We start from the raw sequence: 230,686 nt of genomic DNA, 5'->3' as shown, positions 1-230,686 counted from the left end.
TTCCTGAGAAGCATCTGGCGCGCGAAATTGAACGCATTGCCAACGCAGGCATCCGCTCAATCATGACCTTCGGCATCTCCCACCATACCGACGCCACCGGCAGCGATGCCTGGAAAGAGGATGGTCTGGTGGCGCGTATGTCGCGCATCGCCAAACAGACGGTGCCAGAGATGGTCGTCATGTCCGACACCTGCTTCTGCGAATATACCTCCCACGGCCACTGCGGCGTGCTGTGCGATCACGGTGTGGATAACGATGCCACTCTGGAGAACCTGGGCAAACAGGCGGTGGTGGCTGCCGCCGCAGGCGCGGACTTTATCGCTCCGTCTGCTGCTATGGATGGCCAGGTGCAGGCCATTCGCCAGGCGCTGGATGCCGCTGGCTTCACTGATACTGCGATCATGTCCTACTCCACCAAGTTCGCCTCCTCCTTCTACGGTCCGTTCCGTGAAGCGGCCGGTACCGCCCTGAAGGGCGATCGCAAAACCTACCAGATGAACCCGCTCAACCGCCGCGAAGCGATCCGTGAGTCGCTGCTCGACGAAGCGCAGGGCGCTGACTGCCTGATGGTGAAACCGGCGGGCGCCTATCTGGATATCCTGCGCGACATCCGCGAGCGCACCGAACTGCCGCTGGGCGCCTATCAGGTGAGCGGCGAGTACGCGATGATCAAATTCGCCGCCCAGGCGGGGGCGATCGACGAAGAGAAAGTGATCCTCGAAAGCCTGGGGGCGATCAAGCGCGCCGGCGCGGATCTGATCTTCAGCTACTTCGCGCTGGATCTGGCCGAGAAGAAAATTCTGCGTTAATCCCTATTGCCGGGTGGCGGCTTCGCCTTACCCGGCCTACGGACCTGGAACACAAGCTTCACCCCCCTGCAATACAATCGACATCTGGCGCTTCTACTGTCTCAGCAGAACAGGAGAAGGAGCCACCATGTTTAGTCTCGACAGCGTTCTCGATGACCTTTGGCCGCAGGCAAAACCTGCACCCTGGCAAAAAAGCGTGTTAAAGAAGCTCTTATACGAAGCGGAATTTCAGCAATTTGCCGCCGACCACCGTCACCTGAAAGGGCTCGATATGGTGGAACAGATTCTGGAGCATCTTGATATCCTCTGTACCCTTCCGGCTCACGACCTCGAACAGATCCCCGCCCACGGCCCGCTGATTGTTATCGCGAATCACCCCACCGGTACGCTGGACGGACTGGCGCTGCTGTATGCCCTCTCCCGCGTGCGCCGGGACGTGAAAGTGGTGACCAACCGCATGCTGACGCATCTGGCGCCGTTGAGTGCGCTGTTTATTCCGGTGGATAACATGGGCGGACGGACAGGGAAATCGTCGTTCGCCCTGATGGAGCAGCAGCTGCAAAATGGTGGGGTGCTGATCTTCTTCCCGGCGGGGGAGGTCTCCCGCCCCACGCGCACCGGGATCCGCGATAAAAAGTGGCACCCCGGCTTTATCAAACTGGCGGGCAAATTCCGCGCCCCGCTGCTGCCGATTAATATCCCCGCCCGCAACAGCCTGCTGTTTTATGCCACCACCCTGCTCTCGCCGCAGCTGTCGATGCTGCTGCTGATGCAGCAGATGTTTCGCCGTCGCCACAGCCGCCTGCCGGTGAAAATCGGCCAGCAGATCGGCTGGCACCACTGGTACAGCCCCACGCTCTCCGCCCGGGAGCTGGCCGAGCAGTGCCGCCAGCACGTGCTGCGCCTCGGCAAGGGACTGCCGGGTGTGTTCAAAACCGAGTCCGCCATTGCCCGCCCGGAAGACCGTGCCACCCTGAAGCGCGCCCTGGCGCAGGCGGAGCGTCTGGGCATTACCGCCGATGGCAAAAGCATCTATCTGTGGCAGCGCAACGGCCAGGAAGAGGTGCCGATCCTGCGCGAGCTGGGCCGCCTGCGGGAGATTGCTTTTCGCGCCGTGGGCGAAGGCAGCGGTAAACGGCGCGATACCGATCGCTATGATGATGACTATCTGCACCTGATTTTATGGGATGACGACGATCTGGAGATTGTCGGCGCCTACCGCTTTATGCCGACCGCCTTCCAGGGACGGGATGCCCTCTACAGCCACAGCCTGTTTCACTACGGCGACGACATGGATGAGATCCTGGAGCACGGGATTGAACTGGGGCGCAGCTTTATTCAGCCGCGCTACTGGGGACGCCGCGGGCTCGACTACCTGTGGTCCGGCATTGGCGCTTATCTGGCGCGTTACCCGCACTATCGTTACCTGTTCGGACCGGTCTCCATCTCCGGGGGATTACCGCCCGCGGCGCGGGATCTGCTGGTGGCCTTTTACCGGCTCTGGTTCCCGGCCACTCATCCGCTGGCGACCTCGCGCCGCCCGTACCCCGCCTCATTGCCCGACGTGCTGTCGCAGTTTGGGGGCGAAGATTATGTGGAGGATCTGACCCGGCTGAAATCACTGCTTGGCAATCTGGGATGCGGCATCCCGCCGCTGTACAAGCAGTATTCCGAGCTGTGCGAGCCCGGCGGCGTGCAGTTTATCGATTTTGGCAGCGACCCGGCGTTCAACAACTGCGTGGACGGGCTGGTGCTGGTGGATTTGTGTTATCTGAAAGCCAGCCGTTATCAGCGGTATATCGAAGCCCATTTGTAGCGCCCGGTGGCGGCTTCGCCTTACCGGGCCTACGGGTGCCTCTGTCATGGGGCACGATAAAATGGCTTATCCCCTAAAATCGTTGCCCGCTGCATTATCCGCCGCTGCGGCAGGTAATCGGCATTGGCGTAATGCTGCGTCACCCGGTTATCCCAGATCGCCAGATCGTTCTCCTGCCAGCGCCAGCGCACCTGAAACTCCGGTTTGGTGATATGGGCGAAGAGGAAACCTAACAGCGCCTCGCTCTCTTTCACGCTCAGGTCAACAATTCGCGTGGTAAAGCCTTCGTTGACGAACAGCGCCTGCTTGCCGCTCACCGGATGGGTGCGCACCACCGGGTGCAGCAGCGGCGGATGCTTTGCCACCGCCTCCCGCCAGCGCTGGTGCTCCTCTTCCGTTTTACGGTACTTATACTCCGGGAACGATTTTTTGAAATCGTGCTCCGCCCGCAGGCCGCTCAGCAGCTGCTGGAACGGGGTGGATAACGCCTCAAAGGCGGCAATTCCACTGGCCCACAGCGTATCTCCCCCGCTCTGCGGCAGCTGTTTCGCCGCGAGGATCGCCCCGGCGGGCGGGGTCTCGATAAAGGTGACATCGGTATGCCAGTTGTCGTTATCCGGTGGATTATCGTTATGGGTATCCAGCACGATGATCTCCTCCACCCCCTCGGCATGGGGATAGACCGGGTGGATATGCAGATCGCCGAACCGCAGCGCCAGGGCGCGCTGCTGCTGGGGCGTCACCGCCTGCTCGCGCAGGAATACCACCTGATGGCGCAACACCGCGTGATAGAGCTGCTCAAACTGGTTATCGCTTAATGGGCGGGTCACATCCAGCCCGGAAATTTGCGCGCCGATATACGGCCCCAGCGGGGTAATGGTCAGACGTTCACTCATTGTATCTCTCCATGCCAGGGCGTCAGGCGGCGCTGTAGCGCGCGCAGCCCCAGTTCTAATCCGAAGGCGATCACGGCGATCGCCGCGATCCCTGCCAGTACCACGTCCGTCGCCAGGAACTCCCCCGCCGACTGGACCATAAAGCCTAATCCGCGCGTGGCGGCGATGAGCTCAGCCGCCACCAGCGTTGACCAGCCGACGCCGAGGCCGATGCGCAGCCCGGTCAGGATCTCCGGCAGCGCGCCGGGCAAAATCACAAACCACAGCACCTGCGCACGGCTGGCGCCCAGCGACTGCGCCGCGCGGATCCGCACCTGCTGGGCGCTTTTGACCCCCGCCAGCGCAGACATTGCCACCGGGGCGAAAATCGCCAGGTAGATCAGCAGGATCTTCGAGGTCTCGCCGATGCCAAACCAGATCACCATCAGGGGCAGATACGCCAGCGGCGGCACCGGACGATAAAGTTCGATCAGCGGATCGAGAATGCCCCGCACCGTCGGGCTCAAGCCCATCGCAATGCCCACCGGGATCCCGACGATCGTCGCCGCCAGCAGCGCCACCAGAATGCGCTCCAGACTGGCCGCCAGATGCTGCCACAGAGTGGCATCCATAAACCCTTGCGGACCGGCGATGGTAAAGAGTTTCCCCAGCACCTGGCCCGGCGGCGGCAGGAAGAGCGGGCTTATCCACTGCGCCGCCGCCACTGCCCACCACACCGCAAGCAGCACCAACAGGGTGGTGACGCTGAGCGTCAACGAACGGGAAAAGGGCCAGCGCAGGGTCAGCCGTTTGCGCGCCGTTTTGTCATTGACCACAATGCTCATGAGAAGGCCTCCCGCTGTTCAAACACGCGGCTCAGCACATATTCGCGCCGGGCAATAAAATCGGGGTCGGACTTGATGCTGCGCACCGGCTCGCCCGCCACGAAGCGGCGGGCAAAGTTGAGCGGCAGACGCTCCAGCACCCGCCCAGGCCCCGGCGAGAGCAGCACCAGCCCGGTGGCCATAAACACCGCTTCTTCGATGTCGTGAGTGATGAGTAGCACCTGCTTGCCGGTCTCATGCCACAGGCGTAGCAGCAGAGTTTGCATCTGCTCGCGGGTAAAGGCGTCCAGCGCACCGAAAGGTTCATCCAGCAGCAACAGCTGCGGATTGGCCGCCAGCGCCCGGGCGATGCCGACGCGCTGACGCTGGCCGCCGGAGAGCTGCCAGATAAAGCGTTTTTCCGCCCCTTCCAGCCCGACTTTTTTCAGCATCTCCCGTGCGGTTGCCAGCCGCTCATCACGCGACGTGCCCGCCAGTTGTAGCCCGAAGGCGACGTTCTCCTGCACGTTACGCCAGGGCAGCAACCCTTCGTTCTGAAAGACCACACCGCGCTCGGCACCGGGTCCGACCACCTTTTTCCCTGCCAGCTGGATAGCGCCATGCTGATAAGGTACAAACCCGGCGATCAGATTCAGCAGCGTGGTCTTCCCGCAGCCGGACGGACCGAGCACCACCAGCAGCTCGCCGCTGTCCAGCGTCAGGTTGATATCCTCCAGCGCAGGCTTGCCAGCGTAATCGGCGTAGAGATTTGTAATATTCAGCATCCGGCCCTCCTTACTTCACAAAGCGATCGGTGACGTACTGGCTGTAGTCCGCCGCCACCGCGGGCACTTTGCCCTGCTCTTTCAGGAACCCTGCGGTATCAACAATCGCTTTATTCACCGGGCCTGACAGCTGCTGCAACTGCTGGGCAGGCGTCAGGTAGGTATTGCCTTTTACCAGACCCGGCACGTCGGCTTCCGGCACCCCGCTCAGGCGGGCCAGTTTTTCGATATTGGCGGGCTGTTTCAGCCATTCATCCGGGTTGGCAATGTAGGGCTGCTGAGCGTCGATGGCGCTTCTGGCGAAGGCTTTCACCACCTCCGGGTGTTTCCCGGCAAAGTCTTTACGCACCACCCACACGTCGAGGGTTGGCGATCCCCACTGGCCCACCTGGGCGGAGTCGGTCAGCACGCTGCCGTCCTTTTGCAGTTCGTTTACCGCCGGGGACCAGACATAAGCCCCGTCGATATCGCCACGCTGCCAGGCGGCGATGATCGCCGGAGGTTGCAGGTTGATGATCTCCACCTGGCCCGGTTTGATCCCCCAGTGTTTCAGGGCGGCGAGCAGGCTGTAATGGGTGGTGGAGATAAAGGGCACCGCGATGCGTTTGCCGATCAGATCGTCTGGCTTCGTGATGTTTTTCTTCCCCACCAGCGCTTCGGAATTACCGAGCTGCGAGGCCAGCAGGAAAACTTCAATCGGCACCTGCTGACTGGCGGCCACCGCCAGCGGGCTGGAGCCGAGATTGCCAATCTGCACGTCGCCGGAAGCCAGCGCCCGCACGATGGCCGCGCCGCTGTCGAACTTACGCCAGTCCACGTTGGCGCCGCTCGTTTTCTCAAAGGTTTTATCCGCCTGGGCCACTTTCGCGGGCTCAGCGGAAGTTTGATACGCAACGGTGACATCTACCGCCTGCGCCTGGAATACCCACAGCGCCAGGGCGCCGAGTAAGGTGATACGCGATGAAATTGCCATGGTGTCTGCTCCCCTCTGTTGTTATGGAGGCAGTATTTCCGCGGCGAGAATTTTGATAAAGGAATTAAAAAGCATCGTTAATGCCGAATCGTTTTTAGAAAAAAAGCGGCAATAGATAGTTGGATTTTAGGGATTGGGGTGAGGGCTATTTGACTCGTGTGGGCAAAGAAATATGTAACGGTAGAGGTAGTTCCGTTCACTTCACGGTCCGTGCTGCTCTGGTATACCAGAACCGGTGAACGTGCCAGGGGGGTGGCGGCTACGCCTTACCCGGTCTACTTTACTACCCAAACCTTTATTGCAATTTTGTTACATCCGTTACATAACCGCAGCTGCACAATTGCCAGCCAACCATTGACAGGCATCATAGGCGAATGACTTCGTAAAGGTATCTGAGATGATCAAAGTGGTGCTGGTGGACGACCATGTGGTGGTGCGTTCCGGGTTCGCCCAGCTGTTAAATCTGGAAGACGATCTGGTGGTGGAAGGCCAGTACAGCAGCGCCGCAGAGGCCTGGGCCGCCCTTAGCCGCGAGGCCATCGATGTGGCGGTGCTCGACGTCGCCATGCCCGATGAGAACGGCCTGAGCCTGCTCAAACGCCTGCGCCAGCAGCGCCCGGGATTTCGCGCCATTATCCTCAGCATCTACGACACCCCCGCCTTTGTGCAGAGCGCGCTGGACGCCGGGGCCAGCGGCTATCTCACCAAGCGCTGCGGCCCGGAGGAGCTGGTCCAGGCGGTCCGATCCGTCGGCATGGGCGGACACTATCTGTGTGCCGATGCGGTTAAAGCCCTGCGCGGCGGTGAGCCGGTATCACAGGCGCTGGCGGTACTGACCCCGCGCGAGAAAGAGGTGTTCGAGCTGCTGGTCCAGGGCAAAAGCGTGAAGGAGATTGCCTTCCAGCTTGAGCTCAGCCACAAAACTGTCCATGTTCATCGCGCCAACGTGCTGGGCAAACTGCAGTGCAGCAGCACCATTGAGCTGGTGCACTTTGCCCTCGATCACCAGCTGCTGACGGGCCACTAATGCGGCGCGCCCTGCGGCACATCATCCTCTCGCTGTTTATTATGCTGGCCTGGGGCACCGGCTGGCTGATGCTGTGGACGCTGAGCTTTTACCTCACCCGCAACGGGCAGCAGGCGGCCCTGTTTTTGCCTCAGGGCGTCTATCTGGCGCTGCTGATTGTGCTTTCGCGCCGCTTCTGGCCGGCGCTGATCCTCCCTCCGCTGTCGGCGATGTTCTGGCTGCACGGCGAACAGCTGCTGACTCATCACCTGATTCTGGTGGTGCCCCTGGCAGGCACCGTCTGCGCGTGGCTGGCGCAGCGCTACTGGCACCGCTATCCCCTCTACTGGCAGCGTCTGTCGCTGCTGATCGCGGCAGTGACCCTCAATGCCCTGCTCCAGACCCTGATCCTGGCGCCGTTCCTTGAAAGCCCGGCCACCCTGCTGGTGCTGGCCTCCTTTACCGGCGGGGTGCTGCTGACGCCGTTCGTCTACCTCGTGTTTGAGTTTTTGCGCCAGCAGCATCGCTACCATCTGCTGGGGCTCGATACCAGCAACCCGCCGCTGCGCACCTCGCTTATCATCTGGTGTAGCCTCTTTTTTATCATCGGTATCGGCACCCAGATGGTGCTCTCCCCCTCCCTGGAGCGGCTGCTGCTGATTGTGGTGTTTCTGCCCAACGTGGTGATGGCGTGGAAGTTTGGCTGGCAGGGGGGCGTGCTCTCCGGGCTGCTGGGCAGCATGATGATCACTATTGCCCGTCAGGTCGGCGTAGGGTTCAGCGATCTGCTGGAGCTGGAAATTTTTCTCGCCACCCAGTCGCTGCTGGGGATTGGGCTGGGGATCGCTATCAGCCGCCAGCAACATCTGGCGATGAACCTCGATCACTATCGTCGTCGGCTGGAGGCAGAATTGCAGGCCCGACGCGAGCTGACCGAAAAGCTGATCCATACCGAAGAAGATACCCGCAAGCACCTGGCCCGGGAGCTGCACGACGAGATTGGGCAGAACATCACCGCCATTCAGATCCAGTCCCAGTTGGTAAAACGGGCGGGGGATAATCCGCAGGCGTTAGAGGCCGCCGGGCAGATCAACGAGCTGGCCCGCCGCATTCACCACTCCACCCGCCAGCTGCTGCGCCAGCTTCGCCCCCCGGTGCTGGACGAGCTCTCCCTGAACGAGGCGCTGCACCACCTGGTGAACGAGTTCGCCTTTGCCGAGCGCGGCATTCAGTGTCGGTTTGACTACCGGCTCACCGCTCCGCCGCAGAGTGAAACCCTGGTCTTCACCCTCTATCGCTTACTCCAGGAGCTGCTGAATAACGTCAGCAAACATGCCGATGCCAGCGAGGTCAGCGTCCTGCTCTGTGAGCAGGATAACCAGCTGCGGCTGGAGGTTAAGGATAACGGCAACGGTATCAGCATGCAGCAGATCCCCGGCTTCGGCATCCAGGGGATGCGCGAGCGGGTGCATGCCCTGGGCGGCGAGTTCACCCTGGAGTCCCAGGGCGGCACACGCGTAATTGTTAACCTGCCCACAGTTTTGCAACAAACACACCGCTAACCAGGAAAAAGTCTTAGTCACGCCAGACTTTCTCTCATCCCTTTTTCGTCGCGCTTTCATACAGTCATTGCAAATGGAGAACGCCATGCCCGCACTGTCAGCTGAACAGGTTACACAACGCTACCGCCGGCTGCGCCCGCGACTGCTGCTCTGCATGGTCACTGGCTACGCCGCGTTTTACCTGACGCGTAAAAGCCTCAACTACGTGCTGCCCGCATTGCAGTTGGATCTGGGGTTAAGCAAGAGCGATATCGGCCTGATCGGATCGCTGTTCTACCTCAGCTACGGCCTGTCGAAATTTGCCGCCGGACTGTGGCACGACAGCAAGGGCCAGCGGGCGTTTATGGGCATCGGCCTGATGGCGACCGGGGTACTGAACGTGCTGTTCGCCTTCGGCGACTCCCTGCCCCTGCTGCTGTTTATCTGGACGCTGAACGGCTTCTTTCAGGGATGGGGATGGCCGCCCTGCGCCAGGTTGCTCACCCACTGGTATTCGCGCAACGAGCGCGGCTTCTGGTGGGGGTGCTGGAACACCTCCATCAACATCGGCGGGGCGATTATTCCGCTGATCTGCGCCTTCGCCGCCCATCGCTGGGGCTGGCAGGCGGCGATGCTGACACCGGGGATCATCAGTATCGTGCTCGGCCTGTGGCTGACCACACAACTGCGGGGCACACCGCAGGAAGAGGGTCTGCCGACGGTCGGGGAGTGGCGCAACGATCCGCTGGAGTTGCGCCAGGAGCAGCAGAGCCCGCCGATGGGGCTGTGGCAGATGTTACGCACCACCATGCTGCAAAACCCGATGATCTGGCTGCTCGGGGCCTCCTATGTGCTGGTCTATCTGATCCGCATCGCCCTCAACGACTGGGGCAACATCTGGCTGGCGGAGAGCCACGGGGTGAACCTGCTGAGCGCCAACGCCACGGTGATGCTGTTCGAGGTGGGCGGCCTGCTGGGGGCACTCTTCGCCGGATGGGGGTCGGATCTGCTGTTCAGCGGCCAGCGGGCGCCGATGATTTTGCTGTTTACGCTGGGGCTGATGGTGTCGGTCGCCGCCCTGTGGCTGGCCCCGGTTCACCACTACGCCCTGCTGGCGATGTGCTTTTTTACGGTGGGATTTTTTGTCTTTGGTCCGCAGATGCTCATCGGCCTTGCCGCCGTGGAGTGCGGGCACAAGCAGGCAGCAGGCTCGATTACCGGTTTTCTTGGCGTGTTTGCCTATCTGGGGGCGGCGCTGGCCGGGTGGCCGCTGTCGCAGGTTATCGAACGCTACGGCTGGTCGGGAATGTTCAGTTTGCTCTCCATCGCCGCCGTACTGATGGGTTTACTCCTGATGCCGCTGCTGATGGCGGGCATCACCGCTTCTCGCAGTCACATAACGTCATAAAAAGGGCTGAATAATGAAAACAACGCTTCTCTCTACCCTCATTGCTTCCGGGATCGCGCTGGCAACCTTAACCGGTGCCGCACAGGCCAAAGGCCGCCTGGTGGTCTACTGCAGCGCCACCAACGAAATGTGCGAGGCCGAAACCAAAGCGTTTGGCGACAAGTACGACGTCAAAACCTCGTTTATCCGCAACGGCTCCGGCAGTACGCTGGCGAAAGTGGATGCCGAGAAGAAAAACCCGCAGGCTGACGTCTGGTACGGCGGCACCCTGGACCCGCAGTCTCAGGCCGGTGAGATGGGGCTGCTGCAGCCGTACAAATCGAAAAACCTGGAGCAGATCATGGAGAAATTCCGCGATCCGGCCAAGGTGAAAGGCAACCTCTCCTCTGCGGTGTACGTGGGCATTCTGGGCTTTGGCGTCAACACCCAGCGCCTGAAAGAGAAAAACCTGCCGGTACCGCAGTGCTGGAAAGATCTGACCAAACCGGAGTACAAGGGCGAGATCCAGATTGCCGATCCGCAAAGCTCCGGCACCGCCTACACCGCGCTGGCGACCTTCGTCCAGCTGTGGGGGGAAGACCAGGCTTTCGACTACCTCAAACAGCTGAACGGCAACGTCTCCCAGTACACCAAATCGGGCATCGCCCCGGCGCGTAACGCCGCCCGCGGTGAAACGGCCATCGGCATCGGCTTCCTGCACGACTACTCGCTGGAAAAAGAGCAGGGCGCACCGCTGGAGCTGATCTCCCCGTGCGAAGGCACCGGGTATGAGATTGGCGGCGTCAGCATCCTGAAAGGGGCGCGCAACGAAGAGAACGCGAAGCTCTTCGTGGATTGGGTGCTGTCGAAAGAGGCCCAGGAGCTGGCGTGGAAGCAGGGCAAGTCCTATCAGATCCTGACCAACACCACCGCAGAGACCTCGCCGAACTCGCTGAAGCTCGATGACCTGAAGCTCATCAGCTACGACATGGATAAGTACGGATCGACGGACGTGCGTAAAGCGTTGATCAACAAGTGGGTCAGCGACGTGAAGATGGGTAAATAAGCCCGCTATTGCTCCTTTGCCGGGTGGCGCTACGCTTACCCGGCCTACAACACCGGAATACCTATGTCACAGACACTCGCTCTCCATCCCGTAAAAAAACGGGATGCGGTCTTCCTTTGGGTTTTTGTTAGCTGGCTGGCGTTTGCCCTTCTGCCGAGCTGGAGCCTGGATTACGGCCTGCTGGAGTCCACCGGCGACGAGATCCTCGACGCCTACAGTTGGTCTCACTTCAACATCAGCTGGCTGTGGTATCTGCTCCCCACCCTGCTGCTGGTGCGCCCGTTCACCGAGGCGAAGCGCGAGCAGCGTAGCCGCCACTACCTGGACGCCGGCTGGGCGCTGCTGTGCATGGCCTTTGTGGTCATCAGCGCCACCCTCGAAGGACGCGGCCTGGGCTACGCCACCATCGTGCTGTTTGTAGCGCTGGGGGCGATCATGACCCTGGCCCTGACCCGCCTCGAGTGGCTGGGCGGCGACCGCTTTGTCATCGGCTCGCTGATTACCATCGTCGCCCTGATCGGCATCTTTATCGTCTGGCCGAGCATCGCCATCTTTATTCCGATGTTCACCAACGACGCCGGGGAGTTCGCGCCGCTGGCGTTTATGAATGTGCTCTCCCAGGCGCATATCATCCAGGTGATCATCAACTCGATCCTGCTCTCGATCGCCGTCGGCATCGGCTGCACCTTCTTCGGCCTGGTGCTGGCGATCTACACCACCCGCATCGCCAGACGCAGCGCCATTATTGGCCGTATTTTCTCCATCCTGCCGATTGTTACCCCGCCGTTCGTGGTAGGTCTCGGCGTGACGCTGATGATGGGTCGCTCCGGCTATATTACGGAGCTGATGGTGGACTGGTTTGGGCTGACCAATACCAACTGGCTGTATGGCTTCACCGGTATCTGGCTGGCGCAAGTGCTGGCCTTTACGCCGATGGCCTTTATGATCCTCGACGGGGCGATCAAGACCATTCATCCGTCGCTGGAGGAGGCGTCGTACACCCTGCGCGCCAGCCGCTGGCAGACCTTTAACGGCGTCTTTGTCCCGCTGCTCAAGCCCGCGCTGGCCAACGCCTTTTTGATTGTCATCGTCCAGTCGCTGGCCGACTTCAGTAACCCGCTGGTGCTGGGGGGTAACTTCGACGTGCTGGCGACGCAGATCTACTTCTACATCACCGGCTCTCAGCTCGACTATCAGGCCGCCAGCACCCTCGGCGCCTTTCTGCTGCTCTTCTCCCTGCTGGTGTTCTGCATTCAGTATATGTGGATCGGCAAGCGCTCCTACGTCACCGTCTCCGGCAAGTCCTACCGCGGCGACGTCCAGCCCCTGCCGGTCACCCTGGTGTGGAGCGTGGTCGCCCTGCTGGCGGTGTGGATCGCCTTTAACGCCCTGCTTTACGGCAGCATTTTCTACGGCAGCTTTACCGTCAACTGGGGGGTGGATTACACCCTGACGCTGGATAACTTTATCAAGCTCTTCGGCCAGGGGATGAGCGACGGGGCATGGCCTTCACTGCTCGATACCCTGCTCTACGCCGGGATTGCGGCACCGATCACCGCCGCCTTCGGTCTGCTGATCGCCTGGGTGGTGGTGCGCCAGCAGTTCAGGGGTAAAAAGACCATCGAGTTCACTACCATGCTCTGCTTTGCGGTACCGGGTACCGTGGCGGGGGTGTCATACATCCTCGCCTTTAACAGCGCCCCGGTCTACCTGACCGGCACCGCCGCCATCGTCATTATCTCCATGGTGATGCGTAACGTGCCGGTGGGCATTCGCGCCGGGATCGCGGGTTTGGGCCAGATCGATAAATCGCTGGACGAAGCCTCGCTGAGCCTGCGCGCCGGGAGCCTGCGCACCATTACGCACATTCTGCTGCCGCTGCTGCGCCCGGCCATTCTGTCGGCGCTGATCTACAGCTTTGTGCGCGCCATTACCACCGTCAGCGCCATTGTGTTCCTCGTCACGCCGGATACCCGGGTGGCAACGGCCTACATTCTGAACCGCGTGGAAGACGGCGAATACGGCGTGGCGATTGCCTACGGCTCGATCCTGATTGTGGTCATGCTGGCGATCATTTTCCTCTTTGACTGGCTCATCGGTGAGGCGCGTATCTCCCGTTCAAAAGCCAAAAACCAGGCGTAACACTATGACTCAGAAACATTTCGTTGAACTGCGTAACGTGACCAAGCGCTTTGGCGCCAACACGGTGATTGAAAACATCAACCTGGCGATCCCCCAGGGGCAGATGGTGACCCTGCTCGGCCCCTCCGGCTGCGGCAAAACCACGGTGCTGCGTCTGGTGGCGGGGCTGGAAAAACCCACCGACGGGCAGATCCTCATCGACGGCGAAGACGTGACCCACCGCTCCATTCAGCAGCGTGATATCTGCATGGTATTCCAGTCTTACGCCCTCTTCCCGCACATGTCGCTGGGGGAGAACGTCGGCTACGGCCTGAAGATGCTCGGCGTGTCGCGCGCGGAGATCAAATCCCGCGTCAAAGAGGCGCTGGCGATGGTGGATCTGGAGGGCTTCGAAGACCGCTATGTGGATCAGATCTCCGGCGGCCAGCAGCAGCGCGTGGCGCTCGCCCGCGCCCTGATCCTCAAACCGAAAGTGCTGCTGTTTGATGAGCCGCTGAGTAACCTCGACGCCAACCTGCGGCGCAGCATGCGGGATAAGATCCGCGAGCTGCAAAAGCAGTTCAACATCACCTCGCTGTATGTGACCCACGACCAGAGCGAGGCCTTTGCGGTCTCGGACACCGTGCTGGTGATGAACAAGGGCAACATCATGCAGATTGGCTCCCCGCAGGATCTCTATCGCCAGCCCGCGTCGCGCTTTATGGCGAGCTTTATGGGCGATGCCAACCTGTTCCCGGCCACCTTCACCCAGGATTACGTGGCGATCCACGGCTATCGCCTGCCGCGCCCGCTCCACTTTGCCGCCCAGGGGGCTGGCACCGTTGGGGTACGCCCGGAGGCGATCACCCTGAGCCAGCACGGCGAGACGAGTCAGCGCTGCGTGATCCGCCACGTCGCCTATATGGGGCCGCAGTATGAGGTGATTGTGGAGTGGCACGGCCAGGAGATTTTGTTGCAGGTGAACGCGACAAGGCTGCAGCCGGACGTGGGGGAAGCGTATTTCCTGGAGATCCATCCGTATGGGATGTTTGTGCTGGCAGATGCGGCGTAAACGGCACCGTTTTGTTCCCTCTTCCTGTGGGAGAGGGCTGGGGTGAGGGGGAGCGTGCGGCTCCGGTGGTGGTTCCGGAGGCGTTAAAAGAAAGCCTGACGGTAAAGGATTTCCCGACCCGTCTCCCTGTGTTTGAGCCCGAGGCCGATCACCTCGGGCGCTACTGCCAGGTACTGACCCAGCAGTTGATCAGTGGCTCGCTCACCACGGACGTGGAAAGAGTCATCCAGAATCTGCCCGGAGAACGGGTCAGTTTCTACGCCGATACGCTCAAGATGCCGCGCTGGCTCAGAACCGATGAGGGGGTAATTGAACTCCTGGCGTAATGATTAATGCCCGGCGGCGCTGCGCTTGCCGGGCCTACGGTTGCCATTACCTGTTTCACTTAAAGCCTTTTAATTTTAAGCACTTTTCTGTAAACCACGCTTCCTCTCGCCTGCCGCATGCTGTACGATTAACATACAAAACCAACAGCAATTAGAGGGATACTAAATGCCAGTTGATGAAAGTATAAAACCCACATCAGGAACACCGATTGTACCTGGTGGCGTCAGACAACTAACGATAGGTGAAATTGCATTAGCCAGGACTTTATTTGGTGGAAGTCTGATCTATAGCCGCATTTGGGCACATCGTGAAGGGTATTTACCATTCAACCTGCAACCTGTAGATGTTGCAATGGCTCCTGACGGCGAATTATGGTTTAGAGAGGGAACCTATTCACCGGATTTTTCTTTAGAAAGAGACCTGCAGAAGAAACACAGATTTATGCATGAAATGGTTCATGCATGGCAAGCACAAAAGGGAATGTTTGTGAGAACCAGAGGGTTATTCTCTCGCCTGGCTGATTATAGTTACAGTTTAGACAAAGCTGATTTCCTCCATTATGGGCTAGAACAACAAGCATCAATTGCCAGCGATTATTGGCTACTTCTTACCTATGGATTTAATAGTGATACGTTATATTTAACAGAATATAGAGATTATCATCCGAATGTATCCACTTATGAACTCATTAGAAAATACAAATCAGTCCTGAAAGGATTTCCGGGATGAAGAGATTACTCACATTACCTTTTATTGTTATCCTTACGGGTTGCCCTGGTGGAGGAAAACCAGCATCAATACATCGTAGCGTGTATATGCAAGTTAACACCATCTGCTTTACTATAAACAAGAGTGATATTCTAAAACGTTATAGCATTTACTATTGGCCAAATAAAAAATACACAGTTATAGAAGCAAAAGATAATATATCTTTATCCTATCCTGACACATGTGTAAACGTTAAATTGCCAAAGGGATATAACTACAATATTGCATATAATTTAAATGGAGTCAGTTATTCTGATTCATTCTTTATCGACAACGATGGGAACAGATAATTATGTCACTACCAGCTTATTTATTTCTGTATGATGAAAATGGAATGCAAATTCCAGGAGATTGCATGGCTTTAGGCCGTGAGGGTGCAATAGAAGTTATGAATAGTAGTTACGGCGTAAGGCAGCCAGTAGACAGCAATACAGGAAACATGACAGGATGTAGACAACATAGTCCTGTAGTAATTCATAAACAACTTGATAAAACCAGCCCTTTCTTTGCTATCGCTGTGTGTGAGCAAAAGAGATTTCAAAAAGCGGTGCTTAAATATTATGAAATCGTAGAAGCAGGAATAGAGACGGAGATTTATAATATTAAGCTAGAGGGTGTTGTCGTTTCTTCTGTAGATTTCACTCATGTTTATTATCCTGGTAGTACTACCCCGAACATGCATGAAGTAGTGGGACTTAGATTCCGAGGTATTGAATGGAATTATGTAAGAGGAAATATTAAATATGATGATGCATGGATGAAGCCAGCAAAACCGAATGAGACGCAAAAATAAAGTAAATGGGGCAATCGTAGAGCCAGTCAGTGGCTTAAATGACTGGCATTACAAATTTGGTTGCCGTTTTCGTATTTGCTGCCTCTCCCATAGGGACAAAGGCTCCACAATATTTCTTAGGTCCTTAAAGCAAGCAACGTATGGTGAAAGGCCCCCTCTTCAGTCGAACGTTCCCTCATCACTCCAGCCCTCTCCATCAATGAAGAGAGAGCCGCCCGAGCAATGAATTTTTAACGAAAGTTCTTCAACCGAAACCGATAGTGCAGCGCTATTCTCAGCGCCGGGCAGTAATCTCAGCAATATCCTTCGGCGTCGTCCTGCAACACCCCCCAATCAGCTTCGTCCCCGCCGCCAGCCACTGCGGCAAATACCCCGCCAGCGTCTCGCACGCTTCCCCGTGATGATGCCAGGTTTTGCTCACCGCATCGTAATGCTCGCCCGAGTTCGGATAGACCACCAGCGGTAACGCGGTCAGGCTTTGCAGGTGTTGCAGCGCGCTAGTGGTCTTCTCCAGCGCGATACAGTTAATCCCCAGCGCAATCACCTGCGGATAAGTCGCCAGCACCGACACCACCTCGCGCAGCGGCGTGCCGTCGCTCAGGTGCTCGCTGTCGCGCAGCGTAAACGAGAACCACGCCCGGGCGCGCGGGTAGGCCGTCAGCAGATCCGCCAGAGCCTTAATTTCAGCAAACGATGGCAGGGTTTCGCAGGCCAGCAGATCCGCCCCGGCATCCAGCAACGCCTCTACCCGCGGACGATGAAAGGCGGTAAAGACCTCTGCGCTGCGTACATAATCGCCGCGGTATTCCGACCCGTCCGCCAGGAATGCGCCATAGGGCCCGACCGAACCGGCCACCAGCCGCGTGCCGGCCTGCGGGTTTTCCGCCAGATACGCTTCCCGCGCCTTGCGCGCCAGCTCAACGCTTTTGCTAATCAGCGCCCGGGAGTGCGCCTCGTCCAGCCCGCGGGCGGCAAACCCCTCCGGCGTGGCCTGATAGCTGGCGGTGATCGCCACCTGCGCCCCGGCACGGAAGTAGTCGAGGTGTACGTCGCGGATCAGCTCCGGGTCCTCCATTAATACCTTCGCCGACCACAGGCTGTCGGCCAGGTTACAGCCGCGCGCTTCCAGCTCCGTTGCCATCGCACCGTCCAGGACCACAAAGGGCTGGCTTTCAAGGAGGGCGGTAAGCGGATTATTCTGCGACATGTTCAGGCTCCTGGGTTTTCAGATTTTGAGTAAGGTAGTACGCGCCATAGCAGAGCGCCACAAACGGCAAACCACAGTAAAGGGCAATGCGCTGGCTCGGGTCAAAGGCCAGGCCGACGCAGGCCACCAGGCAGAGGATAAAGCCCAGTACCGGCACCAGCGGATACCACGGGGCGCGGTAGTGCAGATCGCCGAGCGGTTTGCCCGCCTGCAGATGGCGACGGCGGAAGACAAAGTGCGAGGCGCAGATGCTGATCCACACTGCCACCACCGCAAAACCGGAAATCGCCGACAGCGCGACAAACACCGTATCCGGGGCCACTACGCTTGAGAAGAGCGCCAGCACGCCGCCGAGCATCGACACCGACAGCGCCGTTAGCGGCACGCCGTTTTTATTCAGCCGGGCAAAGCAGCGCGGCAGGGTGTTTTCATTCGACAGGGACCACAGCATCCGCCCGGAAGCGTAGAGTCCGGAGTTGGCCGCCGAGAGGATCGCCGTCAGGATCACAAAGTTAACGATATCCGCGGCATACGGAATGCCCACCTTCTCAAACACCAGCACGAACGGGCTTTTTTCCACCCCGGCCTGCTGCATCGGGATCAGCGCCGCCAGCACAAATACGGTGCCAATAAAGAAGATGATCAGCCGCGCAATGGTGGTGCGAATGGCGACAGGAATCACCTTGTGCGGGTTTTCGGTTTCACCCGCCGCAATGCCGATTAGCTCGGTGCCGGAGAAGGCAAAGTTAACCGCCACCATGGTCATCAGGATCGGCAGGCCGCCGTGCGGGAACCAGCCTTCGGCGGTAAGGTTGCTGAGCCCCGGCGCGGGAGAACCGTCCTGCATCGGGATAAAGCCAAAGATGGCCGCGCCGCCCAGAACAATAAAGGCGATGATGGTGATCACTTTGACCAGCGAGAACCAGAACTCCCCTTCGGCAAAGAAGCGGGTCGAGATGACGTTGAGGGCAAAAATGACCGCGCAGAAGAGTACGCACCACACCCAGACCGGCACCTGCGGGAACCAGTACTGCATGCAGAATCCGGCGGCGGTAAAGCTCGATCCCAGCGCTACCGTCCAGGTGAGCCAGTAGAGCCACGCCACGGTGTAGCCGGTTGCCGGGCCGAGATAGCGTGCGGCATAGACGTGAAAGGCGCCGGTCTCCGGCATCGCCACGGAGAGTTCGCCGAGGCACTGCATCACCAGCCAGACCACCAGCGCGCCAATCAGATAGGCCAGCAGCGTGCCCGCCGCTCCGGTGGTGGAAATAATGTAACCCGTATTAAAAAAGAGCCCGGTGCCAATCACGCCGCCAAGCGACAGCATGATCAGGTGGCGAGTCTTCATGGTGCGCTGTAGCTGTCCGTTTTGTTCTGTTTGCATATCACCTTCTATACGTATGGACATCTAAACATCCAAAAGAAGGTGTGTTTATACCGCGATTCTTAACAAATTGCTAGCCATGCACCAGACGAAGACGCGCGCGACGGGCGCTTAAACGGGGCCGCACCGTATAAATCACGTAGAGATAGGGTCGCCATGCCATAGGACACCTCCTGCAAATCGCTACTTACAGCATGTACCGCACCGGGCCCCACGTCGGTCAGGCGAAAGTGGTATCTGTTTATTAGCCGCTAAACTGGCGAGTGGTGCGGCCTGTCGCCCGGCGGCGCTGCGCTTGCACGGGCCTACGGACTGGCGGGTGTGCGGGCCTTGCCCGGCGGCGCTGCGCTTGCGCGGGCCTACTCATTCACGTAGGCCGGGTAAGGCGCAGCCGCCACCCGGCAGAAGATCGCAATATGTTAAATTACGTAAAACACTCTATAGTCGTAGTGTTTCATTAAAAAAGGATGAGCTGATGCGATTTAACGGACTGACCAAAGGTTTCTTCATACTGATACTGCTGATGGTCTCATGGGCGTTTTTTGATGTGCTGTCGCCCTACTTCTCGGCCATTCTGTGGGCTGCTATCCTGGCGGTGATTTTCTACCCGGTCAAAAACACCCTGCGTATCAAACTGGGGGATCGCAACGGGCTGGCGGCGCTGCTGAGCGTGCTGCTTATCTGCCTCATCGTCTTTATTCCGCTGATGGTGATCTTTTCCTCATTAGCCTTTGAACTCAATATTGTTTACACGCGCCTGCAGCAGAACGACACCCAATTTTCCGGGGTGTTCGCTGGTCTCTTCTCTCACCTGCCAGACTGGCTGCGCGCGCTGATGATCGAGCATGATCTCGACACTGCCGCGCAGATCCAGCAAAAGCTCTCTGAAGCGGCGCTACGCGGCGGGCAATACCTTGCCGGCAGCGCCTTCCTGATTGGTAAAGGCACCTTTGGCTTCGCCATCAGCTTTGGCGTAATGGTCTATCTGCTCTTTTTCCTGTTGAAAGATGGCCCGTGGCTGGTGCGCCAGATCCTCGACAGCCTGCCGCTGTCGAATTTCGCCAAACACCATCTGTTTGCCAAATTTGCCGGGGTTGCCCGAGCGACGGTAAAAGGCACGGCCGTGGTGGCCCTGGTCCAGGGTGTGCTGGGCGGTATCGCCTTCTGGATAGTCGGTATTAATGGCAGCATCTTGTGGGGCGCGCTGATTGCGTTCCTGTCGCTGATCCCGGCGGTCGGCTCGGCCATCGTCTGGGTACCGGCAGCTATTTTCCTCTTCGCCACCCATCAGCTATGGCAGGGCCTGTTTATCGTCGGCTTCTTTGTGCTGGTGGTGGGGCTGGTGGATAACCTGCTGCGCCCGCTGCTGGTGGGAAAAGACACCAAAATGCCCGATTATCTTATCCTCATCACTACCCTCGGCGGGATGGAGATTTATGGCATCAACGGTTTTGTGATTGGTCCGTTAATCGCCGCCCTGTTTATCGCCTGCTGGAACCTGCTTTCGGGTCGCGATCATGCCGGTAATGCCGAAGAGATTGACGATGCGATTATCGAGGAAGGGAAAAATTCGCCTGATTTATGAAGAAGGAATAAGACGTGCGTATCGCCACTATCACTAACTGGGCATACGGTGCCACGGTTTGTCTGACTATCGCTTCCGGCGTGGCTATGTTGATGGCCTCCAGCGCCGAAAGCGTTGAGCGGCAGGCCGTTGAACAGCGCTACGTCTTCGATCAGCTCACCGAAGAGGTGGAAGTTGACGCCTGGGCGCTCTCCGACCTGGCGCGGTTGTACGTCATTAAACAGGATCCCGCGGTGGCAGAGGAGTACCGCCAGAAAGCGGAAACGATGGTCAGAATTGAGCATCGCCTGCAAAAGCTGAAAGATGCGGGTGCCAGTGATGAAGAGCTGGCGCTGCTGCACGAAGGTTTGCAGATGGCCGATGCGCTGCAGGATGAGCAACAGAGTGCTATCGCCAGCGTCGGGCGCGGGCAGCAGCCTCAGGCCATTGAACTGCTTTATAACGAGCGTTACGAGAGCGAGCTGGAGCAGGTCCAGAATCAGCTCGATCATTTTCGTCAGATGCTGGACCGCCGCACCAATGTGGCAATTGAGGATGCCACGGCAAAATCCCGCGCGCTGCGTACCCTCTCCGAGGTGATGGTCGGCCTGACCGCACTAATGTTTTTGTTTGTGCTCGGTTTTATCCTCAAACGCCGGGTGCTGCGCCCGGTGGTGCGCCTGAGTGATGTGGTCAACCGACTGGCGTCTCAGGATTATGGGGTCGAAGCCCCGGATTACCGGCAGATCGACGAGATTGGCGATATGGCCCAGGCGATCCGTATCTTTCGTGAAAACGGTCTGGTACGGCAGCGGCTGGAAAAAGAGCGTGATGCCGACTGGGCGATCCGCGAGCTGCTGGCGCGAATGACGCAGCGGCTGCAAGGGTGCGAGTCCGTCGAGGATGTCCTGAACGTGGCGCAACTGTTCGCGCCCGGCATAGCGCCGGGCATTCCCGGACAGCTCTGGCTTCTCGAAAGGGAGCCGTGGCAGATGCACTGTGCCGCCGAATGGCTCGACCCGCAGGGTGAGTCCGATCCCTTCCATCCGGACCAGTGCTGGGCCGTGCGCCGCGGGCAGAGTCATCCGCCAGTAACCGGCGAGCCGGATATTACCTGTTACCACCTCCCCGACGCCTGTGCCAGCCATGCGCTCTGCGTTCCCCTGATTGCCCAGGGCGAGACCATCGGCCTGCTCTCGTTCCAGAACGTGACCCCGGCGATGGCTCCATCCCGCGCCTATCTGGAGCTGATGGCCGAGGCGCTCGGTCTGGCGCTGGCCAACCAGCGCCTGCGTGATGCCCTGCTGGAGAAAGCGTTGTTCGACCCGCTGACTGGCTTGCGTAACCGCCACCATCTGGAAGATGCTCTGCGCACCCAGATAAACCAGGCGATGCACAGCGGTACGCCATTAAGCTGCCTGATGATCGATATCGATTACTTTAAAGCCATCAACGACAGACTGGGCCACGACGCGGGAGACCTGGTGATTAAAAGCGTGGCGACCATTGTCCAGCGTGCAGTAAGCGACAAAGGCATGGCGTTCCGCTATGGCGGCGAGGAGTTTCTGGCCCTGCTGCCGGGCGCGGATGAAGAGACGGCGTTTACCTGCGCCAGTGAAATTCATACCGCTGTGCATAACCTGACGCTGCGTTATGAGCTCTCGGAGATCGGCCCGGTTGATGTATCGATCGGTATTGCCAGCTATCCGCAGCACGCTCAGGGCGATAACCTGCTGCGTGCCGCCGACGTGGCGCTCTACCGGGCGAAAGAGCTGGGGCGTTCAAGGATCGTCAGCTTTGGGATGCTGGAGGGGGGTTAACGGTTTGCTCAAAGTAAAAGATGCAGATAAATTATTGCTTGCCCTCTGACACTGAGAACGTTTTTCTGCCTTCACGCTAAATATTATCTTCCCGTTGCCGATAATGCCCCTTGATACCCTTAAGCCAAATTCAATGCCGCATTCGTGTGCGCAACGACAAGGAAGAGTGCAATGCCCAGTAAATCAATCAAGGCGATGATTCAGGAAATTAATAATAACGAAGCCGATGGTGGCGGGCTTTGGTTGCCAAATATTCAGCGACAGTTTGTCTGGAATACCGATCAAATAGCCCGCCTGTTCGACTCTGTCATGCGGCAATATCCCCTCTCCTCCCTGCTGTTCTGGAAAACCCGCGAAGAAATTAAGCACCGTAAATTTATAGAGAATTTCAACGACGGCAAGGTCGATTTAAAAGATCACTATCATCACGGCAAAACGAAGTCGAAATGGCTGGTTCTGGACGGCCAGCAGCGCTTACAAAGTTTTTATCTGGCGTTGAAAGGTAGCATTGACGGTAAAGTACTCCATTTCAATGTGCTGAGTGGTACATCGACAAGCAATGAAGAAATTCGCTATCAGTTTGAGTTTCAGGATGCCGCCACAAGCTCCTGGCCATGGATGGTCATGTCAGACATTGTCTACACCAAAAAATTACCCGAACAGATTCTCAGCCAGCGCATTGAAGAAGAAAAGCTGGAACTAAGCGCGAAAGAGCGAGAACAGGCGACAATCAATATTAGTCGTGCAGGTAAAGAGTTTAGTAATGAAGGTAAGTTGCTTTATCACGTGATTGACAGCAGCGAAGACGACAGCGAACTTGATTTTGACGATGTGGTTGAGGTCTTTATTCGGGCGAACTCAGGCGGTACAAGGTTAAGCAAATCAGATCTAATGTTTACGCTGCTCTCCACCGAGTGGTCTGACGCTGACGTTATCTTTGAAGACTTTCTGGAGAAGATTAATGATAACGGCCGCTTCAACTTCTCCCGCGATTTTCTGATTAAACTTAGCACCACGCTGCTGGGCTTTGGTGCCAAATATGATGTGGATAAACTGCGTGATGATAATGTGCGTAACCAGATCAGTGAAAACTGGCCAGCTATCGCCAAAGCGCTTATGTTTGTGAAAGATGAGATTGTCAGTAAAACCTATATTCGATCCGGCAAAGCACTCACCTCTTATAATGCACTGATTCCCTTAGTATATCTGCAATATCACTTCCCGGGGAAATTAGCGAGATCGCAAGCATTAAAGCAGTATCTGGTGCCTGCTCTGCTGAATGGCGTTTTTTCTGGTCAGCCAGATGGCATTATAGATAAGCTGGTAAAAGTGATCGACGACCAGGAGAGCTTCGATCTGAAAAAGATCCGTGCGGCGATCGTTTCGGCCAATCGTAGCCTGCATTTAACCGAAGAGCGCCTCTTCGGTTGGTGCGGCTACGGTAGCGGGCACATCCACCTGCTGTTTAACTTGTGGTATGGCGGAGAATACAAATCTTCAGGCTTTCAGCATGAACCGCAGATTGACCACATTTTTGCCCGTAGCCTGCTAAAAGAAGAGAAGATTTTAAATGAAGAAACTGGCCGTATGGTACGTGTCTACGAAAACTGGGAAATCGACCAGTTGGCGAACTGTATGCTGTTACCTGCCCATCAGAATGGCGCAGGCGACAAAGGAGCCCAGTCCCTCGATACATGGCTAAAAGATCAATCCCCGGAATTTTTGGATCTGCACTGTATCCCCCGCAGCCCCAGGACCTTATGGAAGCTGGAAAATTACCGGCGCTTTATTGAGAAACGCAAACAGTTGATCCAGGAACGTATCGCCGAAATGGGATTACTGGAGGACGAAGAGTAAGCAGTGTGGAAGGCGGTGGCATAATGCCGCCGCCATTTCAGTTTAAGGGGAAACAGGCATTCGAATGTCTAAGCGTATCAAGAACAGTGATTTAAATTCAGGAAGCAACGTTAGATCTGATTTTGTTCACGCCAACGCTTAACCATATCGGCAGTGACTTCTTTTTCGTAGCAAATCGGTGAATACCCTCCTGCTTTGCTCCACGCACTGCGTCTGCCGCATGCACTTCCATTTCTCGCCTGATTAAAAGGACAGGCACATACCCCAGGATACGAAGCGATTGATTCAGCAATAATCTTTTTTTTAACCGAAGTATCAGAGATCGCATTACCTTTTGCTACTGCATTACCCGCCATAAAAAAAGCACATGCAGTAAACATCATTATTAGTAATTTTTTATTTTTCATATTATTCAAGTTGCGATTATGTATTTAGCTAAAATAATTCACGCATATTTCAAAGAGTTTGATATAAAACAAGGTTATGTATAAATAAAATGAATTTATTGCAAATAAGATATTCTCATCACAAATTAAATTTACCTGCGCTCAAACATAGTTTGACGGTTATTCGCCGAGCCTGTTGCCGCTACTGCAAAATGATAACAAAAGAAAAATCCTGTACGCCTCTACCGACTCTCAGACGCTTATTGAACAGCTCTCCGCGGAGCTTGCAGCGATACCGGCAGCAGTGGAAAAGCCACTTTGGCCCCTATATCGGGCGCGACGAGGCCATCTGTTTTGCCAAACGGTTAACCGGCTAGCCCGGTTACACTCCCGGCAGGATCGCGTATCATCGCCCTTCGGATTGATGACTGATACTGCCTCCCATGAACCTCAATGTCCTCTGTTATCTCCTTTTGGCCCTGGTCGCTGCGGGCAGCGCCTTGTCCCCTCACCCTTTTGCGATGTGGTTTCTGCTCGCCAGCGCGCTGACGTTTATGATCTACGGCGCCGACAAAATCGCGGCCCGCAAAGCCTGGCGCCGGGTTCCGGAGTCGACCTTGCTGATCTGCGGGGTAGTCGGAGGGTGGCCGGGAGCGATCTTTGGCCAGCAGCTGTTTCGCCATAAAACCCAAAAGCAGCCTTTCAAAACCTGGTTTATGTTAAGCGTGATCCTCAACCTCGTGGTGCTGGTCCTGGCGGCATGGCGACTCCACTATTATTGAGAGGACGATGAATGCTAACGGCCTGAGATCATGGCGGAGTGCCTTGGTGAAAGAGGTGTACGCGAAGAGGGACATACTGCATCGGTGAAAGCGCGATTTTCATCGCATTATGCCAGGCTTTATGTTCATCAAAGAAAAGGGATCGCTCATTTGAAAAATGCGAAATACGACATGCCCCAACGTGATAACGGGTTCGTTGGCCTCGGGGACTATGCTGCTATCGGCGAAGGACGCTCGGTAGCGCTCATCGCCCCGGATGGCTCGATCGACTGGTGGGGCGCGCCCAATCTCGATTCCCCGCCTCTCTTCGACCGGTTACTGGATCCCAACATCGGTGGTTTTTTCAGCCTGACACCTGCGGATGAATACACCGTCTCGCGCGCCTATCGCGATGACAGCAACATTCTGGAAACCCGCTATGAGACGAAAGGTGGCACGGTTCTGTTAACCGAATCCATTAACAGTACTCTGGCAGGCCGCCTGCCCTGGAGTGAGCTGGCGCGCCGTCTGGAAGGCCTGCGCGGCACCGTGACGTTCAGGCTTCATCTGCGGTTCGGAACGATGATCGAAACCCGCTCGCCCTGGCGCTCCGATACCTTCAAGGGCAGCGTTTATCATATTGGCGACCTGATGGCGATGCTGCACACCAGCGAAAACGTAGTCATTACCCATGCCGATGATGAAGAGGTCGAGGCGGAGATCGTTCTGAAAAAGGGGAGCCGGGAGGTGGTTGCTCTGCTGGTGACGCAGAGTGAGCCGCTGGCGGTGCCCGATATCGAGGCGATTGATAACCGCATTGAGACCAGCCACACCGCGTGGCAGGACTGGGTGAAGGGGCTGAAATATGATGGCCTGTACAAAGATCACGTTATCCGCTCCGCGCTGGCGCTGAAGTTCCTCTGGTACTCTCCTACCGGCGCGCTGGCGGCGGCGGCCACCACCTCTCTGCCGGAGGGGCCCGGTGGCAGTAAAAACTATGATTACCGTTTTGCCTGGGTGCGCGATGCCTGCCTGATCATCAAAGCCTTTACCTATCTTGGCACCCTTGAAGAGTGTAAGGCGGCCTTCTCCTGGCTGTCGAAAACCATCATCAAACACGGCCCGGAGATGCGGGCCTGCTACACCCTCGACGGCGAGCTGGTGCCGGAAGAGAAGTACGCGGAGCTCCAGGGCTACCGGGATTCGCAGCCGGTACGCCTGGGCAATAACGCCCGCACCCAGCGTCAGCTGAGCATGTATGGCGATATGCTGGGGGTGGCAAAACTGTTCGTCGAGGCGGGCCATATTCTGGATACGGGCACGTCGCGCTTTTTAGGGCATCTTGCCAATCAGTGCGCCGATCGCTGGCGCATGAAGGATTCGGGGATCTGGGAACTGCCGGAAGAGCGGCACTATACCCACTCAAAAATGTCCTGCTGGCTGGCGCTGGACTGCGCCGTGGTACTGGCGGAGGGCAGCCATATCGAACCCACATGGAAAGCGCGCTGGGCGCGGGAGCGGGACAGGATCCGCGACTGGATTGAAGAGCACTGCTGGTCCGAAACCCATCAGTCTTACTGCTTTTACAGCGGCGATGGTGGACTGCTTGATGCGTCACTCACCCTGGTGTCACGCTACGGTGTGAAGGTCAACCCGAAGCGCATGAAGCTCACCTATGAGGCGATCTATCGCGAACTGGGCCATAACAGCGCAATGATCTACCGCTACAGTGGCGTTGAACAGGAGGAGAGCACCTTTATCGCCTGCGCCTTCTGGCTGGCTGAAGCCTGGGCCTCCATGGGTGAACCGGCGCTGGCGGAAGCGAACATGGATGAAATTCTCAATACCCTGTGCCATCGCGGCAATGTCGAAACCTTTAATGAGATGTTCGATACCCGCACCGGCGAATGGGTTGGCAACATGCCCCAGGGGTTAAGCCATCTGGCGCTGATCTGCGCGGCGCAGGCCATCAGCGATCGCCGGAAGGATAAATAGCGAGAGCGGAAGTGGTACGCCAGCGCGCTGGATAACAGTCTGTCATCATGCTTGTCTGTTCAAAAACAGACAAGCATGAAATGCCGTCACCAGGTGAGCACGCTTTTCAGTTAATTTTTGTTTTTCTTTTCCAGCGCTTCCCACAGCCCCATCAGGTAAGTGACACCCAATGCACGATCGTACAGACCGTAGCCCGGGCGGCCCTCTTCACCCCAGATAAAGCGGCCATGATCCGGACGGATATAGCCATCGAAACCGTTATCATGCAGAGCCTGCATAACGCGATACATATCCAGTGAACCATACCGGGAAGGATGAGCAGACTCGTAGAAGTCTTTATCCTTAATTAACTTAATATTACGCACATGGGCAAAATGGAGACGCTTACGGCGGGTGAATTCGGCCAGAATTTCGTACACGTCATTGTCCGGATCTTCAGCAATAGAGCCGGTACACAGCGTTATCCCATTAGAGGGGGAGTCAACCGCATCGCAAATCATTGCCAGATCGGTGTAATTTTTCACCACTCGCGGCAGTCCGAAAATAGAGTACGGAGGATCATCGGGATGGATCGCCATTTTCACGCCAACTTCTTCACAAACAGGAATAATTTCACGCAGAAAGTAAAACAGGTTTTCACGCAGCTTGTCGTCATCCACGCCGTTATAGCGAGCAAATAATTCCTGCACTTTGGCCAGACGCTCCGGTTCCCATCCTGGCAACGCGAAACCATTCGAATTATCCAGAACCTCCTTCACCACCTCCTCCAGGGTCTTATCTATCCCCTGTTTTTCGAATGCCATGGTCAGGGAGCCATCCGGAAGGCGGTAGTTCATGTCTGTTTTCATCCAGTCAAAGACCGGCATGAAGTTATAACAGATAACCTTTACGCCAAAACCCGCCAGATTACGGATGGTTTGTTTGTAGTTCTCAATGTAACGGTCGCGCTCGGGGGTGCCGATTTTGATGTCATCGTGGATGTTGACGCTTTCGATCACCTCCATCGTTAACCCTGCGGTATGAGCCTGCTCTACCAGAGCCTTAATTTTTTCCACCGGCCAGATCTCTCCGGGCGCAACGTCATACAATGCCCCCGCGACACCCTCAACCCCGGGCACCTGTCGAATATACTCAAGGGGAATTTTATCCTCCTGAGGCCCAAACCAGCGCATTGTCATCTGCATTTTGCTTCCACCTTTGTCGTTACGTTTTCGCGTTCTGAATAAGTGCCATACTAGTATTAAAAAGCATATTCAGTAATTTTTATGAGATCAAGCCTCGCCGGAAAAATAACGTCTCTTTTACCCTGCAACGCGGTGGAAGCCTGCCTCCCCCGTTAGAAGAAATAACCCTTTCAGGAAAGGTTGTTATTTTGTGAAAGATTTTAATAAGAAAAGCATTATGTAATATATATTCTGCTATTTACATTCAGAAATGCACAAATAAACACAACCCTCTCCAAAAAGAACAAATAAATAACATTTGATGACTATGATATGAGTCACACTTTTTTATTTATACTTGTATGGTAGTAGACTTGTAATCCGTGAGAGGTTTAATGTTTATGGCATAAAACATGCGCCGTTGGCCTGCTTCGGCCAAAAAGGGCGGTGTATAGGTTATAAAAAACTGCGCTCACGGAGACTTTATGTCACTGATTAATAATAGCTTTATGATCAACAACATCACAGGGCAGAAGCTATATTCTGAACTGGCAAAATCGCTACCCATTATTGATTATCATTGTCATCTTGATGCAAAAGCGATATGGGAAAATAAACCCTTTACCGATATGAATCAGCTATGGCTGGAGGGCGATCATTACAAATGGCGTGCCATGCGCGCGAATGGGATCCCTGAACGGAAAATTACCGGTAATGCCAGTGCGGAAGAAAAATTCGAAGCCTGGGCGCAAACCGTTGAAGCCAGTTTTGGCAATCCGCTTTACCACTGGACCCATCTCGAACTGAAGCACTATTTTAATATCGACGACACCCTCAACAGCAAAAACTGGCGTGAAATTATGCGCCGCTGTAATGAACAGTTACGTGGCAGTGATTTTTTACCCCAGGCATTAATTCGCCGCTCTAACGTTGAAGCGCTGTGCACTACCGATGGCCCGCTTGACGATCTGCACTACCATCAGCAACTGGCAGCGCAGAGCGATTTTGCCACTCTCGTCCTGCCCACCTTCCGCCCGGATGAACTGTTCGATACGGACCCGGATCGCTTCCTGACCTTTGTCGAACGGCTGGCGCAGAAAACAGACATATCGATCGCGTCACTCGAACACTTCCTGGCTGCACTGGCGTCACGCATTGATTTCTTCCACTCCGTGGGCTGCCGAATTTCCGATCACGGGCCGCTGGCAGTGCACTATTGCTGTCTCGATGAAACCGCGCAAGCAGCGCTGTTCCAACGCCGACTGGCGGGTGAAACGCTGACGGAAAATGAACGCCAGGCGTGGGATAGCCTCATTTTTGTCGCGCTTGCCAGAATGTACAAACAGCGCGGCTGGGCGATGCAGATTCACTTCGGTGCGATCCGTAACAACAACATGCCGATGTTCCGCAAAGTCGGCATTAACAGCGGTTTTGATTCAATTGGCGATCAGCCCCATCTCGCCGGGAGCCTGAACGCCCTGCTCAATGCCATGGCTGAAAACGACGGTCTGCCAAAAACGATCCTCTATAACCTTAACGCCAGCTACAACGACGTGGTCGCCTCCACCCTCGCCAATTTCCAGAGCGGTGAAGAGGGCGTGAAGTCCCCGCTGCAATTTGGTTCCGGCTGGTGGTTTAACGATACGCGCCGCGGCATGGTTAGCCAGCTTAACACCCTGGCCGATCAGGGTTTACTGGCCAATTTTATCGGCATGCTCACCGACTCCCGCAGCTTCGTCTCCTATACCCGTCACGATTACTTCCGCCGGATCCTCTGCGATCTGATTGGCGGCTGGGTAGAGAGAGGGGAAGTCCCGAAAGATGAAGCGATCCTTGCTTCCATGATTCGCGGCATCTGTGTTGAAAACGCACGCCGCTATTTTTGTTTTGCTCAAGCCTGAGGCAGGAATAACCTATGTCGCTTAAGAAGAGAAAAGTCACTATTCCTGTCAGTATCGGCTATGGTCTGACAGATATCATGGGTGGCGGGGCTTTTACCGTTATTGGTGCCTGGCTGCTTTTCTTCTATACCACCTTTGTCGGTCTGTCGCCGATTGAAGCAGCCTCTATCGTCGCTATCGCCCGTATTGTCGACGCGATCGTCAGCCTGTTTATGGGCAGTTTTACGGATCATTTTTATAAAAATTACCTGGGCAAAAAATTTGGTCGCCGGCGGTTCTTTCTGCTGATCGGTGCGCCGCTGATGCTGGTTTATATTCTGCTCTGGCTGAACGGGATGAATTTCTGGTTCTATCTCGCCGTCTATCTGGCCTTTGAAATCATTGCTGCAATGGTGCTGATCCCATGGGAAACGCTGCCGTCGGAAATGACCAAAGACTTTAACGACCGTACCAAACTTTCCACCTGCCGTATGTTCCTGTCAGCCTCCGGAACGTTCCTCGCGACCTTTATTCCAGGCATGCTGATTGGCTGGCTGGGCGATCACAATGCCGATGCTTATCTGATCAACGGCGTGGTGTTTGCCGTGCTGTTCACCGTCTGCGTGTTTATCTCCTGGAAAGTTACATGGGAACGAGAGTTAACCCCAGAAATGCTGGCAGAAATGAAAAAAGCGCCACAGGCAAAAACAGCCGCTGAGCAACTCGCCGCCGTAGGCAATCTGTTTAAGGAGTACGCTTCAACGCTGAAGGTTCGCGCGTTCCGTAAACACCTCGCCATCTATCTTTTCTCCTTTACCGCCAAGGATGTTTACAACACGGTTTTCGTCTTCTTCTGCGTCTACTGTCTGAGCGTTTCCTCCTCGCTGGCGGGCTCCCTGCTCTCTATGAGCATCGTCGGGTTGCCGGTTACGCTGGCGGCAGGCGTGGCAATCATCAAATATGGCCCGTCACGTCTTTATGTCTTTGCTTACTCTGTCATGCTGCTCTGTCTCGGCGGGTTCTTCCTGGTCTATCAGTTCCCGACAGACCACAAAGTGATGCTGCTGGTGATCCTCGCCGGGGTTTATCAGGTGGGCCGCTGCGTGCTGGAATTTACCCCGTGGAACGTCTTCCCGTTTATTCCGGATATCGACGAAATGATCACGCGTCAGCGTCGTGAAGGGCTGTTTGCGGCGGTAATGACCTTCTCCCGTAAGACTACGGTCGCCATTGCGACCTTTGCGGTGGGTCTGTTCCTGCAGAGCGGCGGCTTCGTGAAAGGGAGCCAGGTTCAGCCACAGGAAGCCATCAACACCATCGCCCTGCTGCTGTTTGTGGGTACCGCCGGTCTGCTGATTATTGCCCTGTGGCAGGCGCTCACCTTCCATCTGAACAAGCGCACGCACAAGATCTTTGTAGATGAAATTGAACGCCTGAAGGCACATGGCCGCAAACAGGATGTCACGCCCGAGGCTCGCCATGTCGTGGAAGACCTTACGGGCTATTCCTATGACGAGCTGTGGAATCCCGTGTCCGCAGAGTATGTGACCTCTGCGACGCCCGGTTCCGCGCTGAACGGCTAACCCCCGTCGGCAGCAGGCTTTGCCCCGCCCGCTGCCGACCCTTTCCTGCCCTGTTTAACCCCCTGCTGGATTTAAGAATAATCCCACCAACATCGCCGTCTATGCTTAACGTTTAAAAAAAGACGACAACGTCGCGCCCTCTTTGACCGTTATTTCCCCTTTGCATACCGGAGGCCTGGCATGAGCAACCAAGGCGAATACCCCGAAGATGGTGAGTTCGGGAAGCACGAACAACACGATTTTAGCCTGTCCCGACGGGACCTTTTAAAAGCCAGCGCCGCCGCGGCGGCGACCGCGGCGGTCTATCCCTGTTCCGCCCTGGCCGAGGGCGAATCCGCCGTCACACCCGCACCGGAGAAAATGCCGGTAACGTTTCGCGTCAATGGCGAGGCGCAGCAGCTGGAGGTGGATACCCGCACCACCCTGCTGGATGCCCTGCGCGAGAACCTGCACCTGACCGGCACCAAAAAAGGCTGCGATCACGGACAGTGCGGCGCCTGCACCGTCATCGTTGACGGGCGCAGGATTAACTCCTGCCTCACCCTGGCCGTGATGCACCAGAACGCCGATATCACTACCATCGAGGGGCTGGGCACTCCTGACAATCTGCACCCTATGCAGGCGGCGTTTGTTAAACACGATAGCTATCAGTGCGGCTACTGTACGCCGGGGCAAATTTGCTCTTCGGTGGCGGTGCTGAAAGAGATTGAAGAGGGCATTCCCAGCCATGTGACCCTCGATCTGGTCTCTCCTCCCGAAATGAATGCCCAGGAGATCCGCGAGCGCATGAGCGGCAACATCTGCCGCTGCGGCGCATACGCCAACATACTCGCTGCCATTGAGGATGTCGCCGGAGGGGAAAAATCATGAAAGCCTTCACCTATGAGCGGGTAAAAACCCCGGCTGAAGCCGCCGCCAGCGCCCAGCGCACACCTGGCGCCAAATTTATCGCGGGCGGCACCAATCTGCTGGATCTGATGAAGCTGGAAATCGAGACCCCTGGGCATCTGATCGACGTAAACGGCCTGGGGCTGGATAAGATTGATGCCACTGACGAGGGGGGGCTGCGCATCGGCGCCCTGGTGCGTAACACCGATCTGGCTGCAGATGAGCGCGTGCGCCGCGACTATGCCGTGCTCTCCAGAGCGCTGCTGGCCGGGGCATCTGGTCAGTTGCGCAACCAGGCCACCACGGCGGGCAATCTTCTGCAGCGCACGCGATGCCCCTACTTTTACGATACGAACCAACCCTGCAATAAACGCCTTCCCGGCAGCGGTTGCGCGGCGCTGGAAGGTTTTAGTCGTCAGCATGCGGTCGTCGGGGGGAGCGAAGCCTGCATTGCCACCCATCCCGGCGATATGCCCGTCGCGATGCGCCTGCTGGACGCGGTGGTAGAAACCATCAATGCAGACGGAAAAACGCGCAACATCCCCCTCGCCGATTTCTATCGTGCCCCGGGGAAGACGCCCCATATTGAGACCGTGCTGACGCCCGGCGAGCTGATTACCGCCGTCACCCTGCCGCCGCCCGTGGGCGGGCAACACATCTACCGTAAGGTTCGCGATCGCGCCTCCTACGCCTTTGCGCTGGTCTCGGTGGCTGCGATTGTCCAGCCCGATGGCACCGGCCGCGTCGCGCTGGGCGGCGTCGCCCATAAACCCTGGCGGATGGCGCAGGCCGATGCGCAACTCCCCCAGGGGGCACAGGCGGTGTATGACGCGCTGTTTGCCGACGCGCATCCGACGGCTGAAAACAGGTTCAAACTTACCCTGGCGAAGCGAACGCTTGCCTCCGTGCTGACAGAAGCGAGGGCTCAGGTATGAAATTTGAGAAACCGGCAGGGGAAAACCCAATCGATCGGTTAAAGGTGGTTGGACAGCCCCATGACCGTATCGACGGCCCGCTAAAAACCACCGGCAAGGCGCACTATGCCTACGAATGGCACGACACCGCGCCCAATGCGGCCTATGGCTATGTGGTCGGATCGGCGATTGCCAAAGGCGAGATTGCCGCCATCGACACCCTGGCCGCGAAAAACGCGCCAGGCGTGCTGACGGTCGTCACGGCCAGCAGTGCTGGCGAGCTCGGCAAAGGCGAGAGAAATACGGCCACTCTGCTGGGCGACCCGAAAATAGAGCACTACCATCAGGCCGTTGCGCTGGTGGTGGCAGAGACGTTCGAGCAGGCCCGGGCCGCGGCGTCGCTGGTGCAGGTCCAGTACCGCCGTGAAAAGGGCGCCTGGTCGCTGGCAGAGGAAAAACCCGCCGTCAACCAGCCCCCGGAGAAGACACCTGACAAAAACGTCGGCGATGTTGACGCCGCCTTTGCCGCCGCCGAGGTGAAGATAGATGTGACCTATACCACCCCCGATCAGAGCCATATGGCGATGGAGCCGCATGCCTCTATGGCGGTCTGGGACGGCGACAAGGTGACCGTCTGGACCTCCAATCAGATGGTCGCCTGGTGCCGCACCGATCTGGCGGCGACGCTGAAGATCCCCGAGGAGAACGTGCGCATCATCTCCCCCTATATCGGCGGAGGCTTTGGCGGCAAGCTGTTCCTTAGGAGCGATGCGCTGCTGGCCGCGCTGGCGGCCCGCACCCTGAAGCGCCCTGTAAAGGTCATGCTGTCGCGCCCGACAATTCCCAACAACACCACTCACCGCCCGGCGACCATCCAGCATATTCGCATCGGGACCGACAAGGCGGGCAAGATTACCGCCATCGCCCATGACAGCTGGTCCGGCAATCTGCCCGGCGGCACGCCGGAGACGGCGGTGCAGCAGACCGAACTGCTTTATGCGGGCGCCAATCGTCATACCGGCCTGCGGCTGGCAAAACTGGATCTGCCCGAGGGCAACGCCATGCGCGCCCCCGGCGAAGCGCCGGGCATGATGGCGCTTGAGATCGCCATTGATGAGATGGCGGAGAAAGCGGGCATCGATCCTGTCGAATTTCGCATTCTCAATGATACTCAGGTCGATCCGGCCGATCCCAACCGCCCTTTCTCCCGCCGTCAGCTTATCGAGTGCCTGCGTACCGGCGCCGAAGAGTTCGGCTGGAAGCAGCGCAACGCAAAGCCCGGCCAGGTCCGCGACGGACGCTGGCTGGTGGGCTACGGCATGGCGGCCGGTTTTCGCAATAACCTGTTAGAAAAATCGGGTGCCCGGGTACATCTGGACGCGGACGGAAACGTGACGGTGGAAACCGACATGACGGACATCGGCACCGGGAGCTATACCATCATTGCCCAGACGGCGGCAGAGATGCTGGGCGTGCCGCTGGACAAGGTGACGGTGCATCTCGGTGATTCGAACTTCCCGGTATCGGCCGGTTCAGGCGGCCAGTGGGGGGCGAACACCTCCACTTCGGGGGTTTACGCCGCCTGCGTGAAGTTACGCCATACCATTGCCACGAACCTCGGTTTTGATCCGGACCAGGCGCAGTTCAGCGACGGGAAGATCGTTCTTGATACCCGCAGCGCGGACATTCGCGAGGCCGCAGCCAACGGCACGCTGACCGCCGAAGACAATATCGAGTTTGGCGATCTGGATAAACAGTATCAGCAGTCGACCTTTGCCGGTCACTTTATCGAAGTGGCGGTCGATATGGCGACAGGTGAAGTCCGGGTCCGCCGCATGCTGGCGGTCTGTGCCGCAGGCCGGATCCTCAACCCGAAAACCGCCCGCAGCCAGGTAATTGGCGCGATGACCATGGGGCTCGGCGCGGCGCTGATGGAAGAGCTGGCGGTGGATACCCGTCTTGGCTACTTCGTTAATCACGATATGGCGGCGTATGAAGTCCCGGTCCATGCCGATATCCCGGAACAGAAGGTGATTTTCCTCGACGATACCGACCCCATCTCCTCGCCGATGAAGGCCAAAGGGGTGGGTGAACTGGGGCTGTGTGGCGTCGGGGCGGCCATCGCCAATGCGATCTATAACGCCACGGGGGTGCGGGTGCGGGAGTATCCCATCACCCTGGATAAACTGATCGATGCGCTACCCGATGTGGTGTAAGGAGAGAGCATGCTGCAAGGCGCTGCGCTGAGTGAACAGATTATCCCCGAGCAGGCTTTTGCTACCGACGACAGCGTGGCGCTGCTGCGCTTCGCGGCGGAGGCGTTTACGGCAGGCATGGCGGTGGCGCTGGTGACCCTGGTGGAGATCCGCGGCGGCGCAGCAAGGCCGCTGGGGGCGCAGATGGCCGTTCGCGAGGACGGGCTCTATTGCGGCTATGTCTCCGGCGGCTGCGTGGAGGCCGCTGCCGCGTACGAGGCACTGGAGACCCTCGCCTGCGGCACGGACCGTCAGGTGAAGTATGGCGAGGGATCGCCGTGGTTCGATATTGTGCTCCCCTGCGGCGGCGGGATCACGCTGAACATCCATAAAGTGCGCACGGTACAGCCGCTGCTGGCGGTGCTGAACAGCCTCGCCCAGCGTAAACCGGTGGGACTGCATTACCTCCCCTCTTCCCAATCCTTGCAGTCGGCGCCCTGGACACCCAGGACAGGCTGGAAGGACGATCGCTTCGAGCAGGGCTATCGCCCCTGCCCGCGGCTACTGATCTATGGCGGGTCGGTGGAGGCGCAGGCGACAGCCAATGTGGCGCAGGCGGCGGGATACGAGGTGTATTGCAATCCCCCCACGGTTGAGCTGATGGATGCGGACACGGCGGTGATTTTGCTCTGGCACGATCAGCACAAGGAGCTGCCGGTGTTACAGGCCGCGCTGGGAGCGGCGCCGTTTTATATCGGTGCCCTTGGCAGCCAGCGCACCCACCAGCGGCGGGTGGGCAAACTGCGTGAGCTGGGCTGGAAAGATGCGGATATCGCGCGGATTAAGGCCCCGATTGGCATCTTCCCCCAGGCGCGGGATGCTAACACGCTGGCGCTGTCGGTGGTGGCGGACGTGGCGGCGGTAAGGGCCCACACGCGGTGATCCACCAGGATCTGGCGTCAAATGCTGCTGGTCGTGAGCGGCGAATAAGCATGGCGGGAATGCCAGTGACCACCCGTCATCCTGTCGTATGCGGCGGCATAACCAGGGTACCGGCCTTACTGCTTTCTGGTGCTGGCGCGAACTTGTAACGTTGAGGGTAATTCGATGGCTTTATCTGTCGATTTGCCAGCCAGTAGATCAAGCAACGTTTTCCCTGCGACCGTTCCCGTCTCACTCCATGGGAATTCAACCGCCGTCAGCGCCGGGGAACAGACTGCGGCAAGGGTCCCCCCGCTCAGGCTTGCCAGAGCCAGGGCGTCAGGCACTTTTTGCCCTGCACCGTGGCAGGCCATAATGCAGCCGCAGGCAATTTCATCAGAGGTGCAAATCAGCGCATCCAGCTCTGGCCAGGTAATACGAATATCGCCCAGCAGGTTTAAACCGGTCGTAATACCTGCGGGCAGATGAGAAGTCACCACACGGTGGGGCGAGTGGTTAACGGAGAGCATGGCGCTGTTCCAGCCGCTCAGTACCTGGCGAAACATAATGTTATTGGACGCCGTGCAAAGCAGGCCGATATTCTTATATCCGGCCTGCACAAGCGATGTGACCAGCTTTTTGATGGCAGCAGCATAGTCAACGCCAATACTGACCCAGCTCGCATCGCGATTGATGGCACCAATTTCAACCACCGGCACGCCGGTGTTACTGATCATTTGCGAACAACTGCTGATGTTATCAATGTTGAACTGAACAATCGCCGCCGGGTTATAGGCGAGCATTTGCGCAAAAGCGCGCTCTTCGCTCTGCCCTCCCTGACTGGACTCAATAAACATCATGCTATAGCCCTGAGTCGCGAGCACGGTCTGCAGGGTTTCGGAGACGGCAAGAAAGCCCGGAGAAGAAAATGAGGGCACCACGCCCATCACCAGGCTGGAGTCAGCGGAGGCGAGGCTACGGGCCTGGAGATTGGGCACATAGCCCAGCTCACTCACTGCCGCTTCGATGCGGTTACGGAGTTCAGGATTCACTTTTTCAGGCATACGTAACGCGCGCGACACGGTCATCGTGCTAACGCCGACCAGTTTTGCAACTTCAGCGAGCGTAATTTTACCGGTGTTTTTCCTGCGTTTTTCTCTCGCGCTATCGTCCGCTTCTAACGTCTGCACTGATCTCCTCCTTTCGCCTGACTGGGCAACCATTGTAAATGATGTTTAGCGTTTTTCGCATTGCCCAACTGCAAAGTAATTACAAGTATTGATAATAAAGTTAGCGGTAACAAGGATTTTAACATTATTGCCGTGTTAGCGCTAACTTTGCGATACAGATCACGGTAAGCCGCGAAGTCATTCCACTATAGTAAGTTCACTTTCAACGCTATCGGGGTATTTATGATTACAACCTGGCTACCTGTAGAAAATATCCAGATCGTGGATTCAGTCAGCGACTGGAAACAGGCCATTAGGTTATCGGCTCAGCCCTTATTAGCGAAAGAGACGATTACCGAAGAATATGTTGAAGCCATTTTTAAGAGCCATCAGGAGCTGGGTCCTTATTATGTATTAGCTCCCGGCCTGGCGATGCCACATGCTCGCCCGGAGCAAGGGGCGATTAAAAACGGACTGTCGCTTTTACATATTAAACAAGGGGTTTCTTTTAACGCCGACGAGAATGACCCTATTTACGTTGTGATTATGTTGTGTGCACTTTCAGGAGATGAGCATATCAATATGATTACCGCCCTGGCGGAGATTTTTAGCAATGATGAACGACTCTCAGCACTGCTGAAAGCATCAACATTGGAAACAATTCAAACTGTTATCAACGGATAAAGAGGTGAAGATGAAAAAGGTTCTGATTGTTTGCGGTAACGGTTTAGGCAGCAGTTTTATCGTCGAAATGAACGTAAAAAAAATAATTAAAGAGCTGAATAAAGAAGCAGAGGTTTCTCATACCGATCTGACTTCGGCAAAAAGTGAAAATGCCGATATTATTCTTAGCGCTAAGGATATTGCCGAACATCTTTCCAGCCATTCTGCCCAGGTCTTTGGCTTATCTAACCTGCTGGATAACAATAAAATCAAAGAAATTCTTTCCGAAAATCTCTGATTAATTATTTGCGGCCTTACGGAGTTATTCTATGCTGCAGTTTATTATTCATGATGTGTTGGGCACACCAGCAATCCTGGTCGGTCTCTTTTCCCTGATCGGCTTATTATTGCAGAAAAAAGCTTTTTCCGATGTTATTTCCGGAACCCTCAAAACCATTATGGGTTTTGTGATATTAACATCCGGAGCGGCGATTATCGCCACGACATTAACGACCTTTAGCCAGCTGTTTGAGCACTCATTCCATATTCAGGGAGTAGTGCCCAATACGGATGCTATGGCGGCGCTGGCCCAGAAAAACTACGGTACCGCAACGGCAATGATCATGGTCCTGGGGATGTTGTTTAACATTGTCCTGGCCCGTATTACACCGCTGAAGTACATCTTCCTGACGGGACACCACACGCTCTATATGTCGGCGATGCTGGCCGTTATCCTCTCAGTCGGCGGTCTGTCACCCCTGTGGGTGGTGCTGGTGGGAGCGGTGATCCTCGGCATCATGATGGTGGTCTCGCCGGCCATTCTGCAGCCGTTCACACGCAAAATAACTGGTACTGATGACCTGGCACTGGGCCACTTTGGTTCAACTGGCTATCTGCTGTCGGCGCTGGTGGGAAAAGCGATCGGTAAGGGCAGCCCGTCGATTGAAGAGCTGAAGGTACCGAAATCACTGAACTTCCTGCGTGACTCCTCGGTCGCCATCTCGCTGACGATGATGATCCTGTTCGTGATTCTGGTGCTGGTAGCAGGCAAAGAGTTTGTCGAAACCAGTATCAGCGGTGGTCAGAACTTTATCATCTTCGCCATTATCCAGTCGCTGACCTTCGCGGCAGGCGTGTGGATCATCCTGGCGGGCGTGCGCATGATTATTGCCGAAATTGTTCCGGCCTTTAAAGGCATCGCCGACAAACTGGTGAAAGACGCCAAACCGGCTCTCGACTGCCCTACCGTCTTTCCATTCGCTCCAAACGCGGTGATCGTCGGATTCCTGTCAAGCTTTGCCGCCGGTCTGGTGAGTATGTTCCTGTGCCCACTCTTTGGTTTAAGCGTCATCGTTCCTGGCCTGGTGCCGCACTTCTTCTGCGGCGCGACGGCGGGCGTTTACGGCAACATCTGCGGAGGTCGCCGCGGCGCGGTGGTGGGTGCATTTGCTCACGGTCTGCTGATTTCATTTTTGCCGGCAATTTTGCTGCCTCTGATGGGCGACCTTGGCTTTGCATCCACCACCTTTGGCGATGCGGACTTCGGGGTGGTTGGCATCATTCTTGGGCATGTCGTATCACTGTTTAACTAATTGATTCTTTTGGAGGTAAGTATGGCGGCTAAATTTTCGCCCTCGTTAATGTGTATGGATTTAACGCAATTCAGAGAACAAATTACGGCAATGAACGGGCGGGCGGATTTTTATCACGTTGATATTATGGATGGCAGCTATGTGAAAAATATTACGCTATCACCGTTCTTTATCGAAAACCTGAAGAAAATCACCGATGTGCCAATCGATGTGCACCTTATGGTGAACCACCCGGAAGATATTATTCCGATGTGTATTGATGCAGGGGCCGATATTATCAGCTTCCATCCGGAGACGGCGAATAACAAAATATTCCGTCTGCTGAACCAGATTAAAGATGCGGGCCGTCGCTGTGGCGTGGTGTTGAACCCGGCTACCCCGGCTGATGCCATTAAAGAGTACGCGCATCTGCTGGACAAAGTGACCGTCATGTCGGTTGACCCAGGCTACGCCGGGCAGAAATTTATTCCGGAATCACTCAACAAAATCAGACAATTGATTGCGATGCGTGAAGCGCATGGTTACCACTATCTGACCGAGATTGACGGCTCCTGCAACGAGAAAACCTTTAATGTAATTGCTCAGTCCGGTGTTGACGTCTTTATTGTCGGGACCTCTGGCCTGTTCTCCCTGGCGGATAATGTGAGTGATGCCTGGGATAAAATGGTCGATATTTACCAGCGCGAAGTCGCTGCCTGAAAATTGCAGTGCGCTCAGCCGTATTAAGCCATCGCGCAGGGTAAAGGTCTATTTAACCGGTCTGTCTCTTTATCCGCGCTCCTGATTAGTACGGTTGAGGGCGCTGTACCTTTTAGCGCGTAGTTGCCAAAGCAAGAAGCATTTTGTATCCCCACTTATATCAATGCTTTTTTATTATCGAAGGTGAATTATGGATATTTCGGAAGTTCTTAACGTCAAAAATATCAAGTTAAGCATGAGTGCGAGAAGTAAGGAAGATGCCATTGAAGAATTAACGGATTTACTGGTGCAGGATGGCGCGGTCATTAATAAAGATGAATTTATTCGGGATGTCTGGCTGCGAGAGGAGCAGGGATCAACGGGATTCGAAAATCATATTGCGATCCCGCACGGTAAATCCTCGGCTGTCGCCCATACGGCATTGGCTATTGGGCGTACCCAACACGACATTCCCTGGGAAACGATGGATGGGAGCGATGTCCACTGTATTATTTTATTTGCTGTTCGTCTGGCAGATCAGAATACAACTCACATCCGTTTATTATCACATGTCTCAGGCTCATTAGCCGACGAGGATATTATCGCTAAGTTGCTGGTAGAAACTAATCCTCAGAAGCTCATTGAGCTATTAAATTCAGAAGCTGAAGACCAGACCGTTTAATTCCGGAAATTATTACCTCTGCCATTATCTGATAAGTTTGAACATCTCAAAGCAAATTATGGAGAATACCCATGAATATCGTTGGAATTACAGCCTGTACTGTAGGTATTGCACATACATACATTGCGCAGAAGAAAATTGAAACAGCAGCAAAAAAAGCAGGTCACAATGTCAAAATTGAAACGCAAGGCACTATTGGTATCGAGAACGCCTTAACCGCTGAAGAAATTGCACAGGCCGATATTGTTCTGCTGGCCGCTGATGTAAAGGTATCTGGAGAAGAACGGTTCGCCGGAAAGCGAGTAGTTAAAGTTCCAACAGAAATGGCGGTTAAATCTCCTAATAAGCTTATTGAAAAGCTCAGTGAATTAGTGAATTCATAACTTTTACCTGTGCGTATCCTATAAATTAAAGGGCGTAATTTATGAATATAAAAGAAATATGGAAAGCAGCCAACCCTAAAGGTCATCTGCTTACTGCTATCTCGTTCTTAATTCCCATTGTCTGTGGTGCTGGATTTATTATTGCCATCGGCATGGGCCTGGGGGGTACGGTTCAGGACGCGTTAGTGCCGGGCCAGTTTGATCTGTGGCAGGCCTTAGCAACGATGGGCGCAAAGGCCCTTGGACTTTTGCCCGTCGTTATCGCTATCGGGATTTCCGGCTCGATCGCTGGCAAACCCGGTATTGCGCCGGGTTTTATTGTGGGCCTGGCGGCTAATGCTATTGGTGCAGGTTTCATCGGCGGCATGATCGGCGGCTACATTTCCGGCTATATTGCGCTTGCCATCATTAAAAATGTGAAGGTACCTGGCTGGGCTCGTGGCTTAATGCCTACACTGATTGTGCCATTTTTTGCCTCTATCATCAGCGCCCTGATCATGGTCTACATCATCGGTACGCCTATCGGTATTTTTACCGATGCGCTTACCTCTTTCCTGAGAAGTATGGGTACCTCTTCCAATTTAGTCTTAGGGGCTGTGATTGGCGCGTTGTGTATTGTTGATTTCGGCGGGCCGATCAATAAAACCTGCTTCGCATTCGTCTTAACGCTTCAGGCGCAGGGCATAAATGAACCCATTACTGCACTTCAGCTAGTGAATACGGCAACCCCTATCGGCCTGGGGCTGGCATTTTTTATCGCCAAACTTCTGCGCAAAAACATCTATAACAACGAAGAGATCGAGATGTTGAAATCGGCGGTGCCGATGGGAGTGGTGAATATCGTCGAAGGCTCTATACCTATCGTGATGAACGATATCATTCGTGGTATCACCGCTGCGGCAATCGGTGGCGCCTGTGGTGGTGCCGTTACCATGGTATATGGTGCTGACGCAACCGTACCTTTCGGCGGCGTGTTGATGATTCCAACCATGTCACACCCCATGGCGGGTATTATGGCGTTACTGGTGAATATCGTTGTCACGGCTACTGTCTATGCCGTCATCAAAAAGGATGTTCCTCGCGACGTGGTTATAAACCACGATGATGAAGAGGAAGATATTAATCTGGATGACATCAAAATAAGCTAAGCCTGGACGTAACAACACACAGGGTAGATTGGCAACATTCTATGTCTCGCTGGGCGGTATCCAGGCTACTGGTGCTGCCCGAACACCTTCTCAGGCTTATGTAAACGGTGCAGGCTAAAAATTATGCAAAGAATATGTTCTGTTGATAATACTTGGGACTTACATTCCTGACTGGTGAATATCAGAGGTAACGCGTTGACTTAGATGGTGCCGATAATAGGAGTCGAACCTACGACCTTCGCATTACGAATGCGCTGCTCTACCAACTGAGCTATATCGGCTTTCAGGAGAGGTACTGCGGTGTAAAAGGGTAAGAAAAAGAGCCCACCTCGTCAACCCCTCCTCTTTTAGTCGTTGATTTTTACACCAACTCGCGCAAAAACCATGCAGAAAAAAGGGCTATTTTCGCCTTTCTTCACATTTTGTGGTTATTTGCCTGCATCGGCGATGCCATCTTACCCCATTTCCCAACAGGATCGGCTATCTTCAGTTTTCATTTTGGCATCAAGCCCCGCCAGAACAGGTCGATAACAATTCTAATCGGAACACAGAAATGCCTGAGAGAGTGGGTACATAATGAATAAATTTTTTGTCACCGATGACATAGCTGGCACGGACCTTGAGCCAAAAAGAACCGCCAGCTTTATCAAACGCGCCCTGCTGCTGATGGTCTCTCTGCTAATGGTGCTGTTTATTATCGCCATCATCGCGCTGCTGACGATTGTGCGAAATATCAATGAAGACAGCGATAAGCACAGCGCCATGCTGCTGCAAAAGGCCATTCATAACCGTGTCGATACCCTCGCGACCCACATTAAAGACTATGCCTGGTGGGGAGAAGCCTACCAGCACCTGCATCCGAAGGTGGATATCGACTGGGCCTATACCCGCCAGAATATGGGCGCGACCCTCTGGCGCGATTTTGAGTACGAAGGGGTCTTCGTGCTGGATGTCAACGGGCAGACCCGTTATAGCGTCATCAACGGCAAGCTGGTGACACGCTCTCTGCAAGCCTGGCTGGGCGACGATCCCATGCCCGACCTGATTCAGAAAATAAGCAAACCGGACGCCGTCCCCGTATCTAACACGGTGGTACTGAAGGGAGGTCATCCGGCACTGGTAGCAGCAGCCAACATCACTACGGGCGATGACTCAAGCATTACAGCTGCCCCCGGCCCAGCCTCGGTGCTGGTGTTTGTGGACGTGCTGGATGAGCGTAAACTCGCCGCGCTGGGTGAAGAGTATGGTATCGCCCAGACTCGCGTGCAGCATACGGGCACCTCAACGCTGGCAGGACGACGCGGGGTAGCCACCCTTCCCGTTGATGGTCAGCAGGTTACGTTCGAATGGAAAAGCGAAAATCCGGGTCGGGAGCTGCTGCGCTATATCCTGCCGCTGCTGATCCTGCTGGCGCTGTGCACCGCTATTCCCGGCGTGATGCTGGGGCGTAACGCGCTGAAAAAGGCGCGCATGTATGATGAAAATACCTGGCTGCTGGCGCAGAACCGTCTGGCGCTCACCGCCAGCGAACGGCGTTTTCGTGACGTTGCCGAGGCGACCACGGACTGGATCTGGGAGACGGACACCGAGCTGCGTTTTACCTGGCTTTCGGAGCGTTTTCCCGGGATCACCGGGCACAGCATATCGGCCTGGATTGGCCGTCCGCTCAGCGAGCTGATGGAGGCCGAAAACCAGTCGCTGGCGGAGTGGGTCACCCTTCCCGGCCAGACGGGTCATCGCCGCTTGCTGCACTGCCGTTATCTTTCGGCGATGGGCCACCAGCGCTACTGCCATATTGCGATTAAACCGGTTATCGCGCCGGAGGGGATCACCGGCTACCGTGGCACCGCCACGGATGTCACTCTTGAAGTGGAGGCCCAGGCGCGCGTGGAGTATCTCTCCCGGCACGACGATCTCACCGGGCTGCCCAACCGGGTGCGGATGCGCGAGTTCCTTGAGGGCAAGCTGCGGGCGCAGCCTACGCAGATGCATCCGCTGGCGATGCTCAGCCTCGATCTCGATAAGTTCAAACCGGTCAACGATCTGTTTGGTCACAGTGCCGGCGATAGCGTACTGCATGAAGTTTCGACCAGGCTACGAGACTGTATCCGCGATTACGATCTGGTGGCGCGCCAGGGCGGGGACGAATTTATCCTGATTATCTCCGACATTCATGACAGGAAGTACGTTGATACCCTGTGCGAACGTATCATTGCCGAACTTACGCGCCCCTTCCTGATCAACGGGAATGAGATCGTAATCGGTGCCAGTATCGGCGTGGCTATCGCACCGCATGATGGGGTCGACGCGAGCGAGCTCCTGCGCTTCTCAGACATCGCCTTGTACAAAGCCAAAAGCACCGGCCGTAACAAGTGGGTATTTTATACGCCTGAAATGGCTGAACAGATGGTGCAGCGTCGCGAGATGGAAGAGAGCCTGCGCGACGGGATTAAAAAAGAGCAGTTCCATCTGGTCTATCAGCCGCGCTATGGTCATGACTCCTCGCGCATTATCGCCGTGGAGGCGCTGGTTCGCTGGGATCACCCTGAGCTCGGCCTGATCATGCCGGATCAGTTTATCTCCCTGGCCGAAGAGACCGGGCTGATCGTTCCGCTGAGCGACTGGGTGCTGAAAACCGCCTGTCGGGACGCGCAGCAGTCGCTGCACGGCCTCTCCGTGTCGGTGAATATCTCTGCCGTCGAGTTCCAGTCCTGGCAGGTCGTGGAGCGCATCAAAGAGGCGCTAGAGATATCGCAGTTAGATCCATCCCGGCTGGAGATTGAAATCACCGAAAACGCCACCCTGTGGAATCCTGAAAACAGTCTCGAAATCATGCTGGCGCTCAAGAAACTGGGCGTGAAGCTGCTGATGGACGACTTCGGCACCGGCTACTCCTCCCTGAGCTACCTGCGCAATTTCCCGTTCGATGGCATCAAGCTGGATAAATCGTTTATCGACGGTATGCCAGAGAGCGACAGCGCCAATACCATCGTCGAAAATATTATCGGCCTGGGTAAAGCATTCTCGCTGAGTATTACGGCTGAAGGCGTAGAGAACGAAGGACAACTGCAAAAACTGATGATGATGGAGTGCGATGAAACCCAGGGCTATTACATCAGCAGGCCACTCAGCCTGACAGCGCTAAAACAGCAAATCGCCGTGCTGGACCTGGCGGCGCAGAATCGGGCAGGTCTCAACACCAGAGCGAGCGCGGGCAACCGCTGAGGCTGCCCACGCAGGCAATCAGGCGCGAATGGTATCGTCGCCGAAGCCAATCCATTTGTAGGTGGTGAGCGCTTCAAGACCCATCGGGCCGCGGGCATGCAGCTTCTGGGTGCTGACCGCCACTTCTGCGCCCAGACCAAACTGGCCGCCGTCGGTGAAGCGGGTGGAGGCGTTGACGTAAACCGCAGATGAGTCCACCTCGTTGATAAAGCGACCGGCATTGCTCAGGGTGCGGGTGAGGATCGCATCTGAATGCTGGGTGCCGTGTTCACGAATGTGCGCGATAGCATCGTCGAGATCGGCCACCACCTTCACGTTCAGATCCAGCGACAGAAACTCGTCGTCGTACTGCTCCGCTTTCACCGGCTCAACCTTCGCCGGGCCGTTCTGCAGCTGCGTCAGCGCGTTGGCATCGGCATGCAGAGTCACGCCGCTTTCCGCCATCTGCTTGCTCAGTGCCGGCAGGAAGGTCTCGGCGATGCCCTGGTGTACCAGCAGCGTCTCCACCGTGTTACAGGTGCTTGGGCGCTGGGTTTTGGCGTTGACGATGATCTTCAGGGCCGGTTCGAGCTCGGCAGTGTCATCTACAAAAATATGGCACACGCCGATACCACCGGTGATCACCGGGATCGTCGACTGCTCGCGGCACAGCTTATGTAAGCCTGCGCCACCGCGTGGGATCAGCATGTCGATATATTTGTCCATGCGCAGCATCTCGTTGACCAGGGCACGATCCGGGCTTTCAATCGCCTGTACCGCACCAGCTGGCAGGCCGCACTCTTCCAGCGCCTGCTGGATCACCTTTACCGTGGCGGCGTTGGTGCGCCAGGTCTCTTTTCCACCGCGCAGGATGGCGGCATTGCCGGTTTTCAGGCACAGCGAGGCGACATCAACGGTGACGTTCGGGCGGGCTTCGTAGATCACGCCAATCACCCCCAGCGGCACGCGGCGACGTTCGATGCGCAGGCCGCTGTCCAGCAGTCCGCCGTCAATCACCTGCCCTACCGGATCGGCCAGACTGCATACCTGACGCACATCGTCAGCAATGCTTTTCAGACGCGCGGGGTTTAATGCCAGGCGATCGAGCATCGCCTCGCTCAGACCGTTGCGGCGGGCTTCCAGCAGATCCTGCTCGTTAGCGAGCAAAATCTCGTGGGACTGGGCTTCCAGATAGTCAGCGATTTTTTCCAGCACGCGGTTTTTCTCGCGGCTGGAAAGGAGCGCCAATTTGTACGAGGCGGCTTTGGCAGCGGCGCCCATTTGTTCCAGCATGTCCTGCTCCTTAACGGGTGATCATATCGTCGCGATGGACAGCAACCGGGCCGTACTCATAGCCGAGAATGGCATCGATCTGCTGTGAATGGTGGCCTGCAATGCGGCGCAGCGCATCGCTGTTGTAGCGGGAGACGCCGTGGGCAATGTCGCGCCCTTCCAGATTACAGATACGAATCACTTCACCACGGGAGAAGTTACCTGTCACGTTTTTAATTCCTTTTGGAAGCAATGAACTGCCTCTTTCCAGAATAGCGGCGGTGGCGCCCTCATCCACGGTGAGCTGTCCAGCGGGTGGCGCGCCGAAGATCCAGCGTTTGCGATTTTCCAGCGGGGTCGCTTCGGCATGGAAACGAGTGCCCACCGAGATGCCTTCCATGACATCGCCGATAACCCCCGGACGGCTGCCCGCGGCGATGATGGTGTCGATCCCGGCGCGGCAGGCCACATCGGCGGCCTGCAGTTTGGTCCCCATGCCGCCGGTGCCGAGGCCAGAGACGCTATCGCCCGCGATGGCGCGCAACGCATCGTCGATACCTTTTACATCGGTGATAAGTTCAGCCTGCGGGTTGGTACGCGGATCGGCGGTGAAGAGACCTTGCTGGTCGGTCAGCAGCAGCAGCTTGTCTGCGCCCGCCAGAATGGCAGCCAGCGCCGAAAGGTTATCGTTATCGCCGACTTTGATTTCTGCGGTGGCGACCGCGTCGTTTTCGTTAATGACCGGAACGATGTTGTTATCCAGCAGCGCGCGCAGGGTGTCGCGGGCGTTCAGGAAACGCTCCCGGTCTTCCATATCGGCGCGGGTCAACAGCATCTGCCCGACATGGATGCCATAGATGGAGAACAGCTGTTCCCAGAGCTGAATCAGACGGCTTTGCCCCACCGCCGCCAGCAGCTGCTTGGAGGCAATAGTGGCCGGAAGTTCGGGGTAGCCCAGGTGTTCACGCCCGGCAGCAATCGCCCCGGAGGTGACAATCACAATACGGTGCCCTGCGGCGTGCAACTGCGCGCACTGGCGCACCAGCTCAACAATATGGGCGCGATTAAGGCGGCGCGATCCGCCTGTTAACACACTGGTACCGAGTTTTACCACCAGCGTCTGGCTGTCACTCATAGTTCTCTGCCGTTCAACAATAAGGGAAATGATATTAATCAGACTTTTTATCAGGACTGGGGTCCGTTGCCAACCGCCATAACGCAGAGGCAACCACTTTGTTGCGCGGGATCAGGAAGCGTAGCGGCAGAATTTGACGGTTTTATTACTGAAACAGAAAAATACAATTATTTAAAATTATTCTGAGATTGTCATAAAACGTTCATTACAGAACGTTAAAACCCTTCCTGTTTTTTCACGGAACAAAAGCATGAGCTTACTGTTCAGCGAATATTAGCGCGTATATAAAACCAGGATTGAAAATGAAAAAGAGTACTCTGGCATTAGTGGTAATGGGCGTTGTTGCTTCCGCATCTGTACAGGCAGCCGAAGTGTTTAATAAAAACGGCAATAAACTGGACGTTTACGGAAAAGTGAAAGCGATGCGTTATATCAGCGATGATGATGCCAAAGATGGTGACCAGACTTATGTGCGTTTCGGCTTTAAGGGCGAAACCCAGATTAACGATCAGCTCACCGGTTATGGCCGCTGGGAAGCTGAGTTCTCCGGCAATAAAGCTGAAAGCGACTCTTCACAGAAAACCCGTCTGGCCTTTGCCGGTATTAAGCTGAAGGATTTCGGCTCATTCGATTACGGTCGTAACCTCGGTGCGCTGTATGACGTTGAAGCCTGGACCGATATGTTCCCGGAATTCGGCGGTGACTCTTCTGCGCAGACCGACAACTTCATGACCAAGCGCTCCAGCGGCCTGGCAACTTACCGTAATAGTGACTTCTTCGGCGCCATCGATGGCCTGGATCTGACGCTGCAATATCAGGGTAAAAACGAAGGCCGCGAAGCTAAAAAACAGAACGGCGACGGCTTTGGTACCGCTCTGACCTATGATTTCGGCGGCAGCGACTTCGCCATCAGCGGCGCCTACACCAACTCTGACCGAACCAATGCCCAGAACCTGCTGGCGCGCGGCGAAGGTAAAAAAGCCGAAGCCTGGGGTACCGGTCTGAAATATGACGCCAACAACATTTATCTGGCAACCATGTACACCGAAACGCGTAATATGACGCCAATCTCCGGTGGCTTTGCCAATAAAGCGCAAAACTTCGAAGCCGTTGCGCAATATCAGTTTGACTTTGGTCTGCGTCCATCCCTGGGTTATGTCCAGTCAAAAGGCAAGGATATTGAAGGCATCGGTGATGAAGATATCGTGAAATATATCGACGTCGGCGCGACCTACTATTTCAACAAAAATATGTCCGCGTTTGTTGATTATAAAATCAACCAGATTGATGACAACAATAAACTGGGTGTGAGCAGCGATGACATCGTTGCGCTGGGTATGACCTACCAGTTCTGATTTATGCCGATAAAAAACCCGGCTAAGCGCCGGGTTTTTTTATTGTCTTTTTGATACCGGGCTTATGCTGTCAGCTTCACCGGCTCATTGGTGAAATCATCAGCAGGCTCGAGTTTCAGATCGAACGTTGCCAGCAGCGTACGGGCTTTTTCGTGGAATTCACGCAAGGTATGCTCAAGGCGCTGGATCACTTCTGGATCCTTAATGGCCATCTCCTGCCAGTGACCCTCTTTATTGAACAGGCCAAACTGATAGTTGTAGGTGAAGCGTGACGCTTCTGCTTCCATTTCCATCCACCATCCCCAGAATTCGCGCTTCTCCGGCGCTGGCTTTACGTTAACGCAAACTGCCAGGCAATCGAAAAAGAAGCGATTCTCTTCGCACTGCTCTTCGCGGATGTAGGGGCCAAGAGCCATAAACTTCTTGATCATCCTACTTTTCGGATGTCCACTCGGTAACGTCATTGCGATCTCCTTTTGTGAAGCCACTGTTTTACCAAACCCAAAAAAATTAGCAATCTCTTAACTCAATCTCTGATGGATCCAGCGCGTGATCTGCTGCAGTGCTTTGTCAAAATTCTCATACACCGGGCTGAACGGCACCTCCAGCAGCTTGCCATCCACAGATGACGAGGTGATTAAGCGGGACTCCTCTTCCGGGCTGAAGGGATCGTTTTTCCAGAAACCAGAGAGCATTGGCGTAGGGCAACGACGCCCCAGCAGCCCCTGCATTTTCAAAGAGTAGCGGTTGAGCTCTACGCGCAGCGCCTCGTCCGAGGCATCGTGCATACCCAGCCGGCTGGCCAGCACATCAAGGTACATTTCCGGCACGCTGCTCTGGCGGGCAGGTTCGCTTAACAGGGCGTGAACCACCGGCCCCAGACAGGCCACCGCCTTCAGACGTGAAGATTCGAGATAAGCCAGACGGACAGCGACATTGGCGCCAAAGCGGAAACCAAACGCCGCTACGCGGGTGTGATCCACCCACGGGTTTTGCTCCAGCGCTCTCAGCGCATGCTGGTGGAGCAAGCTGGAATCCTGGGTCAGTTTCCATTTTGACGAAAAGCCAATAGAGGGCATGTCGAGGGTCAGCATCGCCAGCCCTTTCGGCGCCAGGTAGCGCTCATACAGGCTGTAGTAATCGGTCTGCAGGGAGTCGAGGCCGCCGCACATCATCACCGTCGGGAAGGGGCCGTCGCCCGCGGGCATATGGAGGAAGCCGGTGACCGCCGGGCCGCCGGGGATGGTAAAGCTGATTTCCCGCATCCGGCCAGGCAGGTGCTGGGCCGCCTCCTGGTAGGCGCGGTTTGCCAGCGCCTGGGCCTGCTCTGCCAGCTCGTCGCCTTTCAGGTGCGGGTAAGCCGCAATGCTGTAGAGGTTAGAGGCGTGCAGCCAGTGCTGGCCGCTTAACAGAGGATCCTCCTCCTGACTGGCCTTCTGCTGCCAGATCATCGCCTGTTTTGCCCATTCATAGATCCAGTTGCCGCCGCGATAGCCCACCACCGTGTCGTACAGTTCACCGTCGGTGCGCTCGGCCTGGCTCATGACAATACGCGCCTGCACGTCGAGAATTTCGCGGGGATCGACACCACGCCAGATCCACATCAGGCGGTTAACCATGCGATACCAGTGCGGGATATTTTTGCCATCGAGCGCGGACTGCACTGACGGCTGTGTACTGCCGTTAAAACGACGAACCAGCGTCGACGTTTCCGGGTGCTTGAACTTGGGCTTGAAGAGAATTTCGCTGAGATTCGCCTGGGACATTGCGCGCTGCCTCTATAGATACGTCAGAGAGGGTCATTGTAACGCGCCAGTGGCGAAAAAATAACGCCCGGCATCACCGGGCGTTAAAAAATATGGATTAGCGACCAGAAATAGGTGGAACGAATACAACACCCATATCCCATGGCTGCTCGATCCAGGTATCCTGTGGGATATCAATGACATAATCGTCAACCAGCGGCTTGCCGGCCGGTTTCGCGAAGATAGTGACGAAATGCGCTTTTGGATACATTTCGCGGATAGCCACTGCCGTACCGCCGGTATCAACCAGATCGTCAATCACGATGAAACCTTCACCATCACCTTCAGCGCGTTTCAGCACTTTCAACTCACGCTGGTTGTCATGGTCGTAGCTGGAGATGCACACGGTATCGACATGACGAATACCCAGCTCACGTGCCAGCAGTGCCCCTGGTACCAGGCCGCCGCGGCTGACAGCGATGATGCCTTTCCACTGTTCGGATGGCATCAGGCGCGCAGCCAGTTTACGTGCATGAATCTGCAACATGTCCCAGGTGACGATGTATTTTTCGCTCATGTGAATTGTCCCAGCCTGTGTTTATACGGCTTAAAAAGTGTTCGAGGGGGAAAATGGTTGCGCGAGATTATAGAGATCTGAAGCACTAAAAACCAGTGCTAAGCGGTTACAGCGGGAGTTTTTACTTGCTTACCCCTACCAGCCGACAGAGAAAGTGGTATTCTCAAACCCACCTCGCAAGTCTGACTTGTGGTAACTCTAAACCTGCTAACCCCGTGACCTGCAAGATTGTCTGCAGGAGATCGACAAGGAGACTTACTGTGTCTGAACTGTCTCAACTATCGCCACAGCCGCTGTGGGATATTTTTGCCAAAATTTGCTCCATTCCTCACCCGTCCTATCACGAAGAACAGCTTGCCGAACACATCATGGGCTGGGCGAAGGAAAAAGGGCTGCACGCCGAACGCGACCAGGTTGGCAACATTCTGATCCGTAAACCCGCCACCGCAGGCATGGAAAACCGTAAACCGGTTGTGCTGCAGGCGCACCTGGACATGGTGCCACAGAAGAACAACGACACCGTTCACGACTTCACCAAAGATCCGATTCAGCCGTACATCGACGGCGAGTGGGTTAAAGCCCGCGGCACCACCCTGGGTGCGGATAACGGCATCGGTATGGCCTCTGCGCTGGCGGTGCTGGCCGACGATAGCGTTGAGCATGGTCCGCTGGAAGTGCTGCTGACCATGACCGAAGAAGCCGGTATGGATGGCGCGTTTGGTCTGCAACCGAACTGGCTGCAGGCGGATATTCTGATCAATACCGACTCCGAAGAGGAAGGCGAAATCTATATGGGTTGCGCAGGCGGTATCGATTTTATCTCCACGCTGCCACTGACCCGTGAAGCGATCCCGGCAGGGTTCCAGACCTTTAAGCTGACGCTGAAAGGTCTGAAAGGCGGCCACTCCGGCGGTGACATCCACTTAGGGTTAGGCAACGCCAACAAACTGCTGGCCCGTTTCCTGGCCGGTCATGCTGCCGAGCTGGATCTGCGTCTGGTGGATTTCAATGGCGGTACGCTGCGTAACGCTATCCCGCGTGAAGCGTTCGCGACCGTGGCGGTTGCCGCAGACAAAGCCGATGCGCTGAAAAAGCTCTCCTCCGTTTATCTGGATATCCTGAAAAACGAACTGGACGCCAAAGAGAAGAACCTGACCGTGGTTCTGGAAGCGAGCACCAGCGATAAAGCGGCGCTGACTGAACAGTCCCGCGACCGCTTTGTTCAGCTGCTGAACGCCACGCCAAACGGCGTGATCCGCAACTCTGACGTGGCGAAAGGCGTGGTGGAAACCTCTCTGAACGTCGGCGTGGTGACCATGGCTGACGACAGCGCAGAGATCATCTGCCTGATCCGCTCCCTGATCGACAGCGGGAAAGATTACGTGGTGAGCATGCTGGAATCTCTGGGCAAACTCTCTGGCGCGCAGACCGTCGCCAAGGGCAGCTACCCGGGCTGGCAGCCAGATGCGAGCTCGCCGGTGATGGCGCTGGTGCGTGAAACCTATCAGCGTCTGTTCAACAGCACGCCGAACATTCAGGTGATCCACGCTGGTCTGGAGTGCGGTCTGTTCAAAAAACCGTACCCGGATATGGATATGGTGTCTATCGGGCCAACCATTACCGGTCCGCACTCGCCGGATGAGCAGGTTCATATTGAAAGCGTGGGCCATTACTGGACCCTGCTGACGGAACTGCTGAAAGCGATCCCGGCGAAGTAATCAGCCGACTGTTGCCCCGCGGCACTGCGTTTGCCGGGCCTACAAGGTCAACATCGTTTGTCATTTGTAGGCCCGGTAAGCAAAGCGCCACCGGGCAGTAGTTTGTAGGCCCGGTAAGCGTGAGCGCCACCGGGCTTTTTTACAGCCCCAGCACCAGCTGCCGCTCAAGCTGCGGATCCAGCAGCGTGACATGTAATCCCACCAGCCGCACCCCGCGCCCTGCCCGACGCTCTTCCCAGGTTTTCTTTGCGGTGGCGATCAGATCTTCCTTGTTGAGCCGAGGCCAGACGTGCTCCTGCGTAGTTTGCTGAAAGTCGTTGAACTTCAGTTTTACCCCCTGCCGGGCAATCAGCAGATCCGGTTTGACCTTCGCCAGCCGCCGTTCCAGTTCCGGATAAAGCTGTTCGACAATAATGGTTTCACAGGCTGCCCACTCGTGGATATCCTCAGCCAGGGTCCGTTCCACACCGACCGATTTACGCAGCCGCTCGCTGTTAACGTTGCGCTCGTCAATGCCCTGGCTTCGCTCCCAGAGCACCCGGCCAAACTTACCAAAGCGCTTAAGTAACATGCCCAGATCGCTGTTCTGCACATCCTCGCAGGTGCGCAGTCCCATCTTCTCCAGCTTTGCCGCAGAGACTTTACCCACGCCGGGGATCTTGCTGAGCGGCAACGTTTTGATAAATGCCGGGACCTCGTCGGGGGTGATCACATACTGACCGTTAGGCTTATTGAGATCCGAGGCAATTTTGGCGAGAAATTTTACCGGGGCGACGCCCGCCGAGGCGGTGAGCTGCAGCTCATTGAAAATCGTCTGGCGGATCTCCTGCGCCATCAGCGTGGCGGAGCCGTGACAGTGCAGGCTGTCGGTGACATCCAGATAGGCTTCATCCAGCGACAGCGGTTCAATCAGGGAGGTGTAGCGGGAAAAGATGTCGCGGATATGGCTGGAGGCTTCTTTGTAGGCATCGAAACGCCCCGGCAGTAAGGTGAGATGCGGGCAGAGTTTTAACGCCATGGCGGTTGGCATGGCGCTGCGCACCCCGAACTTACGCGCCGGATAGTTAGCGGTACTGATCACGCCACGCCGCTCGCGACTGCCGCCAATGGCAATGGGGATATCCCGCAGCGCCGGGTTATCCCGCATCTCCACCGCAGCAAAAAAACAGTCCATATCGACATGGATGATTTTGCGCATCGTCTTCACCACACCTGTAATTACATCCAGTATAACAAAGTACAAAAAATGCGTCAGCAGTTTTACTGTCTCACTTCTGTCATTAAATCGTGGTACAAGATGGAGCCAATAAACGCTTTAAATTCATCAAGTTAATGCATTTAAAATGGAAATTTATTCATGAAAAAGATGATTATCGCTTCACTGCTGATCGCCTCAAACGCCTGGGCTGACCTGCAAATTATTGCTCACCGGGGCGGAACCGCCGATGCGCCGGAGAATACGCTGCCTGCCATTGCCCTGGCGCTGGAAAATCATGCTCAGGCTATCTGGATAACCGTGCAGCTCAGCCGTGACGGCGTTCCCGTTCTGTATCGTCCCAGCGATTTGAGTGCGTTAACCCCCGCTCAGGGAAAAGTGTCCCAGTACACCCAGGCAGAGCTGGCGACATTTAACGCAGGTGCGAAATGGAAAGAGAGCGTTACCGGCGCCACTATTCCAATGCTGAAAGCCGTGCTTGAACGCTGGCCTGAGACCCGCTTCTATATTGATATCAAATCCCCGGATGCTGATGCAGTCGGGATGGGCAAGCAGCTGCTGACCGTGCTGAAAGAGACCAACAGCCTGAACCGCGTGCGCGTGTACTCTACCGAAGATCGCTATCTGGATGCGCTGCCCGCAGAAATACCGCGTTTTGTCACCCGCAGTGAAACGCGTACCCGGCTGGCAAATATCTCGCTGAACCACGTGTGCCAGGCACCAGCAAAGACAATGGACGCATACTGGTACGGGCTGGAGTTGAACCGCAAGGTCGAGGTGGTGGAGAAGTTTACCCTGGGCGAGGGGATCTCTCCGGCAACCCTGACATGGGACAAAGAGGCGATGGACTGTTTCCGCTCGCAGGGTAATGGTCACATTATCCTGCTGGGGGTAAATTCCGCGGAGGATTACCAGAAAGCAAAAGCGCTGGGGGCCGATGGGGTGATGGTCGATTCCCCAGCCCAGGCGCGGGAGTGGCTTAAGTAAAAAAACAGGCCGCTTGATGCGGCCTGTTTATTTCAGAGGATCCGGTTTTGCTGGCGCTGCGCCTCACGCGCCATACGCTTTTTACGCGCATCGCACGGCTCAGGGCAATCGCAAACTTTCTCCATCCCCAGGGAAGAGATGCCACCACAGCTGCCCTGAATGCTTTTGCGCTTAATCAGCCAGCCGAGGGACATGCCGAAGATCACCAGCACAAAAACGGCAAAGGTCAGCACGAAGGTCATCATCATCAGCCTCCAAAATCATCCAGCATGATGTTCTCATCTTCCACGCCCAGATCCTGCAGCATTTTAATGACTGCGGCGTTCATCATCGGCGGACCACACATATAGAACTCACAGTCTTCCGGCGCGGCATGGTGCTTCAGATAGTTTTCATACAGGACGTTATGAATAAAGCCGGTATAGCCGGTCCAGTTGTCTTCCGGCTGCGGATCGGAAAGCGCAATGTGGAAGGTAAAGTTCGGGTTGTCCCGCGCAAGCTGTTCAAACTCATCCTGATAGAACATTTCGCGCAGCGAACGGGCACCATACCAGAAGCTGATTTTACGCTTACTGCCGAGGCGCTTAAGCTGGTCAAAAATGTGCGAGCGCATCGGCGCCATGCCGGCGCCCCCGCCGATAAAGACCATTTCGGCGTCGGTATCTTTAGCAAAGAACTCACCAAATGGACCGGAGATAGTAACTTTATCTCCCGCTTTCAGCGACCAGATATAAGAAGACATGATCCCCGGCGGTGCGTCCGGCACGTTTGGTGGCGGCGTGGCAATACGCACGTTGAGCATGATAATGCCCTTCTCTTCCGGGTAGTTAGCCATTGAATAGGCGCGCAGCGTCGGCTCTTTTACCTCAGAGACAAAACGGAACAGGTTGAATTTATCCCAGTCACCGCGGTACTTCTCAGGCACATCAAAATCTTTATATGCGACAGTATGTTCCGGGCATTCAATCTGAATGTAGCCGCCCGCACGGAACGGCACGTCTTCCCCGTCGGGAACCCGCAGCTTAAGCTCTTTAATGAAGGTGGCTTTGTTATCATTGGAGATAACTTCACACTGCCACTTCTTAATGCCGAAGATCTCCTCCGGCAGTTCGATCTTCATGTTCTGGCGAACCGCCACTTGGCAAGCCAGACGACAGCCCTCTTTCGCCTCGCGCTTGCTGATGTGCGACAGCTCCGTTGGCAGAATATCGCCGCCACCCTCTTTGACGGTCACGCGGCATTGTCCGCACGAGCCACCGCCACCGCAGGCAGAGGAGATAAAAATGCCATTGCCAGAGAGGGTGTTCAGCAGCTTGTCGCCCGCAGGCGTCAGGATCTGCTTATCTGCCTCATCGTTTATCTCAATGATCACATCGCCGGAATTGACCAGCTTTGAGCGCGCCACCAGAATCAGCCCCGAGAGCACCAGCACGATCAGCGTGAACATCACTACGCCAAGAATAATTTCCATAGATTTTGCCCTTACAGCTGCACACCGGAGAAGGACATAAAGCCCAGCGCCATCAGACCAGTGGTGATAAAGGTGATCCCTAAGCCGCGCAGACCGGCCGGCACGTTGGCATACTTCATTTTTTCACGCAGACCCGCCAACGCCACAATAGCCAGCATCCAGCCAATACCAGAGCCGAAACCGTACACTATCGACTCGGTAAAGTTGTAATCACGCTGAACCATAAACGATACGCCACCGAAGATGGCGCAGTTCACCGCAATCAGCGGCAGGAAGATGCCCAGCGCCGTATACAGTGACGGGAAGTATTTATCGAGGATCATCTCGAGGATCTGAACCAGTGCCGCAATCACCCCAATGAAGGTGATAAAGTTGAGGAAGCTCAGGTCAATCCCCTCAACCAGCGCGCTGTCGCGTAGCACCAAGTTAAATACCAGGTTGTTGATCGGGACTGACAGCCCCAGCACCACCGTGACGGCAATGCCCAGCCCGAAGGCGGTCGATACCTTTTTGGAGACCGCGAGGAAAGTACACATCCCGAGGAAAAACGCGAGCGCCATGTTTTCGACAAACACCGCGCGCACAAACAAGCTAATGTAATGAGCCATTGTCGGTTACTCCTTTTCCTGCTGTTCAGGGCGCCAGGTTCTCACCGCCCAGATCAACAAACCGATAATGAAGAACGCGCTGGGCGCCAGCAGGAACAAGCCGTTTGGCAGATACCAGCCACCGTTTTGTACGGTTTCAAGGACAGGAATACCAAACAGTTTGCCGCTGCCAAGAAGCTCGCGCAGGAAACCGACCGTCAGCAGGATCACGCCATAGCCAAGACCGTTGCCGATACCGTCCATAAAGCTGGCCAGCGGCGGCATTTTCATCGCATAGGCTTCTGCACGTCCCATCACGATGCAGTTGGTGATGATCAGGCCAACAAAGACCGACAGCTGTTTTGAGATTTCGTAGGCAAATGCCCGCAGCAGCTGATCCACCACAATGACCAGCGAGGCGATGATCGCCATCTGCACGATAATGCGCACGCTGTTCGGGATGTGGTGGCGGATCATTGAGATAAACAAGCTGGAAAACGCCGTCACCAGCGTTACCGCCAGGGTCATCACCACGGCGGTCTCCAGTTTTGTGGTGACCGCCAGCGCCGAACAGACGCCCAGTACCTGCAGGGTAATCGGGTTGTTGGCGATGAGCGGCCCAATAAGCACCCGTTTAACTTCTTTCAGTTCGCCCACATCAGCCATTGTTCAGCTCTCCTTCACGTACCTTTTTGAGAAAAGGACCAAAACCCATCTCGCCCATCCAGAAATCAAAGCTATGCTGCACACCGTTTGAGGTCAGCGTGGCGCCCGACAGGCCATCGACGGCGTACTCATCACCCGGACGCGCCCCGCCTTTCACCACTTTAAGCGCCGGCTGGCCGTTATCATCCAGCACTTTTTTGCCGACAAACTGCGCCCGCCAGGCTGGGTTTTCGACTTCGCCGCCCAGCCCCGGGGTTTCGCCCTGATCGTAGTAAGTGATGCCCTTGACGGTGCGTCCATCGGTGTTGAGCGCCACGAAGGCATACATCATCGACCACAGACCATTGCCATAGACCGGCAGAACCAGCTCCTGGACACGGTTTTGTTCATCGCGTACCAGATAAATCTCCGCCGTATTGCTGCGGCGTTTGATGCCTGCCGGATCCTGACTGGCCTCCAGTACCGTGCTGCGCTGCGGATCTTTCAGCGCCTGGGCCTGATTGTAAGTGGATGGATCGGTCTCCAGCAGCTCGCCAGTATTGAGATCCACCAGACGTGGCGTGATGCGTGAAGCAAAGGTCTGCGCCACATCCTCAGCCCTCATTTCGCCGTTCATCAGCCCGGCGACGGCCAGGATGTTACGTTGTTTATCCAGGGCGCGTTGCTCCTGCTGACGGGATTTAAGACCCACCGCAGATCCTGCTACCACAATGGAGCAGACCAGGCAAAGCACCACCACCACCATCAGCGTCTTGCCGATAGTGTCATTATTTCTAATCTCAGCCACGCGCCTTCCTCCGTTTGATGTTGGCACGCACCACCAGGTAATCGAACAGCGGCGCAAACAGGTTGGCGAACAGGATCGCCAGCATCATCCCTTCCGGATAGGCCGGGTTCACCACGCGGATAAGGACGCACATCGCACCAATAAGCGCCCCGTAATACCATTTTCCTTTATTGGTAAAGGATGCTGAAACCGGATCTGTCGCCATAAACATCATGCCGAAGGCGAACCCGCCCAGCACCAGATGCCAGTACCACGGCATGGCGAACATCGGATTCGTCGCCGAACCGATCAGGTTAAACAGCGTCGCGGTGAGGATCATGCCAAGCATGACGCCTGCCACAATGCGCCAGGAGGCGACACGGCCAAAGAGAATGATGGCTCCGCCAATCAGGATCATCAGCGTGGAAACTTCGCCGACTGACCCAGGAATGGTACCGATAAAGGCATCGAACCAGCTAACCGGCTGTCCGGTGGCGTTGTTGACCAGCGCCTCACCGCCGCGAGCGGCCCACTGGGAGAGTGGCGTTGCGCCGGAAAACCCGTCGGCGGCGGTCCAGACCAGATCGCCGGAGATTTGCGCCGGATAAGCAAAGAACAGGAACGCGCGCCCGGCGAGGGCCGGGTTAAGGAAGTTACGTCCGGTACCGCCGAAGATCTCCTTCGCCATCACCACACCAAAGGTGATCCCCAGCGCCGCCTGCCACAGTGGCAACGTCGGTGGCACAATCAGGGCAAACAGAATGGAGGTGACAAAGAAGCCTTCGTTGATTTCATGCTTACGCACGATGGCAAACAGCACTTCCCAGAAGCCGCCGACCAGAAAGACCGTCATGTAAATGGGCAGGAAGTAGACCGCCCCCAGCGTCATCATGCTGATCCAGCCGGCATCAGGCGCAAAGCTCACGCCCAGCGTCTGCGCCAGCCGGTAGTGCCAGTCGCCAGCGATAACCTGCTGAAGTTGCTGCGCATCGTACAGATGGTTAAGCGCGGGGATGGTTTGCAGACCGACGTTGTACATGCCCCAGAACATCGCCGGGAACACAGCGAACCAGACGAGGATCATCATACGTTTGAGATCGATGGCGTCGCGCACGTGCGCGGCCCCTTTCGTCACCTGCCCTTGCGTATACAGGAGCGTCGCGGTCGCTTCAAAAAGCGGGTAGTACTTTTCCAGCTTGCCGCCGTGAGTAAAATGCGGCTCCAGTTTTTCAATGAGATGTTTCAGGCCCATCAGTTATCCTTCCTGCTCAATGCGGGTTAACACCTCGCGCAACACCGGTCCGTATTCATATTTGCCGGGGCAAACGTAGGTGCAGAGCGCCAGATCTTCTTCATCCAGCTCCAGACAGCCCAGCGCCTGAGCACCGTCAGTATCACCCGCCAGCAGATCGCGCAGCAGCACGGTCGGCAGGATGTCGAGCGGCATCACCCGTTCGTAGTTGCCGATAGGCACCATCGCCCGCTCGCCGCCGTTGGTATCGGTGGAGAAGTTGAACAGCTTGTTGCGCAGGAAATGGCCCAGCGTCGTACGGGTGATGGAGAACTTCTCTTTGCCCGGCATCACCCAGCCAAAGAGCTCTTTCTCACGCCCTTCCTTCACCACGCTGACCTGCAAATGGAAGCGCCCGAGGTACGCCTGCACCCCGACGGCATGTCTGCCGCTCAGTACAGAACCCGAAATATGACGGTTTTCACCTTCCAGGGTTTCGTCCACCAGCAGCTCGTTGATGTCTGCGCCAAGGCAGGTGCGTACCAGGCGCGGATGGCGCATCTGCGGGCCGCCCAGGGCGATAACCCGCTCGGTGCAAAGCTGGCCGGTAGTGAACAGCTTGCCGATAGCGATAACGTCCTGATAGTTCAGATGCCAGACCTGTTTGGTCAGGCTCACCGCCTCCAGGAAATGGATGTGCGTACCCACAAGCCCTGCCGGATGCGGCCCGGCGAAGGTATTAAAGGTGACTTGCCCCTGCGGGTGTCCGCCCAGTTTGCCGCCGCTTGCCTGGCAGACATGCACTTTGCCCTCCGTCAGACGCGTGAGCAGGGTTAGCCCGGCATCAAATGCCTGACGCTGCGCCAGAATGAGCGGCTGCGGGTCGGCGCAGAGCGGGTTGGTGTCCATGGCGGTGACAAAAATGGCTGCCGGGACGGTGCCGGGCACCGGGGTTTTGCTGAAGGGGCGGGTACGAAATGCCGTCCACAGTCCCGACTCCAGCAGTTGGGATTGCACAGCCTCACGGGTAAGGGTGGCGAGCGCCGTCGCATCGTGACGGGTAAACTCGCGCTCACCCTCACCTTCGATGCGGATCACCACCGACTGTAGTACCCGGCGTTCGCCACGATTGATGGCGACTACCGTCCCGCTGGCGGGTGCGGTAAAGAAGACCCCAGGATTTTTTTTATCCTCGAATAGCGGCTGCCCCTTGATGACGCTGTCGCCTTCCTGTACCAGCATCGTGGGGCGCATGCCCACGTAATCGTCCCCCAGAAGCGCAACATGGCGAGGCATCGGACAGGGCGAAATCTGCTGATCGGGAATGCCAGAAATCGGCAAATCAAGTCCTTTTCTGATTCTAATCATAGTGTTAGTTGTTATCCATGAAAAATCGTTCCGGCCAGATAGCCGGACGAGTCAGAAGTCGTTTCACAGGAGAAGAAAGGCGGTGAACGCTCACTCATGTTACATGCAGGATCGTGGCTGACCCTGAGAAAAGCATCCTTTCTTCACCTTCGGTCGTAAGACGCGGGGAGTGTACCATTTCTGCCAATCAGGCGGCAGCGATAACGCAGCGGCGGGTGCTAAAATGCGACCGATTACGCAAAGTTCTCAATGCCAGCACGGCCAATCCAGGTTATAAGGAGAACTATTTTGTAAACCGACGCGCTGACGCTTGCGAAAAAATGCAGTGGTGCTAATGTGAGCGCTCCTAATGCAGATTAATCTGATTTCGGGTCTCTTTTGCCGTCCTGGCAAGTTGGTTAGGTTTTATCAAGGAACATGTAGTATGCGTAAAATCGCATTGTTCATTGCGATGCTTCTTATTCCGTGCGTTTCGTTTGCCGGGCTGCTCAGCAGCAACAGCTCAATAACGCCGATTAGCAAAGAATACAAACAGCAGTTGATGGGCTCTCCGGTCTATATCCAGATCTATAAGGAAGAGCGCACGTTAGACCTGTTCGTGAAGATGGGTGAGACGTATCAGCTGCTCGACAGCTATAAAATCTGCAACTACTCCGGTGGCCTTGGCCCGAAACAGCGTCAGGGCGATTTCAAAAGCCCGGAGGGGTTCTACAGCGTTCAGCGTAACCAGCTAAAACCTGACAGTCGCTTCTATAAAGCGATCAACATTGGTTTCCCCAATGCCTTTGACCGTGCGCACGGCTATGACGGTAAATATCTGATGATTCATGGTGCCTGTGTGTCAGTGGGTTGCTACGCCATGACCGACAGCGGTATTGATGAGATCTTCCAGTTCGTCACCGGCGCGTTGGTCTTTGGCCAGTCTGCGGTGCAGGTCAGCATCTATCCGTTCCGCATGACCGATGCCAATATGCAGCGTCACAAGAGCTCATACTACGCCGATTTCTGGAAACAGCTGAAGCCGGGTTATGACTACTTCCAGCAGACGCACAAGCCGCCGACCGTTTCGGTGGTGGATGGACGTTATGTGGTCAGCAAGCCGCTGAGCCACGAAGTCGTCCAGCCACAGCTGGCGTCAAACTACGCGCTCCCCCAGACAAAATAAGATCCACTCGCCTGGCATGATTCTTTGCCAGGCTTCATTGCCCGTCAGCGGCTGAGTGGCGATCACCGTGACCACATCGTTGGGTGTGGTTTCGGTCTGAAAATCGATTTCCACATCCTGATCCAGCAGTTTTGCCACGCCGAACGGCGCCCGCCGGGTGATCCAGAACAGGTTCGTCGAGCAGAACGCCATCACATACCGCCCGTCCGACAGCAGCATATTAAAGACCCCTTTCTCCCGCAGCTCCGTCGCCAGCGAGGCCACGTATTTAAAGACCGCGGTCATGTTGCCCGGCGTGCGCGGATAGCGCTCGGTCAGCTTATGCAGCAGCCAGCAAAAAGCCTTTTCGCTGTCGGTTTCACCAACCGGGCGAAAATTACCGGTCTCCAGCGACTTATAGCCGCTCAGCTGGCCGTTATGGGCGTAAGTCCAGTTGCGTCCCCATAGCTCGCGGGTAAACGGATGGGTATTTTCCAGCGCCACTTCACCGCGGTTGGCCTGGCGAATATGCGCCACTACCGAGCAGGATTTAATCGGATAGTCCTGCACCAGTTTGGCAATAGGGGAGTTGAAGCTGGGTTGTGGGTCCTTGAACGTGCGACAGCCTTTTCCTTCATAGAAGGTGATACCCCAGCCGTCTTTATGCGGCCCGGTTCCTCCACCGCGCTGCACCAGCCCGGTGAAACTAAAGCAGATATCGGTTGGCACATTGGCGCTCATCCCGAGCAGTTCGCACATATCTCACCTCCACAACAGCGGGGGGCGCTCACCCCCCAGCGAAGTCTTACTTAACCATCTCTTTTTCAATCAGCTGGATCAGGATGTGGATCACTTTGATATGAATTTCCTGAATACGGTCAGCGTAACCGAAGTGAGGCACACGAATTTCGATATCTGCGGTGCCTGCCATTTTGCCGCCATCTTTGCCAGTAAGGGTGATAACTTTCATTCCCTTCTCACGAGCCGCTTCAATGGCTTTGATGACGTTGCCGGAGTTGCCGGAGGTGGAGATCCCCAGCAGGACATCCCCTTCACGCCCTACCGCTTCAACATAGCGGGAGAAGACATAATCGTAACCAAAGTCGTTGCTCACGCAGGAGATGTGGCTGACGTCAGAGATCGCGATCGCCGGGTAGCCCGGACGGTTTTCACGATAACGCCCCGTCAGCTCTTCGGCAAAGTGCATGGCATCACAATGTGAACCACCATTGCCGCAGGAGAGCACTTTACCGCCCGCTTTAAAGCTGTCGGCCAGCAGGACCGCCGCGCGCTGAATAGCGTGGATATTGGCTTCATCTTTCAGAAAGTTGGCCAGCGTTTCCGCCGCTTCGTTCAGTTCGTTACGAATAAGATCCTGGTACATGAGGATAATCCTTCAGTATTGATGAAATAACAGAGCAAGTTTACCGGATAGCGGTAAAAGCGAGAAGCTAAAGCCATGGGAATCGTCGGGCGTTTTGCGTTTTTGTGCCGGGTAAAACCTGAACAATGTGAACCAGGTTGTAATTATTTTGTGAATGCATTGCTAAAAGAAATAACATCCACTACAACCATATCATCACAAGTGGTCAGACCTCCTACAAGACAGGGAGCAATTCTTTATGATGATTTTAAGTATTCTGTTAACCGTTGTTCTGCTCGGGGTGTTGTTCTATCACCGGGTCAGCTTAATGCTGAGCAGTCTTATCTTACTGGCCTGGACCGCTGCCCTTGGCGTGACCGGCATCTGGAACATCTGGGTGCTGGTTCCGCTGGCAATTATCCTGGTGCCGTTCAACGTGCGCTCGATGCGTAAATCCCTGATTTCTGCCCCGGTCTTCCGTGGTTTCCGTAAGGTGATGCCGCCGATGTCGCGTACCGAAAAAGAGGCGATCGACGCGGGCACCACCTGGTGGGAAGGCGAGCTGTTCCAGGGCAACCCTGACTGGAAAAAGCTGCATAACTATCCGCAGCCGCGCCTGACTGCTGAAGAGCAGGCGTTTATTGACGGTCCGGTTGAAGAAGCCTGCCGGATGGCGAACGACTTCCAGATCACCCATGAGATGGCCGATCTGCCGCCGGAGCTGTGGGCATTTTTAAAAGAGCATCGCTTCTTCGCGATGATCATCAAGAAAGAGTACGGCGGGCTGGAGTTCTCTGCGTATGCCCAGGCTCGGGTGCTGCAAAAACTGTCCGGCGTCTCCGGGATCCTGGCGATCACCGTCGGTGTACCTAACTCATTAGGCCCAGGCGAACTGCTGCAACATTACGGTACTGAAGAGCAAAAAAATCACTACCTGCCGCGCCTGGCCCGTGGTCTGGAAATCCCTTGCTTCGCACTCACCAGCCCGGAAGCGGGTTCCGATGCGGGCGCTATCCCCGATACGGGTGTGGTCTGCATGGGCGATTGGCAGGGTGAGCAAGTTCTGGGTATGCGTCTGACCTGGAACAAACGCTACATTACGCTGGCACCTATCGCCACCGTGCTCGGTCTGGCCTTTAAACTCTCCGACCCGGACAAGCTGTTAGGCGGCGAAGAGGATCTGGGTATCACCTGCGCGCTGATCCCGACCACCACACCTGGCGTGGAGATTGGTCGTCGCCACTTCCCGCTGAACGTACCGTTCCAGAACGGTCCGACCCGCGGTCAGGATATCTTTGTGCCGATCGATTACATCATCGGCGGCCCGAAAATGGCCGGTCAGGGCTGGCGCATGCTGGTTGAGTGTCTGTCTGTTGGCCGTGGTATTACCCTGCCGTCGAACTCAACCGGCGGTCTGAAATCGGTGGCAATGGGGATTGGCGCTTACGCCCACATCCGCCGTCAGTTCAAAATCTCTATCGGTAAGATGGAAGGGATTGAGGAGCCGCTGGCCCGTATCGCAGGTAACGCCTACGTGATGGATGCCGCCGCTTCCTTAATTACCTATGGCATCATGCTGGGTGAAAAACCGGCCGTGCTGTCCGCCATCGTGAAGTACCACTGTACCCACCGTGCCCAACAGTCGATCATCGATGCGATGGATATTGCCGGCGGTAAAGGCATTATGCTGGGTGAAGGTAACTTCCTGGCGCGTGGCTATCAGGGCGCACCGATTGCCATCACCGTTGAAGGGGCGAACATTCTGACCCGCAGCATGATGATCTTCGGTCAGGGGGCAATTCGCTGCCATCCATACGTGCTGGAAGAGATGGCCGCCGCGCAGAACAACGACGTGGATGCCTTCGATAAACTGCTGTTTAAACACATCGGCCATGTCGGTAGCAATAAAATGCGCAGCCTGTGGCTGGGCCTGACCCGCGGCCTGACCAGCGCCACGCCAACCGGCGACGCGACCCGTCGTTACTACCAGCATCTGAACCGTCTGAGTGCCAACCTTGCGCTGCTCTCTGACGTGTCAATGGCGGTGCTGGGCGGTAGCCTGAAACGCCGGGAACGCATCTCCGCCCGACTGGGTGATGTGCTGAGCCAGATCTTCCTCGCCTCGGCGGTACTGAAACGCTATGACGATGAAGGCCGTCATGAAGCGGACCTGCCGCTGGTCCACTGGGGCGTGCAGGATGCGCTGTATCAGGCGGAACAGGCCATCGACGATCTGCTGGCCAACTTCCCGAACCGCTTTGTGGCTGGCGCCCTGCGCGTGGTGATCTTCCCGACCGGCCGCCACTATCTGGCCCCGTCCGATAAGCTGGATCATAAAGTGGCGAAGATCCTGCAGGTACCGAGCGCAACCCGCTCCCGTATCGGCCGCGGTCAGTATCTGACCCCAAGCGAGCATAACCCGGTCGGTCTGCTGGAAGAGGCGCTGCTGGATGTGATGGCTGCCGACCCGATTCACCAGAAAATCTGCAAGCAGCTGGGTAAAAACCTGCCCTTCACCCGCCTGAACGAGCTGGCTAAAGAGGCGCTGGCGGGCGGCATCATCACCAAAGATGAAGCGGACCTGCTGATTAAAGCCGAAGAGAGCCGTCTGCGCAGTATTAACGTTGATGATTTTGACGCTGAAGAGCTGGCGACACAGCCGGTAAAGCTGAAAGAGATCGTGCGTAAACCTGAAGCTGCGTAAGCCATTTCAGCCCGCCAAAACCCCGCCTCGTGCGGGGTTTTTTATTGCCACCCGTTTCTCTGTTTGTCGTGCTACAGTGTCAAAATGGGGTTACTCGAGGAGTCTTAACTGTGCCTGGTCTGAAGATTACGCTTTTGCAACAACCGCTGGTGTGGATGGATGGTCCGGCCAACCTGCGCCATTTTGATCGTCAGCTGGAAGGGATCGCCGGACGGGATATTATTATCCTGCCCGAGATGTTCACCACTGGCTTCGCCATGGAGGCGGCTAAGCAGTCCCTGCCGCAGGACGAGCTGGTTGCCTGGATGCAGGCCAGAGCGCAACAAACCCAGGCGTTAATCGCTGGCAGCGCAGCGTTGCAGACCGAACGCGGACCGGTGAACCGTTTTCTGCTGGTGGAGCCCGAGGGCAAGGTGCACTTCTACGATAAGCGCCATCTGTTCCGCATGGCGGACGAGCACCAGCACTATGAAGCGGGTAACGAGCGGGTTGTCTTTGAGTGGCGCGGCTGGCGCATTCTGCCGTTGGTCTGTTACGACCTGCGTTTCCCGGTGTGGTCCCGTAACCGCGATGATTACGACCTGGCGATCTACGTCGCCAATTGGCCGGCGCCCCGCTCTCTCCACTGGCAGGCGCTGCTGACGGCACGTGCGATTGAGAACCAGGCCTATATCGCTGGCTGCAACCGGGTCGGTACTGACGGCAACGGGCATCACTACCGGGGCGACAGCCGGGTGATCAACCCGCAGGGTGAGATTATTGCCACCGCTGAGCCGCATCATGCAACCCGGATTGATGCCGAGCTGTCGCTGACCGCGCTGAGGGAGTACCGGGAGAAGTTTCCTGCCTGGCAGGATGCGGATCCGTTTAGTATTGACTGAAGGGTAAAGCCGCACTGTCCCTGTCCCCTCACCTCATCGGCATAAAGGGACAGGAGCGGTGCGGCTCTGCTGTTTGTTACTTCATCTAATGAAAGGCGTCAGTCTTTTTCTTACAGCATGCGTTGCAGGATTTCGCGCTGTCCCTTGAAGGTATATTTGATTACCGCCGCGACATGCCCAAGCAGAATCAGGCCCAGTAAAATGCAGCTAACGCGATGCACTTTAAAGAAGAATTCATTAACTTCAATCGTGTTAATCGGATGAGTAATCGGCAGCAGCCCAAACAGGCTGTAATCTTTGTGCAGCATCAGGAAGCCGCTGGCCAGCACCAACATAATGGTCAGATAAAACAGCTCATGGATAAAAACCACCATCTGCTTTTTCCGCCCCGCCACCGTTGCCGGATAAGGCACTGAAGGACGAAAGAAGCGCCAGACAAAACGCACCAGCATGATTGGCGTTGCAATGGTGCCAAGCGACATATTCAACACAGAAAAAAAGGTAAACCAACGGGTCCCTTCCAGCGCGTGAAGAATGTAGCCCATGCACATGGCGTAGATAATGACGGCTGCAACCACCCAGTGTAAAAGGCGAGAAAAGCGATCGTAACGTGTGGGAATAACGGAAGAAGTTTGCATATCCTTGTCCTCTAAAACGTAATAACCTGGCGTCCTTTGAAGCCATGCGTCCAGAAATCATTCGCCCTGCCCTGCTTGGATCCTGCGCCGGGTTTAACAATGAAATTCTTCTCCGCAAAATAGGATATTGCCCTGCCCCTTAATAGAAGAACGCAGACCATTTTTAACCTCTTCTTTTTTCCCGTTAACCGGTTGGGCGACTGGAGCGTTGTTGAATTTATTATTTATGCAGGCCGGAAAAAGATAAGGAGGAGTCTATCGTTGCGAATACGCTGAATGAGGATAACGGAACCTGGGCATTTTCAGGCTCAACGGCATAAGCCAGACGGAAGATGTTGCTGGGGGAAGTTGCACAAAAACAGAGATCGAAAAAAGGCCCATGTTATTGCTAACATGGGCCTGAATGTGGCGGAACGGACGGGACTCGAACCCGCGACCCCCTGCGTGACAGGCAGGTATTCTAACCGACTGAACTACCGCTCCGCTGTGTTCCCTTGGGAACGAGGCAGATATTACGGTTTACCCTCGATCCCGTCAATGCTTTTTCTCTGCTTTTGAATCGTTTGCTGCAAAAACGATCCAAACGGTTATTTTACCAGCATTTCAGCGGCTTTTAGCCTCGCCAGAGGCAGCTTCCGCCCTTCTTCTGCACCAGATCCAGACGGGATTCATGCGCCATTAACTCTTCATCACTCGCAAGTATAACGCGCAGCGCGCTGGACTTACGAATAATGCGCTGGATTTCGCTCTCGCCGGACTCTTGCTGCGCCTCGTTATCGGCATTAAACGCCAGGGCGGTCTGGCCGCCCGTCATGATCAGATAAACATCCGCCAGGATCTGGGCATCGAGCAGTGCCCCGTGTAGCGTTCGTTTGCTGTTATCTATTTCATAGCGCGAGCACAACGCGTCAAGGCTGTTCCGCTTGCCGGGGAACATCTTCCTTGCCATCGCCAGGCTATCAGTGACCTTGCAGAAGGCGTCTGTTTTCGGCAGGCCGCGGTTGAGCTTGCTGAATTCGTAATCCATAAAGCCGATATCGAACGAGGCGTTATGAATGACAAGCTCGGCGCCTTTAATGTAGTCGATGAATTCATCGGCAACGTCGGCAAAGGTAGGTTTATCGAGCAGAAACTCATCTGCAATACCGTGAACGCCAAAGGCTTCCGGGTCCACCAGCCGGTCTGGCTTCAGGTAAACGTGAAAGTTATTGCCGGTAAGACGGCGGTTAACCACCTCTACCGCACCGATCTCGATGATCTTATGCCCTTCATAGTGAGCACCGATCTGGTTCATACCCGTCGTTTCGGTATCGAGAACGATGATCCTGTCGGCGTTATGTGTGTCTGCAATACTCATTCTGTCAGCCTGTTCTTATTAACGATGACATTGTAATCAACCTGACCTGGCGTTCAAAGGCTAATTCACGCGGACTTTATTTTGCCGTGCCGATGAAGACCATTTATGTCAGACTTACCGTTTTTATTACAGGATGTCTGCCAGGATGCGTAAACAGGTAGAGATTTACACCGATGGCTCGTGCCTCGGCAATCCGGGCCCAGGGGGTTACGGCGCCATTTTGCGGTATCGACAGCACGAAAAAACTTTCAATGAAGGCTTTCGCCTGACCACCAACAACCGCATGGAGTTGATGGCCGCGATTGTGGCTCTTGAGGCACTGAAAGAGCATTGCGATATTGTGCTAAGTACCGACAGCCAGTATGTACGCCAGGGGATCACCCAGTGGATCCACAACTGGAAAAAACGCGGCTGGAAAACCGCGGACAAAAAACCGGTGAAGAATGTCGATCTCTGGCAACGCCTGGATGCGGCGCTCAGCCAGCATAAAATCCAGTGGGAATGGGTGAAAGGCCACGCCGGACATCCCGAAAACGAACGCTGCGACGAACTGGCGCGCGCTGCTGCGCTCAATCCGCAGCATGACGATGTGGGGTATAAACCGGAAGCCTGATCAGGGCTTTCGGTACTGCCGCGTGGCACCTACAGCGGGGCGCAATTGGGTCTTGGCTTTACCTGGTTTCATGGGATTGAGCGTCAGGGGGATGGTTCTCTTACGCGCCACAATCAGCTGCATACAGCCCAGCGCCGGAAAATGGGTGCTGAGTAACTTCCCGCCCTGCCGCGTCCAGGGTATCACCTGAAAACCGCTATGGTGCATCACCTCAAAATTGAGCAGCGAGAGCCAGTCCAGCTGGCGCATCAGCGTGAACATGCGGCTGTTATAGGGTGGCGTGCGACGCAGCACCGGCACCAGCTTTCTCAGCCCCATCAGACTCATCGGGTTAAAGCCGCTAATCACCAGCCAGCCATCATCAATCAAAACCCGATCGGCTTCCCGCAGCAGACGGTGCGGGTCATCGCACCAGGGCAGCGAATGTGCCACCAGGCACGCATCAACGGACTTCTCGGCAAAAGGGAGCTGCAGCGGATTGGCCTTCACCTGAACGGGTTCACCGCCCAGCGAAACATTGACCTGATGCGAGATGGCGCAGCTTTCAGAGTTGATTTCCGCGCTCAGATTTCCAATCTTAAGCAGGTGAAAACCATACATTTTCGCAAACCAGGGCTTAAGCTGTAACTCAAGCGCTTCACGATAGTATTCACCCCAGGGCAACTCCGCCCAGTGTTTCGGTGCGGTAACAATCTGAGGTATCCTTGCCGGTTTCATCAAAACACCCGCCACGCTATGAGAGGTAATGTATGAATCTTAACAGTATTTCTGCTTTTCAGGACAATTACATCTGGGTTTTAAGCAATGATGAGGGTCGTTGCGTGATTGTCGATCCTGGCGAGGCGGAGCCGGTGTTAAACGCCATCGAGCAAAACCAGTGGCAGCCGGAAGCCATTCTGCTCACGCATCATCACCATGACCATGTGGGCGGCGTGGCGGCACTCTGCGCAAAATTTCCGCATCTTGTGGTATACGGTCCTGCTGAGACACAAGATAAGGGGGCTACGCGCGTAGTAAAAGATGGCGAAAAGATCCTCATTCTTACGTTGGAATTTTCTGTAATTGCCACACCGGGTCACACTTCTGGACATATTTCGTACTTTAGCTTCCCTTATCTTTTCTGTGGGGACACAATGTTCTCTGGTGGCTGCGGACGACTCTTCGAAGGCACTCCAGCCCAGATGTACCAGTCCTTCCAGAAAATTAACGCTCTCCCCGACGATACCCTTATTTGTTGCGCACATGAATACACTTTAGCGAATATGAAGTTTTCGATGCACGTTCTGCCTGAGGATAGTGCGATTCAGGATTATTACCGCAAAGTGAATGAGTTACGTGCAAAAAACCAAAAAACACTGCCCGTAATTCTGAAAAATGAACGTAAAATTAATTTATTTCTTAGAACAAATGACATTGATTTAGTTAATAAAATTAAAGAAGAAACAAATATGTTACAACCTGAGGATTGTTTCGCGTGGTTAAGGGCAAAGAAAGATGACTTCTGACAATTGCATGTTGCCTTTTTAACTATTCGTCGTTATCATCGCTCGTCTTTTAAGCAACTATTGACACACACATGAAGGCAAAAGCGATATTACTCGCCTCTGTCCTGCTTGTGGGTTGCCAGTCGTCACAGAACACTGGCAACGTACAACAGCACGCACAGAGCCTTTCTGCAGCTGGTCAAGGGGAAGCAGGGAAGTTCACAAGTCAATCGCGATGGGCAGACGATGGGACGTCCTTCGCACAGGATCAAGACTTGTGGGTCTCTATTGGTGACGAGCTAAAGATGGGAATTCCGGAAAACAGCCGGATTCGCGAACAGAAACAGAAGTATTTAAGCAATAAGAGCTATCTCCACGATGTAACTTTACGGGCAGAGCCGTATATGTACTGGATAGCAGGGCAAGTTAAGAAACGTAACATGCCCATGGAACTGGTACTACTACCCATAGTGGAGAGCGCTTTTGACCCACACGCAACGTCTGGCGCCAAGGCCGCAGGTCTTTGGCAGATCATACCGAGCACAGGGCGCAATTATGGTTTAAAACAGACCCGCAACTACGATGCGCGTCGTGATGTGGTCGCCTCGACGACTGCCGCTCTCGATATGATGCAACGTCTGAACAAGATGTTCGACGGTGACTGGCTGCTGACTGTCGCTGCGTACAACAGCGGTGAGGGTCGTGTACTGAAGGCAATGAAAGCGAATAAAGCACGGGGTAAACCTACCGACTTTTGGTCGCTTCCACTGCCACGGGAAACCAAATTATACGTACCTAAAATGCTGGCTTTGAGTGAAATCTTCAAAAACAGCAAACAGTACGGCGTGCAGCTGCCAACCTCCGACGAAAGTCGTGCGCTGGCGAAAGTGCGTATCAACAACCCTGTTGAACTGAAACAGGTTGCGGATATGGCAGGTATCTCGGTGACCAAACTGAAAGCCTTCAACGCAGGTGTGAAGGGCTCTACGTTAGGTACCAGCGGACCAAAATACGTTCTGGTGCCGCAGAAACACGCTGAACAGTTACGGGTATCGTTAGCGTCGGGTGAGATTGCAGCGGTTCAGTCTACGCTGATTGCGGATAACACACCGTTAAATAGCCGTAGCTATCGGGTACGTACAGGCGATACGCTTTCAGGCATTGCTTCACGTCTTGGCGTGAGCACGAAAGATCTACAGCAGTGGAACAAGCTGCGTGGCTCTACCCTGAAAGTGGGTCAGAACCTGACGATTGGCGCGGGTAACAGCGCGCAGCGTCTCGCCAATAATAGCGATAGCATTACCTATCGCGTACAAAAAGGCGATTCGCTTTCCAGTATTGCCAAGCGTCACGGCGTAAACATCAAAGATGTGATGCGCTGGAACAGCGATACGGATAATCTGCAGCCTGGCGACCGGATAACGTTGTTTGTAAAAAACAACGCCACACCGGATTCCTGATTTCAGAGACCTGATGTAAAAAGGCACCGATTCCCCTCGGTGCCTTTTTTGTTTATCCCGCCTTTTGGGCTTCAGCCAGGAGGGTATCGCTGGTAAAGGAGCCCTCTTCCTGCAGCTCAAAGTAGGCTTTGACCTCGGCCGAGGCACTATCCTGATACAGCCGGATCGCCTGGCTCAACGTCTCTGGTGTGCGCATACGCGCAATCCACGAAGAAAACTCCAGCCTTAATCTGTCAGTCTGCAGCGATTGTGCAATCAGCCCGGCATCAGTGAACATGGACAACCACTCGCCGCTGGAGTAGTTCCGGACATGCGAGGTATCCCGCAACGCTTCCACCGTCTGTAACCAGATATCACGTACCGGATGACCCGGCGACATGATATCCATGATGATAACCAGCCCACCCGGCTTCAGCACCCGCTTAACTTCGCGCAACGCCTGGCCGACGTCATGCCAGTGGTGCGCCGAGTAGCGGCTGATCACAATATCAAACATTTCATCGTCAAAGGGTAATGATTCTGCATAGCCCTGACGGGTGGCAATATTATTCAGCCCCTTCTCGCTGGCTGCGGCGGCAACCACCTCCAGCATCTGGCTGGATAAGTCATATGCCGTCACCTGAGCCACCTGCTGCGCTGCCACAAAGCTGGCATGACCTGCCCCGCAGCCTAAATCAAGGACGCTGGCTTTCGGAAAATCAGCCAGACGTTCAGCCAGACGCTGCAAATCGCGCCCGGATGCGTGAACCGCGCTGGTGAGGTAGGCCTTAGCCTGAGAGCCAAACTGTTTTTCTACGTTGTCATGATGGGACTGTGTTGTCATTTTGCTGTCCTTCGGTTGATGAAAAATAAAGGGCAGCACCCGTACAGGCCTGCCCCACGGCAGACCTGACGCACCTCTATCTCTCAGGTTTGCCGGGACTGAATTCAACGAGTAGCGGATTGTGATCGGATGCGCGAGTGACCAGCACAGAGGCTTCACTCACGTTCAGACCACGATAGAAGACAAAATCGAGCGGACGACCAAAGGCCTTGCGCCGCTGGTCATCGGTAAAACGTACTTCGCGCAGCGACATCTCACGCGCAAAGCGATAAAGCGCATTCATTCGCGGACGGCTCCAGGCATTGAAATCGCCAGCCATAACCACCGGGCCGCTGTGATGGGCAATCTGATCGCCGATAGGCAGCAGCTGCTTGCTGTAGACATCCACGCCAAGGCTGAAGTTAACCGCGTGGATATTGACCACCATCAGCAGCCGGGTATCCGGCAGCGGATACACGGTGACCAGGGCGGATTTCGCCAGGCGCAGAAGCGGTTCGCGCTCGCGCAGTGGGCAGCAATAGACGGGATGAGCGGCAGAGAGCGTCATCACCCCTGACGGATGCTGGGGTAAGACAAATGCCGGCACCTGGTCAGCAGCGAGATAGTTAGTGGTCGCAAACCTGACCAGTTCAGGTGTGGTTTGCGCCTCCTGCAGCAGCACCAGATGAGCATCTTTACCAAAATTCTGCAGGACGGATAACCATTCGGCGCGTTGCTGTTTAAAGATATTCCATACCAGCACCCGAATTTTTTCGTCGCTGCTTAAAGGCGCACCCGCAGGCAATGCCTGGCCAATGCTCGCAAACGACCCCGGAGGTAAAATTCGCTCCGCTGGCTGTCCGGCAACATAACGCATGGCATAGGTATTTTTTCGCACGGTGTGAAACGACCCCTATCAACTTGAACCCGTCCAGAAACAGGAGCGGGTTCTAATGTTATAGGGTTTTCAGCTCACACTTTCAACGCTATTACTAAGAAACTACTGAGTTACTCAGATTCCGCTGAGCTGTTTTGTCGGTAAGTACTTACATAAAGTTATCCGAGAGTAACGCGCGCGGGCTTATCCAGACGACCACTCAGGCCAATCAACAGAAACGCCACGAGAACAATGACCGCCCCAATCCACGGCGTTTGCGACAGACCAAAATGCTCGACCGTCTGCCCACCAATAATGGAACCCAGGGCGATACCGACATTAAACGCGGCGATATTAAGACCGGAAGCAACATCCACGGCGTTGGGTGTATAGTGTTCGGCTTTCTGCACGACATAGACCTGTAAACCCGGTACGTTACCGAAGGCGAAGATCCCCATTACCAGTACCGTACCCAGCGCGGCATACTGTATGGAAGCGGTGAACTGGAAGACCAGTAAAAGCACTACCAGGGCAGCAAAGATAATTTTCAGCGCCGGGACTGCGCCATGCTTATCGGCCAGCTTTCCGCCCCAGATATTGCCGATCGCCACCGAAACGCCATAGCCCAGCAGGATCCAGCTTACTGCGCTCGGTGAGAAGCCTGCCAGATCCTGCATCATTGGCGCCAGGAAGGTAAATGCGGTAAACACACCGCCATAGCCCAGCGCCGTAATGGCATAGATCATCAGCAGACGAGGATGAGTCAGCACTTTCAGCTGATCGCGCAGCGTCGCTGCCGCGCGTCCCGGAATAGTGGACGGGATCAGCACCAGACTGCTAATCAGCGCAATCACGCCCAGCAGAGAGACCGCGAGGAAGGTTTCACGCCAGCCAAAATGTTGCCCAATAAAGGTGCCCAGCGGTACACCTGTCACCAGGGCTACGGTTAAACCGCCAAACATAATGGCAATAGCAGAGGCCGCTTTCTCTTTCGGCACCAGGCTCGTCGCAATTGTCGAGCCGATGGAGAAGAAGACACCATGAGCCAGCCCCGTCAGCAGGCGGGCAATGACCAGAGTTGTATAATCAGGTGCCTGCCAGGCAAGGATGTTGCCTGCGGTAAACAGTACCATTAACGCCATCAGCAGCTGTTTACGCGGCAGACGGCCTGTGAGTGCGGTCAGTACCGGTGCGCCGATAGCCACACCGAGGGCATAGATAGAGACCAGTAAACCCGCCGAAGGCAGCGAGATGGCAAGTTGGTCAGCAATGGTAGGAACCAGACCTACAATAACAAATTCAGTCGTGCCGATTGCAAAGGCACTGATCGTCAGGGCAAGTAGCGCCAGAGGCATAAATAACTCCGTCTCATCAGGATTAAGATGACACGGAGTATGCGCCAGTGTTTAAATAACAAAAATGCTCAAAGTATCAATACAATTTTGCGGATTAAGCAACAATGAAAGCAACGTCTGAGGAGCTGGCGATATTTGTCGCCGTCGTTGAGAGCGGCAGTTTTAGCCGTGCCGCAGAACAGCTGGGACAGGCTAATTCAGCCGTCAGCCGCTCGGTGAAAAAGCTGGAGATGAAGCTGGGCGTCAGCCTGCTTAACCGGACGACCCGGCAACTGAGCCTGACCGAAGAAGGCGAACGCTATTTTCGCCGCGTGCAGTCTATTCTGCAGGAGATGGCCGCCGCAGAAACAGAGATCATGGAGACGCGCAGCACGCCACGCGGGCTTCTGCGTATCGATGCGGCGACGCCCGTGGTGCTGCATTTCCTGATGCCTTTAATTAAACCTTTCCGCGAACGTTATCCGGAAATGACGCTCTCTCTGGTTTCTTCAGAAACGTTTATCAACCTGATTGAGCGCAAGGTGGATGTGGCGATCCGCGCGGGGACGCTGACCGATTCCAGCCTGCGGGCACGCCCTCTGTTCACCAGTTATCGCAAAATCATCGCCTCCCCGGCCTATATTGCCCGCTTCGGCAAGCCTGAGACGATAGAGGAACTGAAGCAGCATCTCTGCCTGGGCTTTACGGAGCCGGTATCCCTTAATACATGGCCTCTCGCCTGCCATGATGGCCAGCTGCATGAAGTGGTTTGCGGTTTATCATCCAACAGCGGCGAGACGCTCAAACAGTTATGCCTTGAAGGAAATGGGATTGCCTGCCTGTCGGATTATATGATTGATAAAGAGATTGCGCGGGGGGAGTTAGTCGAGCTGATGGCAGACAAGCGCCTGCCGGTAGAGATGCCCTTCAGTGCGGTTTATTACAGTGACAGAGCGGTAAGCACCCGCATCCGGGCCTTTATTGATTTTCTGAGCGAGCATGTAAAACAGCTCCCGAAGGAGCTGTGAGAGGGTTCGGGGTACAGAGGGCGGGCTAGATTAGTCCCACTTCGGCGCCAGACCTTCCGGGCTAACCAGACGATCGTTGCAATCGAGTGCCGCGATCGCTTTTTTATCATCCAGATCCAGCTTCAGATCCTGTGCCAGCAGATTGCTCGCCAGGTTTTCACGCTTGGTTGAAGACGGGATCACTGCATAACCTTCGCCCATCGCCCATGCCAGGATAACCTGTGCTGCGGTGGCATTATGCCTGGTAGCAATGCGCAGAATGGTTTCGTCTTTCAGCGCCTTACCGTAAGCCAGCGTCATGTAAGAAGTGATATGGATGCCATGCTGCTTCGCCCACTCCACCACCTGCCGGTTTTGCAGATAAGGGGATAGTTCGATCTGATTGGTGGCGATATTTTCTGCGCCAACTGCGGCAACTGCCCTTTCCATCAACGGGATAGTGAAGTTGGAGATACCAATTTCGCGCGTCAGTCCCTGCGTTTTAGCTTCCAGCAAAGCCTGCATGAATTCTTCAACGGACACCGCATCGTTCGGCGATGGCCAGTGAATCAGGGTCAGATCCACATAATCGGTGCGCAGCTTTTTCAGGCTCTCTTTCAGGCTTGGGATTAATTTCTCTTTGCTGAGGTTCTCAATCCAGATCTTGGTGGTAATAAAAAGTTCGTTACGCGGTACGCCGCTCTCTGCGATCGCCTGACCCACAGCGGCTTCGTTGTCGTAGATTTGGGCGGTATCAATCGTGCGATAACCCAGTTCGAGGGCAGTTTTAACGGATGCGATAACAACGTCGTCTTTCAGGCGGAAAGTGCCAAGACCGAATGCAGGGATAGACATGAAATTCCTCTTTTATTCATCATGTTTGTTAATAAAGAGGATTATCTCTGGCGGGGATATGTGAAAAAAGATCGTATTAAGCAGAGGATTTTTGCGTTTACAGCAATAATCAAACAGCAGGCAAGAAAAAAGCCCTGAGCGTGAGCTCAGGGCTTCTTAATAAGTGGCGGAACGGACGGGACTCGAACCCGCGACCCCCTGCGTGACAGGCAGGTATTCTAACCGACTGAACTACCGCTCCACCGTATTTTTTGTAATTACCAGATATGGTTCTGGTTTATTACGTAATTTGATGCCTGGCAGTTCCCTACTCTCGCATGGGGAGACCCCACACTACCATCGGCGCTACGGCGTTTCACTTCTGAGTTCGGCATGGGGTCAGGTGGGACCACCGCGCTACAGCCGCCAGGCAAATTCTTGGTGCTCTGTACGCAATACTTTATCGCATCAGCCGCGTTGGCCGCGCTCGTAAAGTCAGTCACATACTTCAGTATGCTCCTTCCTTTCCTTCGCTTGCCGCCTTGCTGCTGCGCAAACTATTGTGTACTTAACTCTGAATCAATGCTGAAAATCTTCTCAAATCCACCGAAACAGCTTCGGCGTTGTAAGGTTAAGCCTCACGGTTCATTAGTACCGGTTAGCTCAACGCATCGCTGCGCTTACACACCCGGCCTATCAACGTCGTCGTCTTCAACGTTCCTTCAGGACCCTTGAAGGGTCAGGGAGAACTCATCTCGGGGCAAGTTTCGTGCTTAGATGCTTTCAGCACTTATCTCTTCCGCATTTAGCTACCGGGCAGTGCCATTGGCATGACAACCCGAACACCAGTGATGCGTCCACTCCGGTCCTCTCGTACTAGGAGCAGCCCCCCTCAATTCTCCAGCGCCCACGGCAGATAGGGACCGAACTGTCTCACGACGTTCTAAACCCAGCTCGCGTACCACTTTAAATGGCGAACAGCCATACCCTTGGGACCTACTTCAGCCCCAGGATGTGATGAGCCGACATCGAGGTGCCAAACACCGCCGTCGATATGAACTCTTGGGCGGTATCAGCCTGTTATCCCCGGAGTACCTTTTATCCGTTGAGCGATGGCCCTTCCATACAGAACCACCGGATCACTATGACCTGCTTTCGCACCTGCTCGAGCCGTCACTCTCGCAGTCAAGCCAGCTTATGCCATTGCACTAACCTCCTGATGTCCGACCAGGATTAGCTGACCTTCGTGCTCCTCCGTTACTCTTTAGGAGGAGACCGCCCCAGTCAAACTACCCACCAGACACTGTCCGCAACCCGGATTACGGGTCTACGTTAGAACACCAGCCATTAAAGGGTGGTATTTCAAGGACGGCTCCACGCAGACTGGCGTCCACGCTTCAAAGCCTCCCACCTATCCTACACATCAAGGACCAGTGTTCAGTGTCAAGCTATAGTAAAGGTTCACGGGGTCTTTCCGTCTTGCCGCGGGTACACTGCATCTTCACAGCGATTTCAATTTCACTGAGTCTCGGGTGGAGACAGCCTGGCCATCATTACGCCATTCGTGCAGGTCGGAACTTACCCGACAAGGAATTTCGCTACCTTAGGACCGTTATAGTTACGGCCGCCGTTTACCGGGGCTTCGATCAAGAGCTTCGCGTTGCCGCTGACCCCATCAATTAACCTTCCGGCACCGGGCAGGCGTCACACCGTATACGTCCACTTTCGTGTTTGCACAGTGCTGTGTTTTTAATAAACAGTTGCAGCCAGCTGGTATCTTCGACTGATTTCAGCTCCACCCGCAGGGGCTTCACCTACATATCAGCGTGCCTTCTCCCGAAGTTACGGCACCATTTTGCCTAGTTCCTTCACCCGAGTTCTCTCAAGCGCCTTGGTATTCTCTACCTGACCACCTGTGTCGGTTTGGGGTACGATTTGGTGTTACCTGATGCTTAGAGGCTTTTCCTGGAAGCAGGGCATTTGTTGCTTCAGCACCGTAGTGCCTCGTCATCACACCTCAGCGTTAACAAGGTACCGGATTTACCTGGAACCTCCGCCTACATGCTTAAACCGGGACAACCGTCGCCCGGCCAACATAGCCTTCTCCGTCCCCCCTTCGCAGTAACACCGAGTACAGGAATATTAACCTGTTTCCCATCGACTACGCCTTTCGGCCTCGCCTTAGGGGTCGACTCACCCTGCCCCGATTAACGTTGGACAGGAACCCTTGGTCTTCCGGCGAGCGGGCTTTTCACCCGCTTTATCGTTACTTATGTCAGCATTCGCACTTCTGATACCTCCAGCATGCCTCACAGCACACCTTCGCAGGCTTACAGAACGCTCCCCTACCCAACAACACATAGTGTCGCTGCCGCAGCTTCGGTGCATGGTTTAGCCCCGTTACATCTTCCGCGCAGGCCGACTCGACCAGTGAGCTATTACGCTTTCTTTAAATGATGGCTGCTTCTAAGCCAACATCCTGGCTGTCTGTGCCTTCCCACATCGTTTCCCACTTAACCATGACTTTGGGACCTTAGCTGGCGGTCTGGGTTGTTTCCCTCTTCACGACGGACGTTAGCACCCGCCGTGTGTCTCCCGTGATAACATTCCCCGGTATTCGCAGTTTGCATCGGGTTGGTAAGCCGGGATGGCCCCCTAGCCGAAACAGTGCTCTACCCCCGAGGATGAGTTCACGAGGCGCTACCTAAATAGCTTTCGGGGAGAACCAGCTATCTCCCGGTTTGATTGGTCTTTCACCCCCAGCCACAGGTCATCCGCTAATTTTTCAACATTAGTCGGTTCGGTCCTCCAGTTAGTGTTACCCAACCTTCAACCTGCCCATGGCTAGATCACCGGGTTTCGGGTCTATACCCTGCAACTTAACGCCCAGTTAAGACTCGGTTTCCCTTCGGCTCCCCTATACGGTTAACCTTGCTACAGAATATAAGTCGCTGACCCATTATACAAAAGGTACGCAGTCACACCCGAAGGTGCTCCCACTGCTTGTACGTACACGGTTTCAGGTTCTTTTTCACTCCCCTCGCCGGGGTTCTTTTCGCCTTTCCCTCACGGTACTGGTTCACTATCGGTCAGTCAGGAGTATTTAGCCTTGGAGGATGGTCCCCCCATATTCAGACAGGATACCACGTGTCCCGCCCTACTCTTCGAGTTCACAGCAAGTGTGCTTTCGTGTACGGGAGTATCACCCTGTACCCTGCGACTTTCCAGACGCTTCCACTAACACACAAGCTGATTCAGACTCCGGGCTGCTCCCCGTTCGCTCGCCGCTACTGGGGGAATCTCGGTTGATTTCTTTTCCTCGGGGTACTTAGATGTTTCAGTTCCCCCGGTTCGCCTCGTTAGCCTATGTATTCAGCTAACGATAGTGCAACGAATTGCACTGGGTTTCCCCATTCGGACATCGCCGGGTCAAGGGTTCATATCACCTCGCCGGCGCTTTTCGCAGATTAGCACGTCCTTCATCGCCTCTGACTGCCAGGGCATCCACCGTGTACGCTTAGTCGCTTAACCTCACAACCCGAAGCTGTTTCACTTCGTGTTGTGAAAATTTGAGAGACTCGAACACACCTTTATCTGTTCTTATTACGGAGAACAGACACAGTGTGTCGTTTCAATTTTCAGCTTGATCCAGATTTTTAAAGAGCAAAACTTCGCAGCGCACCTTCGCAGGTACACTCTGAAGTTTTCAGGTTTTCGCAGTAAAGATGGTGGAGCTATGCGGGATCGAACCGCAGACCTCCTGCGTGCAAGGCAGGCGCTCTCCCAGCTGAGCTATAGCCCCATCGTGGTCAATCTCTTCAAATTTGCGTTGCAAATTTGGTAGGCCTGAGTGGACTTGAACCACCGACCTCACCCTTATCAGGGGTGCGCTCTAACCACCTGAGCTACAAGCCTGCAGAGATTTTTTACTGCTAATTTTCATCAGACAATCTGTGTGAGCACTACAAAGGCAGGTTCTTTAAGGTAAGGAGGTGATCCAACCGCAGGTTCCCCTACGGTTACCTTGTTACGACTTCACCCCAGTCATGAATCACAAAGTGGTAAGCGCCCTCCCGAAGGTTAAGCTACCTACTTCTTTTGCAACCCACTCCCATGGTGTGACGGGCGGTGTGTACAAGGCCCGGGAACGTATTCACCGTAGCATTCTGATCTACGATTACTAGCGATTCCGACTTCATGGAGTCGAGTTGCAGACTCCAATCCGGACTACGACGCACTTTATGAGGTCCGCTTGCTCTCGCGAGGTCGCTTCTCTTTGTATGCGCCATTGTAGCACGTGTGTAGCCCTACTCGTAAGGGCCATGATGACTTGACGTCATCCCCACCTTCCTCCAGTTTATCACTGGCAGTCTCCTTTGAGTTCCCGGCCTAACCGCTGGCAACAAAGGATAAGGGTTGCGCTCGTTGCGGGACTTAACCCAACATTTCACAACACGAGCTGACGACAGCCATGCAGCACCTGTCTCAGAGTTCCCGAAGGCACCAAGCCATCTCTGGCAAGTTCTCTGGATGTCAAGAGTAGGTAAGGTTCTTCGCGTTGCATCGAATTAAACCACATGCTCCACCGCTTGTGCGGGCCCCCGTCAATTCATTTGAGTTTTAACCTTGCGGCCGTACTCCCCAGGCGGTCGACTTAACGCGTTAGCTCCGGAAGCCACGCCTCAAGGGCACAACCTCCAAGTCGACATCGTTTACGGCGTGGACTACCAGGGTATCTAATCCTGTTTGCTCCCCACGCTTTCGCACCTGAGCGTCAGTCTTTGTCCAGGGGGCCGCCTTCGCCACCGGTATTCCTCCAGATCTCTACGCATTTCACCGCTACACCTGGAATTCTACCCCCCTCTACAAGACTCAAGCCTGCCAGTTTCAAATGCAGTTCCCAGGTTGAGCCCGGGGATTTCACATCTGACTTAACAGACCGCCTGCGTGCGCTTTACGCCCAGTAATTCCGATTAACGCTTGCACCCTCCGTATTACCGCGGCTGCTGGCACGGAGTTAGCCGGTGCTTCTTCTGCGAGTAACGTCAATCACTGCGGTTATTAACCACAATGCCTTCCTCCTCGCTGAAAGTACTTTACAACCCGAAGGCCTTCTTCATACACGCGGCATGGCTGCATCAGGCTTGCGCCCATTGTGCAATATTCCCCACTGCTGCCTCCCGTAGGAGTCTGGACCGTGTCTCAGTTCCAGTGTGGCTGGTCATCCTCTCAGACCAGCTAGGGATCGTCGCCTAGGTGAGCCATTACCCCACCTACTAGCTAATCCCATCTGGGCACATCCGATGGCAAGAGGCCCGAAGGTCCCCCTCTTTGGTCTTGCGACGTTATGCGGTATTAGCTACCGTTTCCAGTAGTTATCCCCCTCCATCAGGCAGTTTCCCAGACATTACTCACCCGTCCGCCACTCGTCACCCGAGAGCAAGCTCTCTGTGCTACCGTTCGACTTGCATGTGTTAGGCCTGCCGCCAGCGTTCAATCTGAGCCATGATCAAACTCTTCAATTTAAGTTTGATGCTCGTGAATTAAACTTCGTAATGAATTACGTGTTCACTCAGAGACTTGGTATTCATTTTTCGTCCGAGGACGTTAAGAATCCATGTCACTTTGAGTGCCCACACAGATTGTCTGATAAATTGTTAAAGAGCAGTGCAACGCGGCTTTCGCTCACCGTTGCGAGGTGGCGTATATTACGCTTTCCTCTTTCAGAGTCAAGCGATTATTTTCGCTTTTCTCCTCAACCGGCCCGGCTGTTTGTGTGAAGTGATTCACATCTGCCGTGTCGATGGAGGCGCATTATAGGGAGTTCTTCGGCGCTGACAAGCGGAAAAAGACAATTTTATTTCAACCGCTCACCTTTTCGCCACAACGCCTATTTTTGCTGCTTTTTGATGGTTTCCGGCAGCACTGCCAGGCTGTTAATCACGCAATCCGCTGCATTTTCCGCTTCAGGCGTGACAGGCTTGCCAGTACGCACCAGAATTTTATGACCCACGCCTGCCGCGGCAGCTGCCTGCATATCTTCCAGTTTATCGCCCACCATATATGAAGCGCTCATATCTATATGAAGGAACTCTTGTGCGGAAGTGAGCATACCCGGGTGTGGTTTTCGGCAATCACAGGTCTGGCGATACTCGTCTACGGTCCCCTGTGGGTGATGCGGACAATAATAGATACCGTCCAGATCAACGCCGCGATCCGCCAGTGACCAGTCCATCCATTCCGTTAAGGTCTCAAACTGTGCTTCGGTGAATTTACCGCGCGCGATACCTGACTGGTTGGTGACGACCACCAGCGCAAATCCCATCTCTTTTAATTCACGCATGGCTTCAATAACGCCATCGATGAATTCAAATTCGTCTATCTCATGCACATAACCATGATCGACATTAATTGTGCCGTCACGATCGAGAAAAATTGCGGGTACTGATTTTGCCACCGGTTTGCTCCTGAATAGGGATGTCTGCGTAGTATCTCATGTTTCACTGCGCAAGAAAGTGCTCATCGCGCAGAGTTGGATTGATTTAGACGTCTGGATGCCTTAACATCCGTTTTGTTGACGGTCATCGCCCGTATCAGGCAGCAGAAAATGCCACGGCTAACTTACATACGATAAAAATAATCTAATGATTAAACTTTCGAATATCACCAAAGTGTTCCAGCAAGGGAACCGTACCATTCAGGCGTTGAACAACGTTAGCCTGCATGTTCCGGCTGGACAGATTTATGGCGTCATTGGCGCCTCAGGTGCAGGTAAAAGTACGCTCATTCGTTGCGTTAACCTGCTTGAACGCCCGACCGAAGGCCACGTTCAGGTTGATGGTACGGAACTGACTACGCTTTCAGAAGCAGAACTGACTAAAGCCCGCCGCCAGATTGGCATGATCTTCCAGCACTTTAACCTGCTCTCTTCGCGCACCGTGTTTGGCAACGTTGCCCTGCCGCTGGAGCTGGATAACACGCCCAAAGACGAAATCAAACGTCGCGTTAGCGAACTGCTGGATCTGGTCGGTCTGAGCGAGAAGCACGACACCTTCCCGGCCAACTTGTCCGGCGGACAAAAACAGCGCGTGGCGATTGCGCGTGCGCTGGCCAGTAATCCTAAAGTATTGCTCTGTGACGAAGCCACCAGCGCCCTGGATCCGGCAACGACCCGCTCGATTCTGGAGCTCTTAAAGGACATTAACCGTCGCCTGGGGCTGACCATCCTCCTTATTACGCACGAGATGGATGTGGTTAAGCGCATCTGCGACTGTGTGGCGGTGATAAGCCAGGGTGAACTGATTGAACAAGACACCGTCAGCGAAGTGTTCTCGCATCCGAAAACCCCACTGGCGCAGCAGTTTATTCAGGCCACGCTGCATCTGGATATTCCGGAAGACTATCTGGCACGTTTAAAGGCACAACCAGAAGCAAACAGCGTTCCAATGCTGCGGATGGAGTTTACCGGCAAGTCAGTGGATGCCCCGCTGCTGTCAGAAACTGCCCGCCGCTTCAATGTGAACAACAACATTATTAGCGCGCAGATGGATTACGCCGGTGGCGTGAAGTTCGGCATCATGCTGACTGAAATGCACGGTACGCAAGAAGATACGCAGGCGGCGATCGCCTGGCTGCAAGAGCATCATGTAAAAGTTGAGGTACTGGGTTATGTCTGAGGCAATGATGTGGTTGCTGGCACGCGGCGTATGGGAAACGCTGGCGATGACCTTCGTATCGGGCTTCTTCGGTTTTGTCATTGGTCTGCCGGTGGGCGTGCTGCTGTACGTTACCCGTCCGGGCCAGATAATTGAGAACGCAAAACTTTACCGCACGCTCTCCGCGCTGGTGAACATCTTCCGTTCCATTCCCTTCATCATTCTGTTGGTATGGATGATCCCCTTCACTCGCGTTATTGTGGGCACGTCCATTGGCCTGCAGGCTGCCATCGTCCCCCTGACCGTGGGCGCGGCACCGTTTATCGCCCGTATGGTTGAGAACGCGCTGTTAGAGATCCCATCGGGCCTGATTGAAGCGTCCCGCGCCATGGGTGCGACGCCGATGCAGATCGTTCGCAAGGTCTTACTGCCAGAAGCATTACCAGGTCTGGTCAACGCGGCCACCATCACGCTCATTACTCTGGTGGGTTACTCAGCGATGGGTGGTGCGGTAGGCGCCGGCGGTCTGGGACAGATCGGCTATCAGTATGGTTACATTGGCTACAATGCTACCGTTATGAATACCGTGCTGGTTCTGCTGGTTGTACTGGTTTATCTCATTCAATTCTCTGGCGATCGCATCGTCCGGGCTGTTACGCACAAATAACGTTACACAACACAAACTCGACGAGTTAAGGATAAAAACATGGCGTTTAAATTTAAGACCTTTGCTGCGGTAGGCGCGCTGATCGGCTCTCTGGCACTGGTAGGTTGTGGCCAGGACGAAAAAGATCCAAACCACATCAAAGTGGGTGTTATCGTCGGTGCGGAGCAGCAGGTTGCAGAGACGGCAGCGAAAGTGGCGAAAGAGAAGTATGGCCTGGACGTGGAGCTGGTGACGTTTAACGATTATGTACTGCCTAACGAAGCGCTGAGCAAAGGCGATATCGATGCTAACGCCTTCCAGCACAAACCGTACCTGGATCAGCAGATCAAAGATCGTGGCTACAAGCTGGTTGCGGTGGGCAATACTTTCGTTTACCCAATCGCGGGCTACTCCAAAAAAATCAAATCATTAGAAGAACTGCAGGACGGTTCTCAGGTAGCAGTACCTAACGATCCAACCAACCTTGGCCGTTCCCTGCTGCTGCTGCAGAAAGTGGGTCTGATTAAACTGAAAGATGGTGTTGGCCTGCTGCCGACCGTTCTGGACGTGACCGAGAATCCAAAAAACCTGAAAATTGTTGAGCTGGAAGCGCCACAGCTGCCACGTTCTCTGGATGATGCGCAGATCGCCCTGGCGGTTATCAACACCACTTACGCCAGCCAGATTAACCTGACGCCAGCGAAAGACGGTATCTTCGTGGAAGATAAAGACTCTCCGTACGTTAATCTGATCGTTACCCGCGAAGATAACAAAGATGCGGAAAACGTGAAGAAGTTCGTACAGGCTTACCAGTCTGATGAAGTTTACCAGGAAGCAAACAAAGTCTTTAACGGTGGTGCAGTTAAAGGCTGGTAATCTTACCTTTGTGTAATATCATTCAGGACGGGCGTAAGCCCGTCTTGTCATTTATGCAGGCAACTGATTCAATATCTGACGATTTGATTATTCATTGAGGAAACAATATGCGTGCTTTACCGATCTGTCTTTTAGCACTGATGCTGAGCGGTTGTTCTATGCTAAGCAGATCTCCTGTTGAACCTGTTAAAAGCACAGCAACCCCGCCGAAAGTGGAGCCTGAAAAGCCAAAAGCACCACGTCCTGCGCCGGTCAGAATCTATACCAAGGCTGAAGATTTAGTGGGTAAACCGTTCCGCGATCTGGGTGAAGTCTCGGGCGAATCTTGCCAGGCCACCAACCAGGATTCTCCTCCAAATATCCCTACTGCGCGTAAACGCATGCAGATCAATGCCTCTAAAATGAAGGCCAATGCGGTTCTGCTGCACAGCTGCGAAGTTACCAGCGGCACACCTGGCTGCTATCGTCAGGCCGTTTGCGTAGGTTCTGCCCTTAACGTCTCGGCGAAATGAGTGCATTCCAGTTCGAGCAGATAGGCGTTATTCGCTCACCCTATAAAGAGAAGTTTGCCGTGCCACGCCAGCCTGGTCTGGTGAAAAGCTGTAGCGGCGAACTTCACTTGCTCGCGCCCTATAATCAGGCCGATGCCGTGCGCGGACTGGAAGCGTTCAGCCACCTGTGGGTGCTGTTTATCTTTCATCAGACCATGGCTGGCGGCTGGCGCCCTACCGTGCGCCCACCTCGTCTCGGCGGTAACGCCCGAATGGGAGTGTTTGCCACGCGCTCGACCTTTCGTCCAAACCCTGTCGGTATGTCGCTCATCGAACTGAAAGGCATTCGCTGCCAGAAGGATCAGGTGATTCTGGAGCTTGGCAGCCTGGATCTGGTGGACGGTACGCCCGTAGTGGATATCAAACCTTACCTGCCCTTTGCAGAAGCCTTGCCGGATGCGCGTGCCAGCTACGCCCAGCAGGCCCCCCAGGCAGATACGCCGGTCTGGTTTACCGATGCGCTCACCCCCCAGTTGATCCAGCTGGAGAAGCGCTATCCTCGACTGCGGGAATTTATCATCGACGTGCTGGCCCAGGATCCCCGTCCGGCCTACCGTAAAGAGGAAGAGGCCGGGAAAACCTACGCCGTCCTGTTGCTGGATTTTAACGTTCGCTGGCGCGTTACCGCGGCGGGCTTTGAAGTGTTTGCCCTCGAGCCGCAGTAATTTTATCCTCTTCTCTTTTGGCATCTTTGCCACACTGGTAAACTAAACCACTTTTTTTGTGTCAGGCTGCCGGTCAGCCTGTTCCACTCTTCGAAATGGAACCGTAACAACATGCGTACTAGCCAATATCTGCTCTCCACTCTGAAGGAGACACCTGCCGACGCCGAGGTGATCAGCCACCAGCTGATGCTGCGCGCCGGGATGATCCGCAAGCTGGCCTCCGGGTTATACACCTGGTTGCCGACCGGCGTGCGCGTCCTGAAAAAAGTCGAAAACATCGTGCGTGAAGAGATGAATAACGCCGGTGCTATCGAGGTGTTAATGCCGGTAGTTCAGCCCTCTGAACTGTGGCAGGAGAGTGGTCGCTGGGAGCAGTATGGTCCGGAACTGCTGCGTATTGCCGATCGTGGCGATCGTCCATTCGTTCTCGGCCCAACGCATGAAGAGGTCATTACCGATCTGATCCGCAACGAGCTGAGCTCATACAAGCAGTTGCCGCTGAACTTCTTCCAGATCCAGACCAAATTCCGTGATGAAGTGCGTCCACGTTTTGGCGTCATGCGCTCTCGCGAATTCCTGATGAAAGATGCTTACTCTTTCCACACTTCTCAGGAATCGCTGCAGGAGACCTATGACAAGATGTACGAAGCGTACAGCAAAATCTTCTCCCGCATGGGGCTGGATTTCCGCGCCGTTCAGGCTGATACCGGTTCTATCGGCGGTAGCGCATCCCATGAGTTCCAGGTACTGGCACAGAGCGGTGAAGACGATGTGATCTTCTCTGACTCCTCTGATTACGCCGCGAACATTGAGTTTGCAGAAGCTCTGGCGCCAAAAGCGCCACGTGCTGCGGCAACCGAAGAGATGAAGCTGGTTGATACACCAAACGCGAAAACCATCGCCGAGCTGGTTGAGCAGTTCAATCTGCCGATCGAAAAAACGGTCAAAACCCTGCTGGTGAAATCCACCGAAGGCAGCGCCTACCCGCTGGTTGCTCTGCTGGTCCGTGGCGATCACGAGTTGAACGAAGTGAAAGCCGAGAAGCTGCCACAGGTTGCAAGCCCGTTAACCTTCGCAACGGAAGCGGAAATTCGCGCCGTCGTCAACGCGGGTCCAGGTTCTCTGGGTCCGGTGAATATGCCTGTTCCTGTTGTGGTTGACCGCACGGTCGCCGCGATGAGCGATTTCTCCGCTGGCGCGAACATCGACGGCAAACACTATTTCGGTATTAACTGGGATCGCGACGTCGCGACGCCAGAAGTGGCGGATATTCGTAACGTGGTGGCAGGCGATCCAAGCCCGGACGGCAACGGCACCCTGATGATCAAACGCGGTATCGAAGTCGGGCATATCTTCCAGCTGGGTGATAAATACTCCCGCGCGCTGAACGCCGCCGTTCAGGGTGAAGATGGCCGTAACCAGATCCTGACCATGGGCTGCTACGGTATTGGGGTGACCCGTGTGGTTGCTGCCGCTATTGAGCAGAACTACGACGAGCGTGGCATCGTCTGGCCGGACAACATCGCTCCGTTCCAGGTGGCGATCCTGCCGATGAACATGCATAAGTCCTACCGTGTGCAGGAGCTGGCGGAAAAACTCTACAGCGAGCTGCGTGCGCAGGGTATCGAAGTGCTGATGGACGATCGTAAAGAGCGCCCAGGCGTGATGTTTGCGGATATGGAACTGATCGGTATTCCGCACACCATCGTGATCGGCGATCGTAACCTCGATAATGACGAGATCGAGTATAAGTATCGTCGTAACGGTGAGAAGCAGATGATCAAAACCGGTGACGTGCTTGAGTATTTAATCAAAAACATCAAAGGTTGATGTCGTAAGAGGCCCTGATTTTCAGGGCCTCTTTTTTTACAAGGATTGTAAAAGATATGAAAATGCACAGGGCGTTGCATCGCCTGCTCGTTCCCTCTCTCTTTTTATTTTCCGGCTGTACGCTTGATGTCAGCAGACAGGAAAGCGCAGCAAATGCGGTAGAGGCTCAGTCGAAAAAATGGGCAATCAAACTGCAGCGCCAGAGTTCTCTTTCAGAAAAAAAGCTGCTCGAAATCACCGAAAAAGAGCTTAAAGCTGGCGATCTTCTCTTCTCATCCAGCATCGGGATTACGTCCCTTGGCATTCGCCTGCTCAGTACCTCGTCCGTCAGTCACGTTGCAGTTTATCTCGGCAATCATGATGTGGCAGAAGCGACAGGCAACGGGGTGCAAATTATAAGCCTGGAAGATGCCATGCAGCACAGCGACAAATTATTCGCTTTAAGGGTGCCCAACCTGACACCCGAGCAAGCGGCAACCATCAGAGTATTTGCTGAGCAGGCGCAACATAGCCGCTATAACTATCGGGGAATAATTGAGTTTGTTCCCTTCATGGTGACAAAACAGTTATGTTCGCTGAATCCCTTCTCAGAAACTTTTCGCCAGCAGTGCGTTAGCGGCTTTGCCACTGCGCAATTAAGCAGAACAAGCGAAGATGAAAAAAAGGCGTGGTTTTGTTCGGAATTTGTTAGCGATGCCTTCCTGAAGGCGGGTCACCCGCTGACGATGGCAGAATCGGGCTGGATAAGCCCTGCCGATTTGATGCATATGCGTGAAGGCGATATCTCCACCTATAAACCTGAAACAGAGCTACGGTACATTGGCCATCTCAAACCCGGAATTTACATCAAAACGCGTCGCTTTGTAGGACTCAGGCCCTGATAATTGGGCCGGCAACCCCCTCCGGCCCAGCTTCTCAACGAGACTGACAATCTTTGCCAGCCTGGAAGGCTGCATCTTTATCGACTATCAGCGTTTTAACGCTTTGACCACTGTCCGGGTTGGCCTCAAGAGTAAAATGCCCGTTCACGGTGAGCAGCACCGGTTTAGTATCATTTCCGCGCGCCGCCGCGTAATCCCGCTCCAGCTGCGCGTTATTCGCTACGCTCACCTTTTTGCCGGTGGCACAGTCGGTGAAGCTCGCCGCATCAGCCATATAGAAATACATGCCGCGCATCGCCATTGGTGTTGATGGCAGGGCAGCGTTAACGGGCGCCAGGGTGTAGTTAAACTGCGACTCGATCGGATTTCCTTCCCGATCGAGCATCTCCAGCCCTTCGCCTTTCGCCCGGAAATAGTGCTTTTCGCCCTGCGTGTCCGTCAGCACCAGCTTATCCGCTGTTCGCGCCCAGCTGCCATAGCTGGCGAAAGAGGAAGGCGCCTTTGCCCCCTGATAATGTTGGTTCATTACCCAGGTGCCATCTTTTTCCAGAAACAGTGAGGTTTCGATACCTTCGCAGTCGGCGCAGGGTAAAACGCCCCGCCAGCTCTGCTGCATCGGTTTTAGCGCCTCTTCATGGGCTGGCTCCAGCGCCTGCACCTCTGCCCGGTTATGACATCCCATCAGGATGGCCAGCGCGCCTGCAGCCACCACTGAAAATATTGCTGTTTTCACATCAGATTCCTTTTCTCAACCCGCCTGCTCCCCGTTAATCCTGGGGGCCTCGAACTTTGCCACGCAGTGCTTTGACGGTCGATTTTTGTGATTTAGAAGCCAGACGGCGCTCTTTCGATGCGCGTGTCGGGCGGGTTGCCCGCCGGCTTTTTTGCACTGCCGTTAACTCTTGTATTACCGCCACCAGCCGGGCAAGCGCGGCTTCCCGGTTCATCTCCTGGCTGCGGTACTCCTGCGCCTTGATAATAATGATGCCGTCAGAGGTGATCAGATGATGGCTGGCGGCGAGCAGGCGCTCTTTATAATACTCTGGCAGGCTGGATGCCCGAATGTCAAAGCGCAGATGAATAGCCGTTGAGGTTTTGTTCACATGCTGGCCCCCTGCTCCCTGGGCGCGGATCGCGGTGATCTCCACTTCATGATCGGGCAGGGCGACGGTTCGGGAGACTACGATCATGAACGGGACTGCCAGGCTTCCGGATGAATTTCCAGATTATTCTCAGCATCCGACAGCCAGATGGCGCCATCCTGAATGGTTGCCTGCAGAATCATGGTTCGACCGGCAAATGCGCTCAGCTTAGCCAGTTGATCATCATCCAGATACCAGACAGACAGGTTGGCAAACTGGGCGCACTTATTCTTGTTCTGCTGCCACCAGATCTCCGCTGCGCGGCTGTTGTAGGTAAAGAGCGCCACTTCAGCAGATTGCGTGCAGGCTTTCTTGATGCGACGCTCATCCGGCAGGCCCAGCTCAATCCAGAGATCGATACCCAGATGATCGTTGAGCAGCCAGGCTTCCGGCTCGTCTTCCGCGCTTAACCCGCGGGTAAATTGCAGGCGCTCATTGGCGTACTTAATCCACGCCAGCAGGCGCAGCATCATGCGCTCTTGCGTTTCGGAGGGATGACGCGCCAGCGTCAAGGTCGCATCCAGAAACTGATTGCGGTCTAAATCCGCCACATTGACCGCGGCTTTGTAAATTGTCGCTTTAAGCGCCATGAGAGAACTCCTTTCGAATCAGGTGCGCATTGTAGCGAAATCTCCGCCAAAAGGCTGTTACAGGCTTGAGAATGTCTGCGACATCAACCTGCTGATATTGCTTAAATGAGTATGGTATAGTCACCTTGCTAAACCGAGTTTATCTTCGTAGGCTTAATGGTATCTCACAGTAAAGTCAGTGCGCTGGCAGGAGGGGATGTGGATAATTATTGTGAGCTAATTCGCAAACGGTATGCGGAGATTGCCAGCGGCGATCTGGGGTATATCCCCGATGCGTTGGGCTGTGTATTGAAAGTTCTGAATGAAATGGCGTCGGATGGCACGCTTTCAGAATCGGTCAGAGAAAAAGCAGCATATGCTGCTGCGAATTTACTGGTGAGCGATTATGTCAATGAATGATACCTATCAACCTATTAACTGCGATGATTACGACAATCTCGAACTCGCCTGCCAGCATCACCTGCTTCTTACGCTGGCGTTAAAAGATGGCGAAGTGCTGAAGGCCAGGGCGAACGATCTGGTTTCCCGTAAGAACGTGGAGTATCTGGTTGTGGAAGAAGGCGGCGCAACGCGCGAACTGCGTCTCGATAAAATAGCCAGCTTCAGTCATCCCGAAATCGGCACCGTTGTGGTGAGCGAGTCCTGATCCCGTGTAACGGGCAGCCTGCTGCCCGTTACGTTTTCCACTCCAGCTCTACGCCCCGCTCCGCTTCAGCCGCCCCTTCATGCGTTATAAACACCCCCGCCGCTGCCACCAACGTTTCTCCGTAAAATAGAAGCGGCGTGCTGTCCCGATGCCAGGGGGCAACGTTAAGTTCCTGCCAGATTTTTTTGATCTTGCGTCCGCCGTTTCGCCCGACAATGTGCAGCGTACCGCTGGCGCGAAAGCGCACCGTCACGGGCTCATCTGCCCGCGGCAGTCGAAGAGCGCCCCCCGTCTTGAGATGAAGCGTACCCAGCCCTTCCGGCAGAGAGAGGGGCCGCTCCAGCAACGGCCAGTCGATAACCCGATCGGCCAGCGAGGCGTGGACTTTCACCCACCACAGCTGACCGCGAAAGCGACGAATTTCACCTTCGCCGGAACGCAGCCGCGGTGCCGCGTCTTCCCGGGCCAGCACCACCTCATCCCAGATGCGATTAAGCATGTCGCGTGACGGCATTAACGCCCCGTGCAGCGCCAGCCATCGGCGCAGCAACGCGGCCCGGCGTACCGCACTCATCGCCTGCAGCGGCGCGATAGCCAGCGCCCCGTCTGGGGAGACTAATGTTGAAAGCTCGTCTGCCAGCAGTTCATCCAGCAGGTGCTCCTGCTCCGCGCACAGCGTGGCGCTGCGGGAGGTGGCCTGAGCAAAATGCGGCCAACGCTCTGCCAGCAGCGGCAGGACGCGCAGACGCAAAAAATTGCGGTCATAGCTGTCGTCCTGGTTGCTTTCATCCTCAATCCAGCGCAGATCCCAACGCTGCGCCCAGGCCAGCAGCGAGTCTCGCGTTTCACCAATGAGGGGGCGAATTTGTTCGGTACCGGCAAAACGCGCCCGCGCGGGCATGGCCGACAGCCCCGCCGGGCCACTGCCGCGCTTTAGCGCCAGCAGAAAAGTTTCACACTGATCGTCCAGATGTTGCGCCGTGACCAGCGCTTCATCCGGCAACAGGGCCTCACGAAAGGCGGCATAACGCGCTTTACGCGCCTGCGCCTCCAGCCCCAGCCCCTCCTCCGCCAGCGTTACCCGCGCCACGATCAGCGGGATATTCCACTGCTGGCACAGGTGCTGGCAATGGGCGACCCAGCTGTCGGCGTGGGGGCTCAGGCCATGGTGAATATGGATAGCGCGCAGCTCAAGGTCCGGCTCCTGTTCCCGCCACAGCATTAGCTGATGCAGCAATACCGTGGAATCCAGGCCACCGCTAAAGCCCACCAGCAGTCGGCGGTACGGGTGAAGAGCTTGCTGAAGGTCGGCTGTGGTCATCGTCGTCATTTATCCAGGAAGGTGCCCGGCACGTTACCGGGCATTCCCTGGCGAGGCAAGCGTTACTGCTGGTAGAGCTCCAGCGGCAGGCCATCAGGATCGTTGAAAAAGGTGAAGCGCTTTCCGGTGAAGGGATCGATACGGATGGCTTCGCACTTAACACCGTGGGATTCAAGATGCTCTACCGCCTGGTCAATGTCATCCACACTGAACGCCAGATGACGTAAACCGCAGGCTTCGGGCCGGGACGGACGCGCCGGCGGGAAGGGGAACGAAAAGAGCTCAATGACATACTGACCATTCAGCGCCAGGTCGCCTTTCCAGGAATCACGCTCTTCGCGGTAAAACTCACTTTGCAGGGTAAATCCCAGCGTATCGCAGTAAAACGCCTTACTGGCGGCATAGTCGGTGGCAATGATTGCAATGTGATGAACCTGCTTTAAACCCAGCATAGCCTCTCCTTATTGGTGTGCCTGAACGTTATATCCGAACCCCCTTGCCGTGCAAGGGGTCATGACGCTTTTAAGACCCGTACCCGGTAGATGCCGTTTTCATCCCGTTTGGCACCGTGGATGTCGGTTTCAAAGCCGGGATAGTGGCGGCCAATCGAGCAGAGCATTAACAGGAAATCGAGAACCGCCCTGCTCTTCTCGGTGATCATCTCACCGGGCATAAGCAGCGGCACACCAGGAGGATAAGGGAGGATCATATTGGCCGACACCCGGCCAACCAGATCCTCCAGATCGACCGTCTCTACCTCCCCCTTCACCTGACGCTGCCAGGCGTGATGCGGGGTGAGCTTCATTTCTGGCAGGACATCAAACGCCTGCAGCATCAGTCGCGGCAAGTCGTGCTGACGAATGAGCTTGTGAATGCCTTTAGCCAGATCCTGAATACGCATGTTGCGGTAGAAGTCGGGATCTTCGGCATAGAGATCCGGCAGCATGTTCTTGACCCGCAAATTCAGATCGTAGGCGCGCTTAAACTCCATCAATCCGCGCAGCAAACCCATCGCCCGGGTTTTGTCGATACCGATACTGAACAGGAAAAGCAGATTGTACGGCCCGGTTTTTTCGACCACCACGCCGCGCTCGTCGAGGAATTTCGCTACCAGCGCCGCCGGGATCCCCTCTTCACTCATCACTCCCTGCTCGTCCATACCTGGCGTCAGAATGGTGACTTTGACCGGATCGAGGAACATATGATCCTCATCGGCATCGCGGAAACCATGCCAGCTCTCGCCCGGCGCCACCGGCCAGCATTCAGCTTCGTCAATGTCGTCCGGCTGCCAGATATCGAAGAACCAGCCGTCGGCTTCATCTTTAAGGCGCTGAACCTCTTTGCGGAAGTGCAGGGCGCGCTCAACGGAGCGGTTGATCAGGCGCTTACCGGGATTACCACGCAGCATCGCCGCTGCCGTTTCAATGGAGGCCACCAGCGGATAGCTGGGCGAGGTGGTGGTGTGCATCATAAAGGCTTCGTTGAAGGTATCTTCATCGTACTCGCCCTTAATGTGAATCAGCGAGGCCTGAGAAAACGCAGCCAGCATTTTGTGCGTGGACTGGGTTTCGAAGAACACTTTACCCGGCAGGCGTTCACCGCTCATCCCGCTTTTTCCGGCATAGATGGGATGGAAATTGGTATAGGGGACCCAGGCAGAATCAAAATGGATGGAGGGCACATCGAGGGTCTGTTTCACCCAGTTGGTGTTGTACAGCAGGCCGTCGTAGGTGGAGTTGGTGATCACCGCGTGAACCGGCCAGCTTGCGCCCGGCACGGCTGCCACTTTGCGCTCTATTGCCGCATGAGAAAATTCCCGGCGCGGGATCCCGCCCAGAATGCCCAGCGCGTTGCGGGTCGGCGACAGCCAGAGCGGCACCACGTCACTCATCATCAGCAGGTGCGCCAGAGATTTATGGCAGTTGCGGTCGATCAGTAAAGTGCTGCCGCCCGGCGCAGCGTACATGCCAACGATCTTGTTCGACGTCGAGGTACCGTTGGTCACCATATAGCTCTGCTCGGCACCAAATGTACGGGCGATATACTCTTCAGCTTCGAGATGCGGGCCGGTATGATCCAGCAGCGATCCCAGCTCCGTCACCGAGATCGACACATCCGCCTTCAGGGTGTTCCCGCCAAAGAAGTCATAGAACAGACAGCCCACCGGGCTTTTCTGATACGCGGTTCCCGCCATATGACCGGGGGTACAGAAGGTGTACTTCCCCTCTTTTACGTAGGTGAAAAGGGCGCGGGTAAACGGCGGGGTTATGGTATCGAGGTACTCGCCGGTATATTGCTGAATGCGGGTAGCGATATCCTCGGCCACCCCCAGCGAGTACTCGAAGAACCACAGCGCCATGCGCATATCCTGGGCGCTGATATCCATCGTGGAGTGGGTATTGATAAAGGCGTAGAGCGGCAGGTATTCATTGAGTTGGTTGATGTCGCTGCACAACTCCATATCGTACTCGTCCCAGTCGAAGATGACGCCGCAGATACGGGGGTTATGTTCAATAAACTTCAGTAGATCGGCGCTGTTCTGCGGCCAGATTAGTTGAAACCCGCGCGATGCCAGCGCCTGCTCCAGCTCCTTGATGGGTTCGTCTTTATAAAAGACGCCGTGCGGCCCCATAATGGCAATGATGTTCACGGTTTACCTCCTTAAAAAACATTAGCTAAGCATAGTTGAGGTAAACCATGGACATAAAAAAAGCCGCAACAGGGTGCGGCTTTTAAGATTATTGCGTAGCTTATGCGTAGCCGTAGCTCATCAGACGCTGGTAACGGCGGTTCAGCAGATCTTCTTTGCTCAGCACGTCGAGGTCTGCGAGATCAGCCAGCAGCTGCGCCTTCAGGGAGGCGGCCATCACTTCTGGCTTACGATGCGCGCCACCCAGCGGTTCCGGGATAACGGTATCGATCAGCTTCAGCTCTTTCAGGCGAGGAGCGATAATGCCCATCGCTTCCGCAGCCATCGGGGCTTTATCGGCGCTTTTCCACAGAATGGAGGCACACCCTTCCGGGGAGATAACGGAATAGGTGCTGTACTGCAGCATATTCACTTTATCGCCCACACCAATGGCCAGCGCGCCACCGGAACCACCTTCACCGATAACGGTGCAGATAACCGGCACGCTTAAACGTGACATTTCACGCAGGTTACGGGCAATCGCTTCAGACTGACCGCGCTCTTCCGCGCCGACACCAGGATAGGCTCCCGGGGTGTCGATGAAGGTGATGATCGGCATGTTAAAACGCTCGGCCATCTCCATCAGACGCAGGGCTTTACGATAACCTTCTGGTGCTGGCATCCCGAAATTGCGGCGAATTTTTTCTTTGGTTTCGCGCCCCTTCTGGTGGCCAATAATCATCACCGGACGGCCGTCGAGACGCGCAATCCCACCAACGATAGCTTTATCGTCAGCGTATGCGCGGTCACCAGCCAGTTCGTCGAATTCATCAAACGCCAGGCGGACATAATCCAGGGTGTACGGACGCTGAGGATGGCGAGCCAGTTGAGCAACCTGCCATGCGCCGAGATCGGCAAAGATTTTACGCGTCAGTTCTACGCTTTTTTCACGCAGACGATGCACTTCTTCGTCGATGTTAATATCCAGTTTTTCATCCTGACGGCCCACGGCAGTCAGAGAATCGATTTTCGCTTCCAGCTCTGCAATCGGCTGTTCGAAATCAAGGAAATTCAGACTCATAGTATTCCTGTATTAGTCAAACTCCAGTTCCACCTGCTCCGAACCAATGAGGCCACGTAGATCGTTCAGTAAACGATCGCTCGGAGAGACACGCCACGACGCACCAAAGCGCAACCGTGCACGCGCATCCGCCCTCTGATAGTAGAGATGTACTGGAATGGTCCCCGAGCGGTGGGGTTCCAGAGACTGACGGAGTCGGTTTAAAAGCTGGTCATCAATTTGCCTGTCCGTCAGCGAGATAGCAAGCCCGCGAGCATATTTTTCCCGGGCTTCGTCAATGTCCATCACTTCGCGGGCGGTCATTTTAAGTCCCCCGCTGAAGTCATCAAAGCTGACCTGTCCGCTGACGATAAGTATGCGGTCTTTTTCCAGCAGCTGCTGGTATTTATCCAGCGCGTCGGTGAATAACATCACCTCCAGCCGCCCGGAACGGTCATCCAGCGTACAGATGCCGATACGATTGCCGCGTTTGGTGACCATAACCCTCGCAGCAATGACGAGCCCCGCAGCCGTAGTAATCTTACCACGTTCTGTCGGATGCATGTCTTTCAGCCGGTAGCCTCCGACATAGCGCTCAATTTCTTTAATATACTGATTGATCGGATGCCCGGTTAGATACAGGCCTAACGTCTCGCGCTCACCATCCAGCACGGTCTGTTCCGGCCACGGCTGACAGCTGGCATAGGATTGTTCAATCTGCTCCGGCTCTTCTGCCAGCACGCCGAACATATCCGCCTGCCCAATGGCCTCGGCTTTTGAGTGCTGGTCGGCGGCCTTCAGGGCGTCCCCCAGCGAGTTCATCAGCGCCGCGCGATGCGGCCCGAGACGATCGAACGCCCCGGACATAATCAGCTTTTCCAGCACCCGGCGGTTGAGCTTTTTAATATCGGTACGCGCACAGAGGTCAAACAGCTCGCGGAAGTAGCCGCCCTGGTTACGGGCTTCGATGATCGCTTCGATCGGCCCTTCACCCACCCCTTTAATCGCGCCGATGCCGTAGACAATCTCCCCGTCGTCATTGACGTGGAAGTGGTACTGACCGGAGTTGATGTCAGGCGGCAGGATTTTCAGCCCCATGCGCCAGCACTCATCCACCAGACCGACCACCTTCTCGGTGTTGTCCATATCGGCGGTCATTACCGCGGCCATAAACTCGGCCGGGTAGTGCGCCTTCAGCCACAGCGTCTGATAGGAGACCAGCGCGTAGGCAGCAGAGTGCGATTTGTTAAATCCGTATCCGGCAAATTTCTCCACCAGATCGAAGATTTTCATCGCCAGTTCGCCGTCGATGCCGTTTTTCTTCGCCCCATCTTCAAATATAGAGCGCTGCTTGGCCATCTCTTCCGGCTTTTTCTTACCCATTGCTCGACGCAGCATATCCGCGCCGCCGAGGGTGTAGCCGGAGAGCACCTGGGCGATCTGCATGACCTGTTCCTGATACAGGATGATGCCGTAGGTTGGCTCCAGCACCGGCTTCAGGCTTTCATGCTGCCACTGAACATCCGGATAGGAGAGTTCCTCGCGGCCATGCTTACGGTCGATAAAGTTATCTACCATCCCGGACTGCAGCGGCCCCGGACGGAACAGCGCCACCAGCGCGATCATATCTTCGAAGCAGTCAGGCTGCAGACGCTTGATCAAATCTTTCATGCCGCGGGATTCAAGCTGGAAGACCGCCGTGGTCTCCGAGCGTTGCAGCATGTCGAAACTTTTCTTGTCATCGAGCGGGATCGCGGCGATATCAATCGGCTCCAGGCCCTGCTTGGCCCGGCGCGGGTTGATCATCTTCAACGCCCAGTCGATGATGGTGAGCGTACGCAAGCCGAGGAAGTCAAACTTCACCAGCCCGGCGTATTCCACGTCGTTCTTGTCAAACTGGGTGACCGGATGCAGGCCCGATTCATCGCAGTAGAGCGGCGCAAAGTCGGTAATTTTGGTCGGTGCAATGACCACCCCACCGGCGTGTTTACCGGCGTTTCGGGTGACACCTTCCAGCTTGCGCGCCATGTCGATCAGCGCTTTGACCTCTTCATCCGCCTCGTAGATTTCCGGCAGCTGCGGCTCCGCTTCGAACGCTTTCGCCAGGGTCATGCCCGGGTCAGGCGGCACCAGCTTCGAGATGCGGTCAACAAAGCCGTACGGATGCCCCAGTACGCGGCCCACGTCGCGGATAACTGCTTTTGCCGCCATGGTACCGAAGGTAATGATCTGCGATACCGCGTCACGACCGTACATGTCTGCCACGTGTTCAATGACCTGGTCGCGTTTCTCCATACAGAAGTCAACGTCGAAGTCGGGCATGGAGACACGTTCCGGGTTGAGGAAGCGTTCGAACAGCAGGTCAAATTCCAGCGGATCGAGATCGGTAATTTTCAGCGCATAGGCCACCAGCGATCCGGCACCCGAACCACGGCCCGGCCCTACCGGTACGCCGTTGTCTTTCGACCACTGGATAAACTCCATAACGATCAGGAAGTAGCCGGGGAACCCCATCTGGTTAATAACCTGGAGCTCAACGTCCAGACGCTCGTCATACTCCGGGCGCTTCTCGGCGCGAACGGCCGGATCCGGGAACAGAAACTCAAGGCGCTCTTCCAGACCTTCTTTTGATTTCATGACCAGGAAGTCTTCGGTGGTCATGTCGCCGGTCGGGAACTGCGGCAGGAAGTATTCACCCAGACGGACGGTGACGTTACAGCGCTTGGCGATCTCTACGCTGTTCTCCAGCGCTTCCGGGATATCGGAAAACAGCTCGCACATCTCCTCTTCGCTGCGCATATATTGCTGCGGCGAATAGTTGCGGGGGCGTTTCGGATCGTCGAGGGTAAAACCATCGTGGATAGCGACGCGAATTTCATGGGCGTCAAAATCGTCGGCGTTGATGAAGCGCACATCGTTGGTGGCAACTACCGGCAGGCCCTGCTCTTCCGCCAGCGCCACCGCGGCATGCAGATAGCTCTCTTCATCAGGGCGACCGGTACGGATCAGCTCCAGGTAGAAGCGATCCGGGAAATACTCTTTATAAAAATCGACGCACTGCTCCACCAGGGCAGTGTTGCCGCGCAGCAGGCATCGGCCTACGTCGCCCATGCGCCCGCCGGAGATGAGCAGCAGCCCCTCATTCAGCTCCGCCAGCCACGCGCGATCGATCCACGGGCCCTGCGGGCCGTAGCCGCGCTGATAGGCACGGGAGATGAGCAGCGTCAGGTTCTGATAGCCGGTATTGTTCAGCGCCAGGACGGTAATTTGCGTCATTTCATCGGCGAGAAGCTCGCTCTGTACATGAAAATCAGCCCCAATTACCGGCTTCATTCCGGCACCGTGCGCCGTTCCGTAGAACTTCACCAGACCGCACAGGTTAGTGAAGTCGGTGATCGCCAGCGCAGGCATGCCAAGCGAGGCCGCCTTTTTCACCAGCGGCCCGGTCTTCGCCAGCCCATCAATCATGGAATAGTCGCTGTGCACCCGCAGGTGTACGAAACGTGGTTCAGCCATCTTCAGATTCCGCGTTACTTATTGGCGTCTTGATTCAGGACATCAGTCCCAGTGCGCGTTTTACCGGTCCAAAACTGCGGCGGTGGTGCTCAGTTGCGCCGTGTTCAGCCAGTCTTTCCAGATGGAAAGCGGTAGGATACCCCTTATGCTGGGCAAAACCATACTGGGGAAATGTGAGATCCAGCGCGGCCATTTCAGCATCGCGCGTGACTTTAGCCACGATCGAGGCGGCACTAATTTCCGCCACCCGGCTGTCGCCCTTTACCACCGCCAGCGACGGCATGGGCAGCGCCGGGCAACGATTACCGTCGATCAGCACATACTCCGGCACCACGCTCAGCCCGGCGACGGCACGCTGCATCGCCAGCATGGTGGCATGCAGAATATTCAGTTCGTCGATCTCATGCGGTTCCGCCCGCCCGACACTCCAGGCCAGCGCTTTCTCTTTAATTTCATCGTATAAGGCCAGGCGGCGCTTCTCGGATAATTTCTTCGAGTCATTCAGACCGATAATCGGACGAGCAGGATCGAGGATCACTGCGGCAGTCACCACTGCGCCCACCAGCGGCCCACGCCCTACTTCATCCACTCCCGCCACCAGATGGGCGTGAGGGTAAACAAATTCCATCATTTCGCTAACTCCAGCACCGCGTCAGCTGCCTGCTCGTCGGCATTACAGCGGATTTGCTGATGCAGTTCCCGGAATGTGTCATGCATTTCATGGCTGGTTTTGCCGTTAGCCAGCAGCGGCAGCAACGCAGCGGCTAATGCCTGCGGCTGGCACTCATCCTGCAGCAACTCTTTCACCAGCTCACGTCGGGCAAGCAGGTTCGGCAGGGAGACGTAATCCGTCTTCACCAGCCGTTTTGCCAGCCAGAAGGTAAACGGCTTCATACGATAACCCACGACCATCGGGCATTTTGCCAGCATGCACTCCAGCGCAGCGGTACCCGATGCCAGCAACGCGGCATCGCTGGCCACCATCGCCTCACGCCCTTTGCCATCTAACAGATGGACATGCAGATCGGGGGCGACTTCCGCTTTAATACGCTCGAACTGCTCCCGGCGTTTGGCATTCACCAGCGGCACGACCACTTCCAGGTCAGGGTAAGTCTGACGCAGGATTTGCGCGGTTTTCAGAAAATCAGCGCTGAGCATTTCGACTTCTGCGCCGCGGCTCCCTGGCAACAGCGCCAGGCAGTGGGCATCATGTGAAATACCCAGCAGGTCACGTGCACCATTTTTATCGGGATCCAGCGGCATGGCGTCGGCCATGGTATGGCCGATAAAGCGGCACGGCACGTTGAATTTATCGTAAAACGCTTTTTCGAAAGGCAGGAAGGCCAATACCAGATTCGTCGATCTGCCTATTTTGAAAACGCGTTTCTGTCGCCACGCCCAGACGGACGGACTGACATAATGGATGGTTTTGATCCCCTGTTTTTTCAGATTACCTTCAAGGGTAATGTTGAAGTCAGGCGCATCAATGCCCACGAACACATCGGGCTTAAGTTCGGTAAAACGACGCGTCAGATCGGCGCGGATGTGCAGCAACCGGCGCAGGCGACCCAGTACCTCGACGATGCCCATCACCGCCAGCTCTTCCATTTCGTACCAGGCTTCGCAGCCTTCAGCCTGCATCAATGGGCCAGCAACGCCGACAAAGCGCGCGTTGGGAACGCGCGCTTTGAGCGCTCGAATCAGACCAGCACCAAGAATATCGCCGGAGGTTTCTCCGGCGACGAGGGCGATCGTAAGCGGACGACTATCGACCATTAACGAATCAGACCACGGGTTGAGCGTGCGAAGAACTCCACAAACGCGTTCACCTCAGGATGCTGCTTCGCCAGTTCGGCAATTTCCGGCTTAGCCTCTTCCAGCGTTTTACCGTTACGGTACAACTGCTTGTAAGCGTTGCGGATAGCCATAATCGCTTCACGGCTAAAACCGCGACGCTTAAGGCCTTCGATGTTGACGCCAAACGGCGTCGCATGGTTACCCTGTGCAATCACATATGGCGGAACGTCCTGCGCCACGCCGGAGCAGCCGCCAACCATCACATGCGCACCAATGATGCAGAACTGATGGACAGCGGTCATGCCGCCAATGATTGCATAATCATCAACTGATACGTGTCCCGCCAGCGTTGCGTTGTTGGCGAGAATGCAGCGGTCACCCACGGTACAGTCATGCGCGATATGCGCGTTGACCATAAACAGGTTATCGCTGCCCACCTTCGTCAACTCACCGCCCTGTACTGTGCCACGATGAATGGTGACGCTTTCGCGAATGCGGTTACGATCGCCAATTTCCACACGGGTTGGTTCGCCAGCATATTTCAGATCCTGGTTAACTTCACCGATGGAGGCGAACTGATAGATCACGTTGTCGCGGCCAATAGTCGTATGACCATTCACCACGACATGAGATTTCAGTACGGTACCCTCACCAATTTCGACATGGGGTCCAACAATACAGAATGGACCAATGTGGACGTTAGCACCGATAACGGCACCCTCTTCCACAATGGCGGTTGGATGAATAAAGGCGGTTTTATCAATCACGTATCAGGCCTCCCGGCTACGCGCACACATCATGGTAGCTTCGCAAACAACCTTGCCGTCAACCAGAGCTACGCCTTTGAAGCGAGTCAGGCCGCGACGCGTTTTTTCAAAAGTCACTTCCATGATCATCTGATCACCAGGCACGACCGGGCGCTTGAAGCGCGCTTCGTCGATACCTGCGAAGTAATAGAGCTCACCTGGCTCCAGCTTCCCAACGCTTTTAAACGCCAGAATACCGGTAGCCTGAGCCATCGCTTCCAGGATCAATACGCCCGGGAAGATAGGCTTCCCAGGGAAATGCCCCTGGAAGAATGGCTCGTTTACAGAAACATTTTTCACTGCGCGCAGAAAACGACCTTCTTCAAAATCCAGCACACGGTCTACCAGCAAAAACGGATAGCGGTGCGGCAGAAGTTCTAAAATCTCTTCAATATGCAGAGTATGAGTGTCAGTAGTCAAAATACTCTTCCTGTCAAAATATCTGAATGGCAATAATAACACGGCCTGCCGGTTTATAAGAAAGCCGACAGGCCGGGAAGTGTGCGTTAAACGGGTGAACGCTTAGTCTTATTGATCGATTTTGCGCTCAATGGCCTTGAGGCGCTTGCTCATATCATCAATATTCATCACCAGGGCTGCAGTCTTACGCCACACTTTGTTAGGCTGCAACGGAATGCCTGAAGAGTAGACGCCCGGTTCGGTGATTGGACGCATAACCATGCCCATACCGGTAACCGTAACCTTATCGCATATTTCCATATGCCCGTTAATGACGCTGGCGCCGCCAATCATACAGTAACGGCCAATCTTCAGGCTGCCCGCCATAATAACGCCACCGGCAACGGCAGTATTGTCGCCAATCACAACGTTATGTGCAATCTGGCACTGGTTATCGATGATAACACCATTACCGATGATCGTGTCATCAAGCGCACCACGGTCAATAGTCGTGCATGCACCGATTTCGACGCGATCGCCGATGATCACCCGGCCAAGCTGCGGGATCTTAACCCAGTTACCACGATCGTTGGCGTAACCGAAACCATCCGAACCGATAACAGTACTGGACTGGATCAGGCAGTTTTCGCCAATTTCGATCTCATGATAAACAGAGACATTGGCCCACAGGCGAGAGCCTGCACCAATTTTTGTTTTTTTACCGACGAAGCAACCGGCACCGATGACCACGTTATCGCCCAGCACGACGTCTGATTCGATAACCGCATTTGCACCAATTGATACGTTGTTACCCAGCTGCGCCGTTGGGTCAATCACCGCACTGGGTGCGATGTTTTGCGCCGGCTGCGGCGTGGTATCCAGAATTTGTGCCATACGGGCATACGTCAGGTAGGGGTTCTTCACTACCAGCGCAGCACCTGCGGCAAACGGCAAATCGTCCTGCGTCATGACGACAGCAGACGCCTGGCAAAGCGCCAGATGTTCACGGTACTTAGGGCTTACCATGAAGGTGATATTGCCTGCTTTAGCAGATTGCATGGACGCAACAGCGGTGATGACGATATCGCCATCACCGTGTAATTCTGCATCCAACTGCTGAGCTAAATCAGCGAGTCGAATTGAAGGCATTACTTATTTAACCTGTTTCAGGACATCAGCGGTGATGTCTTTAACATCGCTGCTGTTGAATGCAACGGCGTTGGCATCAACAACCAGATCGATGCTCTGATCGGCAGCTACAGCTTTCACAGCGGACTGGATACGGGTAACCAGCTTGCCGCGCTCTTCGTTAGAACGACGTTGACGATCCTGCTCAAAAGCTTGCGCTTTCTGAGAGAAAGTCTGACGCTGAGCCATTACGTCTTTTTCCAGTTTGCTACGTTCGCTCGCTTTCATGGTAGAACCATCGCGCTGCAGACGCTGCATTTTGGATTGCAGATCGTTTTCCATACCCTGCAGTTCGCTTGCACGGCCTTTGAACTCGCTCTCCAGCTTGGCAGAAACACCTGTTTTCTGCGCAACCTGCTGGAACAAGTTACCCATATTGACGATTGCAATTTTGTCCGCTGCCTGAGCAGAAGTTGCCATCGCTAAACCGAGACCTGCAGCTAATAACCACTTTTTCACAATTAACTCCTTACCATCCCATTGGCACCCGAAGGTACCGTTCTTTGCGTGGCAAGGCGATCCTGCGATCGCCAGTTGTCAGCGCTACACTGCCAACGCATTCCTTTGCGACGGACAATTACCAGGTTTTACCAATGTTAAACTGGAACTGCTCCGCCTTGTCTCCATCATATTTCTTAAACGGCTGGGCGTAAGAGAAGACCAACGGCCCCAGCGGTGACATCCATTGTAGTGCGAGACCCGCAGACATACGAATATTGCTCGGATCGCTGTAGTCCGGAATACCTGCAGCCCTGGTCGCACTGGTATTTTCCCAGTTAGTATCCCATACGGTACCCGCATCCACGAAGAAGGAGGTACGAACGGAGTTGGCATACTTATCGCTGATAAACGGCGTAGGGGTAATAAACTCCAGGCTGGCAACACCCATGGCGTTACCGCCTACTGCATCGTCGGAGCTACATACTTCGCTTGATGAAGACTTATCGCAGTTATCTTCGTCGTTACCGCCGTAGTAGGCTGCTTTCGGACCAATGTTATTGGACTGGAAGCCACGTACGGTGCTTGAGCCACCCGCATAGAAGTTTTCATAGAATGGCAGCTCTTTGCCACCTAAACCATCGCCGTAGCCCCAGCGTGTACGACCCAGAACCACCCATTTATGGTCTTCATCGATCGGGAAGTAGGAGGCGGTATCCAGCGTAACCTTGTAGAACTCGTTATCCGAGCCCGGAATGGTCACTTTACCGTTCAGGTTGACGCGCGAACCTTCGGTCGGGAAGAAACCACGGTCGAGGCGGTTGTACGTCCAGCCATAGTTGAAGGTGAAGTCATCTGCGGCAAAACCGTTATCATCATTCGAGGTGCTGGCAGACTGTCCGATAGAGTCCAGATAACGCCACATTGCTACCTGCGGTTGCATGTTCGACAGGTCGTTATGGACGTAACCTAAGCCCGCACGCAGGGTGTTATATTCGTTAACCGGGAAACCGAGCGTACCATCAACGCCGTAGCTTTTGTTGGTATACGAAGACAGGTCCGCATCATCCGCTTTAAAGTCGTTATAGAAGATACGGCCGCCCAGACTCACACCATCCACGGTGAAGTAAGGGTTAGTCACGGAGAGCTCAGAGTAAGTCTGGTAGTCGTTCTTGGTACCGTTGATACCCACGGAGTAGCCCGTACCTAACCAGTTATCCTGCTGTACACCCACCTGGAAGCTAACGCCACTTTCTGTGCCGTAACCGACACCAAAGTTAAAGCTACCGGTGTTACGCTCTTTAACCTTGTAAACGACATCAACCTGATCCGGTTTACCTGGCACACGCTGGGTGTCGGTATCCACCGTTTCGAAGTAACCCAGACGGTTCAGACGCTCTTTACCCTGATCAACCAGGTCGCTGCCCAGCCACGCCCCTTCCATCTGGCGCATTTCGCGGCGCAGGACAGAATCTTTGGAGGTATCGTTACCCTCAAAGCGGATCTTACGCACGTAGAAACGGTTACCCGCATCGACGTTGACGTGCAGCTTAACGGTTTTATCCGCATCGTTGATTTCAGGCTGGGTCTGAACGCGCGGGTAAGCGTAACCATAACGGCCGAGCAGCTTTTTAATGCCATCTTCCATTTTGGTGACTTTGGAACCGCTATAGAGTTCACCCGGCTGCAGTTTGGTCAGGCTCTCAATCTCTGCAGAATGGCCCGCGAGGTTACCGCTTACTTCAACGCCCGAAAGCGTATACTTATCGCCTTCAGTGATGTTAACGGTAATGTAGATGCCTTTCTTGTCCGGAGTCAGACTGACCTGGGTCGAGTCAATGTTGAAACGGGCGTAACCGCGATCCAGGTAGTAACTGCGCAGGGTTTCGAGATCGCCCGCCAGTTTCTGTTTCTGATACTTACGGTCGCCAACAACGTTCCACCACGGCACTTCATCACGCAGCTGGAACGTTGAGATCAGTTCATCGGTGCTGAATGCATGGTTACCAACGATGTTGATCTGCTGAATCTTCGCGGAAACACCTTCCTGGAAGACCAGTTTCAGATCGACACGGTTACGCGGCAGCGGCGTGACAACCGCTTTCACGCTGGCGCTGTATTTACCGACGCTGTAGTAGAAATCTTCCAGCCCTTTCTCAATATCAGAGAGGGTGGTGCGATCCAGGGATTCGCCAACGCGAACGCCAGAGGCCTCAAGGTTCTGCTTGAGCATATCGTCTTTCACCGACTTGTTGCCGGAGAAGGTGATGCTCGCAATTGTCGGGCGCTCTTTCACCTGAACCAGTAGCGTATCACCATCGCGCAAAACGCGAACGTCCTCAAAGTTGCCAGTGGCAAACAGGGCGCGAATGGTATTACTAATGTCTTCATCATTAACCGTGTCGCCTGGGCGCACTGGCATACTGAGGAGGGCCGCACCAACGGCGACTCGCTGAAGGCCTTCGAAATGAATATCTCTCACTACGAACCCGTCAGCACCGTATACGGTCGCGCTGCTAAACAGCAGCGACGCTATGAGCAACTTTTTCATCGCCATCGTTATTATGCGTTCTTCCTAACACTCTCTTACAACCGAGAGAAATCATTGAAAAGTGCAAGCCCCATTAACAGCACCAGTAAAATCGAACCAATGCGATAACTAAAGTCTTGAACTCGCTCGGATACCGGCCCGCCTTTTAGCTTCTCTATCGCTAAAAACAGCAGATGGCCCCCGTCTAAAACGGGAAGTGGGAACAGGTTGATTATCCCGAGGTTCACGCTAATGAGCGCAAGAAACATCAGATAGTAAATCACCCCGAACTCTGCTGACATCCCAGCCCCCTGAGCGATCGAGATCGGCCCACTGAGGTTGTTCAGTTTTACATCACCGGTAATCAATTTCCCCAGCATCTGCACGGTCAGCTTCATCAATTGCCATGTTTTATCCGTGGCTTCAAGGATGGCGCTGAACGGCCCATACTGGCGTATTGTCTTGTACTCATCAGGCAGCGGGATCACTTTAGGCACCACGCCTGCGAACCCTTCAGCCTTTCCGCCGCCCGGCTTGGTATCCGGAATCAACGTTAAGGAGAGCGGACTCCCCTGCCTTTCTATCTCCAGCGCCAGCGGCGTTCCTGGATTATCACGCACCAGAGTAACAAAGGTCATCCATTGCGTTAAAGGCTGACCATCGACTTTAACGATCCTGTCGCCAGCTTGCAAACCTGCTTTACGCGCTGCTGAATCAGCCTGGACTTCAGCCAGTACCGGTTCAATCTGCGCGCTGCGCGGCCGGATACCTAATGCCGCAACAGGATCTTCTTTGTCCGGCTCAAAGGTCCAGTGGCGCAAATCCAGAATTTTATTCTGACGCTGCTCTGAACCGAAAGATGACACGCTGACGGTGGTTCTCTCATCGCCAATTTTGGCGACCAGTTGTAACCGAACGGCATCCCAGTCAGGGGTTTCGATGCCATCAATTGCTTTAAGTTCCATCCCCGGATTAATTTGCGCGCTTGCCGCGATGGAGTTGGGTGTAATTTCACCAACAACCGGACGAACGCCAGGAACACCGATAATAAACACCAGCCAGTAAGCAAAGACGGCAAAGATGAAATTTGCAACCGGACCGGCAGCAATGATAGCGGCGCGCTGACCAACAGTTTTGTTGTTGAACGCGTAGTGGCGCATTTCAGGAGCAACCGACTCTACGCGTTCATCCAGCATCTTGACGTAGCCGCCTAAGGGGATGAGGGCAATAACAAATTCTGTGCCGTGGCGATCGGTACGACGCCAGAGCGCTTTACCAAAGCCAATGGAAAAGCGCTCAACACGCACGCCACAGCGCCGAGCAACCCAGAAATGGCCAAATTCATGCACCGTGATAAGTACACCCAGTGCAACAATGAATGCCGCCAGATTCCAGAGAATGCTAAGCATAAAACCTTCCGTTAAATCGTCCCAAACACCAGCAAAAACAGGCAGGCAAACACGGGTACTGCCGCCGTCAGGCTGTCTATGCGATCCAGGATACCACCGTGCCCTGGAATGAGATTGCCACTGTCTTTGATCCCTGCTTCACGCTTAAACATACTCTCGGTCAAATCACCCAGCACGGAAGCCAGCGCTGCGACAATTGAACAGACCAATAATGTTACCGGTGCGACCTCGAGGTTGGCCCATATGCCGTAACCCCAGGAGATAATCGCCGCCGTAAACAGACCACCGATAAAGCCCTGCCAGGTTTTACCCGGAGAGACTTTCGGGGCCAGCTTATGTTTGCCAAACAGTTTACCAAACATATAGGCGCCAGAGTCAGCCCCCCAGACGAGAATCATGACATAAAGCAGCCATAACGCGCCGCTGTATGGGTTATCGTCATAGTGCCAGGTGCGCAGGGCAAGCATTCCCCAGAAGAAAGGAACGATGGTAAATAGCCCAAAGCAGAGACGCAGCACTTTCGAGTTACGCCACAGCGAGGCCGAGCCCGGATAGAAGAGCACCAGCAGCAACGCTGCCAGCCACCATCCCAGCGAAAGCCAGAGCGAACCTGCAATGATCGGTTGATGGATATTGTGATGGTACTCTGGCAGCATGAAGAGCATCAGCGCCAGCATCAGGCCGCACAGCACCGCCAGCCATACCCGCTGGGAACGCGAGGTAAAGCCGCTAAGCTGTCCCCATTCCCACGCCGCCAGCATGCAAACGACCAGTGTGACAATCGCAAATCCCACCGGAGGCAGTAAAAACAGCGCCGCGATGACAACAGGTATTAAAACAAACGCAGAAATCAGGCGATACTTCAGCAAAAGCTACCCCCATCAGGCGTTTTCGCCACCAGGCTCGGTACCACCGAAACGACGCTCTCGATTGGCAAAGGCATGCAGCGCACCTTCAAAGTCTTGTTCATCAAAATCGGGCCAAAGAACATCTGTAAAGTAAAGTTCGGCATAGGCAATTTGCCACAGCAAAAAGTTACTGATGCGATGTTCTCCCCCTGTCCTAATTACTAAATCCACGGGTGTCAGTTCACTCATGCAGATTTGCTTGCTCAGCGCCTCTTCATCAATCTGGTCCGGCCTTAAGAGCCCTTCCTGAACCTGTTCAGCCAAATGCCGCACACCCTGGACAATATCCCAACGTCCGCCATAATTCGCAGCGATATTGAGCGTTAAGCCGGTATTTTGCCCGGTCAACGCCTCCGCTTTACGAATGCGTTCCTGCAGACGTGAGTTAAAACGACTGGTATCGCCGATAATACGCAGGCGAACGTTGTGGCGGTGCAGGCTTTTTACTTCGCTGTCTAGCGCCCACACGAACAATTCCATCAACGCGCTAACTTCCTGCGCAGGTCGATTCCAGTTTTCACTGCTGAAAGCATAGAGCGTTAACGCGTCAATGCCGTTATTGGCGGCAAAAGAAACCGCGCGGCGCACAGATTTCGCCCCAGCTTTATGCCCAAAGGCTCGGATCTTCCCTTGTCTTTTCGCCCAGCGGCCATTGCCATCCATGATGATTGCTACATGACGACAGCCATGAGCCGGCAAGTTTTCGCTTATTGGTTGGTTCGCAGACAACATAACGCGTTTTTGGTCCCTGAAAGGATTTAACGGTACTCAGGAATACTGAAGCCTTTACGTAAAAAAGCCGTGTTATACCACGGCTTACCTGACCACAGAACGTCAACTACCCGCAATCAGGTGGCGCAGACTATATCACTGAAGCCCAACGCTAACAAATAGCAAGACCACCTGCGGGTGGATTATCACCAGCTTGCGAGGTGCGTCACCGCTTTTTGCGCCGTGAGCCTCGCTTTCGCGTCGACGGTCAATACGTCATCCACACTTTGCGGTTCGCGTAGATCCATCGCCTCAAGCACAGACAGGTTCAGCGCAGCGATATCCGTAAAGCGGATCTGCTTTTCGAGGAAGGCGGCGACAGCGATTTCGTTCGCCGCGTTAAGTGCGGTCGTCGCCGCTTGCCCCTGCTCGAAGGCCTCCATTGCCAGCTTCAGACATGGATAACGCTGATAATCAGGCGCGCTAAACGTCAGCGCACTCAGCTTGCAAAAATCGAGTGGCTTAACGCCTGAGCTTACGCGGTTTGGCCAGGCCATCGTATGGGCGATAGGCGTGCGCATATCAGGTTCACCTAACTGCGCCATCACGCTGCCATCACGATAACGCACCATGGAGTGGATCACCGACTGGGGATGAATCAACACTTCCATCTGCGCTGCCGAGGCGTTAAATAACCAGCGGGCTTCAATATATTCCAGACCTTTATTCATCATGGTGGCCGAATCAACGGAGATTTTACGCCCCATCGACCAGTTCGGATGACGGCATGCCTGATCCGGAGTCATTGAGACCAGTTCAGACAGCGGCGTGTCACGGAACGGGCCACCAGACCCGGTAAGCAGGATAGAAGAGACGCCATTCTGCTCGAGATCAGCGTACCCCAGGTTCTCCTGAAAGGGTTGCGGTAAACTCTGAAAAATCGCGTTATGTTCGCTATCTACCGGCAAAAGGCGCGCGCCATTGCGCTTCACGGCGTCCATAAACAGGCGGCCACAGGTTACCAACGACTCTTTATTGGCCAGCAAAACGGATTTTCCGGCATCGATCGCTGCAAGCGTAGGCAGTAACCCCGCCGCGCCGACGATAGCGGCCATGACCTGGTCGACGTCGTCCAGCGCGGCCATTTCACAGGCGGCCTCTGGCCCGCTCAGCACCTCGGTACGGCTGCCCTTCTCCGCCAGCAACGCCTTAACCTGCCGGGCGCTCGCTTCATCATCCATCACCGCGTAGCGCGGGGTGAACTCCAGACACTGTTCCACCATACGATGAACGTTTTTGCCTGCGACAAGGGCGGCCACCGCATAGTGGTCTGGATTATGGCGAACAACATCGAGAGTGCTGCAACCAATTGAACCGGTTGAGCCAAGGAGTGTTAATTGCTTCATGAGATGCCCGGAAAAGTGAACCAGAAAAGCAAAACGCCGCCAGCAAAGCCCAAAGGCCTTCTGTACGGCGTTTTATCAGATTACGACAGAAATCAGAACTGCATCAGTTCTGCTTCTTTTTCTGCCAGCGCCGCGTCAATTTTCTTGATAGCGGCGTCGGTCAGTTTCTGAACGTCGTCCTGGGAACGGCGATCGTCGTCTTCGCTGATCTCTTTCTCTTTCAGCAGCGCCTTCACTTTATCGTTCGCGTCACGGCGAACGTTACGTACGGAAACACGGCCCTGCTCGGCTTCGCCACGTACCACTTTGATCAGGTCTTTACGACGCTCTTCGGTCAGCGGTGGCAGTGGAACGCGAATGTCTGTACCGGCTGAGCTTGGGTTCAGACCCAGATCGGAGGCCATGATCGCTTTCTCAACGGCCGGGCCCATAGAGCGGTCAAAGACGTTGATTTTCAGCGTACGGGTATCTTCGACCGTCACGTTAGCCAGCTGACGCAGTGGAGTCGGCGTGCCGTAGTATTCCACCACGATGCCGTCCAGCAGGCTTGGGGAAGCACGGCCTGTACGAATTTTGCTGATTTGGTTTTTGAACGCTTCGACGCATTTATCCATGCGTACTTCAGCATCTTTTCTGATGTCGTTAATCACGTTACGAATCCTTGAAAACTTGTCTCAGGCAGACTATCCGCCAGCACCACCGTTAATGATGTGCTAAGTATAGTCCCGTTTAATTCATGACAACGCCCGGGGCGTGTCCAGGTAAGAAACCCATAGAAAGTAGAGCGGAATCTTACCTGTATTTATCGTCGACGGAAATTATTCCGTGATCAAAGTGCCTTCTTTTTCGCCCATTACAACGCGACGCAGCGCGCCAGGCTTATTCATGTTGAAGACACGAATCGGCAATTTGTGGTCGCGAGCCAGCGTGAAGGCGGCAAGATCCATCACTTTCAGCTCTTTATCCAGTACTTCGCTATAGGTCAGCTGATCGTACATGGTCGCCGCAGGATCTTTTGCCGGATCGGCCGTAAACACGCCATCCACTTTAGTGGCTTTCAGCACCACATCGGCTTCGATTTCGATACCGCGCAGGCAGGCTGCGGAATCGGTCGTAAAGAACGGGTTACCCGTACCGGCGGAGAGGATCACCACGCGGTTATTGCGCAGCAGGCTGATCGCTTCGGCCCAGCTGTAGTTATCACAGACGCCATTCAAAGGAATAGCGGACATCAGGCGCGCATTCACATAGGCACGATGCAGGGCATCACGCATTGCCAGGCCATTCATGACCGTTGCCAGCATACCCATGTGATCGCCCACAACGCGGTTCATGCCAGCTTTTGCCAGCCCTGCACCACGGAAAAGGTTACCACCGCCAATGACTACGCCAACCTGGATGCCCAGTTCAACCAGTTCTTTGATCTCCTGCGCCATGCGGTCAAGGATGCTTGCGTCAATACCGAAGCCTTCCGACCCCTGAAGCGCTTCGCCACTCAGCTTAAGCAGAATACGTTTGTAAACAGGTTTTGCATTGGTAGCCATATTTCTTTCCTGGGACTGTCAACGATTAAGATGAGGTTAATTCTGGCGACATGATATATCGCATCTCAACACAGACTCTATAGGCGTCTGGCTGAATTACACTGCCGTACACAAAAAGAAGCCGCCCTCAGGCGGCTTCTTTTCGCTGATTAAGACTGCTTGGACATTGCAGCAACTTCTGCTGCGAAGTCAGTCTCAACTTTCTCGATGCCTTCGCCCACTTCGAAGCGGATGAAGCCAGTTACGTCAGCGTTGTGCTCTTTCAGCAGCTGCGCAACAGATTTGCTTGGATCCATAACGAATGGCTGACCAGTCAGAGAAACTTCGCCGGTGAATTTCTTCATGCGGCCTTCAACCATTTTCTCTGCGATCTCTTTTGGCTTGCCAGACTGCATGGCGATGTCCAGCTGAACCTGGTACTCTTTTTCTACCACTTCAGCAGAGACGTCTTCTGGCTTAACGAATTCTGGCTTGCTTGCAGCAACGTGCATTGCCAGCTGTTTAACCAGCTCTTCGTCAGCGCCTTTAGCCGCAACCAGAACACCGATACGTGCACCGTGCTGGTAGCTGTTCAGAACGTCACCTTCGAGGATAGCAACACGGCGGATGTTGATGTTCTCACCGATTTTCGCTACCAGCGCAACGCGCTCTTCTTCGAACTGTGCTTTCAGGACTTCAACATCAGTCACTTTACCTGCAACAGCTGCGTCCAGTACTTTGTCAGCGAATGCCTGGAAACCACCATCTTTAGCAACGAAGTCAGTCTGGCAGTTAACTTCCAGAATCACGCCGAAGTTGCCTTCGATTTTGGTTTTGATCACGCCGTCAGCAGCAACGTTGCCTGCTTTCTTAGCTGCTTTGATCGCACCGGATTTACGCATGTTTTCGATAGCCAGCTCGATGTCGCCGTTAGCTTCAACCAGCGCTTTCTTACACTCCATCATGCCTGCGCTAGTACGTTCACGCAGCTCTTTTACCAGGGATGCGGTAATTTCAGCCATTCTAAAATCCTCGGGAGATGTGAACTGCCCGGCCTGCGGCCAAACAGTATAAATTGAAAAAAGGGGCCGGTAATGGGCCCCTATTCATACACGGTACTAATAAGGGGTAGAACCTTATTATTCAGCTTCTACGAAGCTTTCTTCCGCCTGAGAAGCCAGATCCTGGGAACGGCCTTCACGAACGGTAGTAGCTACAGCGCTCAGGTACAGGCTAACAGCACGGATTGCATCGTCGTTACCCGGGATAACGAAGTCAACACCGTCCGGATCGGAGTTGGTATCAACGATTGCGAATACTGGGATACCCAGGTTGTTAGCTTCTTTGATTGCGATGTGCTCGTGGTCAGCATCGATAACGAACAGTGCGTCCGGCAGGCCGCCCATGTCTTTGATACCGCCCAGGCTGTTTTCCAGCTTGTCCAGCTCACGAGTGCGCATCAGCGCTTCTTTTTTGGTCAGCTTTTCGAAAGTACCGTCCTGAGACTGGGTTTCCAGATCTTTCAGGCGCTTGATGGACTGACGAACGGTTTTCCAGTTAGTCAGCATACCGCCCAGCCAGCGATGGTTCACGAAGAACTGGTCGCAGCTGTTAGCAGCTTCTTTCACAGCTTCGCTTGCAGCGCGCTTAGTACCAACGAACAGAATCTTACCTTTACGGGAAGAGATCTTGTTCAGCTCAGCCAGGGCTTCGTTGAACATTGGTACAGTTTTCTCAAGGTTGATGATGTGAACTTTGTTACGTGCGCCGAAGATGAAAGGCTTCATTTTCGGGTTCCAGTAACGGGTCTGGTGACCGAAGTGAACACCAGCCTTGAGCATGTCGCGCATGGAAACAGTTGCCATGTTTTAAAACCTCTATTTAAAAGTTGGGGTTATGCCTCCACGTATCCCATATTACCGACCCCAAAGGGCACCCCGGAATATGTGCCGATACGTGTGTGTTGTTACACAAAGTGAGATTTGTCGCTCCCGTCCATCCTGTGTATCTGAAATGGATCGGAAGTCCGGCGCGCTTTATATCACAAATCGCTACCCGAAACCAACAATTGTTGGCGGTGTGTGCGGTAAAGGAATCTCAGTTTGGCAGCATGTGCGCCTGACTGTTACCATTGACAACACTTAGACTAGTATTGTCGAAAAAAACGACACCGATGGACAGATTACATGGCTATCTCTATTAAGACACCTGAAGAAATTGAAAAGATGCGCGTCGCCGGTCGTCTGGCCGCTGAAGTGCTGGAAATGATCGAGCCGTTCGTTAAGCCGGGCGTTAGCACAGGCGAACTGGATCGCATCTGTAACGACTATATCGTGAACGAGCAGCATGCGGTCTCCGCCTGCCTCGGCTATCACGGCTTCCCGAAATCCGTCTGCATCTCTATTAATGAAGTGGTGTGCCACGGCATTCCGGATGACGAAAAACTGCTGAAAGATGGCGACATCGTTAACATCGACGTGACCGTCATTAAAGATGACTACCACGGTGACACCTCTAAGATGTTCATCGTCGGCAAACCAACCATTCTGGGTGAGCGCCTGTGCAAGGTGACCCAGGAGAGCCTTTATCTGGCGCTGAAGATGGTTAAGCCGGGCATTCGCCTGCGTACTCTCGGTGCGGCGATTCAGAAATTCGTTGAAGCCCAGGGTTTCTCTGTGGTGCGCGAATACTGCGGTCACGGTATTGGCCGGGTCTTCCACGAAGAGCCGCAGGTTCTGCACTATGATGCTGATGACGGCGGCGTGGTGCTGCAGGCGGGCATGACCTTCACCATCGAGCCGATGGTCAACTCCGGCGATTACCGCATCCGTACCATGAAGGATGGCTGGACGGTTAAAACCAAAGACCGGAGCTTGTCTGCCCAGTACGAGCATACTATTGTGGTGACAGACAACGGCTGCGAAATTCTGACGTTACGCAAGGATGACACCATCCCGGCGATACTCTCGCAAGACGCATGATAAGAAGCCGGCAAATGCCGGCTTTTTTAATGGCTATCGTTTTTTCTTATGGGTGGCGCGCAATGAGTAACCTTTTACCCGAACAGTATGCCAATACGGCACTCCCCACCCTTCCTGGTCAGCCGGATAACCCCGGCGTCTGGCCCACGGCCGAGCTGACGTGCGCGGGTATTAAAGCGCATATCGACACTTTCCAGCGCTGGCTGGGCGAGGCCTTTGACAGCGGGATCTCCGCCGAAGCGCTGATTGAGGCGCGCACGGAATTTATCGATCAGCTTCTGCAGCGTTTGTGGATTGCTTACGGTTTTGGCCAGTTGGCCGACGTCGCGCTGGTGGCCGTTGGCGGCTATGGTCGTGGCGAGCTGCACCCGCTGTCGGATATCGATCTGCTGATCCTGAGCCGCAAAAAGCTGCCTGACGAGCAGGCGCAAAAAGTGGGCGAACTGTTGACCCTGCTGTGGGACGTCAAGCTGGAAGTCGGCCACAGCGTACGTACCCTGGAAGAGTGTCTGCTGGAGGGGTTATCCGATCTCACCGTCGCCACCAACCTGATTGAATCGCGTCTGCTGATTGGCGACGTGGCGCTGTTTCTTGAGCTGCAAAAACATATTTTCAGCGAGGGGTTCTGGCCATCGGAGAAGTTCTTCGCCGCCAAAGTCGATGAACAGCAGGTGCGCCACCAGCGCTACCACGGTACCAGCTACAACCTGGAGCCGGACATCAAAAGCAGCCCCGGCGGCCTGCGCGATATTCATACCCTGCAGTGGGTGGCCCGTCGCCATTTCGGCGCCACTTCGCTCGATGAGATGGTCGGTTTTGGTTTTCTCACCGAAGCGGAGCGTAACGAGCTAAATGAGTGCCTGCACCTGCTGTGGCGCATCCGTTTTGCCCTGCATCTCGAAGTGACCCGCTACGACAACCGCCTGCTGTTCGATCGTCAGTTAAGCGTCGCCCAGCGCCTGCACTACAGCGGCGAAGGCAACGAGCCGGTCGAGCAGATGATGAAAGATTTCTTCCGCGTTACCCGTCGCGTGGGGGAGCTTAATCAGATGCTATTGCAGCTGTTTGATGAGGCGATCCTCGCCCTGACCGCCGATGAAAAACCGCGTCCGATCGACGATGAGTTTCAGCTGCGGGGCACGCTGATCGACCTGCGTGACGAGACGCTGTTCATCCGCAAGCCGGAAGCGATCCTGCGGATGTTTTACGCCATGGTGCGTAACAGCACCATCACCGGGATCTACTCCACCACCCTGCGCCATCTGCGCCATGCCCGCCGCCATCTCACTCAGCCGCTGTGCTACATTCCGGAAGCGCGGTCGCTTTTTCTGAGCATGTTGCGTCATCCGGGTGCGGTAAGCCGCGGGCTGTTGCCAATGCACCGTCACAGCGTGCTCTGGGCCTATATGCCGCAGTGGTCGCATATCGTCGGCCAGATGCAGTTTGACCTGTTCCATGCCTATACCGTTGATGAACACACCATCCGCGTGATGCTGAAGCTGGAGAGCTTCGCCCAGGAGGAGGTGCGCAGCCGTCACCCACTCTGCGTTGAACTCTGGCCTCGTCTCACCAACCCGGAGCTGATCCTGATTGCCGCCCTGTTCCACGATATCGCCAAAGGGCGCGGCGGCGACCACTCGATCCTGGGTGCGGAGGACGTGCTGAAATTCGCCGAACTACACGGGCTCAATTCGCGCGAAACCCAGCTGGTCGCCTGGCTGGTCCGTCATCATCTGCTGATGTCGGTCACCGCCCAGCGGCGCGATATTCAGGATCCTGAGGTGATCAAACAGTTTGCCGAAGAGGTGCAGACGGAAAACCGCCTGCGCTTCCTGGTCTGCCTGACGGTAGCCGATATTTGCGCCACCAACGAGACGCTGTGGAACAGCTGGAAGCAGAGCCTGCTGCGCGAGCTCTATTTCGCCACCGAGAAACAGCTGCGTCGCGGCATGCAGAGCACCCCGGACATGCGCGAACGCGTGCGACATCATCAGATGCAGGCTCTGGCGCTGCTGCGGATGGAGAATATTAATGAAGAGGCGCTGCATCAGATTTGGGCCCGCTGTCGCGCCAACTATTTTGTGCGCCACAGCCCAAACCAGCTGGCCTGGCATGCGCGCCATCTGTTGCAGCACGATCTGACGAAACCGTTGATCCTGCTGAGCCCGCAGGCGACCCGTGGGGGAACAGAGATCTTCATCTGGAGCCCCGACCGCCCTTACCTGTTCGCCGCCGTCTGTGCGGAACTCGACAGACGTAACCTCAGCGTGCATGACGCGCAGATTTTCACCACCCGCGACGGCATGGCGATGGATACCTTTATTGTGCTGGAGCCGGACGGCAGCCCGCTGTCTGCCGATCGTCACGAGCCGATCCGCTTCGGGCTGGAGCAGGCGATCACCCAGCGCAGCTGGCAGCCGCCGCAGCCCCGTCGGCAACCGGCAAAACTGCGCCACTTTACCGTCGATACCGAGGTCAATTTCCTGCCCACCCATACCGACCGGAAATCGTTTCTCGAGCTGATCGCCCTCGACCAGCCGGGGCTGCTGGCCCGGGTCGGGCAGGTTTTTGCGGATCTGGGAATTTCGCTGCATGGCGCCAGAATTACAACCATTGGCGAGCGAGTAGAAGATTTATTTATAATCGCCACCGCCGACCGTCGTGGGCTTAATAATGCCCTGCAACAGGAAGTGCAACAACGGTTGACAGCAGCCCTCAATCCAAACGATAAAGGGTGATGTTTTTTTTTACCTGGAAAGAGTTGAACTATGCAGCAGTTACAGAACGTTATTGAGTCCGCTTTTGAGCGTCGCGCCGAAATTACTCCGGCAAATGTGGATACCGTGACCCGCGAGGCGGTTAATCAGGTTATTTCTCTGCTTGATTCCGGCGCGCTGCGTGTAGCCGAAAAGATCGACGGTCAGTGGGTCACTCACCAGTGGCTGAAGAAAGCGGTACTGCTCTCTTTCCGTATTAACGATAACCAGGTTATCGACGGTGCGGAAAGCCGCTACTTCGATAAAGTCCCGATGAAATTCGCCGATTACGACGAAGCGCGTTTCCAGAAAGAAGGCTTCCGCGTGGTGCCACCAGCAGCCGTTCGTCAGGGTGCATTCATTGCCCGCAACACCGTGTTGATGCCTTCTTACGTTAACATCGGTGCTTACGTTGACGAAGGTACCATGGTAGATACCTGGGCGACCGTTGGCTCCTGTGCGCAGATCGGTAAAAACGTCCACCTCTCTGGCGGCGTGGGTATCGGTGGGGTTCTTGAGCCGCTGCAGGCTAATCCGACCATTATCGAAGACAACTGCTTCATCGGCGCACGCTCCGAAGTGGTTGAAGGCGTGATCGTAGAAGAAGGTTCCGTGATCTCCATGGGCGTCTACATCGGCCAGAGCACCCGTATTTACGATCGTGAAACCGGTGAAGTGCATTACGGTCGCGTTCCGGCGGGCTCCGTGGTGGTATCCGGCAACCTGCCTTCTAAAGATGGCAAATACAGCCTGTACTGTGCGGTGATCGTTAAAAAAGTCGATGCGAAAACTCGCGGCAAAGTTGGTATCAACGAACTACTGCGCACCATCGATTAATCGGGTATAACAAAAAGCGGGGGCGACCCCGCTTTTTTTATATCTGAGGGTGGCGAAAATAGATTTTTTCGTGAATTATTCATGGGTTATGTTGAGATCAAGGGTACCGCTATGTACGATAATCTGAAAAGTCTGGGCATTACTAATCCTGATGAAATTGACCGTTACAGCCTCCGTCAGGAAGCCAATAACGATATCCTGAAAATCTATTTTCACAAGGATAAGGGCGAGTTCTTCGCCAAAAGTGTAAAGTTCAAGTACCCGCGCCAGCGTAAAACTGTCGTTGCCGATGGCATCGGCCAGGGTTACAAAGAGGTGCAGGAGATCAGCCCAAATCTGCGCTATGTGATCGATGAACTGGATCAGATTTGCCAGCGCGATCGCACTGAAGTGGATCTGAAGCGTAAGATCCTGGATGACCTGCGTCATCTGGAAAGCGTGGTTGCCCACAAGATCACGGAAATCGAAGCGGATCTTGAGAAGCTGACCCGTAACAAATAAGCCGTTCCTGTGTGCCGGGTGGCGGCTTCGCCTTACCCGGCCTACTCCCGGGTTTTGTAGGCCCGGTAAGCGCAACGCCACCGGGCAAAAATTACCGCTGCTCGTCCAACTGCAAGGCCACATACAGCAACAGACGGTCGTCAAAATTCCCCAGATCCAGCCCCGTTAACTCCGATATCCGGTTCAGGCGGTACTCCAGCGTATTACGATGAATAAAGAGCGCTTTTGAGGTCGCCAGTGGCTGTACGTTATGACGGAACCATGCCTGTAAGGTGCGCCGCAGCAGGCCGTTGTTATCCATCGCTTTCAGACGCACCAGCGGACGCGCCAGTTCGTTGGCCTGCCAGCCGCCGCGCAGGCTGTCGAGGAGCACCGGCAACATCAAATCCTGGTAAAAATAGCTGCGGCTTTCCGGCATACGCTGCTTGCCGACCATCATCGTGGTTCGGGCCGTGCGCCAGGAGCGGGCGATGCTTCCCGGACCGGTAAAATAGTTACCTAATGCCACACGAAAACGCAGCTGCCCGTTCTCTTTCATCCGCGCAATCAGCTGCTCCACGCGGCGACGATGATCTTCTGCATCCCAGCGGCCAAACTGGTTTAACGCCGGTTTCAGCACCACCATTTCCGTTAACGAGACGATCGCCACCAGGTTATTGCGCTCCGGCGTGGCCAGCGCGTTCTGCAGCTGTTGCAGCTCGACCATGGCGCTATCGACGCCCAGCTGCCCGCTATCGACCTCAATGACCGCTACAACGCGGGGCTGGTTAAGGTCGATACCCAGGCGTTGAGCCCACTCCGTTAATGCCGGGGTATGCTCTTCCGCCTGGATCAGGTTCATGACCAGCTCTTCACGCAGGCGGCTGTCCTGCGCCAGCAGGTGCATCAGGCGGGATTGCTCCAGCATCATCTCCGCCGTCATACAGACCAGCTCGCCATATTTGCGCAAAGATTCCGGCTCACCGGTCAGCCCGATAACCCCGACAATTTCGCCCTCAAGGCGCAGCGGCAGGTTGATCCCCTGCCGCACACCGTGCAGATGTCGCGCCACCGCGTCATCAATATCCACCACGCGCCCCTGGGAGAGCACCAGCAGTGCACCTTCGTGCAATTCCCCAATACGCTCGCGATCGCCACTGCCGATGATCCGGCCACGTGCGTCCATCACGTTGATATTGGTGTCGATGATGCGCATTGTTCGCGCCACAATATCCTGCGCCATTTTGGTATCAAGATGCCAGCCAGCCATGTCGCCCTCCTCTGAGCAGAGCTCAAGCATAAGGAAGATTAATCAGTGCCGCATTGTGCAAATGCACAAACTCACAGGGAGAAGTATGGACTTGTGGAAGGGTTCACAGAAAGGCAGAAAAAAGCCCCTGTTTCCGTAGGGAAGCAGGGGCTGAACGGATTACTGCATCAGCAGATAGAGAGAGGTGTCGCCACGCTGGATATTCAGCGCCAGTACCGACGGTTTGCTGTCGAGGATTTTGCGCAGTTCAGCGATGTTCTTAACCGGCTGCTGGTTGGCGCCGATAATCACATCCCCTTTCTTCAGGCCGATACGGGCAGCCGGGCTGTTGGCTTTAACGTTGTCCACCGACACGCCTTTATCCTGGCCTTTGTTGCTCATATCCGCACCTTCGATGCCGCTGAAGATGGTGCCGGCATCCACCTGATTCTGGCTGCTCTGCTGCAGTTCCAGGTTCACATTAACCGGTTTACCTTCACGCAGCAGACCCAGGGTCACTTTGCTGCCTACCGGCATGGAGCCCACTTCCGCACGCAGTGCCGCAAAGCTGCTTACCGGTTTGCCGTTCAGGGTGGTGATCACGTCACCGGCCTTTATCCCCGCTTTCGCTGCGGAGGAGTTTGGCATGACCTGGCTGACAAAGGCGCCGCGCTGGGCATCAACCTTCATCGCTTTCGCCAGCTCGGAATTCAGCTCGGTGCCCAGAATACCCAGCTCACCGCGCTTAACCTGACCAAACTCAACCATTTGCGCCGTCAGGTTTTTCACCATATTACTTGGGATAGCGAAGCCAATGCCGATGTTGCCGCCGTCCGGGGCGAGGATCGCGGTGTTAATCCCGATCAGCTCACCGTTCAGGTTGACCAGCGCACCACCGGAGTTACCGCGGTTAATCGCCGCATCCGTCTGGATAAAGTTTTCGTAGTTTTCTGCGTTCAGACCGCTACGGCCAAGGGCAGAAACGATACCAGAGGTGACCGTCTCACCCAGACCGAACGGGTTACCGATAGCCACGGTGTAATCCCCCACGCGCAGCGCGTCAGAGTCGGCGAGCTTAATCGCGGTCAGGTTTTTCGGATCCTGAATCTGAATCAGGGCGATATCAGAGCGAGGATCTTTCCCGACGATTTTGGCGTCGAGCTTACGCCCGTCGCTCAGTTGTACCTTAATGCTGGTGGCGTTATCCACCACGTGGTTGTTGGTGACGACGTAGCCTTTGGCGGCATCGATGATGACACCAGAGCCCAGCGCCATAAACTTCTGCTGCTGGCCGCCGCCGTTACCGCCGCCATCGCCCTGGCAGAATGGAGAGCTCTGGAACGGTGAACCGTCCTGGCAGAACGGCGAGTTATCGCCGAAGAACTGCTGGAAGTTACGTGGCATGCGTGGCGTGTTGACGGTGGTGCTGCCCTCGACATTGATACTGACCACCGATGGCATCACTTTTTCCAGCATCGGCGCCAGGCTTGGCATCTGCTGTGCAGTGGCGGCCGACGATACGGTCTCCGCTGCGCTAGCAGACAGTGGAGACAACGCTAATCCTAAACTCAGAGCCAGTGCACTCATTGCTAAAGTGGTTTTTTTCATGTTTCTTAATCTCGATTTACAGGTCACGCACAATTGCTGTGTATATCAGATTCGTTTTGCTGCGCTTAGTTCCGGTATTAAGTTTCTGGAAAAAGTAAAAATTTATTGTCCGTCTTTACAAAACTCTCCTTTATTCCACCGCCATCAACTTGCGGTATTCATCCCATGCATACAAGTCCGTCATTCCGCTGATATAGTCCTGAATCAGCCGGCAGCGATAATAAAACTCCAGCACCGGCCAGTCTGCCTGCTGGCGATTTAATTTACCGATAGATTCCACATATGCCAGCCGATGGCGCGTCGAAAGTTTATGAAATAGCCGCGTTTCAATCGGAAAACGGCGTACCCGTTCCTTTTCAACCAGCTCACTAAAGTCGTCCACCGATAATTGCAGCAGCGGGCGATAGATCTCCAGCAGGCCGGTTATCACGCGATAGCCCTGTAATTCCAGCTGCTCGACATCCGGATGGCTGAACACGTGCCGCATCGCCACATTCTTATAGAGCTCAAGGAGTTGACTGAATCCACTATCATCCTCGAGCAGCGCATGGTTAAATTCCCCGCGGTAGATCTGTTCAATATTGTCTATAAAACGCTCAGCCGCATAGGGCACCAGTTTATTAAGGGTATTGACGCGTAAATACATAAAGAACTGATCTTCGGTGCTGCGGCTGAGGGTGTTCGAACGTGATTTCTCCCACGCGTTTTCGACAACCTGCGAAAACAATGAACCTTTTTCATGGTTACCCCAGGCATCATAAAGATGCTGATAAAGCCCCTCGACGCTGAATATTCTTTTTTCGACGGCATCTTCCAGATCGGCAACGCAATAGGAGATATCGTCTGCCGCTTCCATAATCCAGGTTAATGGAAAGCGACCATACTGCGGAAGAGAGAGCTCCTGACGCAGCCGCTCTATATACGCCTCTTCAGAGAAATAATAGCCCGGCTTTTTCATCAAATAATTGTGCGTCGCGGGGGGATCGCCCTGCCACCAGGCGGGACGGGTATATTTCAGAATGCATCCCACCTGTGCCCAGGTGAGGTTCATGCGCATCAGGGAGTGCACCATCCGGATGCCCTGTGCATTCCCCTCAAAGTGACACAAATCCTGGCGCACCTTGCGACGAAGCGCGTTCAGCGCCTCTTCGCCTTCACGCAGCCGCAAATCCTGCACCACGCAGCGATCGTCGCTCAGCGGCTGGCTTGCCGCATCGGCAGGGTACAGACGCTGGCGGAACCAGTCATTGATCGCCGCTTCGCCAAAATGACCAAAGGGGGGATTACCGATATCGTGCATCAGGCACGCCATCTCAACGATGCTTTCGAACGGCCCCGTCAGCTCGTCCAGGCCGTAGGTTGCCAGCAGGCGCTGCTCTTTGAGGCGGCTGAGGATCTCTTTGGCGATGTAGCGTCCAACCTGCTGAACCTCCAGCGAGTGGGTGAGCCGGGTACGCACGGCGGCGTTGCGTTCGAGCGGAAAGACCTGCGTTTTTTGCTGTAACCGACGGATCGCCGGAGAGTTAATGATGCGCCCGCGGTCGCTTTCGAAGATCCGCAGGATCTCGTGTTCGCTCTTGTTCCCCTGCGGAGAGCGGTAGCGACGCTGCCAGTTAATTTTGGTGCGAAAATCGATTGGTGCCATGTGCTCCCCCGCGTGAGAATGCGTTTCCCCTTAACCGCATGATAGACTATGCATCTTAACAAGGCACATCGCGAGTAAATCTATGAAAATCGGTATTATTGGAGCAATGGAAGAAGAAGTTACGCTGCTGCGTGACAGAATTGAGAACCGTCAGACCCTCTCTCTGGGCGGTTGCGAAATTTACACTGGCACGCTGAACGGAACTGAAGTAGCTCTGCTGAAATCGGGTATCGGTAAAGTTTCCGCCGCGCTGGGCGCCACCCTGCTGCTGGAGCGCTGCAAGCCAGACGTGATTATTAACACCGGCTCTGCGGGCGGTCTTGCATCAACCCTGAAAGTGGGCGATATCGTGGTCTCTGACGAAGCGCGCTACCACGACGCCGATGTGACCGCCTTTGGTTACGAGTATGGCCAGCTTCCGGGCTGCCCGGCAGGCTTTAAGGCCGATGAAAAACTGGTTGCCGCTGCGGAAAGTTGCATCGCAGAGCTGAACCTTAACGCCGTGCGCGGCCTGATTGTCAGCGGCGACGCCTTTATCAACGGCTCCGTGAACCTGGCGAAAATCCGTCACAACTTCCCGCAGGCGATCGCCGTGGAAATGGAAGCGACCGCCATCGCGCACGTTTGCCATAACTTCAGCGTGCCGTTTGTCGTGGTTCGCGCCATCTCCGACGTTGCCGATCAGCAGTCCCACCTGAGCTTCGACGAGTTCCTCGTGGTTGCTGCCAAACAGTCCAGCCTGATGGTTGAGACGCTGGTGCAGAAACTGGCGCGTGGCTAAGCCGCTCAAAAGGGCGCTGCTTGCGCTGCTTCTGCTGACACCGGCGTGGCTTCTGGCCGCGCCGCGTGTAATTACCCTCTCCCCTGCCAATACCGAACTGGCGTTTGCCGCCGGGATCACCCCCGTCGGGGTCAGCAGTTATTCCGACTATCCTCCCGAAGCCGCTAACATTGAACAGGTCGCCACCTGGCAAGGCATAAATGTTGAACGCATCGTCGCGCTGAAGCCCGATCTGGTGCTGGCCTGGCGCGGCGGCAATGCCGAGCGTCAGGTAAACCAGCTCACCTCGCTCGGCATAAAAGTGCAGTGGATCGATGCCACCCGCATAGAGCAGATTGCCCGGGCCCTGCGCGATCTTGCCCGCTGGAGCCCGACACCGGGGCAGGCGCAACAGGCCGCACAGCAGATGATGGCTGATTTTGCCGCCCTAAAGGCCACCTACGGCGCACTGCCGAAAAAGCGGGTATTCATTCAGTTCGGTCAACAGCCGCTGTTCACCACCAGCAAGGGCTCCCTGCAACATCAGGTTGTTGAGCTGTGTGGCGGAGAAAATATCTTCGCGGCCAGCCGGGTTCCCTGGCCCCAGGTGAGCCGTGAGCAGGTACTGGCGCGCCAGCCTCAGGCGATTGTGGTGGGCGGTTCGGCGGGCGATATTCCTAAAATAGAACAGTACTGGCAAGGTCAGCTAAAAATACCCGTGATTCCGCTGAACAGTGACTGGTTTGAGCGCGCGAGCCCGCGTATTATCCTCGCCGCAAAACAACTCTGCTCTGCGCTGTCGCAGAGCCACTAATTTCTCGAGGATTACGATGCTCGTTTACTGGCTGGATATTCTTGGCACAGCCGTTTTTGCGATTTCCGGCGTTCTGCTGGCCGGTAAGTTACGCATGGATCCGTTTGGCGTGCTGGTGTTGGGCGTGGTCACGGCCGTCGGCGGGGGAACGATCCGCGACATGGCGCTGGATCATGGCCCGGTATTCTGGGTCAAGGATCCCACCGACCTGGTGGTGGCCATGGTCACCTGTATGTTAACCATTATTCTCGTCCGCCAGCCGCGTCGCCTGCCGAAATGGCTGCTGCCGGTGCTGGATGCGGTGGGCCTCGCGGTGTTCGTCGGCATTGGCGTAAACAAAGCCTTTATGGCTGGCACCGGCCCGATGGTGGCGATCTGTATGGGGGTGGTGACCGGCGTGGGCGGCGGGATTATCCGCGATATTCTGGCGCGCGAAGTGCCGATGATCCTGCGAACGGAAATCTACGCTACGGCCTGTATTCTGGGCGGGATCGTTCACGCCACGGCCTGGTATACCTTTCATGTTCCGCTGGAACAGGCGGCGATGCTGGGGATGGTGGTAACGCTGGCAATCAGACTGGCGGCAATCCGCTGGCATCTGAAGCTGCCAACCTTTGCGCTGGATGATAATGGAAGATAGCGAGTAGGCCCGGTAAGCGAAGCGCCACCGGGCATTACCGTCAGATGCTGAACGAAGAACCACACCCGCAGGTGCTGGTTGCGTTCGGGTTGGTTACCACAAAGCGTGAACCTTCCAGACCTTCGGTGTAGTCAACAGAACCACCGACCAGATACTGCAGGCTCATCGGGTCTACGACCAGCGCGACGCCCTGCTTCTCAATGGTCATGTCGCCATCGTTAACCTGATCGTCAAAGGTGAAGCCATACTGGAAGCCGCTGCAGCCGCCGCCAGTAATGTATACCCGCAATTTCAGCTCCGGGTTGTCTTCATCGGAAATCAGGTCTTTTACTTTTTTGGCTGCTGCTTCGGTAAACTGCAACGGCAGCGCTACGTCATCACTCATCTTATGCTCCCATGAATACTGCTAGTGGGTAAAAATCACCCAATTCTTGTTGTCATTATCTAATACCCTGGTAATTCATTCAAGTATTCTGCTTCGCCAGGGTACGGGCAAGAATGGTGGAGTATAGCGGTTGTCCGCCGAGGAACTGGGCTAATAGTGTGGCCCCCAGGCAGGTAATGATCATTGGCAAAATGAGCTGGTAATTGTCGGTCATCTCCAGCACCAGCACAATGCCGGTCAGCGGCGCGCGCAACGATGCCGCCAGCAGCGCCCCCATTCCGGCGATGGCAAAGGTACCGGCCTCAAGATGATACGCCGGGAAGCCTGCGGCTGCGGCCATGCCAAAGGCCGTACCCAGCAACGTACCCAACGCCAGCATCGGGGCAAAAATGCCGCCAGGGGCGCCGGAAGAGAAGCAGAGTACGGTAGTGATGACCCGCGAGATAAACATAAACAGCAGCAGGCCAATGCTGAAGTTACCCGCAGCCGCAATGGGGATCAGCCCAAAGCCACCCCCAGCCGCGTTGGGTTCGATAAAGCCCAGCACTCCGCACGCGCCCCCCAGCAGGCCACCCACCAGCACCCATCGGGTTGTATTGCCGCCGTGGATCCGCTGGAACATATCCTGAGCGCGAATAATAAGGGCATTAAACAGCGGGCCAACAATGCCAAAAATCATGCCGAGGATCAGATAGAGCCAGAGCGTATTGACCGGGGCGTTGGTCAACTTACCGACCTCAATGACCGCCCCTTCGCCATTGAAAAGCCGAAAGACAATGCTCGACATAATCACGCCGGTAAAGACCGCTTTAATCGAGATCAGGTTATAGCGAAACTGGGCGCGCATCTCTTCAATGATAAAGAGGATCCCCGCCAGCGGGGCATTAAACGCAGCGGAAAGCCCCGCGGCGGCACCGGTTGCCAGCAACGTATGGCGTGCTTCAGCGCTGCGCATTCTGAACAGATCGCTGACCATACGGCCAACATTACCGCCCAGCTGTACGGTCGGCCCTTCCCGTCCGAGCACCATCCCCGCTCCAAGCGTCCCCATTCCGCCGATAAACTTAACGGGCAGTACACGCCACCAGCGGACCGGACGCAGCTCTTCGAGCGCCCCTTCTATCTCAGGGATCCCCGAGCCGCCCGCTTCCGGGGCGAATTTACGCACCAGAAAATAACCGACCATCGCAAGCAGGGCAGATAAGCCGAACGCCAGGATCCAGACTACCCCTTCACGATCGGCATAACCCGCAACGGTGCCAATACGCCAGTTCAGCACGCCATTAACGGCCCTTTCAAACGCGACGCCCACCAGCCCTGCCAGCGTGCCGACAACGGCTGCGCCCAGCAAAATTGCCAGTGGCGTCTTGTCGCGGTTGAGCAGCCGACGGATGCTGATACGGTATTGCGCGCGCGCAAATTGTTGTTCTTCAAATGAGGGGGAATCTGATTTCATTGCCTGTTAAGTTTCGTCATACAAATCGCCGCGGGGATTTTACCAGAGACCGTCCAGCCGTCTCCTGAAAATTGCTTAACAATTGTTAATGCATTACCAGGGTAAAAATTTCATAACCTTCCACGAATCACTTAGAATAGTGCGCTTAACCATTTTATACGAGCCAGGAATCACGCCATGAGTAAGTCTGAAACGCTTTACAGCGCTGCCCGCGAGCTAATCCCTGGCGGTGTTAACTCCCCGGTCCGTGCCTTTACCGGCGTGGGCGGTACACCGCTGTTTATTGAACGTGCCGATGGCGCCTATCTGTATGATGTGGATGGCAAAGCCTATATCGACTATGTCGGCTCATGGGGCCCGATGGTACTGGGACATAACCACCCGGCTATCCGTAACGCGGTCATCGAAGCGGCGGAGCGCGGTTTGAGTTTCGGCGCGCCAACCGAGATGGAAGTCAAAATGGCGGCGCTGGTGACTGAACTGGTCCCGACTATGGATATGGTGCGCATGGTGAACTCCGGTACCGAAGCGACCATGAGCGCCATCCGTCTGGCCCGTGGCTTTACCGGCCGTGACAAAATCATCAAATTTGAAGGTTGCTACCACGGTCATGCCGACTGTCTGCTGGTGAAAGCCGGTTCCGGCGCCCTGACCCTCGGCCAGCCGAACTCTCCGGGCGTGCCGGCGGATTTCGCGAAGCACACCCTGACCTGTACCTATAACGATCTCGATTCGGTGCGTGCCGCCTTTGAGCAGTATCCGCAGGAGATCGCCTGCATCATCGTTGAGCCGGTGGCGGGCAACATGAACTGCATTCCACCGCAGCCGGGCTTCCTGCAGGGCCTGCGTGCGCTGTGTGACGAGTTCGGCGCGCTGCTGATTATCGACGAAGTGATGACCGGCTTCCGCGTGGCGCTAGCGGGCGCCCAGTCTTATTACGACGTGGTGCCGGATCTCACCTGTCTGGGCAAAATCATCGGCGGCGGCATGCCGGTGGGCGCCTTCGGCGGTCGCAAAGAGGTGATGGATGCGCTGGCCCCAACCGGTCCGGTCTACCAGGCGGGCACCCTCTCCGGGAACCCAATTGCCATGGCCGCCGGTTTCGCCTGTCTGACCGAAGTGGCCCAGCCGGGGATCCACACCACCCTGACCGATCGCACTACCCAACTGGCAAACGGTCTGCTGGACGCGGCGGAAGATGCGGGTATTCCGCTGGTGGTAAACCACGTGGGCGGCATGTTCGGCCTCTTCTTCACCACGGCTAAAACCGTCACCTGCTATCAGGATGTGGTGCAGTGCGACGTTGAGCGCTTCAAGCGCTTCTTCCATCTGATGCTGGACGAGGGCGTTTACCTGGCGCCGTCGGCGTTTGAGGCGGGCTTTATGTCGGTTGCGCACAGCGAAGAGGACATCAACAAAACCATCGAGGCGGCGCGCAGGGTGTTTGCGAAGCTCTGATGATGTTGTTTGCCGGGTGGCGCTAACGCTTACCCGGCCTACAAAACCCTCGAACCGTAGGCCGGGTAAGGCGAAGCCGCCACCCGGCATTTTTTACCTGCTCTGCTTGCGCAGCAGATAGATAAAGTACGGCGCACCGATAAAGGTGGAGAGCAGCCCCGCCGGGATCTGATACGGGAACAGCACCATCCGGCCGCACCAGTCGGCGAACACCAGCAGTATCCCTCCGATTAACGCCGACATCACAATGTGCGGCATCGTCCGACGGAAGCCCATCATCCGCGCGATGTGCGGCGCCATCAGCCCGATAAAACTCAGCGGGCCAATCGTCAGGGTCGCCGTCGCCGTCAGCGCTGCCGCCAGCAGCAGCAGGCCGATTCGCGAGCGGTTCAACGCCATGCCCACCGAACGGGCCGTGTCGCCACCCAGCGGCAGCACCGTCAGCCAGCGACGGCAGAGCGGCACCAGCGCCAGCAGGAGGAGCATTGCTATCCCGGTGCTCATAACCTGTTCGGTTGTCGCATTATAGGTTGAGCCGGAAATCCAGGTCAGGATCTGCGCCATACGCGGATCGCCGCTGGCCTGCAGCATCATCAGCAGCATGGTGAAGGCGGTACTCAGCGCCATCCCCGCCAGCAGCATCCGGTGCGGCGAGAAGCCGCCGCGCCCGGCAGAGACCAGGATAATCAGCAGCGTCGCTGCGGCACCAAGGCTACCCGCAGGCATCAGCCAGCCGAAGGCATTACCCGGTACAAAGAAGAGCATCAGCACCACGCCGAACGCCGCACCGGAGCTGATCCCCAGCACTTCCGGGCTCGCCATCGGGTTACCGGTAAGGCGCTGAATAATGCAACCCGCTACCGCCAGCATCACCCCGGCCATCAGGGCGGCAAAAATACGCGGCGCGCGCCACGGCAACAGTTCGTCAAGCATCGCTCCGCTCGCCCAGTGCCATCCCTGCGCATCCCGGCCAAACGCCATCGCCGCTATCACCGCCAGCAGCAGTACCGCGCCGCCTGCCAGGGCAAACCACACCACGTGGTGGCGCTCGGCCTGCACTTTATCGCCCGCGTTCATCGCCGGGGCGCTCATGCTGCGCAGACGCGGCAGCAGCCACAGCAGCAGCGGCGCGCCGATCAGGGCGGTTACAGAACCGGTGGAGACCTCCATCCACACCCGCGTCAGCCAGAGGATCACCTGGTCAGAGAGCCAGAGGATCAGCGCCCCAATCAGCGGGGCCAGTATCAGTCGGGAGAGCAAGCGCCGCGCCCCCAGCATTTTCGCCAGCAGCGGCGCGAACAGTCCGATAAAGCCGATGATGCCCACAGCATTCACCAGCAGAGCACTGATAACAATCGCCAGCGTCAGCGCTGCCAGACGCGCCAGGGTGAGCGCCAGCCCGAGGTTACGCGCCACGCCATCATCCAGCCCCATCAGGGTAAGCGGGCGCAGCAGCAGCAGAGTCAGCAGCACGCCGCCGAGCAGCTGCGGCCAGAGGCGCTGGACGATGCTCCAGTCGGTTTGCGTCAGCGTCCCGGTGCTCCAGAGGAACATGCTTTGCAGCTGGTCGTGATGGAAAATCACCAGCAGTTGGTTAACCGCGCCGCAGTAAAGGCTCACCACCAGGCCTGCCAGGATCAGGGTGACCGGCGAGAGGCGTTTACCCCAGGCCACGCCAAAGACAATCGCCCCGACGACGCAAGCGCCCACCAGCGCGGCGAACTGCGCCGCCAGTACGCCCGGTAGCGCCCACAGGGTGATGATGGTCATCCCCAGCTGGGCACCGGTTGCCACCCCCAGAGTGGTTGGCTCGGCGAGCGGGTTACGCAGTACCTGCTGGAACAGTACGCCCACCAGCCCGAGCCCTGCCCCCACCAGCAGCGAGATCGCCAGCCGCGGCAGCAGGCTGTAGTGGAACAGCATCTGTTGAATATTGTCGATATCCGGGGCGGCCAGCGCGCTGCCCCACTCGCTCCGCGGCAGCGCAATGCTCAGGTTCCACCAGGTTAAGCCCAGCGCAACGGCCAGCAGCAGCGCCATAAACAGCGACGGGAAAAGGGCAATCCGTGACCTCATGCCTGGCCTCCCAGGGCGCTATCCAGCACGCGGGCAAAGTGCATTGCCGACAGCGTCGCGCCGTAGAACCACACCGCGGGAACGCGCTTCACGCGCTGCTGGCGGACAAACGGCATCGCCTGCCACAGCGGCGTCGCCATTAGGGTCTGCATTTCCCGTTCATTGCCGTGATCGAAGCAGAGCACATCCACATCCTTAAACGCCGCCAGACGGTCGATGCCGACGGCGGTACTCCCCCAGAAGGTCATCTCCCCTTCCCAGGCGTTTTTAATCCCATAGCGATCCAGCACTTCCTGGAACAGGCAGTTATTGCCAAACACCAGCATATGACGGGCATCGAGCAGCGTCACCATCAGTAGCGGGCGATCTCCACGACCGGCGAAGCGCGGTTTGAAACTGTCAATCACGCTGTCGAAATGGTCGAGATGCTGGCGGGCCGCACTCTCCAGATTCAGAAGCTGCGCCATCTCGGTTAACGATTTGCGGGCGTTAGCCAGCGGCTTTTTCCCGTCGCTAAAGGCAAAACCCCGCCCCGGCGCAATGCGCGCCAGCTTCTCTTCTGACGGGCCATACCCGGCCGACCAGACCAGGTACGAGGGTTTCATCTGGGTGAGCAGTTCGAGGTTGGGCTCGGTACGCAGGCCGATGTCGATAACCGACTCTGGCAGCCGGGGCTCGTTCACCCATAAGGTGTAGTTGGGAATATCGGCCACGCCGTAAGGGGTCACGCCGAGCGCCAGCAGGAGCTCAACGGGGAGCCACTCCAGGGCCACAATGCGCTGCGGATCGATTGCGGCAGCCTGCGCCGTGTTCATTTTCCACAGCAGCGGCGAGAGGGCCATGGCCGTCAGCAGGCGGCGACGGCTAATCATAAAATCAGGCATCAGTAGACAAAGCTCACCGGTGCCGCTCCCGCAGGATGCGGCAGAATACCCATAGGAATGCCGTAAATGTTTTCCAGCGTCTCGCTGCGCATCAGCTCGGCAGGCGTGCCCTGGGCGATCATCTCCCCGCCGCGCAGCGCCACCAGGTAATCGCAGTAACGCGCCGCCATGTTGATGTCGTGCAGCACCGCAATCACCGTCAGCCCGCGCTGCTGGCTTAAGCGATGCACCAGCGCCAGCACATCCACCTGATGGGCGATATCGAGGGCCGATGTCGGCTCATCCAGCAGTAAACAACGGCTATCCTGCGCCACCAGCATGGCGATCCATGCCCGCTGGCGCTCGCCGCCGGAGAGGCTATCCACCAGACGATGGGCCAGCGGTTTTAACCCCACCAGCGCAATCGCCTCTTCCACTTTCTCGCGGTCGGCCACACCAAAGCGACCCAATGCGCCATGCCAGGGATAACGGCCAATCGCCACCAGTTCGCGAACGGTCATCCCTTCCGCCTGCGGCAGTTGCTGCGGCAGATAGGCCACCTTGCGGGCAAAGGCCTTGCTGTTCCAGCTCTCCAGCGGCTGTCCATCCAGCAGGATATCGCCCTCAGACGGCGGCTGATGGCGGCCGAGCATTTTCAGTAAGGTGGATTTGCCGGAGCCGTTATGGCCGATAAGGCCGGTCACCTGGCCTGCGGGGAAGGTCAGCGAAAGGGGATGCAGCAGCGTGCGTCCGGGAACGCGAAAGGAGACGCCATCGAGCGCAAAAGTGGTATCGGATTGCGGGTTGTTTTCCTGCATGTCAGCCAACTTAAGTAAAGAAAAGGGCACGAAAAACGTGCCCAAATTTAAAGGTTAGAAGCGGAAGGTCGCAGTCGCAACAACCTGGCGTTCTGCTCCCCAGAAGCAGCCATAGGTGTTGAAGCAGCTGGCGACGTATTCACGATCCAGCAGGTTGTTCACGTGCAGCGCCACGTTCGAGCCCGCCATGCCAAAGCGCGCCAGATCGTAGCGCACCAGCGCATCCATCACCGCGTAGCTGCCCACCTTGAAGGAGTTCGCCGGATCGCCATAGCTGGAGCTGGAGAAGCGACCGCCGGTGCCCAGGGTCAGGCCAGAGAGTGCGCCATCATAGAAGGTGTAATCCCCCCACAGGGAAGCCATATGCTCAGGCACCTGCGCCGGGGTGTTGCCTTTGTAGTTGGTGTCGGTGGTGTACTCCACGTCGGTGTAGGTGTAAGACCCCACCACGTTCACGCTGGCAGACAGCGCTGCTTTGGCTTCGATCTCCACGCCGCGGGCGCGGATCTCGCCGCCTTCAACCGAGAAGAACGAGCCCGCAGGATCGGCCATCAGGTTGTTGGTTTTGGTCAGTTGATACAGGGCCCCGGTCAGAACGATCGGACGATCGCTCGGCACGTACTTCACGCCCACTTCGTACTGCTTGCCTTTTGACGGCGCAAACGGCTTACCCTGCGCGTCGGTCTGGGAAGAGGGCTCGAAAGATTCGCTGTAGCTGAAGTATGGCGTCACGCCGTTATCGAACAGGTAGTTCACCCCGCCGCGCCAGGTGAACTGGTTGTCATCACGTGATGCGGTGGTGCCCGCGACGCGGTTAAACGAATCCTGCTCTGCCCAGTCGTAACGGCCACCCAGGGTGACCAGCACCTTGTTCCACTGCGCCTGATCCTGCACGTAGAGACCGGTCTGCTGCTGCTTGTTCAGGATCTGATACGGACCGGAGTTCGCCGGGTTTTTTGAGTCGAAATCGAAATCGCTGTACACCGGGTTGTAGAGATCCAGCAGCGGAACGGAAGCGTCATAGCCAAACCAGGCGTTGATATCGTTACGCATACGCATATAGTCAACGCCGGTCAGGAGGATATGGTCAACGTCGCCGGTGGCGAATTTGCTCTGCAGCTGGGTATCAACGGTGAAGTTTTGCAGCTTCTCGTCGTCAACCACATATTTACGCGCCAGGTAATGGCCTTTGTCCGCAGGTGATAACGCGTTACAGAGGGCGTTGCCACTGTTCGCCGCATCGGAGCAGACGCCGTAACCATAGACGCTGTTCTGCGAGGTTTTATTCTCGGCAAAACGCAGGTTCTGACGCACGGTGAAGGTGTCGTTGAATTCGTGATCGAAGCTATACCCGACCATCTTCTGGTTACGGGAGTAGATATTGTTTTTCGCCCCTTCGTTGAAGTCGGTCGGCAGGCGATCGCCGTTTGGCAATGGATCAACCGTGCCCTCTTTCGGCAACCAACCGTAGTAACCGGTCTCCGGTTCGTTCTGGAAATAGGAGAGGAAGGTGAAGTTGGTTTTATCAGACGGACGCCAGGAGAAGGATGGCGCAATGGTGTAACGCTGCTCTTCCGCACGCTCCTGCTGGGCGTTGTTAGAACGCGCCAGACCGGTCAGGCGATAAGAGTAAACCCCGTCGTCGTCCAGCGCATCGCTGAAGTCAAACCCGGTCTGGAACAGACTATCCGTCCCGACCTTAAACTGCACCTCTTTCAGCGGCTCGGTCAGTGGACGCTTGCTGACCATATTCAGCAAACCACCCGGGCTGCTTTTGCCGTAGAGAACGGAGGTCGGGCCGCGCATCACTTCCGCGCGCTCGATCATATAAGGGTCAATTACCGCGTCGTTATAGAAGTTGCCCTGCATCTTCATGCCGTCGAGGTAGTTGTTCTGGCTTTGGCCATCGGCAGCAAAGCCACGAATAATCAGGTAATCGTAAGTATTGGACGCGCCACGCGTACCGACTGCCACCCCTGGCGTATAGCTCAGTGCTTCTTTCACCGAGCGCGGCTGGTGCAGCGCCATCTCTTCCGCGGTCACCACGGAAATCGACTGCGGCACCTTCTCAATGGAGGTATCCGTCTTGGTGCCGGTAGCGGACTGGCGTGCCGCAATGGTCGCCGCCGGTCCCCAGGCGCTCTCCTGCGGAGCAGGCGCTGCGGTGACGGTGATGGTTTCTTCTTTTTTAGGGGTTTCGGCAGCGTGAGCGTAAGCAGACATGCCGCTAACCGCTGTGGCTACAACAACTGCGATTTTACGCAGTGAAGATTGCATTGGCTGAGCAGTTTTTGAAAGCGCCATTGGTATATCTCTGATGAAAGCGTGAATGATAACGTAAACGAGAATTATTATTATGACCGCAGCATATTATGCGAAACATTCACGGCATAGCAAGTGATATGCGCCCCTACAGGAAATGAGGGTATAAGAATTAAACAATGGAAAATAGAGGGTTAATAAATGAAGGTTTGAGTGTTGGAGGGATGTTTAATTGAGGTGAAAATTCCCTCTCCCGCAGGAGAGGGAATAGTGGTGAGTTAACCGCCGAACATATCCTTGATCCAGCCCGCGACACCGTCGCTCTCCTTCTTCTCGGGCTGCTGCGGCTGCTGTTGTTGCGGCTGCGACTGCGGCTGAGAAGACTGGTCAAACGGATTACCCGATGGTTCCGGGGCAGCCTGCTGACACAGGGAGTCCGGGTTGCTGGTCCAGACCGGCACACGGCGCATACCGCCGCCACACACAAAGTTGCCCGACTCATCCACGCCCATATCGACGATATCTTCCGGTGGCGTCAGGGTTAACGGCACCGGCGACTGGTTAGCCAGATAGCGCTGGTAGATAGACATCGCCCCGCTGGCACCATACAGCTTGGTTGGCTGGTTGTTATCGCGCCCTACCCAGGTGATCACCACTTCACGTCCGTCGATACCCGCAAACCAGGTGTCGACGTTGTTATTGGTGGTCCCGGTTTTACCCGCCAGATGCAGGCCAGGGTACTTCGCCCCCAGCTGACGCCCGGTACCGCGCTGCACAACCTGCTGCATGGTCCAGAGGGTCATATAGGCAGCCTGCGCCGGTACGGCACGCTCCGCCTGCGGAAAGCTCTGGTACAGCGGGGTGCCGTCTTCGGCAATCACTGAACGCAGCGCAGAGAGCGGAGCACGGTTCCCGCCGCTGGCGATGGTCTGGAACGCCTGCGCCACTTCAATTGGCGTCAGGTTCAGGGCCCCCAGCAGCATGGCCGGAACCGGATGCAGCTGATCTTTCGGCACGCCCAGTTTTAGCCAGGTATCGGTGACTGCTGGCAGGCCAAGCGCCATCCCAAGGTTAACCGTCGGCACGTTCATGGAACGCGTCAGGGCGTCCACCAGCATCACCTGGCCGCTGTACTGCTTATCGTCGTTCTGCGGCGACCAGACCTGGCCATTCGGCTGGCGCAGGGCAATCGGGGCATCGGCGATCCAGGTGTTGAGACGATACTGGTTCGGCTGGCTCAAAGCGGTGAGATAGGTCGCCGGTTTAGCCAGAGAGCCGATCGAACGGCGTGCCTGCATGGCGCGGTTATAGCCCGCAAACTGCGGCTCTGCCCCGCCGACCATCGCCCGCACTTCGCCGGTGGTGCGATCGACCACCACCATCGCGGTCTCCAGATCGCTCAGCTTGCGCTGTTTTTTCAGCGCCGGAATACCTTCTACCGCCGCCTTCTCTGCGGCATCCTGCGCCACGGAGTCAAAGGTGGTGAAGATCTTCACGCCGGAGAGATCTTTAACTTTATCGCCCAGTTTGGCCTGCAGCTCCTGACGCACCATCTGCATAAATGCAGGCTGCGGGGAGATGACGCCGCCGCGCGGCTGTACGCCTAACGGACGTGCGCTGAGCATGTCATACAGTTCCTGGTCGATCACCTGCTGCTGTTGCAGCAGACGCAGCACCAGATTACGCCGCTCCAGAGCCAGTTTCGGGTTACGCCACGGGTTGTAGATGGAGGCACCCTTAACCATGCCCACCAGCAACGCCTGCTGGTCGAGGCTCAGCTCTTCCACCGGACGGCCAAAGTAGTAGAGGCTCGCCAGCGGGAAGCCGCGAATTTCATTGTCGCCGCTCTGACCGAGATAGACCTCGTTCATATAGAGCTCAAGAATGCGGTCTTTGCTGTAGCGCGCATCCATCAGCACGGCCATGTAGGCTTCGTTGGCCTTACGCCAGTAGGAGCGTTCGCTGGAGAGGAACAGGTTCTTCACCAGCTGCTGGGTCAGGGTACTTGCCCCCTGCACCGTGCGTCCTGCGGTCAGGTTCGCCAGCACCGCACGACCAATGGAGTAGAGGCTGACGCCATCGTGCTCATAGAAGTGACGGTCCTCGGTCGCCAGCAGGGTATCCACCAGCAGATCCGGGAAGCCATTACGCGCCACAAACAGGCGCTGCTCGCCGTTTGGCGAGGAGAGCATGGTGATCAGCCGCGGATCGAGACGGAAGAAACCGAACTGACGGTTGTTCTCCATGTTCTCAATAGTTTCCAGATGATCGCCATCGAAGGTCAGACGCGCGCGCACCTGCCCCTCTTTACTGTCCGGGAAGTCAAACGGACGGCGGATCATCTCAATGCTCTTCGCCTGCACCGTAAACTCGCCGGGACGGGTCATCTTCGTCACCTGGCGGTACTGGGTCGCCTCCAGCAGCTTGACCATCTCGTTCTTGCTGATGGACATATCCGGCTCAAGGTTAACCATCCGGCCATAGACCGCCGCCGGCAGCTGCCAGACTTTGCCGTCAATGCGGCTGCGGATCTTTTGATCCAGATAGACGCCATAGATCGCCAGCAGGATGAGGAAAACAATAAACAGCTTCAGCAGCAGCCAGAACCAGCCGCGCTTGCCACGAGGTTTACCTTTTTTGCCTTTTCCTTTACGTGGCGCAGGTGCGACATCGTCATACTCATTATCAACATCGTCGTACTCTTCATCTCTGAGGCGTCGACGGCCTGCCTTTTCTTTTGCCGGACGGGCAGGTCTTCCTTTACGTCCAATTGGCTCGCGGTCATTCCCCGCCATGCTTTCTCTCCGCAACTATCAGGCGCAAAGGCCCGATTCTCTGGTCTTCCCCCTGATGGAGGAAGAAGAAATCTCTCAAATTTACCCTCTCAGAGGGTATTGCCGGGTGGCGCTACGAATACTTCTTCGTGCGCCGGGTCGGCGCGGTATTTGCCGGGTCGTCCGGCCAGACATGTTTGGGATAACGCCCTTTCATCTCTTTTTGCACCTCGCGGTAGCTGCCAGCCCAGAATGCACCCAAATCCCGGGTGATCTGCAGCGGACGCTGGGCCGGTGACAACAGCTCCAGCACCAGCGGCACCCGCCCCTGCGCAATGGCAGGCGTGGTCGCCTCGCCAAACATCTCCTGCATGCGTACCGCCAGCGCCGGAGGATTATCTTCATGATAACGAATGGCTATCCGGCTGCCGGTGGGCACAGTGTAATGCCCTGGAAGCTCGGTATCCAGACGTTGGCGTAACGACCAGTCGGTTAAGTTCTGTAATGCCGCCTTAACATCCAGCGCTTTTAGCGCGCGCAGGGAGTGTACGCCACTCATTTGCGGCAGTAACCAGTTTTCCAGATTTGCCAGCAGCGAGGCTTCGTCTACCGCGGGCCACGCGTACTCCGGCAGCCACTGCGCCGCGCAGTGCAGGCGAAGCCGGTACTGCTCCGCCTCCGGGGTCCAGTTCAGCACGCTGAGCCCTTTATCGCGGATGCCGTTAAGCATCGCCTGATGCAGCTCCTCTTCCGAGGGCTTCGCCAGCGGCTTGACGCTCACCGTCAGGCGGCCAATCTGCGAACGCCGCAGCGCCTTCAGCGTGCCCTGCGCTTCATCCCACTCCACGGTGTCAGACTGTTCCACCAGGCCCGGAGAAGCGGCGATCAGAGTATCAATATCCACTGCTATGGCCTGCAGAATACGGGCATCCGGCGACTGGCTGCCCTGCAACAGTAGCGGCGCAATCAGCCACTCGTGGCGGGTCATGGCGTCGTCGCTCTGTAGCATCGCGCCCATGCCATTTGCCAGTTGATAGCGTCCATCAAGCCCACGGCGGCGGGCGATCCGGTCGGGAAACGCCTTCGCCAGCAGCACGGGCACCCGGTCGCTCTCCGGCGCCCCGCCCCGGCTGTTCAGGCGCGCACTCAACTGCCGGGCACGCTGCTGCCACTCCGGCTGATTGCGGGAGAAGGCCTGAGCCAGATCGCTACTGGCGCCACGCGGCGGCTGTTCAAGGATAGCGGCCAGCTTTGCCGCCGTCGCAATATCATCGTCATCCGTCGCGCTGGCCAGCATGGCCGCCAGCCGCGGATCGTTGCCAGGCGTCGCCATCTTCTGACCAAAGGCGGTGAGCTGCTCTCCCGCCAGCGCCCCAAGCTGCGTTAATAAGCGCCGGGCCGCCGCAAGGTTAGTCGCAGGCGGCAGATCCAGCCAGTTTAATTGCGAGGGCTCCCGGCAGCCCCACTGCAACAGTTCCATCAGCAGGCCGCTGAGATCGCTTTGCATAATTTCGGGCGTGCCCTGCGCCGCGGCGCGTTCTGCCTGCTCAAACGGCGTAAGATGCAGACAGATACCCGGCTCCAGTCGCCCGGCGCGCCCGGCGCGCTGGGTCATGGAAGCCTGGCTCACGCGCTGGGTCAGCAGGCGGGTCAGGCCGGTGCGCGGGTCGAAATTCGCCACCCGCTCCTGGGCGGAGTCCACCACCAGCCGGATGCCCTCGATGGTCAGGCTGGTTTCGGCAATATTGGTCGCCAGCACCACTTTGCGCTGCCCTGGCGGGGCTGGCAGGATCGCTTTACGCTGCTCGGCCAGCGGCAGGGCGCCATACAGCGGGCAGAGCACCACGTCATCACTTAGGCGACGTGACAGCTGCTCCTGTACCCGCTGGATCTCAATCACGCCCGGCAAAAACAGCAGCAGCGAGCCCGGCTCCTGGCGCAGCAGCTCGGTGGTGGCGACCGCCACCGCTTCGTCGAAACGCAGCTGGGTGGAGAGCGACTGATAGCGCCGCTCCACCGGAAACGTCCGGCCCTCAGACACAATGGTGGGTGCCTCCGGCAGCAGGCGCTGGAGCCGCGCGTTATCCAGGGTCGCGGACATGATCAGCAGTTTGAGATCGTCCCGCAGTCCCTGCTGGACATCCAGCAGCAGCGCCAGCGCCAGATCCGCCTGCAGGCTGCGCTCGTGGAACTCATCGAGGATCACCAGTCCTGTGCCGGTCAGCTCGGGATCCTGCTGCAGCATCCGGGTGAGGATCCCCTCGGTGACCACCTCCAGCCGGGTGTTGGCCCCCACGCAGGTTTCGGCGCGCATCCGGTAGCCGACCGTCTCGCCGGGCTTTTCCCCCAGCAGCTCCGCCAGGCGCTGCGCCACGTTGCGGGCCGCGAGCCTGCGCGGTTCGAGCAGGATGATTTTGCCGTTGATCGCCCCCTGCGCCAGGATCTGCAGCGGCAGCCAGGTCGATTTGCCCGCACCGGTTGGCGCGTTCAGCAGCACCTGGGGGGCATGTTGTAAGGCGTGAAGGAGATCGGGAAGGACAGCGGCGACCGGCAACAAGGACACGAATGGCTCCAGAGGGTTAACTTTAGACGGCGTACATTGTAGCATCGCCACAATTCATTACCGAGTGCGCCGTATGTCCGAGTCAAAAAGGTTGTTTTTTGCCATTGAAATGCCTGCCCCGCTCCAGCGGCAGATCGTCCGCTGGCGCGCCGACCACTTTGCGCCGGAAGCGGGCCGTCCGGTGGCAGGCGGCAACCTGCACCTGACGCTGGCGTTTTTAGGGGATGTCAGCCCTGAGAAACAGCAGGCGCTGGCAGCAATGGCCGGACGCATCCGTCAGCCGGAGTTTACCCTGACGCTGGACGATGCCGGACAGTGGCTGCGCTCCCGCGTCGTCTGGCTGGGTACCCGCCAGCCGCCGCGGGGGTTATTACAGCTTGCCAACATGTTGCGGGCCCAGGCGGCGCGCAGCGGCTGCTATCAAAGTCCCCAGCCGTTTCATCCGCATATCACCCTGCTGCGCGATGCCAGCCACGCCGTCGCCATTCCGCCACCGGGTTTTCAGTGGTCGTTTGCGGTGAAAGATTTTGTCCTCTACGAGAGCCGTTTCGCAGGCGGGCGCACGCGCTACACGCCGCTCCAGCGCTGGACGCTTACCGAATAACAAGGAATTCGCATGCAGTTTACCCCTGCCCTACAACCCGCCACGCTGGTACAACGCTATAAACGTTTTCTTGCCGACGTGGTAACGCCTAACGGTGAAACCCTGACGCTGCACTGCCCCAATACCGGGGCGATGACCGGCTGCGCCACGCCGGGGGATACCGTCTGGTACTCCACCTCCAGTAATATCAAACGTAAATATCCTCACACCTGGGAAATAACCCAGACCGCGGACGGAGAATATATTTGCGTCAATACGCTGCGAGCGAACCAGCTGGTCAAAGAGGCGATTAGTCTGGATTTTATTCCGGAACTGCGCGGCTATAACACGCTAAAAAGCGAGGTAAAATATGGCAGCGAAAGCAGCAGAATCGACTTTATGTTGCAGGCAGACGATCGCCCCGAGTGCTATATTGAAGTGAAATCAGTGACGTTAGCTGAGAAAGATAACGGTTATTTCCCGGATGCGGTGACGCTGCGAGGGCAGAAGCACCTCCGGGAGCTTATGAGTGTAGCGGCGGCGGGCAAACGCGCCGTGCTGTTATTTGCAGTATTGCACAGCGCAATTGGGCGATTTTCACCCGCCCGCCATATTGACCTTAAGTACGCGCAACTGTTGAATGAGGCACAAAAGCAGGGGGTAGAGGTTTTGGTGTATAAAGCTGAACTTTCTGCCGATAATATCACTCTGAGATCCGCTCTCCCCGCCACGTTATGAAAGGGGTTGAGCGTTGGCTAATAAGTATTCTGGTCGTGTGCGCAAATACGCTTTTCCTCACAGGCTTGTCAAGTGTTACGTTTAGATAATTGCCTTACGGAAAAGCATCTGCTATTTATAGCGGCCTGATTTTTCCCCCAACACGGGGATCGATAGTGCGTGTTAAGGAGAAGCAACATGCAAGAAGGGCAAAACCGTAAAACATCGTCCCTGAGTATTCTCGCCATCGCTGGGGTGGAGCCGTATCAAGAGAAGCCGGGCGAAGAGTATATGAACGAAGCCCAGCTATCACACTTCAAGCGAATCCTTGAAGCATGGCGTAATCAACTCCGGGATGAAGTCGATCGCACCGTTACACATATGCAGGACGAAGCGGCTAACTTCCCGGATCCGGTAGACCGTGCCGCCCAGGAAGAAGAGTTCAGCCTCGAACTGCGTAACCGTGACCGCGAGCGCAAGCTGATCAAAAAGATTGAGAAAACGCTGAAAAAAGTCGAAGACGAAGATTTCGGCTTCTGCGAGTCCTGCGGTGTCGAAATCGGCATTCGTCGTCTGGAAGCCCGTCCGACAGCCGACCTGTGCATCGACTGTAAAACGCTGGCAGAAATCCGCGAAAAACAGATGGCCGGTTAATGCCAGCCCTGTCATGACGCTACCACAGGCGGGAGTTCTCTCCCGCCTGATTACTTTCTGCGCTGTGTAATTATGCCTGCTGACTATATTGGGCGCTTCGCGCCATCCCCCTCTGGCGAACTGCATTTCGGCTCGCTCATTGCTGCCCTTGGCAGCTATCTGCAAGTCCGTGCCCAACAGGGTATCTGGCGCGTGCGGATTGAAGATATCGACCCTCCGCGTGAAGTTCCCGGTGCGGCAGACACCATTCTGCGACAGCTGGAACATTACGGCCTGCACTGGGATGGCGACATTCTCTGGCAATCCCATCGTCACGAAGCCTACCGCGAACGCCTGGCCTGGCTGCATGCCGAGGGCCTTTCGTACTACTGCACCTGCACCCGCGCCCGCATTCAGCGCGTCGGCGGCGTCTATGACGGCCACTGCCGCACCCTGCATCACGGCCCGGAAAATGCGGCGGTGCGGGTGGTGCAACAGCATCCCGTCACCTGCTTTACCGACCGGTTACAGGGTGAACTCCACGCCGATGCGCGTCTGGCGGGCGAGGATTTCATTATCCATCGGCGGGACGGGCTGTTTGCTTATAACCTGGCGGTGGTGGTGGATGACCATTTCCAGGGCGTAAACGAAATTGTGCGCGGGGCCGACCTGATTGAACCTACCGTCCGGCAGATTTCGCTCTACCGGCTGTTTGGCTGGCCGGTTCCTGACTACATTCACCTGCCGCTGGTGGTGAATGAAAAAGGGATGAAACTCTCGAAACAGAATCATGCCCCCGCATTACCGACCGGCGATCCTCGCCCTGTTCTTATCAATGCTTTACAATTTCTAAACCAGGATGTAACAAATGAGTGGCAGGATCTGCGCACCGAAGAATTGCTGGAAAAAGCGGTGGCCAACTGGTCGCTCATTCGCGTGCCGAAAATCCAGCATTCTCAAATGCGTCTCGCTGAGCTATGATTAGCCGCTATTTTTTGTCCTGAATTCTGAAACACACACTACCGAGGTGTACTATTTTTACCCGAGTCGCTAATTTTTGCCGTAAGGTGCTGAGCCGCGATGAGAGCATGGCGGATGACGTCATTGTTCAAAATACGATGTCGGTTATTCCGCGCGAACAGCATGCTATTTCCCGCAAAGATATCAGTGAAAACGCCCTTAAGGTGCTTTATCGCCTGAATAAAGCTGGCTATGAGGCGTATCTCGTTGGTGGCGGGGTGCGTGACCTGTTGCTGGGCAAAAAGCCGAAAGATTTTGACGTGACCACCAGCGCCACGCCTGAGCAGGTGCGGAAATTATTCCGCAACTGCCGTCTGGTTGGCCGCCGCTTCCGTCTTGCTCACGTCATGTTTGGGCCGGAGATCATCGAAGTGGCCACCTTCCGTGGTCATCACGAAGGCACGCCAACCGATCGCACCACTTCCCAGCGCGGCCAGAACGGTATGCTGCTGCGTGACAATATCTTCGGTTCTATCGAAGAAGATGCCCAGCGTCGCGATTTCACTATCAACAGCCTGTATTACAGCGTGGCTGACTTTACCGTCCGCGATTTCGTGGGTGGGGTGCCGGATCTTAAAGCGGGTCTGATTCGCCTGATCGGCAACCCGGAAACCCGCTACCGCGAAGATCCGGTGCGGATGCTGCGTGCCGTGCGTTTTGCCGCCAAGCTGGGTATGCACATCAGCCCGGAAACCGCCGAGCCGATCCCGCGCCTGGCGACGCTGATCAACGATGTGCCCCCGGCGCGTCTGTTTGAAGAGGCGCTGAAGCTGCTGCAGGCTGGTCACGGTTTTGCCACCTATCAGCTGCTGCGCGAATACAGCCTGTTCCAGCCCCTGTTCCCGACCATTACGCGCAACTTCACCGAAAAAGGTGACAGCGCGATGGAACGTATCATCGACCAGGTGTTGAAGAATACCGATAACCGCATTCAGAACGATATGCGCGTTAACCCGGCATTCCTCTTTGCGGCGATGTTCTGGTATCCGCTGCTGGAGACGGCACAGAAGATTGCTCAGGAGAGCGGTCTGGCCTACTACGATGCCTTCGCCCTGGCCGCTAACGATGTGCTGGATGAAGCCTGCCGTTCGCTGGCGATCCCGAAACGCATCACCACGCTGGTGCGTGATATCTGGCAGCTTCAGCTGCGGATGTCCCGTCGTCAGGGTAAACGCGCATGGAAGTTAATGGAGCATCCAAAATTCCGTGCGGCTTACGATCTGATGGCCCTGCGTGCCGAAGCGGAGAACAACCGCGAGCTGCAGGCGCTGGTGCAGTGGTGGGGTGAGTTCCAGGTTTCTGCGCCACCGGCGCAGAAGGACATGCTGACCGGTCTCGATGAAGAGCCGGCGCCGCGTCGCCGCCATCGTCGTCCACGTAAGCGTGCTCCACGCCGCGAAGGGGCCGCATGACGCTGGCCTATATCGCCATCGGCAGTAATCTGGCCTCTCCGCTGGAGCAGGTCAATGCTGCCGTCCAGGCGCTGGGCGACATTCCGCAGAGCCGCGTTGTCGCCCTCTCCTCTTTCTATCGCACGCCCCCGCTGGGCCCGCAGGATCAGCCCGACTACCTCAACGCCGCCATTGCGCTGGAAACCGCCCTTAGCGCCGACGCGCTGCTGGACAACACCCAGCGCATTGAGCTGCAGCAGGGGCGCGTGCGTAAAGAAGAGCGCTGGGGACCGCGCACCCTCGATTTGGATATCATGCTGTTTGGTGATGCGGTGATTAACACCGAACGCCTGACCGTGCCGCATTACGACATGAAACGCCGCGGCTTTATGCTCTGGCCGCTGTTTGAAATTGCCCCCGACCTGATCTTCCCCGACGGCGAAAGTCTGAGCGCCCTGCTGACGCAGCTTAACGCCGAAAAACCAGCTCACTGGTAACAGTAAATTTCCGTTGATTAACCATGAAATATTTATGGTTAATCGGTTACGTAAAATCATTGTTCCCCCGAATGTTACTGTTAGAATGCGCAAAGATTCGCTTTGGGCTATCAGGAAACAGTATGAAACCAACCACCATCGCCACCCTGCAGAAATGCAAACAGGACAAGCAGCGCTTCGCCACCATTACCGCCTATGACTACAGCTTCGCCAAACTCTTTGCCGAAGAGGGGATTAACGTCATGCTGGTCGGCGACTCGTTAGGGATGACGGTCCAGGGACATGACTCCACTCTGCCGGTAACGGTAGAAGATATTGCTTATCATACCCGGGCGGTTCGCCGCGGAGCCCCAGCTTCTATGCTGCTCGCCGATCTCCCGTTTATGGCCTACGCCACACCGGAGCAGGCGTTTGAAAATGCCGCCACGGTGATGCGCGCCGGTGCCAACATGGTCAAAGTGGAAGGCGGCGCCTGGCTGGTTGAGACCGTAGGCATGCTCACCGAGCGCGCGGTGCCGGTATGCGGCCATCTGGGGTTAACCCCGCAGTCGGTCAATATCTTCGGTGGCTATAAGGTGCAGGGCCGCGGTGACGCTGCCCAGACCCTGTTTGATGATGCGCAGGCGTTAGAAGCCGCAGGGGCACAGCTGCTGGTGCTGGAGTGCGTGCCGGTGTCGCTGGCGAAACGCATTACCGAGGCGCTTTCTATTCCGGTGATCGGCATTGGCGCCGGTAACGTCACCGACGGACAAATTCTGGTGATGCACGATGCGTTTGGCATTACCGGCGGGCATATCCCAAAATTTGCGAAGAATTTCCTTATCGACGCAGGCGACATGCGCGGCGCAGTCAGGCAGTATATTGCCGACGTTGAATCGGGTGTTTACCCGGGTGAAGAACACAGTTTCCAGTAAGGAGTCTTGTTGTGCTAATCATTGAAACCCTGCCGCTGCTGCGCCAGCATATTCGTCGCCTGCGCCAGGAAGGTAAACGTATCGCGCTGGTTCCCACCATGGGCAACCTGCATGACGGCCACATGAAGCTGGTGGACGAAGCCAAAGCCCGTGCCGATGTGGTAGTGGTGAGCATTTTCGTTAACCCGATGCAATTTGACCGTGCCGACGACCTGGCCCGCTACCCGCGCACGCTGCAGGAAGATTGCGAGAAGCTGAAAAAGCATCAGGTCGATTTCGTCTTCGCCCCGGCACCGAATGATGTCTATCCTAAGGGTACGGAAGAGACGACCTATGTGGACGTACCGGGTATCTCCACCATGCTGGAAGGCGCCAGCCGTCCGGGTCATTTCCGCGGTGTTTCTACCATCGTCAGCAAGCTGTTTAACCTTGTGCAGCCGGATATCGCCTGTTTCGGCGAGAAAGATTTCCAGCAACTGGCGCTGATCCGCAAGATGGTAGCCGACATGGGCTACGACATCGACATCGTTGGCGTACCGATCGTGCGTGCCAAAGATGGCCTGGCGCTGAGCTCCCGCAACGGCTACCTCACCGCTGACCAGCGTAAAATCGCGCCGGGTCTGTATAAGGTGATGAGCGCGATGGTTGAAAAGCTGCAACAGAAGGCGCTGAGCAGTGAAGAGATTATCGCCATTGCCGAACAGGAGCTGAATGACAAAGGCTTCCGGGCTGATGATATTCAGATCCGCGATGCCGATACGCTGCTGGAGCTCTCTGCCACCAGCAAACGCGCGGTGATCCTGGTTGCTGCGTGGCTCGGTCAGGCGCGCCTGATCGACAACAGTGTCGTTGAACTGGCTCAGTAATGACTGAGCTGATAGATAGCTAATGGATTAGTTTCCCTTCCCACTTGCGGGCAAGTGGGTTACGAAGAAGAGTAAAGGTAACATCATGATTCGCAAAATGTTGCAAGGTAAGCTTCACCGTGTGAAGGTCACTCAGGCCGATCTGCACTATGAAGGCTCCTGCGCGATCGATCAGGATTTTCTCGACGCGGCGGGTATTCTTGAAAACGAAGCCATTGATATCTGGAACGTGAGTAACGGCAATCGTTTCTCAACCTATGCTATCGCGGCTGAACGGGGTTCTAAAATCATCTCCGTGAACGGTGCAGCCGCGCACTGTGCCAACGTGGGCGATATCGTCATCATCGCCAGCTTCGTTATGATGTCCGACGAGGAAGCCCGCCGCTGGCAGCCGAAAGTGGCCTATTTCGAAGGCGACAACGACATGAAACGCACCGCGAAAGCGATCCCCGTTCAGGTTGCCTGATGCTACCCCTGCGGCTGATTGCTGATCAGCCGCGACATGGTCTCTAAAGAATCCGTTCTGAGAACGTACAAACGCTTTAACAAGAACGGATTATCTCCCGGCTTTACCTTGCCTTTTACCGTCGTCACCGCCAGATGAAAACCGGCGTCATTCGCCGCTTTTACCGCATTATCGTTGTAACCGCCAAACGGGTACGAAAGATAGAGCACGTGCGGGTTAAACTGCGCCAGCGCGCGGCGGGAGTGTTTGAAATCCATCACGATGTTGTGGTAACTGCGGCTGAGCAGGATCGGATGGCGGTTATTGTCCACCCGGTGCAGGAAATGGGTGTGCGACTGCACGTCAAAAACATCCTGGATCTCCCGCAGCTCGGAAATGCTCATAAACTGCAACGTCTTTGGATCCCACTTCTGCGGATGCGCTTTGATCCGCGAGGAGATAATAAAGGCCGTGGCGTGAAAGCCGTACTGCCTGAGGATTGGCCAGGCGTAGCGGCTGACCGATTTCAGGCCGTCGTCAAAGGTGATCACCACTGCCCTGGCGGGCAGGTTCATTTTGTTACGCACATAACCTTCGAGCTGATACAGGGTCAGCGTGGTATAGCCCTGGTCGCGCAGCCAGGTCATCTGGTTATTGAAGGCACGTACGCTGGTGGTGGTTGAGGTATGGCGGAAACGGGTGTTCTCTTCATCGCGCAGGATATGGTGATAAGTGAGCACCGGCAGGCCATTATCTTCCTGCGCATCCAGGCTGCTGACCCAGGCCAGACGGTTAGCGATGCGGATCTGATACCAGGTCTGATTCAGGCGATCCTTGAGTTTATTGAGGATCGGATAGCGCAGATTATCTGCCAGCGTACCGAACGGGGCGCTACCGGCGCTGGGCGCGTTGTAGATCGGCGTATCCTTCCACGTAATTAAATTCTGGTTGCTGAGAGGCTTATTCAGATCGCCCAGGCTATCCTCCACCCGCTGTTTGCCCTGCACTTCGCCCAGATGCCCTTTGTCGATAAAACCGGTGCCAAAGCCAAACCGGAACTCATAGTAATCTGCCGGGGTGGGAGAAACGGCGATGATCTGCCCGGCGCGCACATTGCCGACGGTCACGACGCGGTTACCTACCTGCGCCCAGATGGTGGCATCTTCGGTGGTTTGCATATAACGGGCCGGAGCCCCTTGCGGGCTTAGCAGACTGGCAGAAGCGCCGCCGGAAACCAGCAGAAGAAGCAGAAGAAAAATACGCGAGAACATAGAGAGTTATTCAGTACGAAAATCGGACGACATTGTAGCAAAAGCACCGGTAATACCAATGTTTAATATTTCTCCGGTCCATGCAGCAGAACGAAGGGCGGGTTTTTCTGCTGCTGGTGCCACAGGCTGCTGACGTCCGGCGCGCCGTGGGCCACGATGGTGTTACGAAAGCTGACGCTGTCGGTCGTTTCACGCAGGGGGTACATCATCTCCAGCAGCGGATAGCTTATCCCGGAGATCACTTCGCAATTCTCATGCTTATGGCTGAGCAGGGCGGCTGCGCGATACGGCGCAGCGCCGGAGATGTCGGTCAGAAAGATCACCCCGTCACCGCTGTCGGCATGATGCTGGGCATCACACAACATACGGCTGAGCATATTGCAGCTTAAGCCGCGCCAGAAATTGACCACCTGGCATTGCTCCAGCGGCCCAAAGCGAGCGGCAAGCCGATCCGCCATCAGCTGCGCGTGTTCTTCATGGCACGTTATTACCCAACCCAGCATCGTCACCTCTCATCAGAAAGGAGTAGTGTAGCGGGAGAGATAAGGTATGGGGGTGACGGTGGTCAATAAAGCGGCCCGGCAACAGAACGCCGCCGGGCCTGATGGTTAGCTACGCAGCCCGCGTCCGCGCTGGATCAGATTCCAGCACAGCAGATAGAAGGCAACGATAAAGATCACCAGCACGCCAACGGTCGTCACCAGCGGCACATCGGAAATGCCGAGGAAACCAAAGCGGAAGCCGCTGATCATATAGACGATAGGGTTCAGGTGTGACAGCCCCTGCCAGAACGGCGGCAGCAGCGTCAGGGAGTAGAAGACCCCACCGAGGTAGGTGAGCGGCGTCAGGACGAAGGTCGGGATCAGGCTGATATCGTCAAAGGTTTTGGCGAATACCGCGTTCAGCAGCCCCGCCAGAGAGAACAGTATCGCCGTCAGCAGCAGCGTCAGGCCGACAAACAGCCAGGAGTGCACCTGGAATGGCACAAAGAACAGCGAAACGGCGGTGACCAGAATGCCGACGCACAGGCCGCGCGCGACCCCGCCCCCGACGTAACCGGCGATGATGACGTGGGTAGGCACCGGCGCCACCAGCAGCTCTTCAATGTTGCGCTGGAACTTGGCGCTGAAGAACGACGACGCCACGTTGGCGTAGGCGTTGGTGATGACCGCCATCATGATCAGGCCCGGCACAATAAACTGCATATAGGTAAAGCCGTGCATCTCGCCGATGCGCGAGCCAATCAGGTTGCCGAAGATAATAAAGTAGAGGGTCATGGTGATCACCGGCGGAACCAGGGTCTGGATCCAGATACGCATGAAACGGTTGATCTCTTTGGCCCAGATACTTTTCAGCGCCACCCAGTAAAGCTGCATCATGCGCGATCTCCTTGTTTCTCATGGACCAGCGAGACGAACAGCTCTTCCAGTCGGTTTGCTTTGTTACGCATACTTAATACCTGAATCCCCTGCTCGCTCAGCTGGCTGAAGACGCTGTTGATCCCCTGCTCGCGCAGCACTTCCACTTCAAGCGTGGAGGTATCCACCAGACGATACTGATAGCCGACCAGCTTCGGCAGCGGACTTTTTGCCGCCAGGTCGAGAATGAACGTCTCTGACTTCAGCTTGGAGAGCAGATCTTTCATTGAGGTGTTTTCCACCAGCTCGCCGTGCTGAATGATGCCGATATTGCGACAGAGCATCTCAGCCTCTTCCAGATAGTGGGTGGTGAGGATAATGGTGGTGCCTTTGTCGTTTAAATCCTTCAAAAAGCTCCACATTGAGCGGCGAAGCTCGATATCCACCCCGGCGGTGGGCTCATCGAGGATCAGCAGCTTTGGCTCGTGCATCAGGGCGCGGGCAATCATCAGACGACGCTTCATGCCGCCGGACAACATCCGCGCACGTTCGTTGCGTTTCTCCCACAGATCGAGCTGCTTAAGATACTTTTCGCTGCGCGCGACCGCCTCTTTGCGCTCCACGCCGTAGTAACCCGCCTGGTTCACCACAATCTGTTGTACGGTCTCAAACGGATTGAAGTTAAACTCCTGCGGCACCAGCCCCAGCTGGCGTTTGGCGTTGACCACATCTTTCTCCAGGTCATAGCCAAACACGCTCACCCGGCCGGAGGATTTGTTCACCAGCGAGCTGATGATACCGATGGTGGTGGATTTACCTGCCCCGTTAGGCCCCAGAAGCGCATAGAAATCACCGGCTTCTACTTTGAGATCTATCCCGCGCAGCGCCTGGACGCCGCCCGGATAGGTTTTTTTAAGTTGCTCAAGCTCAAGTGCAATCGCCATGAAATAAACTTACCTATAGTTCTGACACACGTTGTGTGGTTTCATTAAAAGTCGGGTTACCCTATAGTAGCGCAACGCAATCACTCGGTTACAGGCCGTTAGCCTCCATGAATGACATAGATACACTCATCAGCAATAACGCACTATGGTCAAAGATGCTGCTGGAAGAAGATTCCGGATTTTTTGAGAAACTGTCTCAGTCTCAGAAACCACGCTTTCTCTGGATTGGATGCTCCGACAGCCGCGTTCCGGCTGAACGTCTTACCGGCCTTGAACCTGGCGAACTTTTTGTTCACCGCAACGTTGCGAACCTGGTGATCCACACCGACCTGAACTGTCTCTCTGTGGTGCAGTATGCGGTAGATGTTCTGGAAGTCGAACACATCATCATTTGTGGTCACTACGGCTGCGGCGGCGTGCAGGCAGCGGTTGAAAATCCGGAACTGGGCCTTATCGACAACTGGCTACTGCACATTCGTGATATCTGGTTCAAACATAGCTCACTGTTGGGTCAAATGCCGCAGGAGCGCCGCCTGGACACCCTGTGCGAGCTGAACGTGATGGAACAGGTCTACAACCTCGGCCACTCCACCATTATGCAGTCGGCGTGGAAACGTGGGCAGAAGGTGACGATCCACGGCTGGGCGTATGGCATTCACGATGGCCTGCTGCGCGATCTGGAAGTGACCGCAACCAACCGGGAAACGCTGGAGCAGCGCTACCGTCAGGGTGTCTCTAACCTGACTCAGAAGCACGTTAACCACAAGTAAACGCAAAACGGCAACGCAAGTTGCCGTTTTTAGTCCGCAGGCCCGTTAAGCGTAGCGCCAACGGGTAATATCCGCCTTACTCGTCCAGCAGCACCACTTTGCCGACATACGGCAGATGGCGATAGCGCTGCGCGTAGTCAATCCCGTAGCCCACCACAAATTCGTCCGGGATCGAGAAACCGACAAACTCCACGGGAACGTCCACTTCACGGCGGGTCGGTTTATCCAGCAGGGTACAAATCGCCAGCGATTTTGGGCCGCGCAGGCTGAGAATTTCGCGTACTTTTGACAGCGTGTTCCCGGAATCGATGATGTCTTCCACAATCAGAACATCTTTGCCGCGAATGTCTTCATCCAGATCTTTGAGAATTTTAACATCACGGGTGGTCGACATGCCGCTGCCATAGCTGGAGGCGGTCATAAAATCGACTTCATGGGAGACCTGCACTTCGCGACAGAGATCGGCCATAAACATGAAGGAACCGCGTAACAGACCCACCAGCACCATCTCACTGCCGCTGTCTTTATAATGTTCGGTGATCTGACGACCAAGTTCGGCGATACGCGTTTTGATCTCCGCTTCAGGGATCATCACTTCAACAGTATGTTTCATTTTACTAACCGTATGATTTTATAACGAATTTCTCAATGCCTATGGATTCGCGTCCGGCATCGCTTCATAAGCCCTGAAGTATACCAGCAAATGGATCCTCCTGGCGCATGAGTTCACAAAAGCCATATTTGTGATTCCGATCACACTTGTTAAGTCCTATAATTAATTGCTACTAAATAATTAACAAACTTATCGAGTGTCTTTTATGGCGGAAACAAAAAATCAACATTCACGTTTACTCGTGAGGCTAACAGCCCTGTTCGCTGCATTTTGCGGACTGTATCTGTTAATCGGCGGGGTCTGGCTGGTAGCCATTGGCGGCTCCTGGTACTACCCGGTAGCAGGTGTGGTTATGCTCGGCGTCACCCTGCTTCTCTGGCGTAGTAAACAATCGGCACTGTGGCTCTACGCGGCCCTGCTGCTGGCTACGATGGTCTGGGGCGTATGGGAGGTCGGCTTCGACTTCTGGGCCCTGACCCCGCGTAGCGACATTCTGGTCTTCTTCGGTATCTGGCTGATCCTGCCTTTCGTCTGGCGTCGTCTGCTTGTGCGCTCCAGCGGTGCGGTTGCCGCCCTGGTCGTGGCGCTGCTGATTAGCGGTGGCATCCTGACCTGGGCTGGCTTTAACGATCCGCAGGAGGTGAAAGGCACCCTGAATGCGGAATCTACGCCTGCGGCGGCGATCTCCGACGTGGCAGATGGTGACTGGCCTGCCTATGGCCGTAACCAGGAAGGTCAGCGTTACTCCCCGCTGAAGCAGATCAACGCGGACAACGTGAAAAACCTGAAAGAAGCCTGGGTATTCCGTACCGGCGATCTTAAGATGCCGAACGATCCGGGTGAACTGACCAACGAAGTGACCCCGATTAAAGTGGGCAACATGCTTTACCTCTGTACGGCGCACCAGCGTCTGTTCGCGCTTGATGCGGCCACCGGTAAAGAGAAATGGCACTTCGATCCGCAGCTGAAAACCAATAACCAGTTCCAGCACGTGACCTGCCGTGGCGTCTCTTACCACGAAGCACGCGCCGATAACGCCAGCCCGGAGGTGATCGCCGACTGTCCGCGCCGCATTATGCTACCGGTGAACGACGGTCGTCTGTTTGCCATCAACGCCGAAACCGGCAAGCTGTGCGAAACCTTTGCCAACAAAGGTGTGCTGAACCTGCAGACCAACATGCCGGATCAGACCCCGGGTCTGTATGAACCTACTTCACCGCCAATCATCACTGATAAAACTATCGTGATTGCCGGTTCGGTAACGGATAACTTCTCCGTTCGCGAAACCTCTGGCGTGATCCGCGGTTTTGACGTTAACACCGGTAAACTGCTGTGGGCCTTCGATCCGGGTGCGAAAGATCCAAACGCTATCCCGTCGGATGAACACACCTTTACCTTCAACTCGCCAAACACCTGGGCGCCAGCCGCCTATGACGCGAAGCTGGACCTGGTCTACCTGCCGATGGGTGTGACCACGCCGGATATCTGGGGTGGCAACCGCACGCCAGAGCAGGAGCGTTATGCCAGCTCTGTTCTGGCGCTGAATGCGACCACCGGTAAACTGGCATGGAGCTACCAGACCGTTCACCACGATCTGTGGGATATGGACATGCCGTCCCAGCCGACGCTGGCAGACATTACCGTCAACGGTAAAACCGTACCGGTGATCTACGCCCCGGCGAAAACAGGCAACATCTTCGTGCTGGACCGTCGTAACGGCGAGCTGGTCGTGCCGGCACCGGAAAAACCGGTTCCGCAGGGCGCGGCGAAAGGCGACTATGTCACCAAAACCCAGCCGTTCTCCGATCTGAGCTTCCGTCCGAAGAAAGATCTCAGCGGCGCGGACATGTGGGGCGCCACCATGTTCGACCAGCTGGTGTGCCGCGTGATGTTCCACCAGTTGCGCTATGAAGGCATCTTCACTCCACCATCCGAGCAGGGCACGCTGGTGTTCCCGGGTAACCTGGGGATGTTCGAATGGGGCGGTATCTCCGTTGACCCGAACCGTCAGGTGGCGATTGCCAACCCGATGGCGCTGCCGTTTGTCTCTAAACTGATCCCACGCGGCCCGGGCAACCCGATGGAACAGCCGAAAGATGCCCAGGGCACCGGTACGGAATCCGGTATTCAGCCGCAGTACGGCGTGCCGTATGGCGTGACGCTGAACCCGTTCCTCTCTCCGTTTGGCCTGCCGTGTAAACAGCCTGCCTGGGGATATATCTCTGCGCTGGATCTGAAAACTAACCAGGTCGTCTGGAAAAAACGTATTGGTACGCCACAGGACAGCATGCCGTTCCCGATGCCGATCCCGGTGCCGTTCAATATGGGTATGCCGATGCTGGGTGGTCCAATCTCCACCGCTGGTAACGTGCTGTTCATCGCGGCAACCGCAGATAACTACCTGCGCGCGTACAACATGACCAACGGTGAGAAACTGTGGCAGGGCCGTCTGCCTGCGGGTGGACAGGCTACACCGATGACCTATGAAGTGAATGGCAAGCAGTACGTTGTCATCTCTGCGGGGGGTCATGGTTCGTTTGGGACGAAGATGGGCGACTATATTGTTGCCTATGCGTTGCCTGATGAAAAATAAGTGACTAAAAAGCCGGGTGGCGGCTTCGCCTTACCCGGCCTACAGTTCGAGCTCACGTAGGCCCGGTAAGCGTAGCGCCACCGGGCTTTTTTTATACCGTGAACCCCAGCATCATCCCGGTATCTTCATGCTCTAACAGATGGCAGTGCGCCATATAGGCATACTCTTTCGGCGCGTCATGATCGAACTTCACTAACACCTCGCTCACTCCGCCTTCAACGCGCACCGTATCCTTCCAGCCTGCGCGATGCACCGCTGGCGCTTTGCCGTTTTCCGTCAGGATGCGGAACTGGGTGCCGTGAATATGGAACGGATGCAGCATCATGTCCCCTTCCCCGGAGATCGTCCAACGTTCATACTGCCCTTTAGCGGCGGCAAACTGCGGCGTGTGCATATCGAAGGCTTTGCCATTGATCCGGTTGCCGTTGTGGAAATCGAACCCATGCATGCTGTGATCCATTCCCCCCATCTGGCCATGATTCATATGACCCTGCATCTGGCCGTGATGCATCCCCGCCATCGCCTGGTCGCCATACTTCTTCATTAACGCCTGCATGCCCATCATGTCGAGCATCGGGTCCATGGAGAGCTGGAGCTTGCGCTGGGTCAGCCCCTCCAGCGACGGCAGTGCGGGCAGCGTGGTCAGGGCGTCCGGCAGTGCACCAGACGCGGTCACCAGCAGCGGCTGAATGCGCAGTACCGGCTGCGGTTTATCGAACGGCGCCACCGCCATCCCCATCTGGCTTACCGGCAGGGTTATCAGGTCAAAGGGCTTGCCGTCGCTGATGTCCACCAGCACCTCGAAACGCTCCCCCATCAGCATCGGCAGTTCGGTCACTTTTACCGGCTCAGCCAGCAGCCCGCCGTCGCTGGCGACGACATAGAGTGGACGCTTATCGCTGGCGGCGAAATTGAGCGAGCGGGCATTACAGCCGTTGAGCAGACGCAGGCGCAGCCACCCTTTCGGCGCATTGTGCTGCGGGTAGATCGCCCCGTTGGTCAGCAGCGTGTCGCCAAACCAGCCCACCGCGGCGCTCATCACATCCAGCTGATAGTCAATTTGCCCGTCGGCGGTAAATTTCTTGTCCTGCACGATCACCGGTACATCGTCAATGCCCCACTGCTTTGGCAGGCGCAGCAGACGGCTTTCGTCATCCTCAATCAGTACCAGCCCGGCTAACCCCATCGCCACCTGATGGCCGGTTTTACCGTGCTGATGGGGATGAAACCAGCAGGTCGCCGCTCGCTGCTCCGGAGTAAAGGTCACCGTCCGCTGGCCGCCGGGCTTAATGATACCGTGCGGTCCGCCGTCTACCTCACCCGGCACCTCCAGACCGTGCCAGTGGACGGTGGTCTCTTCGTTCAGGGTATTATGAATGTTAACGGTCAGCGCTTTTCCCTTGCGTAGCTGAATGGCCGGGCCCAGCAGGTTGCCGTTGTAACCCCAGGTGGTAGCGTGATGCGCACCAAAGGCGGTTTTCCCCGCCTGCACCACCAGATTCACCTGATTGCGTGCATCGGGAGCGAGTAAATTCGGGATCGGCAAAACAGGCCGCTCGGCGGCAAAGGCCGCGCGGCTCCAGAGGGGCAGCGCACTGGCGACGCCCAGTGCGGCAGAATATTTTAAAAAATCACGGCGTTGCATGTTCATCTCCTTATTCGCAGCAGTCAATGTTCTGAGCATAAACCCTCCCCTTGCCGGAAGGTCAAGAAAAGCCGCAATAATAAAGATCGTCGCACCGGCGGGAAGTGTGCTAACGTTGAATTTCCGTGACGTATTGGTAGAAGCAATGAAGACGTTTTTCCGAACAATTCTGTTCAGCACCCTGATGATTAGTTGCGCAAACAGCTATGCGCTGAGTGAAAATGAAGCCGAAGATATGGCGGATTTAACGGCGGTGTTCGTGTTCCTGAAAAACGACTGCGGCTACCAGAATTTACCCAACGGTCAGATTCGCCGCGCCCTGGTCTTTTTTGCTCAACAGAACCAGTGGGATCTGAGCAACTACGACAGTTTTGACATGAAAACCCTCGGTGAAGACAGCTACCGCGATCTCAGCGGCATCGGCATTCCCACGGCAAAAAAATGTAAAGCCCTGGCTCGCGACTCGCTGAGCCTTCTTGCCTACGTTAAGTAAATCCTCATCCGATGCCCCTTTGCTGAATTTATGACCGTGCAACCACGGTCATAGTTAGCTATGATGTTGCCCCCGTTTTATGCGGGTGTTAACAAAGGAGGTATCATCCCATGGCCGAAAAAAATATGTGGCATGAAACGCTGCATGACCATTTTGGACAGTACTTTGCCATTGATAACGTGCTCTATCATGAGAAAACCGATCATCAGGAACTGATCATTTTCGAAAACGCGGCCTTTGGCCGGGTGATGGCGCTGGATGGCGTAGTGCAAACCACCGAGCGTGACGAGTTCATTTATCATGAAATGATGACCCACGTCCCGCTGCTGGCACACGGCAATGCGAAACATGTGCTGATCATCGGCGGCGGCGACGGCGCTATGCTGCGCGAAGTCTCCCGCCATAAATCTATTGAAAGCATCACCATGGTCGAGATTGACGCGGGCGTCGTCTCTTTCTGCCGCCAGTACCTGCCGAACCATAATGCTGGCAGCTACGACGATCCGCGCTTTACGCTTGTGATCGACGACGGCGTCAATTTTGTTAACCAGACGACGCAGACCTTCGATGTGATCATCTCCGATTGCACCGATCCGATTGGTCCCGGTGAGAGTCTCTTTACCTCGGCCTTCTATGAAGGCTGCAAACGCTGCCTGAACCCTGGCGGTATCTTCGTTGCCCAGAACGGCGTCTGCTTCCTGCAGCAGGACGAGGCCATCGACAGCCACCGCAAGCTGAGCCACTACTTTACCGACGTCAGCTTCTACCAGGCGGCAATCCCGACCTATTACGGCGGTGTCATGACCTTTGCCTGGGCCACGGACAACGATGCCCTGCGCCATCTCTCCACCGGCATCATTCAGGCGCGCTTCCAGCAGGCGAATCTGACCTGCCGCTATTACAATCCGGCCGTCCATACCGCAGCCTTTGCCTTACCGCAATATTTGCACGATGCTCTGAGGGGGTGAACGAATTGAAAAAGCTGAAACTGCATGGCTTTAACAACCTGACCAAAAGCCTGAGTTTTTGTATTTACGATATCTGCTATGTAAAAACGGCGGAAGAGCGCGATGGTTATATCGCCTATATCGATGAACTCTATAACGCCAACCGACTGACTGAGATCCTGTCAGAAACCTGCTCTATCATTGGCGCCAATATCCTGAACATTGCGCGTCAGGATTATGAACCCCAGGGCGCCAGCGTCACCATTCTGGTCAGCGAGGAGCCCGTCGATCCCACCCTTATCGACCATACGGAGCACCCCGGTCCGCTGCCGGAAGCGGTGGTTGCCCATCTCGATAAAAGCCATATCTGCGTACATACCTACCCGGAAAGCCATCCTGAAGGCGGGCTGTGTACTTTCCGCGCCGATATTGAAGTGTCGACCTGCGGCGTGATCTCCCCGCTTAACGCGCTGAATTACTTAATTCATCAGCTTGAATCCGATATCGTGACCATTGACTACCGTGTGCGTGGTTTTACCCGTGATATCAATGGCATGAAGCACTTTATCGACCATGAAATTAACTCCATTCAGAACTTCATGTCCGAAGACATGAAAGCGCTGTATGACATGATGGATGTGAATGTTTATCAGGAGAATATCTTCCATACCAAGATGCTGCTTAAGGAGTTCGATCTTAAGCACTACATGTTCCATACCCGGCCGGAAGATTTAAGCGAAGATGAGCGCAAGGTCATTACTGACCTGCTGTGGAAAGAGATGCGCGAAATTTACTACGGCCGCAATATCGCGACCGTATAAGATGCGTCAGGAGCAGGGATGCTCCTGATACTATTTCTGCTTCACGAACTCGCGGTAGGCCGCCACCACCTGCAAGAAATCCTCTACGCCACACAGCGACAGACTCTCTTCATCGTAGTAGCTCATCCCCTCTTCCATCTCGTCGCCGGAAAACTCCAGCTGATTGGCACGAACCATGACCTCTTCGCCATCCATCCACAGCGTGTATTCATGCCCGGCGCGTTGCCAGGATCGTTCACTGCCTTTGACCGTGCGCGCAGCCTGTTCCACTTCATCGAGCAGGCCCAGGTTCTCTTTTACTTCCTCGTTGAACCAGTGACCGACCACCTCGTGGCCCATCGACATCCGCACTTTCACCACACCGGTGATATCACGCAGAAATTCGTAATCCATAGTATTTTCCTCTGCAAAGCTCTTGCAGTAATTATCGCAGCAGCGGGGAAGAAAAAAAGCGGAACGGGTGGAAGGAATGAAAATAAAAAACCCACCGCGTGTGCGATGGGTTTGACAGGCCCGGTAAGCGTCGAGCCACCGGGCAATGAGGCGTTGATTACACCGCCGTCTGGAAGATCACCCCGTCCGCTTTCTCGGTGTACTGAGAGAGCTGGTCGAAGTTCAGATAGCGATAGGTATCCACCGCGGTCTTATCTACCTGCGACACGAAGGTCTGGTACTCTTCCGGCGTTGGCAGTTTACCAATCAGCGCTGCAACCGCCGCCAGCTCCGCAGAGGCCAGGTAGACATTTGCACCAGTACCTAAACGGTTCGGGAAGTTACGGGTAGAGGTGGAAACCACCGTCGCACCGTCAGCCACGCGCGCCTGGTTACCCATACAGAGGGAACAGCCAGGGATTTCGATACGCGCCCCGCTCTTACCAAACACGCTGTAGTAGCCCTCTTCCGTCAGCTGAGCCGCATCCATACGGGTTGGCGGCGCCACCCACAGACGGGTTGGCAGCTGGCCTTTGTGGGTATCCAGCAGTTTACCGGCAGCGCGGAAGTGACCGATGTTGGTCATGCAGGAGCCGATGAACACTTCGTCGATCTTGTCGCCCTGAACGTCAGAGAGCAGACGCGCGTCATCCGGATCGTTCGGCGCACAGAGGATTGGCTCTTTGATGTCAGCCAGGTCGATCTCGATCACCGCGGCATATTCTGCATCGGCGTCGGCTTCCAGCAGCTGTGGATCTGCCAGCCATTTCTCCATGCCCTGAATACGACGCTCCAGGGTACGGCGGTCGCCGTAGCCTTCAGCAATCATCCACTTCAGCAGCACGATGTTGGAGGTCAGGTACTCGATAATCGGCTCTTTGTTGAGCTTGATGGTACAGCCCGCAGCGGAACGCTCGGCGGAGGCATCGGTCAGCTCGAACGCCTGCTCCACTTTCAGCTCCGGCAGACCTTCGATCTCCAGGATACGGCCAGAGAAGATGTTCTTTTTACCTTTCTTCTCAACGGTCAGCAGGCCCTGTTTGATGGCGTACAGCGGGATCGCATGCACCAGGTCGCGCAGGGTGATGCCCGGCTGCATTTTACCTTTGAAACGCACCAGCACCGATTCCGGCATGTCCAGCGGCATGACGCCGGTCGCGGCAGCAAAGGCCACCAGGCCGGAGCCCGCCGGGAAGGAGATGCCAATCGGGAAGCGGGTGTGGGAGTCACCACCGGTACCGACGGTATCCGGCAGCAGCATGCGGTTCAGCCAGGAGTGGATCACGCCGTCGCCCGGACGCAGGGAGACACCGCCGCGGTTCATGATGAAGTCTGGCAGCGTGTGGTGCGTGGTGACGTCAACCGGCTTCGGATAGGCCGCGGTGTGGCAGAAGGACTGCATCACCAGGTCTGAGGAGAAGCCCAGGCACGCCAGGTCTTTCAGTTCGTCACGGGTCATCGGACCGGTGGTATCCTGAGAGCCCACGGAGGTCATCTTCGGCTCGCAGTACGCACCCGGACGGATACCGGCTACGCCGCATGCACGGCCAACCATTTTCTGCGCCAGAGAGTAACCACGGTTGCTTTCCGCCACGTCTTTTGCCTGACGGAATACGTCTGAGTGCGGCAGACCCAGCGCTTCACGCGCTTTGGTAGTCAGGCCACGACCGATGATCAGCGGGATACGGCCACCGGCACGCACTTCGTCAATCAGCACGTCGGTTTTCAGTTCAAAGCTCGCCAGCAGCTCGTTGGTTTCGTGGTTACGCACTTCGCCTTTGAACGGGTAAACGTCAATCACGTCGCCCATGTTCAGGTTAGAGACATCCACTTCAATTGGCAGTGCACCCGCATCTTCCATGGTGTTGAAGAAGATTGGCGCAATTTTGCCGCCGAGGCACAGGCCACCGCCACGTTTGTTCGGCACGTGTGGGATATCATCACCCATGAACCACAGCACGGAGTTGGTCGCGGATTTACGGGAAGAGCCGGTACCGACTACGTCACCCACATACGCCAGCGGGAAGCCTTTTTTCTGCAGAGCTTCGATCTGTTTGATCGGGCCGACAGCGCCTGGCTGATCCGGCTCAATGCCTTCGCGGGCGTTTTTCAGCATCGCCAGGGCGTGCAGTGGGATATCCGGGCGTGACCACGCATCCGGCGCCGGAGAGAGGTCATCGGTGTTAGTTTCGCCCGTCACCTTGAAGACGGTAACGGTCATTTTTTCCGCCAGCGCAGGGCGGCTCAGGAACCACTCGGCATCCGCCCAGGACTGCATCACCTGCTTCGCGTAGCTGTTGCCCGCTTTGGCTTTCTCTTCTACGTCGTAGAAGTTATCGAACATGAGCAGCGTATGGGACAGGGCTTTGGCGGCGCCAGGCGCCAGCGTGTCGCTGTCCAGGGCATCGATCAGCGGATGAATGTTATAACCACCCTGCATGGTGCCGAGCAGTTCAATCGCTTTTTCAGGGGTAACCAGTGGGGAGGTTGCGTCGCCTTTGGCAATCGCAGCAAGGAAACCGGCTTTTACGTAGGCAGCTTCATCTACGCCTGGCGGTACGCGGTTGATCAACAGATCTAACAGGAATTCTTCTTCGCCTTTTGGCGGATTCTTCAGCAGCTCGACGAGCGCGGCCATTTGGGTTGCATCTAACGGTTTGGGTACAATCCCCTCGGCGGCACGTTCTGCTACGTGCTTACGGTATTCTTCTAGCACGACGGTTCTCCTCGCTCTCATTGTCATATGCGGCGGGCGTTCTCTTCACGCTCCTGTGAGACAGCAGTTTGTAGGGTATATGCCCGATACCGCGTCGGGCAGCATAGCAGGATTTTCAGACAGTGTTAATCCGTTTACAAAAAAGCAACATTAAATTGTTTGCTGAATCGTTAAGCATGGTGTAGCGGCACGCTACTGTGTAATAAATAGTCACACTCTTTGCCCGATGAAGGCCCAGGGTTCCACCCGTAAAGTCAAAAAGCGAGGGACGGGAAGATTATACTCCCGGCATAACTCTTCTCTTCGGAGTCTTTATGAAGCTGCCCTTTTCCCCAACGTTGCTCGCCCTTCTCTGTAGCGTCGGGCTATTTGCCGCCTCCGGGGTGATGTATGTTAAAAGCCGCGCACCTGAGTCCGTAAGCGAAACTGCGCCAGCTACAACGGCTGCCACTCCACCAGCGCCCGTTGCCGCCCCAGTCTATAGCGCCGCACAAATTGACCAGTGGGTTGCGCCCATCGCGCTCTATCCCGACCCCCTCCTGTCACAGATTCTGATGGCCTCGACCTACCCTTCCAGCGTTATCCAGGCGGCGCAGTGGTCGCAGGATAATCCCAAAATGGAGGGTGATGCCGCCATTCAGGCCGTCTCCGGTCAGCCCTGGGACGCCAGCGTGAAATCCCTGGTCGCCTTCCCGCAGCTTATGTCGTTGCTGGGCGGCAACCCCGAATGGGTACAAAATCTGGGAGACGCTTTCCTGGCGCAGCCAAAAGATGTGATGGACGCCGTGCAACGCCTGCGCGCGCTGGCGCAGCAAACCGGGGCGTTAACATCGACGCCGCAGCAAAAAGTGACGGTAGCGACAGTACCCACCTCAACCGCTACGGTGAAAACAGCCTCCACGCCCAGCCAGACGGTGATCAAAATAGAGCCTGCCGACCCGCAGGTGGTCTATGTGCCATCCTATAACCCATCTGTGGTGTATGGAACCTGGCCCAACGCCAGCTATCCGCCGGTATATCTGCCCCCTTCTCCCGGTCAGCAATTTACCAGCAGCTTTGTGAAAGGGTTTGGCTATAGCCTGGGTGTCGCCACCACCTACGCGCTCTTTAGCAGTATCGACTGGGATCATCACGACGATGACCACCATCATCACGATGACGATCATCACGACGACCATCATCATGATGGTTATTCGCATAATGGCGATAATATCAATATCAACGTTAACAATTACAACAAGATAACCGGAGAGCACCGCACAGATAACCACATGGCCTGGCAGCATAACCCGGCTTATCGCAACGGCGTTCCCTACACCAATAGCCAGCTCGCCAGCCACTTTCACCAGACCCATATTTCCCAGGGGCTGAGCGCGACAGAGCATCAGTCGGTCAACCGCGACAGCCAGCGTCAGGCGGCGATGGCGCAGGTGCAGCAGTCGACGGGCAAATCGCTGACCCAGCTCAGGCAACCTGCAACCCTGCATGGACAGCACCCGACCTCCAGCCAGCAGCTTAAACAGATCTCACAGCGGAACAATTTCCGTGGTTACGACAGCCCACCGCCCCGGGTGCAGCATCGCCTTAGCCAGCCGCATACTGAGCACAAACAGGCTGCACGCCCTGTGGAGCATGACTCCCGACCACTACGCGCCAATGCGCTGAGCGGTAACGACAGCCGCTCAGCTAACTGGCGGGCCCAGCAGCAACGCGGGCTGGAAAGCCGCCAACGCGCTTCGCTTAACGGCGAGCAGCGTGCGGACCTGCGAGATCAGCGGTTCGAACGCCATGTTGAACACCGTGAATTACGCCATCGTTAAGGAAGCCGTCATGAAAAGTAAACCGATCGCGGGCGTCTTATTGCTGATGGTTTCATCATTTGCCGTCGCCCAGGCGCATTTTCCTACGCCCGACGGGGCTGCCAGCGCGCTGACCAAAGCCATTAGCGAGCAAGATCAACGCGCCATGCAGGATCTGCTGGGTGATAACTGGCACGATGCGCTACCGCCGGAAGGGGTCGATCCTGACGCGGTGGATCGTTTTCTGCGCGACTGGCAGGTTAAGCATGAGATAGTCCTCGACGGAGAGGTTGCCCATCTGGCCGTTGGCAGCAGCGGCTGGCAGCTACCTGTCCCGTTGGTTAAAACCGCCGAAGGCTGGCGCTTTGATATGAAGGCTGGCGCAGAGGAAATTCAGACCCGGGAAATCGGTCGAAATGAACTGGCGGCCATGGAAGCGCTGCATGCGTATGTTGATGCCCAGCAGAGTTACTACGCGCTGAATCATCGGTATGCACAAAGCATCGTCAGCACTCCGGGGAAAAAAGAGGGTCTTTACTGGCCCACAGTCCCAGGCGAAGCGCCAAGCCCGCTGGGTCCGGCATTCAACCCGCCGCAACCGGGCGAAGGCTACCACGGCTATCATTTCCGCATCTTACCCGCTCAGGAGGGATTTGCGATGGTCGCCTGGCCCGTAAGCTACGGTCAGACAGGGATAATGAGCTTTATCATCGATCAAGATGACAAGGTGTATCAGCGCAATCTCGGCGCGGATTCACAGCAACAGGCGCAGGCGATGAGCGCCTTTACGACGGCGCCAGGCTGGCAGCCGGTGGCCCGCTAAGGAATGGGCCCGGATGCGGCTTCGCCTTACCCGGGCGATTATAAACAAGCCCGGATAAGGTGTTTGCTCCGCATCCGGGAATCAGCATTATCCCTGATGCGGCATCAGCTCAGGATAGCCTTTAAAAGCCGATTTCGTGCTGGTTAAGGCCGCCTCATCATCATGAATACTGCCAGAGTTCGCTGCCCAGACGCCTTCCTGAGTATGGGTGATCTGTTGGTGCCGCGCATTCAGATCCTGCCCCATCGCAGCAATGTGCGTACTTTCGGTTACCCCGCTGTTAGCGGCCCACGGAATCACCGGATCGCTGGCGCAGGCCATACCGGATACCAGAACAGTCATTAACAGAGCAGGCTTTAAAAAGCGTTTCATTACATTCCCTCAATTTAATTACCTTGCTACTAGTTTACTACGTTACCAGTGTCAGGGAATGACAAGTTACTGGGAATTATTTCTTGTGAAACAAGGTGTTGTTTAGATAATCAATTGTCAAAATTGTTAACACACCGGCAGGTTGGCAGGCACAAAAAAAGCGGCCACAGGCCGCCTGATTAAGAGCCAGAAAGCAGAGAGCGCCTTCTGGCTGGTCAGCGTAAGCTTACTTCTTCTTCGCTTTCGCGTTTGGCAGGTCGGTGATGCTGCCTTCAAACACTTCTGCCGCCAGGCCAACAGACTCGTGCAGAGTCGGGTGAGCGTGGATGGTCAGCGCGATGTCTTCAGCGTCGCAACCCATTTCGATCGCCAGACCGATCTCGCCCAGCAGCTCGCCGCCGTTGGTGCCGACAATCGCACCACCGATCACACGGTGAGTCTCTTTGTCGAAGATCAGTTTGGTCATACCGTCTGCGCAGTCGGAAGCGATAGCACGGCCAGAAGCAGCCCACGGGAAGGTGGCAGTTTCGTAGCTGATGCCTTTCTCTTTCGCTTCTTTCTCGGTCAGACCGACCCATGCCACTTCTGGCTCGGTGTAGGCGATAGATGGGATCACTTTCGGGTCGAAGTAGTGCTTCATCCCGGCGATAACTTCTGCGGCAACGTGGCCTTCGTGAACACCTTTGTGCGCCAGCATTGGCTGACCGACGATATCGCCGATAGCAAAGATGTGCGGCACGTTAGTGCGCAGCTGTTTGTCAACGCGGATGAAACCACGGTCGTCCACTTCCACGCCCGCTGCACCTGCATTGAGGTTTTTACCGTTCGGCACACGACCGATCGCCACCAGCACGGCGTCGTAACGCTGCGCTTCAGCAGGGGCTTTTTTACCTTCCATGGAAACGTAAATACCGTCTTCTTTCGCTTCAACGGCAGTCACTTTGGTTTCCAGCATCAGGTTGAATTTCTTGCTGATGCGTTTGGTGAAGACTTTAACGATGTCTTTGTCAGCAGCCGGGATAACCTGGTCGAACATCTCAACCACGTCAATGTCTGAACCCAGCGCATGGTAAACGGTACCCATTTCCAGACCGATAATACCACCGCCCATAACCAGCAGGCGTTTTGGTACTTCTTTCAGCTCCAGCGCATCGGTGGAGTCCCATACGCGCGGATCTTCATGTGGAATGAATGGCAGTTCGATCGGACGGGAGCCCGCCGCGATGATCGCGTTGTCGAAGTTGATTACGGTTTTGCCGTTTTCGCCTTCCACTTCCAGGGTGTTGGCCCCGGTGAATTTACCCAGACCGTTAACTACTTTTACTTTACGGCCTTTAGCCATACCAGCCAGACCGCCGGTCAGCTGATTGATGACTTTCTCTTTCCAGGTACGAATTTTATCGATATCGGTTTTCGGCTCGCCGAAGACGATACCGTGTTCAGCCAGCGCTTTGGCTTCTTCGATAACTTTCGCTACGTGCAGCAGCGCTTTAGAAGGGATACAGCCGACGTTCAGACAAACACCACCCAGGGTGTTGTAGCGTTCTACGATGACGGTTTCCAGACCTAAATCAGCGCAACGGAAGGCAGCAGAATAACCTGCCGGGCCTGCCCCAAGTACCACGACCTGAGTTTTGATTTCAGTACTCATCATGACCTCTTATTGATTTCCGGCGGTCCAGGTACTTTGTCGCCCTTCATCCACCGGGACGTTCTATCCGCCCGCAGTTTACAAAATTGTTAACAATTTTGAAACAACAAACGGCTCACGAATTTCCGCTTTCGCCAATAACCCCACGAACTACATGAGATTAACAGAAAAAAGCCGGCCGTCAGGCCGGCTTTTTTACTTACATCACCAGGCGGCGAATGTCGCTCAGCATGTTGTTGATGATGGTGATAAAGCGCGCACCATCAGCACCGTCGATCACGCGGTGGTCGAAGGAGAGAGAGATTGGCATCATCAGACGCGGCACAAACTCTTTACCATTCCACACCGGCTCCATCGCAGACTTGGAGACACCAAGGATCGCCACTTCCGGCGCGTTAACAATCGGCGCGAAGTGGGTAGTACCCAGGCCGCCGATGCTGGAGATAGTGAAGCAGCCGCCCTGCATTTCGCCGGCAGTCAGCTTACCATCACGCGCTTTCTTGGAGATGGTGGTCAGTTCACGAGACAGCTCGGTAACGCTCTTCTTGTTCACGTCTTTAAAGACCGGAACAACCAGACCGTTTGGCGTATCAACCGCAACACCGATGTTGATGTATTTCTTCAGCGTCAGCTTCTGGCCATCTTCGGACAGGGAGCTGTTGAAGCGTGGCATCTGTTCCAGAGCCGCAGCAACTGCCTTCATGATGAAGACCACTGGGGTGAATTTCACGTCCAGTTTACGCTTCTCAGCTTCGGCGTTCTGCTGTTTACGGAACGCTTCCAGATCGGTGATATCGGTTTTGTCGAAGTGGGTAACGTGCGGGATCATCACCCAGTTACGGCTCAGGTTAGCACCAGAGATTTTCTGGATACGGCCCAGTTCCACTTCTTCGATTTCGCCGAACTTGCTGAAGTCCACTTTCGGCCAAGGCAGCATGCCCGGGATACCGCCACCGGTGGCAGCAGCAGGTGCCGCTTCAGCGCGTTTAACCGCCTCTTTCACGTAAGCCTGAACGTCTTCACGCAGGATACGACCTTTACGGCCAGTCCCTTTCACTTTCGCCAGGTTCACACCGAATTCGCGCGCCAGGCGACGAATCAGCGGGGTCGCGTGGACGTATGCGTCGTTTTCAGCGAACTCAGATTTGCCTTCCGCTTTCGCAGCCGGAGCGGCAGCTGGTTTAGCAGCCTGAGCCGGTGCAGCAGCAGGTGCTGGCGCAGCAGCAGCGGCCGGAGCGGCTGCAGGCGCAGCGCCTTCCACTTCGAAGACCATGATCAGGGAGCCGGTAGAAACTTTGTCGCCGGTGCTGATTTTGATCTCTTTAACGGTACCGGCGAACGGCGCAGGCACTTCCATAGAAGCCTTGTCGCCTTCAACGGTGATCAGTGACTGTTCAGCGGCAACTTTATCGCCCACTTTCACCATCACTTCGGTGACTTCAACTTCGTCACCACCGATGTCAGGAACGTTAACCTCTTTCGCACCGCCAGCCGCAGCTGGAGCAGCAGCCTGAGCCGGAGCAGCTTCCGCTTTCGCTGGAGCCGCAGCGCCTTCAGCACCCGCCACTTCGAAGACCATGATCAGGGAGCCAGTAGAGACTTTGTCACCGGTGTTGATCTTGATCTCTTTAACGGTGCCCGCGAACGGTGCCGGCACTTCCATAGAAGCTTTATCGCCTTCTACGGTGATCAGGGACTGCTCAGCCGCAACGGTATCGCCCACTTTCACCAGGATCTCAGTGACTTCAACTTCGTCACCACCGATGTCAGGCACGTTAACTTCTTTCGCTGCCGCAGCAGCTGCTGGAGCAGCAGCGGCTGGAGCGGCTTCTTTCTTCTCTTCCTGCGCAGGTGCAGCAGCGGCTGCACCATCGGCGGAATCGAAAATCATGATCAGTTTGCCAGTCTCGGTTTTATCGCCAACAGAGACTTTGATCTCTTTAACGATGCCAGCCTGAGGAGACGGGACTTCCATAGAGGCTTTGTCGCCTTCTACGGTGATCAGCGACTGTTCAGCTTCAACTTTGTCGCCTACTTTGACCAGGATCTCGGTGATTTCAACTTCATCAGCCCCGATGTCCGGTACATTGATTTCGATAGCCATTATTCTTTTACCTCTTACGCCAGACGCGGGTTAACTTTTTCTGCATCGATGTTGAATTTGGTAATTGCGTCCGCAACCACTTTCTTATCGATTTCGCCACGTTTAGCCAGTTCGCCCAGGGCTGCTACAACCACGTAAGAAGCATCAACTTCGAAGTGGTGACGCAGGTTTTCGCGGCTGTCAGAACGACCGAAGCCGTCAGTACCCAGTACGCGATAATCATCAGCTGGAACGTAAGTACGAACCTGCTCTGCGAACAGTTTCATGTAGTCAGTAGATGCTACGGCCGGAGCGTCGTTCATCACCTGAGCGATGTACGGAACGCGCGGAGTTTCCAGCGGGTGCAGCATGTTCCAGCGCTCACAATCCTGGCCATCACGCGCCAGTTCAGTGAAGGAGGTTACGCTGTACACGTCGGAGCCCACACCGTAGTCTTTCGCCAGGATCTGCGCTGCTTCACGGACGTGACGCAGGATAGAACCGGAGCCCAGCAGCTGAACTTTACCTTTGCTACCTTCAACGGTTTCGAGTTTGTAGATACCTTTACGGATACCTTCCTCGGCACCTTCCGGCATGGCCGGCATGTGGTAGTTTTCGTTCAGGGTGGTGATGTAGTAGTAAATGTTCTCTTGCGCTTCACCGTACATGCGCTGCAGACCGTCATGCATGATGACTGCCACTTCGTACGCGTAAGACGGATCGTAAGAGATACAGTTCGGGATAGTCAGAGACTGAATGTGGCTGTGACCATCTTCGTGCTGCAGACCTTCGCCGTTCAGGGTCGTACGACCGGAAGTACCACCGATCAGGAAGCCGCGAGCCTGCTGGTCGCCTGCCTGCCAGCACAGGTCGCCGATACGCTGGAACCCGAACATGGAGTAGTAGATGTAGAACGGGATCATCGGCAGGTTGTTGGTGCTGTAGGAGGTCGCAGCAGCCAGCCAGGATGCGCCTGCGCCCAGCTCGTTGATACCTTCCTGCAGGATCTGGCCTTTCTCGTCTTCTTTGTAGTATGCAACCTGCTCACGGTCCTGCGGGGTGTACTGCTGGCCGTTCGGGCTGTAGATACCGATCTGACGGAACAGACCTTCCATACCGAAGGTACGCGCTTCGTCCGCGATGATTGGCACCAGACGATCTTTGATCGACTTGTTCTTCAGCATCACGTTCAGGGCACGCACGAAGGCGATAGTGGTAGAGATCTCTTTGTTCTGCTCTTCCAGCAGCTGAGAGAAGTCTTCCAGCGCTGGGAGTTCCAGTTTCTCAGTGAAGTTCACCTGACGGGACGGCAGGTAGCCGTTCAGTTTCTGACGCTGCGCGTGCAGATAGGTGTGCTCTTCAGAACCTTCCGGGAAGGTGATGTAAGAGAGGTTTTCAACCTGCTCGTCGGTCACTGGAACGTTGAAACGGTCGCGGATATAACGCACGCCGTCCATGTTCATTTTCTTAACCTGGTGCGCGATGTTTTTACCTTCGGCAGTGTCACCCATGCCATAACCTTTAACGGTATGAGCCAGGATGACGGTTGCTTTACCTTTGGTTTCCTGCGCTTTTTTCAGTGCAGCGTAGACTTTCTTCGGATCGTGACCACCACGGTTCAGGGCCCAGATCTGCTCGTCAGTCCAGTCTGCAACCAGGGCTGCGGTTTCAGGATATTTACCGAAGAAGTGCTCACGAACATAGGCACCGTCTTTGGATTTGAAGGTCTGGTAGTCGCCGTCAACGGTTTCGTTCATCAGCTGGATCAGCTTACCGCTGGTATCTTTACGCAGCAGCTCGTCCCAACGACCGCCCCACATCACTTTAATAACGTTCCAGCCAGCACCTGCGAAGATGCCTTCCAGTTCGTTGATGATCTTGCCGTTACCGGTTACCGGACCATCCAGACGCTGCAGGTTACAGTTGATGATGAAGCAGAGGTTGTCCAGCTTCTCACGGGTCGCGATGGTGATCGCGCCTTTGGATTCTGGCTCATCCATCTCGCCGTCGCCCAGGAAGGCGTAAACGGTCTGCTGAGAGGTATCTTTCAGGCCACGGTGTTCCAGATATTTCAGGAATTTAGCCTGGTAGATCGCACCGATTGGGCCCAGACCCATAGAAACGGTCGGGAACTGCCAGAATTCTGGCATCAGTTTCGGGTGCGGATAGGAGGAGAGACCTTTACCGTGAACTTCCTGACGGAAGTTGTTCATCTGCTCTTCAGTCAGACGACCTTCCAGGAAGGCACGTGCGTAGACGCCCGGAGAGATGTGGCCCTGGAAGTAGACCAGGTCGCCGCCGTCTTTCTCGGTGCGCGCGCGGAAGAAGTGGTTAAAGCACACTTCATAAACGGTTGCAGAGGACTGGAAGGATGCCATGTGGCCACCCAGCTCCAGATCTTTTTTGGATGCGCGCAGAACGGTCATGATGGCGTTCCAGCGGATTGCAGAACGGATACGGCGTTCCAGATCCAGATTGCCCGGGTATTCCGGTTCGTCTTCAACGGCAATCGTGTTTACGTAGTTGTTAGCCCCTGCACCTGCAGCTACTTTCACGCCGCCTTTGCGGGCTTCAGAAAGCATCTGTTCAATCAGATACTGAGCGCGCTCAACACCTTCTTCACGGATGACCGATTCGATCGCCTGTTGCCAGTCGCGAGTTTCGATCGGATCCACGTCATTTTGGAGACGTTCTGACATGGGGGTATTCCTTATCTATCTAATACGTTGATTTGTCTGGAACCTGTCCCATTGCATTTTCGCCAGAAAACGCAATAAGACAGGTTCTGCGTTTAGTTGCCGCGCTCTAAAAAACTGGCGCTTAATCCTTTCGTTGCTGTATGCGGCGTAATGAACGTTCGCGACGCGACTGTTCACGGCTGCGGTCCAGCAAGATTTCCTCAATGAAAGCCAGGTGACGGTGCGACGCTTCACGCGCCTGCTCCGGCTCCCCGGCCATTATCGCCTCGAATATTCGGGTGCGATGGTTGCTGACCAGCGGAAGCATCTCCCGGCGGGCATACAACAATTCAAAATTCTGACGAACGTTCTGGGCAAGCATTGGCTCCATGCAGCGTAGCAGATGGAGGAGCACCACGTTGTGGGCCGCTTCAGTGACGGCGATTTGATACTGGACGACGGCGTCGGACTCGGCGTCGAGATCGCCGGATTCCTGAGCCCGTTCGATGGCCTGATGCAGTTCGCGGATGCGCTCGCGATCGGCATCATTGCTGCGCAGCGCCGCGTAATAAGCCGCGATGCCTTCAAGCGCGTGACGGGTCTCAAGCAGATCAAACTGGGATTCTGGGTGGTCGGAGAGCAGCTCCACTAACGGGTCGCTGAAACTCTGCCACAGGCTGTTTTGCACAAAGGTTCCGCCACCCTGGCGACGAAGCAGCAGGCCCTTGGCTTCAAGGCGTTGGATCGCCTCACGCAGCGAGGGACGGGAAACGTCGAACTGTTTAGCCAGTTCGCGTTCAGGTGGTAGTTTTTCACCGGGGCGCAGGGTCCCCTCAAGGATCAAAAACTCCAGCTGCTGCTCAATCACATCGGATAATTTTGGTTGGCGAATTTTGCTGTAGGCCATATTCCCTGTCTTACGCCTTTTTGCCCGGAGTCAATTGGTCTTACCAATTTCATGTTCGTATCGCTAAAGTAACAAAGTATTCACCTTGTGTCCATATTGGTTTTGATTGAAATCATTAAACCCTGCTTATTTTAACAACCTTACAGAAATAACGTTTCAAAAATGTAACTCTGCACAAATGAATTGATTACCCCGAAAGAGGCAGTTTTAACTTTATTGAAACGGTGAAAAGTGCGATCTGAACCGATTTAGCGGAGTAAAAAATGAAATTCTGCCCACTTATGGCGCATTTTTATTCTATAGGTTGATAAAGGGAATTAAACGGGACGATTTACAAATGCTTTCTTTTTATTCGAACTCGCTTTCTCCTCGCATAAAGCAGGTGCATTCGCCGTCGCTTACCACTATTCTTCCGAATACGGAAGACACAGCCGGTTATTTCAGCCAATTGAACCGTAAACTAATAAATACATGAAATGGAATTTCATAATTACACACGCCAGAGCGTGAACATAACAACCACACACGAGGTTTTATAATGGAAGGTCAACAGCACGGCGATCAGCTAAAGCGCGGCCTTAAAAACCGCCATATCCAGCTTATTGCCCTCGGTGGTGCGATCGGTACCGGCCTGTTTCTGGGTAGCGCATCGGTTATTCAGTCTGCCGGGCCGGGTATTATTCTGGGCTATGCCATTGCCGGTTTTATCGCATTCCTTATTATGCGTCAGTTGGGCGAGATGGTGGTTGAAGAACCGGTAGCCGGTTCCTTCAGCCATTTTGCTTATAAATATTGGGGCAGTTTTGCCGGCTTCGCGTCCGGCTGGAACTACTGGGTCCTCTATGTTCTTGTCGCGATGGCGGAACTGACCGCGGTCGGTAAATATATCCAGTTCTGGTGGCCTGAAATCCCAACCTGGGCCTCAGCGGCAGTCTTCTTTGTGGTCATCAACGCCATTAACCTGACCAACGTGAAAGTGTTCGGCGAGATGGAGTTCTGGTTTGCCATTATTAAAGTTATCGCCGTTGTGGCGATGATCCTGTTCGGCGGCTGGCTGCTCTTCAGCGGCAATGGCGGCCCGCAGGCAAGCGTCAGCAACCTGTGGGATCAGGGCGGCTTCCTGCCGCACGGCATGACCGGACTGGTGATGATGATGGCGATCATCATGTTCTCCTTCGGGGGGCTGGAGCTGGTGGGTATCACCGCCGCGGAAGCAGACAACCCGGAGCAGAGCATCCCGAAAGCGACCAACCAGGTTATCTACCGTATCCTGATCTTCTATGTGGGCTCGCTGGCCGTGCTGCTCTCCCTGCTGCCATGGACCCGCGTCACCGCAGATACCAGCCCGTTTGTCCTCATCTTCCACGAGCTGGGCGACACTTTAGTAGCGAACGCGCTGAACGTAGTAGTACTGACCGCGGCGCTGTCGGTTTACAACAGCTGCGTCTACTGCAACAGCCGTATGCTGTTCGGCCTGGCCCAGCAGGGTAACGCCCCGAAAGCGCTGCTCTCTGTGGATAAACGTGGCGTACCGGTGAACACCATCCTGGTGTCGGCTGTGGTGACCGCACTCTGCGTGCTCATCAACTACCTGGCGCCGGAATCGGCCTTCGGCCTGCTGATGGCGCTGGTGGTCTCTGCCCTGGTGATCAACTGGGCGATGATTAGCCTGGCGCACATGAAGTTCCGTCGTGCCAAGCAGCAGCAGGGCGTGAAAACACGTTTCCCTGCCCTGCTCTACCCGCTGGGTAACTGGGTTTGCCTGCTGTTCATGGCCGCCGTACTGGTTATTATGCTGATGACCCCAGGCATGGCCATTTCGGTCTACCTGATCCCGGTATGGATTGTGATCCTCGGGGTGGGCTACATGTGTAAGCAGAAAAATGCTAAAACGGTAAAAGCGCACTAATCCTCTCCCCTCTGCGTCCTCCCGGACGCAGAGGGTTGTTACCTTCCTCACACTTTCCCTTCAACAGCAATTTTATCCATATCAGCGACGTTATATTGCAACGCATATTTTCCTTTGCCAGCGAATAATTCTCTCCATACCGCTACTCGGAGAAACGTCGATGGATAACAATAAATTATCAGTGAAAGAAAAGATCGGCTATGGGATGGGTGATGCCGGGTGCAACATCATCTTTGGCGCCATCATGTTGTTTGTGAATTATTTTTATACGGATATTTTTGGCCTGGCACCGGCCCTGGTGGGCGTACTGCTGCTCTCGGTACGCGTAATTGATGCCGTTACCGACCCGATTATGGGGGCTATTGCCGACCGTACCCGCAGTAAGTATGGGCGATTTCGTCCATGGCTGCTGTGGATCGCCTTCCCCTATGCGCTCTTCAGCATCCTGATGTTCACCACCCCGGACTGGACCTACAACAGCAAAGTTATCTATGCCTTCGTCACCTACTTCCTGCTCTCTCTGACCTATACGGCGATTAACATTCCCTACTGCTCGTTGGGCGGGGTGATCACCAACGATCCTAAAGAGCGTGTTGCCTGCCAGTCCTACCGCTTTGTGCTGGTGGGTATTGCCACGCTGCTGCTGTCGCTGACGCTGCTGCCGATGGCCGACTGGTTCGGCGGCGAGGACAAAGCCAAAGGTTATCAGATGGCCATGACCGTGCTGGCGCTGATTGGCACCTGCATGTTCCTGTTCTGCTTCGCCACGGTGCGCGAACGTGTGCGCCCGGCGGTACAGACCCATGACGAACTGAAAAACGATCTGAAAGATGTCTGGAAGAACGACCAGTGGGTGCGCATCCTGCTGCTGACCCTGTGTAACGTCTGCCCTGGCTTTATCCGCATGGCGGCCACCATGTATTACGTCACCTGGGTGATGGGCCAAAGCACCCACTTTGCGACCCTGTTTATCAGCCTGGGTGTGGTGGGCATGATGCTCGGCAGCGTTATGGCAAAAGTGCTGACCGACCGCTGGTGTAAACTGAAGGTCTTCTTCTGGACCAACATTGCGCTGGCGATCTTCTCCTGCGCCTTCTATTTCTTCGATCCAAAAGCCACCGTGACCATTGTGGTGCTCTACTTCCTGCTGAACATCCTGCACCAGATCCCATCCCCGCTGCACTGGTCCCTGATGGCCGACGTGGATGACTACGGCGAATGGAAAACCGGGAAACGTATCACCGGGATCAGCTTCTCCGGCAATATCTTCTTCCTCAAGCTGGGTCTGGCCATTGCCGGTGCCATGGTGGGCTTCCTGCTCTCCTGGTACGGTTATGATGCCGGCGCAAAAGCGCAAAGCGCTGACGCCATCAACGGTATCGTCCTGCTCTTCACCGTTATCCCTGGCATCGGATACCTCATTACCGCAGGCGTGGTGCGTCTGCTGAAGGTCGACCGCGAAACGATGAAGCGGATCCAGGAAGACCTGGAGAAGCGTCGCAATAACTACCGCGAGCTGAACGAGTATCAGGAACTCAGCGCCGCTGAGACGAAATAAGGAGAGCCGAATGCAAACCTGGCCAAACCCGTTTATTGAACAACGCGCCGATCCGTACATTCTTCATCATGAAGGGCAGTACTACTTTATTGCCTCGGTTCCGGAGTATGACCGGCTGGCAATCCGCCGCGCCGACTCGCTGGAAGGGCTGCGCAGCGCACAAGAGGTCGTGGTCTGGCATAAGCCCGACAGCGGCCCGATGGGTAATCTGATCTGGGCCCCGGAACTGCATGCTATCGACGGCAAATGGTACATCTACTTCGCGGCGGCCCACACCCAGGCGCTGGACGAGCTGGGCATGTTCCAGCACCGGATGTATGCCCTGGAGTGCGCCGACAGCGACCCGCTCACCGGCAAATGGGTAGAGAAGGGGCAGATCAAAACGCACTTTGATACCTTTGCGCTGGATGCCACCACCTTTGTCCATCAGGGTAAACGCTGGTATCTCTGGGCGCAAAAAGCCCCGGATATCACCGGTAACTCGAACCTTTATCTGTGCGAAATGGAAAACCCATGGACGCTCAAAGGCGATCCGGTGATGCTCAGCAAACCGGAATATGACTGGGAGTGCCGCGGTTTCTGGGTCAACGAAGGTCCGGCGGTGCTGTTCCACGGCGATCGGCTATTTATCAGCTACTCCGCCAGCGCCACCGATGAAAACTACTGCATGGGACTGCTCTGGATCGACCTCAATGCTGACCCACGTAACCCGGCGAACTGGCATAAATCCCCGCAGCCGGTGTTCACCACCAGCTACGAGAATCGCCAGTACGGACCGGGACATAACAGCTTTACCCAAACGCCGGAGGGGGAAGACGTGCTGGTTTACCATGCGCGCAACTACACCGAAATCGAAGGCGATCCGCTGTACGATCCAAACCGCCACACCCGCCTGAAAACCGTAAACTGGAACGAAAACGGGATGCCCGATTTCGGCATCCCGTCAGCTGATACACTCTGAAGCCTGCGGCGCGCTGGTTTAGATCAGCGTGCCGTAGATGGTCAGCAGCGCCACAATCACCACCACCACAAAAGAGGTTTTCTTAGCCATCGAGACCGCCGCTTTCGGCGTTGCGATCTTATCCGTGTGCGGCTCGCGGGCCAGGGAGAACTGGGCCAGACGTGTTAACACCAGATATTGCGAGGTGTGGCGATCGCCCAGCGAGGCGAACCATGCCGGCAGGGCTTTCTCGCCGTGGCCGATCAGGGCATACACCACGCCGAACAGCCGCACCGGCAGCCAGTCCACCACGTGCAGGATCGCATCGATACCAGACTGCAACCGCTCGTGCGGGGTCAGATAACGTGCCAGCCAGCTCTGCCAGGCGCGTAAAAACGCATAGCCCATCAGCAGAACCGGGCCCCACGCGCCGCCCACCACAAACCAGAACAACGGCGCCAGATAGAAGCGGTAGTTAATCCACAGCAGCGCATTCTGCAGTTCGCGTAAAAACTCGCGTTCATCGCACTCCGGCGGAATACCGTGAATTAAGGTCAGCTCGCTGGCCATCGCCCCACGGGCATGCAGGTCACCGTTAGTGGCCGCCTTCAGGTAGGCATGGTAGTGCAGACGAACCTTACCTGCGCCAATACAGAGTACACCGAGCAGGATCCACACCACCAGCAGCGGCACGTTGAAGAAGAGGCCATACAGCGACCGCAGCAGCAGGAATACCACCACCATCACGCCCGCCGTCATCAGCAGTGTGCGAATCATGGAAAAGTGGCGGATGCGACGAAACAGCACTTCCATCCGATGATCCAGATGCCAGTGCTCGCCCAGCTTAAACAAACGCTCGGCAATCAACACCAGCAGCATGGTAAATAACGTCATGTCATCTCCTTTTCTGACAGGGCGGTAAGCAGGGTTTTGAATCGTTCCCAGTCAAACGCCGGGCCGGGATCGGTCTTGCGCTGCGGCGCAATATCGCTGTGCCCAGTCACGTTGTGGGCGATACCCGGGTAGAGTGAAATCAGCGTGCGCGTTACCGCAGCCAGTTGCTGATATTGGGCATCGGTGTAGGGCAGCGTATCTGTCCCTTCGAGCTCAATACCGATGGAAAAATCGTTGCAGCGTTCACGCCCCTGATACTGAGAAACGCCCGCATGCCAGGCGCGTTTATCGAAAGGAACATACTGGACGATCTCGCCGTCACGACGAATCAGACAATGGGCAGAAACGCGCAGGTGGGCAATTTCTGCGAAAAAGGGGTGAGCATCGGGATCGATTGTCCCGGTGAATAACGCGTCAATCCACGGGCCGCCGAACTCGCCGGGCGGCAGGCTGATGTTATGCACAACCAGCAGCGACGGGATTTCATCCTCTGGACGGCAATCATGGTGTGGCGAAGGAACACGCCGAGCCTCCACCAGCCAGCCATGTTCTGAGTGCATGCAGGATCTCCTTATATATGGTGCTGATTCCCGGTTCAGAGTAGCATGTTTCAATCTTATGATTCGTTACCAATTTGGAGTTTTAACATGCCGCCACGCCGCTACAACCCCGACCACAGACGTAACGTACTGCTGGAACGTATAAATATGGATATTCCGGCAAGCGTCGCCAATGCGCTGCGCGAAGATCTGGGTGGAGACGTCAACGCAGACAACGACATTACCGCCCAGCTGCTGGCGGAGGATGCCCGTTCCCATGCAGTTGTCATCACCCGTGAGGATGGCGTTTTCTGTGGCAAACGTTGGGTGGAAGAGGTCTTTACGCAACTGGCCGGGGATGGCGTTCAGGTGACGTGGCATGTCGAAGATGGCGACAGCATTGTGGCTAACCAGCCGCTCTTTGAACTGGAAGGGCCATCGCGCGTCCTGCTCACCGGTGAACGCACCGCGCTGAACTTTGTCCAGACGCTCTCGGGCGTGGCAAGCGAAGTGCGCAGCTACGTCAACCTGCTGGAAGGCACAAATACCCAGTTGCTGGATACGCGCAAAACCCTGCCCGGCCTGCGTACCGCGCTGAAATATGCCGTGCTGTGCGGCGGCGGCGCCAACCATCGCCTGGGGTTGTCCGATGCCTTCCTGATTAAAGAGAACCATATTATCGCCTCCGGCTCCGTTCGCCAGGCGGTAGAAAAAGCCTTCTGGCTGCATCCGGATGTGCCGGTCGAAGTGGAAGTAGAAAGCCTGCAGGAGCTGGAAGACGCGCTGAAAGCGGGTGCCGACATCATCATGCTGGATAACTTCGAAACTGAGCAGATGCGTGAAGCCGTGAAGCGTACCAATGGTCAGGCCCGTCTCGAGGTCTCTGGCAACGTGACGCGTGAAACCTTACGTGAATTTGCCGAAACCGGCGTCGATTTCATCTCCGTTGGCGCACTGACTAAACACATTCGCGCCCTCGATCTGTCGATGCGCTTTCGCTAGCTGACTTCAGCCCGGTCTGCCGAGGCCGGGCTCCCCCGATTTCCGACCCTTCTCGCAACCCCCTTGTATCACGCTGTAACATCAACACTCCTCGCTGAATCCTGCTTCCCAAAATGATTTTTGCCGCTCGCCCCTGCTCTGCCGTGCTGCCACAGTAGCGCCAGTTCACACAAGGAGCGACTCATGGAAAGACAAAAAGGATTTACCCTCATCGAGCTAATGGTCGTCATCGGCATCGTCGCCATTCTTAGCGCCATCGGCATTCCGGCCTATCAGAACTACCTGCGAAAAGCCGCCCTCACTGACATGCTGCAAACCTTCCTGCCCTACCGTACCGCCGTCGAACTCTGCGCGCTCGATCATGGCGGGACAGAAAGCTGCGACGCGGGCGTCAACGGCGTTCCCTCCCCTGCCACCTCCCGCTATGTCTCAGCCATGAGCATTGTCAAGGGTACCGTTACCCTGACGGGTCAGGAGAGCCTGAACGGTCTGGAGGTCGTGATGACGCCGCAATGGAATAACGGCAACGGCATCACCGGCTGGACGCGCGTTTGCACCATTGCCAACGACAGCGCGCTGAAGCAGGCCTGTGAAGAGGTGTTCCGCTTTACGGCTGGCGAGGAGAACGTGCAATGAATTCTGACCAGCTCACCGCGCTGTGTCAGCGTCACAACGCTTTGTTGCTGACCAGCGCCCCGGACAGCATCACGATTGCCGTGGTGGGTAACCCGCCTGTTGGGCTGCTGGAGGCGTTACGTTTCGCGACGCAGAAAAGGATAGATATCGAATGCTGGACCAGCGAGAGAATGGAAAAGCACCGGCAAACCGCGTCAGACTCGCATCTGCCTGTGGCCGCCATCTCAACCCGCTCCGCCATTGAGATCCTCAACCGCACCCTGATGCAGGCGATGAGCCAGCGGGCATCGGATATTCACATCGAGCCCGCCGACGAGAGCTGGCAGATCCGGTTACGCATCGACGGCGTGTTGTATCCGCAACAGCCTCTTTCGTCCGAACTGGGCACTACGCTGATCGCCAGGCTGAAGGTGCTGGGCAATCTGGATATCGCCGAGCGGCGCTTACCCCAGGATGGACAATTTACGGTTGAGCTCTCCGGCGCCCCCGTCTCGTTTCGAATTGCCACGCTTCCCTGTCGCAATGGAGAAAAAATCGTGCTGCGGCTTTTGCAGCAGGAGCAGCAGGCGCTCCTGCTGGATCAGCTGGGCATGAGCACCATCCAGCAGCGATTATTCGCCGAAGCGCTGCATAAATCCCAGGGGCTGATTCTGGTGACGGGCCCCACCGGCAGCGGTAAAACCGTTACCCTTTACAGCGCGTTACAGGCCCGGAATACGCCCGCTGTGAACATCTGCAGCGTAGAAGATCCTGTCGAAATCCCGCTCGAGGGGCTAAACCAGACCCCCATAAACCCCCGGGCGGGGTTAACCTTCCAGAGCGTATTGCGTGCATTTCTACGCCAGGATCCAGACATCATCATGGTGGGCGAAATACGTGATGGCGAAACGGCCGGGATCGCGATCAATGCCGCCCAGACTGGCCATCTTGTGCTGTCGACGCTGCATACCAACTCTACCGCCGAAACGCTGGTTCGCCTGCAGCAGATGGGCGTGGCGCGCTGGATGATCTCTTCGGCATTGTCTCTGGTGATCGCCCAGCGGCTGGTACGTCGGCTGTGCCCGCACTGTCGTCAGGAGGCCCGCCGGGATGCCCCCCTGCCCCAGGCGTTGTGGCCTCGCCCTTTGCCGCACTGGCTGCCGGTGGGTTGCGACCGCTGCTACCACGGTTTTTATGGCCGGGTGGCAATCTTCGAGGTGATGGTAATCACCCGCGAGCTGCGCACCGCCATTGCCAGCGGAGCGTCGGTGGAAGAGATCGAAAAGCTGGCCCGACAGACGGGTATGACCACGCTGTTTGAGCATGGCTGCATGGCGGTAGAACAGGGGCACACCACCCTCGAAGAGCTGGTGCAGATGCTGGGCGCGCCCGATGGCAGGTAATCAACTCTGGCGCTGGCGGGCACTCAGCCCGCAGGGGGAGCGGCAGGCGGGCGCGCTTTGGGCACCCGACAAACAAACGGCATGGGCTATCCTGCATGGCAAAGCGCTCGTTCCCCTGGAACTCAGGCGATGCGTGCAACAGACACGGTGGCAGGCGCAGCATCGCTACGACATTATCCATCAGCTGGCGACATTGCTACAGGCGGGGTTAACCCTGTCGGCAGGGCTGGCGCTTCTGGCGCAGCAGCACCCGGCCAGACAATGGCAGGCGTTGTTGCAAAGCGTCGCCGACGATCTCAGTGCCGGGTGTGCCTTCTCTGACGCCCTGAAAAAATGGCCGCATGTTTTTCCGCCGCTTTATGTTTCGATGATCAAAACCGGGGAGCTGACCGGCAAGCTGGACGAATGTTGTCGCCAGCTCGCGCAGCAGCAAAAAACCCAGCAACAACTCAGCGCAAAGGTAATAAAAGCGCTGCGTTATCCGGTAATCATTCTCGGTCTGGCTTTCGCCGTAGTGCTGGCGATGGTGACGCTCGTGCTGCCGGAGTTTGCCGCTATCTATAAAACCTTTAACACCCCGTTACCTGCCCTGACGCGGGCAGTGATGGGGCTGGCAAACGTGCTTCAGGAGCGGGGGGCGGCGCTACTGTTCAGTCTTATAGCGATAACATCCGGCCTGCTGTTTCTTCGCCGCAAACGACGATGGCGATATGCCACCCAGCGTCTGCTGCTGAATAGCCCGGTGATTGGTCCGCTGGTACGGGGGCAAAAGCTCAGCCAGATATTCACCGTTCTCTCGCTCACGCAACAGGCGGGCATCGCCTTTATACAAGGGCTGGAAAGTACGGAGGAGACGCTGGAGTGCCCCTTCTGGCAGGAGAAATTACAGGCGATACGGCATCGCATTATGCAGGGGTTGCCCATCTGGTCAGCCCTGAATGAGGCAGAAATTTTTACGCCACTCTGCATTCAGCTGGTACGCACAGGCGAAGCATCGGGCGCGCTGGACACCATGCTGAGCAACCTGGCGCAGCATCATAATGAGCAGACCTTTCAGCAGGCCGACAATTTAGCCTCACTGCTGGAGCCAGTACTGCTGATTGTGACGGGATTGATTATCGGCACGCTGGTGGTCGCGATGTATCTACCGATTTTCCATCTGGGGGATGCGATGAGTGCGGGATAACGCTGGCGCGAAAACGCGCCAGCGAGAAGCATTACAGGCTGTTGAAAACGCGGTTTTCCTGCTCCTGAACGCGGATAAAGGTCGTGCGCTTGGTCAGCTCTTTCAGGCGGGACGCCCCCACATAGGTACATGCTGAACGCAGGCCACCCAGGATATCACGCGCGGTATTTTCAACCGGGCCACGCAGAGGCAGCTTAACGGTTTTACCTTCAGCGGCACGATACTGCGCAACACCACCCACGTGGCGGTTCATGGCCGATTCAGAGCTCATGCCGTAGAACAGCATGAATTTTTCACCGTTTTCTTCAACAACGGTACCGCCGCTCTCTTCGTGGCCAGCCAGCATACCGCCCAGCATCACGAAGTCTGCGCCGCCGCCGAATGCTTTTGCCACGTCGCCCGGCATGGTGCATCCACCGTCACTGATGATCTGACCACCCAGACCGTGGGCTGCGTCAGCACACTCGATCACTGCTGACAGCTGCGGATAACCAACGCCGGTTTTAACGCGCGTGGTGCAGACAGAACCCGGACCAATCCCCACTTTCACGATATCTGCCCCGGAGAGGATCAGCTCTTCACACATTTCACCGGTAACCACGTTACCTGCAATAATGGTTTTGGTCGGCCAGGCCTGACGCGCCTTGCTGACGAACTGAACGAAGTGTTCAGAATAACCATTCGCAACATCAATACAGATGAAGTTAAGGTTTGGGTTAGCAATCAGGATCTGTTTCGTTTTTTCGAAATCGGCATCAGAGGTGCCGGTAGAGACCATCACGTGCTTCAGCACGTTTTCAGATACGGAGCCTGCAAACGCATTCCACTCTTCCACGCTGTAGTGCTTGTGTACAGCGGTCAGAATGTCGAAGGAAGCCAGCGCTTTTGCCATCGCAAACGTTCCGACGGTATCCATGTTAGCGGCGATAACAGGTACGCCAGACCAGGTCTGACCGGAATGCTTAAAGGTGAATTGACGTTCAAGTTCAACGTCGGAGCGACTTTTCAGAGTAGAACGTTTAGGGCGGATAAGAACGTCTTTGAAACCTAACTTCAAATCTTCTTCGATACGCATTTGCGGATTCCTGGGGTACTGGGGTAAATGTCGAAAAACGTAACACACAACTCCAGTGACGCTATCATACGCACTAATACCTGTTGCGCAAGACTGCGAAAATCACTTTTTTTACGCTACAATCCTATAAATTTACCTGGTAAAAAGTACGTAAGCAGGGCTTAATCTTCGCTGATAAAAGATTAAATCTTAAGCAATTGATATCAATAATGAATATTTCCCAGGATTTTATTTAATGGGGTACATCGTTGCATTAACGGGAGGCATTGGCAGTGGCAAAAGCACTGTGGCTGACGCCTTCTCTCGTCTGGGTATCACGATAATTGATGCCGACATCCTTGCCCGCCAGGTGGTAGAGCCAGGTACACCCGCACTACGCGCTATTGCAGACCATTTCGGCAGCGACATTATCGAGCCTGACGGCACCCTTAATCGTCGAATGCTGCGCGAACGCATTTTCACGCATCCTGAAGAGAAAGCCTGGCTTAACGCCCTGCTTCACCCGCTTATCCAGCAGGAGACGCAGAAACAGATAGCACACGCGACTTCACCCTATGTGCTCTGGGTTGTCCCGCTTCTTGTGGAAAATAATCTCCATGACAAAGCGGACCGGGTACTGGTTGTTGACGTCTCTCCGGCAACACAAATTCAGCGCACCATCGCCCGTGATAACGTCGGGCGTGAACATGCGGAACAAATTCTTGCCGCGCAGGCCACGCGTGAAGCGCGCCTGGCCGTCGCGGATGATGTGATTGATAATAACGGCTCACCGGATGCCATTGCATCGGATGTGGCTCGCCTGCATCAGCAATATCTGGCGCAGGCCGTTTTACAGGAAAAAGCCTAATGCACACCCATGTTCTTTTCGAGCATCCCCTCAATGAAAAAATGCGCACCTGGCTGCGCATCGAATTTTTGATCCAGCAGCTTTCCGGCCTGCTTCCGGTTCATGACCACACCACGGCGCTGCACTTTTTCCGCAACGTGAGCGATCTGCTGGATGTGTTAGAGCGTGGCGAAGTCCGCACAGAATTACTGAAAGAGCTGGAGCGCCAGCAGCGTAAACTGCAGGCCTGGGCAGAAGTGCCGGGGGTGGATAACAGCCGCATCGACAGCCTGCGCCAGCAGCTGAAAAACAGCAGCGGCGTATTAATGGCGGCGCCGCGTATCGGCCAGTTTTTGCGTGAAGACCGCCTGGTCGCCCTGGTGCGTCAGCGTCTGAGCATTCCCGGCGGCTGCTGCAGTTTCGATTTACCGACCTTGCATATCTGGCTGCATATGCCGCAGGAACAGCGCGATATGCAGGTGCAAAGCTGGCTGAACAGCCTTGAGCCGCTGAACCAGGCGCTGTCGCTGATCCTGGATTTAATCCGCAATTCAGCGCCATTCCGCAAGCAAACCAGCCTGAATGGTTTTTATCAGGATAACGGTGAAGATGCGGATCTCCTGCGCCTGCAGCTCTCCCTTGCCGATCAGCTTTACCCGCAAATTTCAGGCCATAAGAGCCGCTTTGCGATCCGTTTCATGCCGCTCGACAGTGAACATGGTCTGGTGCCGGAACGCCTCGACTTTGAACTGGCGTGCTGCTAAGGAGTTAAGATGTCTGAAGTCATCACCGTGAACTGCCCCACCTGTGGCAAGCCCGTTGTCTGGGGCGAACAGAGCCCGTTCCGCCCTTTTTGCAGCAAGCGCTGCCAGCTAATCGATCTGGGCGAGTGGGCTGCGGAAGAGAAACGCATTCCAAGCTCAGGCGATATGTCCGACAGCGATGACTGGAGCGAAGAGCAGCAGTAATGTCCCCATGGCCTGCCGGCACCTCGCTCGCAGGCCAGTCAGTCCGCCACTAAACGCGCAATGACAGGCGCATTTGCCGGTGGGAATTTATCGGCATCCAGCGCGTTCAGCGTCACCCAGTTTCCAGGCTGTCCCTCTTTGCCCCAGGGTTCCCCCTCCCAGTTTTCCACCAGCCAGAACCACAGCGTGATATGGCGATCGGGAAAGGTATATTCCAGTTTATCGAACAGGGTCGCACCGCGCGGCGTGATGCCCACCTCTTCCTGAAGCTCGCGGATAAGCGCCTGTTCCGGCGTCTCGCCGGACTCAATCTTACCGCCAGGAAACTCCCACTTATTCGCCATGTGCGCATCGGCCGCGCGCTGGGTAATAAAGATTTGGTTATCGGAATTACGAATGATCCCGACAGCGATTTGCAGTATTTTCATTGTCTTGCATCCATAAAAAAGGCGCAGATATCTGCGCCTTTTACGTGTTTTACAGGCTTAGCTCAGACGGCCATGGCACTGTTTGTATTTTTTACCGGAACCGCACGGGCACGGATCGTTACGACCGACCTTACGATCACCGGACTGCGCGGCAATTGCGGCGGCGGCGGCTTCTTCGTCGTCCTGATGGCTAAGCTGCTGCATCTGAGCCAGACGCTCCGCTTCTTCACGACGCTGCTGTTCCATCTCTTCCACTTCTTCCGGCATGCGCACCTGGACTTTGCTCAGGGTGCTGATCACTTCGTACTTCAGTGATTCAAGCATAGAGGCAAACATCGCAAAGGATTCACGCTTGTACTCCTGCTTCGGATCTTTTTGCGCATAGCCACGCAGGTGAATACCCTGACGCAGATAGTCCATCGCTGCCAGGTGCTCTTTCCACAGGGAGTCCAGGGTTTGCAGCATCACGCCTTTTTCGAAATGACGCATCATCTCAGCGCCAACCACCTCTTCCTTACGCTTATAGACCTCAAGGGCGTTAGCGAAAATACGCTCGCGCAGGGTCTCTTCATGCAGCTCCGGCTCTTTATCCAGCCACTCCTGAATCGGCAGATCCAGGTCGAAGTCGTTTTTCAGACGCGCCTGCAGACCTTCAACATCCCACATCTCTTCCAGAGATTGCGGTGGAATATGGTTATCGATAGTCGCTTTGAAGACATCTTCGCGAATGCTGTTAATGGTTTCGCTCACGTCGGAAACGTCCAGCAGTTCGTTACGCTGGGTGTAGATAGCGCGACGCTGGTCGTTGGCCACATCATCATACTCAAGCAGCTGCTTACGAATATCGAAGTTACGGCTTTCCACTTTACGCTGGGCGTTGGCGATGGCTTTGGTCACCCACGGGTGTTCAATCGCTTCGCCCGGTTTCATACCCAGTTTACGCATCATGCCCGACACACGGTCAGAGGCGAAAATACGCATCAACGCATCTTCCATCGACAGATAGAAGCGTGAAGAACCGGCATCACCCTGACGACCCGCACGGCCACGCAGCTGGTTGTCAATACGACGGGATTCGTGACGTTCCGTACCGATGATGTGCAGACCGCCCGCAGCCAGAACCGCATCGTGACGAACCTGCCAGTCGGCTTTGATCTGCGCGATCTGTTCCGGGGTTGGGTTTTCCAGCGCAGCCACTTCAGCCTGCCAGCTACCGCCCAGCATGATGTCGGTACCACGACCCGCCATGTTGGTGGCGATGGTCACGGCTGCCGGATAGCCCGCCTGGGCAACGATATCGGCCTCTTTAGCGTGGAACTTGGCGTTCAGGACGTTGTGTTTGATCCCGGCTTTGGTCAGCTCATTGGAGACCACTTCCGATTTTTCGATGGAGATAGTCCCCACCAGAACCGGCTGGCCTGCGGCGGTACGGTCGCGAATATCTTCGATGATGGCCTGAATTTTTTCCGCTTCGGTCATGTAGACCAGGTCCGGCATATCCTTACGGATCATTGGACGGTTGGTTGGAACGACTACGGTATCCAGCTTATAGATGGAGCTGAATTCGAAGGCTTCGGTATCCGCCGTACCGGTCATCCCTGCCAGCTTCTCGTACAGACGGAAGTAGTTCTGGAAGGTAATGGATGCCAGCGTCTGGTTCTCGTTCTGGATATCGACATTTTCTTTGGCTTCAACGGCCTGATGCAGACCGTCGGACCAGCGACGACCCTGCATGGTACGGCCGGTATGTTCGTCGACGATAATAACTTCGCCATCCTTAACGATGTAGTCCACGTCACGGGTAAACAACACGTGGGCGCGCAGGGCGGCAGTGACGTGGTGCATCAGCATGATATTGCCTGGGGAATAGAGTGACTCGCCCTCTTCCATAATGCCCTGGGCAACCAGCAGCTCTTCGATCTGCACCAGACCGCGCTCGGTCAGGTTCACCTGGCGGGCTTTTTCATCAACGGAGAAGTGACCTTCACCCTGGAAGGTGTCGGAGTCCTCTTTTTCCTGACGGATCAGGTGCGGAATGATTTTATCGACTTTGCGATACATCTCGGAGCTGTCTTCAGCCGGACCAGAGATGATCAGCGGCGTACGCGCTTCGTCGATCAGAATGGAGTCCACCTCATCCACCAGCGCATAGTGCAGCTTACGCTGGACGCGCTCTTCCGGGCTGAAGGCCATGTTGTCACGCAGGTAGTCAAAGCCGTATTCGTTGTTGGTCCCGTAGGTGATGTCGGCGTTATAGGCTTCGCGTTTCGCAGGGGCCGGCAAACCAGACATGTTGATCCCGACGGTCATACCGAGGAATTCGAACAGTGGACGGTTGTTTTCGGCATCACGCTGCGCCAGATAGTCGTTGACGGTAACCACGTGCACACCTTTACCCGACAGGGCGTTAAGGTAGGCAGGCAGGGTTGCGGTCAGGGTTTTACCTTCACCGGTACGCATCTCAGCGATGCAGCGGTCGTTCAGCACCATCCCGCCCAGCAGCTGCACGTCGAAATGACGCATGCCAAACACGCGCTTACTCGCTTCACGCACCACGGCGAACGCTTCCGGGATCAGGCTTTCAACGGTTTCACCTTTTTCAAGGCGGGCACGGAATTCAGCGGTTTTGGCTTTCAGCTCTTCATCAGAGAGTTTTTCCATCGCCGGCTCAAGGCTGTTGATGACGCTGACGGCTTTGCGCATGCGGCGCAGGGTACGATCGTTACGACTACCGAAAACTTTTGTTAGTAATTTGATTAACATAATAAATTCTCAAACGCCCCATGATGGGCAGTTAAATTAAGGTATTGAACAACGGTTAATTTAGCTGAGGCGTTGAGGTCCGGCGCGGATGCCCTGCACCTGGCTAATCCAGGCGGACACAGAGAAAGCGGTTTGTGGATAAAGTGTGGCAAGCGCGACCTGACGGACAATAACCGGCGGCTTGCTTTGCTGCGTAAGCAGCGTGGTGAGTGTATCGAGCAGCGCCAGATGGTGCGCCTGTACCGGTAAAGGCTCTTCGACAACAGGTAACGCCTGCGGCGCCATGGCAAAGGAGAGATGCCGGATGACGGTACGAATCGCATGCTGATGCCAGTAATCCACCGTGAAATTGGGTCGGCGGTTCGCTTCCAGCAGGGCGAGATTCGTGAAATTGACCCGCGTGCTCAGATCGTGGCGGGTGGTGGTGGTCTTTGCCGGATTTGCGGTTTCGGTGTTACTGCTGAGCGCGGGCAGGCCAAGACTCGCCGCGACCATCCCCAGAAGGAGATGCGGCCAGAAGTAACGTCTGCCAAATTGTCGCCAGCGCGTCAGAATTCCGCTCAATTGCCCCACCACAAGTAAGTGAACCTTCAGGCTCACCGTATGATTTTTATATTTTCGCGCCCAGATAGTAACACTAAAGCCGGGTTGCAGCAGCAGTAATGCGCCACAGAGGAGGTTAAAAATGGTGATGAAATCAGCAAACGAGCCATTGACTACAGCAATACGGGGAAGATAAAAACAAAAACGACTGGTCTTCCTGGCCGGAGAGAGTGCCAGGTCAACCAGTCGAATTTACATAACGGAATTTACCGTTACGCCAGAACCGTGCTCGGTGCTTTGAATGCCAGAGGCAGTTCAGCTTCGTCTTCGAAGGTCACATATTCCCAGGCTTCCTGTTTTGCCAGAACAGCCTGCAACAATTTGTTGTTCAGTGCGTGACCGGATTTATACGCGGTAAACGCACCAATGATGTTGTGACCACACATGAACAGGTCGCCGATCGCATCCAGCATTTTGTGACGAACGAATTCGTCTTCAAAACGCAGGCCGTCTTCGTTCAGTACGCGATAATCGTCAACAACGATGGCACAATCGAAGCTGCCGCCCAGGCACAGGCCGCGGGACTGCAGATATTCGATATCACGCATGAAACCAAACGTACGCGCTCGACTGATCTGACGCATAAACGCATCAGCAGAGAAGTTCATCGCATAGCGCTGGGTGCTGGAATCAATCGCCGGATGGTTGAAGTCGATGGTGAAATCCAACGAAAAACCATTAAACGGCTTGAATTCAGCCCATTTGTCGCCATCCTGGACACGAACGGTCTCTTTGATACGTACGAATTTCTTCGCACTGTTCAGTTCTTCGATGCCGGCGTCCAACAACAGGTAGACGAACGGTGCAGCACTGCCATCCATAATCGGGATTTCCGGCGCATCGACTTCAACAATAATGTTGTCGATACCCAGACCCGCCAGGGCGGCATTCAGGTGCTCTACGGTAGAGATCCGCACGTCATGCTCATTCACCAGGCAAGTACAGAGCATGGTATCACGCACAGATTTGGCATCAGCCGGGAAATCTACCGGTGGATTCAAGTCGGTGCGACGATAGATGACCCCGGTATTGGCCGGCGCAGGGCGCAACGTCAGGGTGACTTTCTTGCCGGTATGTAAACCGACACCTGTCGCCTGAACGATACGTTTTAATGTCCTTTGTTTGATCATCGTATAATCTCGCCAAGTTACTTATCCAACCGAGAGTGTACATCACTATCGGGCGGCCAGTTTAGCACAAAGAGCGTAAATTCCCTAATTCCAGCTAATTCTTAATCAGCTTGTTTACGCAGGAATGCTGGAATGTCCAGATAATCCGGCTCTTTCTGCGTTTGTGGCGTATTGTCATTCACCACCTTAGCTGCGGGTTTCTGCTCCTGGGTCAATGGTGCCATGCCGTGCGGCTGGTAGCGATCCATCACCGGCTGCTGTGCAGTTTTGTTGGTCACCAGGGTGATCTCAGGACGTTTGTCCATACCGATACCGGTCGCAACAACCGTTACGCGCAGCTCATCGTTCATTTCCGGATCAAGGGAAGTACCGATTACCACGGTTGCGTTATCAGAGGCGAACGCACGAATGGTGTTACCCACGGTTTCGAACTCATCCAGACGCAGGTCGAAGCCCGCAGTGATGTTAACCAGCACGCCGCGCGCGCCAGACAGATCGATATCTTCCAGCAGCGGAGAAGAGATCGCCATTTCAGCGGCTTCTTCTGCACGGTCTTCACCTTTCGCCACGCCGGAACCCATCATCGCGTAGCCCATTTCGGACATCACGGTGCGCACGTCAGCAAAGTCGACGTTCATCAGGCCTGGACGGGTGATCAGCTCGGCGATACCCTGGACTGCGCCTTTCAGAACATCGTTCGCCGCGCCAAAAGCGTCCAGCAGAGAGATGCCACGACCCAGCACTTTCAGCAGTTTGTCGTTTGGAATAGTGATCAGCGAGTCCACATGCTTGGACAGCTCGGTGATACCCTGCTCTGCAAACGCCATACGCTTCTTGCCTTCAAAGTTGAAAGGCTTGGTCACAACGGCAACAGTCAGGATACCTAAATCTTTAGCCACTTCAGCAACAACTGGCGCAGCACCGGTTCCGGTACCACCGCCCATGCCTGCGGCAATAAACACCATGTCTGCACCATCAAGTGCCGCACGCAGTGCTTCACGATCTTCTTCTGCAGCGTTACGGCCGACTTCCGGGTTTGCCCCAGCGCCCAGCCCTTTGGTGATGCCGCCGCCGATCTGAATTGTCTGGCCAACAGCCGTCTTACGCAGTGCCTGCGCATCGGTGTTCACCGCGAAGAATTCAACGCCTTCGATGCGCTCGCGCACCATGTGCTCTACAGCATTACCGCCGCCGCCACCGACGCCGATGACTTTAATCACCGCGTCGTTGGTCAGTTCCATAGGTTCAAACATAGTTTCTCTCCGTTTTGTGCCTGTCGCCTGAAACCGTTAATTCTCTCCGGTCTCTTACAAAAATTAAAACTCTTTTCGCAGCCAGGTGTTGATTCGTTTAAACCACGAACCCACCGACGTGCGTTTTTCTACTTCTGCTTCGCCACTAAGATGGGTTTCCTTCCCGTAATGAAGCAAGCCCACTGCCGTTGAGTAATACGGCTCCTGAGCATAATCCGTCAGACCGGTGATGTTCAGCGGTGCCCCAATGCGCACCTGCGTATGGAACACGCGCTGAGCGCAAGCCGCAAGACCTTCAATTTGCGCCGCGCCGCCGGTTAATACAATCCCCGCCGCAAGATGATGTTTAACCCCCTGCTGGCGAAGCTGTTCCTGTAATTGCAAAATCTCTTCGTTCACGAGGTTGAGCAGCTCGGTATAACGCGGCTCAATGACCTCGGCCAACGTCTGGCGCTGCAGGCTGCGCGGCGGACGACCACCGACGCTCGGCACTTCGACGCTCTCATCTTTACCAACGATAGAGCCCAGCGCACACCCGTGGCGCACTTTAATCGCCTCAGCATCGCTCGGTGGCGTACCAAAGGCATACGCGATATCGCTGGTGACCACATTCCCTGCATAAGGGATAACTTTGGTGTGGCGCAGCGCTCCGCCGGTGTAGACGGCCATGTCCATAGTACCACCGCCGATATCGACGACACAGACGCCCAGCTCACGTTCGTCTTCAGTCAGCACCGAATAACTTGCCGCCAGACCGGCGAAAATAAGTTGGTCAACTTTCAGGCCACAACGTTCCACGGCTTTAACAATGTTCTTCGCCATATCGTTGTGACATGTGATCAAGTGCACTTTTGCCTGCATACGCACGCCTGAAAGCCCCACCGGATTTTTAATGCCTTCCTGATAATCGATGGCGTATTCCTGCGGGATCACATGCAGTACGCGATGTTCATCGCGGACACGCACCGACTTCGCAGTATGCACTACGTTCTCGACGTCTTCCTGCGAGACTTCTTCTTCTGAGATCGGCACCATACCGATCTCGTTCTGGCAGCTGATATGTTTGCCAGAGAGTGCCAGATACACGGAGGAAATCTGGCAATCTGCCATCAGTTCGGCCTGATCGATGGCGCGCTGTACGCATTTCACCACCGACTCGAGGTCGTTTACCCCACCTTTATCCATACCACGGGAGGGGCAGCTACCCACACCAATGATATTGACCATACCGTCGGGCAGAACTTCCCCTACTAAAGCAGCAACCTTCGCAGTGCCAATCTCCAGTCCTACTACCAGTTTTCTGTCCGTCGCCTTGATCATTGTTATTCTGCCTGTACCTGAGCCTGATTCTGTTGCTGATTAGGTTCCTCAACCGGGGCCGGGGTCCACCCGACCGATGCGCCTGAGTCATAGCGCAAATCAACGTAGCTAATCCTTTTGCCTTCAGCCTGCGCCTGCTGCTGCAGAACGGGATAGAGTTCTACAAAACGTTCCAGACGCTTCATCGTGTCACCCCGCCCCAGGTTCAGCTTAATATCGTTCGTCAGCGTCAACTGCCAGGAACGACGCGCCGTCATTGCAGCCTGTTTCAGGGTAAAACGATCCTTAGCCAGCACCTTCCCCATGCTACGAAAACCTTCCAGCACTTCGTTTTCGCTGCCTTCCGGCCCATATAACATAGGTAAATTTTGCTTGCTGACACGATCGGCCGGGACGCTGAAAGAAACTCCCTCTACGTCAACCATATGCTGATCATTCCAACGCGCAATGGGTACATATTCAACCAGATGAATCTTCAATTCATCAGGCCATTGCTTTCTGACGCTTGCCTGTTTAATCCACGGCAGGCGCTCAATCTGACTCTGAATAATGTTCACATCCTGCGTCATGAAGGTGCCGGGCGATCCCAATGCCAGGATCGACTGACGAATATCATCATTACGCGTGTAGTGACGGTCACCCGTTACCACCAGTTTCGACAGAGGCAGACGTTGTGCATCTTCCATCCAGCCGAGCACCATCCAGCCGCTAACAAACACAGTACACAGCACGGCGAGCAGGAAGGTGATCCCTGCAAGACGCGTTCCATTACTCCGCCGGGAAATATATTCTTCTTCCTCATCGCGGTTTCGCGTGTTCAGCGCAGCCTGAGACATATCAGCCCGCCTGATCCAGAATGCGGACCACCAGCTGCGAGAAGCTCATTCCCGCCTGGCGAGCCGCCATCGGCACCAGACTGTGGCTGGTCATACCCGGTGAGGTATTGGCTTCCAGCAGATAAAATTGCCCGTCGCTATCCTGCATGACGTCGATTCTTCCCCAACCACGGCAGCCAAGAACATGCCAGGCTTTTAGCACCAGAGCGCTTAATAATGCTTCACGCCCGGCATCCAGACCACTTGGGCAGAAATATTGCGTCTCATCAGAGAGATACTTCGCCTCATAATCATAGAAGGTTCCGGCAGGTTGGATACGAATTGACGGTAAAATTTCTTCCCCGAGCATCGCAACGGTAAATTCCGGTCCGCTTAGCCATTTTTCAACCAGAACTTCTTCATCATGTTGAAATGCCAGCGCTAATGCAGATGATATATCGCCTGCTTCGTCTACTTTAGACATTCCTACGCTTGAGCCTTCACGGCTGGGTTTCACAATCACTGGCAATCCCAGCGCTGCAATACGTTCAGTGACGCTGGCGTCAAGGCCCTGCTCAAATTCACGGCGTGTCAGTGCCACCCAAGGCGCAACCGGTAACCCGGCGCCCTGCCAGAGCAGCTTGCTGCGCAGTTTGTCCATAGAGATGGCCGACGCCATCACGCCGCTGCCGGTATAAGGCAGGCCAATGATATCCAGCAAGCCCTGCAACGTGCCGTCTTCACCGCCGCGACCGTGCAGCGCGATAAACACTTTGTCAAAACCCATCTCTTTCAGGCGCGTCACGTCGATCTCTTTCGGATCGACCAGGTGCGCATCAACGTCGCCTTCCCGCAACCCGGCCAACACCGCGGCGCCAGAGTTCAGGGAGACCTCGCGCTCAGCCGAGGTGCCGCCAGCGAGGACCGCAATCTTATCAGCCATGATGCTCTTCCTCCGAAATTTGCGGCTTAAGTTTGATTTCGGCCAGTGTACGGGCGATTTTGCCGATATTTCCTGCCCCCTGCACCAGAATCAAATCATTGCCGGTCAACACTGGGGCAAGCATGGCTGCCGCCTGTGCATGATCGGAGACCAGAATCGGGTCGACCTTGCCGCGCCCACGAATGGTACGGCACAGCGAACGGCTGTCGGCACCCGGAATGGCCGCCTCACCCGCTGAGTACACTTCGAGCATCAGCAACGTATCAACCTGCGAGAGCACATTCGCGAAATCATCGTACAGGTCACGGGTACGGGTGTAACGGTGTGGCTGGAACAGCATAACCAGATTTTTGTCCGGCCAGCCCGCGCGCGCCGCTTTGATCGTGGCATCCACTTCTGTCGGGTGGTGTCCGTAGTCATCCACCAGCATCGCGGTGCCGCTTTTGCCGTTAACCCCCTCCAGCGGAAACTCGCCGAGGAAATCAAAACGGCGCCCGGTTCCCTGGAAGCTTTCCAGGGCCCGCAGAATCGCCTCGTCGTCAATGCCTTCCTCTGTGGCGACCGCAACGGCTGCCGCAGCGTTAAGGGCGTTATGACGTCCTGGCGCGTTAAGCGTCACATGCAGCAGCTCTTTATCCTGACGTGCCAGGGTGAAATGACCCTGCGCACCAATCTGTTTGAAGCTCTCTATGCGGACATCAGCATCTTCGCTGAAACCGTATGTGGTGATCTGACGTCCGACACGCGGCAGCAGCTCGCGGATCACCGGATCGTCAACGCACATGACCGCACGTCCATAAAACGGCAGGTTGTGCAAAAAGTTTATAAAGGTTTGCTTTAAATTTTCGAAGTCGCCCTGGTAGGTATCCATATGGTCGGCTTCGATGTTGGTCACAATCGCCACCATCGGCTGCAAATGCAGGAACGAGGCGTCACTCTCATCCGCTTCCGCGATGAGATAACGGCTGTGCCCCAGGCGAGCATGCACGCCCGCCGCTTTGACCAGGCCGCCGTTCACGAAGGTCGGATCGAGACCCGCTTCGGCATAAATACTGGAGACCATCGCCGTGGTGGTGGTTTTACCGTGCGTACCGGCAATGGCAATACCGTGACGAAAACGCATCAGCTCGGCCAGCATCTCCGCGCGGCGGATCACCGGGATACGCGCTTCATGTGCGGCAACGATTTCCGGGTTATCGGCGGGAATGGCGCTGGAGACCACGACCACGCTCGCATCCAGCACATTTTCCGGACGGTGATTAAAATAGATGGTCGCACCCAGCGACGCCAACTGTTGCGTAACAGGGTTCGGCGCCAGATCGGACCCGCTGATCTGGTAGCCTTCATTCGCCAGCACCTCGGCAATACCGCCCATACCGGCGCCGCCGATGCCAACAAAGTGAATGTGCCGGACGCGACGCATCTCGGGCACGATTGAACGCAGTTTCGCCAGTTGTTGTGTATTCATTCTCTAAACGCCATCGACTACTTCAAAAAAATCGTGCAGCGCAACACGCGCTGCGAGGGTTACGCCTGGGCTGCCAGGCTCACTTCTTTCGCCACCCGCTCCGTTGCATCCGGGATCGCGGCGGCACGTGCGTGCTGCGCCATCGCCAGCAATGTCTCCCGGTCCCAGCCCGCCAGGGTGGTGGCGACCGCGTCGGCGGTAAACTGCGGCTGTTCAAAAATTTTCGCGGCACCGGCTTTTTCAAGCGGCAGCGCATTCCAGTACTGCTGACGGTCTTTGTGCTGGAACGGCACAAACAGCGCCGGCAAGCCAGCGGCGGCGATCTCGCTCACCGTCAGCGCGCCGGAGCGGCAGACCACGACATCGGCCCAGGCATACGCCGCCGCCATGTCGTCGATAAATTCGGTCACTTTATGCTGCGGCTGTCCGGCTTCGGCATAAGCTTGCTCTACCGTTTGCTGCGCGCCTTTTCCGCTTTGATGCCAGATGGTCACCGCGCTGCCGAGCTTCGCCGCCACCTGCGGCAGGGTCTGGTTCAGCACGCGCGCGCCCTGTGAGCCGCCCACGACCAGCACCCGCACCGGCCCTTCACGGCCAACGAGTCGCTCCTGCGGCAACGGCAGGGCCAGCACGTCAACACGCACCGGGTTGCCTACCACGTCGGCTTTCGGGAATGCCCCTGGAAAAGCCTGCATCACTTTGCTGGCAATTTTCGCCAGCCATTTATTGGTGAGGCCCGCGATACCGTTCTGCTCGTGAAGCACAACCGGAATACCGAGCGACCACGCCGCCAGTCCGCCTGGGCCGGAGACATAACCGCCCATCCCCAGCACCACGTCCGGCTTAAAACGCTTCATGATCGCCCGCGCCTGACGCCAGGCGTTGAAAATACGCACCGGCGCCAGCAGCAACGCTTTGATCCCCTTGCCGCGCAGGCCAGAAATACGAATAAAGTCGATCTCAATCCCGTGCTTCGGCACCAGATCGGCCTCCATGCGGTCGGCGGTTCCCAGCCAGCGTACCTGCCAGCCCTGATCCATTAAATGGTGCGCAACCGCGAGCCCGGGGAACACATGCCCGCCAGTACCGCCCGCCATCACCATTAACCGCTTCGGTTGATTCATCGTGAACCTCGTGTAAACGCCTGGGCATTTTCCAGACGCGTTTCATAATCTATGCGTAACAAGAACATAATGGCGGTCGACATGATCAACAGACTCGAACCACCGTAACTGATTAACGGCAACGTCAGACCTTTGGTTGGCAGCATACCTGCTGCGGCACCTACGTTAACCAGCGCCTGGAAGCTAAACCAGATCCCGATTGAGCAGGCTAAAAAGCCTGAAAAACGGTGATCGATAACCAGCGCTTTTCGGCCAATCGACATCGCACGGAAAGCGACGAAGAATACCATTAATAGCGCTAATACCACACCGATATAACCCAGTTCTTCCCCAATAATGGAGAAGATGAAGTCGGTATGCGCTTCGGGTAAATATTCCAGTTTCTGGACCGAGTTCCCCAGCCCCTGGCCCCACATTTCACCGCGGCCAAACGCCATCAGCGACTGTGTCAGCTGATAACCGCTGCCGAACGGATCTTCCCAGGGGTTCCAGAAAGAGGTCACGCGGCGGATACGATACGGCTCGGCGAGGATCAGCAGCACGACCGCGGAGATCCCCATCCCGATGATGGCGATGAACTGCCACAGTTTCGCCCCCGCCAGGAACAGCATCGCCAGCGTGGTGACGAACAGTACCACCACGGTACCGAGGTCCGGCTGGGCCAGCAGCAGTACCGCCAGCACCAGAATTACGCCCATCGGTTTTAAGAAGCCGCGCAGGTTGTTACGCACCTCATCCACCTTACGCACCAGGTAGTTGGCGAGATAGCAGAAGAGCGACAGCTTGGTAAATTCCGCCGGCTGAATACGCAGCGGGCCAAAAGCAATCCAGCGCGATGCCCCGTTCACCGAGCTCCCGACCACCAGCACGATCAGCAGCATCACGATCGAGGCGATGAGCATGGCGGTACTGTGGCGCTGCCAGAACGCCATCGGCAGGCGTAACGTCACCATTGCCAGACAGAACGCCAGGATGATGTAGAGCCCATCACGCTTGGCAAACAGGAAAGGATCGTTCGCCAGTCGTTGCCCGACAGGCATCGATGCCGAGGTCACCATAATAAAACCAATCGCCGCCAGCCCCAGCGTGAGCCAGAGCAGCATGCGGTCGTACATCACCAGGCTATCGGAGTCTTTATCCCGGGAGCCCATGACCCAGCCTTTTAATGCCGACGAGATCCAGACCAGGATGCCAAATCCTGGCAGGCGCGGCATTTTTGGGCGAGGGAGAGAGAAACGCATCAGCCTAACTCCTTCGCCAGGCGGGTAAAGAGATCGCCCCGCTGTTCGAAATTCTTAAACTGATCGAGGCTGGCGCAGGCCGGAGAGAGCAGCACCATATCGCCCGGCTTCACGCGAGGGGCAATCAGGCGCATTGCCTGTTCCATGGTTTCGGTCTGCTCGGCAATCTCAGGACGCAGTTCAGCCAGTTCCCTGCCGTCACGACCAAAGCAGTAGAGACGGATGTTATCGCCGGAGAGATACTGCTTCAGGGAGGTGAAATCGGCAGATTTACCGTCGCCACCCAGCAGCAGATGCAGAGTGCCGTCGACGTGCAGGCCGTTCAGCGCCGCTTCGGTGCTGCCGACGTTGGTGGCTTTGGAATCATTGATCCAGCGTACCCCGTTATTCTCCAGCGCCAGCTGGAAACGGTGCGCCAGTCCGGTAAAGGTGGTTAACGCCTGCAGGCTGGAGGAACGTGGAAGACCGACGGCATCCGCCAGCGCCAGCGCCGCCAGCGCATTGGTGTAGTTATGCTGACCGGAAAGCTTCATCTCCTTCACGTTCAGCACTTTCTCACCTTTCACCCGCAGCCAGGTTTCACCCAACTGCCGGTTCAGATGATAATCACCCATGGTGATACCAAAACTGATGCAGCGGTCATCAGCGCCGCGTACTGGCATGGTCAGGGCATCATCGGCGTTAACGACGCAGACTTTCGCATTTTCGTAAATACGCAGTTTGGCTGCGCGATACTGCTGCAGACCAAACGGATACCTGTCCATATGATCTTCGGTCACGTTCAGGATCGTGGCCGCGGCTGCATGCAGGCTGGAGGTGGTCTCCAGCTGGAAGCTGGAGAGTTCCAGTACGTACAGCTCGCAGCCTTTGTCCAGCAGCATCAGCGCCGGCAAACCAATGTTGCCGCCAACGCCGACATTTTTGCCCGCCGCTTTCGCCATCTCACCCACCAGGGTGGTGACGGTGCTTTTTCCGTTAGAGCCGGTAATGGCGATAACAGGCGCCTGCGCTTCACGGCAGAACAGCTCGATATCACCGACAATCTCAACGCCCGCATCGGCCGCGGCGCTCAGTGAAGGGTGCGCCAGCGCCATACCGGGGCTGGCCACAATCAGATCGGCTGCCAGCAGCCAGTCATCATTCAGACCACCAAGGTGGCGTTCAACCTGTTCCGGCAGTTTATCCAGACCAGGCGGAGAGACACGCGTGTCCATCACACGCGGCGTCACGCCCCGCGCGAGGAAAAAGTCCACGCAGGAGAGGCCGGTTAAGCCTAACCCGATGATAACGACTTTTTTACCCTGGTAATCTGCCATGATTAACGTACCTTCAGCGTTGCCAGGCCAATCAGCACCAGCATCAGCGAAATAATCCAGAAGCGCACGATGACGCGCGGTTCCGGCCAGCCTTTCAGTTCATAGTGGTGATGGATAGGTGCCATCCGGAAGATGCGCTGACCGCGCAGCTTGAAGGAGCCTACCTGCAGGATCACCGACAGGGTTTCAACCACGAACACACCGCCCATGATCACCAGCAGGAACTCCTGGCGCAGCAGCACGGCGATAATGCCCAGCGCGCCGCCCAGTGCCAGAGAACCGACGTCCCCCATAAAGACCTGCGCCGGGTAGGTGTTGAACCACAGGAAGCCTAAACCTGCGCCGACAATCGCCGTGCAGACGATCACCAGCTCACCGGCGTGACGCAGATAAGGAATATGCAGATAGCTGGCGAAGTTCATGTTGCCGCTCGCCCACGCCACCAGAGCAAAGCCCGCTGCGACAAAGACGGTTGGCATAATGGCCAGGCCATCCAGGCCGTCGGTCAGGTTGACGGCATTGCCGGTACCGACAATCACAAAGTAGGACAAGAGGATGTAGAACAGGCCCAGCTGCGGCATGACATCTTTAAAGAACGGCACCACCAGCTCGGTGGCCGGGGTGTCTTTTCCTGCCAGATAGAGCGCGAAGGCCACGCCCAGTGCAATCACCGACATCCAGAAATATTTCCAGCGGGCGATCAGACCTTTGGTGTCTTTACGCACCACTTTGCGGTAGTCATCAACAAAACCGATAATCCCGTACCCCACCAGTACCACCAGCACGCACCAGACGTACGGGTTTGACGGGTAAGCCCACAGCAGCACCGACACCACAATCGCGGTGAGGATCATAATGCCGCCCATGGTCGGCGTACCGCGTTTACTGAAGTGTGATTCCGGACCGTCGTTACGCACGACCTGGCCGAAAGAGAGTTTTTGCAGACGGGCAATCATGCGCGGACCCATCCACAATGAGATGAACAGCGCAGTCAGCAGGCTGACGATGGCGCGAAACGTCAGATAGGAAAAGACGTTAAAGCCGGAATAATATTTGACCAAATGCTCGGCCAGCCAAACTAACATGTCCCGTTCTCCTGTAAAGCGTGCACGACCTCTTCCATGGCGGCACTGCGTGAACCTTTCACTAAAACTGTCACAATTTGTTGTTCTGCAACCAGTGCCTTAAGGCGAGCGATCAACGCCGCTTTATCGGCAAAATGCTCACCGACGCCGCTGGCCTGGCTGATAAAATTGCTGAGATGTCCCGCGCTTAACACGCGATCGATACCGGAGGCTTTTGCCGCCTCACCCACTTGCTGGTGGCAGGCTTCGCTTTCATCGCCCAGCTCGGCCATATCGCCAACCACCATCACGCGATAGCCAGGCATCTCAGACAGCACCTGTACGGCGGCAGTCATGGAGCCGACGTTGGCGTTGTAGGAGTCGTCCAGCAGCAGTTTGTTTTCCGCCAGCGGGATCGGGAACAGGCGTCCGGGAACGGCTTTCAGGTTTGCCAGCCCGCTTTTGATAGCAGACAGCGGCGCGCCGACGGCCATCGCCAGTGCACTCGCCGCCAGGGCATTGGCGATGTTGTGGCGACCCGGCAGAGGCAGCAGCACCTCCACATTCCCCGTTGGGGTCTGCAACGTAAATTCGGTGCCGTGAGAGGTCACGTGAATGTTGTTGGCGGTGAAGTCGCTGTTCGCGGCATTAGGCGAAAAGCGCCAGGTTTTGCGATCCCCGATAACACTTTGCCAGTTCAGCCAGTCGTTATTATCGGCATTCATAATGGCGATACCGTTGGCCGGCAGGCCGGTGTAGATCTCGCCCTTCGCTTTTGCCACGCCTTCGAGCGAGCCGAAGCCTTCGAGGTGCGCCGCCGCCAGGTTATTCACCAGCGCCGCTTCCGGTTGCGTCAGGCTAACGGTCCAGGCGATTTCACCCTGGTGATTGGCACCGAGTTCGATTACCGCAAACTCATGCTCGCGGGTCAGACGCAGCAGCGTCATCGGTACGCCAATATCGTTGTTCAGATTGCCTGCGGTATAGAGGGTATTGCCACACTGGGTGAGGATGGCGGCCGTCATCTCTTTAACGGACGTTTTACCAGAGGAGCCGGTCAGCGCCACAACGCGCGTCGGAACCTGCTGGCGAACCCATGCCGCCAGTTCACCAAACGCCAGACGGGTATCTTTTACCACCGCCTGCGGCAGGTCGATATCCAGTTTACGGCTTACCAGCAGCGCACCTGCCCCGGCGGCTTTCGCCTGTTCGGCGAAATCGTGGGCATCGAAACGCTCACCCTTAAGCGCCACAAACAGGCAGCCGGGAGTGATTTTACGCGTGTCGGTGGTCACCGCATCGAAACTCATCTCATCGCCGCTGACGTCTGCGCGCAGGATCGTCGCAAGCTGGCTTAGCGTTACGCTGATCATGCCACCACTCCCAGCAGACGCGCCGCGGTTACACGGTCGGAGTAATCCAGACGGTTGGTGCCGACAATCTGATAATCTTCGTGGCCTTTACCGGCCAGCAGCACCACATCGTTCTCGTTAGCCTGCATGATGGCGTTGGTCACCGCTTCTGCGCGGCCTTCCACCACACGGGCACGGCCCGCATCCAGCATACCGGCCAGAATGTCGTTGATGATGGCGCGCGGCTCTTCGGTGCGCGGGTTGTCATCGGTCACGACCGCGATATCCGCGAACTGTTCAGCAATGGCACCCATCAGCGGACGTTTGCCTTTATCACGATCGCCGCCGCAGCCAAAGACGCACCACAGTTTACCGGCGCAGTGCAGGCGCGCGGCTTCCAGCGCTTTCTCCAGCGCATCCGGCGTGTGGGCATAATCCACCACCACCGTCGGTTTGCCTGGGGCGGTGAAGACTTCCATGCGGCCACAAACCGGCTGCAGGCGCGCGGAGGTACGGAGCAGTTCCGCCAGTGGATAGCCGAGCGCCAGCAGGGTCGCGAGGGCCAGCAGAAGATTGCTGACGTTGAACGCCCCCATCAGACGGCTTTCGATTTCGCCCTCGCCCCAGCTCGAGGCAAAGCGAATGGTCGCGCCGCTATCGTGATAGGTCACGTCGGTGGCCTTCAGCCAGCGGCCGTGGCAGTTCGGGTTGATACGATCGGCCATGGAGACCGCAACGGCATCCGGCAGTTTAGCCAGCCAGCGGCGACCCACTTCGTCATCGGCGTTGATAATCGCCTGACCGCAGTGATGCGTGGCATAGAGCTGCCATTTCGCCGCTTCGTAGTTCTCCATGTCGCCATGGTAGTCGAGGTGATCCCGGCTCAGGTTAGTGAACACAGAGGCGGCAAATTTCAGCGCCGCGACACGGTGCTGTACCAGCCCGTGAGAAGAGACTTCCATCGCCGCAAAGGTCGCACCCTGCCCCGCCAGACCGGCCAGCACGTGCTGTACGTCAACGGCAGAGCCGGTGGTATTTTCCGTTGGGTTCACTTTGCCCAGCAGACCATTGCCCACGGTACCCATTACCGCGCTGGTTTCACCCAGCAGTTGCGCCCACTGCGCCATCAGCTGCGTGGTGGTGGTTTTACCGTTAGTGCCGGTCACGCCAACCAGACGCAACCGGTCAGAAGGTTCGTTATAAAAACGTCCCGCCAGCGCAGAGAGACGTTCATTCAGCTGGCTGAGATAGATGACCGGCACGCCGTGAATTTCACGGATTTCACCGTCAGTGGCCTCATCTTTTGCCTCAGCAATAATGGCAGCAACACCTTGCGCTATCGCCTGCGGGATATAGCGACGCCCGTCCGCCTGATGACCTACGACTGCCACAAAAAGATCGCCCGAGGCAGCCACACGGCTGTCGAGTACCATCTCTCGCAGTTCTCTCGCAGGTAAGCCTGTTACCCACGGAGCAAGAAGGTCGCGCAAATTACGATCTGCCACCTGTTCCCTCGCCTTGATTAATTACAAATTCACTTTTCTCGCCCGTTGCCAGCGCATCCGGCTCGATGTTCATGGTGCGCAGTACGCCGCCCATGATGGCACCGAAGACCGGCGCGGAAACGGCGCCACCGTAGTATTTACCCGCCTGTGGATCGTTGATGACGACCACCAGCGCAAAACGCGGATTACTCGCAGGCGCAACGCCTGCGGTATATGCAATGTATTTATTGATGTAGCGGCCATCTGGCCCGACTTTTTTCGCCGTACCGGTTTTGATGGCGATGCGATAGCCTTTGATCGCCGCCTTCACGCCGCCGCCGCCGGGCAGCGCCACGCTTTCCATCATGTGAACGACGGTACGGACGATCGATTCCGGGAAGATACGCTCACCGGGAACCGGGGGATCAACTTTGGTAATTGAGAGCGGGCGATAGACGCCATAGCTGCCAATCGTTGCATAGACACGCGCCAACTGTAACGGCGTTACCATTAGCCCGTAGCCGAAAGAGAAGGTGGCCCTCTCTATGTCAGACCACCGTTGTTTTTGAGGATATAAGCCACTGCGTTCTCCGACCAACCCCAAATTGGTCGCCTTTCCCAGCCCAAAACGTGAGTAAGTTTCTACTAACGCTGAGGACGGCATCGCTAACGCCAGCTTAGAAACACCAACGTTACTCGACTTCTGTAAAACCCCGGTGAGGGTCAATTCGCTGTAACGCGCCACGTCTTTGATCTCGTGACCGTTGATGCGGTAAGGCACGGTATTCAGCACGGTGTTTTCATTGACGATACCGCGCTGCAGGGCGGTCATCACCACCATCGGTTTCACCGTGGAACCCGGCTCGAAGACGTCGGTGATGGCACGGTTACGCATGGCGTCTTTGGCCGTGCCGGTAAAATTGTTCGGGTTGTAAGACGGGCTGTTGGCCATCGCCAGCACTTCACCGGTGCTGACATCCACCAGCACGGCGCTGCCGGATTCCGCTTTGTTAAAGGCGACGGCGTTATTCAGCTCACGGTAGACCAGCGCCTGTAAACGCTCGTCAATACTCAACGCCAGATTGTGCGCCGCCTGGCTGTCGGTTGAAGAGATATCTTCAATCACGCGACCATAACGGTCTTTACGCACCACGCGCTCGCCCGGTTGACCGGTCAGCCATTTATCGAAACTCTTCTCAACGCCTTCAATCCCCTGGCTGTCGACGTTGGTAAAGCCAATCAGGTGGGCGGTCACTTCCCCGGACGGGTAGTAGCGACGCGACTCTTCACGCAGGTGAATGCCGGGCAGCTTTAGCTTTTTGATGTAGTCGGCCATGTCAGGGTTTACCTGACGCGCCAGATAGATAAAGCGCCCTTTCGGGTTAGCATTGACGCGAGCGGCCAGCTGATCGAGCGGCATTTTCAGCGCATCCGATAGCGCCTTCCAGCGGTTATCCAGTGAGATCCCGCCAGCGTCATGCAGCTCTTTAGGATCCGCCCAGATCGCTTTTACCGGTACGCTGACCGCCAGCGGACGACCAGAACGGTCGGTAATCAGGCCACGCGATGTCGAGACTTCCTGAACGCGCAGAGAGCGCATATCGCCCTGGCGCACCAGCATGTCGGGGGCAATGATCTGCAGCCACGCCACGCGTCCCAGCAGGAAACCCAGCGCCAGTAAAATGCAGCCGCACAGCAACGCAAAACGCCAGCTGATAAAGCTGGCCTGTTCTTCCTGACGTTTTGGTTTTAGCGCCTTCGCCGCGGATTTCATGCGTCGCGTTTTTCCTTATTTTTGTACTACGATATTTTCCTGAGAGGGATCAACATGCTGCATCTGCAGCTTTTCCGTTGCGATCCGTTCCACCCGGCTGTGATCGCCGAGCGCATTTTCTTCGAGGATCAGATTTCGCCACTCGATATCCAGCGCATCACGCTCCAGCACCAGCTGTTCGCGCTGCGCCGTTAACAAACGGGTATGGTGAGCGGTGGTCACAACGGTGACCGCCGACACAATGATGCAAATAAACAGGCACAGTGGCAGCTTGCCGAAACGCAACAGATCGTCCCAGATCACGCCCGGCAACGCATGACGCTCGTTGCTGCCTAACGTCTCTTTGACCTTGCTTAAGGTGCCTGCCACTTTGCCGATCATGCACTCGTCCTTTCTGCAATGCGCAGCACTGAACTACGGGCGCGGGGATTCTCTTCCACTTCTGCCTCGCCCGGCATTAACTTGCCCAATGCGCGCAGCTGACGGCCCCCCAGCTTTTTGAGCTGCTCTTCCGTCATCGGTAACCCGGCCGGCACCTGCGGACCACGGCTTTGCTCGCGCATAAAACGCTTCACGATGCGATCTTCCAGCGAGTGGAAGCTGATAATCGACAGGCGACCACCCGGCGCGAGTACGCCAAGCGAACTTTTCAGCGCCTGCTCGATCTCCTCGAGCTCGCTGTTCACCCAGATGCGAATTGCCTGGAAAGTACGGGTGGCGGGATGTTTGTACTTATCCTTCACCGGCGTTGCCGCCGCGATCACTTCAGCCAGCTCTTTGGTACGGGTCATCGGCTCAATGCGGTTGCGCTCAACGATGGCGCGCGCGATACGCTTGCCAAAACGCTCTTCGCCGAAGGTTTTGATCACCCAGGCGATATCCGCTTCATCAGCCGTTTGCAGCCACTCGGCGGCGGACTGGCCGCGCGTCGGATCCATACGCATATCCAGCGGACCGTCGCGCATAAAGGAGAAGCCACGTTCAGCATCATCAAGCTGCGGTGAGGAGACGCCAAGATCGAGAAGAATGCCGTCGATCTTGCCGGTTAAATCGCGCTCGCTGACGTAATCAGCCAGCGCGGAGAAAGGACCATGAACGATAGAAAAGCGTGGGTCATCAATAGTTTTTGCCACCGCAATCGCCTGCGGATCGCGATCGATCGCCAGCAAACGGCCTTCCGCGCCCAGTTGGGAGAGGATTAAACGTGAGTGGCCACCCCGGCCAAAAGTGCCATCAATGTAGATGCCATCAGGACGAATATTCAGGCCATTGACGGCCTCATCCAGTAGCACCGTCGTATGTTTATAATTTTCCATCATATTTATAGAGACAAATCCTGCAATCGTTCCGACAATGTCGCGGAATCAGACTGCTCAGCGTCGATATCTTCCTTGACCCGTTGATACCAGGCCGTTTCATCCCACAGTTCAAACTTATTGAACTGTCCGACCAGCATCACTTCTTTTGTCAGACCCGCATGCTGCCGCAGCACTGGCGCAATCAATAAACGCCCCGCGCTATCCATCTGACATTCACTGGCATGACCCAATAACAGCCGCTGTACGCGACGCTCCTGCGGGTTCATGCTCGACAGTCGAGACAGCTTTTGCTCAATGATTTCCCATTCAGGCAAGGGGTAAAGCAGCAGGCAGGCGTGGTTGATGTCAATGGTGCAGACCATTTGACCAGAAGCGCTCTCGTTCAGCTGGTCGCGATATCGGGTTGGTACCGACAAACGCCCTTTGCTGTCGAGATTGACTAACGTCGCTCCACGGAACATGCCAGTCTCACCCCTCCTCACCACTTTTACCCACAAATTCCCACTTAAGGGAGTTTACGGAGCGATGGAAAAGCTTGTCAAGCCAGGACTTCCGCGACATCAGTCTAAATGTTACTGATTTACGAACGGAAGTTAATCAGGCTATTAACCGTACAACTGGCGAGGCAAAATTAACGTGATGAATATTTGTGAGAAAAAACTCGAATATGCAGACCAGCGTTAAAAATCACTCATCTCGCCGCGACCAAATATAAAGTGTCAGTTTGCGACGCGGGCGGCATTTTAAGCCATATCGTCAGGGGTGAACAGCGCCAGATTCAACGCTGACGCCGCGTCGAACGCTGGCAAGCGGATGGCGACAAATTTGCGGGGTAAAAATGGCTGATAATTCAGCAATGATGATCGGTTGTGTAACAAAATAATACAAATAATCTCATTAATGACAATTAAATAAACATGAAAAGAAATTTTAAATAGCAAAGTGAAATAAAAAGGCGCTCAGGCGATACTTTTTAAAGAATTATCTTAAAAAAAGTAGGGGAATTGCTGAGTGGATAAATGCAATAAATTCAGGGCAGTTTCCACTGCCCTGCGTCCCTTATGACCGGCTCAATATGCCGCGACGATAGAGGTTACGACGGATGCGCGTCAGCCCCGGTTTAGGCTTACGCGGCTCATCGAGACTCGCCAGCACAATCTCCAGCACCCGCTCTGCCACGTCACGATGACGCTGGGCGACTGCCAGCACCGGACACTGCAGGAAATCGAGCAGTTCGTGATCGCCAAAGGTCGCAATTGCCAGATTGGAAGGCAGCTTACCTTCGCGGCGCAGCGTCACGTCCATCACGCCCTGCAACAGGGCAAAAGAGGTGGTGAACAGCGCCTGCGGCATCGGATGAGTTTCCAGCCACTTCTCAAACAGCTGCGCCGAGGCTTCGCGCTCGTAGCTATTGGCATAGAGGAAATCCACTTTACGGGGATCGTCTTTCCAGGCGGTGCGGAAACCCTGCTCGCGCAGGAAGCTCACGGAGAGTTCCGGCAACGCCCCCAGGTAAAGGACATTTTCCGCCGGGAAGGTGCGCAGCTCCGCCGCCAGCATTTCAGCATCGTCCTGATCGGCACCGACTACGCTAGTGAAATGCTCGCGATCTAACGCACGGTCGAGGGCGACAATCGGGAATGAATCATTGGCCCAGCGCTGATAGAAAGGATGCTCCGGGGGTAACGAGGTTGAAACGATAATGGCATCGACCTGACGCTGGAGCAGATGTTCAATGCAACGCATTTCGTTATCGGGCTGATCTTCTGAGCAGGCGATCAACAGTTGATAGCCGCGCTGACGCGCCTGGCGCTCAAGATAGTTTGCGATCCGGGTGTAACTGGTGTTTTCCAGATCCGGGATCACCAGGCCGATCGAACGGGTGCGTCCGGCACGCAGGCCCGCGGCGACAGCATTCGGATGGTAGTTATGTTCACGAACCACTGCCATGACTTTCTCAACGGTCTTGTCGCTGACCCGATACTGCTTCGCTTTACCGTTAATCACATAGCTTGCCGTAGTTCGTGACACGCCGGCGAGCCTGGCGATTTCATCCAGTTTCACAATTGCCCCTTAAAAAATATAAAAGAGTCCATGACCTTGTCAGGGTTATGACTTAATCTTGTAACATCTAAACGCAGAATAGTCTGTGCGGCAACCGCTTTTGTCGCGACTCCGGCATCGGTGCGCAAAAAAAAGCCCGGTAAATCGCACCGGGCAATAGAGAGGCGAACTTTTTATCTTTAACGCATCACTTTGTCACCGCGGGAAAGTCCCACAACGCCTGAACGCGCCACTTCGACAATTTTTGCCACATCCCGCACCGAGGCGAGGAAAGCATCCAGCTTATCGCTGGTGCCAGCAAGTTGAACGGTGTAGATAGAGGGGGTGACATCAATGATCTGCCCGCGGAAGATATCCGCATTGCGTTTCACCTCTTCACGCCCATAACCGGTGGCCTGAATTTTCACCAGCATAATCTCACGTTCAACATAGGCTCCCTGCCCCAGCTCGCTGACGCGCAAGACATCCACCAGTTTATGCAGCTGCTTTTCGATCTGCTCCAGCACCTTGGCATCGCCCACCGTCTGGATGGTCATGCGGGAAAGCGTGGGATCGTCCGTCGGCGCTACCGTCAGGCTTTCAATATTGTAGCCACGCTGTGCAAAGAGCCCAATCACGCGCGACAGCGCACCGGACTCGTTTTCCAGTAATACAGATAATATCCGGCGCATCAGGTTCTCTCCGTTTTGCTTAACCACATTTCATCCATACCGCCGCCGCGAATATGCATCGGATAAACATGCTCGGTGCCATCCACAACCACATCGACAAAGACCAGGCGGTTATTTTTAACGTGCTCAAGGGCTTCACTGAGCTTCGCTTCCAGCTCTGCCGGATGACTGATACGCATACCAATGTGGCCGTAAGCCTCTGCCAGACGCACAAAATCCGGCAATGAATTCATATAGGATTGCGAATGGCGACCGGAATAGATCATATCCTGCCACTGCTTCACCATCCCCAGATAGCCGTTATTCAGATTGAGCACCAGCACCGGCAGTTCGTACTGCAGCGCGGTGGAGAGTTCCTGAATATTCATCTGGATACTGCCATCGCCGGTCACGCAAACCACTGTCTCTTCCGGTAATGCCAGCTTCACGCCCAGCGCGGCAGGCAGGCCAAAGCCCATAGTGCCCAGACCACCGGAGTTGATCCAACGACGTGGCTTATCAAACGGGTAATAGAGGGCGGCAAACATCTGGTGCTGGCCGACATCCGAGGTCACATAAGCGTCGCCTTTGGTCAGCTGCCAGAGCGTTTCGATCACCGCCTGCGGCTTAATGTTCTCACTTTGGGTATCGTATTTCAGGCACTGACGCGCACGCCACTGCTCAATCTGCAGCCACCAGTCACGAATCTCATCCAGCGGCTGAGCATAATTTTCCTGCGCCAGCAGCTCCAGCATCTGATCCAGCACATGACGCGCATCGCCCACAATGGGCACATCCGCCGGCACGGTTTTGGAAATCGAGGTGGGATCGATATCAATGTGCAGCACCGTGGCATCAGGGCAATATTTCGCCAGGTTATTGGTGGTGCGATCGTCAAAGCGCACCCCAACGGCAAAAATGACATCGGAGTTATGCATCGTCATATTGGCTTCATATGTGCCGTGCATACCGAGCATGCCAAGCGCCTGTCGATGGGTGGCTGGAAACGCCCCGAGCCCCATTAATGAAGAGGCCACCGGCAGGTTCAGCTTTTCGATAAGCGCGCGCAGCTGTGCTTCACACTGGGCGTTCACCGCCCCGCCGCCAACATAGACCACCGGCTTTTTAGCCGCCATCAGGGTTTGCAGGGCGCGCTTAATCTGTCCCTTATGTCCCTGGGTCGTGGGGTTATACGAACGCATGCTGACCGACTCCGGCCAGACATAAGGCAATTTATTGGCCGGGTTGAGAATATCTTTCGGAAGGTCAACTACCACCGGCCCGGGACGCCCGCTGGCCGCCAGCCAGAAGGCCTTTTTGAGCACGCCCGGAATATCTTCCGTCTGCTTGACCAGGAAACTGTGTTTCACTACCGGACGGGAGATGCCGACCATGTCACACTCCTGAAAGGCATCATAGCCAATCAGCGAGGTTGCAACCTGACCGGAGAGCACCACCATTGGAATGGAGTCCATATAGGCGGTGGCGATACCCGTAATGGCGTTCGTCGCGCCAGGACCGGATGTTACCAGCACGACCCCCACCTCACCTGTCGCGCGTGCCAGTCCATCAGCCATATGCACGGCAGCTTGCTCATGACGCACCAGGACGTGATCGATACCGCCAACGGTATGTAGTGCGTCATAAATATCGAGGACCGCGCCTCCCGGGTAACCGAACACTTGCTTCACGCCCTGATCGATTAACGATCGGACGACCATTTCGGCGCCAGACAACATCTCCATGATTTGCCTCCAGGCTTATCGTTTCAGACGGACAGGAGAAATATGCACTGCGCCGTCTTTTTTGTCAGGGTTACCCCTGGCGATTTTTATTGTGCAGAGTGACAGTTACCATAACCGCTAGCCGTGAGGCAGGCAATTAGCAAACCTCGGCTGGCGCGGGATCCCAAAAGAAGAAAGATAAGGTATTAATAATTGTTATGGATAAATCTACTGCGAGAACGGGAGGGAGTGAGCGTTCATCATTTAAAAAGGCGGCGCCACAGTAATTCATCCATTTTTACGGCCAGGAAAAGGCAATGAAAATATCTTCAGCAGAATAATATTTCAGAAACGATAAGAAAGTCAGGATAAATAGCAATAACACTGAAATTTATCCTGACCGCATTTATCGCCGGCAGACGTTAACCAGCAGCTCTTCCATCCACTGATGGCCTTTATCGCGACCGGCTGCTTCATGCCATGAGAGATAGCAGGTGCGTGAGTTAAGGTTCAGCGGCAACACCATAATTCGCAGGTTCAACGGATCGGCAAACTCTTCAGCCAGCCAGCGCGGGGCGATGGCAACCAGGTGAGTTTGCGAGACAACATTTAATACGCTGACCATTGCCATCCCCTGATAGGCTACACAGGCCTGCTTATCTGGCGTGTCGTACCACGGCTGGCTAAAAGAGGCGTAGCGATCGAGGGCAACAACCGCATGCTGTTCGCGATAAATATCGCTCTCCTGCAACATACCATTAAGGCGCGGATGCGCTTTGCTGGTAACCAGTACCATTTCGTCCTTAAATAATGGTACGCAAGAAAATTCGGGGCGACGAAATTCTTCGTAGCCAATAACAAACTCCGTCTCCTGATATCGCAGCTGATGTTCCGTATTCTGGTTAAGGGATGACTTGAAAACCAAATGTATATTGGGCGCAACTTCCTCGACTTTATTATAAATAAGTGAGGTCAGATAATTATCCAGAGGGCTGCAAACGCACAGATGGAAAACACGCTCGCTGCTGCTTGAATCAAACCCGGAGCCCGGAAGTTCATTCTGCACAAGCTGAAGCGCCTGACGTACCGATGCAAACAGCTGATAGGCACGGGCAGTAGGCTGGATACCGCGGCCATAACGAACGAATAACTCGTCATTAAACATAACCTTGAGTCTTGCAACGGCATTACTGACAGCGGGCTGAGACATTCCCAGCGACTGGGCGGCACGCGTAATATTTTGTTCCTGCATGACCGCATCGAAAACCGTTAAAAGATTCAGGTCCACCGTACGGAGCTGTGGTTTTGCCCCCTCTGACACAGACGATTTTTCGCTACTTTCTTCACACATACCCTGCTCCACTGTCACGCTGAACTCCTTTCCTCGTGTGTAACAATAAATTTAGAAAATATGATTTATCACGCATATAAAACAAGCTAAAGAGAAATGTTACAAATTAGGAATATATAAATACCCGCCAGCCGTGACAGAGCTCAGGCATAAGATAAGAAAACATGCTTAAAAAAGCGAGAAAGCATATCGATTAGTTTATATTGCGAATGAAACCATAGATTTCATAAATAAACAATATGGCATTTCGTTAAGGCCTATTTAAGTTTTAATGAAATATTAACAGTGACTTAATTAAATTAGTTAACATTCTCTTATCAGACCAATCACCTTCTAACCTGCAACACCCAAATTATTATGGTAACGTGATGAAAGTTAAGGAATTCAAAACGCTGGCTTATTATTCCTGGATTTTAAACAATTGCAATAAAGTATATGCAAACGATTCAACTGATAAATTCGCACACATAACTCAGAATAAGAAAATGGCAAAAAAGGGAAAAACCAGCACAATAAGCTAATTCTTTCTGCCCGGGTCGCGAAGGCGAAGAGGTGTTTTCGCCTGGCAGGGGTTGACATCATTCCGCGTATCCAGTACCACTAAAAGCATATCTTATTTATCTGGAGCTTGATTCATGATTCGCAGCATTCGTTTCACAGGTCTACTACTACTAAACGCATCCACTGTGCGCGGTAGACTGGCGGGCGAAATTCAGCGTTGAATCGTTCTCTGGTTAAGACAAAAAACCCGCGCCACTGCGCGGGTTTTTTTATGCTCGTAGCAAGGCGCCCAAATTCAGACAAGGACCTAACCTATGAGCCAGCAAGTCATTATTTTCGATACGACCTTACGTGACGGTGAACAAGCATTACAGGCAAGCCTGAGCGTTAAAGAGAAATTGCAGATTGCTCTGGCCCTTGAACGTATGGGCGTAGACGTAATGGAAGTGGGCTTCCCGGTCTCTTCCCCGGGGGATTTTGAATCCGTTCAGACCATCGCCCGCAGCGTAAAAAACAGCCGTGTGTGCGCCCTGGCTCGCTGCGTTGAGAAAGATATCGATGTGGCCGCCGAGTCGCTGAAGGTCGCCGAAGCCTTCCGTATTCACACCTTTATTGCTACCTCGCCGATGCATATCGCCACCAAGCTGCGCAGCACCCTGGATGAGGTGATCGAGCGCGCCATCTATATGGTGAAACGCGCCCGCAATTATACTGACGACGTTGAGTTCTCCTGTGAAGATGCAGGCCGCACGCCGATTGAGGATCTGGCCCGTGTGGTTGAAGCGGCCATCCGTGCTGGTGCCACCACTATCAACATCCCGGACACCGTCGGCTACACCATGCCGTTCGAGTTCTCCAGGATCATTACTGGTCTGTATGAGCGTGTGCCGAATATTGATAAAGCGATTATCTCCGTTCACACCCACGACGATTTAGGCCTGGCTGTCGGCAATGCCATTGCCGCGGTCCACGCCGGGGCGCGTCAGGTTGAAGGTGCCATGAACGGTATCGGTGAGCGCGCCGGCAACTGTTCACTGGAAGAGGTGATCATGGCGATCAAGGTGCGCAAGGACATCATGGATGTGCATACCCGCATCAATCACCAGGAGATCTGGCGCACCAGCCAGACCGTGAGCCAGATCTGCAACATGCCGATTCCAGCGAACAAAGCGATTGTCGGCACCGGTGCCTTCGCTCACTCCTCCGGTATTCACCAGGACGGCGTGCTGAAGAACCGCGAAAACTACGAAATCATGACCCCGGAATCGATCGGTCTGAATCAGGTGCAGCTGAACCTGACCTCCCGCTCTGGCCGCGCGGCGGTTAAACACCGCATGGAAGAGATGGGCTATAAAGAGACCGACTACAACATGGATCATCTGTACGACGCCTTCCTGAAGCTGGCCGATAAAAAAGGCCAGGTATTTGACTACGACCTGGAAGCGCTGGCGTTTATCAACAAGCAGCAGGAAGAGCCAGAGCATTTCCGTCTGGACTACTTCAGCGTGCAGTCGGGTTCAAGCGACATCGCGACCGCCTCCGTCAAGCTGGCCTGCGGCGACGAGATCAAAGCCGAAGCGGCCAACGGCAACGGTCCGGTAGATGCCATCTACCAGGCCATTAACCGCGTCACGGAATATGACGTTGAGCTGGTGAAATATGACCTGACGGCGAAAGGCCAGGGTAAAAACGCGCTGGGCCAGGTAGACATCGTGGTCAACTATAACGGCCGCCGCTTCCACGGCGTGGGCCTGGCGACCGATATCGTCGAATCCTCCGCCAAAGCGATGGTTCACGTCCTGAACAATATCTGGCGCGCCGCGGAAGTCGAAAAAGAGTTGCAACGCAAAGCTCAGAATAAAGAGAACAATAAGGAAACCGTGTAATGTCGAAGAATTACCATATTGCTGTGTTACCGGGCGACGGAATTGGTCCCGAAGTTATGGCACAGGCGCTGAAGGTGCTGGACGCTGTCCGCACCCGTTTTGCGATGAAAATTACCACCAGCCACTACGATGTAGGCGGTATCGCGATCGATAACCACGGTACGCCCTTGCCGCAGGCAACCGTGACCGGCTGTGAGAATGCCGACGCGGTCCTGTTCGGCTCCGTAGGCGGCCCGAAATGGGAACATCTGCCACCGGCCGAGCAGCCAGAGCGCGGGGCGCTGCTGCCACTGCGTAAACACTTCAAGCTGTTCAGCAACCTGCGTCCGGCCAAACTCTATCAGGGGCTGGAAGAGTTCTGTCCGCTGCGCGCCGATATCGCCGCCAACGGCTTCGACATTCTGTGCGTCCGTGAGTTGACCGGCGGTATCTACTTTGGTCAGCCGAAAGGCCGCGAAGGCAGCGGTCAGCACGAAAAAGCGTTCGATACCGAGGTGTATCACCGTTTTGAGATTGAACGTATCGCCCGTATCGCGTTCGAATCTGCCCGCAAACGCGGCCATAAAGTGACCTCGATCGATAAAGCTAACGTGCTGCAATCCTCCATCCTGTGGCGCGAAATCGTTAACGAGATTGCTCAGGCGTATCCGGACGTTCAGCTGGCGCATATGTACATCGACAATGCCACCATGCAGCTGATTAAAGATCCGTCCCAGTTTGACGTCCTGCTCTGTTCCAACCTGTTCGGGGACATTCTCTCTGACGAGTGCGCGATGATCACCGGCTCCATGGGGATGCTGCCGTCCGCCAGCCTGAACGAAGAAGGTTTTGGCCTGTACGAACCGGCTGGCGGATCCGCACCGGATATCGCGGGTAAAAACATCGCCAACCCGATCGCGCAGATCCTCTCTCTGGCGCTGCTTTTGCGCTACAGCCTGGATGCTAACGAGGCAGCTACCGCGATCGAAAACGCCATCAACCGCGCCCTGGAAGAGGGTGTGCGCACCGGCGATTTAGCCCGCGGCAACGCGGCGGTCAGTACTGAAGAAATGGGCGATATCATTGCCCGCTATGTCGCTGAAGGGGTGTAATCATGGCGAAGACGTTGTACGAAAAAATTTATGATGCTCACGTGGTCTATGAAGCGCAGAACGAAACCCCGCTGCTCTATATCGATCGCCATCTGGTGCACGAAGTGACCTCGCCGCAGGCGTTCGATGGCCTGCGCGCGCACAAGCGTCCGGTGCGCCAGCCGGGCAAAACCTTCGCGACGATGGACCATAACGTCTCAACCCAGACTAAAGACATCAACGCCTCCGGTGAGATGGCGCGCATTCAGATGCAGGAGCTGATCAAGAACTGCAACGAGTTTGGCGTTGAGCTGTACGATCTGAACCACCCTTACCAGGGCATCGTCCATGTGATGGGCCCTGAACAGGGTATCACCCTGCCGGGCATGACCATCGTTTGCGGCGACTCCCACACCGCGACCCACGGCGCGTTTGGTGCCCTGGCCTTTGGTATCGGCACCTCCGAAGTGGAACATGTGCTGGCGACCCAGACCCTGAAACAGGGCCGTGCGAAGACCATGAAAATTGAGGTGACCGGCGAGGCCGCACCGGGCATCACTGCCAAAGACATCGTGCTGGCGATCATCGGTAAAACCGGTAGCGCAGGCGGCACCGGACATGTGGTGGAGTTCTGCGGCAGCGCAATCCAGGCCCTGAGCATGGAAGGCCGTATGACCCTGTGCAACATGGCGATTGAAATGGGTGCGAAAGCTGGTCTGGTTGCGCCTGACGAAACGACTTTCAACTATGTGAAGGGGCGTTTGCACGCCCCGAAAGGCCATGATTTTGACGACGCGGTCGCGTACTGGAAAACCCTGAAAACCGACGAGGGTGCGGTATTCGACACCGTGGTCACCCTGCAGGCCGAAGCGATTGCGCCGCAGGTCACCTGGGGCACGAATCCGGGGCAGGTCATCTCCGTTAACGACAGCGTTCCCGATCCGGCCTCGTTCGCCGATCCGGTTGAGCGCGCCAGCGCAGAGAAAGCGCTGGCCTATATGGGACTGAAGCCGGGCGTACCGTTGACCGACGTGAGCATTGATAAAGTGTTTATTGGTTCCTGCACCAACTCGCGCATCGAAGATCTGCGCGCCGCGGCAGAAGTGGCGAAAGGCCGTAAAGTGGCGCCGGGTGTGCAGGCGCTGGTGGTCCCAGGCTCCGGCCCGGTCAAAGCGCAGGCGGAAGCTGAAGGTCTGGATAAGATTTTCATTGAAGCAGGCTTTGAATGGCGTCTGCCGGGCTGCTCCATGTGTCTGGCGATGAACAACGACCGCCTGAACCCGGGCGAGCGCTGCGCTTCCACCAGCAACCGTAACTTTGAAGGTCGTCAGGGGCGCGGTGGACGCACGCATCTGGTCAGCCCGGCGATGGCCGCGGCAGCCGCAGTGACCGGCCACTTCGCCGATATTCGCAGCCTGAAATAAGGAGACCATCATGGCAGAGAAATTTACCCAACATACTGGCCTGGTGGTCCCTCTGGACGCGGCTAACGTCGACACCGACGCCATCATTCCAAAGCAGTTTTTGCAGAAGGTAACCCGCACCGGTTTTGGCGCGCACCTGTTTAACGACTGGCGTTTTCTGGATGACAAAGGCCAGCAGCCGAACCCGGAGTTCGTGCTGAACTTTCCTGAGTACAAAGGCGCATCTATCCTGCTGGCGCGGGAAAACTTCGGCTGTGGCTCATCGCGCGAGCATGCGCCGTGGGCGCTGACCGATTACGGTTTCAAAGTGGTAATTGCCCCGAGCTTTGCCGACATCTTCTACGGCAACAGCTTCAACAACCAGCTGCTGCCGGTCACGCTGAGTGATGAACAGGTCGACGAGCTGTTTACCCTGGTGCAGGGCAACCCGGGCATGACCTTTGAAGTGGATCTGGAAGCGCAGGTCGTAAAAGCCGGGGATAAAATCTACAGCTTTAACATCGACGCGTTCCGCCGCCACTGCATGATTAACGGCCTTGACAGCATCGGACTGACCCTGCAGCACGAAGAGGCCATTGCCGCCTACGAGAGCAAGCAGCCAGCCTTTATGGGCTAATCACGCTAAAGAGTCCATTGCACAGTCAATGGACTCTTTTTTTATTCAGACATCTTTAACTCGCCAGGTGAGCACCAGCGTCACCAGCGAAATCCCCGCAATAGCCATGTAAACCGCAGAGTGGCCGTAGCTTTGTGCCAGCGCGCCCTGAATCACCCCCGCCAGGATCACGCCGGTAGAGATACTGTTGGTAAAGAGCGTGGTCGCCGATCCTGCCCTGCCCGGCATCAAATCCTGGAACCAGAGCATCCCAATCCCGGCGATGATGCCAATAAAAATCGCGTTAAAGAGTTGCAGGCCAAGCAAGGCCTCGCGGCTATGGAAGAGGATCAGCCCCAGATAAAAGAGCACCCCTGCCGCCACCGCCATCACCATCATCCGCCGTTTACCAACGTGTTTGACGTAATATCCCGCAAGGATCATTGCCGGGATCTCCAGCCCGGCGGCAGTCCCCATTAAGATCCCGGCCAGCTTGTCCGGCAGCCCCAGATCGCTGCTGATCCATAACGGCATATCGATGATATACATGGTGTTGCAGGTCCACATTAGCGTGGACGCGATAAACAGCCTGCGGACATTTTTATCTTTCCAGCCGCTGACCTCCGTCACCGGAACGGCGGCCGCTGAATCCACCCTGGCCACAGAGGGCAGCGCGAAGGCGATCAGCGCCAGGCTGATGGCAAAAATGGCCGCCGCAATAGAGAACATGGTGGTAAAGCCGTAATTCAGCGCCAGCATAAACGCCAGCGGCGGACCGATGACCCACGCCAGCGAAAGCTGCGCACGCATCACCGAGCTGAACATCACCACCTCACGCGCAGAGCTGTCGGCATATTCCCGCGCCAGAGCAAACAGCTGCGGCATGGCGGTGTTGGCAATCGAGGCCAACAGCACACCGCAGGTTAATAAGGTCAGATAGTGGCGGTTAAAAGCAAACAGCAGCGCGTTGCCAATCGCCATCGCGCAGCAAAAGAGGATCAGCTTGCGGCGATCGCCCTGGCTGTCTGAACGCTTCGCCAGCCACAGGCTGACCAGGATCCCGGCGACGGCGTTGACGGTATAGAACAGCCCCACCCAGAACGGTTGGGCGCCCACCTCGCGGCTCAGGAACAGACTCAGGGTCGGCGCCTGCAGTGCCCCGGCTACGCCCATCATAAACGCCACCATCAAAAAAGCGGCATACACACCGTTGAGACGGCGTCCCATCGTCATTAACCAGAGCATCACTGTTCCTTTAGCGCACGAGAAAATGAAAAAAGCCAGCAGATGATACCTGCTGGCGTGGTGATTAGCACCAATACTCAGTCACACATGATCGAAGCAATTCAGCGTTCCGAGGTCGACGTTGTCACCTCCCACTGCATCAGCTCTTCCAGTATTTTCAGCCGCTGCTCTGCGCACCGGCGGGCCAGCCAGGACACTCCCTTTGTCGCTGAGAAGTACTGTTGGTAAAACTGATTTGTGGCAGACCTCTTCATATTTACCTCCTCGCTTCATCGAAGTGAATTATTGGCTTAATATAGGGATTAATAAATTGCTGATTTTTTGTCAGGAGTTCCTCTTTTATGCCCTCTGGTCGTCTGCAACAACAATTCATTCGCCTGTGGCAGTGCTGTGACGGCCAGACCCGGGAGACCACGCTCAGCGAACTGGCCGACCTGCTCAGCTGTTCACGCCGCCATATGCGCACCCTGCTCAACACCATGCAGCAGCAGGGGTGGCTGAGCTGGGAAGCGGAGGCCGGGCGCGGCAAGCGCTCGCGTCTCACCTTTTTGTATACCGGCCTGGCGCTTCAGCAGCAGCGGGCGGAGGATCTGCTGGAGCAGGATCGCATCGAGCAGCTGGTGCAGCTGGTCGGCGATAAAGCCGCGGTGCGCCAGATGCTGGTCTCCCACCTCGGGCGCAGCTTCCGCCAGGGCAAGCACATCCTGCGGGTACTCTATTATCGCCCGATGAAAAACCTGTTGCCGGGTAGCGCATTACGGCGCTCCGAAACCCATATGGCGCGGCAAATCTTTAGCGGGCTGACGCGCATAAATGAGGAAAATGGGGAACTGGAAGCCGACATTGCCCACCACTGGCAGCAGCTTTCTCCTCTGCATTGGCGCTTTTTCTTGCGGCCTGGCATCCATTTCCACCATGGCCGCGAGCTGGAGATGGCTGATGTTATCGCCTCGCTGCAGCGCGCCCGCGAATTGCCCCTCTATTCACACATCAGCCGGGTCCAGTCGCCCACCGCCTGGACGCTCGATATTCAGCTTACGCAGCCCGACCGCTGGCTGCCGTGGCTGCTGGGGTATGTGCCATCTATGATCCTGCCGCGGGAGTGGGAAACCATGCACAACTTTGCCAGCCTGCCGGTGGGCACCGGGGCGTATGCGGTTTCCCGGAATAACAATAACCAGCTGAAGATCCGCGCCTTCGATGATTACTTCGGCTACCGGGCGCTGATTGACGAGGTGAACGTCTGGGTGTTGCCGGATATCAACGAAGAGCTGAGCGTCGGCCTGACCCTGGAGGGGCCAACCGAGGGGGAAAAGGCGGTGGAAAGTCGGCTTGAAGAGGGCTGTTACTATCTGCTGTTTGACGCCCGCTCCCACCGCGGGGCCAGCGCCGAGGTGCGCCAGTGGGTAAGCCGGATCCTCTCCCCGGCGAACCTGATCTATCAGGCTGAGGAAGTGTATCAGTCCTACTGGTTCCCGGCGTATGGCCTGCTGCCGCGCTGGCACCATGCCCGTCCGGGACGTGGCGACAAACCAGCCGGGCTGGAGAGCCTCACCCTGACCTTCTACCGCGAACATATCGAACATCGGGTGATCGCCAGAATGATGAGCGAGCTGCTCGCCGCCGAGCAGGTGACGCTGAACATTCAGGAGGTCAGCTATGAGGAGTGGCATCGCGGCGAGATCGTGAGCGACATCTGGCTCAACAGCGTCAACTTCACCCTGCCGCTGGATTTCTCGCTGTTCTCACATCTCTATGAGGTGCCGCTTCTGCAAAACTGTATTGAGCGGGACTGGCAACAGGACGCCGCCGAGTGGCGCGCGGGTGAGATGAATCTTGCGGTCTGGTGCCAGCAGCTGCTCGCCCAGCAGGCGATCGTCCCGCTGATCCACCACTGGCTGATGATCCAGGGGCAGCGCAGTATGCGCGGCTTGCGTATGAATACGCTGGGGTGGTTTGATTTTAAATCGGCGTGGTTTGCGCCGCCGGAACCATAACACTTTCGTAATATTCACCAAATCATTACAATACTGCCGTTCTCAACGGGGTGCTGCGTGAAAGCGTGTGCTGAGAAAATACCCGTCGAACCTGATCCGGATAACGCCGGCGAAGGGATTTGAGGCTGTTGCTCAAAATCCTTTGCCACTCTCAAACAATGAGGTGCAAAGTGTTCAAAACTGTTCTTCCCCTGTTGGCGCTGGTTGCGCTGCCTGCCGTTGCCAGTCCTGTCCTGACGGTCTACACCTATGACTCTTTCGCTGCCGACTGGGGCCCGGGCCCGGCGGTCAAAAAAGCCTTTGAGGCCGACTGCAAGTGCGAGCTGAAGTTCGTGGCGCTGGAGGATGGCGTCTCGCTGCTGAACCGCCTGCGCATGGAAGGCAAAAACAGCAAAGCCGACGTGGTGCTGGGGCTGGATAACAATCTGCTGGAAGCAGCCACCCAGACCGGGCTGTTCGCCAAAAGCGGTGTGGCGGCCGAGGCGGTTAACGTCCCTGGCGGCTGGAAGAACGACACCTTTGTGCCTTTCGATTACGGCTATTTCGCCTTCGTCTACGACAAAAACAAGCTGAAAAATCCGCCAAAGAGCCTGAAAGAGCTGGTTGAGAGCGACCAGAAGTGGCGGGTGATCTACGAAGATCCCCGCACCAGCACCCCGGGGCTGGGTCTGCTGCTGTGGATGCAAAAGGTCTACGGCGACAAGACCCCGGAAGCCTGGCAGAAACTGGCCGCCAAAACGGTCACCGTGACCAAAGGCTGGAGCGAAGCCTATGGTCTGTTCCTGAAAGGGGAAAGCGATCTGGTGCTGAGCTATACCACCTCCCCGGCGTACCACATCATCGCCGAGAAAAAAGAGAACTATGCCGCCGCTGACTTTGCTGAAGGTCACTATCTGCAGGTTGAGGTCGCCGCCCGGACCGCAGCCAGCAAGCAGCCGGAGCTGGCTGAGAAGTTCCTGAAATTTATGGTTTCTCCGTCGTTCCAGAACGCCATCCCGACCGGCAACTGGATGTATCCGGTGACCAATGTGACGTTACCGGCAGGTTTTGATACCCTAGTGAAACCGCAAACCACGCTGGAATTTACCCCGCAGGAAGTGGCCGGGAAACGTGCAGCATGGGTCAGTGAATGGCAACGCGCCGTCAGCCGTTAATCGCCGGCTGGTTGCTGCCGGGGCTGCTGGCCGCCACGCTGATGGTGGCCGTCGCCCTGGGCGCATTTCTGGCGCTGTGGTTTAACGCGCCAGCCACCGACGTCGCGGCGCTTCTGCACGACAGCTATCTGTGGCACGTTATCCGCTTCTCGTTCTGGCAGGCGTTTCTCTCCGCCCTGCTCTCCGTCGTGCCCGCGATATTTCTTGCCCGCGCGCTCTACCGGCGTCGCTTCCCTGGCAGGCAGGCGCTGCTACGCCTGTGCGCCATGACCCTGATCCTGCCGGTACTGGTGGCGGTATTTGGCATTCTCAGCGTTTACGGGCGTCAGGGCTGGCTGGCCGCGCTATTCCAGGCACTCGGGCTTGAGTGGCGCTTCTCGCCCTATGGCCTGCAGGGGATCCTGCTGGCGCACCTCTTTTTCAACATGCCGATGGCAACGCGCCTGCTCTTACAGGCGCTGGAAAATATCCCCGGCGAACAGCGCCAGCTTGCCGCCCAGCTTGGGATGCGTGGCGGGTCATTTTTCCGTTTTGTCGAATGGCCATGGCTGCGCCGCCAGATCCCCCCCGTCGCCGCCCTGATCTTTATGCTCTGCTTTGCCAGCTTCGCCACCGTGCTCTCGCTCGGCGGCGGGCCGCAGGCCACCACCATCGAGCTCGCCATCTATCAGGCCCTGAGTTACGACTACGATCCGGGCCGCGCGGCCCTGCTGGCGATGGTGCAGATGGTCTGCTGTCTGGGGCTGGTGATGCTGAGCCAGCGGTTGGGAAAAGCTATCCCCATCGGCGCCAGCCAGCTTGCCGGCTGGCGCGATCCGCAGGATAGCCTGCGCAGCCGCCTGACCGATGGCCTGCTCATTACCCTCGCCCTGCTGTTGTTGCTCCCGCCGCTGCTGGCGGTGGTGGTGGATGGCCTGAATCTTAACCTGGTGTCGGTGCTGCAACAGCCGGTGCTATGGCAGGCGCTGGGCACTTCGCTGCGCATTGCCCTGGGCGCCGGGCTGCTTTGCGTCCTGCTGACCATGATGCTGCTGTGGAGCAGCCGGGAGCTCTATGCCCGTCAGGCGATTGTGGCCGGACAGGCGCTGGATCTCAGCGGCATGCTGATCCTGGCGATGCCCGGCATCGTGTTGGCGAGCGGCTTTTTCCTGCTGTTCAACAGCACCATTGGCCTGCCCGAATCGGCCGATGGCATTGTCATCTTCACCAACGCCCTGATGGCCATTCCCTACGCGCTGAAAGTGCTGGAAAATCCGATGCGCGACCTCAGCGCCCGCTACACCCTGCTTTGCGACTCGCTGGGGATGCACGGCTGGCAGCGGCTGAAGGTGGTAGAGCTGCGCGCCCTGAAGCGCCCGCTGGCCCAGGCGCTGGCCTTTGCCTGCGTACTGTCGATCGGCGATTTCGGCGTGGTGGCGCTGTTTGGCAATGATGATTTCCGCACCCTGCCGTTCTGGCTTTATCAGCAGATCGGCTCGTATCGCAGCCAGGACGGGGCCGTCACGGCGCTACTGCTGCTGCTGCTCTGCTTTGCGTTATTTACCGTTATCGAAAAACTACCGGGGCGTGATGTTAAAACTGACTGATGTAACCTGGCTTTATCAGCACCTGCCGATGCGCTTCAACTTGTCCGTGCGCCGGGGCGAACTTATCGCCGTGCTCGGCCCCAGCGGCGCCGGGAAAAGCACCCTTCTCAATCTGATCGCCGGTTTTCTGCAACCGGCCAACGGCAGCATCATCCTTAATGGTCACGATCACACCCGCACGCCGCCTGCTGCGCGCCCGGTGTCGATGCTGTTTCAGGAAAACAATCTCTTTACTCATCTGAACGTGCGCCAGAACATTGGCCTGGGCATGCATCCCGGCCTCAGGCTCAACGCAGTGCAACAGCAGAAGCTAAGCGACATCGCGCTGCAGATGGGGATCGGCGATCTGCTGGAACGTCTGCCGGGTGAGCTTTCGGGCGGTCAGCGTCAGCGCGTCGCGCTGGCGCGCTGTCTGGTGCGTGAGCAGCCTGTCCTGCTGCTGGACGAGCCCTTTTCGGCACTCGATCCCGCCTTACGCCAGGAGATGCTGCTGCTGGTCAAAGAGGTGTGCGGGCGCCAGCAGCTGACGATGCTGATGGTATCGCACAGTGTGGAAGATGCGCTCAGGATCGCCCCCCGATCGGTGGTGATTGCCGATGGCCGTATCGCCTGGGATGGCGATACGGAACAGCTGGCAAGCGGAAACGCGAGCGCGTCGCGCCTGCTGGGGATCCACTGATGCCCATCAGCGGCTGACAACCTTAAGCAGGATCTCGCCATACACCGGCATCATCGGGTGACGGACCAGCATCACCAGTGCCACCAGCGCCACGCCCAGGGTGACGGGAGCCAGCCAGAATAAGCGTCCACGCGGCAGATAGCGGCTGAGGCGATCCGAGGACGCTTTCCCGCTGCGCCACAGCCGCCAGCAGAGCCAGGCCGCCAGCCACAGCAGCAGCGCGGTCGCCAGCAGCAGCCAGCGGAAGCCCCCGCTCTGTACACCGGCAGGAATATCGATTGCCGCGCCGGCCAGGATGCCCGGCAGGAAGTAAATTGGCGGCCAGAACAGACAGCCAATCAGGTTCGGCACGATAAATTTCGCCACCGGCAGATCCAGCATCCCCGCCACCATCGGCACCAGGGGGCGCGTCGGGCCAACAAATCGCCCCACCAGAATGGTGAACATGCTGTGTTGATGCAGGGCATGCTCGGTTTTATCGAGCAGGGCTTTGTTCTTTTTCATGAATGACCAGCGGTGCAGCGGCTTTTTAAAGCGCCAGCCCAGCCAGAATGAGATCCAGTCGCCCAGCAGACAGCCGACGATCCCTGCCAGCCACGCCTGCCAGAAGTTAACCTCGCCACTGCCAATCAGCGCGCCGAGCCCGGCCATCATCACCGTGCCGGGCAGGATCAGTCCAACCAGCGCCAGAGATTCCAGGAAGGCCACGAGCGCGACGGCGACGAGCGAATAGGTAACGGACTGGGTAATAAAATGTTCCAGCAATGCCTGCATAACAGTTCCGGTCAGGTGACGAAGCAGGGATTCTGCGAAGAGCGCCCTGCTGCGTCAAGACAACAATTGTCTGAATAGTTTACCGGGTGTGAACAGGATCCAGCGAACTTGTTTAGTTTTATTTACTTTCTATTCACACCCTGCGCGAAATTCGCTGGGGCTGGCGCCGGTGCATTTTTTAAAGACCCGGGAAAAGTAGAGCTGATCCTCAAAGCCCACGTTGCGCCCGACGGTGGCAATTGGCATGCGGGTGGTGCTGAGCAGCAGCTTGGCCTGGCTGATGCGCTGATCCTCGCGCCAGCTCAGTACGCTCACCCCCAGCTGCTGGCGGAACAGGTGCGACAGACGCGACGGCGACAGGCAGACATGCTGGGCGACGCTGGCGATATCAAACTGGCTGTCCGCCAGGTGGTCGCTGATGTACTGGCAGGCTTCGCGCACCCGGTGATCCAGCGGCGGGTTGAGCGATTCATTGATCGCCTCCATCCGGCGCAGCAGCAGCTGTTCCAGCAGGTTGATGGCCAGCAGCTCGGCATAGCGCCCCCCGCCCTTCCCGGCCTCGATGATCTGGGCAAACAGCTCCCGAAACTGCGGCTGATGCGCTTCATCCGGGCGATAAAAGCCGGTATGGGCAAACATCGACGGCCAGGCCAGCCACTCCTGCCAGTAAGCGCGCGGGCGGAAGTAGACCCACTGGTGATACCACTCCCGGGCATCGGGATGACGGCCATAGTGATGAATTTCACCCGGCGGGAAGAGCAGAATATCGCCCGGACGGCAGACGAAGGTCTGATCGCCATTCTTGATCACCCCCTCTCCGCGCACGGTCAGGTTGAGGATATAGCCCTTCATCCCCAGCGGTCGGTCAACGTAAAAATCGAGATAGCCGTCAGCCTCAATGGGCGTCAGTCCCGCCACCAGATGCGCGTTAAACGAGTAGCCCGGCAGCAGCGGATCGCTTTGCGTTTCAGCCATATTTTCAGTCCTCCTGGCAGTCCTGAAGGAAACCATTTGTCCATATCATCAAAAGCGGCATAAAAACGGGCTACACAAAGATCGAAAAGGTATCAGCCCGCTTTCAGATCCGCCATCATAACGCTTCCGTTGCGATTTATCCGTAACATCGAGCGGGTCGGCGGTAACAAAAGTGTCTATAACCACGGCAGAAATGTCCACATGGATTATTTGCTCGGCGTCACACTTTCCCATGTCACAGCAAAATCATCCATAAGATTAGCGGATCCCGCCTGACGATTTTCCCCCTCACTCTCTAATGTTCATTCATATCTGTTTTTTGATGGAGCAACACCATGGCAATTGCGATTGGCCTCGATTTTGGCAGTGACTCAGTA

General features: G+C 55.9%; 202 protein-coding genes, 5 tRNA genes, 3 rRNA genes, 1 pseudogene and 1 riboswitch (2 of these 212 only partly in view). Of the genes and pseudogenes, 94 read left to right on the top strand and 117 right to left on the bottom strand.

The window, feature by feature from the left end:
- Both hemB and GNG29_RS04860 read left to right on the top strand, forming a co-directional pair.
- On the top strand, positions 1 to 809 hold the 3' portion of the coding sequence (gene hemB / locus GNG29_RS04865; RefSeq protein ID WP_103178425.1) for a porphobilinogen synthase. It extends 166 nt beyond the left edge of the window; 809 of the gene's 975 nt are visible here — the last part of the coding sequence; the start codon falls outside the window, past its left edge; its stop codon occupies positions 807 to 809.
- A gap of 127 nt (positions 810 to 936) precedes the next feature.
- Positions 937 to 2,625, top strand: coding sequence for a lysophospholipid acyltransferase family protein (locus GNG29_RS04860; protein ID WP_156653977.1), 1,689 nt, complete (start codon positions 937 to 939; stop codon positions 2,623 to 2,625).
- A 44-nt stretch (positions 2,626 to 2,669) separates the two neighbouring features.
- Here the strand turns inward: GNG29_RS04860 and tauD are convergent, their stop codons facing one another.
- Genes tauD through tauA form a run of 4 tightly spaced genes read right to left on the bottom strand, consistent with a single transcriptional unit; the run spans position 2,670 to position 6,082 of the window.
- Positions 2,670 to 3,521 carry a taurine dioxygenase gene (gene tauD / locus GNG29_RS04855; protein WP_103178423.1) on the bottom strand — a complete coding sequence of 284 codons (852 nt, stop codon included), beginning with the start codon at positions 3,519 to 3,521 and terminating at the stop codon, positions 2,670 to 2,672.
- Positions 3,518 to 4,345 (bottom strand): taurine ABC transporter permease TauC, encoded by an 828-nt coding sequence (gene tauC / locus GNG29_RS04850; RefSeq protein ID WP_156653976.1) that lies wholly within the window; start codon positions 4,343 to 4,345, stop codon positions 3,518 to 3,520. The genes tauD and tauC overlap by 4 nt, the downstream gene beginning before the upstream one ends.
- Positions 4,342 to 5,109: a taurine ABC transporter ATP-binding subunit gene (gene tauB / locus GNG29_RS04845; RefSeq protein WP_156653975.1), complete on the bottom strand. Its 768-nt coding sequence runs from the start codon at positions 5,107 to 5,109 to the stop codon at positions 4,342 to 4,344. Before tauB ends, tauC begins: the two co-directional genes overlap by 4 nt.
- Before the next feature lie 10 nt (positions 5,110 to 5,119).
- Positions 5,120 to 6,082 (bottom strand): taurine ABC transporter substrate-binding protein, encoded by a 963-nt coding sequence (tauA, locus tag GNG29_RS04840; protein ID WP_156653974.1) that lies wholly within the window; start codon positions 6,080 to 6,082, stop codon positions 5,120 to 5,122.
- Positions 6,083 to 6,479: 397 nt separating this feature from the next.
- Between tauA and GNG29_RS04835 the strand changes: the two genes are divergently transcribed.
- The 10 genes from GNG29_RS04835 to GNG29_RS04790 all read left to right on the top strand — a co-directional run bounded on the left by GNG29_RS04835 (position 6,480) and on the right by GNG29_RS04790 (position 16,163).
- On the top strand, positions 6,480 to 7,109 hold the full coding sequence (locus GNG29_RS04835; protein WP_156653973.1) for a response regulator transcription factor: 630 nt from the start codon (positions 6,480 to 6,482) through the stop codon (positions 7,107 to 7,109).
- Positions 7,109 to 8,650 (top strand): MASE1 domain-containing protein, encoded by a 1,542-nt coding sequence (locus GNG29_RS04830; RefSeq protein ID WP_156653972.1) that lies wholly within the window; start codon positions 7,109 to 7,111, stop codon positions 8,648 to 8,650. Before GNG29_RS04835 ends, GNG29_RS04830 begins: the two co-directional genes overlap by 1 nt.
- Before the next feature lie 85 nt (positions 8,651 to 8,735).
- A complete protein-coding gene (gene uhpC, locus GNG29_RS04825; protein WP_156653971.1) occupies positions 8,736 to 10,037 on the top strand; it encodes an MFS transporter family glucose-6-phosphate receptor UhpC in 1,302 nt (433 codons plus the stop codon).
- A gap of 13 nt (positions 10,038 to 10,050) precedes the next feature.
- Positions 10,051 to 11,082, top strand: coding sequence for an ABC transporter substrate-binding protein (locus GNG29_RS04820; protein WP_032616757.1), 1,032 nt, complete (start codon positions 10,051 to 10,053; stop codon positions 11,080 to 11,082).
- A gap of 63 nt (positions 11,083 to 11,145) precedes the next feature.
- A complete protein-coding gene (locus GNG29_RS04815; protein ID WP_103178416.1) occupies positions 11,146 to 13,224 on the top strand; it encodes an iron ABC transporter permease in 2,079 nt (692 codons plus the stop codon).
- 4 nt (positions 13,225 to 13,228) lie between these two features.
- Positions 13,229 to 14,275 (top strand): ferric ABC transporter ATP-binding protein, encoded by a 1,047-nt coding sequence (fbpC, locus tag GNG29_RS04810; protein WP_103178415.1) that lies wholly within the window; start codon positions 13,229 to 13,231, stop codon positions 14,273 to 14,275.
- An 11-nt stretch (positions 14,276 to 14,286) separates the two neighbouring features.
- Complete coding sequence (locus GNG29_RS04805) at positions 14,287 to 14,601, top strand: hypothetical protein (RefSeq protein WP_139156320.1); 315 nt, start codon at positions 14,287 to 14,289, stop codon at positions 14,599 to 14,601.
- A gap of 166 nt (positions 14,602 to 14,767) precedes the next feature.
- Entirely contained in the window at positions 14,768 to 15,331 is a 564-nt protein-coding gene (locus GNG29_RS04800; protein ID WP_156653970.1) for a type IV secretion protein Rhs, read from the top strand.
- On the top strand, positions 15,328 to 15,660 hold the full coding sequence (locus tag GNG29_RS04795) for a putative T6SS immunity periplasmic lipoprotein (protein ID WP_156653969.1): 333 nt from the start codon (positions 15,328 to 15,330) through the stop codon (positions 15,658 to 15,660). The genes GNG29_RS04800 and GNG29_RS04795 overlap by 4 nt, the downstream gene beginning before the upstream one ends.
- A 2-nt stretch (positions 15,661 to 15,662) precedes the next feature.
- Positions 15,663 to 16,163 (top strand): type VI secretion system tube protein Hcp, encoded by a 501-nt coding sequence (locus GNG29_RS04790; RefSeq protein ID WP_103178412.1) that lies wholly within the window; start codon positions 15,663 to 15,665, stop codon positions 16,161 to 16,163.
- Between the two features lie 274 nt (positions 16,164 to 16,437).
- Here the strand turns inward: GNG29_RS04790 and mmuM are convergent, their stop codons facing one another.
- Both mmuM and mmuP read right to left on the bottom strand, forming a co-directional pair.
- Entirely contained in the window at positions 16,438 to 17,370 is a 933-nt protein-coding gene (gene mmuM / locus GNG29_RS04785; protein ID WP_156653968.1) for a homocysteine S-methyltransferase, read from the bottom strand.
- Positions 17,357 to 18,754 carry an S-methylmethionine permease gene (gene mmuP / locus GNG29_RS04780; protein ID WP_103178410.1) on the bottom strand — a complete coding sequence of 466 codons (1,398 nt, stop codon included), beginning with the start codon at positions 18,752 to 18,754 and terminating at the stop codon, positions 17,357 to 17,359. Before mmuP ends, mmuM begins: the two co-directional genes overlap by 14 nt.
- Before the next feature lie 475 nt (positions 18,755 to 19,229).
- Between mmuP and GNG29_RS04775 the strand changes: the two genes are divergently transcribed.
- The 3 genes from GNG29_RS04775 to GNG29_RS04765 all read left to right on the top strand — a co-directional run bounded on the left by GNG29_RS04775 (position 19,230) and on the right by GNG29_RS04765 (position 23,995).
- Positions 19,230 to 20,339 carry an AI-2E family transporter gene (locus tag GNG29_RS04775; RefSeq protein ID WP_103178409.1) on the top strand — a complete coding sequence of 370 codons (1,110 nt, stop codon included), beginning with the start codon at positions 19,230 to 19,232 and terminating at the stop codon, positions 20,337 to 20,339.
- 14 nt (positions 20,340 to 20,353) lie between these two features.
- Positions 20,354 to 22,138: a diguanylate cyclase gene (locus GNG29_RS04770; protein WP_103178408.1), complete on the top strand. Its 1,785-nt coding sequence runs from the start codon at positions 20,354 to 20,356 to the stop codon at positions 22,136 to 22,138.
- A 171-nt stretch (positions 22,139 to 22,309) separates the two neighbouring features.
- On the top strand, positions 22,310 to 23,995 hold the full coding sequence (locus GNG29_RS04765; protein WP_156653967.1) for a DUF262 domain-containing protein: 1,686 nt from the start codon (positions 22,310 to 22,312) through the stop codon (positions 23,993 to 23,995).
- Positions 23,996 to 24,105: 110 nt separating this feature from the next.
- On the opposite strand, the gene GNG29_RS04760 is transcribed toward GNG29_RS04765, so the two are convergent.
- Positions 24,106 to 24,378, bottom strand: coding sequence for a hypothetical protein (locus tag GNG29_RS04760; RefSeq protein ID WP_103181033.1), 273 nt, complete (start codon positions 24,376 to 24,378; stop codon positions 24,106 to 24,108).
- Between the two features lie 446 nt (positions 24,379 to 24,824).
- Here GNG29_RS04760 and GNG29_RS04755 point away from each other — a divergent pair, with 446 nt between their 5' ends.
- On the top strand, positions 24,825 to 25,163 hold the full coding sequence (locus GNG29_RS04755; protein ID WP_103178406.1) for a DUF1294 domain-containing protein: 339 nt from the start codon (positions 24,825 to 24,827) through the stop codon (positions 25,161 to 25,163).
- A gap of 150 nt (positions 25,164 to 25,313) precedes the next feature.
- On the top strand, positions 25,314 to 27,137 hold the full coding sequence (locus tag GNG29_RS04750) for a glycoside hydrolase family 15 protein (protein WP_409201131.1): 1,824 nt from the start codon (positions 25,314 to 25,316) through the stop codon (positions 27,135 to 27,137).
- 110 nt (positions 27,138 to 27,247) lie between these two features.
- Here GNG29_RS04750 and uxuA read toward each other — a convergent pair whose 3' ends face one another.
- A complete protein-coding gene (gene uxuA / locus GNG29_RS04745) occupies positions 27,248 to 28,321 on the bottom strand; it encodes a mannonate dehydratase (RefSeq protein ID WP_156653965.1) in 1,074 nt (357 codons plus the stop codon).
- Positions 28,322 to 28,785: 464 nt separating this feature from the next.
- On the opposite strand from uxuA, the gene uxaC reads away from it, so the two are divergent.
- The 6 genes from uxaC (at position 28,786) to GNG29_RS04715 (ending at position 36,702) form a co-directional block, all read left to right on the top strand.
- Positions 28,786 to 30,201 carry a glucuronate isomerase gene (gene uxaC / locus GNG29_RS04740; protein WP_156653964.1) on the top strand — a complete coding sequence of 472 codons (1,416 nt, stop codon included), beginning with the start codon at positions 28,786 to 28,788 and terminating at the stop codon, positions 30,199 to 30,201.
- A gap of 14 nt (positions 30,202 to 30,215) precedes the next feature.
- Positions 30,216 to 31,763: an MFS transporter gene (locus GNG29_RS04735; protein ID WP_156653963.1), complete on the top strand. Its 1,548-nt coding sequence runs from the start codon at positions 30,216 to 30,218 to the stop codon at positions 31,761 to 31,763.
- A 180-nt stretch (positions 31,764 to 31,943) separates the two neighbouring features.
- Entirely contained in the window at positions 31,944 to 32,633 is a 690-nt protein-coding gene (paoA, locus tag GNG29_RS04730) for an aldehyde dehydrogenase iron-sulfur subunit PaoA (RefSeq protein WP_103178402.1), read from the top strand.
- On the top strand, positions 32,630 to 33,586 hold the full coding sequence (locus tag GNG29_RS04725; RefSeq protein ID WP_156653962.1) for a xanthine dehydrogenase family protein subunit M: 957 nt from the start codon (positions 32,630 to 32,632) through the stop codon (positions 33,584 to 33,586). Before paoA ends, GNG29_RS04725 begins: the two co-directional genes overlap by 4 nt.
- Positions 33,583 to 35,781: an aldehyde oxidoreductase molybdenum-binding subunit PaoC gene (paoC, locus tag GNG29_RS04720; protein WP_156653961.1), complete on the top strand. Its 2,199-nt coding sequence runs from the start codon at positions 33,583 to 33,585 to the stop codon at positions 35,779 to 35,781. Before GNG29_RS04725 ends, paoC begins: the two co-directional genes overlap by 4 nt.
- Positions 35,782 to 35,790: 9 nt before the next feature.
- Positions 35,791 to 36,702, top strand: a complete 912-nt coding sequence (locus GNG29_RS04715) for an XdhC family protein (protein WP_156653960.1) — start codon at positions 35,791 to 35,793, stop codon at positions 36,700 to 36,702.
- Positions 36,703 to 36,818: 116 nt separating this feature from the next.
- Here the strand turns inward: GNG29_RS04715 and GNG29_RS04710 are convergent, their stop codons facing one another.
- The gene (locus GNG29_RS04710) at positions 36,819 to 37,871 is read right to left on the bottom strand and encodes a LacI family DNA-binding transcriptional regulator (RefSeq protein WP_103178398.1); all 1,053 of its coding nucleotides are present in this window, start codon (positions 37,869 to 37,871) and stop codon (positions 36,819 to 36,821) included.
- A 222-nt stretch (positions 37,872 to 38,093) separates the two neighbouring features.
- Between GNG29_RS04710 and GNG29_RS04705 the strand changes: the two genes are divergently transcribed.
- From GNG29_RS04705 to GNG29_RS04675, 7 genes are all read left to right on the top strand, one after another.
- Positions 38,094 to 38,534 (top strand): PTS sugar transporter subunit IIA, encoded by a 441-nt coding sequence (locus tag GNG29_RS04705; RefSeq protein ID WP_103178397.1) that lies wholly within the window; start codon positions 38,094 to 38,096, stop codon positions 38,532 to 38,534.
- A gap of 10 nt (positions 38,535 to 38,544) precedes the next feature.
- Positions 38,545 to 38,811, top strand: coding sequence for a PTS sugar transporter subunit IIB (locus GNG29_RS04700; protein ID WP_156653959.1), 267 nt, complete (start codon positions 38,545 to 38,547; stop codon positions 38,809 to 38,811).
- Between the two features lie 31 nt (positions 38,812 to 38,842).
- Entirely contained in the window at positions 38,843 to 40,105 is a 1,263-nt protein-coding gene (locus tag GNG29_RS04695; RefSeq protein WP_103178395.1) for a PTS ascorbate transporter subunit IIC, read from the top strand.
- A gap of 21 nt (positions 40,106 to 40,126) precedes the next feature.
- Positions 40,127 to 40,804: a D-allulose 6-phosphate 3-epimerase gene (gene alsE / locus GNG29_RS04690; protein ID WP_103823961.1), complete on the top strand. Its 678-nt coding sequence runs from the start codon at positions 40,127 to 40,129 to the stop codon at positions 40,802 to 40,804.
- Positions 40,805 to 40,994: 190 nt separating this feature from the next.
- Positions 40,995 to 41,465 (top strand): PTS sugar transporter subunit IIA, encoded by a 471-nt coding sequence (locus GNG29_RS04685; protein WP_156653958.1) that lies wholly within the window; start codon positions 40,995 to 40,997, stop codon positions 41,463 to 41,465.
- A 71-nt stretch (positions 41,466 to 41,536) separates the two neighbouring features.
- Entirely contained in the window at positions 41,537 to 41,848 is a 312-nt protein-coding gene (locus GNG29_RS04680; RefSeq protein ID WP_103178392.1) for a PTS fructose transporter subunit IIB, read from the top strand.
- Between the two features lie 41 nt (positions 41,849 to 41,889).
- Positions 41,890 to 42,996 carry a PTS fructose transporter subunit IIC gene (locus tag GNG29_RS04675; protein WP_103178391.1) on the top strand — a complete coding sequence of 369 codons (1,107 nt, stop codon included), beginning with the start codon at positions 41,890 to 41,892 and terminating at the stop codon, positions 42,994 to 42,996.
- Positions 42,997 to 43,201: 205 nt separating this feature from the next.
- Here the strand turns inward: GNG29_RS04675 and GNG29_RS04670 are convergent.
- Positions 43,202 to 43,277, bottom strand: a tRNA-Thr gene (locus tag GNG29_RS04670).
- Positions 43,278 to 43,572: 295 nt separating this feature from the next.
- Between GNG29_RS04670 and GNG29_RS04665 the strand changes: the two genes are divergently transcribed.
- On the top strand, positions 43,573 to 46,221 hold the full coding sequence (locus tag GNG29_RS04665; RefSeq protein WP_284454590.1) for an EAL domain-containing protein: 2,649 nt from the start codon (positions 43,573 to 43,575) through the stop codon (positions 46,219 to 46,221).
- A gap of 18 nt (positions 46,222 to 46,239) precedes the next feature.
- Here GNG29_RS04665 and proA read toward each other — a convergent pair whose 3' ends face one another.
- Complete coding sequence (gene proA / locus GNG29_RS04660; protein ID WP_103178390.1) at positions 46,240 to 47,493, bottom strand: glutamate-5-semialdehyde dehydrogenase; 1,254 nt, start codon at positions 47,491 to 47,493, stop codon at positions 46,240 to 46,242.
- Between the two features lie 10 nt (positions 47,494 to 47,503).
- A complete protein-coding gene (proB, locus tag GNG29_RS04655; RefSeq protein WP_156653957.1) occupies positions 47,504 to 48,607 on the bottom strand; it encodes a glutamate 5-kinase in 1,104 nt (367 codons plus the stop codon).
- A gap of 302 nt (positions 48,608 to 48,909) precedes the next feature.
- Here proB and phoE point away from each other — a divergent pair, with 302 nt between their 5' ends.
- Positions 48,910 to 49,962, top strand: a complete 1,053-nt coding sequence (phoE, locus tag GNG29_RS04650; RefSeq protein WP_156653956.1) for a phosphoporin PhoE — start codon at positions 48,910 to 48,912, stop codon at positions 49,960 to 49,962.
- 62 nt (positions 49,963 to 50,024) lie between these two features.
- Here the strand turns inward: phoE and crl are convergent, their stop codons facing one another.
- The 3 genes from crl to gpt all read right to left on the bottom strand — a co-directional run bounded on the left by crl (position 50,025) and on the right by gpt (position 52,284).
- On the bottom strand, positions 50,025 to 50,426 hold the full coding sequence (gene crl, locus GNG29_RS04645) for a sigma factor-binding protein Crl (RefSeq protein WP_103178387.1): 402 nt from the start codon (positions 50,424 to 50,426) through the stop codon (positions 50,025 to 50,027).
- A gap of 57 nt (positions 50,427 to 50,483) precedes the next feature.
- A complete protein-coding gene (gene frsA, locus GNG29_RS04640; protein ID WP_103178386.1) occupies positions 50,484 to 51,728 on the bottom strand; it encodes an esterase FrsA in 1,245 nt (414 codons plus the stop codon).
- 97 nt (positions 51,729 to 51,825) lie between these two features.
- Complete coding sequence (gene gpt, locus GNG29_RS04635) at positions 51,826 to 52,284, bottom strand: xanthine phosphoribosyltransferase (protein WP_032616685.1); 459 nt, start codon at positions 52,282 to 52,284, stop codon at positions 51,826 to 51,828.
- Positions 52,285 to 52,544: 260 nt separating this feature from the next.
- Between gpt and pepD the strand changes: the two genes are divergently transcribed.
- Positions 52,545 to 54,002, top strand: a complete 1,458-nt coding sequence (pepD, locus tag GNG29_RS04630) for a cytosol nonspecific dipeptidase (protein ID WP_156653955.1) — start codon at positions 52,545 to 52,547, stop codon at positions 54,000 to 54,002.
- A 139-nt stretch (positions 54,003 to 54,141) separates the two neighbouring features.
- On the opposite strand, the gene dinB is transcribed toward pepD, so the two are convergent.
- A complete protein-coding gene (gene dinB, locus GNG29_RS04625; protein WP_156653954.1) occupies positions 54,142 to 55,200 on the bottom strand; it encodes a DNA polymerase IV in 1,059 nt (352 codons plus the stop codon).
- A gap of 159 nt (positions 55,201 to 55,359) precedes the next feature.
- Between dinB and GNG29_RS04620 the strand changes: the two genes are divergently transcribed.
- Positions 55,360 to 56,205, top strand: a complete 846-nt coding sequence (locus GNG29_RS04620) for a glycerophosphodiester phosphodiesterase family protein (protein ID WP_156653953.1) — start codon at positions 55,360 to 55,362, stop codon at positions 56,203 to 56,205.
- Positions 56,206 to 56,237: 32 nt separating this feature from the next.
- On the opposite strand, the gene nqrM is transcribed toward GNG29_RS04620, so the two are convergent.
- The 7 genes from nqrM to GNG29_RS04585 are packed head-to-tail and all read right to left on the bottom strand — an operon-like array spanning position 56,238 to position 62,294.
- Complete coding sequence (nqrM, locus tag GNG29_RS04615; protein WP_168192001.1) at positions 56,238 to 56,453, bottom strand: (Na+)-NQR maturation NqrM; 216 nt, start codon at positions 56,451 to 56,453, stop codon at positions 56,238 to 56,240.
- Entirely contained in the window at positions 56,453 to 57,676 is a 1,224-nt protein-coding gene (gene nqrF / locus GNG29_RS04610) for an NADH:ubiquinone reductase (Na(+)-transporting) subunit F (protein ID WP_103178381.1), read from the bottom strand. Before nqrF ends, nqrM begins: the two co-directional genes overlap by 1 nt.
- An 11-nt stretch (positions 57,677 to 57,687) precedes the next feature.
- On the bottom strand, positions 57,688 to 58,284 hold the full coding sequence (gene nqrE, locus GNG29_RS04605) for an NADH:ubiquinone reductase (Na(+)-transporting) subunit E (protein ID WP_103178380.1): 597 nt from the start codon (positions 58,282 to 58,284) through the stop codon (positions 57,688 to 57,690).
- 6 nt (positions 58,285 to 58,290) lie between these two features.
- Positions 58,291 to 58,929: an NADH:ubiquinone reductase (Na(+)-transporting) subunit D gene (locus tag GNG29_RS04600; protein ID WP_103178379.1), complete on the bottom strand. Its 639-nt coding sequence runs from the start codon at positions 58,927 to 58,929 to the stop codon at positions 58,291 to 58,293.
- A complete protein-coding gene (locus tag GNG29_RS04595; protein WP_103178378.1) occupies positions 58,922 to 59,716 on the bottom strand; it encodes a Na(+)-translocating NADH-quinone reductase subunit C in 795 nt (264 codons plus the stop codon). Before GNG29_RS04595 ends, GNG29_RS04600 begins: the two co-directional genes overlap by 8 nt.
- Positions 59,709 to 60,947, bottom strand: coding sequence for an NADH:ubiquinone reductase (Na(+)-transporting) subunit B (locus GNG29_RS04590; RefSeq protein WP_156653952.1), 1,239 nt, complete (start codon positions 60,945 to 60,947; stop codon positions 59,709 to 59,711). Before GNG29_RS04590 ends, GNG29_RS04595 begins: the two co-directional genes overlap by 8 nt.
- A 3-nt stretch (positions 60,948 to 60,950) precedes the next feature.
- Positions 60,951 to 62,294, bottom strand: coding sequence for a Na(+)-translocating NADH-quinone reductase subunit A (locus GNG29_RS04585; RefSeq protein ID WP_156653951.1), 1,344 nt, complete (start codon positions 62,292 to 62,294; stop codon positions 60,951 to 60,953).
- Between the two features lie 424 nt (positions 62,295 to 62,718).
- On the opposite strand from GNG29_RS04585, the gene dpaA reads away from it, so the two are divergent.
- Positions 62,719 to 63,459 (top strand): peptidoglycan meso-diaminopimelic acid protein amidase, encoded by a 741-nt coding sequence (gene dpaA / locus GNG29_RS04580; RefSeq protein ID WP_156653950.1) that lies wholly within the window; start codon positions 62,719 to 62,721, stop codon positions 63,457 to 63,459.
- Here dpaA and GNG29_RS04575 read toward each other — a convergent pair.
- Complete coding sequence (locus GNG29_RS04575) at positions 63,430 to 64,197, bottom strand: class II glutamine amidotransferase (protein ID WP_103823943.1); 768 nt, start codon at positions 64,195 to 64,197, stop codon at positions 63,430 to 63,432. The two genes, dpaA and GNG29_RS04575, sit on opposite strands and share 30 nt — an antisense overlap.
- A 46-nt stretch (positions 64,198 to 64,243) precedes the next feature.
- Complete coding sequence (gene lpcA, locus GNG29_RS04570) at positions 64,244 to 64,822, bottom strand: D-sedoheptulose 7-phosphate isomerase (RefSeq protein ID WP_103178373.1); 579 nt, start codon at positions 64,820 to 64,822, stop codon at positions 64,244 to 64,246.
- 238 nt (positions 64,823 to 65,060) lie between these two features.
- On the opposite strand from lpcA, the gene fadE reads away from it, so the two are divergent.
- The gene (gene fadE, locus GNG29_RS04565; protein ID WP_156653949.1) at positions 65,061 to 67,505 is read left to right on the top strand and encodes an acyl-CoA dehydrogenase FadE; all 2,445 of its coding nucleotides are present in this window, start codon (positions 65,061 to 65,063) and stop codon (positions 67,503 to 67,505) included.
- A gap of 110 nt (positions 67,506 to 67,615) precedes the next feature.
- Positions 67,616 to 68,386 carry an amidohydrolase gene (locus tag GNG29_RS04560; RefSeq protein WP_103178371.1) on the top strand — a complete coding sequence of 257 codons (771 nt, stop codon included), beginning with the start codon at positions 67,616 to 67,618 and terminating at the stop codon, positions 68,384 to 68,386.
- 110 nt (positions 68,387 to 68,496) lie between these two features.
- On the opposite strand, the gene GNG29_RS04555 is transcribed toward GNG29_RS04560, so the two are convergent.
- The 3 genes from GNG29_RS04555 to dnaQ all read right to left on the bottom strand — a co-directional run bounded on the left by GNG29_RS04555 (position 68,497) and on the right by dnaQ (position 70,381).
- Positions 68,497 to 69,024: a cytochrome b gene (locus tag GNG29_RS04555; RefSeq protein ID WP_156653948.1), complete on the bottom strand. Its 528-nt coding sequence runs from the start codon at positions 69,022 to 69,024 to the stop codon at positions 68,497 to 68,499.
- A 406-nt stretch (positions 69,025 to 69,430) separates the two neighbouring features.
- Positions 69,431 to 69,507: transfer RNA gene (locus GNG29_RS04550), tRNA-Asp, on the bottom strand.
- A gap of 130 nt (positions 69,508 to 69,637) precedes the next feature.
- Positions 69,638 to 70,381, bottom strand: a complete 744-nt coding sequence (dnaQ, locus tag GNG29_RS04545) for a DNA polymerase III subunit epsilon (protein WP_156653947.1) — start codon at positions 70,379 to 70,381, stop codon at positions 69,638 to 69,640.
- Positions 70,382 to 70,526: 145 nt separating this feature from the next.
- On the opposite strand from dnaQ, the gene rnhA reads away from it, so the two are divergent.
- Positions 70,527 to 70,994, top strand: a complete 468-nt coding sequence (rnhA, locus tag GNG29_RS04540) for a ribonuclease HI (RefSeq protein WP_103178368.1) — start codon at positions 70,527 to 70,529, stop codon at positions 70,992 to 70,994.
- Here rnhA and GNG29_RS04535 read toward each other — a convergent pair whose 3' ends face one another.
- The gene (locus tag GNG29_RS04535) at positions 70,995 to 71,711 is read right to left on the bottom strand and encodes a class I SAM-dependent methyltransferase (RefSeq protein WP_156653946.1); all 717 of its coding nucleotides are present in this window, start codon (positions 71,709 to 71,711) and stop codon (positions 70,995 to 70,997) included.
- Between the two features lie 32 nt (positions 71,712 to 71,743).
- On the opposite strand from GNG29_RS04535, the gene gloB reads away from it, so the two are divergent.
- Both gloB and mltD read left to right on the top strand, forming a co-directional pair.
- On the top strand, positions 71,744 to 72,499 hold the full coding sequence (gene gloB / locus GNG29_RS04530) for a hydroxyacylglutathione hydrolase (RefSeq protein ID WP_156653945.1): 756 nt from the start codon (positions 71,744 to 71,746) through the stop codon (positions 72,497 to 72,499).
- Positions 72,500 to 72,570: 71 nt separating this feature from the next.
- Positions 72,571 to 73,938: a murein transglycosylase D gene (mltD, locus tag GNG29_RS04525; protein WP_103178365.1), complete on the top strand. Its 1,368-nt coding sequence runs from the start codon at positions 72,571 to 72,573 to the stop codon at positions 73,936 to 73,938.
- Positions 73,939 to 73,990: 52 nt separating this feature from the next.
- Here the strand turns inward: mltD and GNG29_RS04520 are convergent, their stop codons facing one another.
- From GNG29_RS04520 to GNG29_RS04510, 3 genes are all read right to left on the bottom strand, one after another.
- Positions 73,991 to 74,761, bottom strand: coding sequence for a class I SAM-dependent methyltransferase (locus GNG29_RS04520; RefSeq protein WP_156653944.1), 771 nt, complete (start codon positions 74,759 to 74,761; stop codon positions 73,991 to 73,993).
- Positions 74,762 to 74,837: 76 nt separating this feature from the next.
- Complete coding sequence (locus tag GNG29_RS04515) at positions 74,838 to 75,638, bottom strand: endonuclease/exonuclease/phosphatase family protein (protein ID WP_039032074.1); 801 nt, start codon at positions 75,636 to 75,638, stop codon at positions 74,838 to 74,840.
- Between the two features lie 158 nt (positions 75,639 to 75,796).
- Positions 75,797 to 76,972: an MFS transporter gene (locus GNG29_RS04510; protein ID WP_156653943.1), complete on the bottom strand. Its 1,176-nt coding sequence runs from the start codon at positions 76,970 to 76,972 to the stop codon at positions 75,797 to 75,799.
- A 104-nt stretch (positions 76,973 to 77,076) separates the two neighbouring features.
- On the opposite strand from GNG29_RS04510, the pseudogene yafC reads away from it, so the two are divergent.
- Positions 77,077 to 78,008: pseudogene (gene yafC, locus GNG29_RS04505) on the top strand (DNA-binding transcriptional regulator YafC).
- 1 nt (position 78,009) lies between these two features.
- On the opposite strand, the gene dkgB reads toward yafC, so the two are convergent.
- The 8 genes from dkgB to gmhB form a co-directional block, all read right to left on the bottom strand.
- Complete coding sequence (dkgB, locus tag GNG29_RS04500) at positions 78,010 to 78,813, bottom strand: 2,5-didehydrogluconate reductase DkgB (RefSeq protein WP_103178361.1); 804 nt, start codon at positions 78,811 to 78,813, stop codon at positions 78,010 to 78,012.
- 164 nt (positions 78,814 to 78,977) lie between these two features.
- Positions 78,978 to 79,054 (bottom strand) — tRNA-Asp (locus GNG29_RS04495).
- 53 nt (positions 79,055 to 79,107) lie between these two features.
- A 5S ribosomal RNA gene (gene rrf, locus GNG29_RS04490) occupies positions 79,108 to 79,223 on the bottom strand.
- Positions 79,224 to 79,419: 196 nt separating this feature from the next.
- Positions 79,420 to 82,323: ribosomal RNA gene (locus GNG29_RS04485) — 23S ribosomal RNA — on the bottom strand.
- A gap of 195 nt (positions 82,324 to 82,518) precedes the next feature.
- Positions 82,519 to 82,594: transfer RNA gene (locus tag GNG29_RS04480), tRNA-Ala, on the bottom strand.
- Between the two features lie 36 nt (positions 82,595 to 82,630).
- A tRNA-Ile gene (locus GNG29_RS04475) sits at positions 82,631 to 82,707 on the bottom strand.
- A 70-nt stretch (positions 82,708 to 82,777) separates the two neighbouring features.
- Positions 82,778 to 84,317: ribosomal RNA gene (locus GNG29_RS04470) — 16S ribosomal RNA — on the bottom strand.
- Together the 16S, 23S and 5S rRNA genes with 3 tRNA genes alongside form the textbook arrangement of a ribosomal RNA operon.
- Positions 84,318 to 84,682: 365 nt before the next feature.
- A complete protein-coding gene (gmhB, locus tag GNG29_RS04465; RefSeq protein WP_103178360.1) occupies positions 84,683 to 85,249 on the bottom strand; it encodes a D-glycero-beta-D-manno-heptose 1,7-bisphosphate 7-phosphatase in 567 nt (188 codons plus the stop codon).
- Positions 85,250 to 85,436: 187 nt separating this feature from the next.
- Between gmhB and metN the strand changes: the two genes are divergently transcribed.
- The 7 genes from metN to GNG29_RS04430 all read left to right on the top strand — a co-directional run bounded on the left by metN (position 85,437) and on the right by GNG29_RS04430 (position 91,896).
- Positions 85,437 to 86,468: a methionine ABC transporter ATP-binding protein MetN gene (gene metN / locus GNG29_RS04460; protein WP_156653941.1), complete on the top strand. Its 1,032-nt coding sequence runs from the start codon at positions 85,437 to 85,439 to the stop codon at positions 86,466 to 86,468.
- Positions 86,461 to 87,114 carry a methionine ABC transporter permease MetI gene (locus GNG29_RS04455; protein WP_039030285.1) on the top strand — a complete coding sequence of 218 codons (654 nt, stop codon included), beginning with the start codon at positions 86,461 to 86,463 and terminating at the stop codon, positions 87,112 to 87,114. Before metN ends, GNG29_RS04455 begins: the two co-directional genes overlap by 8 nt.
- A 39-nt stretch (positions 87,115 to 87,153) precedes the next feature.
- Complete coding sequence (gene metQ / locus GNG29_RS04450; protein ID WP_039030286.1) at positions 87,154 to 87,969, top strand: methionine ABC transporter substrate-binding lipoprotein MetQ; 816 nt, start codon at positions 87,154 to 87,156, stop codon at positions 87,967 to 87,969.
- A gap of 107 nt (positions 87,970 to 88,076) precedes the next feature.
- Positions 88,077 to 88,481 (top strand): Rcs stress response system protein RcsF, encoded by a 405-nt coding sequence (rcsF, locus tag GNG29_RS04445; RefSeq protein ID WP_103178358.1) that lies wholly within the window; start codon positions 88,077 to 88,079, stop codon positions 88,479 to 88,481.
- Positions 88,478 to 89,185 carry a tRNA (N6-threonylcarbamoyladenosine(37)-N6)-methyltransferase TrmO gene (tsaA, locus tag GNG29_RS04440; protein WP_103178357.1) on the top strand — a complete coding sequence of 236 codons (708 nt, stop codon included), beginning with the start codon at positions 88,478 to 88,480 and terminating at the stop codon, positions 89,183 to 89,185. Before rcsF ends, tsaA begins: the two co-directional genes overlap by 4 nt.
- A gap of 111 nt (positions 89,186 to 89,296) precedes the next feature.
- On the top strand, positions 89,297 to 91,015 hold the full coding sequence (gene proS, locus GNG29_RS04435) for a proline--tRNA ligase (RefSeq protein ID WP_156653940.1): 1,719 nt from the start codon (positions 89,297 to 89,299) through the stop codon (positions 91,013 to 91,015).
- Between the two features lie 56 nt (positions 91,016 to 91,071).
- A complete protein-coding gene (locus GNG29_RS04430) occupies positions 91,072 to 91,896 on the top strand; it encodes a YaeF family permuted papain-like enzyme (protein ID WP_103178355.1) in 825 nt (274 codons plus the stop codon).
- A gap of 34 nt (positions 91,897 to 91,930) precedes the next feature.
- Here GNG29_RS04430 and nlpE read toward each other — a convergent pair whose 3' ends face one another.
- The 3 genes from nlpE to GNG29_RS04415 are packed head-to-tail and all read right to left on the bottom strand — an operon-like array spanning position 91,931 to position 93,628.
- Positions 91,931 to 92,629, bottom strand: a complete 699-nt coding sequence (gene nlpE, locus GNG29_RS04425; protein ID WP_156653939.1) for an envelope stress response activation lipoprotein NlpE — start codon at positions 92,627 to 92,629, stop codon at positions 91,931 to 91,933.
- A gap of 34 nt (positions 92,630 to 92,663) precedes the next feature.
- Positions 92,664 to 93,086 carry an alternative ribosome rescue aminoacyl-tRNA hydrolase ArfB gene (arfB, locus tag GNG29_RS04420; RefSeq protein ID WP_103178353.1) on the bottom strand — a complete coding sequence of 141 codons (423 nt, stop codon included), beginning with the start codon at positions 93,084 to 93,086 and terminating at the stop codon, positions 92,664 to 92,666.
- The gene (locus GNG29_RS04415) at positions 93,083 to 93,628 is read right to left on the bottom strand and encodes a YaeQ family protein (protein ID WP_103178352.1); all 546 of its coding nucleotides are present in this window, start codon (positions 93,626 to 93,628) and stop codon (positions 93,083 to 93,085) included. Before GNG29_RS04415 ends, arfB begins: the two co-directional genes overlap by 4 nt.
- Positions 93,629 to 93,826: 198 nt before the next feature.
- Here GNG29_RS04415 and GNG29_RS04410 point away from each other — a divergent pair, with 198 nt between their 5' ends.
- Together GNG29_RS04410 and rof are read left to right on the top strand one after the other, a co-directional pair.
- Positions 93,827 to 94,027, top strand: coding sequence for a YaeP family protein (locus tag GNG29_RS04410; protein ID WP_156653938.1), 201 nt, complete (start codon positions 93,827 to 93,829; stop codon positions 94,025 to 94,027).
- Positions 94,014 to 94,274 carry a Rho-binding antiterminator gene (gene rof, locus GNG29_RS04405; protein WP_103178350.1) on the top strand — a complete coding sequence of 87 codons (261 nt, stop codon included), beginning with the start codon at positions 94,014 to 94,016 and terminating at the stop codon, positions 94,272 to 94,274. The genes GNG29_RS04410 and rof overlap by 14 nt, the downstream gene beginning before the upstream one ends.
- Before the next feature lie 28 nt (positions 94,275 to 94,302).
- Here rof and tilS read toward each other — a convergent pair whose 3' ends face one another.
- The 20 genes from tilS to rpsB all read right to left on the bottom strand — a co-directional run bounded on the left by tilS (position 94,303) and on the right by rpsB (position 117,780).
- Complete coding sequence (gene tilS, locus GNG29_RS04400) at positions 94,303 to 95,595, bottom strand: tRNA lysidine(34) synthetase TilS (RefSeq protein ID WP_103178349.1); 1,293 nt, start codon at positions 95,593 to 95,595, stop codon at positions 94,303 to 94,305.
- 62 nt (positions 95,596 to 95,657) lie between these two features.
- A complete protein-coding gene (locus GNG29_RS04395; protein WP_103178348.1) occupies positions 95,658 to 96,047 on the bottom strand; it encodes a VOC family protein in 390 nt (129 codons plus the stop codon).
- Between the two features lie 59 nt (positions 96,048 to 96,106).
- On the bottom strand, positions 96,107 to 98,245 hold the full coding sequence (locus GNG29_RS04390) for a lysine decarboxylase LdcC (RefSeq protein WP_114387905.1): 2,139 nt from the start codon (positions 98,243 to 98,245) through the stop codon (positions 96,107 to 96,109).
- 100 nt (positions 98,246 to 98,345) lie between these two features.
- Positions 98,346 to 99,305 (bottom strand): acetyl-CoA carboxylase carboxyl transferase subunit alpha, encoded by a 960-nt coding sequence (gene accA / locus GNG29_RS04385; protein WP_103178346.1) that lies wholly within the window; start codon positions 99,303 to 99,305, stop codon positions 98,346 to 98,348.
- Positions 99,306 to 99,317: 12 nt separating this feature from the next.
- Positions 99,318 to 102,800 carry a DNA polymerase III subunit alpha gene (dnaE, locus tag GNG29_RS04380; RefSeq protein ID WP_103178345.1) on the bottom strand — a complete coding sequence of 1,161 codons (3,483 nt, stop codon included), beginning with the start codon at positions 102,798 to 102,800 and terminating at the stop codon, positions 99,318 to 99,320.
- Positions 102,801 to 102,834: 34 nt separating this feature from the next.
- Positions 102,835 to 103,431, bottom strand: a complete 597-nt coding sequence (gene rnhB, locus GNG29_RS04375) for a ribonuclease HII (RefSeq protein WP_103178344.1) — start codon at positions 103,429 to 103,431, stop codon at positions 102,835 to 102,837.
- Complete coding sequence (gene lpxB / locus GNG29_RS04370) at positions 103,428 to 104,576, bottom strand: lipid-A-disaccharide synthase (RefSeq protein ID WP_103178343.1); 1,149 nt, start codon at positions 104,574 to 104,576, stop codon at positions 103,428 to 103,430. The genes rnhB and lpxB overlap by 4 nt, the downstream gene beginning before the upstream one ends.
- Entirely contained in the window at positions 104,576 to 105,364 is a 789-nt protein-coding gene (gene lpxA / locus GNG29_RS04365; RefSeq protein WP_103178342.1) for an acyl-ACP--UDP-N-acetylglucosamine O-acyltransferase, read from the bottom strand. The genes lpxB and lpxA overlap by 1 nt, the downstream gene beginning before the upstream one ends.
- A 3-nt stretch (positions 105,365 to 105,367) precedes the next feature.
- Positions 105,368 to 105,823: a 3-hydroxyacyl-ACP dehydratase FabZ gene (gene fabZ, locus GNG29_RS04360; RefSeq protein WP_007373234.1), complete on the bottom strand. Its 456-nt coding sequence runs from the start codon at positions 105,821 to 105,823 to the stop codon at positions 105,368 to 105,370.
- Between the two features lie 108 nt (positions 105,824 to 105,931).
- On the bottom strand, positions 105,932 to 106,951 hold the full coding sequence (lpxD, locus tag GNG29_RS04355; RefSeq protein WP_156653937.1) for a UDP-3-O-(3-hydroxymyristoyl)glucosamine N-acyltransferase: 1,020 nt from the start codon (positions 106,949 to 106,951) through the stop codon (positions 105,932 to 105,934).
- Between the two features lie 3 nt (positions 106,952 to 106,954).
- Positions 106,955 to 107,449 (bottom strand): molecular chaperone Skp, encoded by a 495-nt coding sequence (skp, locus tag GNG29_RS04350; protein ID WP_103178340.1) that lies wholly within the window; start codon positions 107,447 to 107,449, stop codon positions 106,955 to 106,957.
- A 118-nt stretch (positions 107,450 to 107,567) separates the two neighbouring features.
- The gene (gene bamA, locus GNG29_RS04345; protein ID WP_103178339.1) at positions 107,568 to 109,985 is read right to left on the bottom strand and encodes an outer membrane protein assembly factor BamA; all 2,418 of its coding nucleotides are present in this window, start codon (positions 109,983 to 109,985) and stop codon (positions 107,568 to 107,570) included.
- A 29-nt stretch (positions 109,986 to 110,014) separates the two neighbouring features.
- On the bottom strand, positions 110,015 to 111,367 hold the full coding sequence (gene rseP, locus GNG29_RS04340; RefSeq protein ID WP_103178338.1) for a sigma E protease regulator RseP: 1,353 nt from the start codon (positions 111,365 to 111,367) through the stop codon (positions 110,015 to 110,017).
- Between the two features lie 11 nt (positions 111,368 to 111,378).
- Positions 111,379 to 112,236, bottom strand: a complete 858-nt coding sequence (gene cdsA / locus GNG29_RS04335) for a phosphatidate cytidylyltransferase (RefSeq protein WP_103178337.1) — start codon at positions 112,234 to 112,236, stop codon at positions 111,379 to 111,381.
- Between the two features lie 12 nt (positions 112,237 to 112,248).
- Positions 112,249 to 113,007 (bottom strand): (2E,6E)-farnesyl-diphosphate-specific ditrans,polycis-undecaprenyl-diphosphate synthase, encoded by a 759-nt coding sequence (ispU, locus tag GNG29_RS04330; RefSeq protein ID WP_103178336.1) that lies wholly within the window; start codon positions 113,005 to 113,007, stop codon positions 112,249 to 112,251.
- 185 nt (positions 113,008 to 113,192) lie between these two features.
- The gene (gene ispC, locus GNG29_RS04325; protein WP_103178335.1) at positions 113,193 to 114,392 is read right to left on the bottom strand and encodes a 1-deoxy-D-xylulose-5-phosphate reductoisomerase; all 1,200 of its coding nucleotides are present in this window, start codon (positions 114,390 to 114,392) and stop codon (positions 113,193 to 113,195) included.
- Between the two features lie 92 nt (positions 114,393 to 114,484).
- A complete protein-coding gene (frr, locus tag GNG29_RS04320) occupies positions 114,485 to 115,042 on the bottom strand; it encodes a ribosome recycling factor (RefSeq protein WP_103178334.1) in 558 nt (185 codons plus the stop codon).
- Between the two features lie 168 nt (positions 115,043 to 115,210).
- On the bottom strand, positions 115,211 to 115,936 hold the full coding sequence (gene pyrH, locus GNG29_RS04315) for a UMP kinase (RefSeq protein WP_032616613.1): 726 nt from the start codon (positions 115,934 to 115,936) through the stop codon (positions 115,211 to 115,213).
- Between the two features lie 149 nt (positions 115,937 to 116,085).
- Entirely contained in the window at positions 116,086 to 116,937 is an 852-nt protein-coding gene (gene tsf / locus GNG29_RS04310; protein ID WP_103178333.1) for a translation elongation factor Ts, read from the bottom strand.
- Positions 116,938 to 117,054: 117 nt separating this feature from the next.
- The gene (rpsB, locus tag GNG29_RS04305; RefSeq protein ID WP_103178332.1) at positions 117,055 to 117,780 is read right to left on the bottom strand and encodes a 30S ribosomal protein S2; all 726 of its coding nucleotides are present in this window, start codon (positions 117,778 to 117,780) and stop codon (positions 117,055 to 117,057) included.
- 321 nt (positions 117,781 to 118,101) lie between these two features.
- On the opposite strand from rpsB, the gene map reads away from it, so the two are divergent.
- The 4 genes from map to GNG29_RS04285 all read left to right on the top strand — a co-directional run bounded on the left by map (position 118,102) and on the right by GNG29_RS04285 (position 122,990).
- Positions 118,102 to 118,896 (top strand): type I methionyl aminopeptidase, encoded by a 795-nt coding sequence (gene map / locus GNG29_RS04300; RefSeq protein ID WP_103178331.1) that lies wholly within the window; start codon positions 118,102 to 118,104, stop codon positions 118,894 to 118,896.
- A 62-nt stretch (positions 118,897 to 118,958) separates the two neighbouring features.
- On the top strand, positions 118,959 to 121,634 hold the full coding sequence (gene glnD / locus GNG29_RS04295; protein ID WP_156653936.1) for a bifunctional uridylyltransferase/uridylyl-removing protein GlnD: 2,676 nt from the start codon (positions 118,959 to 118,961) through the stop codon (positions 121,632 to 121,634).
- Positions 121,635 to 121,664: 30 nt separating this feature from the next.
- Positions 121,665 to 122,489, top strand: a complete 825-nt coding sequence (dapD, locus tag GNG29_RS04290) for a 2,3,4,5-tetrahydropyridine-2,6-dicarboxylate N-succinyltransferase (protein WP_008501915.1) — start codon at positions 121,665 to 121,667, stop codon at positions 122,487 to 122,489.
- Between the two features lie 111 nt (positions 122,490 to 122,600).
- Complete coding sequence (locus GNG29_RS04285) at positions 122,601 to 122,990, top strand: DUF3461 family protein (RefSeq protein ID WP_032616607.1); 390 nt, start codon at positions 122,601 to 122,603, stop codon at positions 122,988 to 122,990.
- Positions 122,991 to 123,081: 91 nt separating this feature from the next.
- Here GNG29_RS04285 and cdaR read toward each other — a convergent pair whose 3' ends face one another.
- The 3 genes from cdaR to dgt form a co-directional block, all read right to left on the bottom strand.
- Positions 123,082 to 124,239, bottom strand: a complete 1,158-nt coding sequence (gene cdaR / locus GNG29_RS04280) for a DNA-binding transcriptional regulator CdaR (RefSeq protein WP_103178330.1) — start codon at positions 124,237 to 124,239, stop codon at positions 123,082 to 123,084.
- Positions 124,240 to 124,398: 159 nt separating this feature from the next.
- Positions 124,399 to 125,826, bottom strand: a complete 1,428-nt coding sequence (gene degP / locus GNG29_RS04275) for a serine endoprotease DegP (protein WP_103178329.1) — start codon at positions 125,824 to 125,826, stop codon at positions 124,399 to 124,401.
- Between the two features lie 130 nt (positions 125,827 to 125,956).
- Complete coding sequence (gene dgt / locus GNG29_RS04270; protein ID WP_103178328.1) at positions 125,957 to 127,471, bottom strand: dGTPase; 1,515 nt, start codon at positions 127,469 to 127,471, stop codon at positions 125,957 to 125,959.
- A gap of 82 nt (positions 127,472 to 127,553) precedes the next feature.
- On the opposite strand from dgt, the gene mtnN reads away from it, so the two are divergent.
- From mtnN to GNG29_RS04255, 3 genes are read left to right on the top strand one after another with little or no spacing between them, the layout of a single operon-like run.
- Complete coding sequence (gene mtnN, locus GNG29_RS04265) at positions 127,554 to 128,252, top strand: 5'-methylthioadenosine/S-adenosylhomocysteine nucleosidase (RefSeq protein ID WP_156653935.1); 699 nt, start codon at positions 127,554 to 127,556, stop codon at positions 128,250 to 128,252.
- The gene (gene btuF, locus GNG29_RS04260; protein WP_156653934.1) at positions 128,245 to 129,045 is read left to right on the top strand and encodes a vitamin B12 ABC transporter substrate-binding protein BtuF; all 801 of its coding nucleotides are present in this window, start codon (positions 128,245 to 128,247) and stop codon (positions 129,043 to 129,045) included. The genes mtnN and btuF overlap by 8 nt, the downstream gene beginning before the upstream one ends.
- 16 nt (positions 129,046 to 129,061) lie before the next feature.
- Positions 129,062 to 129,685 (top strand): TRIC cation channel family protein, encoded by a 624-nt coding sequence (locus GNG29_RS04255; RefSeq protein WP_103178325.1) that lies wholly within the window; start codon positions 129,062 to 129,064, stop codon positions 129,683 to 129,685.
- Positions 129,686 to 129,725: 40 nt separating this feature from the next.
- On the opposite strand, the gene erpA is transcribed toward GNG29_RS04255, so the two are convergent.
- Together erpA and clcA are read right to left on the bottom strand one after the other, a co-directional pair.
- Entirely contained in the window at positions 129,726 to 130,070 is a 345-nt protein-coding gene (erpA, locus tag GNG29_RS04250; RefSeq protein ID WP_039030319.1) for an iron-sulfur cluster insertion protein ErpA, read from the bottom strand.
- 79 nt (positions 130,071 to 130,149) lie between these two features.
- A complete protein-coding gene (gene clcA / locus GNG29_RS04245; protein WP_156653933.1) occupies positions 130,150 to 131,526 on the bottom strand; it encodes a H(+)/Cl(-) exchange transporter ClcA in 1,377 nt (458 codons plus the stop codon).
- 177 nt (positions 131,527 to 131,703) lie between these two features.
- Between clcA and hemL the strand changes: the two genes are divergently transcribed.
- Positions 131,704 to 132,984, top strand: a complete 1,281-nt coding sequence (hemL, locus tag GNG29_RS04240; RefSeq protein WP_156653932.1) for a glutamate-1-semialdehyde 2,1-aminomutase — start codon at positions 131,704 to 131,706, stop codon at positions 132,982 to 132,984.
- 93 nt (positions 132,985 to 133,077) lie between these two features.
- Here the strand turns inward: hemL and fhuB are convergent, their stop codons facing one another.
- The 6 genes from fhuB to hrpB form a co-directional block, all read right to left on the bottom strand.
- Complete coding sequence (gene fhuB / locus GNG29_RS04235) at positions 133,078 to 135,060, bottom strand: Fe(3+)-hydroxamate ABC transporter permease FhuB (protein WP_156653931.1); 1,983 nt, start codon at positions 135,058 to 135,060, stop codon at positions 133,078 to 133,080.
- Complete coding sequence (fhuD, locus tag GNG29_RS04230; RefSeq protein WP_409201130.1) at positions 135,057 to 135,944, bottom strand: Fe(3+)-hydroxamate ABC transporter substrate-binding protein FhuD; 888 nt, start codon at positions 135,942 to 135,944, stop codon at positions 135,057 to 135,059. Before fhuD ends, fhuB begins: the two co-directional genes overlap by 4 nt.
- Positions 135,944 to 136,741 carry a Fe3+-hydroxamate ABC transporter ATP-binding protein FhuC gene (gene fhuC, locus GNG29_RS04225; RefSeq protein ID WP_103823288.1) on the bottom strand — a complete coding sequence of 266 codons (798 nt, stop codon included), beginning with the start codon at positions 136,739 to 136,741 and terminating at the stop codon, positions 135,944 to 135,946. Before fhuC ends, fhuD begins: the two co-directional genes overlap by 1 nt.
- 54 nt (positions 136,742 to 136,795) lie before the next feature.
- On the bottom strand, positions 136,796 to 139,045 hold the full coding sequence (gene fhuA / locus GNG29_RS04220; RefSeq protein WP_156653929.1) for a ferrichrome porin FhuA: 2,250 nt from the start codon (positions 139,043 to 139,045) through the stop codon (positions 136,796 to 136,798).
- A gap of 236 nt (positions 139,046 to 139,281) precedes the next feature.
- A complete protein-coding gene (gene mrcB / locus GNG29_RS04215; RefSeq protein ID WP_156653928.1) occupies positions 139,282 to 141,798 on the bottom strand; it encodes a bifunctional glycosyl transferase/transpeptidase in 2,517 nt (838 codons plus the stop codon).
- A 112-nt stretch (positions 141,799 to 141,910) separates the two neighbouring features.
- Entirely contained in the window at positions 141,911 to 144,340 is a 2,430-nt protein-coding gene (gene hrpB / locus GNG29_RS04210) for an ATP-dependent helicase HrpB (protein WP_156653927.1), read from the bottom strand.
- Between the two features lie 73 nt (positions 144,341 to 144,413).
- Between hrpB and thpR the strand changes: the two genes are divergently transcribed.
- The 9 genes from thpR (at position 144,414) to panD (ending at position 151,427) form a co-directional block, all read left to right on the top strand.
- Positions 144,414 to 144,944, top strand: a complete 531-nt coding sequence (gene thpR / locus GNG29_RS04205) for an RNA 2',3'-cyclic phosphodiesterase (protein WP_156653926.1) — start codon at positions 144,414 to 144,416, stop codon at positions 144,942 to 144,944.
- Positions 144,945 to 144,956: 12 nt separating this feature from the next.
- Positions 144,957 to 145,661 (top strand): DNA/RNA nuclease SfsA, encoded by a 705-nt coding sequence (gene sfsA / locus GNG29_RS04200; protein ID WP_103178315.1) that lies wholly within the window; start codon positions 144,957 to 144,959, stop codon positions 145,659 to 145,661.
- A gap of 177 nt (positions 145,662 to 145,838) precedes the next feature.
- Positions 145,839 to 146,294, top strand: coding sequence for an RNA polymerase-binding protein DksA (gene dksA / locus GNG29_RS04195; protein ID WP_012016093.1), 456 nt, complete (start codon positions 145,839 to 145,841; stop codon positions 146,292 to 146,294).
- A gap of 72 nt (positions 146,295 to 146,366) precedes the next feature.
- On the top strand, positions 146,367 to 147,254 hold the full coding sequence (gene gluQRS, locus GNG29_RS04190) for a tRNA glutamyl-Q(34) synthetase GluQRS (RefSeq protein WP_156653925.1): 888 nt from the start codon (positions 146,367 to 146,369) through the stop codon (positions 147,252 to 147,254).
- A 53-nt stretch (positions 147,255 to 147,307) separates the two neighbouring features.
- Positions 147,308 to 148,705 carry a polynucleotide adenylyltransferase PcnB gene (gene pcnB / locus GNG29_RS04185; RefSeq protein WP_210405546.1) on the top strand — a complete coding sequence of 466 codons (1,398 nt, stop codon included), beginning with the start codon at positions 147,308 to 147,310 and terminating at the stop codon, positions 148,703 to 148,705.
- On the top strand, positions 148,702 to 149,181 hold the full coding sequence (folK, locus tag GNG29_RS04180) for a 2-amino-4-hydroxy-6-hydroxymethyldihydropteridine diphosphokinase (RefSeq protein WP_156653924.1): 480 nt from the start codon (positions 148,702 to 148,704) through the stop codon (positions 149,179 to 149,181). The genes pcnB and folK overlap by 4 nt, the downstream gene beginning before the upstream one ends.
- A 122-nt stretch (positions 149,182 to 149,303) precedes the next feature.
- Positions 149,304 to 150,095 (top strand): 3-methyl-2-oxobutanoate hydroxymethyltransferase, encoded by a 792-nt coding sequence (gene panB / locus GNG29_RS04175; protein WP_156653923.1) that lies wholly within the window; start codon positions 149,304 to 149,306, stop codon positions 150,093 to 150,095.
- An 11-nt stretch (positions 150,096 to 150,106) separates the two neighbouring features.
- Positions 150,107 to 150,961, top strand: coding sequence for a pantoate--beta-alanine ligase (gene panC / locus GNG29_RS04170; protein ID WP_103823278.1), 855 nt, complete (start codon positions 150,107 to 150,109; stop codon positions 150,959 to 150,961).
- 85 nt (positions 150,962 to 151,046) lie between these two features.
- Complete coding sequence (gene panD, locus GNG29_RS04165; protein WP_032616579.1) at positions 151,047 to 151,427, top strand: aspartate 1-decarboxylase; 381 nt, start codon at positions 151,047 to 151,049, stop codon at positions 151,425 to 151,427.
- Positions 151,428 to 151,429: 2 nt separating this feature from the next.
- Here panD and GNG29_RS04160 read toward each other — a convergent pair whose 3' ends face one another.
- From GNG29_RS04160 to GNG29_RS04145, 4 genes are all read right to left on the bottom strand, one after another.
- Positions 151,430 to 152,677 carry a polysaccharide deacetylase family protein gene (locus tag GNG29_RS04160; protein WP_103178309.1) on the bottom strand — a complete coding sequence of 416 codons (1,248 nt, stop codon included), beginning with the start codon at positions 152,675 to 152,677 and terminating at the stop codon, positions 151,430 to 151,432.
- Positions 152,678 to 152,739: 62 nt separating this feature from the next.
- Positions 152,740 to 153,180, bottom strand: coding sequence for a PTS sugar transporter subunit IIA (locus GNG29_RS04155; RefSeq protein ID WP_156653922.1), 441 nt, complete (start codon positions 153,178 to 153,180; stop codon positions 152,740 to 152,742).
- Between the two features lie 105 nt (positions 153,181 to 153,285).
- Complete coding sequence (locus GNG29_RS04150) at positions 153,286 to 154,056, bottom strand: ABC transporter permease (RefSeq protein WP_103178307.1); 771 nt, start codon at positions 154,054 to 154,056, stop codon at positions 153,286 to 153,288.
- Positions 154,053 to 154,979, bottom strand: coding sequence for an ABC transporter ATP-binding protein (locus tag GNG29_RS04145; RefSeq protein ID WP_103178306.1), 927 nt, complete (start codon positions 154,977 to 154,979; stop codon positions 154,053 to 154,055). The genes GNG29_RS04150 and GNG29_RS04145 overlap by 4 nt, the downstream gene beginning before the upstream one ends.
- A 107-nt stretch (positions 154,980 to 155,086) precedes the next feature.
- Here GNG29_RS04145 and can point away from each other — a divergent pair, with 107 nt between their 5' ends.
- Positions 155,087 to 155,749 (top strand): carbonate dehydratase, encoded by a 663-nt coding sequence (gene can / locus GNG29_RS04140; protein ID WP_103178305.1) that lies wholly within the window; start codon positions 155,087 to 155,089, stop codon positions 155,747 to 155,749.
- A gap of 76 nt (positions 155,750 to 155,825) precedes the next feature.
- Here can and hpt read toward each other — a convergent pair whose 3' ends face one another.
- The gene (gene hpt / locus GNG29_RS04135; protein ID WP_103178304.1) at positions 155,826 to 156,362 is read right to left on the bottom strand and encodes a hypoxanthine phosphoribosyltransferase; all 537 of its coding nucleotides are present in this window, start codon (positions 156,360 to 156,362) and stop codon (positions 155,826 to 155,828) included.
- A gap of 205 nt (positions 156,363 to 156,567) precedes the next feature.
- Here hpt and GNG29_RS04130 point away from each other — a divergent pair, with 205 nt between their 5' ends.
- Positions 156,568 to 158,955: a glucose/quinate/shikimate family membrane-bound PQQ-dependent dehydrogenase gene (locus GNG29_RS04130; RefSeq protein ID WP_156653921.1), complete on the top strand. Its 2,388-nt coding sequence runs from the start codon at positions 156,568 to 156,570 to the stop codon at positions 158,953 to 158,955.
- Positions 158,956 to 159,046: 91 nt separating this feature from the next.
- Here GNG29_RS04130 and cueO read toward each other — a convergent pair whose 3' ends face one another.
- Positions 159,047 to 160,600, bottom strand: coding sequence for a multicopper oxidase CueO (cueO, locus tag GNG29_RS04125; protein WP_156653920.1), 1,554 nt, complete (start codon positions 160,598 to 160,600; stop codon positions 159,047 to 159,049).
- A gap of 145 nt (positions 160,601 to 160,745) precedes the next feature.
- Here cueO and GNG29_RS04120 point away from each other — a divergent pair, with 145 nt between their 5' ends.
- From GNG29_RS04120 to speD, 3 genes are all read left to right on the top strand, one after another.
- Positions 160,746 to 161,093 (top strand): YacC family pilotin-like protein, encoded by a 348-nt coding sequence (locus tag GNG29_RS04120; protein ID WP_103178301.1) that lies wholly within the window; start codon positions 160,746 to 160,748, stop codon positions 161,091 to 161,093.
- Positions 161,094 to 161,203: 110 nt separating this feature from the next.
- Positions 161,204 to 162,061 (top strand): polyamine aminopropyltransferase, encoded by an 858-nt coding sequence (gene speE, locus GNG29_RS04115; RefSeq protein ID WP_156653919.1) that lies wholly within the window; start codon positions 161,204 to 161,206, stop codon positions 162,059 to 162,061.
- A 5-nt stretch (positions 162,062 to 162,066) separates the two neighbouring features.
- On the top strand, positions 162,067 to 162,861 hold the full coding sequence (speD, locus tag GNG29_RS04110; protein ID WP_103181029.1) for an adenosylmethionine decarboxylase: 795 nt from the start codon (positions 162,067 to 162,069) through the stop codon (positions 162,859 to 162,861).
- 30 nt (positions 162,862 to 162,891) lie between these two features.
- Here speD and yacL read toward each other — a convergent pair whose 3' ends face one another.
- Both yacL and acnB read right to left on the bottom strand, forming a co-directional pair.
- Complete coding sequence (gene yacL, locus GNG29_RS04105; protein ID WP_103178299.1) at positions 162,892 to 163,254, bottom strand: protein YacL; 363 nt, start codon at positions 163,252 to 163,254, stop codon at positions 162,892 to 162,894.
- A 157-nt stretch (positions 163,255 to 163,411) separates the two neighbouring features.
- Positions 163,412 to 166,009, bottom strand: a complete 2,598-nt coding sequence (gene acnB / locus GNG29_RS04100; protein ID WP_156653918.1) for a bifunctional aconitate hydratase 2/2-methylisocitrate dehydratase — start codon at positions 166,007 to 166,009, stop codon at positions 163,412 to 163,414.
- A gap of 314 nt (positions 166,010 to 166,323) precedes the next feature.
- Here acnB and GNG29_RS04095 point away from each other — a divergent pair, with 314 nt between their 5' ends.
- Together GNG29_RS04095 and GNG29_RS04090 are read left to right on the top strand one after the other, a co-directional pair.
- Entirely contained in the window at positions 166,324 to 167,829 is a 1,506-nt protein-coding gene (locus tag GNG29_RS04095; protein ID WP_103178297.1) for a DUF3300 domain-containing protein, read from the top strand.
- A 10-nt stretch (positions 167,830 to 167,839) separates the two neighbouring features.
- Positions 167,840 to 168,631: a DUF2950 family protein gene (locus GNG29_RS04090; protein WP_103178296.1), complete on the top strand. Its 792-nt coding sequence runs from the start codon at positions 167,840 to 167,842 to the stop codon at positions 168,629 to 168,631.
- Positions 168,632 to 168,718: 87 nt separating this feature from the next.
- Here the strand turns inward: GNG29_RS04090 and GNG29_RS04085 are convergent, their stop codons facing one another.
- The 5 genes from GNG29_RS04085 to pdhR all read right to left on the bottom strand — a co-directional run bounded on the left by GNG29_RS04085 (position 168,719) and on the right by pdhR (position 176,322).
- Positions 168,719 to 169,003 (bottom strand): hypothetical protein, encoded by a 285-nt coding sequence (locus GNG29_RS04085; RefSeq protein ID WP_103178295.1) that lies wholly within the window; start codon positions 169,001 to 169,003, stop codon positions 168,719 to 168,721.
- A gap of 226 nt (positions 169,004 to 169,229) precedes the next feature.
- Positions 169,230 to 170,654 (bottom strand): dihydrolipoyl dehydrogenase, encoded by a 1,425-nt coding sequence (gene lpdA / locus GNG29_RS04080; protein ID WP_103178294.1) that lies wholly within the window; start codon positions 170,652 to 170,654, stop codon positions 169,230 to 169,232.
- Between the two features lie 199 nt (positions 170,655 to 170,853).
- Positions 170,854 to 172,758 (bottom strand): pyruvate dehydrogenase complex dihydrolipoyllysine-residue acetyltransferase, encoded by a 1,905-nt coding sequence (gene aceF / locus GNG29_RS04075; RefSeq protein WP_103178293.1) that lies wholly within the window; start codon positions 172,756 to 172,758, stop codon positions 170,854 to 170,856.
- A gap of 14 nt (positions 172,759 to 172,772) precedes the next feature.
- On the bottom strand, positions 172,773 to 175,436 hold the full coding sequence (gene aceE / locus GNG29_RS04070; protein ID WP_103178292.1) for a pyruvate dehydrogenase (acetyl-transferring), homodimeric type: 2,664 nt from the start codon (positions 175,434 to 175,436) through the stop codon (positions 172,773 to 172,775).
- A gap of 121 nt (positions 175,437 to 175,557) precedes the next feature.
- Positions 175,558 to 176,322, bottom strand: a complete 765-nt coding sequence (gene pdhR / locus GNG29_RS04065; protein ID WP_039030352.1) for a pyruvate dehydrogenase complex transcriptional repressor PdhR — start codon at positions 176,320 to 176,322, stop codon at positions 175,558 to 175,560.
- A 538-nt stretch (positions 176,323 to 176,860) separates the two neighbouring features.
- Between pdhR and aroP the strand changes: the two genes are divergently transcribed.
- The 3 genes from aroP to GNG29_RS04050 all read left to right on the top strand — a co-directional run bounded on the left by aroP (position 176,861) and on the right by GNG29_RS04050 (position 180,750).
- The gene (aroP, locus tag GNG29_RS04060) at positions 176,861 to 178,231 is read left to right on the top strand and encodes an aromatic amino acid transporter AroP (RefSeq protein WP_139156318.1); all 1,371 of its coding nucleotides are present in this window, start codon (positions 176,861 to 176,863) and stop codon (positions 178,229 to 178,231) included.
- Between the two features lie 160 nt (positions 178,232 to 178,391).
- Entirely contained in the window at positions 178,392 to 179,789 is a 1,398-nt protein-coding gene (locus GNG29_RS04055; protein WP_103178290.1) for a glycoside-pentoside-hexuronide (GPH):cation symporter, read from the top strand.
- Positions 179,790 to 179,799: 10 nt separating this feature from the next.
- Positions 179,800 to 180,750: a family 43 glycosylhydrolase gene (locus GNG29_RS04050; protein ID WP_103178289.1), complete on the top strand. Its 951-nt coding sequence runs from the start codon at positions 179,800 to 179,802 to the stop codon at positions 180,748 to 180,750.
- An 18-nt stretch (positions 180,751 to 180,768) separates the two neighbouring features.
- On the opposite strand, the gene ampE is transcribed toward GNG29_RS04050, so the two are convergent.
- Together ampE and ampD are read right to left on the bottom strand one after the other, a co-directional pair.
- A complete protein-coding gene (gene ampE / locus GNG29_RS04045; protein ID WP_103178288.1) occupies positions 180,769 to 181,623 on the bottom strand; it encodes a beta-lactamase regulator AmpE in 855 nt (284 codons plus the stop codon).
- On the bottom strand, positions 181,620 to 182,183 hold the full coding sequence (gene ampD / locus GNG29_RS04040; RefSeq protein WP_103178287.1) for a 1,6-anhydro-N-acetylmuramyl-L-alanine amidase AmpD: 564 nt from the start codon (positions 182,181 to 182,183) through the stop codon (positions 181,620 to 181,622). Before ampD ends, ampE begins: the two co-directional genes overlap by 4 nt.
- 87 nt (positions 182,184 to 182,270) lie before the next feature.
- Between ampD and nadC the strand changes: the two genes are divergently transcribed.
- The 4 genes from nadC (at position 182,271) to hofC (ending at position 186,368) form a co-directional block, all read left to right on the top strand.
- Entirely contained in the window at positions 182,271 to 183,164 is an 894-nt protein-coding gene (nadC, locus tag GNG29_RS04035; RefSeq protein WP_114315885.1) for a carboxylating nicotinate-nucleotide diphosphorylase, read from the top strand.
- A 183-nt stretch (positions 183,165 to 183,347) separates the two neighbouring features.
- The gene (gene ppdD / locus GNG29_RS04030) at positions 183,348 to 183,800 is read left to right on the top strand and encodes a prepilin peptidase-dependent pilin (RefSeq protein ID WP_156653917.1); all 453 of its coding nucleotides are present in this window, start codon (positions 183,348 to 183,350) and stop codon (positions 183,798 to 183,800) included.
- Positions 183,797 to 185,182, top strand: coding sequence for a type II secretion system protein GspE (gene gspE, locus GNG29_RS04025; protein ID WP_103178284.1), 1,386 nt, complete (start codon positions 183,797 to 183,799; stop codon positions 185,180 to 185,182). Before ppdD ends, gspE begins: the two co-directional genes overlap by 4 nt.
- Positions 185,172 to 186,368, top strand: coding sequence for a protein transport protein HofC (gene hofC, locus GNG29_RS04020; RefSeq protein ID WP_103178283.1), 1,197 nt, complete (start codon positions 185,172 to 185,174; stop codon positions 186,366 to 186,368). Before gspE ends, hofC begins: the two co-directional genes overlap by 11 nt.
- 31 nt (positions 186,369 to 186,399) lie before the next feature.
- Here the strand turns inward: hofC and GNG29_RS04015 are convergent, their stop codons facing one another.
- Entirely contained in the window at positions 186,400 to 187,443 is a 1,044-nt protein-coding gene (locus GNG29_RS04015; RefSeq protein WP_103178282.1) for a GMP reductase, read from the bottom strand.
- Positions 187,444 to 187,678: 235 nt separating this feature from the next.
- Here GNG29_RS04015 and coaE point away from each other — a divergent pair, with 235 nt between their 5' ends.
- From coaE to yacG, 3 genes are read left to right on the top strand one after another with little or no spacing between them, the layout of a single operon-like run.
- The gene (gene coaE / locus GNG29_RS04010) at positions 187,679 to 188,290 is read left to right on the top strand and encodes a dephospho-CoA kinase (RefSeq protein WP_103178281.1); all 612 of its coding nucleotides are present in this window, start codon (positions 187,679 to 187,681) and stop codon (positions 188,288 to 188,290) included.
- Positions 188,290 to 189,033, top strand: a complete 744-nt coding sequence (gene zapD, locus GNG29_RS04005; protein WP_103178280.1) for a cell division protein ZapD — start codon at positions 188,290 to 188,292, stop codon at positions 189,031 to 189,033. Before coaE ends, zapD begins: the two co-directional genes overlap by 1 nt.
- A 9-nt stretch (positions 189,034 to 189,042) precedes the next feature.
- Entirely contained in the window at positions 189,043 to 189,237 is a 195-nt protein-coding gene (gene yacG, locus GNG29_RS04000) for a DNA gyrase inhibitor YacG (protein WP_156653916.1), read from the top strand.
- 38 nt (positions 189,238 to 189,275) lie between these two features.
- On the opposite strand, the gene mutT is transcribed toward yacG, so the two are convergent.
- The 23 genes from mutT to leuO form a co-directional block, all read right to left on the bottom strand.
- Entirely contained in the window at positions 189,276 to 189,665 is a 390-nt protein-coding gene (gene mutT / locus GNG29_RS03995) for an 8-oxo-dGTP diphosphatase MutT (RefSeq protein ID WP_103178278.1), read from the bottom strand.
- Positions 189,666 to 189,722: 57 nt separating this feature from the next.
- The gene (gene secA, locus GNG29_RS03990) at positions 189,723 to 192,428 is read right to left on the bottom strand and encodes a preprotein translocase subunit SecA (RefSeq protein ID WP_103178277.1); all 2,706 of its coding nucleotides are present in this window, start codon (positions 192,426 to 192,428) and stop codon (positions 189,723 to 189,725) included.
- A gap of 60 nt (positions 192,429 to 192,488) precedes the next feature.
- On the bottom strand, positions 192,489 to 192,992 hold the full coding sequence (gene secM / locus GNG29_RS03985) for a secA translation cis-regulator SecM (RefSeq protein ID WP_139156317.1): 504 nt from the start codon (positions 192,990 to 192,992) through the stop codon (positions 192,489 to 192,491).
- A gap of 251 nt (positions 192,993 to 193,243) precedes the next feature.
- Positions 193,244 to 194,161, bottom strand: a complete 918-nt coding sequence (gene lpxC / locus GNG29_RS03980) for a UDP-3-O-acyl-N-acetylglucosamine deacetylase (RefSeq protein ID WP_103178276.1) — start codon at positions 194,159 to 194,161, stop codon at positions 193,244 to 193,246.
- A 101-nt stretch (positions 194,162 to 194,262) separates the two neighbouring features.
- Complete coding sequence (gene ftsZ / locus GNG29_RS03975) at positions 194,263 to 195,414, bottom strand: cell division protein FtsZ (protein WP_103178275.1); 1,152 nt, start codon at positions 195,412 to 195,414, stop codon at positions 194,263 to 194,265.
- A gap of 63 nt (positions 195,415 to 195,477) precedes the next feature.
- Positions 195,478 to 196,734, bottom strand: a complete 1,257-nt coding sequence (ftsA, locus tag GNG29_RS03970; RefSeq protein ID WP_103178274.1) for a cell division protein FtsA — start codon at positions 196,732 to 196,734, stop codon at positions 195,478 to 195,480.
- 2 nt (positions 196,735 to 196,736) lie between these two features.
- On the bottom strand, positions 196,737 to 197,570 hold the full coding sequence (gene ftsQ / locus GNG29_RS03965; RefSeq protein WP_156653915.1) for a cell division protein FtsQ: 834 nt from the start codon (positions 197,568 to 197,570) through the stop codon (positions 196,737 to 196,739).
- A 1-nt stretch (position 197,571) separates the two neighbouring features.
- Positions 197,572 to 198,492: a D-alanine--D-alanine ligase gene (locus tag GNG29_RS03960; RefSeq protein WP_103178272.1), complete on the bottom strand. Its 921-nt coding sequence runs from the start codon at positions 198,490 to 198,492 to the stop codon at positions 197,572 to 197,574.
- Positions 198,485 to 199,960: a UDP-N-acetylmuramate--L-alanine ligase gene (murC, locus tag GNG29_RS03955; protein ID WP_103178271.1), complete on the bottom strand. Its 1,476-nt coding sequence runs from the start codon at positions 199,958 to 199,960 to the stop codon at positions 198,485 to 198,487. The genes GNG29_RS03960 and murC overlap by 8 nt, the downstream gene beginning before the upstream one ends.
- Before the next feature lie 59 nt (positions 199,961 to 200,019).
- Complete coding sequence (gene murG, locus GNG29_RS03950; protein WP_103823248.1) at positions 200,020 to 201,084, bottom strand: undecaprenyldiphospho-muramoylpentapeptide beta-N-acetylglucosaminyltransferase; 1,065 nt, start codon at positions 201,082 to 201,084, stop codon at positions 200,020 to 200,022.
- Positions 201,081 to 202,325, bottom strand: coding sequence for a cell division protein FtsW (ftsW, locus tag GNG29_RS03945; protein WP_039030375.1), 1,245 nt, complete (start codon positions 202,323 to 202,325; stop codon positions 201,081 to 201,083). Before ftsW ends, murG begins: the two co-directional genes overlap by 4 nt.
- On the bottom strand, positions 202,325 to 203,641 hold the full coding sequence (gene murD, locus GNG29_RS03940) for a UDP-N-acetylmuramoyl-L-alanine--D-glutamate ligase (RefSeq protein WP_103178269.1): 1,317 nt from the start codon (positions 203,639 to 203,641) through the stop codon (positions 202,325 to 202,327). Before murD ends, ftsW begins: the two co-directional genes overlap by 1 nt.
- Positions 203,642 to 203,643: 2 nt before the next feature.
- Positions 203,644 to 204,726: a phospho-N-acetylmuramoyl-pentapeptide-transferase gene (mraY, locus tag GNG29_RS03935; protein ID WP_103178268.1), complete on the bottom strand. Its 1,083-nt coding sequence runs from the start codon at positions 204,724 to 204,726 to the stop codon at positions 203,644 to 203,646.
- On the bottom strand, positions 204,720 to 206,078 hold the full coding sequence (gene murF / locus GNG29_RS03930; protein WP_156653914.1) for a UDP-N-acetylmuramoyl-tripeptide--D-alanyl-D-alanine ligase: 1,359 nt from the start codon (positions 206,076 to 206,078) through the stop codon (positions 204,720 to 204,722). Before murF ends, mraY begins: the two co-directional genes overlap by 7 nt.
- Positions 206,075 to 207,562, bottom strand: coding sequence for a UDP-N-acetylmuramoyl-L-alanyl-D-glutamate--2,6-diaminopimelate ligase (gene murE, locus GNG29_RS03925; protein ID WP_103178266.1), 1,488 nt, complete (start codon positions 207,560 to 207,562; stop codon positions 206,075 to 206,077). The genes murF and murE overlap by 4 nt, the downstream gene beginning before the upstream one ends.
- On the bottom strand, positions 207,549 to 209,315 hold the full coding sequence (locus GNG29_RS03920; protein WP_114315899.1) for a peptidoglycan glycosyltransferase FtsI: 1,767 nt from the start codon (positions 209,313 to 209,315) through the stop codon (positions 207,549 to 207,551). Before GNG29_RS03920 ends, murE begins: the two co-directional genes overlap by 14 nt.
- A gap of 15 nt (positions 209,316 to 209,330) precedes the next feature.
- Positions 209,331 to 209,696, bottom strand: a complete 366-nt coding sequence (gene ftsL, locus GNG29_RS03915; protein WP_103178264.1) for a cell division protein FtsL — start codon at positions 209,694 to 209,696, stop codon at positions 209,331 to 209,333.
- Positions 209,693 to 210,634 carry a 16S rRNA (cytosine(1402)-N(4))-methyltransferase RsmH gene (gene rsmH, locus GNG29_RS03910; RefSeq protein ID WP_103178263.1) on the bottom strand — a complete coding sequence of 314 codons (942 nt, stop codon included), beginning with the start codon at positions 210,632 to 210,634 and terminating at the stop codon, positions 209,693 to 209,695. Before rsmH ends, ftsL begins: the two co-directional genes overlap by 4 nt.
- A gap of 2 nt (positions 210,635 to 210,636) precedes the next feature.
- Positions 210,637 to 211,095 carry a division/cell wall cluster transcriptional repressor MraZ gene (mraZ, locus tag GNG29_RS03905; protein ID WP_103178262.1) on the bottom strand — a complete coding sequence of 153 codons (459 nt, stop codon included), beginning with the start codon at positions 211,093 to 211,095 and terminating at the stop codon, positions 210,637 to 210,639.
- Positions 211,096 to 211,693: 598 nt separating this feature from the next.
- On the bottom strand, positions 211,694 to 212,698 hold the full coding sequence (cra, locus tag GNG29_RS03900) for a catabolite repressor/activator (protein ID WP_103178261.1): 1,005 nt from the start codon (positions 212,696 to 212,698) through the stop codon (positions 211,694 to 211,696).
- Positions 212,699 to 212,877: 179 nt separating this feature from the next.
- Positions 212,878 to 213,369 carry an acetolactate synthase small subunit gene (ilvN, locus tag GNG29_RS03895; RefSeq protein WP_032616525.1) on the bottom strand — a complete coding sequence of 164 codons (492 nt, stop codon included), beginning with the start codon at positions 213,367 to 213,369 and terminating at the stop codon, positions 212,878 to 212,880.
- Entirely contained in the window at positions 213,369 to 215,093 is a 1,725-nt protein-coding gene (gene ilvI, locus GNG29_RS03890) for an acetolactate synthase 3 large subunit (RefSeq protein WP_103178260.1), read from the bottom strand. The genes ilvN and ilvI overlap by 1 nt, the downstream gene beginning before the upstream one ends.
- A 385-nt stretch (positions 215,094 to 215,478) precedes the next feature.
- Positions 215,479 to 216,423 (bottom strand): transcriptional regulator LeuO, encoded by a 945-nt coding sequence (leuO, locus tag GNG29_RS03885; protein ID WP_103178259.1) that lies wholly within the window; start codon positions 216,421 to 216,423, stop codon positions 215,479 to 215,481.
- Positions 216,424 to 217,058: 635 nt separating this feature from the next.
- On the opposite strand from leuO, the gene leuL reads away from it, so the two are divergent.
- The 5 genes from leuL to leuD all read left to right on the top strand — a co-directional run bounded on the left by leuL (position 217,059) and on the right by leuD (position 221,920).
- Positions 217,059 to 217,145 carry a leu operon leader peptide gene (leuL, locus tag GNG29_RS23505; RefSeq protein WP_103178258.1) on the top strand — a complete coding sequence of 29 codons (87 nt, stop codon included), beginning with the start codon at positions 217,059 to 217,061 and terminating at the stop codon, positions 217,143 to 217,145.
- Positions 217,146 to 217,238: 93 nt separating this feature from the next.
- Positions 217,239 to 218,810 carry a 2-isopropylmalate synthase gene (gene leuA, locus GNG29_RS03875; protein ID WP_103178257.1) on the top strand — a complete coding sequence of 524 codons (1,572 nt, stop codon included), beginning with the start codon at positions 217,239 to 217,241 and terminating at the stop codon, positions 218,808 to 218,810.
- Positions 218,810 to 219,901, top strand: coding sequence for a 3-isopropylmalate dehydrogenase (gene leuB, locus GNG29_RS03870; RefSeq protein WP_103178256.1), 1,092 nt, complete (start codon positions 218,810 to 218,812; stop codon positions 219,899 to 219,901). Before leuA ends, leuB begins: the two co-directional genes overlap by 1 nt.
- A 2-nt stretch (positions 219,902 to 219,903) precedes the next feature.
- Positions 219,904 to 221,304: a 3-isopropylmalate dehydratase large subunit gene (gene leuC, locus GNG29_RS03865; RefSeq protein WP_156653913.1), complete on the top strand. Its 1,401-nt coding sequence runs from the start codon at positions 219,904 to 219,906 to the stop codon at positions 221,302 to 221,304.
- A gap of 10 nt (positions 221,305 to 221,314) precedes the next feature.
- A complete protein-coding gene (leuD, locus tag GNG29_RS03860; protein ID WP_103178254.1) occupies positions 221,315 to 221,920 on the top strand; it encodes a 3-isopropylmalate dehydratase small subunit in 606 nt (201 codons plus the stop codon).
- Positions 221,921 to 221,965: 45 nt separating this feature from the next.
- Here the strand turns inward: leuD and GNG29_RS03855 are convergent, their stop codons facing one another.
- Together GNG29_RS03855 and sgrT are read right to left on the bottom strand one after the other, a co-directional pair.
- Entirely contained in the window at positions 221,966 to 223,144 is a 1,179-nt protein-coding gene (locus GNG29_RS03855) for a sugar efflux transporter (RefSeq protein ID WP_103178253.1), read from the bottom strand.
- Between the two features lie 101 nt (positions 223,145 to 223,245).
- Positions 223,246 to 223,398, bottom strand: a complete 153-nt coding sequence (gene sgrT / locus GNG29_RS03850; protein WP_103178252.1) for a glucose uptake inhibitor SgrT — start codon at positions 223,396 to 223,398, stop codon at positions 223,246 to 223,248.
- Between the two features lie 87 nt (positions 223,399 to 223,485).
- On the opposite strand from sgrT, the gene sgrR reads away from it, so the two are divergent.
- From sgrR to thiQ, 4 genes are all read left to right on the top strand, one after another.
- Positions 223,486 to 225,141 carry an HTH-type transcriptional regulator SgrR gene (gene sgrR / locus GNG29_RS03845; RefSeq protein ID WP_156653912.1) on the top strand — a complete coding sequence of 552 codons (1,656 nt, stop codon included), beginning with the start codon at positions 223,486 to 223,488 and terminating at the stop codon, positions 225,139 to 225,141.
- Positions 225,142 to 225,177: 36 nt separating this feature from the next.
- Positions 225,178 to 225,277, top strand: a riboswitch (TPP riboswitch).
- A gap of 34 nt (positions 225,278 to 225,311) precedes the next feature.
- Complete coding sequence (gene thiB, locus GNG29_RS03840) at positions 225,312 to 226,295, top strand: thiamine ABC transporter substrate binding subunit (protein WP_103178250.1); 984 nt, start codon at positions 225,312 to 225,314, stop codon at positions 226,293 to 226,295.
- A complete protein-coding gene (gene thiP, locus GNG29_RS03835; RefSeq protein ID WP_156653911.1) occupies positions 226,271 to 227,881 on the top strand; it encodes a thiamine/thiamine pyrophosphate ABC transporter permease ThiP in 1,611 nt (536 codons plus the stop codon). Before thiB ends, thiP begins: the two co-directional genes overlap by 25 nt.
- Complete coding sequence (gene thiQ / locus GNG29_RS03830) at positions 227,865 to 228,560, top strand: thiamine ABC transporter ATP-binding protein ThiQ (protein WP_103178248.1); 696 nt, start codon at positions 227,865 to 227,867, stop codon at positions 228,558 to 228,560. Before thiP ends, thiQ begins: the two co-directional genes overlap by 17 nt.
- A gap of 6 nt (positions 228,561 to 228,566) precedes the next feature.
- Here thiQ and GNG29_RS03825 read toward each other — a convergent pair whose 3' ends face one another.
- On the bottom strand, positions 228,567 to 229,334 hold the full coding sequence (locus GNG29_RS03825) for a DedA family protein (protein WP_103178247.1): 768 nt from the start codon (positions 229,332 to 229,334) through the stop codon (positions 228,567 to 228,569).
- A gap of 129 nt (positions 229,335 to 229,463) precedes the next feature.
- The gene (gene araC, locus GNG29_RS03820; RefSeq protein WP_103178246.1) at positions 229,464 to 230,309 is read right to left on the bottom strand and encodes an arabinose operon transcriptional regulator AraC; all 846 of its coding nucleotides are present in this window, start codon (positions 230,307 to 230,309) and stop codon (positions 229,464 to 229,466) included.
- A 335-nt stretch (positions 230,310 to 230,644) separates the two neighbouring features.
- On the opposite strand from araC, the gene araB reads away from it, so the two are divergent.
- Positions 230,645 to 230,686, top strand: partial view of a ribulokinase gene (gene araB / locus GNG29_RS03815; protein ID WP_156653910.1) — the beginning only. Its footprint extends 1,668 nt past the window's final position; the window shows 42 of its 1,710 coding nt (coding positions 1-42); it begins with the start codon at positions 230,645 to 230,647; the stop codon falls past the right edge of the window.

Origin of the sequence: Leclercia sp. Colony189, from assembly GCF_009740165.1 — a bacterium.
Classification (GTDB): Bacteria; Pseudomonadota; Gammaproteobacteria; order Enterobacterales; family Enterobacteriaceae; genus Enterobacter.
The sequence above is the reverse complement of the archived record's forward strand: the minus strand, read 5'-3'. Positions and strand labels throughout refer to the sequence as shown.

Excerpts from the sequence above, each read along its gene's own strand:
- GNG29_RS04860 (WP_156653977.1), top strand. The coding sequence starts at position 937 with ATGTTTAGTCTCGACAGCGTTCTCGATGACCTTTGGCCGCAGGCAAAA.
- tauD (WP_103178423.1), bottom strand. The coding sequence starts at position 3,521 with ATGAGTGAACGTCTGACCATTACCCCGCTGGGGCCGTATATCGGCGCG.
- tauC (WP_156653976.1), bottom strand. The coding sequence starts at position 4,345 with ATGAGCATTGTGGTCAATGACAAAACGGCGCGCAAACGGCTGACCCTG.
- tauB (WP_156653975.1), bottom strand. The coding sequence starts at position 5,109 with ATGCTGAATATTACAAATCTCTACGCCGATTACGCTGGCAAGCCTGCG.
- tauA (WP_156653974.1), bottom strand. The coding sequence starts at position 6,082 with ATGGCAATTTCATCGCGTATCACCTTACTCGGCGCCCTGGCGCTGTGG.
- GNG29_RS04835 (WP_156653973.1), top strand. The coding sequence starts at position 6,480 with ATGATCAAAGTGGTGCTGGTGGACGACCATGTGGTGGTGCGTTCCGGG.
- GNG29_RS04830 (WP_156653972.1), top strand. The coding sequence starts at position 7,109 with ATGCGGCGCGCCCTGCGGCACATCATCCTCTCGCTGTTTATTATGCTG.
- uhpC (WP_156653971.1), top strand. The coding sequence starts at position 8,736 with ATGCCCGCACTGTCAGCTGAACAGGTTACACAACGCTACCGCCGGCTG.
- GNG29_RS04820 (WP_032616757.1), top strand. The coding sequence starts at position 10,051 with ATGAAAACAACGCTTCTCTCTACCCTCATTGCTTCCGGGATCGCGCTG.
- GNG29_RS04815 (WP_103178416.1), top strand. The coding sequence starts at position 11,146 with ATGTCACAGACACTCGCTCTCCATCCCGTAAAAAAACGGGATGCGGTC.
- fbpC (WP_103178415.1), top strand. The coding sequence starts at position 13,229 with ATGACTCAGAAACATTTCGTTGAACTGCGTAACGTGACCAAGCGCTTT.
- GNG29_RS04800 (WP_156653970.1), top strand. The coding sequence starts at position 14,768 with ATGCCAGTTGATGAAAGTATAAAACCCACATCAGGAACACCGATTGTA.
- GNG29_RS04795 (WP_156653969.1), top strand. The coding sequence starts at position 15,328 with ATGAAGAGATTACTCACATTACCTTTTATTGTTATCCTTACGGGTTGC.
- GNG29_RS04790 (WP_103178412.1), top strand. The coding sequence starts at position 15,663 with ATGTCACTACCAGCTTATTTATTTCTGTATGATGAAAATGGAATGCAA.
- mmuM (WP_156653968.1), bottom strand. The coding sequence starts at position 17,370 with ATGTCGCAGAATAATCCGCTTACCGCCCTCCTTGAAAGCCAGCCCTTT.
- mmuP (WP_103178410.1), bottom strand. The coding sequence starts at position 18,754 with ATGCAAACAGAACAAAACGGACAGCTACAGCGCACCATGAAGACTCGC.
- GNG29_RS04775 (WP_103178409.1), top strand. The coding sequence starts at position 19,230 with ATGCGATTTAACGGACTGACCAAAGGTTTCTTCATACTGATACTGCTG.
- GNG29_RS04765 (WP_156653967.1), top strand. The coding sequence starts at position 22,310 with ATGCCCAGTAAATCAATCAAGGCGATGATTCAGGAAATTAATAATAAC.
- GNG29_RS04760 (WP_103181033.1), bottom strand. The coding sequence starts at position 24,378 with ATGATGTTTACTGCATGTGCTTTTTTTATGGCGGGTAATGCAGTAGCA.
- GNG29_RS04755 (WP_103178406.1), top strand. The coding sequence starts at position 24,825 with ATGAACCTCAATGTCCTCTGTTATCTCCTTTTGGCCCTGGTCGCTGCG.
- uxuA (WP_156653965.1), bottom strand. The coding sequence starts at position 28,321 with ATGCAGATGACAATGCGCTGGTTTGGGCCTCAGGAGGATAAAATTCCC.
- uxaC (WP_156653964.1), top strand. The coding sequence starts at position 28,786 with ATGTCACTGATTAATAATAGCTTTATGATCAACAACATCACAGGGCAG.
- GNG29_RS04735 (WP_156653963.1), top strand. The coding sequence starts at position 30,216 with ATGTCGCTTAAGAAGAGAAAAGTCACTATTCCTGTCAGTATCGGCTAT.
- paoA (WP_103178402.1), top strand. The coding sequence starts at position 31,944 with ATGAGCAACCAAGGCGAATACCCCGAAGATGGTGAGTTCGGGAAGCAC.
- GNG29_RS04725 (WP_156653962.1), top strand. The coding sequence starts at position 32,630 with ATGAAAGCCTTCACCTATGAGCGGGTAAAAACCCCGGCTGAAGCCGCC.
- paoC (WP_156653961.1), top strand. The coding sequence starts at position 33,583 with ATGAAATTTGAGAAACCGGCAGGGGAAAACCCAATCGATCGGTTAAAG.
- GNG29_RS04715 (WP_156653960.1), top strand. The coding sequence starts at position 35,791 with ATGCTGCAAGGCGCTGCGCTGAGTGAACAGATTATCCCCGAGCAGGCT.
- GNG29_RS04705 (WP_103178397.1), top strand. The coding sequence starts at position 38,094 with ATGATTACAACCTGGCTACCTGTAGAAAATATCCAGATCGTGGATTCA.
- GNG29_RS04700 (WP_156653959.1), top strand. The coding sequence starts at position 38,545 with ATGAAAAAGGTTCTGATTGTTTGCGGTAACGGTTTAGGCAGCAGTTTT.
- GNG29_RS04695 (WP_103178395.1), top strand. The coding sequence starts at position 38,843 with ATGCTGCAGTTTATTATTCATGATGTGTTGGGCACACCAGCAATCCTG.
- alsE (WP_103823961.1), top strand. The coding sequence starts at position 40,127 with ATGGCGGCTAAATTTTCGCCCTCGTTAATGTGTATGGATTTAACGCAA.
- GNG29_RS04685 (WP_156653958.1), top strand. The coding sequence starts at position 40,995 with ATGGATATTTCGGAAGTTCTTAACGTCAAAAATATCAAGTTAAGCATG.
- GNG29_RS04680 (WP_103178392.1), top strand. The coding sequence starts at position 41,537 with ATGAATATCGTTGGAATTACAGCCTGTACTGTAGGTATTGCACATACA.
- GNG29_RS04675 (WP_103178391.1), top strand. The coding sequence starts at position 41,890 with ATGAATATAAAAGAAATATGGAAAGCAGCCAACCCTAAAGGTCATCTG.
- GNG29_RS04665 (WP_284454590.1), top strand. The coding sequence starts at position 43,573 with ATGAATAAATTTTTTGTCACCGATGACATAGCTGGCACGGACCTTGAG.
- proA (WP_103178390.1), bottom strand. The coding sequence starts at position 47,493 with ATGCTGGAACAAATGGGCGCCGCTGCCAAAGCCGCCTCGTACAAATTG.
- proB (WP_156653957.1), bottom strand. The coding sequence starts at position 48,607 with ATGAGTGACAGCCAGACGCTGGTGGTAAAACTCGGTACCAGTGTGTTA.
- phoE (WP_156653956.1), top strand. The coding sequence starts at position 48,910 with ATGAAAAAGAGTACTCTGGCATTAGTGGTAATGGGCGTTGTTGCTTCC.
- crl (WP_103178387.1), bottom strand. The coding sequence starts at position 50,426 with ATGACGTTACCGAGTGGACATCCGAAAAGTAGGATGATCAAGAAGTTT.
- frsA (WP_103178386.1), bottom strand. The coding sequence starts at position 51,728 with ATGTCCCAGGCGAATCTCAGCGAAATTCTCTTCAAGCCCAAGTTCAAG.
- gpt (WP_032616685.1), bottom strand. The coding sequence starts at position 52,284 with ATGAGCGAAAAATACATCGTCACCTGGGACATGTTGCAGATTCATGCA.
- dinB (WP_156653954.1), bottom strand. The coding sequence starts at position 55,200 with ATGCGCAAAATCATCCATGTCGATATGGACTGTTTTTTTGCTGCGGTG.
- GNG29_RS04620 (WP_156653953.1), top strand. The coding sequence starts at position 55,360 with ATGAAAAAGATGATTATCGCTTCACTGCTGATCGCCTCAAACGCCTGG.
- nqrM (WP_168192001.1), bottom strand. The coding sequence starts at position 56,453 with ATGATGATGACCTTCGTGCTGACCTTTGCCGTTTTTGTGCTGGTGATC.
- nqrF (WP_103178381.1), bottom strand. The coding sequence starts at position 57,676 with ATGGAAATTATTCTTGGCGTAGTGATGTTCACGCTGATCGTGCTGGTG.
- nqrE (WP_103178380.1), bottom strand. The coding sequence starts at position 58,284 with ATGGCTCATTACATTAGCTTGTTTGTGCGCGCGGTGTTTGTCGAAAAC.
- GNG29_RS04600 (WP_103178379.1), bottom strand. The coding sequence starts at position 58,929 with ATGGCTGATGTGGGCGAACTGAAAGAAGTTAAACGGGTGCTTATTGGG.
- GNG29_RS04590 (WP_156653952.1), bottom strand. The coding sequence starts at position 60,947 with ATGGGCCTGAAACATCTCATTGAAAAACTGGAGCCGCATTTTACTCAC.
- GNG29_RS04585 (WP_156653951.1), bottom strand. The coding sequence starts at position 62,294 with ATGATTAGAATCAGAAAAGGACTTGATTTGCCGATTTCTGGCATTCCC.
- dpaA (WP_156653950.1), top strand. The coding sequence starts at position 62,719 with ATGCGTAAAATCGCATTGTTCATTGCGATGCTTCTTATTCCGTGCGTT.
- GNG29_RS04575 (WP_103823943.1), bottom strand. The coding sequence starts at position 64,197 with ATGTGCGAACTGCTCGGGATGAGCGCCAATGTGCCAACCGATATCTGC.
- lpcA (WP_103178373.1), bottom strand. The coding sequence starts at position 64,822 with ATGTACCAGGATCTTATTCGTAACGAACTGAACGAAGCGGCGGAAACG.
- fadE (WP_156653949.1), top strand. The coding sequence starts at position 65,061 with ATGATGATTTTAAGTATTCTGTTAACCGTTGTTCTGCTCGGGGTGTTG.
- GNG29_RS04555 (WP_156653948.1), bottom strand. The coding sequence starts at position 69,024 with ATGCAAACTTCTTCCGTTATTCCCACACGTTACGATCGCTTTTCTCGC.
- dnaQ (WP_156653947.1), bottom strand. The coding sequence starts at position 70,381 with ATGAGTATTGCAGACACACATAACGCCGACAGGATCATCGTTCTCGAT.
- rnhA (WP_103178368.1), top strand. The coding sequence starts at position 70,527 with ATGCGTAAACAGGTAGAGATTTACACCGATGGCTCGTGCCTCGGCAAT.
- GNG29_RS04535 (WP_156653946.1), bottom strand. The coding sequence starts at position 71,711 with ATGAAACCGGCAAGGATACCTCAGATTGTTACCGCACCGAAACACTGG.
- gloB (WP_156653945.1), top strand. The coding sequence starts at position 71,744 with ATGAATCTTAACAGTATTTCTGCTTTTCAGGACAATTACATCTGGGTT.
- mltD (WP_103178365.1), top strand. The coding sequence starts at position 72,571 with ATGAAGGCAAAAGCGATATTACTCGCCTCTGTCCTGCTTGTGGGTTGC.
- GNG29_RS04520 (WP_156653944.1), bottom strand. The coding sequence starts at position 74,761 with ATGACAACACAGTCCCATCATGACAACGTAGAAAAACAGTTTGGCTCT.
- GNG29_RS04510 (WP_156653943.1), bottom strand. The coding sequence starts at position 76,972 with ATGCCTCTGGCGCTACTTGCCCTGACGATCAGTGCCTTTGCAATCGGC.
- dkgB (WP_103178361.1), bottom strand. The coding sequence starts at position 78,813 with ATGTCTATCCCTGCATTCGGTCTTGGCACTTTCCGCCTGAAAGACGAC.
- metN (WP_156653941.1), top strand. The coding sequence starts at position 85,437 with ATGATTAAACTTTCGAATATCACCAAAGTGTTCCAGCAAGGGAACCGT.
- GNG29_RS04455 (WP_039030285.1), top strand. The coding sequence starts at position 86,461 with ATGTCTGAGGCAATGATGTGGTTGCTGGCACGCGGCGTATGGGAAACG.
- metQ (WP_039030286.1), top strand. The coding sequence starts at position 87,154 with ATGGCGTTTAAATTTAAGACCTTTGCTGCGGTAGGCGCGCTGATCGGC.
- rcsF (WP_103178358.1), top strand. The coding sequence starts at position 88,077 with ATGCGTGCTTTACCGATCTGTCTTTTAGCACTGATGCTGAGCGGTTGT.
- tsaA (WP_103178357.1), top strand. The coding sequence starts at position 88,478 with ATGAGTGCATTCCAGTTCGAGCAGATAGGCGTTATTCGCTCACCCTAT.
- proS (WP_156653940.1), top strand. The coding sequence starts at position 89,297 with ATGCGTACTAGCCAATATCTGCTCTCCACTCTGAAGGAGACACCTGCC.
- GNG29_RS04430 (WP_103178355.1), top strand. The coding sequence starts at position 91,072 with ATGAAAATGCACAGGGCGTTGCATCGCCTGCTCGTTCCCTCTCTCTTT.
- arfB (WP_103178353.1), bottom strand. The coding sequence starts at position 93,086 with ATGATCGTAGTCTCCCGAACCGTCGCCCTGCCCGATCATGAAGTGGAG.
- GNG29_RS04415 (WP_103178352.1), bottom strand. The coding sequence starts at position 93,628 with ATGGCGCTTAAAGCGACAATTTACAAAGCCGCGGTCAATGTGGCGGAT.
- rof (WP_103178350.1), top strand. The coding sequence starts at position 94,014 with ATGTCAATGAATGATACCTATCAACCTATTAACTGCGATGATTACGAC.
- tilS (WP_103178349.1), bottom strand. The coding sequence starts at position 95,595 with ATGACCACAGCCGACCTTCAGCAAGCTCTTCACCCGTACCGCCGACTG.
- GNG29_RS04395 (WP_103178348.1), bottom strand. The coding sequence starts at position 96,047 with ATGCTGGGTTTAAAGCAGGTTCATCACATTGCAATCATTGCCACCGAC.
- accA (WP_103178346.1), bottom strand. The coding sequence starts at position 99,305 with ATGAGTCTGAATTTCCTTGATTTCGAACAGCCGATTGCAGAGCTGGAA.
- dnaE (WP_103178345.1), bottom strand. The coding sequence starts at position 102,800 with ATGGCTGAACCACGTTTCGTACACCTGCGGGTGCACAGCGACTATTCC.
- rnhB (WP_103178344.1), bottom strand. The coding sequence starts at position 103,431 with ATGATGGAATTTGTTTACCCTCACGCCCATCTGGTGGCGGGAGTGGAT.
- lpxB (WP_103178343.1), bottom strand. The coding sequence starts at position 104,576 with ATGGTCGATAGTCGTCCGCTTACGATCGCCCTCGTCGCCGGAGAAACC.
- lpxD (WP_156653937.1), bottom strand. The coding sequence starts at position 106,951 with ATGCCTTCAATTCGACTCGCTGATTTAGCTCAGCAGTTGGATGCAGAA.
- bamA (WP_103178339.1), bottom strand. The coding sequence starts at position 109,985 with ATGGCGATGAAAAAGTTGCTCATAGCGTCGCTGCTGTTTAGCAGCGCG.
- rseP (WP_103178338.1), bottom strand. The coding sequence starts at position 111,367 with ATGCTTAGCATTCTCTGGAATCTGGCGGCATTCATTGTTGCACTGGGT.
- ispU (WP_103178336.1), bottom strand. The coding sequence starts at position 113,007 with ATGTTGTCTGCGAACCAACCAATAAGCGAAAACTTGCCGGCTCATGGC.
- ispC (WP_103178335.1), bottom strand. The coding sequence starts at position 114,392 with ATGAAGCAATTAACACTCCTTGGCTCAACCGGTTCAATTGGTTGCAGC.
- pyrH (WP_032616613.1), bottom strand. The coding sequence starts at position 115,936 with ATGGCTACCAATGCAAAACCTGTTTACAAACGTATTCTGCTTAAGCTG.
- tsf (WP_103178333.1), bottom strand. The coding sequence starts at position 116,937 with ATGGCTGAAATTACCGCATCCCTGGTAAAAGAGCTGCGTGAACGTACT.
- rpsB (WP_103178332.1), bottom strand. The coding sequence starts at position 117,780 with ATGGCAACTGTTTCCATGCGCGACATGCTCAAGGCTGGTGTTCACTTC.
- map (WP_103178331.1), top strand. The coding sequence starts at position 118,102 with ATGGCTATCTCTATTAAGACACCTGAAGAAATTGAAAAGATGCGCGTC.
- glnD (WP_156653936.1), top strand. The coding sequence starts at position 118,959 with ATGAGTAACCTTTTACCCGAACAGTATGCCAATACGGCACTCCCCACC.
- dapD (WP_008501915.1), top strand. The coding sequence starts at position 121,665 with ATGCAGCAGTTACAGAACGTTATTGAGTCCGCTTTTGAGCGTCGCGCC.
- GNG29_RS04285 (WP_032616607.1), top strand. The coding sequence starts at position 122,601 with ATGTACGATAATCTGAAAAGTCTGGGCATTACTAATCCTGATGAAATT.
- cdaR (WP_103178330.1), bottom strand. The coding sequence starts at position 124,239 with ATGGCTGGCTGGCATCTTGATACCAAAATGGCGCAGGATATTGTGGCG.
- degP (WP_103178329.1), bottom strand. The coding sequence starts at position 125,826 with ATGAAAAAAACCACTTTAGCAATGAGTGCACTGGCTCTGAGTTTAGGA.
- dgt (WP_103178328.1), bottom strand. The coding sequence starts at position 127,471 with ATGGCACCAATCGATTTTCGCACCAAAATTAACTGGCAGCGTCGCTAC.
- mtnN (WP_156653935.1), top strand. The coding sequence starts at position 127,554 with ATGAAAATCGGTATTATTGGAGCAATGGAAGAAGAAGTTACGCTGCTG.
- GNG29_RS04255 (WP_103178325.1), top strand. The coding sequence starts at position 129,062 with ATGCTCGTTTACTGGCTGGATATTCTTGGCACAGCCGTTTTTGCGATT.
- erpA (WP_039030319.1), bottom strand. The coding sequence starts at position 130,070 with ATGAGTGATGACGTAGCGCTGCCGTTGCAGTTTACCGAAGCAGCAGCC.
- clcA (WP_156653933.1), bottom strand. The coding sequence starts at position 131,526 with ATGAAATCAGATTCCCCCTCATTTGAAGAACAACAATTTGCGCGCGCG.
- hemL (WP_156653932.1), top strand. The coding sequence starts at position 131,704 with ATGAGTAAGTCTGAAACGCTTTACAGCGCTGCCCGCGAGCTAATCCCT.
- fhuB (WP_156653931.1), bottom strand. The coding sequence starts at position 135,060 with ATGAGGTCACGGATTGCCCTTTTCCCGTCGCTGTTTATGGCGCTGCTG.
- fhuD (WP_409201130.1), bottom strand. The coding sequence starts at position 135,944 with ATGCCTGATTTTATGATTAGCCGTCGCCGCCTGCTGACGGCCATGGCC.
- fhuC (WP_103823288.1), bottom strand. The coding sequence starts at position 136,741 with ATGCAGGAAAACAACCCGCAATCCGATACCACTTTTGCGCTCGATGGC.
- fhuA (WP_156653929.1), bottom strand. The coding sequence starts at position 139,045 with ATGGCGCTTTCAAAAACTGCTCAGCCAATGCAATCTTCACTGCGTAAA.
- mrcB (WP_156653928.1), bottom strand. The coding sequence starts at position 141,798 with ATGGCGGGGAATGACCGCGAGCCAATTGGACGTAAAGGAAGACCTGCC.
- thpR (WP_156653926.1), top strand. The coding sequence starts at position 144,414 with ATGTCCGAGTCAAAAAGGTTGTTTTTTGCCATTGAAATGCCTGCCCCG.
- sfsA (WP_103178315.1), top strand. The coding sequence starts at position 144,957 with ATGCAGTTTACCCCTGCCCTACAACCCGCCACGCTGGTACAACGCTAT.
- dksA (WP_012016093.1), top strand. The coding sequence starts at position 145,839 with ATGCAAGAAGGGCAAAACCGTAAAACATCGTCCCTGAGTATTCTCGCC.
- gluQRS (WP_156653925.1), top strand. The coding sequence starts at position 146,367 with ATGCCTGCTGACTATATTGGGCGCTTCGCGCCATCCCCCTCTGGCGAA.
- folK (WP_156653924.1), top strand. The coding sequence starts at position 148,702 with ATGACGCTGGCCTATATCGCCATCGGCAGTAATCTGGCCTCTCCGCTG.
- panB (WP_156653923.1), top strand. The coding sequence starts at position 149,304 with ATGAAACCAACCACCATCGCCACCCTGCAGAAATGCAAACAGGACAAG.
- panD (WP_032616579.1), top strand. The coding sequence starts at position 151,047 with ATGATTCGCAAAATGTTGCAAGGTAAGCTTCACCGTGTGAAGGTCACT.
- GNG29_RS04160 (WP_103178309.1), bottom strand. The coding sequence starts at position 152,677 with ATGTTCTCGCGTATTTTTCTTCTGCTTCTTCTGCTGGTTTCCGGCGGC.
- GNG29_RS04155 (WP_156653922.1), bottom strand. The coding sequence starts at position 153,180 with ATGCTGGGTTGGGTAATAACGTGCCATGAAGAACACGCGCAGCTGATG.
- GNG29_RS04150 (WP_103178307.1), bottom strand. The coding sequence starts at position 154,056 with ATGATGCAGCTTTACTGGGTGGCGCTGAAAAGTATCTGGGCCAAAGAG.
- GNG29_RS04145 (WP_103178306.1), bottom strand. The coding sequence starts at position 154,979 with ATGGCGATTGCACTTGAGCTTGAGCAACTTAAAAAAACCTATCCGGGC.
- can (WP_103178305.1), top strand. The coding sequence starts at position 155,087 with ATGAATGACATAGATACACTCATCAGCAATAACGCACTATGGTCAAAG.
- hpt (WP_103178304.1), bottom strand. The coding sequence starts at position 156,362 with ATGAAACATACTGTTGAAGTGATGATCCCTGAAGCGGAGATCAAAACG.
- GNG29_RS04130 (WP_156653921.1), top strand. The coding sequence starts at position 156,568 with ATGGCGGAAACAAAAAATCAACATTCACGTTTACTCGTGAGGCTAACA.
- cueO (WP_156653920.1), bottom strand. The coding sequence starts at position 160,600 with ATGCAACGCCGTGATTTTTTAAAATATTCTGCCGCACTGGGCGTCGCC.
- GNG29_RS04120 (WP_103178301.1), top strand. The coding sequence starts at position 160,746 with ATGAAGACGTTTTTCCGAACAATTCTGTTCAGCACCCTGATGATTAGT.
- speE (WP_156653919.1), top strand. The coding sequence starts at position 161,204 with ATGGCCGAAAAAAATATGTGGCATGAAACGCTGCATGACCATTTTGGA.
- yacL (WP_103178299.1), bottom strand. The coding sequence starts at position 163,254 with ATGGATTACGAATTTCTGCGTGATATCACCGGTGTGGTGAAAGTGCGG.
- GNG29_RS04095 (WP_103178297.1), top strand. The coding sequence starts at position 166,324 with ATGAAGCTGCCCTTTTCCCCAACGTTGCTCGCCCTTCTCTGTAGCGTC.
- GNG29_RS04090 (WP_103178296.1), top strand. The coding sequence starts at position 167,840 with ATGAAAAGTAAACCGATCGCGGGCGTCTTATTGCTGATGGTTTCATCA.
- GNG29_RS04085 (WP_103178295.1), bottom strand. The coding sequence starts at position 169,003 with ATGAAACGCTTTTTAAAGCCTGCTCTGTTAATGACTGTTCTGGTATCC.
- lpdA (WP_103178294.1), bottom strand. The coding sequence starts at position 170,654 with ATGAGTACTGAAATCAAAACTCAGGTCGTGGTACTTGGGGCAGGCCCG.
- aceF (WP_103178293.1), bottom strand. The coding sequence starts at position 172,758 with ATGGCTATCGAAATCAATGTACCGGACATCGGGGCTGATGAAGTTGAA.
- aceE (WP_103178292.1), bottom strand. The coding sequence starts at position 175,436 with ATGTCAGAACGTCTCCAAAATGACGTGGATCCGATCGAAACTCGCGAC.
- pdhR (WP_039030352.1), bottom strand. The coding sequence starts at position 176,322 with ATGGCCTACAGCAAAATTCGCCAACCAAAATTATCCGATGTGATTGAG.
- aroP (WP_139156318.1), top strand. The coding sequence starts at position 176,861 with ATGGAAGGTCAACAGCACGGCGATCAGCTAAAGCGCGGCCTTAAAAAC.
- GNG29_RS04055 (WP_103178290.1), top strand. The coding sequence starts at position 178,392 with ATGGATAACAATAAATTATCAGTGAAAGAAAAGATCGGCTATGGGATG.
- GNG29_RS04050 (WP_103178289.1), top strand. The coding sequence starts at position 179,800 with ATGCAAACCTGGCCAAACCCGTTTATTGAACAACGCGCCGATCCGTAC.
- ampE (WP_103178288.1), bottom strand. The coding sequence starts at position 181,623 with ATGACGTTATTTACCATGCTGCTGGTGTTGATTGCCGAGCGTTTGTTT.
- ampD (WP_103178287.1), bottom strand. The coding sequence starts at position 182,183 with ATGCACTCAGAACATGGCTGGCTGGTGGAGGCTCGGCGTGTTCCTTCG.
- nadC (WP_114315885.1), top strand. The coding sequence starts at position 182,271 with ATGCCGCCACGCCGCTACAACCCCGACCACAGACGTAACGTACTGCTG.
- ppdD (WP_156653917.1), top strand. The coding sequence starts at position 183,348 with ATGGAAAGACAAAAAGGATTTACCCTCATCGAGCTAATGGTCGTCATC.
- gspE (WP_103178284.1), top strand. The coding sequence starts at position 183,797 with ATGAATTCTGACCAGCTCACCGCGCTGTGTCAGCGTCACAACGCTTTG.
- hofC (WP_103178283.1), top strand. The coding sequence starts at position 185,172 with ATGGCAGGTAATCAACTCTGGCGCTGGCGGGCACTCAGCCCGCAGGGG.
- GNG29_RS04015 (WP_103178282.1), bottom strand. The coding sequence starts at position 187,443 with ATGCGTATCGAAGAAGATTTGAAGTTAGGTTTCAAAGACGTTCTTATC.
- coaE (WP_103178281.1), top strand. The coding sequence starts at position 187,679 with ATGGGGTACATCGTTGCATTAACGGGAGGCATTGGCAGTGGCAAAAGC.
- zapD (WP_103178280.1), top strand. The coding sequence starts at position 188,290 with ATGCACACCCATGTTCTTTTCGAGCATCCCCTCAATGAAAAAATGCGC.
- yacG (WP_156653916.1), top strand. The coding sequence starts at position 189,043 with ATGTCTGAAGTCATCACCGTGAACTGCCCCACCTGTGGCAAGCCCGTT.
- mutT (WP_103178278.1), bottom strand. The coding sequence starts at position 189,665 with ATGAAAATACTGCAAATCGCTGTCGGGATCATTCGTAATTCCGATAAC.
- secA (WP_103178277.1), bottom strand. The coding sequence starts at position 192,428 with ATGTTAATCAAATTACTAACAAAAGTTTTCGGTAGTCGTAACGATCGT.
- lpxC (WP_103178276.1), bottom strand. The coding sequence starts at position 194,161 with ATGATCAAACAAAGGACATTAAAACGTATCGTTCAGGCGACAGGTGTC.
- ftsZ (WP_103178275.1), bottom strand. The coding sequence starts at position 195,414 with ATGTTTGAACCTATGGAACTGACCAACGACGCGGTGATTAAAGTCATC.
- ftsA (WP_103178274.1), bottom strand. The coding sequence starts at position 196,734 with ATGATCAAGGCGACGGACAGAAAACTGGTAGTAGGACTGGAGATTGGC.
- ftsQ (WP_156653915.1), bottom strand. The coding sequence starts at position 197,570 with ATGTCTCAGGCTGCGCTGAACACGCGAAACCGCGATGAGGAAGAAGAA.
- GNG29_RS03960 (WP_103178272.1), bottom strand. The coding sequence starts at position 198,492 with ATGGCTGATAAGATTGCGGTCCTCGCTGGCGGCACCTCGGCTGAGCGC.
- murC (WP_103178271.1), bottom strand. The coding sequence starts at position 199,960 with ATGAATACACAACAACTGGCGAAACTGCGTTCAATCGTGCCCGAGATG.
- murG (WP_103823248.1), bottom strand. The coding sequence starts at position 201,084 with ATGAATCAACCGAAGCGGTTAATGGTGATGGCGGGCGGTACTGGCGGG.
- ftsW (WP_039030375.1), bottom strand. The coding sequence starts at position 202,325 with ATGCGTTTCTCTCTCCCTCGCCCAAAAATGCCGCGCCTGCCAGGATTT.
- murD (WP_103178269.1), bottom strand. The coding sequence starts at position 203,641 with ATGGCAGATTACCAGGGTAAAAAAGTCGTTATCATCGGGTTAGGCTTA.
- mraY (WP_103178268.1), bottom strand. The coding sequence starts at position 204,726 with ATGTTAGTTTGGCTGGCCGAGCATTTGGTCAAATATTATTCCGGCTTT.
- murF (WP_156653914.1), bottom strand. The coding sequence starts at position 206,078 with ATGATCAGCGTAACGCTAAGCCAGCTTGCGACGATCCTGCGCGCAGAC.
- GNG29_RS03920 (WP_114315899.1), bottom strand. The coding sequence starts at position 209,315 with ATGAAATCCGCGGCGAAGGCGCTAAAACCAAAACGTCAGGAAGAACAG.
- ftsL (WP_103178264.1), bottom strand. The coding sequence starts at position 209,696 with ATGATCGGCAAAGTGGCAGGCACCTTAAGCAAGGTCAAAGAGACGTTA.
- rsmH (WP_103178263.1), bottom strand. The coding sequence starts at position 210,634 with ATGATGGAAAATTATAAACATACGACGGTGCTACTGGATGAGGCCGTC.
- mraZ (WP_103178262.1), bottom strand. The coding sequence starts at position 211,095 with ATGTTCCGTGGAGCGACGTTAGTCAATCTCGACAGCAAAGGGCGTTTG.
- ilvN (WP_032616525.1), bottom strand. The coding sequence starts at position 213,369 with ATGCGCCGGATATTATCTGTATTACTGGAAAACGAGTCCGGTGCGCTG.
- ilvI (WP_103178260.1), bottom strand. The coding sequence starts at position 215,093 with ATGGAGATGTTGTCTGGCGCCGAAATGGTCGTCCGATCGTTAATCGAT.
- leuO (WP_103178259.1), bottom strand. The coding sequence starts at position 216,423 with ATGTGTGAAGAAAGTAGCGAAAAATCGTCTGTGTCAGAGGGGGCAAAA.
- leuL (WP_103178258.1), top strand. The coding sequence starts at position 217,059 with ATGATTCGCAGCATTCGTTTCACAGGTCTACTACTACTAAACGCATCC.
- leuA (WP_103178257.1), top strand. The coding sequence starts at position 217,239 with ATGAGCCAGCAAGTCATTATTTTCGATACGACCTTACGTGACGGTGAA.
- leuB (WP_103178256.1), top strand. The coding sequence starts at position 218,810 with ATGTCGAAGAATTACCATATTGCTGTGTTACCGGGCGACGGAATTGGT.
- leuC (WP_156653913.1), top strand. The coding sequence starts at position 219,904 with ATGGCGAAGACGTTGTACGAAAAAATTTATGATGCTCACGTGGTCTAT.
- leuD (WP_103178254.1), top strand. The coding sequence starts at position 221,315 with ATGGCAGAGAAATTTACCCAACATACTGGCCTGGTGGTCCCTCTGGAC.
- GNG29_RS03855 (WP_103178253.1), bottom strand. The coding sequence starts at position 223,144 with ATGCTCTGGTTAATGACGATGGGACGCCGTCTCAACGGTGTGTATGCC.
- sgrT (WP_103178252.1), bottom strand. The coding sequence starts at position 223,398 with ATGAAGAGGTCTGCCACAAATCAGTTTTACCAACAGTACTTCTCAGCG.
- sgrR (WP_156653912.1), top strand. The coding sequence starts at position 223,486 with ATGCCCTCTGGTCGTCTGCAACAACAATTCATTCGCCTGTGGCAGTGC.
- thiP (WP_156653911.1), top strand. The coding sequence starts at position 226,271 with ATGGCAACGCGCCGTCAGCCGTTAATCGCCGGCTGGTTGCTGCCGGGG.
- thiQ (WP_103178248.1), top strand. The coding sequence starts at position 227,865 with ATGTTAAAACTGACTGATGTAACCTGGCTTTATCAGCACCTGCCGATG.
- GNG29_RS03825 (WP_103178247.1), bottom strand. The coding sequence starts at position 229,334 with ATGCAGGCATTGCTGGAACATTTTATTACCCAGTCCGTTACCTATTCG.
- araC (WP_103178246.1), bottom strand. The coding sequence starts at position 230,309 with ATGGCTGAAACGCAAAGCGATCCGCTGCTGCCGGGCTACTCGTTTAAC.